At 38.9% G+C, this 230,686-nt stretch carries 206 protein-coding genes and 2 pseudogenes (1 of these 208 cut by a window edge); 106 read left to right on the top strand and 102 right to left on the bottom strand.

The genetic code is table 11. From position 1 onward, the window contains the following. Positions 1–195: 195 nt before the first annotated feature. Positions 196–423 carry a CDGSH iron-sulfur domain-containing protein gene (locus B9Y87_RS07095; RefSeq protein WP_217807503.1) on the bottom strand — a complete coding sequence of 76 codons (228 nt, stop codon included), beginning with the start codon at positions 421–423 and terminating at the stop codon, positions 196–198. Between the two features lie 61 nt (positions 424–484). Next, positions 485–1,684, bottom strand: coding sequence for a heparan-alpha-glucosaminide N-acetyltransferase domain-containing protein (locus tag B9Y87_RS07100; protein WP_085497606.1), 1,200 nt, complete (start codon positions 1,682–1,684; stop codon positions 485–487). Positions 1,685–1,818: 134 nt separating this feature from the next. Here B9Y87_RS07100 and B9Y87_RS07105 point away from each other — a divergent pair, with 134 nt between their 5' ends. From B9Y87_RS07105 to B9Y87_RS07150, 10 genes and pseudogenes are all read left to right on the top strand, one after another. Further along, positions 1,819–2,352, top strand: coding sequence for an NADPH-dependent FMN reductase (locus B9Y87_RS07105; RefSeq protein ID WP_085497607.1), 534 nt, complete (start codon positions 1,819–1,821; stop codon positions 2,350–2,352). A 6-nt stretch (positions 2,353–2,358) separates the two neighbouring features. Further along, positions 2,359–3,657, top strand: a complete 1,299-nt coding sequence (locus B9Y87_RS07110; protein ID WP_085497610.1) for an anthranilate synthase component I family protein — start codon at positions 2,359–2,361, stop codon at positions 3,655–3,657. Positions 3,658–3,742: 85 nt separating this feature from the next. After that, a complete protein-coding gene (locus B9Y87_RS07115; RefSeq protein WP_085497611.1) occupies positions 3,743–4,588 on the top strand; it encodes an alpha/beta hydrolase in 846 nt (281 codons plus the stop codon). A gap of 32 nt (positions 4,589–4,620) precedes the next feature. Beyond that, a complete protein-coding gene (tilS, locus tag B9Y87_RS07120) occupies positions 4,621–5,925 on the top strand; it encodes a tRNA lysidine(34) synthetase TilS (RefSeq protein ID WP_085497613.1) in 1,305 nt (434 codons plus the stop codon). Further along, entirely contained in the window at positions 5,925–7,907 is a 1,983-nt protein-coding gene (locus tag B9Y87_RS07125; protein ID WP_085497615.1) for a protein-disulfide reductase DsbD family protein, read from the top strand. The genes tilS and B9Y87_RS07125 overlap by 1 nt, the downstream gene beginning before the upstream one ends. A 113-nt stretch (positions 7,908–8,020) precedes the next feature. Beyond that, on the top strand, positions 8,021–9,901 hold the full coding sequence (locus B9Y87_RS07130; RefSeq protein ID WP_085497617.1) for a CocE/NonD family hydrolase: 1,881 nt from the start codon (positions 8,021–8,023) through the stop codon (positions 9,899–9,901). 91 nt (positions 9,902–9,992) lie between these two features. Then, on the top strand, positions 9,993–12,389 hold the full coding sequence (locus B9Y87_RS07135) for a penicillin acylase family protein (RefSeq protein ID WP_085497619.1): 2,397 nt from the start codon (positions 9,993–9,995) through the stop codon (positions 12,387–12,389). A gap of 176 nt (positions 12,390–12,565) precedes the next feature. Then, positions 12,566–13,990 (top strand): annotated as a pseudogene (locus B9Y87_RS07140) (YifB family Mg chelatase-like AAA ATPase); the annotation flags it as partial. A 174-nt stretch (positions 13,991–14,164) separates the two neighbouring features. Then, entirely contained in the window at positions 14,165–14,443 is a 279-nt protein-coding gene (locus B9Y87_RS07145) for a hypothetical protein (RefSeq protein ID WP_085497620.1), read from the top strand. Between the two features lie 160 nt (positions 14,444–14,603). Then, positions 14,604–15,245, top strand: coding sequence for a recombinase family protein (locus tag B9Y87_RS07150; RefSeq protein ID WP_085497622.1), 642 nt, complete (start codon positions 14,604–14,606; stop codon positions 15,243–15,245). Between the two features lie 6 nt (positions 15,246–15,251). Here B9Y87_RS07150 and B9Y87_RS07155 read toward each other — a convergent pair whose 3' ends face one another. The 5 genes from B9Y87_RS07155 to B9Y87_RS07175 form a co-directional block, all read right to left on the bottom strand. Beyond that, positions 15,252–16,856 (bottom strand): DUF2326 domain-containing protein, encoded by a 1,605-nt coding sequence (locus tag B9Y87_RS07155; protein ID WP_139827186.1) that lies wholly within the window; start codon positions 16,854–16,856, stop codon positions 15,252–15,254. 92 nt (positions 16,857–16,948) lie between these two features. Continuing rightward, entirely contained in the window at positions 16,949–17,179 is a 231-nt protein-coding gene (locus B9Y87_RS22415; RefSeq protein WP_085497625.1) for an ABC-three component system middle component 6, read from the bottom strand. Positions 17,180–17,181: 2 nt separating this feature from the next. Then, on the bottom strand, positions 17,182–17,730 hold the full coding sequence (locus B9Y87_RS07165; protein ID WP_085497626.1) for an ABC-three component system protein: 549 nt from the start codon (positions 17,728–17,730) through the stop codon (positions 17,182–17,184). Between the two features lie 5 nt (positions 17,731–17,735). Continuing rightward, a complete protein-coding gene (locus B9Y87_RS07170) occupies positions 17,736–17,930 on the bottom strand; it encodes a hypothetical protein (protein WP_085497628.1) in 195 nt (64 codons plus the stop codon). Between the two features lie 122 nt (positions 17,931–18,052). Continuing rightward, positions 18,053–18,652, bottom strand: coding sequence for a hypothetical protein (locus tag B9Y87_RS07175; protein WP_085497630.1), 600 nt, complete (start codon positions 18,650–18,652; stop codon positions 18,053–18,055). Positions 18,653–18,785: 133 nt separating this feature from the next. Here B9Y87_RS07175 and B9Y87_RS07180 point away from each other — a divergent pair, with 133 nt between their 5' ends. Further along, entirely contained in the window at positions 18,786–19,577 is a 792-nt protein-coding gene (locus B9Y87_RS07180; RefSeq protein ID WP_085497632.1) for a hypothetical protein, read from the top strand. Positions 19,578–19,685: 108 nt separating this feature from the next. Here B9Y87_RS07180 and B9Y87_RS07185 read toward each other — a convergent pair whose 3' ends face one another. From B9Y87_RS07185 to B9Y87_RS07225, 8 genes are all read right to left on the bottom strand, one after another. Next, entirely contained in the window at positions 19,686–20,255 is a 570-nt protein-coding gene (locus tag B9Y87_RS07185; protein WP_085497633.1) for a hypothetical protein, read from the bottom strand. Positions 20,256–20,269: 14 nt separating this feature from the next. Beyond that, on the bottom strand, positions 20,270–20,671 hold the full coding sequence (locus B9Y87_RS07190) for a hypothetical protein (protein ID WP_085497635.1): 402 nt from the start codon (positions 20,669–20,671) through the stop codon (positions 20,270–20,272). Positions 20,672–20,936: 265 nt separating this feature from the next. Beyond that, a complete protein-coding gene (locus B9Y87_RS07195; RefSeq protein ID WP_085497637.1) occupies positions 20,937–21,116 on the bottom strand; it encodes a hypothetical protein in 180 nt (59 codons plus the stop codon). Continuing rightward, complete coding sequence (locus B9Y87_RS07200) at positions 21,113–21,406, bottom strand: hypothetical protein (protein WP_085497639.1); 294 nt, start codon at positions 21,404–21,406, stop codon at positions 21,113–21,115. Before B9Y87_RS07200 ends, B9Y87_RS07195 begins: the two co-directional genes overlap by 4 nt. A 442-nt stretch (positions 21,407–21,848) precedes the next feature. Further along, positions 21,849–22,508, bottom strand: a complete 660-nt coding sequence (locus B9Y87_RS07205; RefSeq protein WP_139827187.1) for a hypothetical protein — start codon at positions 22,506–22,508, stop codon at positions 21,849–21,851. A 16-nt stretch (positions 22,509–22,524) separates the two neighbouring features. Beyond that, complete coding sequence (locus B9Y87_RS07210; protein WP_085497643.1) at positions 22,525–23,148, bottom strand: hypothetical protein; 624 nt, start codon at positions 23,146–23,148, stop codon at positions 22,525–22,527. A 458-nt stretch (positions 23,149–23,606) separates the two neighbouring features. Continuing rightward, entirely contained in the window at positions 23,607–23,846 is a 240-nt protein-coding gene (locus B9Y87_RS07220) for a hypothetical protein (protein ID WP_085497649.1), read from the bottom strand. Between the two features lie 906 nt (positions 23,847–24,752). After that, the gene (locus tag B9Y87_RS07225; protein WP_176225608.1) at positions 24,753–26,294 is read right to left on the bottom strand and encodes a recombinase family protein; all 1,542 of its coding nucleotides are present in this window, start codon (positions 26,292–26,294) and stop codon (positions 24,753–24,755) included. Between the two features lie 58 nt (positions 26,295–26,352). Here B9Y87_RS07225 and B9Y87_RS07230 point away from each other — a divergent pair. Then, a pseudogene (locus tag B9Y87_RS07230) lies at positions 26,353–26,469 on the top strand (magnesium chelatase subunit ChlI family protein); the annotation flags it as partial. A 964-nt stretch (positions 26,470–27,433) separates the two neighbouring features. Here the strand turns inward: B9Y87_RS07230 and B9Y87_RS07235 are convergent. Together B9Y87_RS07235 and B9Y87_RS07240 are read right to left on the bottom strand one after the other, a co-directional pair. Continuing rightward, on the bottom strand, positions 27,434–27,859 hold the full coding sequence (locus tag B9Y87_RS07235; RefSeq protein WP_085497654.1) for a hypothetical protein: 426 nt from the start codon (positions 27,857–27,859) through the stop codon (positions 27,434–27,436). A gap of 408 nt (positions 27,860–28,267) precedes the next feature. Next, the gene (locus B9Y87_RS07240; protein ID WP_085497656.1) at positions 28,268–29,578 is read right to left on the bottom strand and encodes a serine hydrolase domain-containing protein; all 1,311 of its coding nucleotides are present in this window, start codon (positions 29,576–29,578) and stop codon (positions 28,268–28,270) included. A 766-nt stretch (positions 29,579–30,344) separates the two neighbouring features. Here B9Y87_RS07240 and B9Y87_RS07250 point away from each other — a divergent pair. After that, a complete protein-coding gene (locus B9Y87_RS07250; RefSeq protein ID WP_217807504.1) occupies positions 30,345–31,172 on the top strand; it encodes a sialate O-acetylesterase in 828 nt (275 codons plus the stop codon). A 363-nt stretch (positions 31,173–31,535) separates the two neighbouring features. Here the strand turns inward: B9Y87_RS07250 and B9Y87_RS07255 are convergent, their stop codons facing one another. The 3 genes from B9Y87_RS07255 to B9Y87_RS07265 form a co-directional block, all read right to left on the bottom strand. After that, a complete protein-coding gene (locus tag B9Y87_RS07255; RefSeq protein ID WP_085498457.1) occupies positions 31,536–32,624 on the bottom strand; it encodes a Gfo/Idh/MocA family protein in 1,089 nt (362 codons plus the stop codon). Between the two features lie 208 nt (positions 32,625–32,832). Further along, a complete protein-coding gene (locus B9Y87_RS07260; RefSeq protein WP_085497660.1) occupies positions 32,833–33,372 on the bottom strand; it encodes a hypothetical protein in 540 nt (179 codons plus the stop codon). 97 nt (positions 33,373–33,469) lie between these two features. Next, positions 33,470–33,814 (bottom strand): hypothetical protein, encoded by a 345-nt coding sequence (locus B9Y87_RS07265; RefSeq protein ID WP_317045118.1) that lies wholly within the window; start codon positions 33,812–33,814, stop codon positions 33,470–33,472. Between the two features lie 331 nt (positions 33,815–34,145). Here B9Y87_RS07265 and B9Y87_RS07270 point away from each other — a divergent pair, with 331 nt between their 5' ends. The 12 genes from B9Y87_RS07270 to B9Y87_RS07325 all read left to right on the top strand — a co-directional run bounded on the left by B9Y87_RS07270 (position 34,146) and on the right by B9Y87_RS07325 (position 48,420). Beyond that, positions 34,146–35,246 (top strand): DUF2891 domain-containing protein, encoded by a 1,101-nt coding sequence (locus B9Y87_RS07270; protein ID WP_085497664.1) that lies wholly within the window; start codon positions 34,146–34,148, stop codon positions 35,244–35,246. A 1-nt stretch (position 35,247) separates the two neighbouring features. Continuing rightward, the gene (locus B9Y87_RS07275; RefSeq protein WP_085497666.1) at positions 35,248–36,441 is read left to right on the top strand and encodes an Nramp family divalent metal transporter; all 1,194 of its coding nucleotides are present in this window, start codon (positions 35,248–35,250) and stop codon (positions 36,439–36,441) included. A gap of 4 nt (positions 36,442–36,445) precedes the next feature. After that, on the top strand, positions 36,446–37,183 hold the full coding sequence (gene pxpA, locus B9Y87_RS07280; protein WP_085497668.1) for a 5-oxoprolinase subunit PxpA: 738 nt from the start codon (positions 36,446–36,448) through the stop codon (positions 37,181–37,183). Next, complete coding sequence (gene pxpB / locus B9Y87_RS07285; protein ID WP_085497670.1) at positions 37,180–37,917, top strand: 5-oxoprolinase subunit PxpB; 738 nt, start codon at positions 37,180–37,182, stop codon at positions 37,915–37,917. Before pxpA ends, pxpB begins: the two co-directional genes overlap by 4 nt. Then, the gene (locus tag B9Y87_RS07290) at positions 37,910–38,749 is read left to right on the top strand and encodes a 5-oxoprolinase subunit C family protein (RefSeq protein ID WP_085497671.1); all 840 of its coding nucleotides are present in this window, start codon (positions 37,910–37,912) and stop codon (positions 38,747–38,749) included. The genes pxpB and B9Y87_RS07290 overlap by 8 nt, the downstream gene beginning before the upstream one ends. A 427-nt stretch (positions 38,750–39,176) precedes the next feature. After that, complete coding sequence (gene ilvD, locus B9Y87_RS07295; RefSeq protein ID WP_085497673.1) at positions 39,177–40,853, top strand: dihydroxy-acid dehydratase; 1,677 nt, start codon at positions 39,177–39,179, stop codon at positions 40,851–40,853. Positions 40,854–40,899: 46 nt separating this feature from the next. Continuing rightward, complete coding sequence (gene ilvB / locus B9Y87_RS07300) at positions 40,900–42,633, top strand: biosynthetic-type acetolactate synthase large subunit (RefSeq protein WP_085497675.1); 1,734 nt, start codon at positions 40,900–40,902, stop codon at positions 42,631–42,633. 63 nt (positions 42,634–42,696) lie between these two features. Beyond that, positions 42,697–43,221, top strand: coding sequence for an acetolactate synthase small subunit (ilvN, locus tag B9Y87_RS07305; RefSeq protein WP_072861620.1), 525 nt, complete (start codon positions 42,697–42,699; stop codon positions 43,219–43,221). A 46-nt stretch (positions 43,222–43,267) separates the two neighbouring features. Next, positions 43,268–44,743, top strand: coding sequence for a ketol-acid reductoisomerase (gene ilvC, locus B9Y87_RS07310; protein WP_085497676.1), 1,476 nt, complete (start codon positions 43,268–43,270; stop codon positions 44,741–44,743). Positions 44,744–44,814: 71 nt separating this feature from the next. After that, positions 44,815–46,068: a threonine ammonia-lyase IlvA gene (gene ilvA / locus B9Y87_RS07315; RefSeq protein WP_085497678.1), complete on the top strand. Its 1,254-nt coding sequence runs from the start codon at positions 44,815–44,817 to the stop codon at positions 46,066–46,068. Positions 46,069–46,236: 168 nt separating this feature from the next. After that, the gene (locus B9Y87_RS07320) at positions 46,237–47,823 is read left to right on the top strand and encodes an NADP-dependent glyceraldehyde-3-phosphate dehydrogenase (protein WP_085497680.1); all 1,587 of its coding nucleotides are present in this window, start codon (positions 46,237–46,239) and stop codon (positions 47,821–47,823) included. A gap of 147 nt (positions 47,824–47,970) precedes the next feature. Next, positions 47,971–48,420: a KTSC domain-containing protein gene (locus tag B9Y87_RS07325; RefSeq protein WP_085497682.1), complete on the top strand. Its 450-nt coding sequence runs from the start codon at positions 47,971–47,973 to the stop codon at positions 48,418–48,420. Positions 48,421–48,657: 237 nt separating this feature from the next. On the opposite strand, the gene B9Y87_RS07330 is transcribed toward B9Y87_RS07325, so the two are convergent. Continuing rightward, positions 48,658–49,047: a DoxX family protein gene (locus tag B9Y87_RS07330; protein WP_085497684.1), complete on the bottom strand. Its 390-nt coding sequence runs from the start codon at positions 49,045–49,047 to the stop codon at positions 48,658–48,660. 94 nt (positions 49,048–49,141) lie between these two features. Here B9Y87_RS07330 and B9Y87_RS07335 point away from each other — a divergent pair, with 94 nt between their 5' ends. The 8 genes from B9Y87_RS07335 (at position 49,142) to B9Y87_RS07370 (ending at position 56,686) form a co-directional block, all read left to right on the top strand. Then, on the top strand, positions 49,142–49,834 hold the full coding sequence (locus B9Y87_RS07335; RefSeq protein WP_085497686.1) for a TetR/AcrR family transcriptional regulator: 693 nt from the start codon (positions 49,142–49,144) through the stop codon (positions 49,832–49,834). Positions 49,835–49,935: 101 nt separating this feature from the next. Beyond that, positions 49,936–51,036 (top strand): MBL fold metallo-hydrolase, encoded by a 1,101-nt coding sequence (locus tag B9Y87_RS07340; protein ID WP_085497688.1) that lies wholly within the window; start codon positions 49,936–49,938, stop codon positions 51,034–51,036. 199 nt (positions 51,037–51,235) lie between these two features. Beyond that, positions 51,236–52,117 carry a carbon-nitrogen hydrolase gene (locus B9Y87_RS07345; RefSeq protein WP_085497690.1) on the top strand — a complete coding sequence of 294 codons (882 nt, stop codon included), beginning with the start codon at positions 51,236–51,238 and terminating at the stop codon, positions 52,115–52,117. Then, positions 52,118–53,146, top strand: coding sequence for an agmatine deiminase family protein (locus tag B9Y87_RS07350; protein ID WP_085497692.1), 1,029 nt, complete (start codon positions 52,118–52,120; stop codon positions 53,144–53,146). It begins immediately after the preceding gene. A 270-nt stretch (positions 53,147–53,416) separates the two neighbouring features. Then, positions 53,417–54,277 carry a helix-turn-helix domain-containing protein gene (locus tag B9Y87_RS07355; protein ID WP_085497693.1) on the top strand — a complete coding sequence of 287 codons (861 nt, stop codon included), beginning with the start codon at positions 53,417–53,419 and terminating at the stop codon, positions 54,275–54,277. Between the two features lie 68 nt (positions 54,278–54,345). Then, the gene (locus B9Y87_RS07360) at positions 54,346–54,894 is read left to right on the top strand and encodes a carboxymuconolactone decarboxylase family protein (RefSeq protein ID WP_085497695.1); all 549 of its coding nucleotides are present in this window, start codon (positions 54,346–54,348) and stop codon (positions 54,892–54,894) included. A gap of 68 nt (positions 54,895–54,962) precedes the next feature. Further along, positions 54,963–55,385 (top strand): OsmC family protein, encoded by a 423-nt coding sequence (locus tag B9Y87_RS07365; RefSeq protein WP_085497697.1) that lies wholly within the window; start codon positions 54,963–54,965, stop codon positions 55,383–55,385. A 197-nt stretch (positions 55,386–55,582) separates the two neighbouring features. Then, entirely contained in the window at positions 55,583–56,686 is a 1,104-nt protein-coding gene (locus B9Y87_RS07370; RefSeq protein ID WP_085497698.1) for an acyltransferase family protein, read from the top strand. A gap of 97 nt (positions 56,687–56,783) precedes the next feature. Here B9Y87_RS07370 and B9Y87_RS07375 read toward each other — a convergent pair whose 3' ends face one another. Continuing rightward, positions 56,784–57,149 (bottom strand): arsenate reductase family protein, encoded by a 366-nt coding sequence (locus tag B9Y87_RS07375; protein WP_085497700.1) that lies wholly within the window; start codon positions 57,147–57,149, stop codon positions 56,784–56,786. 20 nt (positions 57,150–57,169) lie between these two features. Further along, the gene (locus B9Y87_RS07380) at positions 57,170–57,385 is read right to left on the bottom strand and encodes a hypothetical protein (RefSeq protein ID WP_085497702.1); all 216 of its coding nucleotides are present in this window, start codon (positions 57,383–57,385) and stop codon (positions 57,170–57,172) included. Positions 57,386–57,781: 396 nt separating this feature from the next. On the opposite strand from B9Y87_RS07380, the gene B9Y87_RS07390 reads away from it, so the two are divergent. Both B9Y87_RS07390 and B9Y87_RS07395 read left to right on the top strand, forming a co-directional pair. Next, a complete protein-coding gene (locus tag B9Y87_RS07390; RefSeq protein WP_085497705.1) occupies positions 57,782–58,795 on the top strand; it encodes a zinc-binding alcohol dehydrogenase family protein in 1,014 nt (337 codons plus the stop codon). Between the two features lie 12 nt (positions 58,796–58,807). Continuing rightward, positions 58,808–59,278 carry a RidA family protein gene (locus B9Y87_RS07395; protein WP_085497707.1) on the top strand — a complete coding sequence of 157 codons (471 nt, stop codon included), beginning with the start codon at positions 58,808–58,810 and terminating at the stop codon, positions 59,276–59,278. A gap of 67 nt (positions 59,279–59,345) precedes the next feature. On the opposite strand, the gene B9Y87_RS07400 is transcribed toward B9Y87_RS07395, so the two are convergent. Beyond that, positions 59,346–60,452: a Gfo/Idh/MocA family protein gene (locus B9Y87_RS07400; protein WP_085497709.1), complete on the bottom strand. Its 1,107-nt coding sequence runs from the start codon at positions 60,450–60,452 to the stop codon at positions 59,346–59,348. A 188-nt stretch (positions 60,453–60,640) separates the two neighbouring features. On the opposite strand from B9Y87_RS07400, the gene B9Y87_RS07405 reads away from it, so the two are divergent. The 12 genes from B9Y87_RS07405 (at position 60,641) to B9Y87_RS07460 (ending at position 74,477) form a co-directional block, all read left to right on the top strand. Further along, entirely contained in the window at positions 60,641–61,942 is a 1,302-nt protein-coding gene (locus B9Y87_RS07405; protein WP_085497710.1) for an MFS transporter, read from the top strand. A 207-nt stretch (positions 61,943–62,149) separates the two neighbouring features. Continuing rightward, a complete protein-coding gene (locus tag B9Y87_RS07410; protein WP_085497715.1) occupies positions 62,150–63,814 on the top strand; it encodes a BACON domain-containing protein in 1,665 nt (554 codons plus the stop codon). A gap of 704 nt (positions 63,815–64,518) precedes the next feature. After that, positions 64,519–65,532, top strand: a complete 1,014-nt coding sequence (locus tag B9Y87_RS07415) for an LLM class oxidoreductase (protein ID WP_245808672.1) — start codon at positions 64,519–64,521, stop codon at positions 65,530–65,532. Between the two features lie 765 nt (positions 65,533–66,297). Then, positions 66,298–67,152 (top strand): helix-turn-helix transcriptional regulator, encoded by an 855-nt coding sequence (locus B9Y87_RS07420; protein ID WP_085497719.1) that lies wholly within the window; start codon positions 66,298–66,300, stop codon positions 67,150–67,152. A 92-nt stretch (positions 67,153–67,244) separates the two neighbouring features. Continuing rightward, a complete protein-coding gene (locus B9Y87_RS07425; RefSeq protein ID WP_085497721.1) occupies positions 67,245–67,646 on the top strand; it encodes a DUF5367 family protein in 402 nt (133 codons plus the stop codon). A 4-nt stretch (positions 67,647–67,650) separates the two neighbouring features. Further along, complete coding sequence (locus tag B9Y87_RS07430) at positions 67,651–68,160, top strand: anthrone oxygenase family protein (RefSeq protein WP_085497723.1); 510 nt, start codon at positions 67,651–67,653, stop codon at positions 68,158–68,160. Between the two features lie 41 nt (positions 68,161–68,201). After that, complete coding sequence (locus B9Y87_RS07435) at positions 68,202–69,041, top strand: NmrA family NAD(P)-binding protein (protein ID WP_085497724.1); 840 nt, start codon at positions 68,202–68,204, stop codon at positions 69,039–69,041. Positions 69,042–69,252: 211 nt separating this feature from the next. Then, the gene (locus B9Y87_RS07440) at positions 69,253–69,546 is read left to right on the top strand and encodes a hypothetical protein (RefSeq protein WP_085497726.1); all 294 of its coding nucleotides are present in this window, start codon (positions 69,253–69,255) and stop codon (positions 69,544–69,546) included. Between the two features lie 92 nt (positions 69,547–69,638). After that, positions 69,639–70,097, top strand: coding sequence for a GNAT family N-acetyltransferase (locus B9Y87_RS07445; RefSeq protein ID WP_085497727.1), 459 nt, complete (start codon positions 69,639–69,641; stop codon positions 70,095–70,097). A 429-nt stretch (positions 70,098–70,526) separates the two neighbouring features. Continuing rightward, entirely contained in the window at positions 70,527–71,123 is a 597-nt protein-coding gene (locus tag B9Y87_RS07450) for a DUF6515 family protein (protein ID WP_085497729.1), read from the top strand. A 142-nt stretch (positions 71,124–71,265) separates the two neighbouring features. Further along, positions 71,266–73,293 carry a M13 family metallopeptidase gene (locus B9Y87_RS07455; RefSeq protein ID WP_085497731.1) on the top strand — a complete coding sequence of 676 codons (2,028 nt, stop codon included), beginning with the start codon at positions 71,266–71,268 and terminating at the stop codon, positions 73,291–73,293. A 128-nt stretch (positions 73,294–73,421) separates the two neighbouring features. After that, a complete protein-coding gene (locus B9Y87_RS07460) occupies positions 73,422–74,477 on the top strand; it encodes an NAD(P)-dependent alcohol dehydrogenase (RefSeq protein ID WP_085497733.1) in 1,056 nt (351 codons plus the stop codon). An 876-nt stretch (positions 74,478–75,353) separates the two neighbouring features. On the opposite strand, the gene B9Y87_RS07465 is transcribed toward B9Y87_RS07460, so the two are convergent. Further along, positions 75,354–77,381 carry an NADPH-dependent 2,4-dienoyl-CoA reductase gene (locus B9Y87_RS07465; RefSeq protein ID WP_085497734.1) on the bottom strand — a complete coding sequence of 676 codons (2,028 nt, stop codon included), beginning with the start codon at positions 77,379–77,381 and terminating at the stop codon, positions 75,354–75,356. Positions 77,382–77,616: 235 nt separating this feature from the next. On the opposite strand from B9Y87_RS07465, the gene B9Y87_RS07470 reads away from it, so the two are divergent. Then, positions 77,617–78,204, top strand: coding sequence for a DUF6515 family protein (locus tag B9Y87_RS07470; protein WP_085497736.1), 588 nt, complete (start codon positions 77,617–77,619; stop codon positions 78,202–78,204). A gap of 429 nt (positions 78,205–78,633) precedes the next feature. Beyond that, a complete protein-coding gene (locus B9Y87_RS07475) occupies positions 78,634–80,838 on the top strand; it encodes a hypothetical protein (protein WP_085497738.1) in 2,205 nt (734 codons plus the stop codon). Between the two features lie 358 nt (positions 80,839–81,196). Here the strand turns inward: B9Y87_RS07475 and B9Y87_RS07480 are convergent, their stop codons facing one another. Continuing rightward, positions 81,197–81,895, bottom strand: coding sequence for a LytR/AlgR family response regulator transcription factor (locus B9Y87_RS07480; RefSeq protein ID WP_085497739.1), 699 nt, complete (start codon positions 81,893–81,895; stop codon positions 81,197–81,199). Then, the gene (locus B9Y87_RS07485) at positions 81,888–82,946 is read right to left on the bottom strand and encodes a sensor histidine kinase (RefSeq protein WP_245808673.1); all 1,059 of its coding nucleotides are present in this window, start codon (positions 82,944–82,946) and stop codon (positions 81,888–81,890) included. Before B9Y87_RS07485 ends, B9Y87_RS07480 begins: the two co-directional genes overlap by 8 nt. 300 nt (positions 82,947–83,246) lie before the next feature. Between B9Y87_RS07485 and B9Y87_RS07490 the strand changes: the two genes are divergently transcribed. From B9Y87_RS07490 to B9Y87_RS07500, 3 genes are all read left to right on the top strand, one after another. Beyond that, positions 83,247–84,134 (top strand): ABC transporter ATP-binding protein, encoded by an 888-nt coding sequence (locus tag B9Y87_RS07490; protein ID WP_085497743.1) that lies wholly within the window; start codon positions 83,247–83,249, stop codon positions 84,132–84,134. Between the two features lie 3 nt (positions 84,135–84,137). After that, positions 84,138–87,695 (top strand): ABC transporter permease/M1 family aminopeptidase, encoded by a 3,558-nt coding sequence (locus tag B9Y87_RS07495; RefSeq protein ID WP_085497745.1) that lies wholly within the window; start codon positions 84,138–84,140, stop codon positions 87,693–87,695. A gap of 306 nt (positions 87,696–88,001) precedes the next feature. Further along, positions 88,002–88,562, top strand: coding sequence for a DUF6642 family protein (locus B9Y87_RS07500; RefSeq protein WP_176225617.1), 561 nt, complete (start codon positions 88,002–88,004; stop codon positions 88,560–88,562). 604 nt (positions 88,563–89,166) lie between these two features. Here B9Y87_RS07500 and B9Y87_RS07505 read toward each other — a convergent pair. Together B9Y87_RS07505 and B9Y87_RS07510 are read right to left on the bottom strand one after the other, a co-directional pair. Next, entirely contained in the window at positions 89,167–89,874 is a 708-nt protein-coding gene (locus tag B9Y87_RS07505) for a fibronectin type III domain-containing protein (protein WP_085497749.1), read from the bottom strand. Then, entirely contained in the window at positions 89,871–92,477 is a 2,607-nt protein-coding gene (locus tag B9Y87_RS07510) for a YCF48-related protein (RefSeq protein WP_085497751.1), read from the bottom strand. Before B9Y87_RS07510 ends, B9Y87_RS07505 begins: the two co-directional genes overlap by 4 nt. A gap of 1,355 nt (positions 92,478–93,832) precedes the next feature. Between B9Y87_RS07510 and B9Y87_RS07515 the strand changes: the two genes are divergently transcribed. Then, positions 93,833–94,567 (top strand): hypothetical protein, encoded by a 735-nt coding sequence (locus B9Y87_RS07515; RefSeq protein ID WP_085497753.1) that lies wholly within the window; start codon positions 93,833–93,835, stop codon positions 94,565–94,567. Between the two features lie 327 nt (positions 94,568–94,894). Here the strand turns inward: B9Y87_RS07515 and B9Y87_RS07520 are convergent, their stop codons facing one another. From B9Y87_RS07520 to B9Y87_RS07545, 6 genes are all read right to left on the bottom strand, one after another. Beyond that, positions 94,895–95,425 carry a hypothetical protein gene (locus tag B9Y87_RS07520; protein WP_085497754.1) on the bottom strand — a complete coding sequence of 177 codons (531 nt, stop codon included), beginning with the start codon at positions 95,423–95,425 and terminating at the stop codon, positions 94,895–94,897. Between the two features lie 24 nt (positions 95,426–95,449). After that, entirely contained in the window at positions 95,450–97,819 is a 2,370-nt protein-coding gene (locus B9Y87_RS07525; RefSeq protein ID WP_085497756.1) for a S8 family peptidase, read from the bottom strand. Next, positions 97,816–98,931 (bottom strand): AAA family ATPase, encoded by a 1,116-nt coding sequence (locus tag B9Y87_RS07530; RefSeq protein ID WP_176225610.1) that lies wholly within the window; start codon positions 98,929–98,931, stop codon positions 97,816–97,818. The genes B9Y87_RS07525 and B9Y87_RS07530 overlap by 4 nt, the downstream gene beginning before the upstream one ends. A 1,260-nt stretch (positions 98,932–100,191) precedes the next feature. Next, positions 100,192–100,530, bottom strand: a complete 339-nt coding sequence (locus tag B9Y87_RS07535) for a hypothetical protein (RefSeq protein WP_085497760.1) — start codon at positions 100,528–100,530, stop codon at positions 100,192–100,194. A 707-nt stretch (positions 100,531–101,237) separates the two neighbouring features. Beyond that, positions 101,238–102,020 carry a hypothetical protein gene (locus tag B9Y87_RS07540; RefSeq protein ID WP_139827188.1) on the bottom strand — a complete coding sequence of 261 codons (783 nt, stop codon included), beginning with the start codon at positions 102,018–102,020 and terminating at the stop codon, positions 101,238–101,240. A 202-nt stretch (positions 102,021–102,222) separates the two neighbouring features. Beyond that, positions 102,223–103,302, bottom strand: a complete 1,080-nt coding sequence (locus B9Y87_RS07545) for a metallophosphoesterase (RefSeq protein ID WP_085497764.1) — start codon at positions 103,300–103,302, stop codon at positions 102,223–102,225. 213 nt (positions 103,303–103,515) lie between these two features. On the opposite strand from B9Y87_RS07545, the gene recQ reads away from it, so the two are divergent. Beyond that, positions 103,516–105,642 (top strand): DNA helicase RecQ, encoded by a 2,127-nt coding sequence (recQ, locus tag B9Y87_RS07550; RefSeq protein ID WP_085497766.1) that lies wholly within the window; start codon positions 103,516–103,518, stop codon positions 105,640–105,642. Between the two features lie 548 nt (positions 105,643–106,190). Here the strand turns inward: recQ and B9Y87_RS07555 are convergent. Continuing rightward, positions 106,191–108,422, bottom strand: a complete 2,232-nt coding sequence (locus B9Y87_RS07555; RefSeq protein ID WP_085498459.1) for a TonB-dependent receptor — start codon at positions 108,420–108,422, stop codon at positions 106,191–106,193. A 211-nt stretch (positions 108,423–108,633) separates the two neighbouring features. Continuing rightward, complete coding sequence (locus B9Y87_RS07560; protein ID WP_139827189.1) at positions 108,634–109,179, bottom strand: hypothetical protein; 546 nt, start codon at positions 109,177–109,179, stop codon at positions 108,634–108,636. Positions 109,180–109,924: 745 nt separating this feature from the next. Between B9Y87_RS07560 and B9Y87_RS21910 the strand changes: the two genes are divergently transcribed. Next, positions 109,925–110,065, top strand: coding sequence for a hypothetical protein (locus tag B9Y87_RS21910; protein WP_176225611.1), 141 nt, complete (start codon positions 109,925–109,927; stop codon positions 110,063–110,065). A gap of 19 nt (positions 110,066–110,084) precedes the next feature. Here B9Y87_RS21910 and B9Y87_RS07570 read toward each other — a convergent pair whose 3' ends face one another. The 12 genes from B9Y87_RS07570 to B9Y87_RS07625 form a co-directional block, all read right to left on the bottom strand. Continuing rightward, positions 110,085–111,179 (bottom strand): amidohydrolase family protein, encoded by a 1,095-nt coding sequence (locus B9Y87_RS07570; RefSeq protein WP_085497771.1) that lies wholly within the window; start codon positions 111,177–111,179, stop codon positions 110,085–110,087. Between the two features lie 189 nt (positions 111,180–111,368). Then, the gene (locus B9Y87_RS07575) at positions 111,369–111,974 is read right to left on the bottom strand and encodes a nucleotidyltransferase family protein (RefSeq protein WP_085497773.1); all 606 of its coding nucleotides are present in this window, start codon (positions 111,972–111,974) and stop codon (positions 111,369–111,371) included. Further along, complete coding sequence (locus B9Y87_RS07580) at positions 111,974–112,984, bottom strand: XdhC family protein (RefSeq protein ID WP_085497775.1); 1,011 nt, start codon at positions 112,982–112,984, stop codon at positions 111,974–111,976. The genes B9Y87_RS07575 and B9Y87_RS07580 overlap by 1 nt, the downstream gene beginning before the upstream one ends. A 2-nt stretch (positions 112,985–112,986) precedes the next feature. Further along, positions 112,987–114,186 carry a molybdopterin molybdotransferase MoeA gene (locus B9Y87_RS07585; protein WP_085497777.1) on the bottom strand — a complete coding sequence of 400 codons (1,200 nt, stop codon included), beginning with the start codon at positions 114,184–114,186 and terminating at the stop codon, positions 112,987–112,989. A gap of 31 nt (positions 114,187–114,217) precedes the next feature. Beyond that, on the bottom strand, positions 114,218–115,084 hold the full coding sequence (locus B9Y87_RS07590) for a polysaccharide deacetylase family protein (RefSeq protein WP_085497779.1): 867 nt from the start codon (positions 115,082–115,084) through the stop codon (positions 114,218–114,220). 42 nt (positions 115,085–115,126) lie between these two features. Further along, positions 115,127–116,203, bottom strand: coding sequence for a HesA/MoeB/ThiF family protein (locus B9Y87_RS07595; RefSeq protein ID WP_085497781.1), 1,077 nt, complete (start codon positions 116,201–116,203; stop codon positions 115,127–115,129). Positions 116,204–116,247: 44 nt separating this feature from the next. After that, a complete protein-coding gene (locus B9Y87_RS07600) occupies positions 116,248–116,847 on the bottom strand; it encodes an NTP transferase domain-containing protein (RefSeq protein ID WP_085497783.1) in 600 nt (199 codons plus the stop codon). A gap of 66 nt (positions 116,848–116,913) precedes the next feature. Then, positions 116,914–117,897: a GTP 3',8-cyclase MoaA gene (moaA, locus tag B9Y87_RS07605; protein ID WP_085497785.1), complete on the bottom strand. Its 984-nt coding sequence runs from the start codon at positions 117,895–117,897 to the stop codon at positions 116,914–116,916. Positions 117,898–117,983: 86 nt separating this feature from the next. Further along, positions 117,984–118,238, bottom strand: a complete 255-nt coding sequence (locus tag B9Y87_RS07610) for a MoaD/ThiS family protein (protein ID WP_072861390.1) — start codon at positions 118,236–118,238, stop codon at positions 117,984–117,986. 2 nt (positions 118,239–118,240) lie between these two features. Continuing rightward, positions 118,241–120,469, bottom strand: coding sequence for a xanthine dehydrogenase family protein molybdopterin-binding subunit (locus B9Y87_RS07615; RefSeq protein WP_085497786.1), 2,229 nt, complete (start codon positions 120,467–120,469; stop codon positions 118,241–118,243). Positions 120,470–120,558: 89 nt separating this feature from the next. Then, positions 120,559–121,020 (bottom strand): (2Fe-2S)-binding protein, encoded by a 462-nt coding sequence (locus B9Y87_RS07620; RefSeq protein WP_085497788.1) that lies wholly within the window; start codon positions 121,018–121,020, stop codon positions 120,559–120,561. A 174-nt stretch (positions 121,021–121,194) separates the two neighbouring features. Then, on the bottom strand, positions 121,195–121,905 hold the full coding sequence (locus tag B9Y87_RS07625; RefSeq protein WP_176225612.1) for a 6-phosphogluconolactonase: 711 nt from the start codon (positions 121,903–121,905) through the stop codon (positions 121,195–121,197). Positions 121,906–122,245: 340 nt separating this feature from the next. On the opposite strand from B9Y87_RS07625, the gene B9Y87_RS07630 reads away from it, so the two are divergent. Then, positions 122,246–123,337: a vWA domain-containing protein gene (locus B9Y87_RS07630; protein ID WP_085498462.1), complete on the top strand. Its 1,092-nt coding sequence runs from the start codon at positions 122,246–122,248 to the stop codon at positions 123,335–123,337. A gap of 156 nt (positions 123,338–123,493) precedes the next feature. Continuing rightward, a complete protein-coding gene (locus B9Y87_RS07635; protein ID WP_085497792.1) occupies positions 123,494–124,321 on the top strand; it encodes an OmpA/MotB family protein in 828 nt (275 codons plus the stop codon). Positions 124,322–124,421: 100 nt separating this feature from the next. Here the strand turns inward: B9Y87_RS07635 and B9Y87_RS07640 are convergent, their stop codons facing one another. Next, positions 124,422–126,236, bottom strand: coding sequence for an alkaline phosphatase (locus B9Y87_RS07640; RefSeq protein ID WP_245808674.1), 1,815 nt, complete (start codon positions 126,234–126,236; stop codon positions 124,422–124,424). A 347-nt stretch (positions 126,237–126,583) separates the two neighbouring features. Between B9Y87_RS07640 and B9Y87_RS21915 the strand changes: the two genes are divergently transcribed. Beyond that, a complete protein-coding gene (locus B9Y87_RS21915) occupies positions 126,584–126,751 on the top strand; it encodes a hypothetical protein (RefSeq protein WP_176225613.1) in 168 nt (55 codons plus the stop codon). A gap of 2 nt (positions 126,752–126,753) precedes the next feature. On the opposite strand, the gene B9Y87_RS07645 is transcribed toward B9Y87_RS21915, so the two are convergent. The 9 genes from B9Y87_RS07645 to B9Y87_RS07685 all read right to left on the bottom strand — a co-directional run bounded on the left by B9Y87_RS07645 (position 126,754) and on the right by B9Y87_RS07685 (position 136,159). Then, complete coding sequence (locus tag B9Y87_RS07645; RefSeq protein WP_085497793.1) at positions 126,754–128,223, bottom strand: M14 family metallopeptidase; 1,470 nt, start codon at positions 128,221–128,223, stop codon at positions 126,754–126,756. A 4-nt stretch (positions 128,224–128,227) separates the two neighbouring features. Then, on the bottom strand, positions 128,228–128,887 hold the full coding sequence (locus B9Y87_RS07650; protein WP_085497795.1) for a peptidoglycan recognition protein family protein: 660 nt from the start codon (positions 128,885–128,887) through the stop codon (positions 128,228–128,230). A 40-nt stretch (positions 128,888–128,927) separates the two neighbouring features. Beyond that, positions 128,928–129,389 (bottom strand): 3D domain-containing protein, encoded by a 462-nt coding sequence (locus tag B9Y87_RS07655; protein WP_245808675.1) that lies wholly within the window; start codon positions 129,387–129,389, stop codon positions 128,928–128,930. A 65-nt stretch (positions 129,390–129,454) separates the two neighbouring features. Then, the gene (locus B9Y87_RS07660; RefSeq protein ID WP_085497799.1) at positions 129,455–130,267 is read right to left on the bottom strand and encodes an FRG domain-containing protein; all 813 of its coding nucleotides are present in this window, start codon (positions 130,265–130,267) and stop codon (positions 129,455–129,457) included. A 636-nt stretch (positions 130,268–130,903) separates the two neighbouring features. After that, positions 130,904–131,521, bottom strand: coding sequence for a DEAD/DEAH box helicase (locus B9Y87_RS07665; protein ID WP_085497801.1), 618 nt, complete (start codon positions 131,519–131,521; stop codon positions 130,904–130,906). Between the two features lie 244 nt (positions 131,522–131,765). Then, positions 131,766–132,611, bottom strand: coding sequence for a 1,4-dihydroxy-2-naphthoyl-CoA synthase (locus tag B9Y87_RS07670; protein ID WP_245808676.1), 846 nt, complete (start codon positions 132,609–132,611; stop codon positions 131,766–131,768). Positions 132,612–132,685: 74 nt separating this feature from the next. Next, entirely contained in the window at positions 132,686–133,927 is a 1,242-nt protein-coding gene (locus B9Y87_RS07675; RefSeq protein ID WP_085498468.1) for a glycosyltransferase, read from the bottom strand. A 17-nt stretch (positions 133,928–133,944) separates the two neighbouring features. Then, entirely contained in the window at positions 133,945–135,456 is a 1,512-nt protein-coding gene (locus B9Y87_RS07680) for a DEAD/DEAH box helicase (protein ID WP_085497803.1), read from the bottom strand. Between the two features lie 193 nt (positions 135,457–135,649). Beyond that, the gene (locus B9Y87_RS07685) at positions 135,650–136,159 is read right to left on the bottom strand and encodes a DUF6155 family protein (protein WP_085497805.1); all 510 of its coding nucleotides are present in this window, start codon (positions 136,157–136,159) and stop codon (positions 135,650–135,652) included. 219 nt (positions 136,160–136,378) lie between these two features. On the opposite strand from B9Y87_RS07685, the gene B9Y87_RS07690 reads away from it, so the two are divergent. Next, entirely contained in the window at positions 136,379–137,242 is an 864-nt protein-coding gene (locus B9Y87_RS07690; protein ID WP_072861377.1) for a sigma-70 family RNA polymerase sigma factor, read from the top strand. 516 nt (positions 137,243–137,758) lie between these two features. On the opposite strand, the gene B9Y87_RS07695 is transcribed toward B9Y87_RS07690, so the two are convergent. Together B9Y87_RS07695 and B9Y87_RS07700 are read right to left on the bottom strand one after the other, a co-directional pair. After that, entirely contained in the window at positions 137,759–139,369 is a 1,611-nt protein-coding gene (locus tag B9Y87_RS07695) for a hypothetical protein (RefSeq protein WP_139827190.1), read from the bottom strand. Between the two features lie 230 nt (positions 139,370–139,599). Continuing rightward, positions 139,600–140,982 (bottom strand): histidine kinase dimerization/phospho-acceptor domain-containing protein, encoded by a 1,383-nt coding sequence (locus B9Y87_RS07700; protein WP_085497808.1) that lies wholly within the window; start codon positions 140,980–140,982, stop codon positions 139,600–139,602. A gap of 127 nt (positions 140,983–141,109) precedes the next feature. Here B9Y87_RS07700 and B9Y87_RS07705 point away from each other — a divergent pair, with 127 nt between their 5' ends. After that, positions 141,110–142,399, top strand: a complete 1,290-nt coding sequence (locus B9Y87_RS07705; protein ID WP_085497810.1) for a dipeptidase — start codon at positions 141,110–141,112, stop codon at positions 142,397–142,399. On the opposite strand, the gene B9Y87_RS07710 is transcribed toward B9Y87_RS07705, so the two are convergent. After that, positions 142,396–142,791, bottom strand: a complete 396-nt coding sequence (locus tag B9Y87_RS07710; RefSeq protein ID WP_085497812.1) for an acyl-CoA thioesterase — start codon at positions 142,789–142,791, stop codon at positions 142,396–142,398. The two genes, B9Y87_RS07705 and B9Y87_RS07710, sit on opposite strands and share 4 nt — an antisense overlap. A 361-nt stretch (positions 142,792–143,152) precedes the next feature. Between B9Y87_RS07710 and B9Y87_RS07715 the strand changes: the two genes are divergently transcribed. Continuing rightward, the gene (locus B9Y87_RS07715) at positions 143,153–143,566 is read left to right on the top strand and encodes a glyoxalase (protein ID WP_085497813.1); all 414 of its coding nucleotides are present in this window, start codon (positions 143,153–143,155) and stop codon (positions 143,564–143,566) included. Between the two features lie 5 nt (positions 143,567–143,571). On the opposite strand, the gene B9Y87_RS07720 is transcribed toward B9Y87_RS07715, so the two are convergent. Next, positions 143,572–144,261 (bottom strand): DUF2461 domain-containing protein, encoded by a 690-nt coding sequence (locus tag B9Y87_RS07720; protein ID WP_085497815.1) that lies wholly within the window; start codon positions 144,259–144,261, stop codon positions 143,572–143,574. A 90-nt stretch (positions 144,262–144,351) separates the two neighbouring features. On the opposite strand from B9Y87_RS07720, the gene epsC reads away from it, so the two are divergent. Both epsC and cysM read left to right on the top strand, forming a co-directional pair. Then, the gene (gene epsC, locus B9Y87_RS07725) at positions 144,352–145,146 is read left to right on the top strand and encodes a serine O-acetyltransferase EpsC (RefSeq protein WP_085497817.1); all 795 of its coding nucleotides are present in this window, start codon (positions 144,352–144,354) and stop codon (positions 145,144–145,146) included. Beyond that, positions 145,136–146,020 carry a cysteine synthase CysM gene (cysM, locus tag B9Y87_RS07730; protein WP_085497819.1) on the top strand — a complete coding sequence of 295 codons (885 nt, stop codon included), beginning with the start codon at positions 145,136–145,138 and terminating at the stop codon, positions 146,018–146,020. The genes epsC and cysM overlap by 11 nt, the downstream gene beginning before the upstream one ends. 22 nt (positions 146,021–146,042) lie before the next feature. Here the strand turns inward: cysM and corA are convergent, their stop codons facing one another. Together corA and truA are read right to left on the bottom strand one after the other, a co-directional pair. Next, a complete protein-coding gene (gene corA, locus B9Y87_RS07735; RefSeq protein WP_085497820.1) occupies positions 146,043–147,137 on the bottom strand; it encodes a magnesium/cobalt transporter CorA in 1,095 nt (364 codons plus the stop codon). Positions 147,138–147,274: 137 nt separating this feature from the next. Further along, a complete protein-coding gene (gene truA / locus B9Y87_RS07740; RefSeq protein ID WP_317045119.1) occupies positions 147,275–148,078 on the bottom strand; it encodes a tRNA pseudouridine(38-40) synthase TruA in 804 nt (267 codons plus the stop codon). A gap of 234 nt (positions 148,079–148,312) precedes the next feature. Between truA and B9Y87_RS07745 the strand changes: the two genes are divergently transcribed. Next, positions 148,313–148,795 carry a hypothetical protein gene (locus B9Y87_RS07745; protein ID WP_085497824.1) on the top strand — a complete coding sequence of 161 codons (483 nt, stop codon included), beginning with the start codon at positions 148,313–148,315 and terminating at the stop codon, positions 148,793–148,795. Positions 148,796–148,806: 11 nt separating this feature from the next. Here B9Y87_RS07745 and B9Y87_RS07750 read toward each other — a convergent pair whose 3' ends face one another. Continuing rightward, a complete protein-coding gene (locus B9Y87_RS07750) occupies positions 148,807–150,276 on the bottom strand; it encodes a magnesium chelatase (protein WP_085497825.1) in 1,470 nt (489 codons plus the stop codon). Between the two features lie 88 nt (positions 150,277–150,364). Then, positions 150,365–151,507: a vWA domain-containing protein gene (locus tag B9Y87_RS07755; protein ID WP_085497827.1), complete on the bottom strand. Its 1,143-nt coding sequence runs from the start codon at positions 151,505–151,507 to the stop codon at positions 150,365–150,367. Positions 151,508–151,584: 77 nt separating this feature from the next. On the opposite strand from B9Y87_RS07755, the gene B9Y87_RS07760 reads away from it, so the two are divergent. Next, positions 151,585–152,400, top strand: coding sequence for a DUF1853 family protein (locus B9Y87_RS07760; RefSeq protein ID WP_085497829.1), 816 nt, complete (start codon positions 151,585–151,587; stop codon positions 152,398–152,400). A gap of 127 nt (positions 152,401–152,527) precedes the next feature. Beyond that, positions 152,528–152,917, top strand: a complete 390-nt coding sequence (locus B9Y87_RS07765) for a hypothetical protein (RefSeq protein ID WP_085497830.1) — start codon at positions 152,528–152,530, stop codon at positions 152,915–152,917. A gap of 116 nt (positions 152,918–153,033) precedes the next feature. Here the strand turns inward: B9Y87_RS07765 and B9Y87_RS07770 are convergent, their stop codons facing one another. The 20 genes from B9Y87_RS07770 to B9Y87_RS07865 form a co-directional block, all read right to left on the bottom strand. Beyond that, positions 153,034–154,446 (bottom strand): Gfo/Idh/MocA family protein, encoded by a 1,413-nt coding sequence (locus B9Y87_RS07770; protein ID WP_085497832.1) that lies wholly within the window; start codon positions 154,444–154,446, stop codon positions 153,034–153,036. Between the two features lie 127 nt (positions 154,447–154,573). Next, positions 154,574–155,209 (bottom strand): bifunctional phosphoribosyl-AMP cyclohydrolase/phosphoribosyl-ATP diphosphatase HisIE, encoded by a 636-nt coding sequence (gene hisIE / locus B9Y87_RS07775; protein ID WP_262483175.1) that lies wholly within the window; start codon positions 155,207–155,209, stop codon positions 154,574–154,576. A gap of 7 nt (positions 155,210–155,216) precedes the next feature. After that, positions 155,217–155,972, bottom strand: coding sequence for an imidazole glycerol phosphate synthase subunit HisF (hisF, locus tag B9Y87_RS07780; RefSeq protein WP_085497833.1), 756 nt, complete (start codon positions 155,970–155,972; stop codon positions 155,217–155,219). A gap of 95 nt (positions 155,973–156,067) precedes the next feature. Further along, positions 156,068–156,796 carry a 1-(5-phosphoribosyl)-5-[(5-phosphoribosylamino)methylideneamino]imidazole-4-carboxamide isomerase gene (gene hisA, locus B9Y87_RS07785; RefSeq protein ID WP_085497835.1) on the bottom strand — a complete coding sequence of 243 codons (729 nt, stop codon included), beginning with the start codon at positions 156,794–156,796 and terminating at the stop codon, positions 156,068–156,070. Between the two features lie 46 nt (positions 156,797–156,842). Next, positions 156,843–157,427 (bottom strand): imidazole glycerol phosphate synthase subunit HisH, encoded by a 585-nt coding sequence (gene hisH, locus B9Y87_RS07790; RefSeq protein WP_085497836.1) that lies wholly within the window; start codon positions 157,425–157,427, stop codon positions 156,843–156,845. 171 nt (positions 157,428–157,598) lie between these two features. Next, positions 157,599–158,777, bottom strand: a complete 1,179-nt coding sequence (gene hisB, locus B9Y87_RS07795; protein ID WP_085497838.1) for a bifunctional histidinol-phosphatase/imidazoleglycerol-phosphate dehydratase HisB — start codon at positions 158,775–158,777, stop codon at positions 157,599–157,601. A 4-nt stretch (positions 158,778–158,781) separates the two neighbouring features. After that, on the bottom strand, positions 158,782–159,840 hold the full coding sequence (gene hisC, locus B9Y87_RS07800) for a histidinol-phosphate transaminase (protein ID WP_085497839.1): 1,059 nt from the start codon (positions 159,838–159,840) through the stop codon (positions 158,782–158,784). A 68-nt stretch (positions 159,841–159,908) separates the two neighbouring features. Next, a complete protein-coding gene (gene hisD / locus B9Y87_RS07805; protein ID WP_085497841.1) occupies positions 159,909–161,192 on the bottom strand; it encodes a histidinol dehydrogenase in 1,284 nt (427 codons plus the stop codon). 2 nt (positions 161,193–161,194) lie between these two features. Then, positions 161,195–161,626, bottom strand: coding sequence for a GNAT family N-acetyltransferase (locus B9Y87_RS07810; protein ID WP_085497843.1), 432 nt, complete (start codon positions 161,624–161,626; stop codon positions 161,195–161,197). 7 nt (positions 161,627–161,633) lie between these two features. Continuing rightward, positions 161,634–162,491: an ATP phosphoribosyltransferase gene (gene hisG / locus B9Y87_RS07815; RefSeq protein ID WP_072861352.1), complete on the bottom strand. Its 858-nt coding sequence runs from the start codon at positions 162,489–162,491 to the stop codon at positions 161,634–161,636. A 241-nt stretch (positions 162,492–162,732) separates the two neighbouring features. Beyond that, entirely contained in the window at positions 162,733–163,548 is an 816-nt protein-coding gene (locus tag B9Y87_RS07820) for a prohibitin family protein (RefSeq protein ID WP_085497844.1), read from the bottom strand. 19 nt (positions 163,549–163,567) lie between these two features. Continuing rightward, positions 163,568–165,604, bottom strand: coding sequence for a VWA domain-containing protein (locus B9Y87_RS07825; protein WP_245808677.1), 2,037 nt, complete (start codon positions 165,602–165,604; stop codon positions 163,568–163,570). A 144-nt stretch (positions 165,605–165,748) separates the two neighbouring features. Then, positions 165,749–166,498 carry a 3-oxoacyl-[acyl-carrier-protein] reductase gene (gene fabG, locus B9Y87_RS07830; protein ID WP_085497846.1) on the bottom strand — a complete coding sequence of 250 codons (750 nt, stop codon included), beginning with the start codon at positions 166,496–166,498 and terminating at the stop codon, positions 165,749–165,751. Between the two features lie 187 nt (positions 166,499–166,685). Beyond that, entirely contained in the window at positions 166,686–167,558 is an 873-nt protein-coding gene (gene sucD / locus B9Y87_RS07835; protein WP_085497847.1) for a succinate--CoA ligase subunit alpha, read from the bottom strand. 73 nt (positions 167,559–167,631) lie between these two features. Beyond that, the gene (locus B9Y87_RS07840; protein ID WP_085497849.1) at positions 167,632–168,564 is read right to left on the bottom strand and encodes a UDP-3-O-(3-hydroxymyristoyl)glucosamine N-acyltransferase; all 933 of its coding nucleotides are present in this window, start codon (positions 168,562–168,564) and stop codon (positions 167,632–167,634) included. 48 nt (positions 168,565–168,612) lie between these two features. Beyond that, positions 168,613–169,179, bottom strand: a complete 567-nt coding sequence (efp, locus tag B9Y87_RS07845; RefSeq protein WP_085497851.1) for an elongation factor P — start codon at positions 169,177–169,179, stop codon at positions 168,613–168,615. Between the two features lie 6 nt (positions 169,180–169,185). Next, a complete protein-coding gene (lpxA, locus tag B9Y87_RS07850) occupies positions 169,186–169,971 on the bottom strand; it encodes an acyl-ACP--UDP-N-acetylglucosamine O-acyltransferase (RefSeq protein WP_072861346.1) in 786 nt (261 codons plus the stop codon). Between the two features lie 5 nt (positions 169,972–169,976). Beyond that, a complete protein-coding gene (locus B9Y87_RS07855) occupies positions 169,977–171,377 on the bottom strand; it encodes a bifunctional UDP-3-O-[3-hydroxymyristoyl] N-acetylglucosamine deacetylase/3-hydroxyacyl-ACP dehydratase (RefSeq protein ID WP_085497853.1) in 1,401 nt (466 codons plus the stop codon). A 2-nt stretch (positions 171,378–171,379) separates the two neighbouring features. Beyond that, a complete protein-coding gene (gene lpxD / locus B9Y87_RS07860) occupies positions 171,380–172,396 on the bottom strand; it encodes a UDP-3-O-(3-hydroxymyristoyl)glucosamine N-acyltransferase (protein ID WP_085497855.1) in 1,017 nt (338 codons plus the stop codon). 23 nt (positions 172,397–172,419) lie between these two features. Beyond that, the gene (locus B9Y87_RS07865; RefSeq protein WP_085497856.1) at positions 172,420–173,649 is read right to left on the bottom strand and encodes an HD domain-containing protein; all 1,230 of its coding nucleotides are present in this window, start codon (positions 173,647–173,649) and stop codon (positions 172,420–172,422) included. 37 nt (positions 173,650–173,686) lie between these two features. Here B9Y87_RS07865 and porX point away from each other — a divergent pair, with 37 nt between their 5' ends. The 6 genes from porX to B9Y87_RS07895 all read left to right on the top strand — a co-directional run bounded on the left by porX (position 173,687) and on the right by B9Y87_RS07895 (position 178,415). Then, complete coding sequence (gene porX, locus B9Y87_RS07870) at positions 173,687–175,231, top strand: T9SS response regulator signal transducer PorX (RefSeq protein WP_085497858.1); 1,545 nt, start codon at positions 173,687–173,689, stop codon at positions 175,229–175,231. A gap of 84 nt (positions 175,232–175,315) precedes the next feature. Beyond that, positions 175,316–175,726: a tRNA (adenosine(37)-N6)-threonylcarbamoyltransferase complex ATPase subunit type 1 TsaE gene (gene tsaE, locus B9Y87_RS07875; RefSeq protein ID WP_085497859.1), complete on the top strand. Its 411-nt coding sequence runs from the start codon at positions 175,316–175,318 to the stop codon at positions 175,724–175,726. 209 nt (positions 175,727–175,935) lie between these two features. Then, positions 175,936–176,124: a hypothetical protein gene (locus B9Y87_RS07880; RefSeq protein ID WP_085497861.1), complete on the top strand. Its 189-nt coding sequence runs from the start codon at positions 175,936–175,938 to the stop codon at positions 176,122–176,124. A 92-nt stretch (positions 176,125–176,216) separates the two neighbouring features. Next, positions 176,217–176,774 carry a hypothetical protein gene (locus B9Y87_RS07885; RefSeq protein ID WP_085497862.1) on the top strand — a complete coding sequence of 186 codons (558 nt, stop codon included), beginning with the start codon at positions 176,217–176,219 and terminating at the stop codon, positions 176,772–176,774. Positions 176,775–176,831: 57 nt separating this feature from the next. Then, positions 176,832–178,031: an alanine dehydrogenase gene (locus B9Y87_RS07890; protein WP_085497864.1), complete on the top strand. Its 1,200-nt coding sequence runs from the start codon at positions 176,832–176,834 to the stop codon at positions 178,029–178,031. 3 nt (positions 178,032–178,034) lie between these two features. Continuing rightward, the gene (locus tag B9Y87_RS07895) at positions 178,035–178,415 is read left to right on the top strand and encodes a hypothetical protein (protein ID WP_085497866.1); all 381 of its coding nucleotides are present in this window, start codon (positions 178,035–178,037) and stop codon (positions 178,413–178,415) included. On the opposite strand, the gene B9Y87_RS07900 is transcribed toward B9Y87_RS07895, so the two are convergent. Then, positions 178,412–179,578, bottom strand: coding sequence for a proline dehydrogenase family protein (locus tag B9Y87_RS07900; RefSeq protein ID WP_085497868.1), 1,167 nt, complete (start codon positions 179,576–179,578; stop codon positions 178,412–178,414). The two genes, B9Y87_RS07895 and B9Y87_RS07900, sit on opposite strands and share 4 nt — an antisense overlap. Positions 179,579–179,671: 93 nt before the next feature. Here B9Y87_RS07900 and aroB point away from each other — a divergent pair, with 93 nt between their 5' ends. Together aroB and B9Y87_RS07910 are read left to right on the top strand one after the other, a co-directional pair. Then, positions 179,672–180,733: a 3-dehydroquinate synthase gene (gene aroB / locus B9Y87_RS07905; protein ID WP_085497869.1), complete on the top strand. Its 1,062-nt coding sequence runs from the start codon at positions 179,672–179,674 to the stop codon at positions 180,731–180,733. A gap of 117 nt (positions 180,734–180,850) precedes the next feature. Next, the gene (locus tag B9Y87_RS07910; RefSeq protein WP_085497871.1) at positions 180,851–181,177 is read left to right on the top strand and encodes a hypothetical protein; all 327 of its coding nucleotides are present in this window, start codon (positions 180,851–180,853) and stop codon (positions 181,175–181,177) included. On the opposite strand, the gene B9Y87_RS07915 is transcribed toward B9Y87_RS07910, so the two are convergent. The 3 genes from B9Y87_RS07915 to B9Y87_RS07925 all read right to left on the bottom strand — a co-directional run bounded on the left by B9Y87_RS07915 (position 181,174) and on the right by B9Y87_RS07925 (position 183,512). Continuing rightward, positions 181,174–181,695, bottom strand: coding sequence for a DinB family protein (locus B9Y87_RS07915; RefSeq protein ID WP_085497872.1), 522 nt, complete (start codon positions 181,693–181,695; stop codon positions 181,174–181,176). The genes B9Y87_RS07910 and B9Y87_RS07915 overlap by 4 nt on opposite strands. A gap of 124 nt (positions 181,696–181,819) precedes the next feature. After that, a complete protein-coding gene (locus B9Y87_RS07920) occupies positions 181,820–182,299 on the bottom strand; it encodes an Lrp/AsnC family transcriptional regulator (RefSeq protein WP_031444145.1) in 480 nt (159 codons plus the stop codon). Between the two features lie 85 nt (positions 182,300–182,384). Next, the gene (locus B9Y87_RS07925; protein WP_085497874.1) at positions 182,385–183,512 is read right to left on the bottom strand and encodes a M14 family metallopeptidase; all 1,128 of its coding nucleotides are present in this window, start codon (positions 183,510–183,512) and stop codon (positions 182,385–182,387) included. A gap of 299 nt (positions 183,513–183,811) precedes the next feature. Between B9Y87_RS07925 and B9Y87_RS07930 the strand changes: the two genes are divergently transcribed. The 3 genes from B9Y87_RS07930 to B9Y87_RS07940 are packed head-to-tail and all read left to right on the top strand — an operon-like array spanning position 183,812 to position 185,435. Further along, a complete protein-coding gene (locus tag B9Y87_RS07930) occupies positions 183,812–184,192 on the top strand; it encodes a helix-turn-helix transcriptional regulator (RefSeq protein WP_085497877.1) in 381 nt (126 codons plus the stop codon). Between the two features lie 50 nt (positions 184,193–184,242). Next, positions 184,243–184,623 (top strand): DNA topoisomerase IV, encoded by a 381-nt coding sequence (locus tag B9Y87_RS07935; protein ID WP_245808678.1) that lies wholly within the window; start codon positions 184,243–184,245, stop codon positions 184,621–184,623. Between the two features lie 2 nt (positions 184,624–184,625). After that, positions 184,626–185,435, top strand: a complete 810-nt coding sequence (locus B9Y87_RS07940; RefSeq protein WP_085497882.1) for a TerC family protein — start codon at positions 184,626–184,628, stop codon at positions 185,433–185,435. A 339-nt stretch (positions 185,436–185,774) separates the two neighbouring features. Here B9Y87_RS07940 and B9Y87_RS07945 read toward each other — a convergent pair whose 3' ends face one another. The 4 genes from B9Y87_RS07945 to ychF form a co-directional block, all read right to left on the bottom strand. Further along, the gene (locus B9Y87_RS07945; RefSeq protein ID WP_085497884.1) at positions 185,775–186,731 is read right to left on the bottom strand and encodes a sterol desaturase family protein; all 957 of its coding nucleotides are present in this window, start codon (positions 186,729–186,731) and stop codon (positions 185,775–185,777) included. Positions 186,732–186,866: 135 nt separating this feature from the next. Continuing rightward, positions 186,867–189,542 (bottom strand): DNA gyrase/topoisomerase IV subunit A, encoded by a 2,676-nt coding sequence (locus B9Y87_RS07950; RefSeq protein ID WP_085497886.1) that lies wholly within the window; start codon positions 189,540–189,542, stop codon positions 186,867–186,869. Positions 189,543–189,587: 45 nt separating this feature from the next. Beyond that, on the bottom strand, positions 189,588–191,450 hold the full coding sequence (locus tag B9Y87_RS07955) for a DNA topoisomerase IV subunit B (RefSeq protein ID WP_085497888.1): 1,863 nt from the start codon (positions 191,448–191,450) through the stop codon (positions 189,588–189,590). A 319-nt stretch (positions 191,451–191,769) separates the two neighbouring features. Further along, the gene (gene ychF / locus B9Y87_RS07960) at positions 191,770–192,864 is read right to left on the bottom strand and encodes a redox-regulated ATPase YchF (RefSeq protein ID WP_085497890.1); all 1,095 of its coding nucleotides are present in this window, start codon (positions 192,862–192,864) and stop codon (positions 191,770–191,772) included. A 170-nt stretch (positions 192,865–193,034) separates the two neighbouring features. Between ychF and B9Y87_RS07965 the strand changes: the two genes are divergently transcribed. Continuing rightward, entirely contained in the window at positions 193,035–195,710 is a 2,676-nt protein-coding gene (locus B9Y87_RS07965; protein ID WP_085497891.1) for a TonB-dependent receptor, read from the top strand. Positions 195,711–195,878: 168 nt separating this feature from the next. Here the strand turns inward: B9Y87_RS07965 and B9Y87_RS07970 are convergent, their stop codons facing one another. Then, on the bottom strand, positions 195,879–196,229 hold the full coding sequence (locus B9Y87_RS07970; RefSeq protein ID WP_072861327.1) for a 4Fe-4S dicluster domain-containing protein: 351 nt from the start codon (positions 196,227–196,229) through the stop codon (positions 195,879–195,881). 86 nt (positions 196,230–196,315) lie between these two features. Here B9Y87_RS07970 and B9Y87_RS07975 point away from each other — a divergent pair, with 86 nt between their 5' ends. The 8 genes from B9Y87_RS07975 to B9Y87_RS08010 all read left to right on the top strand — a co-directional run bounded on the left by B9Y87_RS07975 (position 196,316) and on the right by B9Y87_RS08010 (position 204,487). Next, positions 196,316–197,377, top strand: coding sequence for an acyl-CoA reductase (locus B9Y87_RS07975; protein WP_085497893.1), 1,062 nt, complete (start codon positions 196,316–196,318; stop codon positions 197,375–197,377). 215 nt (positions 197,378–197,592) lie between these two features. Beyond that, complete coding sequence (serC, locus tag B9Y87_RS07980; RefSeq protein ID WP_085497895.1) at positions 197,593–198,657, top strand: 3-phosphoserine/phosphohydroxythreonine transaminase; 1,065 nt, start codon at positions 197,593–197,595, stop codon at positions 198,655–198,657. A 159-nt stretch (positions 198,658–198,816) separates the two neighbouring features. Then, positions 198,817–199,767, top strand: a complete 951-nt coding sequence (locus B9Y87_RS07985) for a D-2-hydroxyacid dehydrogenase (protein WP_085497896.1) — start codon at positions 198,817–198,819, stop codon at positions 199,765–199,767. Between the two features lie 85 nt (positions 199,768–199,852). After that, a complete protein-coding gene (locus tag B9Y87_RS07990; protein ID WP_085497898.1) occupies positions 199,853–200,485 on the top strand; it encodes a DUF937 domain-containing protein in 633 nt (210 codons plus the stop codon). A 165-nt stretch (positions 200,486–200,650) separates the two neighbouring features. Next, a complete protein-coding gene (locus B9Y87_RS07995) occupies positions 200,651–201,106 on the top strand; it encodes a DUF6146 family protein (protein WP_085497900.1) in 456 nt (151 codons plus the stop codon). A 30-nt stretch (positions 201,107–201,136) separates the two neighbouring features. Further along, positions 201,137–201,457 carry a DUF6787 family protein gene (locus B9Y87_RS22165; protein ID WP_085497902.1) on the top strand — a complete coding sequence of 107 codons (321 nt, stop codon included), beginning with the start codon at positions 201,137–201,139 and terminating at the stop codon, positions 201,455–201,457. Between the two features lie 194 nt (positions 201,458–201,651). Further along, a complete protein-coding gene (locus B9Y87_RS08005; RefSeq protein ID WP_085497904.1) occupies positions 201,652–201,984 on the top strand; it encodes a hypothetical protein in 333 nt (110 codons plus the stop codon). A gap of 217 nt (positions 201,985–202,201) precedes the next feature. Beyond that, positions 202,202–204,487, top strand: coding sequence for a TonB-dependent receptor (locus tag B9Y87_RS08010; RefSeq protein WP_085497906.1), 2,286 nt, complete (start codon positions 202,202–202,204; stop codon positions 204,485–204,487). Between the two features lie 67 nt (positions 204,488–204,554). Here B9Y87_RS08010 and B9Y87_RS08015 read toward each other — a convergent pair whose 3' ends face one another. From B9Y87_RS08015 to folE, 5 genes are all read right to left on the bottom strand, one after another. After that, on the bottom strand, positions 204,555–205,430 hold the full coding sequence (locus B9Y87_RS08015) for a sterol desaturase family protein (RefSeq protein ID WP_085497908.1): 876 nt from the start codon (positions 205,428–205,430) through the stop codon (positions 204,555–204,557). A 34-nt stretch (positions 205,431–205,464) separates the two neighbouring features. Next, positions 205,465–205,944, bottom strand: a complete 480-nt coding sequence (locus B9Y87_RS08020; RefSeq protein ID WP_085497910.1) for a monoheme cytochrome C — start codon at positions 205,942–205,944, stop codon at positions 205,465–205,467. Then, a complete protein-coding gene (locus B9Y87_RS08025) occupies positions 205,945–207,165 on the bottom strand; it encodes a sulfite oxidase (RefSeq protein WP_085497912.1) in 1,221 nt (406 codons plus the stop codon). It abuts the gene before it with no gap. Between the two features lie 117 nt (positions 207,166–207,282). Next, on the bottom strand, positions 207,283–207,585 hold the full coding sequence (locus B9Y87_RS08030; RefSeq protein ID WP_085497913.1) for a hypothetical protein: 303 nt from the start codon (positions 207,583–207,585) through the stop codon (positions 207,283–207,285). 69 nt (positions 207,586–207,654) lie between these two features. Next, positions 207,655–208,254 (bottom strand): GTP cyclohydrolase I FolE, encoded by a 600-nt coding sequence (folE, locus tag B9Y87_RS08035; RefSeq protein ID WP_085497915.1) that lies wholly within the window; start codon positions 208,252–208,254, stop codon positions 207,655–207,657. Between the two features lie 208 nt (positions 208,255–208,462). On the opposite strand from folE, the gene B9Y87_RS08040 reads away from it, so the two are divergent. The 3 genes from B9Y87_RS08040 to B9Y87_RS08050 are packed head-to-tail and all read left to right on the top strand — an operon-like array spanning position 208,463 to position 210,446. Continuing rightward, entirely contained in the window at positions 208,463–209,125 is a 663-nt protein-coding gene (locus B9Y87_RS08040) for an ABC transporter ATP-binding protein (RefSeq protein WP_085497917.1), read from the top strand. Continuing rightward, positions 209,122–209,685 (top strand): CPBP family intramembrane glutamic endopeptidase, encoded by a 564-nt coding sequence (locus tag B9Y87_RS08045; protein ID WP_085497918.1) that lies wholly within the window; start codon positions 209,122–209,124, stop codon positions 209,683–209,685. The genes B9Y87_RS08040 and B9Y87_RS08045 overlap by 4 nt, the downstream gene beginning before the upstream one ends. After that, on the top strand, positions 209,682–210,446 hold the full coding sequence (locus B9Y87_RS08050; protein WP_085497920.1) for a TIGR02757 family protein: 765 nt from the start codon (positions 209,682–209,684) through the stop codon (positions 210,444–210,446). Before B9Y87_RS08045 ends, B9Y87_RS08050 begins: the two co-directional genes overlap by 4 nt. A gap of 226 nt (positions 210,447–210,672) precedes the next feature. On the opposite strand, the gene B9Y87_RS08055 is transcribed toward B9Y87_RS08050, so the two are convergent. Next, positions 210,673–212,484 (bottom strand): glycoside hydrolase family 15 protein, encoded by a 1,812-nt coding sequence (locus B9Y87_RS08055; RefSeq protein WP_085497921.1) that lies wholly within the window; start codon positions 212,482–212,484, stop codon positions 210,673–210,675. A gap of 103 nt (positions 212,485–212,587) precedes the next feature. On the opposite strand from B9Y87_RS08055, the gene B9Y87_RS08060 reads away from it, so the two are divergent. From B9Y87_RS08060 to B9Y87_RS08140, 17 genes are all read left to right on the top strand, one after another. Next, on the top strand, positions 212,588–214,795 hold the full coding sequence (locus B9Y87_RS08060; RefSeq protein WP_085497923.1) for a bifunctional alpha,alpha-trehalose-phosphate synthase (UDP-forming)/trehalose-phosphatase: 2,208 nt from the start codon (positions 212,588–212,590) through the stop codon (positions 214,793–214,795). A gap of 67 nt (positions 214,796–214,862) precedes the next feature. After that, entirely contained in the window at positions 214,863–216,059 is a 1,197-nt protein-coding gene (locus B9Y87_RS08065) for an MFS transporter (RefSeq protein ID WP_085497924.1), read from the top strand. A gap of 55 nt (positions 216,060–216,114) precedes the next feature. Beyond that, positions 216,115–217,446: a M28 family peptidase gene (locus B9Y87_RS08070; protein WP_085497926.1), complete on the top strand. Its 1,332-nt coding sequence runs from the start codon at positions 216,115–216,117 to the stop codon at positions 217,444–217,446. A 26-nt stretch (positions 217,447–217,472) separates the two neighbouring features. After that, positions 217,473–218,261: a dienelactone hydrolase family protein gene (locus tag B9Y87_RS08075; protein ID WP_245808679.1), complete on the top strand. Its 789-nt coding sequence runs from the start codon at positions 217,473–217,475 to the stop codon at positions 218,259–218,261. Continuing rightward, entirely contained in the window at positions 218,258–219,880 is a 1,623-nt protein-coding gene (locus B9Y87_RS08080) for a M1 family metallopeptidase (RefSeq protein ID WP_085497928.1), read from the top strand. The genes B9Y87_RS08075 and B9Y87_RS08080 overlap by 4 nt, the downstream gene beginning before the upstream one ends. A 3-nt stretch (positions 219,881–219,883) precedes the next feature. Further along, positions 219,884–220,456 carry a YdeI/OmpD-associated family protein gene (locus B9Y87_RS08085; RefSeq protein WP_085497929.1) on the top strand — a complete coding sequence of 191 codons (573 nt, stop codon included), beginning with the start codon at positions 219,884–219,886 and terminating at the stop codon, positions 220,454–220,456. A 42-nt stretch (positions 220,457–220,498) separates the two neighbouring features. Beyond that, complete coding sequence (locus B9Y87_RS08090) at positions 220,499–221,233, top strand: NYN domain-containing protein (RefSeq protein WP_072861304.1); 735 nt, start codon at positions 220,499–220,501, stop codon at positions 221,231–221,233. A gap of 118 nt (positions 221,234–221,351) precedes the next feature. Then, positions 221,352–222,728, top strand: coding sequence for an amidohydrolase family protein (locus B9Y87_RS08095; protein WP_085497931.1), 1,377 nt, complete (start codon positions 221,352–221,354; stop codon positions 222,726–222,728). Between the two features lie 232 nt (positions 222,729–222,960). Continuing rightward, on the top strand, positions 222,961–223,644 hold the full coding sequence (locus B9Y87_RS08100) for a DUF2490 domain-containing protein (protein ID WP_085497933.1): 684 nt from the start codon (positions 222,961–222,963) through the stop codon (positions 223,642–223,644). A gap of 4 nt (positions 223,645–223,648) precedes the next feature. Continuing rightward, positions 223,649–224,866, top strand: a complete 1,218-nt coding sequence (locus B9Y87_RS08105; protein WP_085497935.1) for a bifunctional alpha/beta hydrolase/OsmC family protein — start codon at positions 223,649–223,651, stop codon at positions 224,864–224,866. Between the two features lie 123 nt (positions 224,867–224,989). Next, entirely contained in the window at positions 224,990–225,631 is a 642-nt protein-coding gene (locus tag B9Y87_RS08110; protein WP_085497937.1) for a hypothetical protein, read from the top strand. A gap of 315 nt (positions 225,632–225,946) precedes the next feature. After that, a complete protein-coding gene (locus B9Y87_RS08115) occupies positions 225,947–226,534 on the top strand; it encodes a superoxide dismutase family protein (protein WP_085497939.1) in 588 nt (195 codons plus the stop codon). Positions 226,535–226,603: 69 nt separating this feature from the next. Continuing rightward, on the top strand, positions 226,604–227,137 hold the full coding sequence (locus B9Y87_RS08120; protein ID WP_085497941.1) for an RNA polymerase sigma factor: 534 nt from the start codon (positions 226,604–226,606) through the stop codon (positions 227,135–227,137). 1 nt (position 227,138) lies between these two features. Next, positions 227,139–227,927 (top strand): anti-sigma factor, encoded by a 789-nt coding sequence (locus B9Y87_RS08125; RefSeq protein WP_085497943.1) that lies wholly within the window; start codon positions 227,139–227,141, stop codon positions 227,925–227,927. 234 nt (positions 227,928–228,161) lie between these two features. Then, positions 228,162–228,536, top strand: coding sequence for a group I truncated hemoglobin (locus tag B9Y87_RS08130; protein ID WP_085497945.1), 375 nt, complete (start codon positions 228,162–228,164; stop codon positions 228,534–228,536). 253 nt (positions 228,537–228,789) lie between these two features. Continuing rightward, entirely contained in the window at positions 228,790–230,070 is a 1,281-nt protein-coding gene (locus tag B9Y87_RS08135; RefSeq protein ID WP_085497946.1) for a TolB family protein, read from the top strand. A 251-nt stretch (positions 230,071–230,321) separates the two neighbouring features. Then, positions 230,322–230,686: the beginning of a PorP/SprF family type IX secretion system membrane protein gene (locus B9Y87_RS08140; RefSeq protein WP_085497949.1), read on the top strand. Its footprint extends 1,603 nt past the window's final position; 365 of the gene's 1,968 nt are visible here — the first part of the coding sequence; its start codon is at positions 230,322–230,324; the stop codon falls past the right edge of the window.

Here is a 230,686-nt window from a genome sequence, read left to right on the forward strand (position 1 = left end):
GTTTTTTGGGCGATGCAAAAAATGAACAGAACACTAACTTGAGCTGGTCAGGCATATCTTTTTGTAATTCACACACAACTTTTGGGATTGATCCAACTATAGCAAGTGATAAAACAAGAGCCCCGTTAGTTTATATCTAACGGGGCTCTTGTTTTTATTGACTCCATAAATATGGTCCAGAGAAATAAATTGTATTTACAACTTATGGGTACCGTCGCAGTAAGGCGGGTTTTTGGTAAGTTTACAGGTGCACAAATGGGCCCTTTTATCCTCTTCGACTTCAAAAATTAACGGGGGTGTGGCATTTTCGGCCTTGTGGGAACCATCGCAAAAAGGTTGAACGCTACTATGGCTACAAGTACACCACTTATATTTTTTATCCTTCTCCAATTCCACCGCGATTGGTGCAAATTTATTGTTCATCTCGTTCATCTATTTTTTTTACGAAAATAAGCGAAACTCGACTATAAAAAAGATAGAACAGTTAATTTTTTACCATTCTAAATAAGCGTACCAAAGTTAACTTGGATTTTAGCAAGAATGCCTTTAACAAGGGCTGACCCTCCTCGTTCAGCCAAACCTCTCCCTTTTCCTGTACCAACTTAACAGCTGTAGACAATTGCAGTTTTATGTAAACCTTATTCCTTTCATATTGTAACGCCAAAATCGTAGTGGTCAGCATAAAGGCCAGAGCTCCAGGGATTACGATGGTAGGGGACAAACTGTGGTTCAAGAAATAATATAGTCCCAAACCTGTGAAACTTCCGTACAAAATAATATAATGGATCACATAGATAGATAAGGTACTTTGCCCTATCTTAAGTATGCTACTATTGCTCATGAATTTTCTAAACAATATAAACACGGCAAATACCAAAGAGACATCCCCCAAACGTATAAACAGATAATTATTAAAATAAACTTTGGAAAATACCAGCATTCCCGTCCAGTTATACAGCTTTAAAAAGAAGCCGGAGGAATAAAAGATAAGACCAAAGCCCACAATGGTAAAACTAGCAATGGCAGCAGGGTACAAATATTTAAAATTCTTAAACCTATTGAACAGCACGGACATAAAAGCGCCAATAGAGGCATAGCCGAACCAGGGTATTATGGTGAAAACGGATCCATTGGCCTTGGTAAGATAATTGGCTATCATCTCTGGCAAATAGTGGTGGGCGTATTGTTTATAATTGGGTTCCAGCACAAATAAAACTAGGGTAGTGGCCAATAAAACTCCTGGAAACAAATATTTATGCCTGGAAGTGGTAAGAAGATATATACCAATAATCCCCAAAATAGAAAGACCAATACAGTGCAGAACATCTACCAAATAAAAAGAACCATATATCTGGCCCTTTAACAATCCAAAAAAGTTCAATCTAAGCAAATAGCCTATCGCCAATAACTGCAACCCCCTTTTAATTCCTTTTTTCACCCTTGGGTTATTAAACCCAATCCCATTACCTTTTATTAGCAAATAAGTAAAAATAAACCCGGAAACCGTAAAAAAGACCGGGGCCGTAACTCCCCTAAAATATTTCCAAACAGAATAAACCGTGTTGGAATTATCCCTAAATGCATTGTCCAGCAATCCATCCACGAAATGTCCCTGTAACATCATAAGGATGGCCCATGCCCTCATAGCATCAATAAAATACAATCTCAGGTTGTTATTCCCCATATTAACTTTTATGTACATCCTATATACTTGTAAAACAGTGTCTTTGGATGTTTTCGCGTGCAAAATTATGCAATTTCCTCGCAATTCAATCTATTTTACGGTATTTTCGTTGTACAAACATTTAAATAATCAAGATGTCCCGTATACTGGCCTTTGCCGGAAGTAATTCCAGCACCTCCATCAATTATAAATTAGTACAATTTACTACCTCCCTTATTAAGGATCATGAGGTTGACCTTATAAATATGGTCGATTATAATTTTCCTGTCTTTAGCGAGGACTTGGAAAGGGAAAAGGGTTATTCCGATTTATTGAAAGGACTAAAAGATAAGATAGTCCAGGCCAATGCCCTAATTATTTCCGTAAATGAACACAATAGCAATCCTTCCGCTTATTTCAAGAACGTGTTGGATTGGTTGTCCCGAGTGGACAGGAATTTCTTGGCGGACACAAAGATTTTGTTAATGTCCTGTTCGGGAGGCAGAAGGGGAGGCATAGGATCCTTAGAGGTAGTCAAGGGAATATTACCTCGCTTTGGCGGGGAAATTATAGCTACCTTTTCTTTACCATCCTTTAATCATACCTTTGACAAGGCGAAGGGCATAACTGACCCTGAGCTTGCCGAAGCCCATAAAAAAGCTTTGGAAATATTTTTATCACAAATTTAAAAGTCTTTGCGAAAAAAGGTTTCATTTACAGTTCCGGACATTGTTGGTTTTAAGCAATCCCTGTTACATTGGTCCCAACAATATTATGAGGTTGTTTGGATGGACAGCAACGGGCACAAGAGCAAGTATAGCTCCTTTGACGGTATGTTGGCAGTGGATGCACTTACCTCTGTGGTAACGGATAGCATAAATGCATTTGAGGATCTCCATAACTACCAAAAAAACACCAAGGATTGGATTTTTGGATACCTTTCCTATGACCTAAAAAATGACACGGAACTACTTTCCTCTTCCAATGCCGATAGTTTAAACTTTCCTGAACTGTTTTTCTTTCAGCCCAAAAAATTAATAGAAATAAAAGAAACAACCGTTTCCTTCCATTACCTTACTATGGTGGCTGATGAAATTGAAGAAGATTTCAAAAATATCCTTGAGGCTACTGGGAGTTTTGCTCCAGGACTGGAAAATCAATCGGATATCCGGATTAAACTTAGAATATTCAAGGATGAATATTTTAGTCGTGTAAGTAAAATGCTGAACCATATCCATAGAGGGGATATCTATGAAGCCAACTTCTGTCAGGAATTTTATGCCGAGAACACTGAAATAGATGCTTTAAAGACCTATATAAAATTAAATTCCATCACCAGGGCGCCTTTTTCGGCCTTTTTAAAAATAAACGATAAATACCTTTTGTCTTCTTCCCCGGAGCGGTACATTAAAAAACTGGGGAACAAAGTCGTATCCCAGCCTATTAAGGGTACTGCTAAACGATCTTTGGATAGTATAGAGGACCAGTTATTGGTAACGACCCTGGAAAAAGACGAAAAGGAAAGGGCAGAAAATATTATGATTGTAGATTTGGTAAGAAACGATCTATCCAAAAGTGCCCTAAAGGGTTCCGTAAAAGTTGAAGAACTGTGTAAGGTATATTCCTTTGATCAGGTTCACCAGATGATCTCCACTATATCAGCGGAAGTTTCAAGCAACAAAAATCCAGTGGATATCATCAAGGAAACGTTTCCCATGGGAAGTATGACCGGAGCGCCAAAAGTGTCTGCCATGCGGATAATAGAGGAGTTGGAAGCTTCAAAAAGAGGACTCTATTCCGGGACAGTGGGTTACTTCACCCCTGAAAACGACTTCGATTTTAACGTGGTCATCCGAAGTATTCTATATAACAAAACGGCCCAATATGTCTCTTTTTCCGTGGGGAGTGCCATTACGGCCAAGGCAATTCCAGAGAAGGAATATGAGGAATGCCTTCTTAAGGCCAAGGCCATGAGACAGGTACTTGAAAATTAATAGGTCATTTGGTTATCATCAATTTTCAATCTACCTTAAGCGTTTATAAATTTTAGGTATACCCAATACTCTATATGTAAACACTATGGATGTAAGAACGCTTGATCTTCAATATAGGAACATCCCCATTAATGCATGGTATGCCAGACCCCAGATTGTTAGAGGGGCCATTGTTCTTGTCCACGGATTTGGGGAACATTCCGGCCGCTACTTGGACGTGGTGACCCCAAGACTTTTGGAAGAAAATTTGGCCGTCTTTTCCTATGATAATATTGGCCATGGTAAATCTGGTGGTAAACGTGGACATTGCCCAAGTTATTCCGCCTTATTGGAATTATTGGACAACATTATTGCAAAGGCAAAATTGCTAAACCCCAACAAGCCCATATTTCTATACGGACATAGTATGGGGGGAAATTTGGTATTGAACTACAACCTTAGGATAAAATCGGATTTGGCAGGAATCATTGCCACAAGTCCATATCTGAAATTAGCGTTCCAACCTCCTAAGTGGAAAATGATCGTGGGCAAATTAATGCTGAAAATATTCCCTTCCATTACAATGACTTCTGGCCTTAATCCACAACATATTTCCAGAATAGACCAAGAGGTAGAAAAATACATTGCAGATCCATTGGTTCATGATAGGGTTAGCCCCATTTATTCCTTTCCCATAATGGAAGCAGGGGAGTGGGCAATACAAAACGCCAACAAACTAAATACCAAAACCCTATTGTTGCACGGCACTGGAGATAAAATTATAGATTACAGGGCAACCGAAAAATTACATAAAAACTCCAAGGTTACCGATCTACAATTAATTGAAGGCGGCTATCACGAATTGCACAAGGATGTAGGAAGTAAAAACACTTTGGATATAATCGGTATTTGGTTAAGGAACAGCTTGGATCTCTTCTATAGCCAAAAGTAGTTGCTATCATTTTTCTTATGTAAATTAGCCGTGTGTTAGAAAATTTCAGGAATCATATAGACCTATACTTTCCCCATCTAAAAGAAGGTACATTTCTATTGGCCTGCAGTGGTGGTTTGGACAGTGTTGTTCTGGCACATTTGTGCGCTTCCTATAATTTGGATTTCTCTTTGGCACATTGCAACTTTAAATTGCGGGGCGAGGAAAGTGATAAGGATGAAGATCTTGTTAGAAAATTGGGCGAGCAATTGGGCAAGGAGATTTTTGTGACCAGTTTTGACACCCATGGTTACATGGCCCAACACAGAACCAATTTGCAAATTGCCGCACGCGAACTCCGGTATAATTGGTTTTCTCAAATAATGGAAAACCATCATATTAAAACCCTGGTTACGGCACATCATGCAGATGACAGTTTAGAAACCTTCATTATCAACTTATCCAGGGGAACAGGAATAGAAGGGCTCAGCGGAATACCCTCGCTCACCAATACCATCTCCAGGCCCTTGTTGCAATTTTCCAGAACCGAAATCAAAAAATATGCAGAAGCCAATGCCCTCCACTGGAGGGAGGATGCCAGTAATGAAAACACCAAATATTTAAGAAACAACATAAGGCACAATATTATTCCCAAACTAAAGGAGCTCAACCCCCATTTTTTGGAGAACTTTTTAAAGACCCAAGAGCATCTTGGACAGACCCAGGAAATATTACATCGACATATAACCCAGTTAAAAAAGCAACTTTTTTCAAAAGAGAAAATGGTAGAAAAGGTAAAAGTAGCCTCCCTGTTGGCACTTAGGCCTACCAAAACATATCTTTTCCATTTCTTTCGGGAGTACGGGTTTACGCAATGGGATGACATTTACGGACTACTGAGTGCCAATAGTGGCAAAGAGGTGCATTCCAACACCCATAGATTACTAAAGGATAGGGATTTTTTGTTATTAAAACCCATAGTCCAAAAGAATACCAAGGATTTTTATATTGAAGGGGACCAAGAGTCCGTATCAGAACCTATATACTTAAAATTGAGTCATGTTAAAGCCATTGGGGAGACCAGTCCGAATATAATTTATGTAGATAAAGAAACGTTAAAGTATCCACTAATAGTCCGTAAATGCCAAAAAGGGGATTATTTTTACCCGCTTGGCATGTCGGGCAAGAAAAAAATATCCAAATTTTTCAAGGACGCGAAGATGGATGTTTTTGCCAAAGAAAACCAATGGTTGTTATGTTCTGGCGATAATATTGTCTGGATAATTGGAAAACGGGCAGACGAGCGTTTTAAAATAACGGATAAGACTAAAGAAATTTTAAAGATCATTTTAGAATAATGAAGCAAATATTGGGATTGTTTTTAATGGTGTTCTGTGTTTCCCTGGGGTTTTCCCAGTCGGATAACAGCCCTGCCCTATGGACCTATGAGGCAGAAAAAATATCGGATACCGAGTACAATCTGATCTTTAGGGCCGATATACATGAGGGCTGGCATATATATTCACAATTTACGGATGAAAATGGCTCCCTGCCCAGTGAATTTACATTTCAAAAGGCTGGCGAGGACTATGAATTGGTAGGAACCACAACAGAAAGCGAAACCCTTACGGAATACTCGGATATTTTTGAGGTAGATGAAACTTTCTTCAAGGAAAAGGCTGTCTTTACCCAAAAAATTAAATTATTAAATGCGGAGGTTAACCAAATTACGGTTGAATTGTTCTATCAAATATGTAAGGAAGTATGCATCCCAAAGGATGAAATATTCCATATTTCCTTGACCGGGGAGGAACTGGTTATTGCGGAACAGACTGTGGACCAGCGTAGTCTGGATATGAGCGCTGCGTTACTATTGGACCTAAAGAACAAGGAACTGTTGGTTAACGGGGATAAAAATGCCGTGAACGAAAAATCGGGGCTGTGGACCATTTTTGTTTTAGGCTTTTTGGGCGGCTTAATTGCGCTTCTAACTCCCTGCGTTTTTCCAATGATTCCATTAACCGTGTCCTTTTTTACCAAACAAGGAGCCAATAGATCCAAAGGCATCGCAAATGCCCTACTTTATGGTTTCTTTATAGTATTGATTTATTTTCTTTTGAGTTTGCCCTTTCATTTATTCGATTCCGTGGATTCTCAGATATTGAATACCATTGCCACCAATGTTTGGTTAAACCTGTTTTTCTTTCTCATTTTTATATTTTTTGCCTTCTCCTTTTTCGGATATTATGAATTGACGCTGCCTAGCTCCTGGGCCAATAAAATGGACTCGGCCTCTTCCAAGGTGGGAGGCGCTTTTGGAATCTTTTTTATGGCCGTGACCTTGGCCATAGTATCCTTTTCCTGTACAGGTCCTATTTTAGGAGGATTGTTGGGCAGTACTGCTTTGGCCGAAGGGGATGTTGCTACCAACCTGTCCATGGGGATGACCGGTTTTGGAGTGGCCCTGGCCTTGCCTTTTGGTCTTTTCGCCCTGTTCCCCGCCTGGCTTAATTCCCTACCCAAATCAGGGGGGTGGATGACCACGGTGAAAGTGACCCTCGGGTTCTTGGAATTGGTATTGGCTTTTAAATTTCTTTCCAATGCAGATTTAGTAGGGAATTGGGGAATCTTTAAAAGGGAAATTTTCTTGGGGATATGGATATTTCTGTTTGTCTTGCTTTCCCTTTACTTGTTTGGGATATTTAGATTTCCGCACGACGGACCAAAACAACGATTGTCCGTCGGAAGGAAGATTACCGCTGTCCTAAGCACTGCATTTGCCATATACCTTGTACTGGGACTGACAAAAACAACGAATTTAAAGTTATTGAGCGGTTTTCCGCCACCCCATTTTTATAGCATTTTTGAAACAGAAAGTGATTGTCCTCTGGGGATAGAATGTTTCAAGGATTTTGACAAAGGCATTGCCCATGCCAAAGAGGTAAACAAACCTGTATTGTTGGATTTTACAGGCTGGGCCTGTGTAAATTGCAGAAAAATGGAGGAAACGGTCTGGAGCGAGCCGGATATTTATCCTATCCTCAAGGAAAAATACGTTTTGATATCGCTGTACATAGATGACCGAAAGGAACTACCTGCCGAAGAACAGTTCGATTTTAAATACGAATCCGGACGCGTAAAAAAAATCAATACCGTGGGTGAAAAATGGGGTACTTTCCAGACGTTGAACTTTAATGCCGCCTCGCAACCATACTATGTAATAATGTCCCCTGATCTGGAAATTTTGAATACTGCCGTCCAATATACAGATCGGGACACCTATAAGGAATGGTTAAAAAAAGGGGTGAGTAATTTTAAGGAATTGGGCCAGTTAAAATAGGCCAAAATATGACGTCTTTGAGATGTGTTCTTCTAAGACATATTTCAATGGAAAACATTTCTAGTAACTAGGTTTAATATTCTACATATACAGTTAAAGCAAATTCTAGCGCTATGAACAAAATTTTAATCCTCTTATCGGCCATCGTATTGGTATCCTGTGGAAGAACGGGCATTCAGACCACCACCAACAAAACCAATACCGGAGTAGTCGACACCTACAACCCCCGGGATTTCTACAACAAGAAGGAGGTCGTTATTCCTATGCGCGATGGGATAAGACTACATACCACCATCTATTCGCCCAAGGATACTTCCAAAAAATATCCCATTCTAATGTCAAGAACACCATATAGTTCCAGACCTTATGGGGCCAACGAATACAAAGCCTTGATTTCTCCCAATAGAAAAATGATGAAGGAGGGAAATATCGTAGTATACCAAGATGTTAGGGGCAGGTGGAACAGCGAAGGTGTCTATGACAATATGAGGGCTTATATTCCCAATAAAAAGGATGGGGAAGTAGATGAGGCCTCGGACACTTATGATACTATAGAATGGCTTATAAACAATGTTGAAAACCACAATGGCAATGTTGGGGTCTGGGGAATTTCCTATCCAGGATTTTATGCTACCTATTCCTTATTGGATGCCCACCCAGCGCTCAAGGCCGTTTCTCCACAAGCCCCGATAGGGGATTTCTTTTTTGACGATTTTCATCATAATGGCGCCTATTTATTGAGTTATTGGAGAGCTACTGCCGTATTTGGTTATATGAAAGACCAACCTACCACCGAAGAGTGGTATTCTTTTCCCGAACTGGGTACTGAAGACCAATACCAGTTTTTTTTGGATGCCGGTCCATTATCCAACTTGGACAAATATTACAAAGAGGACAATATATTCTGGCAGCAATTAAAGGAACACCCCAATTATGATGAATTTTGGCAGCAACGCGGCATAATCCAACATTTGGAAAATATTAAACCGGCAGTGATGACCGTAGGAGGTTGGTTTGATGCCGAAGACCTTTATGGTCCGCTCAACACCTATGGACATATAGAAAGGAACAGCTCCAACTATAATACTCTTGTAATGGGGCCTTGGAGCCACGGCGATTGGTCCAAGGAAACAAAACGTCAAGCCATTGGCAATGTCTATTTTGGGGATGATATCTCAAAATTCTATCAAGAAAACATTGAAACACGATTTTTCAATCACTTTTTAAAAGGAGAGCGAGAGACCCCCAATTTACCCGAGGCCTATGTTTTTGATACAGGTACCAAGGAGTGGAAGACTTATGATACCTGGCCTCCCCATAACACCGCCAAGGAAACCTACTCCTTACAGCGCAATGAACGTTTGGGACAGATTGCAACCCGGGAATACTCCTTTCAAGAATTTATAAGCGACCCCAAAAAACCTGTCCCTTATTCCGAAGATATAAAAATGGTGTTTACCCCACGTAAATTCATGACCGATGATCAGCGTTTTGCAGCCCGTAGACCCGATGTTTTAATTTTTGAAACCGAACCTCTGGAAGCGCCTCTTACACTTGCCGGTGATATTATGGCAAAACTCAACGTTTCCACTACTGGTACGGACGCGGATTGGATTGTTAAGGTCATAGACGTATACCCCCCGGACCACAAGGATTACGAGGAGACCCAGGCCTATTTAAAAATGGGCAACTATCATCAAATGGTTCGTAGCGAGGTAATGCGAGGCCGATTTAGAAATGATTTTTCAAATCCCGAGCCTTTTGTTCCAGAAGAAGTAACTCAGGTAAACATACAGCTTCAGGACGTTTTCCATACGTTTAAGAAAGGCCATAAAATTCAGGTACAGGTACAAAGCACAATGTTTCCCTATATAGATATTAATCCCCAAACCTATGTAGAAAATATTTTTCAAGCCAAACCACAGGACTTTCAAAAACAAACACATCGTGTATACAACACTTCTTTAATAGAATTTACCGTCCTAAAACCTTGACATTATTATCACTTTAAAGAAATAAAAGTACTCTTAGGAGTACTTTTTTTATATCCTGAATTGCCCTACCTTTAATCTAAAATGCATAAGTGTGAAAGTATTTAAGAAGCTGAGCTGGATAGTTTTGGGTATTGTCGCAATAATGGCTCTGAGTAGTGCCATTTATGTGTACACCCATACCCCGGAATATGTCGGCAACATTGAAACGGATAAATTGAGTAAGAAGGTAGAAGTTTACTTTGACACCTATGGTATACCCCATATCTATGCAGAAAAAGAAGAAGATGCCCTAAGATCACTGGGTTATGTCCATGCCCAGGACAGATTATGGCAAATGGAATTGCTTAGAAGGATTTCAATAGGTGGACTTTCCGAGGTTTTTGGGGAGGACATGATTAAGACGGATAAATTCTTTCTGTCCTTGGGAATCGATGATGCCTCGCAAAAAACGGTGGAAAATGTTTCCAAAGATAACCCTATGGTAGTGCTTAGCCAGGCATATTTGGATGGAATCAATCAATTCATTGCAGAAGGGCCAACACCCATAGAATTTCATCTTACTGGTTTGGAAAAAACTCCTTTTACTCTTAAGGACATCTATAATACCGTGGGATATATGGCCTTTAGTTTTGCCATGGCCCATAAAACCGACCCTTTACTAACGAACATTAAGAACCAATTGGGGCCAGCCTATCTAGCGGATTTGGAAATAGGTGTTAATCCTAAAAGTACTTTGATCAAAAACTATAAACCCAGCATTCGCGATTCCATCAAAAATGATATTGCCGGCTTGGTTTCAGAGGTATTGAAAGATTTTCCTGTTCCTCAGTTCGAAGGAAGCAATAGTTGGGTAATAGCACCGAATAAAACCAAAAACGGCAAGGTTATTTTGGCCAATGACCCCCATATTGGTTTTGCACAACCCTCAGTATGGTATGAAGCCCATGTAAATGCCCCCAACTATGAAAAATACGGCTATCATCTTGCTGGGGTACCTTTTCCTTTATTGGGACATGATCGAAAATTGGCCTACGGACTTACCATGTTCGAAAACGATGATATAGATTTTTACTATGAAGAAGAGAAACCAAATGACAGCAGCTTTTACAAAACCAGTGCGGGGTGGAAAAAATATGAGCTGGTCACCAAAACCATAAAGGTAAAAGGGGAGGACGACCTTAGTTTTACCTTCAAGAAAACCCATCATGGTCCCATTCTCAATGGAATAGCCGATCAGGTAATGGATCAGCGTCCTATAGCCATGTCTTGGATCTACACCAAATTGGAAAACAAGGTAATGGATGCCCTTTATGGCATGTCTCATGCCCAAAATTTATCAGAATTCAAAGAAGCCCTGCCGGATATTCATGCCCCGGGATTAAATATTATCTACGGCGATGCCGTGGGCAATGTGGGGTGGTTTGCAACAGCTAAACTGTACCAATTGCCGGACAGTACCGATACTAAATTTATTCTGGAAGGAAGTACGGGAATGGATGAACCCATTCGATATTTGGACTTTTCCGAAAACCCCATGGCCATCAATCCCTCATGGAACTTTGTTTACTCTGCCAATAATCCGCCCGATTCCATCAACGGAAAATTTTACCCTGGATATTACTTGCCAGAGAATAGGGCCAAAAGGATAGTAGCCTTGTTGGAACCTAAAAATGACTGGGATAGGGAAGCTGTTCAGCAAATGTTATTGGATGCCACCTCTGGTGTAAATGCCAAAGTGGTCACCAATTTGGCTAAAAGTATGGAAGTAAAGGAAATGACGGAGGCACAGATCAGCGTTTTGGACAAAATGAATGTTTGGGACGGGAACAATCAACTACATCAAATAGAACCTACCGTATATCACCGCTGGATCTATTTCTTGCTAAAAAACACCTTCGAGGACGAATTGGGCCCCCAGATGTTCCAGCAAATGTTGGATACCCATTTCCACAAACGACTTATAGCTCCCATGGCCGCAAAAGATGATTCGGTTTGGTGGGATGATGTAAACACCCCGGATAGTGTTGAAACAAAAAATGTAGTGGTTAACCTCTCTTTCAGACAAGCATTTCAGTCGTTGGAGGAAGATCTTGGCGGAGAACCCAACAAATGGACTTGGAATAAGGTACATACATTGGAACATGGGCATCCTATAGGACAGATCAAGGCACTAAGATCATTTTTTAATGTTGGACCTTTCCCTATTTCAGGGACAAGGGAGGTAATCAACAATATGTATTTCAAATATGACGACACCGGTTTATACCCGGCAACCTCAGGTCCCTCTACAAGGCGGGTTATAGATTTCTCCGATATCGAAAATAGCACTAGTATACTACCAACTGGTCAGTCCGGGAATCCTTTCAGTGAGCATTATGAAGATCAGGCAGAAATGTACAATCAGGGCAAATTTCGAAAAATGATGATGAACAAGGAAGAGATTATCAAAACGCAGAAATCGATGTTGGTATTTGAACCTAAAAAATAAGCTGTCAACGACAGTGGCCAAATTACTGTAGAATATTAAGCATTAATATCAATCTGGCCATGGAGTATTGATTCCAACCTTATTTTTAAAAAAGCTGCCAATACCCTATAAATTAGCCTATTATCAACACCCAAAAATTTATTTTATTTGTTTACATTTAGACAAATAACAAGTAAATGCTTACAAAAGTTTATGGCAGTGCGGTTTTTGGGGTAGAGGCTACTACCATCACGGTTGAAGTAAATATCGACAAAGGCATTGGATACCATTTAGTGGGTCTGCCCGATAATGCCATAAAGGAGAGCAATTACCGTATAGCGGCTGCATTACAGAACAATGGCTACAAAATACCCGGAAAAAAAATAACCATCAATATGGCACCCGCCGATCTTCGCAAAGAAGGTTCTGCCTATGACCTTACCCTGGCCCTGGGTATCCTGGCCGCCTCCAATCAGATTAAATCGGAATCCATAGAAAAGTACATCATTATGGGCGAGCTTTCACTGGACGGGAGTTTGCAACCCATAAAGGGAGCATTGCCCATAGCCATTAAAGCCAAGGAAGAGGGATTCCAAGGGTTTATTTTACCCAGTGAAAATGCAAGGGAAGCCGCTATAGTAGACGATCTGGAAGTGTACGGGATAGACAATATTAAAGAGGTGATGGACTTCTTTGATAAGGGTACCCCCTTGGAACAGACGATAATAGACACTAAAGAAGAATTTTATAAAAACCTGGATTTCCCTGAATTCGATTTTTCCGACGTAAAGGGGCAGGAGAGCATAAAACGCTGTATGGAAATAGCCGCTGCGGGCGGACATAACATTATCCTTATAGGTCCACCAGGGGCAGGGAAGACCATGTTGGCCAAACGCCTACCTTCCATTTTGCCCCCCATGACCTTGCACGAAGCCTTGGAGACTACCAAAATTCACTCCGTGGTAGGGAAGATCAAGAATATGGGCCTTATGAACCAAAGACCCTTTCGTAGCCCACATCACACTATTTCGGATGTCGCCCTTGTCGGTGGCGGAGCCTATCCCCAACCCGGGGAAATATCATTGAGCCATAACGGAGTTTTATTTTTGGATGAATTACCAGAATTTAAAAGAGGTGTCCTTGAGGTTATGAGACAACCCTTGGAAGACCGGGAAGTAACTATTTCCAGGGCACGGTTTACCGTAACCTATCCCAGCAGTTTTATGTTGGTAGCCAGTATGAATCCAAGTCCAGGGGGATATTTTAACGATCCGAATGCCCCGGTAACCTCTTCCCCAGCTGAGATGCAACGTTATTTGAGTAAGATTTCCGGTCCTCTGTTAGATCGAATCGACATACACATAGAAGTAACACCGGTGCCGTTTGAAAAGTTGTCAGAGGAGCGTAAAGGGGAGGGTAGTGTTGAAATACGGAAGCGGGTTACGGCCGCCAGGGAAATTCAGACCCAACGATTTTCTGACTTGGAGAACGTACATTACAATGCCCAGATGAACACCAAACAAATCCGGAAATATTGTATCATGGACGACGCCTCCAAGGAATTGCTAAAAAATGCCATGGAGCGCTTAAACCTATCGGCCAGGGCCTATGACCGCATTTTGAATAACACTCTACTTCACATATAGTCCATTGAAACCCCTGTAAACATTGAGATTTTTAAGGATTTGTAATTGTCATAATCATAAACAACCTTTTTGATGAAATAATTGTATTCCTTATTAGTTATCTACAATACAAAAACGACTTAATACTTTTTAATAAAAATTTTAATATTTATGAGCGACAAAAACAAATTATCATTGGATGAATTAAAACTAAAATCAATTGAACAAATTGATTTTAAAAGGCTGTTGGATGATATTCTAGAAGGATTCGATGAAGAGAAAACTGACCAAATGTTAAAAGATGAAAAAGAAGCAATATTATCCGTTAAAGATACTGAATGTCCTAATTGTCAAGCCAAAATCATTAGTGTTTTTGTTGGTTCAAAATGTAATAGCGCACTACCTTATACAAAGGAATTATGGGATGCCCTCAATAAATTCACTCATTAAATTATAATGATTTAATCGATAAAGAAAACAAAGGTAAATACAGTTTAAACCTCATTATTAATTTAATGAGGTTTTTTTGTTTAATACACTCTAAATCAGTAGTTTAAACGATATCTCCTATGTATATTTAAGGTCTAATATAAATCTAAACCTTAATAGCATGAAAAAAGCAATATCCAAAATCGAAGCTCTAATCACAGTTAAAAAAGCAAAATACATAAGAGTATCATCCATAGAGCAAAACATTGATAGACAGCGTGAAACTGCGCCAGACGTTAGACTATATGAAGATAGGATTTCGGGATTGATTCCATTTAACGAAAGACCATCAGGAAGACGTCTAATCAAAGACATTGAAGAGGGTAAAATCAATTACGTAATCATCCATTCCATAGATAGGCTAGGGCGAAACGTTGTTGATATGCAGAAGCAGTTAAATTGGTTTATTGAAAATGGGGTGCAAATATTTGCCGAGAATATTAGAATGGAGTTGTTAAATGAGGATGGTACAATGAACAGTATCGCCAAAATGATTATTGACCTACTTGGTTCGGTTGCAGGTTTGGAAATTGAAGCTATCAAGGAGAGACAAAATCAGGGAATTAAAATCGCTAAAATCAAAGGCGTATATAAGGGCAGAAAGGTTGGTGCCATTATGAATGATGAAGATTATCTAACTCGTCATAAAGACGTTGTAGAGCTTCTCAAAGATGGTTTATCCATGAATAAAATATCCAAGTATACCAAGAAGGCTTTTGTTACTGTTAAGGCTGTAAAATTGAGAATGGCAGAGGTGGCTTAGTAGGGTTTAAAATCTGAATAGTTTATCATCCTGAGATAATTCAATAATTTTATTATCCTCAATAATGTTTATCTGTTCAATATCACCAGAAAATTTATCTCTCAAAACTGCAACAATATATTGTCCATCAATTTCATTCGCCAATTCATTGATAATCATGAGTTGATTAATTGAGACATCTTCAGTACTATCATGAAGCACAAATTTCGGTGCAACTATGTGATTTTCATCACAAAATTTAATATAAGCTAAGTCGAATGCTGCAATTTGTCCTTTCTTTTTGCCACCACCTACATTCGCATCAATATTATTTATACTGAATTTATAATTGCCATTTATCTTATCATAGCTTGCGTAGAATTCTTCATCATACAATGCTTTTGAAAAACTTTTGAAGATTAAATTGAAGGATTGTAAATTTTCTTCAAGACTGGGTTCCAATTCTTCTAATTTAGCATTAATATCTTTCAGCCTTTCTGATTTTTCTTCTATTGATTTATTAAGCTCAATAACTTGACTATGTCGTTCTTCTTTACTTCCTTTTAATTCGTACTTTTTATTCAGTTCCATAATTAACTCATCATAATCTGAAATCTTAAAAATTTTGTTTAACACCAGACTTAATTCCTTCTCACGCGTCATTTTAGTCCTCAATTTCCTCCTATTGATCACAATACTTTCAGTAACTACCGGAATATCTTTAGAAAGAAATTGGATTTTACTATCTATCATAGAGTTATGAAAGACCAAAACGTCTTCAAATCGTTTCTGAAGTTCTGGAATATACAATTTTGCTTCATCATATATATCTCTTATAGCATTAACATCATAAGAATTTTTACTATTCTTTAATTCCTCTAAATTTTCATTAATAAGTTTTAATTTAGTTTCGTGATATCCCAAATTTGCGGACAATTTTGCGATATCATATCTTAACTCATTCAGTTCAGTAATATCTTTCTCTTGGCTTTGACTAATATTAAAATCTTCTTTTTCTTTAGTTAATCTTTTAATATCATTTCTGATTATACTTAAAGCCTGTTTAAGAGAACTTTCTGAATTACCGTCTTCGGTTATCCTTTTAAATACATCTTTTTCAGAGTTTAATTTAGATTCTAACCATGATTTTTCTGTAATTAATTCAGGGGATAAGGAGATGCCAAACAAAAATAAATGAACTGATTCGTAAGTGGCATCTGTTGTTGAAGTATGGAGATATCTAAGGGTATTAGACATCTTGTGTGGGGTATTTCTAATAAATTTGGAAATCAAATATCTGAATGATGGCTTATTGTTCTTGTTATCAAACAAAATATGATTTAGTTTTTCTAAAAAATCTGACTTGATTAAAATCTTATCATTTATAGAATATAATTTCCTCCTTCTTGAAAGAAAATTCCGTTTAAGGATATATTCATTATTTCCACTTGAATCTATTATGGATAATTCAATAATAAAGTTGTTTACTTCCAAATAGGATTTTAATTCTGTATTACGGTTTCCTCTGAATTCAGTATCTGAATATATGTCTGTACCTTCGGAACCCAAGCAGTAATCTATTAATCTTAAAATAGTTGTTTTGCCTACATTATTACCAGATTCAGTACCCATGGTAAAAGGTGTAATGTCAACTATAAAATTAGCTCCCTTTTTGAAGACAATATTTCTAATTTGTTCAGAGCCTTTGAATATTTTTAAGTAATTTATATACACCTTATTATAGTTCCCTTTTTATCATTTTCTATTAAACCCGAAAGATATAACCAATCTAATGAATAAGTGTACAGTACAAAAGTTACTTTAACATATTCATTTAATTTATCGAACAACAAAATTAAATCCAACCTATTTTCAAATCTGTGAAGGATTTTTAAAATTTCACTTCCTAGGTAATATAAGTTCTTATCAGGTGCTATATTATTACTAACTATCAAATTTAAAATTTAGGGTTTTCAAGAATTTTACAATTGAAAAAAGCATCTCCAATAATTATTTCAAGTGCCATTTCCATATCTTCTATAGAAATCTCATTATCAAAATTGATTGATTCATATAATTGGTCGATTAAAATAGTAAGTACTTTTTCGATAACATAATCGCCTTTTTTTGAAATAGCACCTAATATGCTATCGTGCGAATTCTCTAATATTAATTGGCCTGTTATATCGAGATATTTGCGATGGACCAGTTTCATTATTCTATCTCTAATATTTGGATTTGTCTCACTAATAATTTCATATGTATCGTGGATTAAAGAAGAATAAAAAGCATAATCAGTTATAATTCTTTTATATATTATTACATTATTGTGTTCAATCTTTTCTTCAATCTCAAAGGGCAAAATACGTCCTGTATCTGAAGTATCTTCCAAAGGTATTTTAGCCACTTCATTAACAACGGTAGCCAAATAACTTGGATTCTTTGCCATTCTATAAAAATAGTTTATTCCTCCATGATTGGTTCCAACTGTTATTCTTCTTGCCATTATTACTATTTACCTACATTAATACCACCTGAATTGTTTCCAACAGTAACTCCGCCATCACCTGAAGTCAAAGTTGTTGAAGTATTATTTATAGTATTAATCTGCTTTTTTAGTTTTTCCTTGCCTAAATATTGAAAAACTGCAATTATAACGGAAACTAAGCCAAAGAACCAACCTGACCATAATATAAAATCTTCCATAAGGTATAATTTTATCAAAAATAGGTTATATTATTGATTTTCAAATTTCAATATAGCAAAAATTTCCTTGTTTCTGAGTATTGTCGTAGGTACATGTATATAGAATTAGAAACTTCTACTTTTTAAAGTTGTTTGTTTGTTTCCTCCAATACCTTTACCATCATTTCAGCCTTAAATAGCTCCTCCTTTAATTGATTATTCTCCTTTTGTAATTCATCCGTTCTCGTTTTATCCTCAATTATATTTACATCATATGGGAGATTGGGACTAGATATTACCGAATAGGCACTAATACCAATTGCAAAGAGTGCTACAATAATTGAAATAATAGCCCAATTGCGTGCAGAATTAGCAGATTTAACGGATTGCTGTAGTTCCTGAAAATCTAAGTATTGTTTTGAAGCTTCACCGTTAAGGAACCATTTTTGATTTAAGTGGCCATATAAATGTGGGTCAACATTTTTTTTATGATAGGTGGAACCTTTGGAATTACCCCTCAAAAACTCTCGAAAAAAATAGGATATATTTTGGCTAGCACCTCTTGAATATAACATATTCATAGCGCTAAAGTTCTTAAGGAACCAAATAAAAAATGTTTGTTCGGCTTCCATTGCAAAGACTTTATCAGGAGTTCCGTGTAGTTGATAAACCAAATCAAAATAGGTAATACCATTCTCCTCATTTGCTAGACCAATTTCCATTGCCTTTATATATCTATTCATTGTGATTGAATTTGGTGTTAACCAAAAATAGAAAATATTGTTTTACCCCTTATTACCTTCAGAATTTCCTATTCAATAAATATTTATATTAGAAGATTAAAATGAGAGCTGTTCAGGACCGAAAATTAACTTAATGAAAAGAGCAATGTTAATATTAATAATTTTAGCCAGTTTAATTCCTGGTGCATTAGCTGTAGTACAATATATTGAAAATGAGAAAAAGGAAAAGGTAAATAAGGACAATGAGCAGGCATTAAATGTGAAAATTGATAATTTACAAATTGATAATTCTGAATTGAAAGAGAATTTAAGGCTATTGTCAAGTCAAAATACCGATTTAAAAAAAGATTTAAAGTTGCTATCAGCCGATAACGCAAAACTTTCTCATCAATTAACAAATACAACACTGAAATTGAATGAAAGTGTTATTGGCAGTGGTGATTTAGAAGTTCACCTTACCACGAATGACAATAACGAATTTAAATTTAAATTCGTTAATAATAGTGACCTCCCCGTCTTTAATACTATCATTACAATTCAGAATTATAATGAAATAATTAAATGTGAGGTTCTTAATGAAACACCAAATCATATACACATTAAAAAAAGTTGCTATGATGGGAACTTTAATACGTGGAATGGAATTGCTTTTAACCCGAAAAGTTCCTTCGTCGACGATGTGAACCTACATCCAATTACAAATGACTATATGAATTATAGTATTATAATTCAGTCTAGAAAGAAGTATATTGTCCATAATGTCGTCATTAAAAAAATTAAAGGACAAATTAGAATGTCCAACAGGATTTATGACTTAGTAAACGATACAGAAATGGTACTCATATCCGAAAATGACGACCTAGGTCTTAGTCCAAATTTCTGGAAGGAAAATTTCCATGAAAAATCGCTGTTCACTGTTGATTGATACATTCCATCAAGTTGGAAATTTTTTACTAACGTTTTCTACAATATAATTCAGAACTCAAACGAAAAAAAAGCACAGAAGATTTTCTTCTGTGCTTCAATCTTATTTTTATACTGCCGTGTTGATGGCAACGGCTAACTCTCCTAGAGAGGATTCCCGAACTACTGCAATATCAGGGGTTGCTATCGCAACTGAATAGAAATTAGAATTTTGAGTACCAACATAGGCACGTTCCAATCCTGATAATTTCAATCCATGGTCAATACCAAAAATTTCATATAGTCCTGTGGACCTATCAACTGTGATTGCAACAACCCTTGATTCTCCCAAATCTTCTAAGGTCTTCCTGTCTTTAGCCTTTTTGCTATACACCATGAATGCCAGGGAGTGGATATACCATGCGTCTCCGTTCTCCTTAACCTCTGTTGTAACATTGGGAACAACTGAATAGTCAGTACCCTCGAAGATGTGCTGTATTGCACCTTCCTTAAGCTCTATGGTTGAGAGACCTCCAATGTTGCCATTGGTGTCGTCCAACTCTCTTGTGGCTAATGTAGCCGTCCTATCAAAGTCATTATAGTTTACAAGGATCAAGTCCTTATCTGCTCCTACTGCTGCATTGATGGTGGTGCAATCCTTATCGATTCCCCCTGTAATAATTCCTGTACAATTTGACATACTAATTCTAAATATTAATTAACTAACGTTTCTTTTACTTTTATGGCTCTAAATCCTCGTGCCGGAAAATTGATATCCACAGCAAAATGGGATTTAGGTTTTAATTGACCTGTTGAAACATCTTTGAGAACTTGTCTGTCACTATATGGGTTGACGAAGTTTGGGTCTGCTTGAATTTTTTCTTTCAATTGTTTTATTTCCTCTTTGGTCATGTCCTTGCTAACTCTCTCAATAAATTCCTCCTCATGAGGAGTTAGGTTATAATGTATTTCTGCCTCTTTATCTGGCTCATTGTTCCTCCATTTATCTCTACTAGGCCTTTCCATTAACTTCATGCTTGCACTTAGGTTAAGAATCTTGGTAATCTTTTCAGCTATCTCGGTTCCGTTGATACCTCTATCATTGAATATGCTCATTGCTTATCTTTTTTGATTGTAATTAATGGCTCTAACAATGATTTGGATTTAAATGGATATATAATATCATTTGAATCCTAATTCATCATAGAGCTTCTTATATAAAAATGACCTCAACCAGTTTTGCCAAGACCGATTGAAGTCATTATATTCTATTAACCTTTAGGGTATATAAACCTTTAGAACGTTTCAGTGGCTTAATGAAGTTATCATACCTAATAATGCACTTAACCTTAAACGTGTACCTTAAAGGTTAATAGGAATCCTATTTTTTTCCGAACCTTACGACCACAAGTTTATGCTCGTCCACAATGGATTTCTTTACCTCTGTGCCACCATGGGCATTAGTAAAATATTTACCATCACGTTTGAATACAAAGGGCTTTATGTTATTTGTCTTTAATTCTGATGATTCAATCTTCTCTCTTAACCGTTTTATGCTCATACTATTTCTTCTTTAATGCGTTGGACTAAGGCATCCGTTTCCTTATCATCAAGACCATTTAGGAGTGCTCTAATAGATTCTCTTTTGGTTAATATGTAAGGCAATAGATTAAGATGCAATTGCATTCTTTTCTCCCCTGATTTTCCCAAGGCCATATCTTCCTGATACATATCGGAGGTAAAATATTTCTCCAATGCGATACCAATTGATTTTCGAATTAGAACGTCTGCGGGTTTCTTAAGGTTTTTTCTCGGTCTTCCGACCTTTCGTTTCTCTGTGTTATCTTCCATGATTTCTGAAGTATTTTATTATACTACTTTATGCGAATGATTTTATCAATGCTAGTAGGGTAGGGGCATAAGAAAATAATATCGTATATAGTTGTTTATCAGGACTCTAGTTAGACCCAATTAAACTATATGTATAAATATTTATTATACTGATTTGGTTACGTATTGGAAAAACTTATGGTAGAAAAGTTTCTGGGACAAAAAAAAAGAGAAAGCTCACTCTTTTTAATATTTACCTTCTCCAATATATTTTTATTACTCCGTGGTACTCAACAACCTAAAGTCTAAAAACGTTTTCCAAACCCTAAATTTTAAAATTGGTTTGACAGCCAAATCTTGGAAATTAATTAGATTTAATTCCCCTATGGGATTAATATGATAACCAACCCCCCGCTGCTGTCGGTGTAGGTCGTTTAAGGGGGTAGTTACCATTGTATGTTATCTATTGTAATCCTGCAATTCTGTAGTAGTTTATATCTCCTGTATTGATGTCTATGAAGTTTTCAGGATTGACACCTAATCTTGAATTGGATATAAGACCTATTTTCATTGCGTGCTTTATGATTTCACTTATCTTTTCTGTGAACTCCTTTATTTCCTTCTGCTTATTATTTTTGCAATAGGTGGTATATAGTTCTTTCAATCGGGTATCCAATTTGCTGTTATAAATGAATTCATCATTTAGAACGAAATGTTCTAGGTCGATTTCAGCATTTAATTTCTCTACTCCTATATTGATGGATACAGCATAGTGGATTACCTCCTTGGTTTTGTCTCTGTCTGTTTGGGTACAGAACATTTCCAGAGCCTTTAATTTTATAATACTTGGATGGTCTGATGTTAATTTGGATACTTCTTTTCCGAACTTTATGAAAAGTAATTCATTTTGGAGTTCTACGTTTTCAATATCCTCTTGTTTGGAATATTTTCTAATGAATCCCATTGCGTTGTCGGGGTTGGATAAGTCAATACCTAGGTTATCCTTAGATAAGCTCTGTATTATGCTAATTTTTTCCAATATAACCTTGGTTGATTTTTCCAACTCATTTCTTAATGGTTCATTGACCATCAAGGGTATTCTCTTTTTTAATGTTGATTCCATTTTTTTCTTTTTAATATTATTTGATTTTTCCTTTATAGATATATTCTTGCTCTCGAGGGGCATCCCTTTTGGCAATGTTTTCTTGTGATTTAATAAGTCTTTTTATTGTTTTACCATCATTCCGTAATAAGATAGGACTTCCCCATCTGTTCTCTTCCTTGTCTAAATGAAATTGGTTAACCTGATAATAGGTATCATCTTGGAGTAAATCCCTATTTTTCATCGTGAGCAATTCACCTTCTTTGGGAGTAGGTTCTTGCTTATTAACCTTTTTCGCAAATTTTGGTGAGAATTCCGATGGTTCTATTTTATTGGACTTAATGAATTCAAGTTTTAACAGTTTCGTCCAATTGAATCTGTATTGCAGAACAAATGACTTTCCAGTTCTGACCTTGTTAAGAGTAAAATATTTTTCCTGCTCCAATATTTTTCGATTCTTGAGCATTGTACTCTCAGATTGTCGAGCAACTGTAATTAAATCAGAATTTAGCATATTATTATATTCCAATTTGCAATTGTCTTGATGAAACTCAAGAGTGCTCATTAGAATATTTTGTTGCCCTTCATTTAAGTTGCTTCTGCGAATGGCTCGATAGTTTATGTCAAAATCTTGTTTAGGTCGTCTTTTGTGCTTTATCATTTCTTTGTGAATTGTTAGTACCTGAGGAGGTATCTAGGTTAATTAATTTTTTTTCGACTATCCCAAGTCTTAACATATGCTTGAATGCTTTTGATGGCACTCCATTCCCTATTGATTCCCTACAATCTTGCATATTTTCATATTGCTTTCCATTGTAGAGATAATAATGTCTCTGTGTAATATTCATAGATGAATTGTTTTATGCCCTTCTGGGCGATTAGTAAATTATTTGTTCTTCCCAATGGTGTATTCATTAAGTGATAGTGCTAAGTAGGGTTTAAAAAGAAGCGTTCTACGGCATTCGTTTTAAAACAATGGTAAATAACATTGCTTGCCAGATTAGATTATAAAACTGCCTCCCGAAAAAGGAATGTCAAACCAAAAGGAGGCAGTTAATAAATAATCAAATAAGAAATTTAAAGATGGAAGCACATTACAACCCGAAGGTTATGATATCTTTAATCTAGTATTACGGCCATTTTTGTTTTCTTGACCTTGATAAAATTGTCGTACACAGTTTTTAGAACAATTGTAGTCTGCTTTACAGCAGTTTGATTTGCTCTACTAGGATCAACAATTTTAAAGTAGTCATTGACGAAAACATTAAATGTTGGTACAACTTTTCTGTTTTTTATGTAGACATCCATTAAGGCATTACCTCGTTGAAAAGTTCTATTTCTATTTATCAATTCTGTCATAGCAATATTTTTTAAAAATTAGTTAAAAGGCGTAGTTTCCTCTAATACATTGAGTTACGGTTTAAAAAATGCAAATTTCAATGTTTAATAGGGGTAGGCTTCTTTAGAAAATAATTGGAAATATTTTGAGTTTTAAAATATCCTAAGTTTAATGGGTTATACATTTTAGAATAATCAAGGTTATTTGGAAGGGCTTTTGAGGAGGATATTCCTAGAGAAATTCAATTTTACAAAACGGATATAACCCTAAGTATCATTGGGTATCACAATGAGCACACCCAAAGATTCAAGGGTGTGAAATAATTATAATAGGTATATTCATCCCTCGTATTCATTGGGGTCGATCGATTTCACACCCAAATTTTTATTGTATATTATATATACTATATAAATAATAATTATAAATAGTGATAGGTATAAATAGAGATATAAAAACAAAATTTAATAACAATAATTAAAAAGAGAATTACATTCAAAATGTCAAAAACATTTTAAAAAACCATCTTAAATCTATCCCTTCATAAAGTCCATTTAAAATTCATACTTATTTCATATCATTTTAAAAACAGTTCTACATTCATAAAGTCAAATACATTTCTAAAACCTATCTAACATTCATAAAGTCAAAAACAATAAAAAAAATACAAACGAATCGTTCCAAGACGCTCGATTTTAATTACTGTATGTTTTGTTATGTTTTTGGAAAGAGTTTGTGAGAGCGTCTAATTTGATGCTCTATGGATTTAATACGATGGTAATGAAGATGTATTTGGGAAGTCAATTTTTTAAAACCCAATTTTTAAAACCATTTAATTCTCATGAAGACAAAATGAGCCTCTCCAAGAGGCACATAATGATTTGTATGTAAGTGGATATGTTTTTGAAAAGAATGAATGAGAGCTTCTCTCAATTATCTAATTCATTCATATAGTCATCTAATTTATCATCATAATTTTCATCCCCATAGGTATCTGCCATTATTTCGATAACCTCATCTTCAATGGGGTGTCTTAATGGAAGTTTTTCATTTAAATATCTTTCGCTTTCAGGTTTTCTAGCTTCCCATCCAAGTTTTACGCTATTGGGTTTAAAAAGGTCATATCCCCATCTTCCAAAGACATTGATTATAACACTGTCTTTATCGATCTCTACGTACTTAACAATGTCTTTAATTTCATTTTTGAACAATTCTAAGTCGTCACTAAAATGTTTTATTTCGGAGTTCAAATCATTGCCTAACAAATTTATATCCTCATTAAGTTGAATATTATCCACATTTATTTTTAATAGGTTTTGCTTGATGACTTGCAATTGGTATTTATAATCGTCATCTGATAAATCTCCATCACCCCAAGCATCTTGAAATTTCCATTTCCTTGCATTTAGTTTTTCTTCCTCACGGTTGTTTAAATTAATTTGGGCTTGATGGGATGACATTTTAAGTCCTATGTCCTTTCTATACTTTGCATCCCTACTTTTTTTAGCGTGCCTTTCGACAACTTTCTTAACCATTCTAAATAACCACGGTCTATTAACTGAATTTTTACAACTTAGGTCTTTGCAAACAAAAGAATCCATCCTTCCAGAAGGCACTACTTTTTGATACATTGGTTCTCCGCAATGACATTTTATCCTACCCTCTACAATATTGGTATTGACCTTGGTTCTACTTCCAAATTTATTTCTACTATCCATTGAATCGTTGGCTTTTTGCCATATTTCCATTGATACAATTGGTTCAACGGGTAGGATTAAATCATTATATTTTCTCTCCCCTTTATGAAAAGTATTCCTTATAATTCCTCCCAATGTACTCATGTGCATCCTCCTATTAAATTCTGATTCAATTATAGCAGAAATACCCCTCATTCCTAATCCATCAGCAGAGAGTTCAAAAATTCTTCTAATAATCGGTGCTTCATCTTCATCTATCATAGGTGTTCCATCATCAGCCTTTTTATAACCAATTATTTTAGAACCAAATGCTTGATTTTTTCTTGCCCTAGACATTTTTCCGGACTTGACTCTTGCTGACAGTAGGCGAGATTCACCTGCAGCCATTGCGCCCATTACAGAAATCATTATATCAGAAGTGGCTGAACGTTTACCATCTTTGTCAAGAGTGGAAATACTTAAATCGTCAAAATGGATGCAGATACCTTTTTCATTATATCTTTCGACTATATTTTGGATATCATTGTTTTTTCTACCAAGTCTGGAAATTTCCAATACAAGGATATGCTTTATGTCTTCATTAAGTTCAAGGTATCTCTCTAATTTTGAAAATCCCTCTCGGTCATCTGCGTTAGTTTTCGAACCACTTACTTTGTCCTCAAAAATCTTAACAAGTTGTAAATTCTTTCTAGTAGCAAATTTTTCTATATCTTCATATTGCCTTTCCAATGATTGGTCTTCTGTACTTACTCGTAGGTATGCTACTGTTTTCATATATCGGTTTTGTTGAGGTAAATATAGAACCTTATATATGAACCATATGTGAAATAGTATAACAAAAGTAGCAAGAACCATCGCCGATCTGGAAAACGCCGCTGACGTCAACGGAAATCACATTGGAGAAGCCATCCAGTACAGATCATTGGATCGTGAAGGATGGTTGGGGTAACAAATTGTAAACAAGACTAATGCAAATTGTCTAATAAGTATTTGGATTATCAGAGTCAAATTCCGACTACCTTATAATCCCCCTCCTTGGGAGGGGTTAGGGGAGGTCGAATCACATTGGAGAAGCCATCCAGTACAGATCATTGGACCGTGAAGGATGGTTGGGGTAACAAACTGCAAAAAATACCAAATTAAATTATCTAATCAATTCTTCAATTATCATAGTCAAATTCCGACTACCTTTTAATCCCCCTCCTTGGGAGGGGTTAGGGGAGGTCGAATCACATTGGAGAAGCCATCCAGTACAGATCATTGGACCGTGAAGGATGGTTGGGGTAATACAGTATGGAAAACACAATGGCAAATCCTCGCTGAATAATTATAACCAACCTACTTGGCAATAATTGTAATTGGGTACGAGCCTGCCTGACGCGAGGTAGGCGTGACGCACCAGCTAGCTAGGGTAATAGGTATAATTTTTCTCATCAGATTACCCACCCCTCAATCCCCTCCAAGGAGGGGAGGATTCATGAATAGTGTTTGGCTTTTGCTTATTTGAAATCAAGGCTATAAACAAAATAAGGCTTATTTCACCTAGGACGTCTTCCATAAATGCCACAACCCAATTAATAATTAAGTTTTACGGATCCAAGTAATTTCTTTAACAGAACGCAAAAGCGATGCTTGCACCAAAAGGGGTAGAATTACCAAGAATTGTATTCGGACACTAGCTTAAAAACCAACTGAAGCACGCCTGACTAACGGCGAGGTGGGCTCGTGCCCACAATTTTAAGCTTAAAGGGTATAGACTTCCTATTAAAACAAGTAATGAATAGACTTATAGGTGCTTCCCGGTTCGTAGGATATTTAATTCAGAAGAAACCGATTAAAAATATATTAGTACGAGCGTGACGCTCGCACTAGCGGGGGGACTACACGATGATTTAGTTATGGTAATGCGTTTTTTAAGTTTTGAAAATATCCAATCCTTCTATCCAAAAGATTTTACTTTCAAAAAACTTTAATCTCGTTCTTACTACCCTGTCCGTTTTGTCCCGTAAAGGTTTTGTGACAAATCTTGCTTTCGATCCACTAAAGTCCAAAGTATATTTTTCGTTCAAGTCCTTTTCCTTGTTCGTTAGAAATGAAACCACTTTATCATCTAATATCCAAGTCCCTTTTCCGTATTTATGCACTATTGGTGGAATTCCATTTTGATTATTGATATAAGAATGAAATTCAAATGTGCCATCTGCTTTAAGATTTAATCTGTACTCAATTTGATGCTTTTCGTTTCCTAATTTAAGAAAGTATTGCCCGATAATTATTTCCGACTGAGAAAATGATGTCAAGCTGCTAACTAAAAGTAAGGCTGTGAGTATTTTTTTCATATTCAAAGTATAAAATGCATTATAACACAGGAATATAGTTGTTAATAATACCCCTCTCATAAAACTAAGGTAATATATTATGGTTATTCACAAGGATAATTTGTATCAACTTGATAAATAAATGAATATACAATAAACATGTGACCTTAGCAGACCGGATAGAAATAACCTCAGGAATAAACGTTATAAGTACTATTTATTTAATGGCCCGCTGTCCGAGCGCCATGTTTTCCCTACAGGGCTATGTTATGAATAATTAAATGGGACCAGAGCCAGCCTCACCGTAAAACAAGTGGTACGCAAGCTCTACTGGACTATGTTATGGACAATTGGATAGGGACAGGCAGGTAAATAGAAATCAGCAACCATCAACAAACCTTGAACATTCAACTTTCAACTTACAAATGTCTATTCAAAATGCAGCTGTACCAGATCATTACCGCTGTTCTGATGATGGTAAGGGTTGGTTATTCCAAAAATATCCTTTACCAAAGCATACAGATCAGGAATCACGGTTTTGGCAATTCTACTGTTGTTGCTCAATAGGACGCAGATACCCAAATCGGCTTCTGGATAAATGGCAATTTCGTTTCTGTAGTTATTGACACTTCCTCCATGATGCCAAATCGTTTTTTCTTGATCTGAATCCTTCTCAATAAATTTATGAATTCTCCATCCATAGCCATAGTAAGAGGTTTTATGTCCTGGCCAATGTTGGTAATACTTGCTTTCCCCTTTAATTTCTATAAATGGGGAAAAAGTCTCTGCAAGAGCAGATTTGCTCATCAATTCAGGGTTATTCCCCAATAAAAACCGCATCCATTTGGCCATATCATTGGAACTGGCACTTATGCCCCCCGCTGCAATAGCATTGTAATAATTGTTTGAAAGTGGCAATGTTCTCCAGCCGTTTCTTCTTTTGGAGTGTGGCATGGCCACATTTTCCATATGCGCCAAAGTTTCGTAATCCATAGTGGTAGAACACATACCCAACGGATTAAAAAAAGTATTGGTCAACACCTCACTGATATCTTGTCCGGTTGCTTTTTGTATCATTTCACCACAAAGCGCAAACATGGCATTCTGATAACTGTACATGGATCCCGGTTCACTGATAGGGGTTATTTCTTTAAAGCGTTCGGCGATAGTTTGCAACGGCAGTCCGGCCTCCACAAGATTTGTATAACTATGATAAGGAGTACCAGCAGTGTGAGATAAAATATTGGCCAAAGTTATTTTGTTGGTATTGTCCAAATCTCCTAATTTAAATTCCGGTATAAAGTCATGTACCTTATCCTCCCAATGCAACTTGCCTTCCTCCTTTAGTTCGGCAGCCAATACCCCAGCAAAACCTTTGGAAAGGGACCCCAATCTAAAAATAGTACCACCATCCACACGCTCGTCCCGATTAATGTTTCTTTTACCGAATCCATCCGAAATTACAATAGAATCACCCATTACTATACTCACTCCCGCGCCTACAATATCCCCAGCCGAGATAGCTTTATCAAAATAGCCGTTGATGGCTACTTTCAATTCTTCCCGGTTTCTTTTATAAAGCCATTCTTCCTTGGCAGACAATACATCATTTAAATGATCGGTACTGGTAAAGGCTACTTCGGACACGGTATCTGGGGCCGACGTAAAGGCGTTTAAAACAAGGGCTATTAACGTTAGGACAAAAAGCGAAATTCCGATCCAGATTTTGCTTCTCTTCATTGGGGTGTATTTTAAATTATTATAAGACAGCTTAAATATAGGATGATATACTCAAATAACGGACGAAATGCATAAATTCTTATAAATATTCTTTTTTTTAACACTAATTTCAGGCTTAGTAAGACACCATAGTCGGAGGTAAGTTATTGCCTACAAAAGTCTTGGCACATTTCCAATAACAATTAACCATAAACAACTAGCTAAATAATTCTATATAATGTAAGGGCCCATATTGTTGCAAAACATTTTCAATAAGAAAAACCACTTAAACCATAGCACAGTACAATGGACAGAAAAAGATGGAAAAGGTACTTTAGATGCCAAACCCTAGAATAACAACCATGAAATCTACTATCCAACAAAATAATGTAGCAATGGGATCGTCGGATGTCGTTTTTTAGCGGGGGCGATAAAAGGCAAAATCCAGAAAATTTACTGGATTCCTCCATCTACGCAAGTCATATGCCTTGGTATCTTCATTTGTGAACAATAAACAAAAAAGTGGATACGGAATATACCAATAAGGTTGTTCTACTAATGGGGAAACATCCAATAACAATGGAAGATTAAAGGAAGTGACACTTAACCCTAATATCATAATAACAGTTGCCCGTTTGGTTCTGAGGGCTATTCAAATGCATTCGGAAGCCCATAACATGTGCTTTATAACCACTGCTGCAATTTCAAAATCAATCATAAATCCACAATTACCGTAGAATAATAATTTCGACCTATATTTGGGAGACCATGTAAAGACAATTTCCATATGATCTATAAAATATTTCATCTTACCATAGTTTTGTTTTCCATGCTATCCATAGGCTATGGGCAGCACACAAATGAAAGGACCCAATTTTTTCCAAAAGTCGAATTAACTGTAGACAATATTCCCGTAAAAGATAATTTATGGGTTTTTATCCTTGCCGGGCAATCCAATATGGCTGGCAGAGGGTTGGTAGAGCCTCAAGACACCGTTCCCAACAATAGAGTATATACCTTGAACGAGCGTGGGAATATCATCGTTGCCAAAGAACCCTTACATTTTTATGAACCAACAATGGCCGGATTGGATAGTGGTCTTTCTTTTGGTAAGACCCTTATAAAACATATCCCTGACAGTATATCGGTATTAATGGTGCCCACTGCGGTGGGGGGAAGCTCAATTTCACAGTGGTTGAACGATTCCATCCATAGGGAGGTTAAACTTTTTTCCAATTTCAAAAGAATGGCAGAATTGGGTATGCAATACGGCACCGTAAAAGGCATTCTATGGCATCAGGGCGAAAGTGATGCCAAAACCAAGGACGCGCCATTGTACCAAAGTAAATTATCGGAATTGTTCTATCAATTCAGAAAGGTAGTTGGCAACCAGGAGACAACCATAGTAGTAGGGCAACTAGGCAGTTATTCCACCAATCCCTTATGGTCTAAGATCAATGACCACATTAAATACTATGTATCCACCGATCCAAATGCGGGGACCATCAATACCCAAGACCTAAATGAAAAAGGGGATAAGGTCCACTTCGATTCCCAAGCGCAGCGAATCCTGGGTGTAAGGTATGCCAATGAATTTCTTAAATTACAGCATTAACCAAAATTTGGCGTATACCAACCTTTTTACGATGGTTTGCCAAAAATACGGTTTCCCACTTTGGCAACCTAAGTTAGGAGGTTAATACATAAATGGCCCAAGCGACACAAAAAACACAAAAGAGATAAAATAAAAATTCGTTTAATGTAGTATTTTCCTTCATAAGATTGGGTTTATATATATAAAACCCCAAATTGAAGGGAAAAGGATTTTACTTCCCATGTATGGAACATAATTTCGACGACCTGACCCCAATTCGGATGAAGGGTCAAAATCATCTACGAAAGTAAAATCCTACAAAACCTTAAAACCAACAAAAACAGCGGTTTACCGATGATTTTCTGATCATAAACCCTATAAAAACTACAATTTTACCACACAGTTCTGTGCGGCCGATTTGTAAATGGCCTCAACCACACGAATATCGCGCAGTCCTTCCTCACCTGGAACAATTAAGTCGGTTTTCTCCATAATGGCCAATGCATCTTCATCCATTTGTTTTGCCTGCTGATTGGGGATGGAAAATTTAATGATCGTTCCGTCGGACATACTTCCGTTGTTGCCATTGTATGAACTGTGAGGTTCCATTTTGAGCCAGCCTTTTTCGTAGTTCACCTGAAGATGGTTCATATTTATACCAAAACTGGTCTGACAGGATGCCCTGGCACCACTGGGAAATTCCAATTGAAACATCATGGTCTCCTCAACCTCGTGATATATTTCAGGTCTGGTCGTAGAGGCCTGCGCCATTACTGAAATAGGTTCTTCCCCTGTGGCCAAACGGGCTCCTTGTAGTGCGTACACGCCCATATCGCCCATTACTCCACCTCCTAATTTTTTATTTTGTTTCCAATGGTTGGTCCTGCCATCAAAATATCCAGCAGCCGAAGTCACCATCCGTACTTTACCAAAAGGCCTTTCCTTACCTACTTTCATATAGGCCTGAATATTGGGGTCGTGCTGACAACGGTACCCGATAGCCAGTTTCACTTTATTATCCTTACAGGCCTTGATCATCGCTTCACAATCGGCTACCGTAGGGGCCATTGGTTTTTCGCACCAAACATGCTTACCAGCCTTGGCTGCCCTTATGGTATATTCGGCATGCATGGACGGTGGTAAGACCACGTATACCACATCAATATCCGGATTATTGGCAATGGTATCAAAATTTTTGTAATTGTATACATTCTTATCCGCAATACCATATTTTTCCTTCCAAACCGGAATTTTTTCAGGACTGCCTGTAACTATACCCCTTAATTCACAATTGTTCGTCAATTGTAGGGCAGGGGCAAGGAGATCGGTACTGTAATAACCCAATCCAACAAGGGCAACCCCTAATTTTTTCTTTTGTGACCTGTTCGTGGATAGTAATATTTGAGGTGTAAATGCACTTGCCGCAGCAATCAAGCCTGCCTTCTGAATAAATATTCGCCTTTGTTTTTCCATAGTTTCAAATTGAAGGCAAAAAATACTACAAAAATTTGATAATTCCATAAAAATTTGGCAAACCATTTGCATAGAATGTACAGATAGTATTACCTGGCGCAGAATTTAATTTTGAGGCAGTTCAATTCTTTGGCAGTTAGGCTTTAATGTAACATCCCACAACATTGAAAATAACTACGATGTTGATAAATAAGAGATAACTATATCGTTATTCCTTTTTCTGCAGGTTTTGGACCAACAGGTCCTTTAAAATGTAAGCGGCAACAAGTATAAATCCGGTAATCAGGGTTGGGGTAGCATATTCCCATTCCAATATTTTGGTAAGGCTACCTATAATTATGGCCAGTATGCCAATAATCATCATGGTATTCCACATAAAATAAGCAATATCGCTTCTATCATCTCCCTTGTCATCAATGAGATATGTTGTGCCTTCCATAATAATCCAAATAATGAAGGCAAATCCGCCAACGACTTGAAAAAATTCATTGTGGGATATATCCAGAATCTTGAAAATTCCATTTAAAGACCACGAGGTTACCAGAACTAATTTGTTGTATTGGAGAAATCCCTTTTGTGCTTTATTCCAAAATCGCAATGCGTACAATAGCCCAATGGCAACGAGTGAAATCAATATAATAGGATTTGCAATGCTCTTAAAGTGCAAAATCTTACATAAAAATCCAACAACAAGTAGGGAAATGGCAATTCTTAAAGGTATTCTCAAAATCTTCTTTTCTGTTTCCATAAAATTGTTTTTAAGATTCACTGCATTTCAGTTTGGCATACCTGAATTGCCCTTTGCCCTTGTTAAAAGACATTTCCCCATGGCACCACTATCCCTGCTACAGGACCTTGATATTGGCTTTTAGCCCTTCCATTATGCCTAATATATTATCTACTGTCTCCTTTAAATAATACTTAATCAGTACGTGGGGGATACGAATGGTGGTAAATCCATTTCTAAAAGAGTGCATGGCTTCTTCCAAATCGTTTATAGCCTGTTCATGGGTAAGGGAATGGTATTCTGTATCTATTTCTATATTGAGCTTAACTCTGGATATAGCAATATCCACTGATTTTTTTCCATCCCACCATTCGAGCATTGGATTTACGCCTGCATCTTTTAATCCATAATATAATTGTATGGCTTCCTTGGGGGTTCTTTTAAGTTTGATAAGCTTTTCCATGCGGCCTCTATGCTTCGCACAAAGCTCAATGCCTAATAGATCCATCGCACTTTTGTGGTCAAGATAATCAAGCTCTTTGTTACAATCTAAACATGTCATTCAAGTAGGTTAAAAATTTAATTTGGGACTATTATAACCATAATATTTTTGGATTATTATGTGGGGGTTCTCCAAAAAGGCCATCTTTTAGACGAACTGCAACTTTTTAGATGAACGACCTACTTTTTAAACCACATGGCCTTTAAAAAACAAATATTCTTCGGCATTTTGGAATATCCCTATATATTTACATATTCGCTATTTTAAACCATAAACAACAAACTTTAGAATAATGTTCAAAACAATAATGTTCTCCTTTATATGTATTGTAATGCTATTGGGCTGTAGGGACCAGCAAAATACAGAGCCTAAAGATGCTCCATCCCATGCACTGCCTGAACTTACTTTTAATGAGGCCAACCGATTGGTTCGCCTGCCTTTGGAGTGCCTTCAAACCGAATATCCCAACAAACTGAACCAGTCACTTCAGGATTCTACCCATTTGGGAAGTCCTAAACAATTGCACCCGGCGTTTTATGGTTGCTATGACTGGCATTCCTCTGTTCATGGTCACTGGTCCTTGGTTTCCTTACTAAAGCAATTTCCTAGTTTAAATCAAGCTTCTACAATTCGCCATAAATTGGTAGAAAACATTTCTAAAGAAAATATATTGGCCGAAGTAGCCTATTTTAATATGATAGGAAATAATTCATTTGAACGTACTTATGGATGGGCATGGATCTTGAAATTAGCCGAAGAGCTCCATACCTGGAAGGATCCTTTGGCACGTGATCTAGAGGTTAATTTACAGCCGTTGACAAATTTTATTGTGGCCTCCTACTTGGAATTTTTACCCAAATTAAAATATCCCATCAGAGTGGGAGAACACACCAACACCGCATTTGGACTTTCCATGGCTTGGGATTATGCGGTTGTTCTCGAGGACGAAGCCTTAAAGAACGCCATTACTTCAAGTGTTGCCCGTTTTTATGAAAACGATGCAGATTGTCCTATGATTTGGGAACCTAGCGGATTCGATTTCTTATCGCCCTGCCTGGAAGAGGCCAATCTGGTCAGAAAAATCTACAGTCCAGAAAAGTTTAAAATATGGTTGGATAAATTTTTGCCCCAAGTGGCTGACCCCCAATTTCAGTTAGAACCAGGAATAGTTTCGGACAGAACCGATGGAAAATTGGTGCATTTGGATGGCCTCAATTTTAGCAGGGCCTGGTGTTTTTACGGTATTGCGGAGACACTTCCCCAATACGCACATTTAAAACAAATTGCCGCCGCGCATATTAATTATTCCCTTCCCGGTATTGTTGATGATAATTACAGTGGCACCCATTGGTTGGGAAGTTTTGCATTATACGCCTTAAATACAGTTCAATAAGATGAAATTGAAAATGGGGCCAGGGGTTTTGGTTGCGGCAGCCTTTATTGGTCCTGGCACCGTTACCGTTTGCTCCATGGCCGGGGTACAATATGGATATTTACTTCTATGGGCACTATTGTTATCCGTAGTGGCCACCGTGGTATTACAGGAAATGGCTGCGAGATTGGGAATTATAACCCAAAAAGGGTTGGCCAACGCCATAAAGGAAGAGATCGGTGTGCGTTGGATAAAAATGTTGGTATTGGGTTTGATCCTATCGGCAATAGTTATAGGCAATGCCGCTTATGAAGGCGGTAATATAGGTGGTGCTTCCTTAGGCCTGGAGGCCATATTTGGGCCAGAATATCAAAGTTTTTATCCTTGGATTGTAGGGATTTTTGCATTTCTACTCTTGCTTCTTGGTAATTATCGGGTTTTGGAAAAGGTACTGGTTTCCTTAGTAGTAATCATGAGCATCTCCTTTCTCTTGACGGCCATCATTACAGGACCGGATATTTCAGCTATAATACAAGGTCTTTTTATTCCCAAAACGCCGGATGGAAGTATTTTGAATATCATTGCCCTGGTAGGCACCACGGTAGTACCTTATAATCTATTCCTACATACCTCCTTGGTAAGTGAAAAATGGAAATCCCAAGAGAATTTAAAGGAAGCGCGTAGGGATACCGTCATTTCCATTGCCCTTGGCGGCATGGTATCCATGTCAATAGTGGTTGCCGCAGCTGCTATTCCTTCCAGCCAAATAACCAATGTTATGGATATGACCAAAGGTTTGGAACCACTTTATGGGGAAAGTGCCAAATATTTTATGGGGATCGGACTTTTTGCGGCCGGGGTAACCTCTGCCATTACCGCACCTTTGGCGGCAGCCTATGTGGCCAATAGTTGTTTTGGATGGAATACGACCATGGACAATATAAGGTTTAAATTAGTTTGGATGACCATTTTATTGGTAGGCGTACTTTTTATGTCCGTAGGCATAAAACCTTTGGAGATCATCAAATTTGCCCAAGTAACCAACGGGATGCTATTGCCGATTATATCTATTTTTCTACTGTGGATCGTTAACCGAAAAACAGTAATGCAGGAGTATCAAAATACCCAATTTCAAAATGTAATGGGGATTAACATCATAATATTATCGGCAATCCTGGGGGCAAAAAGTATATTAACAGTATTTGGGCTATTTTAAGGACATGATAAGTATCGATATAAATTGTGATATAGGGGAGGGGGTAGGCAACGAAGCACAACTGTTGCCCTTAATTACTTCTTGTAATATTGCCTGCGGTGGCCATGCCGGGGACACCAATAGCATGTGGCAAATTGCCTTAATGGCCAAAAAACAAAAAGTACTGATAGGGGCACACCCCTCATATCCGGATAGGGAGAATTTTGGAAGAAACAGCTTCAACATATCAAAGGTTGAGTTGAAAAAAAGTATCCTTTCACAAATTGAGGATTTAAATACAGTCCTCAAATCTTTGGGCACTCCGTTAAACCACATAAAGCCCCATGGCGCCCTTTATAATGATGTGGCACGTAGCAAGGAATTGGCATTGGTGTTTTTGGACAGTATTGAAAAATATAGGAATAATGTTTTTTTGTATGTTCCCTATAATTCAAAAATAGAGGAGGAAGCCTTGCGCTTGGGATTTCGAATTAAGTACGAGGCGTTTGCCGATCGCAATTATAATGATGATTTATCCCTAGTATCCCGCAAAGACCCTAGGGCATTGCTACAGGATCCCAATGCAGTTTTGGGACATTTGCTACAAATGGTTAAAAAAGGAGAAGTTTTGACCCTTTCCGGAAAGGCCTTAAAAATCAAGGCGGACACCTACTGTATTCACGGGGATTCTCCTTCAACATTACAAATATTAACGTATCTTTCCAAACATTTACCAAAGAACCAAATCTCAATAAATAAGTGACTACTTTCAACATATCTGTAAGGCAATTTGGTGTCCATGCCATATTGATAGAGTGGCCCAATAGGGTAGAAGAATCCATTTTGGACGAGATTCTTCAGTTTATTCAGTTCTTAAAAAAAAATCATCTGGATGACAAGGAATGGGAGTTTGTACCCGCTTATAATTCCCTTACTTTGATCTGCAAGGACACTGTCCTCGATTTTGATTATTTAAAACCCAAAATAAAGGATTGGTACGCAAAAAAAGGAAAGATAGATCCTGCTACCAGATACCTTTGGCGATTACCGGTATGTTATGATTTAAAATTTGGGTTGGATCTTGAGGAAATTTCCGAAAAATTAAGCATGTCCGTAGAAAAGATAACGGAATTGCATTCCCTAAATATCTATACGGTCTACGGAATAGGTTTTTTACCTGGTTTTATGTATTTGGGAGGTGTACCGGAGGCTTTGGAAGTTCCACGCAAAGCTACTCCCAGACCCAGAGTACTTATGGGGTCGGTTGGTCTAGCAGGAAAACAGACAGGTATTTACCCACAGGATTCACCTGGAGGTTGGAACATAATCGGGAAATGTCCTGTTCCTATGTTCGACGTAAAAAAGGAAAACCCTTGTTTTGTTAAAGTTGGGGATAAAATACAGTTTTACCCCATTTCCATGGCGGAATACCAGTTGCACAAAATTGAAAGTGAGGTAGGAATTTATAACATTGAAAAAATAGTGCTGGATGCTTAACATCATAAAATCGGGCTTTTTCACTACCGTACAAGATTACGGTAGATTTGGATACAGGGATAAAGGCGTTCCCGTTGCCGGGGCAATGGATTCGTTCACTGTCTCCAAACTAAACACTTTATTGGAAAACGATGAAAATAGTGCGGTACTGGAGATAACCATGACTGGACCCACATTGGAATTTGAGCAGGATACCTATATTGTGCTGGGTGGTGCGGAAATGTCGGTTACCCTTAATGAGAAACCCATTAACAACTACAAAGTCTATAAAGTAAAGAGCGGGGATGTCCTAACCTATGGAAAGTTGCTAAAGGGATTTAGGGGGTATTTGGGAATTAAGGACGGATTCAATACAGCAGTGGTATTGGGAAGTAGGTCTTTCTTTAGACCAATTACCGAACAGGATTCCATTAAGAAACTATCCAGTCTGCCCTATACAAAATGTAAACTTTTCAATCCTAAAATTTCAGAACTTAAAGTAGCCTCCGTATTGGACAAATCCCAATTGGAAGTCTATAAAGGTCCAGAATATGAACTGTTGACAGACAAACAACTGTCCCAAATATTTTACAAGGAATTTTCGGTGGCCAACGAGAACAACCGAATGGCATATCAACTCAAAGAGGCCATTGAAGGCAATGCAATATCCATGTTGACCTCTGCCACTTTACCTGGTACAATACAACTTACCCCAGCTGGAAAGTTGATCATACTAATGAAGGATGGTCAGACCACAGGAGGTTATCCACGAATATTGCAGTTATCAGATATGGCCATGTCTATTTTAGCGCAAAAAAGATCTGGAGACCTTGTTAGTTTTAAATTAAAATAGGAGGAAGGATTTTTATTCCTTTGTCAATTAAATTTTAATGCCTAATTTTAGCCCTATGAAAATAAATAGAACCGTAATCAAATTGGTCATTGTCGTCCCATAACAGGGATGATACGGATTTCTATATATTTAAAAAGCCTGTATCATACATAATGTGATACAGGCTTTTTTTAGGTTTTACCCAATTATAATTTTGGTTTATGTTCTTTTTTAAAGCGATAACAAAAGGTTTATCACAGAATAAAACCCTACTGAATATGATATGGTTTATGTATTTAAATACCTGATTATCAGTTTTTTAAAATTAAATCATTATAATTGAATTTAAATCAATTTTTTATGTTAAAAATCCAAGGGTTTTTAAACTTTTATCTTTGGTAGTTGTAGTTTATATAGAATAGTATTAAAATACAAAGAATACAAATTAATGGAATTAAATAAATTTAGCAAAAACGTTACCCAAGACCCTACACAACCTGCCGCACAGGCTATGTTATACGCCATAGGATTGGAAGAAGAGGATTTAAAAAAACCTTTAATCGGTATTGGTAGTACAGGTTATGAGGGCAATCCCTGTAATATGCACTTAAATGATCTGGCCCAAGAAGTAAAACTTGGAACCGAAAAAGGGGGCTTGGTGGGTCTTGTGTTCAATACTATAGGAGTAAGTGATGGTATTTCGATGGGTACCTACGGAATGAGATATTCATTGCCTTCTAGGGATATCATTGCAGATTCTATGGAGACTGTTGTACAAGCTATGAACTACGACGGACTTGTAACTGTTGTAGGTTGCGACAAAAATATGCCAGGTGCCCTTATGGCCATGATCAGATTGAACAGACCATCTGTTTTGGTTTATGGCGGTACTATTGCCTCCGGCTGTTTTAAGGACAAGAAATTGGATATTGTCTCTGCATTTGAAGCATGGGGCGAAAAGGTAGCCGGAACCATGAACGAGGAGGATTACAAAGGAGTAATTCAAAATGCATGTCCGGGAGCAGGTGCCTGTGGTGGTATGTATACGGCCAATACCATGGCTTCCGCTATAGAGGCCTTGGGCATGGCCCTGCCTTATAATTCCTCCAACCCAGCCATTGGCAAGGAAAAGAAACAAGATGCCATTAGCGCTGGTTTTGCCTTAAGACATCTATTGGAAAACGATATTAAGCCCAGCGACATCATTACAAAAAAGTCTTTTGAAAATGCGGTACGCTTACTTACCCTCCTAGGAGGATCTACCAACGCTGTCTTACACTTTTTAGCCATAGCAAAGGCAGCAGATGTTGATTTTACCTTGGACGACTTTCAAAAAATTAGTGACAGTACTCCATTCTTGGCAGATTTGAAACCAAGTGGCAAATACCTAATGGAAGATCTGCATCGTGCAGGAGGTATTCCGGCGGTAATGAAGTTTATGTTGGAGAACGGTATGTTGCACGGGGATTGTTTAACAGTAACCGGAAAAACGGTGGCCGAAAACCTTGCAGAACTTCCAAGTTTAAAAGAAGGGCAGCAAATTATTAAACCTCTGAACGCTCCGATCAAAGAAACGGGACACTTAAGAATATTGTACGGAAATCTTGCAGAAGATGGTGCCGTAGCCAAAATTACAGGAAAGGAAGGATTACACTTTACCGGCCCTGCTAAAGTTTTTGATGATGAATTTTTGGCAAATGCCGGTATAGGCAAAGGATTGGTAAAAAAAGGAGATGTTGTGGTTATAAGGTACGAAGGCCCTAAAGGTGGTCCAGGGATGCCGGAGATGTTGAAGCCCACAGCAGCCATTATGGGTGCCGGACTAGGGAAAGATGTTGCCTTAATTACGGATGGTCGCTTTTCTGGTGGTACACACGGTTTTGTTGTTGGTCATGTATGCCCGGAAGCTCAGGATGGTGGAACTATAGGCCTTTTGAAGGATGGGGATATAATTACCATTGACGCGGAAAAAAATAGTATTTCCGTGGCGTTATCGGAGGAAGAGATCCAAAAGCGAAGGGAAAATTGGGTGCAACCACCACTTAAAGTTAAAAAAGGAAGTCTTTACAAATATGCAAGAACGGTATCCTCGGCCTCACAAGGTTGTGTAACCGACGAAATATAATAAATGGGTTTTATACCCAGTATGTTAACCGATTAGGTCTACAATTATGGAAACATTAAAAAAGGAAAAAACAGCATCAACTAAGCAGGTTACGAAGAAAATTAGTGGTGCGGAGGCTATAATCCATTGTCTATTGGCTGAGGGTGTAGACTTGATTTATGGATATCCTGGAGGGGCAATTATGCCGCTGTATGATGAACTTTACAAATTTCAGGACAAGCTAACCCATATTTTAACAAGACATGAGCAGGGAGCTACCCATGCGGCACAGGGCTATGCCAGGGTAACAGGAAAAGTAGGTGTGGCAGTGGCCACCTCCGGTCCAGGAGCTACCAATTTGATTACCGGTATTGCCGATGCCCAAATAGACTCAACACCCATGGTCTGCATCACGGGTCAGGTAGCCAGACATTTGCTGGGATCCGACGCTTTTCAGGAAACAGATATTATCGGAATTTCCACACCTGTAACCAAATGGAACTGTCAAGTTACCAAAGCTTCTGAAATCCCAGAGGTCTTGGCCAAGGCATTCTATATTGCCAGATCAGGTAGGCCAGGTCCCGTATTGGTAGATATTACCAAAAATGCACAAATTGATGAGTTCGACTTTTCTTACGAGCATTGCACCGGGGTTCGCAGTTACAAACCTTACCCCAAACCAAATATCAAGGCCATAGAGGAAGCTGCCAATTTGATCAATGCTGCCAAGAAACCATTTATCGTTTTTGGACAGGGAGTAATTTTAGGGCAAGCTGAGGAACAACTAAAAGCCTTGGTAGAAAAGGCAGGTATTCCTGCAGCTTGGACCATACTTGGACTATCCGCTATGGATACGGAACATCCCTTAAATGTTGGAATGGTAGGTATGCACGGGAATTACGGGCCCAATCTGTTGACAAACGAATGCGATGTACTCATTGCCATTGGGATGAGGTTTGACGACAGGGTAACCGGAAATCTGGATACCTACGCCAAACAGGCAAAAATTATCCATTTCGATATAGATCCTGCTGAAATAAACAAAAATGTTAAAGCAGATGTAGCGGTATTGGGAGATTCCAAAGTTACCTTGGACCTGTTGCTACCCATGATCAAAAACAATACTCATGAGTCCTGGCACAATGAATTTAAGAAAAAACATGTAATAGAGTTTGAGCAGATCATCAAAAATGATGTTTACCCTACCAAGGACAAACTTACCATGGCCGAAGTTATTGAGGAGATCAATATAGCCAGTGGCCATAAGGCCATTATAGTTTCAGACGTTGGGCAACATCAAATGATTGCCTGCAGATATGCCAAATTTAAACAGACCAAAAGCAACGTAACTTCCGGTGGATTGGGAACCATGGGCTTCGCTTTACCAGCTGCCATAGGAGCCAAAATGGGAGCCATGGATAGGGAAGTAGTTGCCATTATAGGTGATGGTGGATATCAAATGACCATTCAGGAATTGGGGACTATCTTCCAGAACAAGACCCCTGTTAAAATCGTGGTACTAAACAATGATCATTTGGGAATGGTGCGTCAATGGCAAGAACTTTTCTTTGAAAGTAGATATGCCTCTACTGTAATGGTAAACCCCGACTTTGTAAAAATTGCAGAAGGCTACCACATCGAATCCAAACGCATTAGTGAAAGAAAGGATTTAAAGGCTACCATAAAAGAAATGTTGGCCTCCAAGGATGCGTACTTTTTGGAAGTTAAAGTAGAAAAAGAGGACAATGTTTTCCCTATGATTCCTTCGGGTGCATCAGTATCGGATATACGTTTGAAATAAAATAATTATTAATTAAAATTACCCATAACTTCATATTTTTGATGGGGGGATTGGGATAAGGAGATGGAAAAAAAATGGTTTACAATTTCAGTATACTCCGAGAACAGCGTTGGACTACTGAACAGAATATCAGGGATATTTTTAAAACGTCATATAAACATTGAAAGTTTAAATGTTTCAAAATCGGAAATAGACCACGTGTCAAAATTCACCATTGTAGTGTACACTACAGAAGATTGGGTACGTAATATTGTAGGACAGGTAGAAAAGCAGATCGAGGTCATCAAGGCCTTCTATCACACCGATGAAGAAACCATCTATCAGGAATCGGCATTATTTAAAGTGGCTTCTACCTTATTGTTCGATGAGCGAAATATTCAAAACATCATTAAGGATAGTAATTCCCAAATTGTTACGGTATCCAGGGAATTCTTTGTACTGGCAAAGACCGGAAGAAGAAATGAAATTGACGAAATGTACCAACAATTGAAACCTTATGGCATCATGCAATTTGTGCGTTCCGGAAGAATTGCGGTTACAAAATCCGAAATGAAAATTTCATCATTATTAAAAGAGTTTAATCAATAAATAATCAAGCCCGAGCCTAATCGGGAAATAAAATCGAGTTAAAAAAATGGCAAATTACTTTAATACACTATCATTAAGGGAACAACTTACTCAATTGGGGAAATGCAGGTTCATGGAATCTACAGAATTTTCTGATGGTGTATCCGCTTTAAAAGGGAAAAAAATTGTAATCGTTGGATGTGGTGCTCAAGGACTTAACCAAGGTCTTAATATGCGCGATTCCGGATTGGACATATCCTACGCTCTAAGAGGTGCAGCTATAAAAGAAAAAAGACAGTCTTTTTTAAACGCAAGTGAAAACGGATTTAATGTTGGTACCTACGAAGAGCTAATTCCAACGGCCGATGTAGTTATTAACCTAACTCCGGACAAACAACATACCAGTGTAGTTTCTGCTGTTATGCCCCTAATGAAAAAGGGTGCCACCTTATCTTACTCCCACGGTTTTAATATTGTGGAGGAAGGTATGCAGATCCGTGAGGATCTAACCGTTATTATGGTAGCTCCAAAGTGTCCGGGATCTGAAGTACGTGAGGAATATAAAAGAGGTTTTGGTGTCCCAACCCTAATTGCGGTACATCCGGACAATGACCCTCAGGATAAAGGATTGGCCCAGGCAAAAGCCTATGCTGTTGCCACTGGTGGACATAAGGCAGGTGTTTTGGAATCTTCCTTTGTTGCCGAAGTAAAATCAGATTTAATGGGGGAGCAGACCATACTTTGTGGTTTGTTGCAAACTGGTTCCATTCTTTGTTTTGATAAAATGATCGAAAAAGGAATTGACGCGGGATATGCTTCCAAGTTAATTCAGTACGGATGGGAAACCATTACAGAAGGGCTTAAATACGGAGGTATTACCCATATGATGGATCGTTTGTCCAATCCTGCGAAGATAAAGGCTTTTGAACTATCGGAAGAATTAAAGGATATAATGCGTCCACTTTTCCATAAGCATATGGACGATATTATGAGCGGCCATTTCTCAAAAACCATGATGGAAGACTGGGCCAATGATGATAAAAACCTATTGACCTGGAGAGCTGCTACCGGAGAAACCGCTTTTGAAAAGACTCCTGCCGGATCTGTTAAAATTGTTGAACAGGAATTTTATGACCACGGTGTACTAATGGTGGCTATGGTAAGGGCAGGTGTGGAGTTGGCTTTTGAGTCCATGACCGAATCTGGAATTATTGCTGAATCTGCTTATTATGAGTCCCTACATGAAACTCCATTGATCGCCAACACCATTGCTAGAAAGAAATTGTTCGAAATGAACAGGGTTATATCCGATACGGCAGAATACGGATGTTATTTGTTTGATCATGCCTGTAAGCCACTTTTGGCCGATTTCATGAAAACCATCGATACCGATGTTATTGGCAAGCATTTTGCTGACGAAAAACATCTAAGTGTGGACAACGCAAAATTAATTGCAGTAAACAAAGCTTTACGCGAGCATCCTGTAGAGATTGTTGGAGCAAGGTTGCGTGCATCCATGACAGCAATGAAACCTATAGTATAATTATAATTGACTAATTATAAGGCCTGCCAAGTTTCATTTAACTTGGCAGGCCTTTGTTTATATACCTATTCATGGAAGCATATTTCCCAAAAATAGAAGACATCCGAAAGGCTGCCGAAACCATTAGAAAAGTAGCGGATATTACTCCATTGATGCGAAGCATCAGATATTCCAAGGCCTTTGATGCCAATATTCTTTTAAAAAGGGAAGATTTACACAGGGTAAGAAGTTATAAGATAAGGGGTGCCTTCAACAAAATAAGTTCCCTTAGCAAAAAAGAAACAATAAACGGTGTGGTATGTGCCAGCGCCGGAAACCATGCCCAAGGTGTTGCTTTTGCCTGTAATCACTTAGGCATTAAAGGCACTATTTACATGCCTTCGGTAACCCCAAAACAAAAGGTGGAACAAACAAAATTATTTGGAGGGGATTGGGTAACAGTTGTACTTGAGGGAGACACCTTCGATGATTCCTCGGATGCGGCCAAAAAATTCTGTGCCGCTAAAAAAAAGACTTATATCCATCCTTTTGATGACCCTAAAATAATTGAAGGTCAGGCCACGGTTGGTTTGGAAATTCTGGAACAGACCAAAAAACCAATAGACTATGTGTTCGTAGCTGTTGGAGGTGGGGGATTGGCCTCAGGTCTCTGTGCCGTATTTAAGTCTTTATCGCCGCACACAAAAATTATTGGTGTGGAACCTGAAGGAGCCCCATCCATGAAAACCTCCATTGAAAAGGGAGTTAACACGGAATTGGAACAAATAGACAAATTTATTGATGGTGCTGCCGTAAAGCGAGTGGGAAACCTTACGTTCAATATTTGCAAGGAATACCTATATGATATGGTAACTGTTCCAGAAGGCAAGGTTTGCCAGACCATTTTAGATCTTTACAATAGGGACGCCATAGTTGTGGAACCGGCCGGAGCACTCACCATTACGGTGTTGGACGATTATAAGGAAGAAATAAAAGGTAAAACCGTAGTCTGCATTGTGAGTGGCAGCAACAATGATATTACGCGAACGGCCGAGATAAAGGAACGCGCCTTGCTTTACGGCAAACTAAAACACTATTTTATAATTCGCTTTCCTCAGAGACCAGGAGCGTTGAAGGAATTTGTTGTTGATATTCTAGGTCCAACCGATGATATTACCCATTTTGAATATTCAAAAAAATCGAGTCGGGAAAATGCTCCGGCCGTGGTGGGAATAGAATTAAAACACCCGGAAGATTTGGCTCCCCTTGTAAAACGGATGAAGGAGAACAAATTTTTTGGCGACTATATTAACGATAAGCCCGATTTGTTTCAGTATTTAATTTAATAACAATTGGGACAATTTTTATGATATTGCAAAATGCGAAATCCTTTTCGTGACTTTACCTCAAATATTCTATCAAATTTATAGGGAATTAAAATTATCGTTTTATTAATTTAGTGGTCTAATAGATAAATTTCAATAGTTTCATTTTTACAAAAAAAAGAATTACTTATGGGCAAATCCGGCATACCTGCAGAATACACGATAAACGAGGTTAATCATCAAAGAACTTATCTCATCAATGGCGAATTAAGGGCTTGGAACGGGAAAACCTCTGAGGTATACTCCACCATATCCAGTACAGAAAAATACGTGCCAACCTTATTGGGAAGTATTCCGGACATGGAGGAGAAGGAAGCTTTGGAAGCTCTGGATGCCGCTCTTGCAGCATATAACAAAGGTAAAGGAATCTGGCCTACCATGCGGGTAAAGGAACGCATAGACTGCATGGAGATTTTTGTAAAGAAAATGCAGACCAAGAGGGATGAAATTGTAAAACTGCTTATGTGGGAAATTGGAAAATCGCTTCCTGATTCCCAGAAGGAATTCGATAGAACGGTGGAGTATATTTTGGATACCATTGAGGATTACAAGCAACTGGATCGCGATAATGCCAAATTTGAAAAAAACGATGGTGTTTATGCCCACATTAGAAGGGGACCACTTGGAGTGGTATTATGTTTAGGCCCTTACAACTATCCATTAAACGAAACTTTTGCATTGCTTATTCCTGCCATAATCATGGGGAATACAACCATTTTTAAGCCTGCAAAACATGGTGTTTTATTGATTACACCATTGTTGGAAGCCTTTCAATCCAGTTTCCCGAAAGGGGTAGTCAATATTGTTTTTGGAAGGGGTAGGGCGGTAGCCGCCCCAATAATGAAGACAGGAAAAGTGGATGTTTTGGCTTTGATTGGCAATAGCAAATCTGCAAATGCACTCCAAAACCAACATCCAAAAAGCAATAGACTGCGTTTGGTACTCGGTCTGGAAGCTAAGAATCCAGCCATTATACTACCCGACGCGGATTTGGATTTAACCGTAGACGAGTGTATTGCCGGTACCTTGTCCTTTAACGGACAACGTTGTACCGCCTTAAAAATAATCTATGTCCATGAGGACATTGTCGCTGAATTTAATAAACGATTTTCCGAGAGGGTCGATGCCCTAAAATTTGGAAACCCTTGGGAAGAAGGCGTTAAGTTAACCCCGCTACCCGAACCAGATAAGCCAGCCTATATACAGGAGTTAATAGATGACGCCAGGGAAAAAGGTGCCAAGATTTTGAACAAAAAAGGTGGTACGCATTCCGACAATTATATTTGGCCGGCTATTTTGTATCCAGTTAATAAAGAAATGCGGGTGTATCAGGAAGAACAATTTGGTCCGGTAATCCCCATCGTAACCTTTAAGGATATTGAAGAACCTTTGGACGATATGGCCGAATCCAATTATGGACAACAGGTAAGTTTGTTCGGCAAAGATGTATACGCCATAGCTCCCTTAATAGACACCTTGGTAAACTTGGTATGCAGGGTAAACCTGAACAGTTCTTGCCAACGTGGCCCAGACGTTTATCCTTTTACAGGTCGAAAGGATTCTGCCCAAGCTACACTAAGTGTCTATGATGCCCTACGTTCCTTCTCCATTAGAACCTTTGTTGCTTTTAAGGACAACGAACTCAATAATGAAACCGTAGAGCAGTTGTTGGAGTCCAAATTGTCCAACTTTATCAGTACCGACTATATTTTATAACCGATATATGATACAGGGTTTCTGAATCTATAGCGCTTTAAAATTTCAAGCCCACTTGGATATCTATCTCTTGGGCTTTTTTTATTTTATAAATATATCGGGATATGGGAAATTAGACGTAGTTTCGCGCCCAGTAAAAATAGTATTATGAAGCGCATTAACGAATACAGGAAATTATTTGGAATAGAAAAAGAGATCGATCTTAAGGTACTTAAGAAAAGTTATCGCGACTTGGTAAAGGAATGGCATCCAGATAAATTTCAAGAAGGGGATAGTAAGCGTGAAGAGGCAGAGATAAACAGTAGAAAGATAATTGATGGCTATCATTTTTTGGTGAGCATTGCTCCTGAAACCAAGGCAGCCAACTTGGAAGCCTATACCGAAACTATTAACAATTCGGGTATAGCGGACTATCATCACAAAGGTCTACTATTGGAAATAACCTTTATGGACGGATCTACTTATGAGTACTTTGGTGTAACCAAGCAGGTTTATATAAAGATGGTCAATTCCAATACGGTCAATCGTTTTGCGAAGCGCATGATCTATCCGAAGTACAACTATAGACAATCCAAAAAGCAGCTGCAAGAAGCATAAAAGCAATAAGCTTTTAGAAAATCGCTTGGCCGCTCCTGCCTTTTTTATAGGTTATCTATATGATGTAATAGTAAAGGCCCAATAGGCTTTTTCTTTTTTAGGGGGATATTGGATAATTGATTTGCCATAGCCTTCGCAATAGCCAATACGAACCTAGTTTAAATATACAATTTCAAAAGGATCATCCTAACTTTAAAATTGTAAGTTGTATTATAGAAAGTAAAGAGATTTCTATAATTAAATGCCATCCAAGATTACTTCGGCGACAACAATTCCAATCGATAATAGAAATAAGATCAAGGCCGGAAAAGACTTGATATTGGGATCGTCTGCCTTAAAATGCATAGCTATGGCTCCCAACATAAATATTCCCATGGCTCCAGCGGCCGGAGTACTTAAGTCGTTTATCCAAAGGGAAATTATCAATAGTACAGCAAGACCCACCTTCATGGTTCCAACAATATACATAATGATCTGTGATAGACCATAGGTTTCAAATTCCTCTTTCATGGATTTGGAGTTGCCGCCACGCCAAGGAGTGGGTTTATTGAAACGTATAAACCAAACATTTATAATACTTATAAAAATGATGATTTTCGCGGCTACTATAAAGTAGTAAATAGGCATAGATTTTCAGTAAAATTAAAATCGGTATTGGTTATCAATTCCTAAGATAAGGATTATCTCTTTGCACTTCACTCCAGGAAATAAAATATTTGGGATGGAACCATGGTATGTCTTGAGGCTTACATTGGCTCCACCAATTTTTAATCCAATAAATGGAACTGACAAAAATCACATAAACGAATATTTATTCGATTTTAAATTATATCTTTGTCCCGTGAGGGTAAAAGATGAAACAAAACAATTGGCGATTGTAGAAAACACTTTGGATGTTGTTTTCGAAAGGGGATTTGCCGGAATTAAGATGGCAGATCTAGCCAACCGTGTTGGTCTTTCGGTGTCTACTCTCTATGTATATTATAGGAACAAAGAAGATTTAATCGTATCTATTGCCACAGAACTTATAGAAAGGGAAACCACGAGAAGTGAACAGGAAATAACGGAGGATTTGCCCTATAAGTTAAAACTAAAAATGCTTTGGTTGTTTTGGATCAATTTCAGTATTAACCATAAAAGGGAAATGAGTTTTTTGGAGCAGTTGAAAAAATCGCCTTATTACGAAAAAGTACCTTTATCCGTAAAGGAGACCAAAAGTAAAATGGCAATGAACCTAATTGAACTGGGGAAACTGGAAGGCTTGCTCAAAAATGTAGACAATAATATTATCATGGGTATAATTGCTGCCCTTATGGGGGAAACCGTAAAATTAATTATGGATGGCAAAATGGAGTTGAACCAGAAAAATATCGATTTAATGTTCTCTATGGTTTGGGATGCCATTAAAAGTTAGTTTTTTTTGAATCAAAACAGAATAAATATTCGATAATAAATGTATTAAATGCGCCATGCGCGGTTAAAAGTAATTATCCATTGAAAAAAATAATAAAGAAAATGAGTATAGTAATTGGAAGCGGACTTCTATTGGTGATTGTGATAGGGGTGCTATTTTTGTATTTAAGCCCCGAATTTGGAGGTTCGCCAAGCATAGAGCAGAAGAGTGTCTTTGAAAAATCCCCGAATTATGTTAATGGGAAATTCATCAATAAAGGCAATGTTAAACTGGATATGAGTATGCGCGATATGGGGAAGAGTTTGGCAGGTTTCTTTGGACCTACACCACTTACCAAGCCAAGTAGGGATATTCCTGTGAGGAAATTAGATTCACTGGATCTTGTTAAATTTCAGGACAGCACAAGGTTAATCTGGTTTGGTCATTCCGCTTTTCTATTGCAAATCAGCAACAAAATAATCGTGATTGACCCCATGTTCGGGAAGGTCCCTGCACCACATCCCATGCTCGGCACCAATCGTTTTAGTAAAGAACTGCCCATCGATGTCGAAAAACTTCCTAAAATAGATATCGTTTTAATTTCCCATGACCATTATGATCATTTGGATTATGGCACTATTCAGAAATTAAGGCACAAGGTGAATATGTTTTATACTCCATTAGGGGTAGGGGCACACTTGCAAAAATGGGGTGTGGAAAAAGAGCGTATTATGGAGTTGGATTGGTGGCAGGAAGTAGCCCATGAAGGATTGGTTTTTGGATGTACCCCCGCTCAACATTTTTCCGGAAGGGGATTTTCGGACAGGGCCAGCACCTTATGGAGTTCATGGGTGATTCGGTCCGAAAGGGATAATATTTTTTTTAGCGGAGATAGTGGTTATGGCCCTCATTTTAAGGAAATAGGGGATAAATACGGTCCTTTCGATTTTGCCATGTTAGAATGTGGACAATACAATGAGATGTGGCCGGATATCCATATGTTCCCGGAGCAAACTGCTCAGGCCGGATTGGATTTAGGGGCAAAACGGATAATGCCTATTCACTGGGGTGCTTTTAAGTTGGCCATGCACCCTTGGACAGAACCTGTAGAACGGGTTACCAACAAAGCGAAAGAATTAAACTTGGACGTACTAACTCCAAGAATTGGCGCACCTATCTACCTTAATGGATGGGAAGAAACAACCTCCCCATGGTGGAAATAATCCTATCATAAATATTGAGTTAAAGTTGTGGAAATTTTACATGGTTTCTGGATGTAATTCTAAATTTCAGTGATCATGGCAGCAAAGTACTATTATAGGTCCATGTTTTATTGTTGAGAAGTTCTTTTTGTGACTAGCTTAAACAAATCGATTATTCTATAATAAATATTACTTTTGCAACATCTTTTATTATACTAAAATGAAGAAATATAAGATTGCAGTAGTACAGTTAAACCTCAACGATGTTGCTGAAAACAACTTAAAAAAGTGCATCGAATGGGTTGGAAAAGCAGCAGAGCAGGGGGCAGAGGTTATATGTCTCCCTGAACTATATAGTAGCCACTACTTTTGTCAAAGTGAGGATACGGACAATTTTGCCTTGGCAGAGCCGTTGTACGGAACCTCCTTTAAAGCCTTTAGTGCTTTGGCCAAAGAATTGGGGGTAGTAATTATTGTACCCTTCTTTGAAAAGCGGATGGCTGGGATTTATCACAACAGTGCCTATATTATTGATACGGATGGTAGCGAAGCAGGATTATACCGAAAAATGCACATTCCGGACGATCCGCACTTTTATGAAAAATTCTATTTCACACCAGGAGACCTTGGTTTTAAGAACAATCCTACCAAAAAAGGCAATATAGGGACCCTAATATGCTGGGACCAATGGTATCCTGAAGCGGCCAGACTTACTGCACTTAAAGGAGCCGAAGTCTTATTTTACCCAACGGCCATTGGTTGGCATCCTCAAGAAAAGGAGGAATATGGAGAAAAGCAATACAATGCTTGGATGAATGTAATGAAAGGGCATGCTGTGGCCAACGGAGTATTTGTTGCTGCGGCCAATAGAATTGGCTTGGAGCAATATGTACCCAATACAGCTGGGATTGAGTTCTGGGGGAAGTCTTTTATCGCGGGTCCTCAAGGTGAAATTTTGGCAGAGGCTTCCCATGATAAGGAAGAAATCCTTATCGCGGAAGTGGATCTGGACTTACAGGAAAACGTACGTCAGAATTGGCCATTTTTTAGGGATCGCCGTATAGATGCCTTTTCAGACATCACCAAAAGAGCTTTGGGCTAAATGAGAAGATTTCCAGCAGAATGGGAAAAACAGCAGGGCATTCTGCTCTGTTTTCCCCATAACGGTAAAGATTGGCCAGGTAAGTATGGGGCCATACAATGGGCCTTTGTAGAATTTATCAAGAAGGTAACATCCCATGAACTGGTTTTTTTGGTTGTGGACAGTGCACAACATCTGGAAAAGGTTAAGGAAATGCTGGAAATGGCGACCATAAACCTTAAAAAAGTTACTTTTATAATACAGAAAACCAACCGTAGTTGGATGCGCGATTCGGGACCCATTATTGTTAAAAATGGTAAGAACCGCGAAGCCTTAAACTTTAACTTTAATGGTTGGGCCAAATATTCCAATTACAAACTGGACAGAAAGGTGCCCAAGGCCATTTCGGAAATCTTGGAAGTGCCTTTGACACAGGTATTGTACAATGGAAAACCAGTGGTTTTGGAAGGTGGGGCATTGGAAGTTAACGGTAAGGGAACCCTTATCACTTCGGAGGAGTGTCTTTTGCACCCGAAGGTACAGGTAAGAAATGCCAACTTTACCAAAACGGATTATGAAGCTATCTTTAAGGAGTACCTGGGCGTAACCAATACCATTTGGGTAGGGGATGGTATTTTAGGTGATGACACCCATGGACATATAGACGATTTGTGTAGGTTTGTGGATGCTGAAACCATAGTAACCGTAGTGGAGTCCAACCCAAAGCACAAAAATTATAAGGCCCTTCAAGATAATTTGAAACGGCTTCAAAAAGCTACCTTGGAAAACGGGAAGGCTCCAAGAATAATTACCCTTCCAATGCCCAAGGATATTGTTTTCGAGGGTTTGGTATTGCCCGCCAGTTATGCCAATTTTTTAATTCTTAACAACTGCGTTTTAGTGCCCACCTTTAATGATCCAGCCGATAGGATAGCCCTAAATACTTTGGCTAGCTGTTTTCCGGATAGGGAGGTTATAGGTATTGGCGCCATTGATCTTATTTGGGGATTTGGAACATTGCATTGTTTGAGTCAACAAATCCCGGCCTAGTATCTAAACCCCTTAAAAAGTAAAGACTTTATTTGTAGTACACTTTATGGCTTACTACGAATATAATGTAAACCTGCCCGTCTGTTGATAAGTAGGTTATACCCCTTTCCATAATTTTAGAGTAATGGTATTAACGTATGATTGTCTTGTTTCTGATATGAAAGCAATTGTAAGTTCCAGCGACCAATAGAAAATAGAAAATGCCAATTATTGGCATCATGAAGCAATTGTATAGCGTGTAATAAGTATCAGAAAAATAAAGATCAGTTTATGAAATTTATAGGGCATACCCAGGAATATCTTTTTTTGGAAACGATTGATGGCCATAGTTGTGATATTTTAAAGGAACAAGTTGAAAGTAGTCTCTCCATTTTATGGTTTCAATCGGATACAAATATTCTCATTATAGATGGAAAGGAAGAAGTGTTTTACAAGAACCAAATCATTTTTTTAACGGAATTCCATCAAATTGTTCCTAAGAAAATAGGGAAAATTAGGTTTTTAAGGTTCAATAGGCCTTTTTACTGTATTCTGGACCACGATAGTGAAATAGGATGTAAAGGGATCCTATTTTTTGGTGCCTCCCAGCTCCCGGTGATTTCCCTGGACCAGCTAGATCTAGAAAAATTTGACACACTGTGGAAAATGTTCACTATAGAAATGAAGTCCAATGATAATTTGCAAATAGATATGCTGCAAATGATGTTGAAAAGATATCTTATACTATGCGCCAGACGTTATAAGAGTCAAGAAAACTATCCCCAAGAGCGCAATGAAACCGATCTTGTAAGGGAATTTAATTTTCTGGTAGAACAGCATTTTAGGAACAAACACAGTGTTGCAGATTATGCCGAATTATTGCATAAATCCCCAAAAACAATATCCAATATATTCTCAAAAATGGATTCGAAATCCCCCTTAAAATATATACACGAAAGAATATCCCTAGAAGCCAGACGGCTACTATACTATACAGATCACCCCATAAAGGAAATAGCATATCAACTTGGATTTGAGGACATCCAGGCTTTTAGTCGGTTTTTTAAGAAACAAGAGGGTATTTCCCCTTCTGAATTTAAGGAAAAAAGGGAATTGGGAACAATTGCCAATTCTTCGGGAATTACTACCTAACAATGCCCCACTTCCAGATCGCATCTTTGCATTGTTAAAATTATGTATAACCATAAAAATATAAAACAATGGAAAGATTTCAAGTACCCAGTAAAGATGAAGTAACTACAAACAATCAGGCAATTTTCGACAATTTGGAAAAGGCCGTAGGCTTTGTACCTAATTTGTATGCCTATTACGCAAAAAACGACACTGCCCTAGGTGATTACCTTACATTACAGAATAGGAAATCAAGCCTAAAAACAAAGGAGAAGGAAGTTATAAACTTAGTGGTGAGCCAATATAATGGATGTAACTATTGTTTAGCCGCCCATACACAAATTGGTAAAATGAACGGTTTTACCGACGATCAAATATTGGAAATACGGACTGGTGCCGCCAGTTTTGATGCGAAACTGGATGCTTTGGCAAAGTTTGTACGGTCAACGGTTGAAAATAAAGGAAGGGCCACGGAAATAGCTAAAGAGAAATTCTTTGACGCTGGATATACAGAAGCCAATTTGATAGATGTGGTTATTGTCATTGGAGATAAGACCATTAGTAACTTGATTCACAATTTGGCCGATTTTGAAATAGATTTTCCTTTAGCGGAAGAATTACGTACAGCAGCCATATAAATCAGGTACTGATTAATAAACACCCCTATTTACGGTAGTAAACCCGATGGGAAAAAAAAGAAACAAAAATGAGTACAATAATAAACATTAAAAATTTGCCGGTGGGCTATCAGTCCGTGATAAGCAACGGAAGGCACGCCATAATCGGGGATGAACCCATCCCCGCCAAAGGTACCGATTTAGGGTTCTCCCCAGTGGAATTGGTTTTGGCAGGAATCTCCATGTGCAAAGTGGCCACCATTAGAAATGTAGCCAGAAGAAAAGGCTGGGAAATTGGAGAGGTGGATGCCCAATTGGAGCAAACGGCAATACGCCAGCCCAATGGCGGGTTCAAAACCACCGTAGAATCCAACATCCAAATTCAGGGAAACCTCACCGAAGAGCAAAGGGAGTTATTGATACACGAGGCGGACAACTGTTATGTAACCCGGCTGGTCAGGGGAGAATGGGATTTTCTGGAATCAGCTCAACTGGAATCTGTGGAGGAATAGATTCATTTTTCAATATATACTCGTTCAAAGTGGCCCTGATTCATAAATCGGGGTCACTTTTTTTGTTTTCTCTTCAATACATTGAAACGTTAACGGTCACATATCAAGGATTTAGCAAAATTCGATGAAAGGCATCAATTAATTTGGTAGAACAATTGTACTGATTAACTTAGGGGATAAATAATATGTAATTCCTTATGAAAAGATTTAAGGCACTCGACGTCTTCCGCGGATTGACTATTTGCTTAATGATAATCGTGAATACACCAGGAGATTGGAACTTTACCTTTGGTCCATTGCTGCATGCCAATTGGCACGGTTTTACTCCGACCGACTTGGTTTTTCCTTCCTTTCTTTTTGCGGTAGGAAATGCTTTTGCATTCGTTAAGGCCAGATGGGCCGATAAACCCCTTTCGGAAGTTTTTCGGAAGATTATAAAAAGGACCTTAATTATCTTTTTATTGGGATACATGATGTATTGGTTTCCCTTTGTAACATGGACAGATTCGGGGGACCTGGCATGGGTTCCTTTTAGTGAAACTCGGATATTGGGTGTCCTACAGCGAATAGCTATTTGCTATTTTATTGGAGCAACCATGATTTATTTTCTTACCAACCGCCAGCTCATCGTAACATCAATAATTATCCTCCTAGGCTATTGGGGGTTGCTCAGTGCTTTTGGCGACTATACCTTGGAAGGCAACCTGGTAAGAACCCTAGATAGATTGATTCTTGGTGATAGTCACCTTTATGGCGGTGATGGAATTCCTTTCGATCCCGAGGGGCTGTTAAGTACCTTGCCGGCCATCTGTAATGTGATAGCAGGGTATCTCGTAGGAAAGTTTGTTATTCAAGGGGGTATTAGCTATGAAAAATTGGCCAAAATGTTAATGATAGCTTCGGGATTATTGGCTGTTGCCTATTTTTGGGATTTAAGCTTCCCGTTTAATAAGAAGTTATGGACCAGTTCGTTTGTAATTCTTACCATTGGCCTCGATATCATGGCACTTTCCATTCTTATTTATGCTATCGAATTTCTTAAAAAGCCAATAAACTTTAATTTCTTCGAAGTCTTTGGGAAGAACTCCCTCTTCATTTACCTGCTGTCTGAATATTTGGCCATTACCTTACTTTTTGTCCGTGTAGATGAAAATCAAAGTTTGTACAATTATATCTACCAAAAGGGCTTCAGCTGGTTCGGACCTTATTATGGGTCTTTCGTTTTTGCCTTGGCATTTATGATGTTTTGTTGGTTGATAGGACTTTGGCTGGACAAAAAGAAGATTTACATTAAGGTCTAATCCCAACCCTTTATTTGAACATGGGAACATTTAAGGCAACATGCCAAATCAACCTTGTCAAAGAAGTTAACTAGGTAGTAAGGATACATGAGGAATATTAAATTTTAACAATATCCGTAGGAGTTTCCACTAATATGGTCCTTTTGCCTCGGATGGCAATGGGTTGCTTCATAATTTCAGGATTGTGCCTAATCATTTTGATCCAATCGTCTGTTGAAAATTCGTGGGGATCAAAATGGGCCTTATAGGATGGATGTTCCTGATTCACCAAATCTTTTACCTCCATCCCTAATCTGTCCGCCAATTCCGCAATTTGGGTCCCTGTTAAAGGAACATTAAGGATATCAATTTCAAATATCGGCAATCCTTCAGCCTTGGCATAGGCCAAGGTTTGCTTGGCTCTTGTGGATTTGGAACTGTAATATAGTGTTATCTGTCTTTCCGATGTAGCTATTTCTCCCATAGGTTTATTTTAAAATTGTCTTACCCATTTTTTGTATGGGTCTCTAAATGATGTTTTATCAATTGTTTTAAACTCTCCAAATATTCCTTTAAATCCTCCTTGTTTACATGGGGATGACTTTTTGCAGGAATGGTCAAAGGATTTTCGTCCAAGGAACGATATAGCTCAGGATAATTAGTTTCAATATCCGCAGTGAGCTGTGAAATCTCGCCTAATACTTTTCTTAATTCATTCATGGTGAAAAATGTATTGATAGATACTATAAATATAAAGAAGATTTTAGTTTTAATTCCTGATGACGGTCATGTTAATCGTGTGCCTTCCCAGGAAAATTTCATAAAACAATTAGCAGGCCTTATCATAAAACTTATTTGCAATACCAACTATATGCCTTACTTAGCTAATCAAGGTCCTTATAATTTTATTTTATAACTACATTAAGACTTGTTTACCCTCCAGATCAGGCCAAATTTTTGTAAGCCCTTTTATTTGGAACAATTCAATTATATTTATGAATCAAGAAGCTTTGGTTGTACAAAAGCACTGGTAAAGGTTTTTTAGTATAAGACCGTTGTGCGCAGTTGGCAGGGTACTACTAAACATTGATACCAATAAAAAGAAAATTAATAACAATGAAAGCAATAGGATTTAAACAATCATTACCCATTACGGAAGAAAATAGTTTTATAGCCTTTGAAACCGAGAAACCAACCCCATCAGGATATGATTTGTTGGTCAAAATATGGGCTATATCCGTCAACCCGGTCGACTATAAAATTAGACAAAATGCCTCAAAGGATAAAGTGTTGGATACCCCAAAAATTATTGGATGGGATGCGGTAGGAATCGTAGAGGCCATAGGCGATAAAGCTACAAAGTTTAAGGTGGGAGACCAGGTGTATTATGCTGGTGATATTACCAGAAGTGGGAGCAATGCTGAATATCAGCTTATAGATGAACGAATTGTAGGTCAAAAACCTGCAAACTTGAGTGTTCCCGAAGCCGCGGCAATGCCATTGACAAGCTTAACGGCTTATGAAGCCTTGTTCGACCGTATCAGGATTGACCCTGAAAAGGACAAAGGAAAATCGGTTTTGATTATTGCAGGTGCCGGTGGGGTTGGTTCCATAGCCATTCAATTGGCCAAGAAATTGTGCAACCTCACGGTTATCGCCACGGCTTCCAGGGAGGATTCCATAACCTGGTGCAAGGATTTGGGAGCGGATCATGTAGTGAATCACTACCATTTAAAAGAGGAATTGGAGAAAATTGGCTATAGTCAGGTCAATTATATATTGGATTTCGTGGATCTGGAAGGGTATTGGGAATTGGTAGCGGACATTATTAAGCCACAAGGGCACATTGTTTCAATTACTGGAAGCAGTACTCCCTTAAACATCAATTTATTAAAAAATAAAAGTGTTACCTTTTCATGGGAGTTTATGTACACCCGTTCCATGTTCTGTACGGAGGACATAGAGCGACAGTACGAAATTTTAAACCATATGGCACATTTGTTGGATGATGGTACTCTAAAAACTACGTTGACTACTACGCTTTACGGATTTACTGTTGAAAATTTAAAGGTAGCACATGAAATGCAAGAGTCCGGGAAAACCATTGGAAAAACCGTTATTTTATTTTAAAGGGCTTGACTTATGACCATTAAGGAAAAATTACAAAGTTTAGGGATTGTAGTTCCCAAAATGGCACCTAAAGGGGTGGGGAATTATGTTTCTTGGACAATTTCAAATAATATTCTTTATACTTCCGGTCAGTTGCCCTGGAAAAATGGGGAATTTGGCGATTTGGCGTATACCGGAAGGGTAGGGAGCGATCTAAATGTAAAGGAGGGCTATGAATGCGCTCGTATTTGCGCCATTAATGCCATTGCCCAATTAATGGATGCCGTTGGGGATCTGGAAAGGGTAAAGAAAATTATACGTTTGGATTGCCATATACAGGCCGCCGAGGGATTCAAGGACCACTCGGATGTTTTGGATGGCGCTTCAGATGTAATGAATCAGGTGTTTGGGGAAAGGGGAATCCACACCCGGTCAGCAATCGGCATGTATCAATCACCACTGGATGTTCCCGTTATCGTCTATTTAATTGCCGAAATAGATTAATTATAGTTATGGAATAATGTGTACCTATTATTTTAAACTATTGGTTGTAATACAATGAGCTACAACATTATAAATCCACCTTTTTACCTGTTTTTACTGCCTTGTAAATAGCATCTATAATCTTTAAATCTTTAAGCCCTTCTTCCCCGTCTACCGGAACGATAGGTTGTATCCCTTCAAAAATAAGCTGCGCCATACCGTCCATTTGCAAGGTTTGGTGGGTTATATGTGGTTGAGTCAATTCGCCTTTATGCGTTCTGCCTTCTATGGGGCCATATCCTGTTGATGGCTTCATTTCTACAAAACCTTTATCTCCGCTTAGGAAAAATCGGTCCAAATGTCGCATGGCATAGGTAGATAGGCATGAAGCTACCGCACCACTTGGAAATCCCATTTGAAATTGTATGGTTTCATCTACCCCTTCCTTAAATTTAATGGGATCGGTCTTGGTTTCTTGGGCTGTTACCCAAATAGGTTCCTCCCCGAGCATATAGCGGGCACCGTTAATGGAATAAATACCAATATCCATCATGGCCCCTCCACCTGCCAGTTGTTTGTTCAATCGCCATTGGGTAGGATCGCCTATGACAAATCCGGATAATCCCTGAAAGAACTTAAGTTCCCCGAAATCCCCATTCTTGCGCATCTTTATTACTTCCACTGTTTTTGGTTCAAAATGCATGCGGTACCCTACCAATAATTTTACATTTGCCGCTTTACAGGTATCTACCATTTCCTGACCTTCCTTGGCATTGATGCCCATAGGTTTCTCACAGATGACGTGCTTGCCTGCCTTGGCAACCCTTATGACTTGGTCTTTGTGCAAGCCGTTTGGGGTTATGACATACACGGCATCTATGTCCGGATTATTTTTGATCGCATCAAAATTGGAGTAGTTGTAACAATTTTTTTCGGGAATGTCATACTTTGCTCGCCAATCTACCACTTTGGAAGGGGTTCCACTAATGAGTCCAACTAATTTTGCCCTCTTACAGGATTCCATGGCTTTGGCAACTCTTGTGCCATAGCTTCCCAACCCCATAATGGCAACCCTTAAAACTGGTCCTTCGTAAGGCTCACTGGAAGCAGCGAAAAGTTTTGCAGGACTGTATAGAATTGGTAAACCTATTGCTGAAATGCTCAATTTTTCCAAAAAATCTCTTCTTGAACCCATAGTAGTCATATTTGTTTGTTCTAAAAATAGTAAAAACGAACTTACCTAGCCAACAGTTGGTTATATGTTTTAATATATAAAATGGGCTAGCTGAAGATTACATCAATAATAATAGGTATTGGCATATGGAATGGCCCAGAAAGTATATCCTATAAAAACCCTTATCTTTGGCGGCTTTATAATAAGGCATGTCAAACCCAATTAAATTATCCCTAGTAAATCCCCAAAGGTTTCCTTTTTTCTATGGTTATGTAGTACTTATTATTGGGAGTATTGGCATCTTGGCAAGTATTCCTGGCCAAACTATTGGTGTATCGGTTTTTACAGACCCGGTCAAGGATGCCCTAGGGTTAACAAGAAATCAGTTTAGTAATGCCTATATGATAGGTACCTTGTTAAGTTCTGCCTTGGTGGCAAGGGCGGGCGTTTGGTTCGACGCTTATGGTGCCCGATATGTGGCATTCTTTGCTACCCTTCTTTTGGGGGCGTCCTTGTTGGTGTTTTCTGTGTCGGTTGAAATTAGCGAAACCATCAAAAGGGCTTTAAATATACAGTCCTGGTCGGTTCCATTTCTTTTAATTACCCTGTTGTTTTTTTTGATAAGGTTCAGTGGTCAGGGGGTGTTGACCATGGCTTCCAGGAATATGATTATGATGTGGTTTAAGAAAAACAGGGGCAAAATCAATTCCATAAGCAGTATAACGGTCTCTCTGGGCTTTTCAAGTGCCCCTATATTGTTGAATTGGCTTATAGACGACCATGGATGGGCAATGAGTTGGCAGATCATGGCCCTGAGTCTTTTTATTTTTTGCATTTGTATTCTGCAATTATACAGAAATAGGCCGGAGGATTTTGATTTGCTGCCGGATGGAGCCGAAAAGAAGGAATTGGACCAGGAAGCTGAGGAAATTGAGACCCACTTTACTCTAAAAGAAGCTAAAAAAACCCGGGCCTTTTGGATGTTTGGATTGGTTCTGGCCTTCAACAGTTTTTATGTTACAGGATTTACATTTCATATTGTATCCATTTTTGGCAGTCAGGACTACACGAAGTCCGAAGCCATTGCTGTTTTTTTACCAATGTCCGTAATAGCGATTTTCGTTTCTACCTTGTGCAACATTTTAAGCGATTATATCAACCATAAAATCTATTTGTTTATTATGCTGCTGGCCGGGGTCTTGGCTTCATTGGGATTATTAATACTATCCCAGCCAATTGGGGTTTATTTTTTGGTAGGCGGCCTGGGTACTATGGGAGGTTTATTCGCGGTCATTAACGCAGTAACCTGGCCAAGTTTCTTTGGAAGAAAACACTTGGGTTACATCAGTGGAAAGGTGATGAGCTTTTTGGTCATAGGCAGTGCTGTTGCACCCAGTCTATTTAGTTATTGCTATACCTCCTTGGGATCCTATAAATATATAAGTTACATTACCCTAACTTTTTTATTGTTTTTGATCGTTGGGTCTATTGGAGTTAAAAAACCGCAATAGCAAGTCAAAAAAAATATAGACCTCTAAAGTATAGCTTTAAGCCAAGAATTGAAGACATGGGTCGGTATGTTTGTAGAGGTCAATTGGCTGAACAAATAGATAGTAGGATAATATTTTCATCAGTTTGTAAAATGTGACAGGGAATAATTTAATTTTAATAATGATGAGGCAAAATACTCACAACCAATTTAAACTTTAGATCTAAGTATGAATCTTATAAAACAAAGTATTGGCGCTTTAATACCCTTATTCTTGACTATGGTGGTTATTTCTGGATGTAGCACGGATGATACTGGGAGCGTTGATGTTGAACCAGCTATTGTACTCTCCACGAAATCCCTGACCCTATCAGAAAACGGTAGTGGTACTTTAACGTTATCCATTGTCCCATCTAAGGAAACTGCATGGGAAATTGCCTCCAAACCGGATTGGGTTTCTATTAATCTGCTTTCTGGTACTTTTACGGCAGAAGCTATAGTGTTGAATATATACCCTATCACTGAAGGGTTAAATTCTGGTGATTATGACGGGCTTATTAAAATAACGTCCAATGGCCTTGAAGCCGAAGTAAATGTGACTTTGAACATTGGGGAAAAGGCCTCCATGAGTTCGTCCGAAAGTAGCCTCATTTTTGGCTACTTCGAAGACAATAAAAGCTTTTATATAAAAAATGAAGGGAATGTCGCTATGGATTGGAGCGCCTCCATAGCAGAATCCTATATTACTTTAATTCCACAAACTTCCAATTTATCCCCAGGAGATTCCATTAAGGTCAATGCCGAGCTGAACAGAAGTTCATTACCGACCACTGTCCAAGATTTGGAATTATCTATTACTAGCAATAAGGGTCAAACGATTAAAATACCGCTTACTTATAAAAATTATAAGGAAGAAAAATGGTTGATAGATGGAGAAATAGTGGATGCGGAATTTAATAGAATACATGATGAATTGATAGTAGTGTCAACAGGACCCAATGAGATTCGCAAGTTCGACCCCGCGACCAAGAGTATGGAAACACTACAATTGAATATGACCCCTACTTGCCTTTCAGTAAGCATGGATGGAAATTTTGCTGTAGTGGGGCACGATGCCCGAATGTCCTATATTGATTTAAATACGATGCAATTACTTAATATTTTTGATGTAGCCACCGATGTTTTCGACATTGTCCTGGCACCCAACAACTGGGCTTATGCATTTCCTAGGTCCGGACAGTGGGAAAGGATACACTGTGTGGATTTGACCACTGGGGTAGAAACTATCTCCACAGGCAATCAGATACGAGAAGGGACCAAGGCCAAGTTACACCCTTCTGGCAATTTCATTTATGGATCGGATAACGGTGTTTCCCCCTCCGATGTAGAGAAATATGACATTACTGCTGGAACGGCCCAATATCTATATGATTCACCCTATCATGGGGATTATTCCTTTGATGGCAATATTTGGATATCCGACTCCGGTGATAAATTGGTTTCGAGAAGTAGAAATATATTTAAATTAACAGAAGACCAAGCTACCGATATTCGTTATTATGGACAATTATTGGGAAATCAGAGAATAGCCACCTTGGATATCCATACAATGGCCAATAAAATTTATGCTGTAATGGAAACGGGTACTATTTATCAGGAAGTACCCTCCAATACCATCCAAATATTTGATGCAGAATACCATGAAATGACTGGGACCGTTTCTTTGCCGGGATATTTGGTGCCGGATGGCAATGGAGATGGCACAATGTACGATTCCCAGGCACATTTTGGCTTTTTTAATAATGCGGGTTCTGCTTTTTATTCGCTGTTAAAAGCTCCCGAAGAGGCTGGTTTGGTGAGTGAATGGAGTTTGGCCACGGTCCTATTGGATTAAAATGGACGATACCTAAATTCACAGCCATGCCATTTTAGTGGGGCCAAGTTGCTTGGTTTGGAGAAGGTCTAATAATGAATAATGGGAGTTATGCAGTACAAACATGCCCAAATTCCCCGTACTTCTTCAACTTGCGTATGGCGGTGCCTACATGCTTTTAAAAGATTTTGTCAGGTGGCTTACGTCCGAATAGCCCAATTTCCTGACAATTTCAGTGAGTATAAAATTGGAATTCAATTAACGAATTTCAATAAACAAATTTCCACTAATTTCAACCTTGCCTTAACAATCTATACCTAATAATATACTATAAAATTGGTTTTTCTTATCTTTATAAAAAGTAAGGCAAGATTATTTTTTTATACGCTGTGATTTCCTATTTATTTTGGGATATTTTAATGTTTTGTATCCTGAAAAAGGCGAAAGCTTTAAAGTCATTTTCGATTCAACCATATTACCATTGAAGAAATTAAATTGAGCTCCGTTTAATTCTTTTGGTATAAAGGATATCCGTAATAGAAAAACTATCAATATCCAGAAAAGATAAATTTTCAGAGCCACTGTATAAGACCATAGCTCGGTAATAGATTACTATCTTTTTTTTGAAAAGAGCCATTATGTATAATTTCCACGTATATTGAATTATAACGATACTATCTAAAAGTAAGGTGTCCGATGCCGGTAACGCAATGAATCTGTAGGGCATGTTCATAGAATTAAATAAAAAACCCCACGGAAAGAGTATGAAGGATTTTGAGCCCATTAACAGAGCCTACAACAGTGTATTTCGACCCGATGAACTGAGCATTGGAATATCAATGCCTATAGAGTATTATGATCAGGGATTAATGCCCACCATGGAGCATCATTTGGAACGCGTGGAATTAATGGAAGAATTGGGCTTCAAGGCACTATGGATTCGCGATGTACCCTTTAATGTACCCTCTTTTGGCGATTCGGGCCAAATGTACGATCCCTTTACTTACTTGGGATTTTTGGCAGCCAAAACCACAAAAATAGCATTGGGTGTTTCCAGTATCGCTTTGCCATTACACCATCCGGCACATGTAGCAAAATCCGCTGCCACCATAGATCAATTATCAGGTGGAAGGTTGCTTTTAGGTGTGGCTTCCGGCGATCGATTTGATGAATATCCGGCCATGGGCATAGAATATGAAAACCGTGGGGAATTGTTTCGGGAAGCCTTTCAATACGTTCGAAAGGCACAACAGAGCTACCCTAAATTGGTAACCAAAAATTTTGGCGTTTTAAAAGGGGATATAGATATACTACCAAAAGCTAAAAGCCATAAAATCCCCTTATTGATGACCGGCTTTAGTCAGCAGTCCTTGGAGTGGAATGCCAAAAACGCAAATGGGTGGATGTACTACCCCAGGGATCCCGTGCAACAGAAATATAGAATTGAGGAATGGCGGGCATTGGTTGCTGAAACATGTATATTTGACAAGCCTTTTATGCAACCTTTATATGTGGATCTTCAGGAAGACGATAATTTTATGCCACAACCTATTCATTTGGGCTTTAGGACGGGAGCCAATTATTTGAATACCTATTTGCACCATTTACAATCTATTGGGGTAAACCATGTAAGTTTAAATCTAAGGTTCAATTCCAATGGTATGGAACGCACCTTGGAGCGCCTGGCAGAAAAAGTATTGCCAGAATTTCAGAAGAATATGAAGTCGGCAAAAATATAATGGGCAAAGCCATAGTTGGAAGTGGATAGTCCATATATAAATGTAACCTCCGTTTTGGCTAGCGCTTTTGATTAAGGAATCCAGGAAGATGGAAGAATCCGTACTAAATTAATTTCCGGATATAGGAAAATCACCCTTGAACTCATTTACAAATAGTTCCAAACTGTATCACTTTTCCGGAGATCCAAAAATGTACTCATCAAATATTAAGGTATTAAACCTCAAGACAAGCCCTGAACCCTACAATAGGAATCGACCCAAGGGGGGAGGTATTATTTTAGATCCCACCGAAAAAGGCGGGATTAGTTCAACTTGCAATTTTCAATGCGTCTTACCGACATTTCAAAATTGAGTTACGATAATAATTATTCTTATTCACTTAAAAGAATAAGGTATTCCCTGATTTTATAAAATTCATTTACTTCCTATCAACATCGTTGTAACTTTAACGTGAGTTCTATGCATTCCAAATATGCAACTTAATCGGCATTGATTGAACCTTATGCCAACTTTGAGGTTGCTGGGTATTCATTTTTAAGTTCCAGTGCTGATTTTCAGGTGGCCATTGGTCAATGAAATAGTCACGTTAGCGCCCGTGCTACGGCAGTAAATAATAATTTGAACGATGAGTTTTCACTAATTTCCGTTTTACCTCGGATAAAGACTCGGCTTCGTGCACCGGCGGCCGATCTTTTTAGATAATTTGGACATATATTGCTAGTCGTATATGCAAACCCAAAATTTTGTAAATTCGTTCTAAGCTATATGACAAGGGATATTATAGATATAAACGACTTTATTATTTTGGTAGAAGAAGCCAAAGTAAGTGAAGCTACCATAGATTCATGTTTCTTTGAAGAGCCTTTAATCGCAGTTGCTTTTTATGGTTCAGGCAATGTTGATTTAAAAGTAAAATATGGTGAAAAACAAAAAGAATTCAATTACACCAAGGGATTGGCACTTTCTTTTTACGCCGATGATAAGGTAGAATTTATACATACGGTTTCCTCCTCCAAGCCCTTGGAATGCTTGGTTATTGCCACTTCCATAAAAGCATTGGATAAACTCCCCAATCAAGAAGGCGAAATATTTGGGGAAATGTTGGCACAGTTGGTGAACCCTTCGGATCACTATGTTGAGGGACCACATTTTATTATGACTCCGGAAATGCAAGCCATTGTTGATGGTTTGTTTCATATTCAATACGAAGGAAAAACCAAAATGATGTTTTTCCGAAGTCAGATAACAACTTTGCTGTCCCATTTTTTTGGTCAATTGGCCAGCTTGAAAACGGAAAAAATAAGCGTTGAGGAACGAGGCCAGCTTAATCAGGCCAAAGATATTCTATTGAAGAATATTGATAACCCGCCTTCCTTAAACGAACTTTCCAAACAAATTGGGTTAAATACCTTTAAACTAAAAAAAGACTTTAAGGCATATTTTGGCGTTCCCGTATTCAAATATCTTCAAAACGAACGATTGACCTTGGCCCATAAATTGATCAGAAATCAGGATGCTACGGTACAGGAAGCTGCCTGGCATGTAGGCTATGATAGTCTAAGTTCATTTTCCAACGCTTTTGAGAAAAAATTCGGCTATAGACCTAGTCAGATCAAGTAAATTCCTTTTCGAACAAATCTTACTCCATTTGGGACAACCCGTCCTGAGCGCACTCCAATAATTTTGGCATGTAACTTTAAAAAATAAAAGTCATGAAAATGAAACGCGCACTGCTTATCGGAATAATCATTTGGATTATTGCCATCCTTTTTTATTCAGTTTCTTATAGTATACCCATCATGGAAAATATGGAGACTCAGGCAAATCTTGTATTGTTTGTTGTGGTGATACCTTTGGTCTGGTTTGGAAGCTCTTTCTACTACAAAAAGGACCTCCAAACCCATGGATATCTGGTGGGACAAACCATGTTATTGACTGCTGTTATATTGGACGCTTTAATCACGGTCCCCTTCTTTGTAATCCCAAAAGGAGGTAGTCATTTTAGCTTTTTTACCTCCTTGGGATTCTGGATCATAGCAGCCGAGTTTTTATTGGTATCCGTATTGTACTGGTATACCCGTGTATACCCAAAAACTAAACTTCTAAAGAATTAAGGCCATGGATATAACACTTGAAACTATTTTAATCAGTGTATTGATACTATTGACCGGTCTATCGGCGGGACTGTGCTTTACCTGGACCAATGCCATTACCCCTGGAATTGGAAGGTTGGATGACCAGGTCTATTTATTGTCCTTTCAACAAATGAACAGAACTATAATAAATCCCCTGTTCTTTGTGGTGTTCTTTGGTCCTTCCATACTCGGGTTTATCTGTTTGTATTGGTTCAAAGGAAGTCCGGCAACACTTGTGTGGCTATTGGCTTCGGCCACAGCAACCTACTTCTTTGGAGTGGTGCTGGTCACCATTTTCGGGAATGTCCCTTTAAATGAGATGCTGGATAAAATAGACTTAAATACGGCAAGTAAAAATGAATTGGGACAATTGAGGGAGAACTTTGAACTAAAATGGAATCGTTTGCACCTTATTAGGACCATCACCTCGGTTATTTCCTTTCTCCTTCTCCTATTGGCATTAATACAGACTACTAAGAACAGTATTCAATAGATATCCACAAATTCTAAACAATAATTTTAAAACAAATAAAAATGAAAAACATGAGTAACATTTTAGTCATCGGCGGTACCGGAAAAACGGGCCGCAAAGTAGTAAATAGATTAATTAAGGCAGGCCATAAGGTTAGGATAGGTTCTAGATCGGCTTCCCCGGCCTTTGATTGGGAACAACCAGAAACATGGTCGGAGAGCCTACTTGGAATGGATATAGTTTATATCACCTTTCAACCAGACCTAGCGGTTCCAGGAGCTTTGGAGGCAATAGAGGAACTGATCAGAAAAGCCAAACAATCGAGCGTAAGAAAGGTAGTGCTTTTATCCGGAAAAGGGGAGCGCGAAGCTGAACTCTGTGAACAAGTGGTGATCCACTCGGGCTTGGATTATACTATTGTTAGGGCCAGTTGGTTTAATCAAAATTTTAGTGAAAGTTTTTTCCTAGAGCCAATTTTGGAAGGCTCTGTGGCCTTGCCACAGGCAGATGTTAAAGTTCCCTACGTGGATACCGATGACATTGCCGATGTGGCTGTAGCTGCCTTGTTGAACGAAAAGCACAATGGACAGATTTACCAACTTACGGGTCCAAGACAACTTACCTTTAAAGAAGTAATTCAGGAAATTTCGGAAGCCACTGGAAGGGACATTGCATTTACGCCAATAGCCCTGTCGGCCTATACCCAGGTAATGAAGCAACAGGGAGTTCCTTCCGATTTCATTTGGCTGATAGAGTATCTGTTTACCGAGGTGTTGGGTAATCCGGACAATGCGGAAATTACCCATGATATCGAGAAGGTATTGGGAAGAAAGCCAAAGGATTTCTCGGAATATGTAAAGGAAACTGTGGCTAAAGGAGTTTGGCATCCCCAGTTTGTTTAAATTTTACAATAAAGGGAACATTAACTATGATTTAGTGCACATTTTTGCCCATATTATGGTTGGGGGAACCATAGTCCAAAAGGCTATGTTCTTCCAATCAATGGTGCATAAATTATAACATTTATTTATTTATAGATGTTTTAATTTTAAGCCTGAACATTCGAGATTTTGAAAAAGCAATCCAATGTAATAAATCTGAAATTTAAGAAAGATGAACAAAGAGGAAAAATTAAAAATATTGCAGGCTAGTTGGGAGTTGCACAGTCAGGTTGAAACGAGTTATTTGAATAATCCCGCGAATAAAGGTGATTCGGAGTGGTTGGAAAAACAACGGCTGCTTCTCGCGGACATGGCATTACATTTATTGCAGACATCCATCAAACCAGGTGAAATTAAATTGGATAGAATGCGCGATAATTTACATGCCATATTAACTATAGCCGATCAGTTTTTACCTAAGGCCGATCTCAAAAAGGCAACCGAAAAATTGTACGAAAACATATAAGGGAATTAATATTGGTGTTTTAGGATTTGGGATGGCCTTTATATTGGTTTTGTTCATTTTATTGGTTAAAAAGAGTAGTTATAAATCTAGAGATGAAAATTAGAAAAGCAACAAAAGATGATGTTTTGGCAATTGTAGAAATGATTGCCGATGATGAATTGGGAAAAACTAGGGAAGATTTCAAAATACCCCTACCAGAGGAGTATTATAAGGCTTTTGAGAATATAACCAACGATAAGAACCAGGAACTCATGGTTGTTGAAAAAGAAGTGGGCGGAGTGGTAGGCACCTTACAATTATCCTTTATCCAATACCTCACCTATCGTGGCGGTGTAAGAGCCCAGATTGAAGCGGTAAGAATTAGGAAGGATCACAGGGGAACGGGTATGGGAACCAAAATGTTTGAATGGGCCATAAGTAGGGCAAAAGAAAGAAAGGCCCATGTGTTGCAGTTGACCACGGACAAGAAAAGGCCCAAGGCAATAGCCTTTTATACAAAACTTGGGTTTAAGGACAGCCATGAGGGAATGAAGATGCATCTCCTTTATTAGAGCATAACAAAAACTGTCGATGCGTAATAATCAGAGTATATTTTTACCTGTACTACAAGGTATTATATACCTTGAAATTAATGAACCTTTCAAGATCAAAATCTCTTTACAGACATGCAACACCATGGCTTCAGTAGCTATTTCAGTAGGCAAGGGGGTGTCTAAATCTTTATAACCATTAATCTTTGGTTCACTAACCGGCAGCGGTCAGTGAACACTACAAAACACCCACGGCTTTACAGCCGGCAATACCCGACATTTACTAGTAGTCCTTTTATTTTAATCTGTTAAATTGTAATATTCATAGATAGAATTCCAGTCATTGTCTATTTGCTTTCATAGTTCTATTATGTACCTATACCTTTGGCTTATGAATACGTTTCAACGTTTTCGTATTAAGAACGATTGGAACCTAAAATCATAGAGATTATGAAAGCATTTATCAGAATATCCAGTTTATCAGTTATACTTGCCATTGCCTTTGTAACAGAAGCTTCCGGGCAATCCGTTGGCAACTCAAATTCCAAATCCAATAGGGATACCAAGACAAGCACGGTAAAGAAAACCGTCTACAATAGGGTACCAAGCACAAAGGTTACCTATAAAACTCCAGTACGAAAAGTAGTCTCAGTGCGTTCAGTACCCGATAGAAAAGTCATTAAGTACAAGGGGCAGGATTATTATTATGCCAACAACAACTATTATACACAATCCAGGGGGAGGTATATCGTAATTGCCCCTAAAATAGGATTCAGATTAAGTGGCTTGCCCTCAGATTATAAGCGGGTCACTTATAACAATTACAACTATTATAATGCCCAAGGGGCATTTTATGTTCAAATAAATAATGAATATGAAGTGGTAGAGCCCGAAATTGGCACTATAGTGTACAAGCTTCCGGACGATTATGAAAAAGTGGCTATAGATGGAATGGAATATTACGAATATGCCAGCATCCTTTATGAGAAAGTACAGATAAACGGCACTAGGGCATACGAAGTAGTAGGCTTTATAGAAATGGAATAAAGAAGGTTAGATTGGTTGATTAGTGGGAAGGAGGGTAATTATGTATTGAATTATCCTCCTTTTTATTGCGTAGTATAGGGTAGTCTATGTGTAGTTAAATAGTAAGAAAAACATATCTTAGAGGGAATAAAATAAATCCGCTATGAAATTCCTATGTTATTTCTCTTTGATTTTTTGGTTATGTCTTTCCTGTAAAAATGAGTCTTCCAATAAGAATAATGTTGAAACCGATAATAAGACGGTTGTCTTTGACGGAATTACAGATTCCATTAGGCCCGGGGATGATTTCTTTAATCATGTTAATAAAAAATGGTTCGATAACGCTGTAATTGCAGAGGACCAGGTAGGTGTGGGGTCCTATCGATTTTTGAATATTCCTCAGCAGGAATTGCTAAAAAATATAATACAGGAAGTTTCCCAGCAAGAACATCCCAAAGGGAGTATTGAACAAAAGGTAGGCGATTTTTATGCTTCTGGCATGGATACCCTTAATATTGACGAAAGAGGAATTACACCCATACAGCCTATCTTGGATGAAATTGAGGCGATTAGGGATATTTCCGGTATAATGGATTTTGTGGCCACCCAGATCAAGAATGGGGATTATTCCATGGTTGCTCCCTATATTTACCCAGATCAGGAAAATAGCTCCCTTAATATTTTGCATGTTGCCCAGACAGGATTGGGTATGCCCGATCGCGATTATTATTTTCAAGAGGATGCTTCTGTGAAAGAGGTTCAGGAGGCTTACAAAACCTATCTCACCTCGCTGTTCGAGTTGGTAGGGGATAAGGATGCCAAAGCTCAGGCCGCTATAGTTTACGATATTGAAAAACAATTGGCGCAAGTCCATAAAACGCGTATTGAACAAAGGGTCATAAAAGAAAACTATCACAAAATGGCCGTTTCCGAACTGCAGAAAAAACATCCTAACTTGGGATGGTCGTCACTTTTAAAAAATCTGGGAGCGGAGGTCGATTCTTTGGAAGTTTCACAACCCAATTATTATGACACTTTAAACAAGTTGCTGACCAAGGTGCCTTTGGCCCATTGGAAATTATACCTGAAAGCACACACCATGGATTCTTATGCCAATATTTTAAACAAACCCTTTAGGGATGTTGCTTTTGAATACAGCAAAGTTTTAAGCGGGCAGGCGCAACAACAATCAAGGGCCAAGCAAATGGTTCGTCGTGTGGATGAACAAATAGGATTTGCCTTGGGACAATTATATGTGAAGCGCTATTTTAAGGAAGATGCCAAAAAGAGGGCACTGGATCTTGTTAGTAATTTTCAGAAAGTATTGGAGAAACGTATCGACGACCTGGATTGGATGGGCGACAGCACCAAGTTGAAGGCCAAGGAAAAACTATATGCCATTAACAAAAAAATAGGCTATCCAGACGTATGGAGAACTTATGATGTAGATATAGATCGGAACAAATTTTTTGAAAACGTGGTGGCCCTGCAAAAAGAGGAATACCTGTACGAACTTAAGCAACTAAATAAGGCACCCAATAGGGACGAGTGGCACACTACCCCCTCTACCGTAACGGCCTATTACAATCCTGCCTTGAACGAAATTGTATTTCCAGCAGGGATATTACAAGCTCCATATTTTGATCTATATGCGGATGATGCCGTAAATTACGGTGGAATTGGAATGGTGATAGGCCATGAGTTTACACATGCCTTTGATGACCAAGGGGCACAATATGACAAAAACGGAAACGTTGCCAATTGGTGGACAGAGGACGATTATACCCAGTTCAAGGCAAAAACGCAAAAAATTATAGACCAATATTCCGCCTTTACGGTTTTGGATACTATCCATTTAAAGGGTGCCTTGACGGTTGGGGAAAACACGGCCGACAATGCTGGGATTGCCATTGCCTATGATGCGTTTAAATTAACCGAACAGGGGCAGGATTCTATAAAAATAGGAGGCTATACCCCAGACCAGCGGTTTTTTCTCTCCGTAGCCAATATTTGGCGTGTAAAAATGCGGGAGGAATTCCTGCGCAACTATGTAATGACCGATCCGCATTCGCCCCCTAATTGGCGGGTAAATGGTCCCTTAATGAACTTTACTCCATTTTATAACGCTTTTGATGTTGAGCCTGGGGATCGAAATTTCAAACCAGAGGAGGAAAGAATTAAGATATGGTAAGTATTTGACATTGTAGTTGATACAATCGCGGTCCGGAATACGGATATACCAATAGTTTTCAAGTAAGTTGATGTAAGTTTTTTGTATATTTAATACTCAACTATTTATCCTTCTAAATCCAAAACATCATGAGCACGAAAACTATCAAGGCTTACGGAACAAAGTCTGCCGAATCCGATTTGGAACAATTAAATATCAATAGACGATCGGTTACTGCAAAAGATGTAGAGATCGATATTCTTTTTTGTGGTGTTTGTCATTCCGATTTGCATTTTGCCCGTAATGACTGGGGCATGACGCAATACCCTGTGGTTCCTGGCCATGAAATTGTGGGAAAAGTAACCCAAGTTGGGACCGGTGTCTCCAAATATAAAGTGGGCGATCTGGTGGCAGTGGGATGTTTGGTAGATTCCTGTAGAAGTTGTAACAATTGTAAGGATGATTTAGAACAATACTGTCCCCAATGGGTAGGTACATATGGGGGTTATGATAAACATTTGAATTCGCCTACCCATGGTGGTTATTCCGAAGCTATTGTTGTAGATGAAGACTTTGTACTGAGGGTACCCGAAAATTTGGATCAGGCGGGTATAGCACCGGTATTGTGTGCGGGAATCACGACTTGGTCGCCCTTAAGACAATGGAAGGTTGGTAAGGGGAGCAAAGTAGCAGTGGTAGGTCTTGGTGGATTGGGGCATATGGCCCTTAAACTTGCCAACGCCCTAGGAGCAGATGTTACCTTGTTTTCAAGAAGTCCAAATAAGGTTCAGGATGGTCTGGATTTGGGGGCGCACCAGGTAATTATATCCACAGACGAAGCACAGATGGAGGGGGTTATGAACCATTTTGATCTCATAATCGATACGGTTCCCTACGCACATGATTTGAATCCCTACATTGGCACCTTAGCAACCAATGGCACCTTGGTTGTTGTTGGTTATTTAGGGCCGCTGGATCCCATGTTGGTAACCGTGCCTATGATTATGGGACGTAGATCAGTGGCAGGATCTTTAATTGGGGGGATTGCAGAAACACAGGAATTGTTGGACTTCTGTGGAAAACATAATATTACTTCGGACATTGAGATCATTAAAATGCAAGATATCAATCTGGCCTATGAGCGTATGCTGAAGAGCGATGTACATTATCGATTTGTCATAGATATGAAATCGCTTAAGAAATAATTGCCTAGAGGAAATAATAAAAGGGATCAAGAACAATTGTTGTGTTTATGTAAAAATTAGGATTAATTTGATCACTCATGTTTTTTGAACAATAGTTTTAATTAATAGGAGCAATCTAGAAAAACCAACCATTAAATAATTCTTTCATTTTACTCAATTGGTTGTTATTGTTTTTTATCGGATTTCGTGAATCTTCGATTTCTTTGCTTTCCAATGAAACCGACGCAGGAGGTTCATGAATACCTTATTATAAAATAGAAAGGCCATGAATAAAACGAAACAAACCCGCCTTGCCGTCGGGCAGGAGAAAAGACCCTTCTTCACTAGATGGCCCCTAAAATCTTAGGATTTTAAGGATCGATGCCATGGCCTAAATTATTTCCAGGGCTTCAATAATTCTTAACGGCCATGTCATCTCCACCACGGAAGAAGAACGACCGAACCATAGACCTTGAGAACAATGCCCAAAGGTTTTTAATAACGGAAAATGACTTTTCCCCACATGAAGGTCGACGGAACGAAAGGACCGGCCTATTTTCAATTTCGTCTTAAATCGAGTGGTTTTCACACTGGTCGTGGGAAGCCGTCCATAGAGCATTTCACCTTAGTGAAAGCGGCCTGGGCGGCGCGGCTGTGGAAATTGCGTAGATTTAAAGAAATTTAAAATCAGCCTAGCGTTTTTTGGTTCGTTTTTTGGGCGATGCAAAAAATGAACAGAACACTAACTTGAGATACTAAAGCATAACTTTTTGTAATTCACACACAACTTTTGGGATTGATCTAATAAGAGAAGGCCGACTTTATGGAGTAGGCCAAAAGTTATGGGAAGCGATGTTTTTTTAGTTTGGAAACTACTACTTGTTTATATAAACTTACTTAAATCTTAGCCGCCAGCCTACTGGCCTGATCTATGGCGCGTTTGGCGTCCAATTCGGCAGCCACATCTGCCCCTCCAACCACATGCACTTTTATTCCTTGTGCCTCCAAAGGTTTCAATAATTCCTTGAACGGTAATTGGCCTGCACATATGATAACGTTGTCTACTGTCAATACTTTTTGGGCTCCGTTTTGAATATAATGCAAGCCTTCATCATCAATTTTGCTGTATTGCACCTGGTTGATAAACTGTACTTTTTTATTTTTTAAGCTCGTTCTATGTATCCAACCGGTGGTTTTTCCCAGGCCACCACCAAATTTTCCCTTGCTCCGCTTCAACATAAAAATTTCCCTGGGTGAGGGGTGCACTTTGGCTTGCACTCCTTCAATTCCACTACGGGCATTCATGGTCTTGTCAATGCCCCATTCCTTTAACCAAGCGTCAATATTTAAAGCGGTGCTTTCACCCTCATGAGCCAAATATTCGGATACATCAAAACCAATTCCTCCTGCACCAATAACTGCGACCCGTTTGCCAACAGGCTTTTTTAATTTCAATACCTCTATATAGCTCAGCACTTTGGGGTGATCAATCCCTTCAATTTTTGGAGTTCTTGGTACAATTCCGGTGGCTAAAATAACTTCATCAAAATGCCCATTTATTAAATATTCGGCGTTTACACGTGTATTTAATTGCACGGTTACCTTATGTAATTCCAATTGGGTATTAAAATACCGAATGGTTTCGTAGAATTCTTCCTTTCCCGGAATTTGTTTGGCCATATTGAATTGCCCACCAATTTCTTTGTCGGCATCAAAAAGGGTCACCTCATGTCCACGTTGTGCTGCAATGGTTGCTGAAGCCAACCCGGCAGGACCGGCACCTACCACAGCTATTTTTTTCTTTTCTTCTGTAGGAAGATAATTAAGTTCGGTTTCATGGCATGCTCTCGGATTTACCAAACAACTGGCTACTTTTTGGGCAAAAACGTGGTCTAAACAAGCCTGATTACAACCAATACAGGTGTTTATTTCATCGGCCCTATCGTTTTGAGCCTTATTGACCCATTCAGGATCCGCTAAAAATGGCCTAGCCATCGAAATCATATCCGCATGACCTTCTGCCAGCACTTTTTCCGCGGTTTCCGGCATATTTATCCTATTGGAAGTAATCAAGGGAATAGAAAGTTCTTCTTTCATTTTTTTGGTCACCCAAGAAAAGGCAGCGCGCGGTACCGATGTGGCTATGGTGGGAATTCGCGCTTCGTGCCAACCAATTCCTGTATTGATAATCGTAGCACCGGCCTTTTCAATTTCCTTGCCCAAGGTTACTACTTCCTGCCAACTGCTTCCTTTTTCCACCAGATCCAACATGGATAAACGATAGATGATAATAAACTCCTTTCCTACCGCTTCACGCGTTTGTTTTACTATCTCTATGGGCAAACGCATTCTATTTTTGTAGTCACCGCCATAATCGTCTGTACGCCGGTTTGTTTTTTCTACAATAAATTGGTTGATTAAATAGCCTTCAGATCCCATGATTTCCACACCATCATAGCCTGCCTTTTTTGCTAGTTTGGCCGAATTCACAAAATCGCGAATGGTACGTTTAATACCAGACGGTTTTAGTTCAAAGGGTTTAAAGGGAGTAATGGGCGACTTTATAGCCGACGGGGCCACCGCAAAAGGATGATATCCGTAGCGCCCGGAGTGCAAAATTTGCATACATATTTTACCACCTTCCCTATGTACAGCCTCTGTAATTACCTTATGGTGCCTGGCGTGTTTTTTGCTGCTCATACGAGCTGAAAATGGGGCCGTCCAACCTTGTATGTTCGGGGCAATTCCACCAGAAACAATTAGTCCAACACCACCTTTTGCCCGCTCGGCATAATAGGCTGCTATTTTTTCCAGGCCATTTTTTTGCTCTTCCAAGCCTGTATGCATGGAACCCATTAGAATACGATTTTTAAGGGTTGTAAATCCTAAATCCAGGGGTTCGAAAATATGTTTATACTTGGTCATTTTCTTATGATTTTTACTATGCATGCATAACAATTGACAAGGTAAGAATTTTTTGTGTTGAACTCAAATAAAACGGTAGGGTAGAGGTCCGCGGGACATTTTACCCTTATCGATAGAAATCAATATTTTGTCCAATATCCCCCAAAAATGTTTTTATGCGATTAAACCTATTTTGAAAATTTAGGTCAAAGTAGTGAAAGTATACTTTAAAGTTTAACCTTTTAAATTTTTAACTATGAAAACAAATAGCAAAATATATTTCGTCCTGTCCTTTTTACTTATAGGTGGTATATATGTAGGTACGGCCCAAACCCGGACACGTACTACTACGACAACCAAAACTACCAGAACGGTAACGAAAAAAACACCCCATAGGGTGTCCAGTAAAAGAGTGGTTTACAGAACCCCGACCAGGAAGGTTGTTTCTGTAAGAACAGTACCCAATAGAAAAGTGGTGAAGTACCAAGGACAAAATTACTACTATTCCAACAATAGGTTTTACACCTATTCTAGAGGCCGTTATATTGTAATTGCTCCCAAAATTGGATTTAGAATAAGTACCTTGCCTGCCAACTATCGCAGAATTCATTTTAATAACCATATCTACTTTACGGTAGGCGGCACTTTTTATACCCAAATAGGGAACGAATATGAAGTGGTTGAACCAGAAATAGGGACTATAGTCTATGAACTTCCGCAAGATTATGAAAAAGTGACCATTGACGGACAGAACTATTACGAGTACGGCAATATTCTGTATGAAAAAGTACAGGTAAATGGCACTAGGGCCTATGAAGTTGTAGGTATTATAGATCTCGAATAGTTATCAGAAATAGCGGTCTTTTAAAAAAGCGTTTATCCATCCCAGGGTAAACGCTTTTTTTGGTTTGGTTTGGGCGGGGGATTATAAAAAAGCGGTACACTAGTCCAATCTATTAAATGCATAGAATTTTAGCCCGCAGATCTTCAAGCCTTTAATCCCAATTTCAAATTTATAAGTCTTAAAAAGCATAGTTTCTGGAAGTGAATTGACCGCATAAACCTTTGCAATTAGCGGTATGCCCATATATGATATAGGAGTTGCCTTGCCGATCAATTTAATACCCTACAGACATCACCATAAAATTTTGTATGATCGTTTATATGTGTTAAAATCACCCTAGGTTAAAATACTATAGGTATTCATCAAGAATAGTGATACTACTTAGTAGGCATACAACTATTTTTATCGATTCTACAACTAATATAAATTATGAAAAAATTATTCTTAAGTTTTTGTTTAATAATGGGGTTGGCTACCAAAGCGCAAACGTATGCAGATCAGCCGTTTCTCCAAGACAGTGCCGAAAAGTTTTCTTTGGAAGAAGGGCAGGGGAATTTGGCTTTGCATCAAATTGCCAGTGATCGGAATAAAGCCATTAAATTGCTTAGCAGCCAGGGCCTGATGCTCCCATATGAAAAAACCATCCGTCAAGATGTTCAATATCGACCTTTGATCGATATGAACATTGTTGCCATGACCCAGTATCAAGGTCAGTTTGTTTATTTAACGGACAAGGCAGTTTTAAGCAACGCTTGGGCCGGTAAGGTGTACATTAAGCATAACCTAAAGGCTCCCAAAGCCATGGGCATAGGTCCCGATCTATTGACTTTGATAGCAGGAGAAGGCGATTTTGTTGTTTTTAAGAACGATCAGGAAATTTGGAGGTCTTCTATAGACAACCCCAAGCCTATATCCGTTCAATATGACCCTAATTCCGGTCAGTTTTTACTATTAACCGCAGATGGTCTCTACCAAATAGATGGTAGTTCAAAATTGGCCAGAAAGGTGTTTAGCGGCACTAATTTAACAGCCTTGACCCTGCATGATGGCAGCATTGTTTTGGGAACTACCAATGGCGTACAGGTTTTGGACCGCAAAACATTTGTCCCAATTAAACTGGACCAAAAACTGCCTTGGACAGAAATTACAATGGTTAAAAATATTCGAGGTAGTCTATGGCTCGGATCGACCAAAGGGGCTTTTAAACTACGTGAAGATGGCAAATATGATTATTACGCTTCCAAGCGATGGTTGGTGGACGATCAGGTGGTGGACTTGGCTGAAGGACCTGACGGAAGTGTGCTGGTCCTTACACAAAAAGGGATGAGCAAAATTAACTTCGCACCCATGACACTGGCACAAAAAGCGGAGTATTTTCAAGAAATTCAGCGTTTACGCCATATTCGTTACGGTTTTACCTCCGATCTGTCTATGAGAACACCCGGTGACCTTTCTACGGGTTACTTTCACGATACGGATAATGACGGCCTATGGACTTCCATGTACTTGGCAGGGGAGTTGTTTAGGTACGCGGTAACCAAGTCTGAGGATGCCAAGCAAAATGCTTACGAAGCCTTTGAAGCCATGGAAAGATTGACGGCACTTCCTAATTTAAAAGGGTTCCCTGCAAGGTCTTTTGAGAGGGATGGTTATGAAGTTGGACTTCACGCCAATGGATTTTCCGAGGAGTGGAGAAAGCAATGGGAAAAAGAAAATGGAAGGATATGGCAGTTATCCGATGATGAGCTTTGGAGATGGAAATCCACGACCAGTAGCGATGAATCTTGTGGACATTTTTTCGTCTACGCACTTTTTGCTGAGCTCGCTCCGGATAAGGAATGGCGGGATAGGGCCATACATCAAATAAAAATTGAGATGGACCATATTATGGATAACGATTGGTACCTCATGGATTGGAATGGAAAGCCGACCGCTTGGGGCAAATGGAATCCGGATTATGTAAATAGCTTCCCCATCAATGTTGGGGATCGCAGATTGAATTCCACCCTTATTCTGTCTTTCCTACAAACGGCCTATCATTTTACACAGGATAAAAAATATAAGAAAGGGGCCGAAAAGTTGATAAAAAAATATGGCTACGATGAGAATGCCAACAGACCGGCCACAGTGATCGGTTTTGTAGAAGGGGAGGATTTAAGCAATAAATGGAACCATTCCGATGATGAAATGTATTTCTTGACCATTCCCGGATTTGTTAATTATTCCTTTTCCGAAGAACAGAAAGAAGCACATTTTAATGCAGCAAAAAGCCATTGGGAAGTGGAACGCTCTGAAAAAAATCCACTATGGAATTATCTCTTTGCGCTTACCGGAGGAAAAAATATAGATAGTGAGGAATCTGCTTGGTGGCTGCGCGAGTTTCCAATGGACCTCATCGATTGGAAAATTGATAATGACCATAGAAAGGACTTGACAAAAATAGCACCCAATTTTAGAAGTCAGACCTATACCGAGGTGTTGCCGGGAGACGAGCGCACATTACATTTGCACAATGGCGCGTATAGGAACAATGGTGGAAGCGATGGCAAACGGGAATATGCCCCCTATATCTATTTGTTGCCCTATTGGGCAGGTAGGTATGTGGATGCCATTGGTGCACCACAGGTAGAATAATAAATGGATCAACACTTTATAAAAAAGGGAAGTCCAATGGACTTCCCTTTTTTTTGCACCACATTTTTAATATCCTTTAAAATGTAAATCCTATTTTGGCGTAATAATAGGCTCCGCCATTACCCATCAGTACATAGGTCACTTCTTAAAAATCCACCTGGCAGGTATCCGTTTCGGTAAGGGCGGGCGGGCTTATTATACGACCCGATGACAGGGGAGTAGCAACACTGAACTTTTTCATGAGGAGCTTGAATTCTTTGTATAAAAATAATAAGCTCTGAATAAATCCTATTGGAGATTCACAACTACCAAAATAAAACTATAGGCCAGCAATTTGTACATGGGGGTGGAATGGCAATTAAATGTTATATAGCTTATTTACATTGCTTTTGTATGTTTGTCCAATAGGAATTCTATACTCGTTTATCAAAATGCTATTACCTTCTATAAATTTAATTTTATCAATCGCAACAATAAACGATTTGTGAACTCTCAAAAAATTATCTTCCCTTAAAATAGATTGATAATGGGATATTTTTTCATGGCTTACAATCATTTCACCCTTTAAGAACAATTTGGTATAGTTTCCGTAGGCCTCAATAAAGAGTAGGTCCTTCAAATCTATTTGATGATACTTTTTATCCCCTTTTATAAAGAATCGCGTGGAAGTTTCAGAAGTAATTTCTTTTGAAACTGTTTTAGACAATTGTATTTCGGAAACTTTGTTTACGGCTTTTACTAATCGGTCAAAACTAAAAGGTTTTAAAATATAATCTACCACATTCAACTCAAACCCTTCTAAAGCATGTTGCTTATAGGCAGTTGTAATTATGGTTGCTGGCGGATTTGATAATGTTCTTAATAAATCCAAACCTTTTAATTTAGGCATGTTGATATCCAAAAAAATAAAATCGACAGTACTTTTATTTAGATATTGAATGGCTTCCATTGCGCTGTAACAATTTTTTTCCAATTGTAAATGTGGTAACATGCTACAATACTCTTCAATAATTTCATGAGCCAACGGTTCATCATCAATAATTATGTATTTAAGCATGTTTAGCAATCTTTAAGGTGGTTATATATAGGTTATTGGACACATCAACTTTTAACTCGTGTTTGTTTTTATATAATAAAGATAGTCTACTTCTTAAATTTTGTAACCCTATCCCGTTTGTTGGACTTATTTCATTAGGATCAAAATTATTTTCAATTGAAAAAATAATAAAATCCGTTTCTTCCTTTAAGGTAATATGAATAAAGGCATTTTCTGCTAAAGTTTCAATGCCGTGTTTGAAGGCATTTTCCAATAGAATAATGAACAACAAAGGGGCAACCGTTAAACTGGTATCCACCTCATGATTAAAGGCAATCTCAACAGACTTTTTATAGCGTATTTTATGTAATTCAATATAGTTATTTAAGTATTCTATTTCATCTTCAAGGGTCACCATTTCCTTATCTCCTTCGTAAATGGTATATCGCATCATATCCGATAATTTTAGAATTACCTCCGGAGCTTTTTCGGAATGTTTTACGGTCAATGCATACAGGTTATTTAAGGTGTTAAAGAAAAAATGTGGGTTTATTTGCGTTCTTAACAATGCCAATTCTGCCTTTGCTTTATCCGCTTTAAGGTTTTGAACCCATTTCCATTGCTCAAAAAGCCAAATAAGAAATAAAACAGGAATTGGTAAAAAAAATAAATAGAAAGGAAAGTCTTCTTTTATTTTTAGGTATGTCTCCAAATTCCCGGTAAACAATCTTAAGTACAGAAAATATAAAAATAAAGGACCATATATAAATGCAATTAACTTCCAATATTTTTTTATAAAAGCAGGAATTAAAAGATAGGCAAAGCCAAACCAAAACGCCATTAGAAGCACAAAAGTGACTGGATTATCGGGCATCTGCATATAAGAGTCTATAAACAAGGCAACAAAAAAGAGCACCATTAAGCCCAATACATTTAAAACCGTTCTCTGTTTAGTTTTTAAATAGTGGTAATGATAAAATGGCAATGCCGTTAAAATCCCCCAAAAAACGGCGTAAATAACTATTTCCAACGGATTGTTTTTTGGAAGGTGAATAAATTCAAAATAATTCATCACATAGAATATTGGAAACATCAGTAGAACCCCAATAAAAAATGCTTTGTATTTATTAAAAAACTGTACCATAGAACAAAAATAAGTACGTAATACTGCAATAACAAGAAAGTTGATAGACACTACTAAAATCAACACGAACGCCATTGTTATCTACATGAACATAATTGATACGGTTTTTCATTACATAGGGCTTTATAAGGAGGTTGTACATCATATAAATTATAAGGGACTCTTTCTTCAATTTATGTTTGTCCCTAATAAAAACCAAAACAGCACATTTATTAAAAATCAACAGTTATGAATACACTACGGATCCATAATTTAAGCAAGACCTATCCTAATGGTGTTAGGGCATTAAACGACATTAATTTAGAAATCACCAATGGAATGTTCGGTTTGTTGGGAGCTAATGGAGCTGGCAAGTCGTCCTTGATGAGAACTATTGCATCATTACAAGAACCTACTTCTGGAAGTATTTCCTTTAATGGTTCCGATATCATTAAAAAGCCAGAAGATATGAGGAAATATTTAGGCTATTTACCACAGGAGTTTGGTGTATACCCAAAAATTTCGGCCGAAAAATTATTAAATCATTTGGCAGTTTTAAAAGGAATATTAGATGCAAAGCAACGTAAAGAGCATGTTACGGCATTGTTGCAACAGGTTAATTTGTATCAACACAGAAAAAAATCAGTGTATACATTTTCCGGTGGTATGCGGCAACGTTTTGGGATAGCACAAGCCTTATTGGGAAATCCGAAGTTAATTATTGTAGATGAGCCAACTGCAGGTTTGGATCCAGAGGAAAGCAATCGCTTTTTAAACTTATTGAGCGAAATAGGAGAGAACGTTATTGTCATTTTATCCACACACATTGTTGAAGATGTAAGAAACCTATGTCCCAAAATGGCCATATTATCTAATGGTGAAATTATTTCTGAAGGAAATCCGAAGGATTTGGTTGCGAGTATTGAAGGCAAAATATGGACAAAGACGGTACCCAAAAAAGACATTGAAGGGTATAGAAAAACCTTTGATGTTATCTCAACAAAATTAGTTGCAGGTGAAACACAACTCAGCGTATTATCAGATCATAAACCTGAAGATGGTTTTGAAGCTATTACACCCAATTTGGAAGATTTTTATTTCGCCATACTCTTTAAAAATTCAACAAAAAAGCAATAGGTCATGTTTACTAGATTATTAAAATTTGAAGTTTTTTATCAATTAAAACAACGTGCATTTCCAATATTCACGGTCCTATTTTTGTTCTTGGGGTTTTTTGTGGGTAGACAAGGATTTGCACCAACAGGTGTTAATTATAATTCCGTATATCAAGTGTATTTCCACACAAGTCTGTTTACGCTAGGAAGTGTTTTTATCATCATGTTCTTTGCCATTAGTGCCATGCTTAGAGACAAGCAATGCCTTATGGAACAGTTAATATTCAGCTCATCCATACAAAAGGCCAATTACTACTGGAGCAGGTTTATAGGCACGTTTGTATTTAGCGTCCTGGCATTTACACCATTTATATTAGGCTATATTTTCGGGAATTATTTTTCTGATCTGGATGCAGAACGTTTAGGCGATTTTCAATTGCTAACGTATGTTCAACCATGGTTATATATAGTTGTGCCAAATATATTTGTCTGTTCGGCCGTCGTATTTTCTGTATGTACCCTAACAAAAAACAGCACAGCAACGTATGTAAGTGCCGTCTTTGTTTACATGCTGTATTTTGTTAGCTCCCTCTTTTTAAATTCGCCTTTATTGGCACAAGCCGTTCCAGCATCACCGGAAAGTATGGCCATTGCTGCAATTGCGGATCCCTTTGGTATTGCTGCTTTTTTTGAGCAAACACAATATTGGACACCTTTTCAAAAAAACTCACAATTACTATCTTTTTCCGGATTGTTTTTATGGAATAGACTGGTTTGGATAGCAGTAGGTTTGGGTATTTTATGTGGTACCTACCGCTTGTTCTCTTTTAGAAAAATCGCTAAAAAAGTAAAAAAAGCCAAAAAAATAACGAGCCAAAATACCCCATTGGTAGCTTATAAACCTTTACAGACATTACATAATGCCAAAGCACAGTATTTCGCATTTTTCTCTTTGCTAAAGATGGAATTGAAAAGTGTGTTTAAGGGTTTGCCATTTATTGCGGTATTGATTATGTGGTTGGTTATTGTGTTTTCAGAATTATATAGCACAGTTATTAGTGGTGGGGAATATGGCGTTAGTCAATATCCATTTACAAATCAACTCATAAGTTTAATAGTAAACCCTTTAACGCTCTTTAGTCTTATTTTAATTATTTTTTATTGTGCCGAAATTGTTTGGAAAGAGCGAAGCATACACTTCAACTTAATTATTGATGCCTTACCAACAAAGAACAGCGTGTTCTTTCTCTCAAAATTTTTTGCCATCCTACTATTACCGGTCATCCTAATTACAACCGGAATTATAATGTGCATCCTGTTTCAGATAAGTTTAAACTATACAAATTTTGAGTTGGGCCTATATGCCTCTTTATATTATCACTACGGATTACAGCTTGCTATATTCAGTATGATTGGGTTGTTTATTGGCAGTTTGGCAAAAACCAAATATTTAGGAATGGGTGTTTTTGGTTTTTTTGTGCTCTTATGCCTAAAATCTGATACCATTGGTCTGGAACACCCATTAACAAGTCTTGGGTTTATGCCAAGAATGTCTTACTCAAATATGAATGGTTTTTATGGCGGATTAAAACTATATCGCCATTTGTCCATCTATTGGTTGGCTTTTGGTTTGTTAATAATGTTGGTCACTTTTAAAATTTGGAATAGAGGCGTAGTGGCCAACTTTTCAACCAAATTAAAACTACTAAAAAGGGATTTTACAAACGTTCAAAAAGTATCATTTTCATTCCTATTCGTAGTAGGTATAAGCTTCGGCGGTTTGGTTTTTTATAATGTGAACTTTGTTTCAGATTATGAAACAGCAGACGACAGTTTGGAATTTAGAGAACAGTACGAAAAAAAATACAAACAGTACGAAGACTTGGTACGACCATATTCCATATCTAGAAAAACAGAAGTTGCTATTTTTCCTGAAGAACAACGTTATACCATAAAGGCAGATTATGTCTTGAAAAACGGAGGGGAACAACCTATATCCAAAGTTTTTGTTACACAACGTCTTCCGTTGGAAACCATCGCTATTGAAAATGCAAATTTAGTTACCCATGACAGTTTGTTCGGTATTTATATATTTCAGTTTGAAAAGCCGTTACAGCCCAACCATACGGTAGGCTATAATTTTAAATTAAAACACCATCGTAAAGGTTATGAAGAGGACAAAACCATTGTAAATAATGGTACCTATATTACACACACAAATTTTGAACCTATATTGGGGTATAGCTCCGGATTGGAAATTACAGACAAAGTTGAACGGGAAAAGAGAAATTTACCAAAGCGTGAAGTAGAAATTATCTCTGATGCACATATTGCTCTTGAAGATTTTAACAATGAAAAAACAGATTTCGAAACCATTGTATCTACCAGTAGCAAGCAAACGGCATTGAGTTCGGGTAACTTGGTAAAAAAATGGGCAGAAAATAATAGAAACCACTATCACTATAAAACCAAGAATAAAGTCGTTCCAATGATTGCCTATTTTTCAGCCGACTACAAAACCAAAAAAGTGGATTACCAAGGAATTTCCATTGAGCAGTATTTCGATGAAGCGCATTCATTTAACATTGAAGACATTGAAAACAGCGCCAAACAAACCATAGATTATTGCGAGGAAAACTTTGGGGACTATGCTTTTGACCATATTAGAATAGCAGAAGTGCCATCGCATTGGTCTTTTGGTGGCTTTGCGCATCCAGGAATGGTAAGTATGGTTGAAGACCGTTTGTATTTAATGGATGTTAGTCAGGAAGAAACATTTAATTTGGTTGCTAAAAGGGTCATTCATGAAGTTGCACATCAATATTGGGGACATACGCTGTCTGCCAAACCAGTTGCAGGCGGGGCTGTCCTTATAGAAGGTTTTGCAAAATATACCGAAGCCGTTGTTATGGAAAAAATGTACGGCAAACGTGCTGTATACGCCTTGAGTGAAAATGCCAGGAGGCGTTATTTTTCAGGAAGATCATTTGCAACCTATCTAGAACCACCGGTTTACAAAGTACATGGTCAAGGTTACATTTCCTATGGAAAAGCATTGAATGTGATGCTGGCATTACGGGACCTTATTGGCGAAGAGCAAGTAAATCGTGTGTTAAAAAAAATAACCGATATCTATCGCAACAGTGCCACCTTGGAAGCCAATACCATTGAATTTTTGGATTTGGTATATAAGGCTACGCCAAAGGAGCACCATCACTTAATAGACGATTGGTTTAAAAAAATAATAACCTACAACTTAAGCATAGAGGACAGTTCGTATAGGGAATTGGAAAATGGTACTTATGAGATTACTACCACCGTAAAATCCAAGCGATTTGAAACGATAGGTAATGGGGAAATAATCCAAAGAGGAATAAACGAACCTATTAAAATTGGAGCTTTTACCACGCATCCATCCATGGTAAAAGAGGACAGCTCTATATTGTATTATGAGTCCAATCAAATCAATAAGGAAATTACCGAAATTAAGTTTATAGTAAGCGAAATTCCCAATTACATTGCTATTGATCCTTATGGAACGCGTTCTGATGAGAATTTAGTGGATAATGTATTTAGATTTTAAGATGAATTCTAAAAAAAGTTAGCTATTAAACGACACCCACCCTTACGCCCGCCATGCCTTTTGGGCAGGTGCCTCTATTCGGGTACGGACGGACCTAATAACTGACCGACCGGAATTCCGGAGTATGTGGAAGGGCAGGAGGGGAGGGCAAGGTTTGACTGCCGCCCTTTAAGCCGATGCGTGTAATGGGATTTTATCTGAAAACGCTGAAAAATAAGAAGTGTTGCAGTAATTTTGTATGGAAGAACTTTATATAATTTCAAAAACTTGCTGGAGAAAAGACCACCATTGCCCCAGGAACAATTTATGGATGCCGATTATTTCACTTATTGTTTGGAAGGGGTTCCAGACATAGAAACGGACAAGATTACCGAAGCACAGGAAAATCTGGAACAATTGGCCATGCAGTACGGGGTAGCCAGCATATATAAAACATGCGACACCATTGAAGGATTGGAAGATAGTCTAAATGCATTGGTTCTGGACGACCATCATTTTAAGGATTATGAAATCATCTATTTGGTCATGTCCGGTGAGGCCAATAGTATTTGCCTAAATGGCTATTACTATAGTTTACAGGAAATTGCAGAACTATTGGAAGGAAGGTTAAAAGGAAAGATTTTACATTTTTCAAATGCAAAAGTGCTGGATTTGGACGAAGAGGAAGCACAATATTTTTTGGATATCACCGGAGCAAAGGGTGTTTCTGGCTACGGTAAGGAATTTAATGGAATAAGCAGCGTAAATCTTGATAAGGCATTCTTCAGCTTATTTCAAGAAGATGCCCATATGCTGGATGTGGTAGAAGAGTTGCACCAAAGACATTACCATGTCTGCAAATTGCTCGATTTTAGATTGTATTATTAGTGAAACTCAATTTTGGGAAGTCAGTAAGACGCGCTGAATATTGAAAGTTGAACCAATCCCGCTTTTTTTTTCGGCGGGATCTAGGTTCAATACCTCGACCCTTAGGTTCGTGCCCTCAGCAGTATGCATCACAGAGCAGCTTTGAGTAAAAGTTGTCAATAACAATTGACTATATTCACAACAACTGCGTAGAACAAGGATTAGTTAAGGACCAGTGGCTTGGAAATATAACAGCGCAAGGCACTATGAGAAGGATGATTCGGTTTTAAAATAGATAATGACGGCATTCATTTAGGTATACTGGAATTATGGGGAATAGTAGAAAAGATTAAGATGGAGGGTATGGGCACGAGCGTGAGGCTCGCGCCAGCGTGGGGGGTACGGGCGGGCTTGGCCAACTTTGTCGTTCATGCGGGCCTATTATGCGAGCCGATGGTAGGAGGGGAGTTACACCGAACTTGTCGTGAGGTGCATGAATTTCTTTTAACCAAAAACTAGTTATGAATAAATGTGTTTGGAATGCCATCTTGATTCATCGGCTCCTACATACCTAAAATCATTATTTCCAAAGGCTATACGATGAAACCCATTTTGAGTAACACTTTTAATCATTTATTTCCTTGGTAATTGTAGAAATCGAATAATTACCATGCGTATCTCTGCTTATTACCCGAATTGTATATGTTTCACCATAATCAACATAAACAGTAACCGGTCCGGCAAATAAATTTGAAATATTAACAATTTCAATTTCTTCACTATTAATTACCCTGATATCGTAAGATAAGCTGTCATTATCTTTATCACTACCGGTCCAAGAAACGCTAAGAGTTGAATTTGTATTATAATAAACGGCAGTTATCTCGGCAGCATAGGGAACGAAATTACCAAAAGGCACTCCTGGTGTTGTAAATGAAAAGGTGTCACTTAGGGTTTCACCATCTAAATTTTTAGATGTAATTGTCCATGCGTATGATTTTCCTTTATCTAATAGCACCTCTGCCTCATTAGCTGAATAGGTTTCTGACAGCACCTCAGTTTCTGATTCAACTATTTTTATAATATAGCTCGTAGCCTTTTCGGCACTTGTCCAGCTTAGCGCTATAATAGCCTTGTCTGGTTCTCCAAACGCTTCTGTAAAGTCGGAACAAGATTCTCCGTTAGCAGGTAGTATCGCTGTAGATTTACTCGGTAAGTTCAACATGGGTTCTGGCATTTTCTGTATTTCATTAGATTCTTTTTTTGAACAAGAGAATATCAGTAAAAAACAAAGTATTACCATAAGGGAGTGTATCCAATGTCGTGTTTTCATTTTTTTATGACTTTAAATATTTTAGTCTTTTCATTTGTTTTAGCATGCACAATATACATTCCAGATGGGTAACCATCTAAATGCAAAGATGCCAATGGCGCTAACATTTCTTCATAGAGCAATTGTCCTGATGAATTAAATATTTTGACATCACATGCCTCTAAATTCCCAGAAAGTGATAGTAAACCTGAAGTTACTGTTGGGTACATAATGATTTCTTCATCAAAAGAAAAACTATCCACGAATATACCTTGACATTCATTTTTCCCGGTAATTGTAATCGTATTTGAACTTGTTAGATTAGTAAGGATAATCTCGTTATCCTTATCAGTATCAAAAGTGAATATTTCTTGTGTACCGTTTATATTTACGGTATACTGCTTACTTCCGGAAAGAACATAGCTAGCAGTTTTGTTTTTGAAGTCTATTCCTAATGATTTGCCAGATATTTCATTTATTTCATGAATAGTAATTCCGAATATTCGTTGGTACTGTATTGCTGAAATGCTAACAGTAATTTCATATGAACCTGACCTCAAATCATTAATTTTAAAATTTTGATCTAGACTAACAAGGTCGAAACCTTCATCTCTTCCTTCTCCAGTAATATTAATCTCAAAGTCATAACCTTCCAATGTGCTTGCAATCTCTATGCTTCCATTTGCAGCATTGCGACAAGTTGGTGTTAAAGTGTAAATGCTGATTGCATTCCCATCAATCAAAGGACAGCCTTGATTATTTACTATAATACCTTTTGGAGTGTTCTCACAAAAATCATCCTCGTTTGAAACACCATCATTGTCATCATCAGGTGGAATTATTAGTTCCGTTAAAGACCTTTTAAAAACACCTTTGGAATCAGTTCCGGCGTATAGCTGATCATCAGTAACTAATAGTTTCCTGATTTTTACTTTAAGTCCTTCATTTGCCGAATACCAACGATTTCTTCCCAGTTGACTTACTTGAAGGCCATTATCTGAAGCGGCATAAATTATATTGTTTTGGATAGTAATATCGTTAATTGGACTATGATCAGATGGAGTGAATTGTTCCCAATTTTGCCTAAAACCATAATTTAAAAATAGGCCTTTGTTTGTGGAAACATAGAGTATATCATTTTCCATTTCAATCTCCTTAATATAATAATCCGAGGCAGGAATAGTAATATCGCTCCAACTTTGACCTAAATCATTTGAATAATAAATGTTGCCAGTTGTATTACCGATAACCATATGGGTATCTTTTATGAATACCTGAATAAAATATGATGTTGGTAATAAACCTTCCTTCGATGTCGTATTCCAACTTGTTCCATCATCAGTTGATATATATATAAAATCGTTGGTTCCTACAACAAAAATACCGTTGTCATAGTCCATATCAATAACTTGATCATTTGGGTTTGGAGTGAACTTATTTGCCCAGTTATCTCCATTATCATCAGAAACAAACATTCCTCCTGTATTTAAAGCGTACAACTTATTGTTATAAAATTCTATTTGAGACATAGATTTATGGCTTTCCGAATTAAAGAGGCCATTATTTATGGTGGTCCACGTTTGTCCATTATCAATAGACCTGGAAATACCTAGAGCAAAATTTGTACTGAATATATAGTTTTCATTTGTTGCAAGGTCGGTAATAGTACTTGCAATAAACCCGGTGTTATTTTCAACCCAAGAAATACCATCATTTTCAGATTGATATATACCCTCATCCGTTACCATTATTATTTTGCTTTCAATGAAGAGCAGACTTTGAACCATAGTTCTGGCTTCTTGATTTTTCGTTAATATCCAGTTGTCTCCATTATCACTAGAGGTATAGTATCTTCCACCCCAAGTGGTCGCATACATTGAGCCTTCATGGGCTAAAAGACTAGGAATACTGGCTAAATTTTCTAGGCTATTTTGGTTCCAGGAAATAAGATTATCCGTTGACGTATGAACATTAGTGCCAAGTGCTAAATAAAAAACTCCGTTTAATTTACCTAAAGCAGATATAGTTTTAGTATCAGAGACTGGAATACTTATTTCTGTCCAACTTTCACCTTGATCATCTGATTCATATAATACTTGACTGCCCCCAACATATATTTTATTATTGAAGCGAATGATATGTGGCCAAAGCAATGCTGTAATCCCTTCGCTTTTATTCAACCAATTTAGTCCACCATCGCTTGTATATAGTACTTCTCCATTAGTGGTAACAGCAAATATTTGAGATCCCTCAACCAAAAGATTATTAACATGTGTAGACGATAAGTTTCCTGTAATGTTAGACCAATTAATGCCCTCGTCTATAGATTTGAATACACCATGTCCTCTAACACTAGTATAAACAACTCCATTGTCTTCATAAATAGTATAAATATGAGGATAATTCGGCAAGCCTGTATTACTAAGGGCCCAAGATGCACCATTATTGTTTGATGTGTATATTCCACCTTGGCCAGCATTCAAGATCATGGTAGTTCCGACCTTCAGTACTTGATGAGCTGTACCGCCTAAAGGACCTCCGGTTTTAATCCATTGTGATGTCATACTATTTAAGAACATTATGTTTAGAATAAACAGTATTGCCAATGTCTTAATGTTTTTCATTTTAAAATTTGATTATTTAATTTTGAAAATAAATATAAATTAATCCTATTAAGATAACGCAATAAAAAAGAATTAGGTATTTCCAGTTGAGGGCTTCCCAGTTTTTGAAGCCCATATGATCTACGATCAAGCAGAAACTCAAAAAAAGTTTCTTTGGAACATGTTTGTTCGCAAGGGCTAAAAAATTATCTCGCTTTGCCAACGCACATCTCGCTCATATTTTAAAAGGTCTACTAGACCTTCCAAAATACTGCCGTTAGGTGTTGCGGCAAATTAACGATAATGTCTTAGAAAAAAATCTTGCACACATTTCCTCGAATAATCGAATTCTAAATGAATCTAAAGGGCTAGCTTTTAAATGGCGCCCGCCCGAACGAATTCATTCGGGCAGGTTTGGCAGCGGCTATTTAGATAGCCCTTGGACGGAGAATTTCGTGTTACAAAATTCCTTGGCTTAAAAGGAATATGGAAATTATAGGCCTAGTCAATTATAAATATCCTGTGGAGAATTACAATTACTGGCGGGATGGTGCGGTAGCATTGATTTCATACTAGCCGCAAATTAGCTTTTACATACGCGATAAAAAGTAATTACTCTGTGGGTGATTATTTTTATCGGCGGGTAATGCCACTTGCTGGCGCGAGCGTCACGCTCGTGCCCTCAGCAGTATGCATCACAGAGCAGCTTTGAGTAAAAGTTGTCAATAACAATTGACTATATCCACAACAACTGAGTAGAACAAGGATTAGTTAAGGACCAGTGGCTTGGAAATATAACAGCGCAAGGCACTATGAGAAGGATGATTCGGTTTTAAAGTAGATAATGAAGGTATTCATTTAGGTATACTGGAATTATGAGGAATAGTAGAAAAGATTAAGAGGCATGTTATGGGCACGAGCGTGACACTCACGCCAGCGTGGGGAACCAATCCCGCTTTTTCGGCGGGATCTAGGTTCAATACCTGGATACATAGGTCGATTCCAATATTGGGTTCAGGGCTTGCCCTGAGGATCAATACCTTTTATTAAACCCATATTGCCACCGGAAAACCAATAAGACGGCATAAAAATAGAAGATCTTATAGATCTTTTATTTTTTGAGCGTCCTGATAACTACCTTACATATTGTTTGTAAATAAAATGAAAACCTTTGAAAGTCTATGGTTTTTCTGTAGTTGCTCTACAAATATTATTCATAACTTTTTGGTCTCCAAATAATTAGCACTTACAATTTTCTTCCCCCACTTTTTTATGTACAAAATGCCAGATATGAGAGTGGCAAAATCAGTTAGATAAATTGTATTTACCAAGAAAGGTAGATATAAAATTCATATAAACAATCAAAGCCTTTAATTATGAAAAATACATTAACATACCTTTGCTTATTTCTCCTTGTATATAATTCTTTTGGTCAACCAAAAAAGACTCTTAATACAAAATATGATGTCGACGTAAATTTGGAGGATAAAAATCAAAAAATATCCTTTATTGTTGGCATTGGAGGAAGTTATATTGGCAACAATCTTTATCAGAACCCTGTTGTGAACGTTGTTAATAAATATGTAATTTTAGAGGAGGCTCAAAATTATAAAACGAATATTAGTTTAGGAATTGCATATACAGGTAGTTCATTAAGATTACGTAACGGAATAAAAGTACCCTACGGATTAACATTTGCCACATTTATAAATCCAATCGCTTTAAATCAAGTTTCCGATAGTGAGCAAGGTTTTTTTAACATGGTTGATTTTGGCGTTGGATTAGGTTGGAAATTTTCTGGTAGTATGATGATAATGGGTACGGTCGAATTTTTTAATGTAAGGCAGCCTAAGGAATGGTTTATAGAAGAATACGGTAAAAACAACAAGCAATTTCTTGTAGAAAATGCACCTCAAATATCGTTTGATTCTAGTGATGATAATATTTTCAAAAACCAAATGGCAACTACAATTGGGTTCAAAATCTGCTATACTTTTGATATAATCAAAAGTTACATAGGTCAAAATGGCAATTCAACCGATAAAACTTCCACCCCAGCAATCGAAACCCCAGAAGGTGATACATCTACTACAACTACAACCAATCTGTAACTGACTGAACCTATATGAACTCAAAAATGTTAATTATGGCTTACTAGTGAGGAACAATTATTTAAGTATAGCGTGTTGGATTCCTTTGACATAATATCTGCCGATATCTACTATTATATCAAATAGCAAAGCTATACGCAGTTTTACTAAATTGACATAATTTTTAGGATAATGTACCGTGTTAAATAATTTGAGCTTTGTTTGAAAGCGAATGTTGATACTTCAGTTTCTTGAAAAAATTTATTCTCAAAAGTTTCTTCTACAATGTTAATGGAACACTTTTTATGCGACGACGTAGGAGGGAAGCGTAATGTGTGTGGAATGGCTTTAAACTATATCTTCAATAATTAACTCTTTGTTTTTAAAAAACGCATGCATAATTTTTATTGTATCCTCATCTTTTACAATTGAAAATTCGTGAATTCTATCTTTGTAATTACCTTCATAATTATTTAAGAATATTTCTGGATATTTTCCAATATTTATAAATATTCCCATTTCATAATTTAAAAAGTAAAACATTTGTTCTAATTTCTCATAATCTTCTACTGATGCTCTTTCATTTCCATTTAACTTAAAAGCAAAATTTACAAAATTATTTTCATTTGCATTTTCTGTTATACCAGCTTCAATAGGAATATGAATAAGCAAATCAGGTCGTTGTGTAACTCCATAATGTTCTAAATTCCGTTTTTGAACTTCCGCTTCTAATATTGTATACTCTGGGAAAATTTTCTTTCCCTCTAACTGATTCGATAGAATTCGATAGAATTCAGTTTGAAAACCTCTTTCGGATCTATAATATCGTGGTATTATTATATTTTTTAAAGTATTTATAACCTCGTTTAGTATTGCCATTTTTCTACTATAAATGATATTAAATTAATCATCAGAATCTGTTTTTACTACAACTTCTGATCGAGCTTCTATATCTATTTGTAAAGGAATTAATGCACTATATTTATTAAGAATGTTCGCATATAAATCCACTTCTGCTTTTGGTGTAGTAACAGTCAAAATAAGTGCAAACTTAACTTTTTTAACACCATTTCTGTTTCCTCTTCCTAAGGCATGAATATGAAAAACGGGTTCATCAATACTTTTTGAAAATTTAGTTACCTCACGCGCATCTAAACTATCCCACTTCAAATCTTCTTTTAACTCTAATTCTGTTCTAAATTGAGGTTTGGCTGAATCTGTTTGAGGAAAATTACTTTGTTCCCAACCATTCAAGAGAAGATATTCCATTCTCTCAGGGTTTTTAGATATGTCAACAATTTCAGATTTTTTAGCATCGCCATCTAAATCAATTCCTGTATTATTTTTGAATACATATTTATTGCGATTTGGATAAAATGCAACTTCAACAGAAGAGGTTGTGTAATCATCAGAGCTTAGCTGATCTATATCAGTTAATAATGCAACAGTCCACTTAAAATTAGCTTTCCCTTTTGTTATATTCTCATCCCATGGAATTAAAAATTCTGCATATTTAGCAGGATCTAATTCACCTCTATAAATTAAGGTATATGATTTATCGTTACATGAAATAATATTTTCCATTTCATCAGGTATAATACCATGACCCATTTCCAAGCAATGACTACCATTAAGGTTATTATCACGAGCTGAATGTATCATTAATGCTTTAGCAGTTAAAGTATCAACCGTGTTATTTGATTCACCAACTAAACGACCTGCCAATGAAGCTGCAATAGGACTTGCAAAACTTGTACCTTGACTCCATACTTTGCTTCCAAGGTTTTGAGACACCAAATGAATTGGATGTTGGTCGCAACCTCCGAAAGCCATTATATCTGGTTTCATTTTACTGCCTTCCCGACCTGGTCCAATGCTACTATATGGTGCTCTTATCGAAACACCTTTTCTATTTGTAAAAGCTCCTACCGCTAAACAATTGACAGCATCAGAAGGAGATTGTATTCTTTCATAACCTTTAATATGCCCATCATTTCCTACTGCTACACAAAAAAGAACTTCATGATCGATACTTAATAAATCACAAGAGTAAGTAAAACGACTTATACTGTCATCCAAAATTGGTCCACTTGGACCTAAACTTAAATTATATACTTTAATACCTTTATTATTAGGTATGATTTTTTCAATCGCATCTATTGCGTCATATAATTCTGGATCATTTGTATTAGAAGAAAGAACTCCAAATGTTTTCACTGAAACAAGTGGTTCAGGCAGTGTGTCACCAGTAGAATAATTATTTAAAGGACCAAACAATACAGCTCCTGTAACTTGAGTTCCATGTTCAACATACCCAGGAATAGGGCTTCCAGTAACTGAAAATTCTGACTCGCTGTAGTTTTTGGTATAAGGATTACTATCATCTAAACCACCATCAATCACTCCTACAACTGTTTTAGACTTTTTAGTAAATTTTGGAATATTTGGACCTCCAGTTAAACTCGTGCCACGTGCGATAGAAGGTAAATCTCTCATCTTTAGAGGATGTATAGTTCTTAAAGGATTATAACCTGATAAAGAATCTAAAATATGTTTATTACCATTGAAGCTAATAAATGAAACACCACTTCTATATTGCTTAAATTTCACATCATTAGTATTTACGCCAGCTTTTGATAAATGATTGATAAAATGATCTAAAGTTTTATCCTTATCTATGCCAAAAGGATGAAGAACAGCTTCAAGTCTTCCTTGTTTCCAATCATCTGGCAAGCCCAAAATTTGTTCATTGGTTGGTAATATTCCTAAAGTTGAAATTTTTCTTATATCTGTTTGAAAGCTTTTAGTTAAAGTTGAAGAGCTTTTCTTTAACTGATTTTCAAATTTTGTTAAACTTTCTTCTGTAGCCCTTACAAAGAACATTTTGGAAAAAATGGGAGCAACATATTCTTCAGATTGAACATCTGTAATTTCATTGGAATCATAATCTTTATTTCTCCAAACTCGTGATCCAATTTCAGTAAGCCCAAATTTTTCATAACCCAAATCAAAAAGAGTTTCTGGGTAATATGATTTCGCTGAAAATTCAGGTTGTAGTGTTAAACTTAAAATAATTTCATTAGGCAATCTTGCCGAATCAGGCATTTTTCTAAGTACTTCTCTGGTTTCATGGATATCATTCAGTACAAACTCTTTTGCTTGTTCATAAGTATAAGGCATTGCTTTTGGGCCACCACCACCTCCTTTAGACACTGGTTCTCCATAAACTTGTCCATTATATAGAATCGGTCTTCTTTTTTTATTTTCACTCATGATTTATTCTTTTTTAAGTGATGTTGGACTCCTGCAGGACTTAGTCCTGATATTTCAGCTAACTCTCTTACAGTTATGGAGTCTCCCAATAATTCTTTAGCTATAACACAAAATCGAGCACGAATTTTTTTATCATCTTTAAACCCATCTAGTTCCTCAAAAAGAGCAACTAATGGTTTTTGATTTCTTAAAACACTTCTTCTTTTTACATTATTAGCATATTTACATATATCAGCTGGACTACTTTCAATAAAGAATTCTGAAATTGGTTCTAATATTGAGGTAGAAGTGTTTGATAATTCTAAAAATTCAGCTAGTTCCTTATTTAAAATGGACAAGCGCTCACTTTTCTTTGGTAACGGTAAAGTTATTATATGATCAAATCTTCTCCAGATTGCTTTATCTAATAATTCAGGATGATTACTTGTTGCAATAAAGACAGAAGAAACTGGCCAATCTTCAAGTTCCATCAATAATATATTAACAACCCTTTTTATTTCTCCTAAATCTGTATTATCATCTCTCTTCTTTGCAATAGCATCAAATTCATCAAACAATAGAACTGAAGGATTTTGTTTAGCATATTGTAAAACTTTCTTAAGATTAGCTCCTGTTTTACCCATTAAACTAGACATACTAGAAGAAAGATCAAGTGTTAAAAGGTTTTTATTAAGTACAGAAGCAATATGCTTAGCTAGCATAGTCTTTCCGGTTCCTGGTTGACCAATCAAAAGAATACTTGTAGAAGGCTTTATGTTTTTTTCAAGTAAAAGATTTATTTTATTTCTTTCATCCAAAAAACCATTAATCTTATCTTTCAAATCATCTGGCAAAATAGGGGAGACATTCGAATCGATATTTGGAGTGCTCAATGTTGCCATTTCTAATTGAGAATCATAATCAATTGGCAATGGTCTACCAACGCTCCTAATTGCAGCACCTCCATTAATTGAAAAGGAGCTAATAGCTTGATTAATACTTGTGGAAACTTCAGGTGCATCTTTTTTTATACTTCTTGCTAAACTTAGTGCAGCTAGTTCAACAAGTTTTGATTCACCTATTAAACCTGCGTTTACCAAATCAACAATAAATTTCTTTGTCGATGGCTTCAATATATTTGTTTTTAGAGTCATATTTATATTTACTGTACAGCAAAAATATACATTATTATTGAACTCACAAACATTTTGTTTAGTTTTTATAATATAAATACAAAAACCGTACAAACATTAAGTTTGTAGCACTTAAGGTTTTTGGCCTCATAAAATTTTGGCAAAACAATAGGAGAAATGAGCGTCCATATTTTAGGGGTTTAGCAATAAGGTTTATTAAGAGTTCATATTATTCAAGCGATTTCAAATCAATGTTAAGTAGTTCCAATGTTTCCTAAAATATAGCGAATGAACCGTAAACCCGCCCGTACCGAAAAGGGTACGTTCGGGCGGGTTGTTTCCAAAATTATATGCGGCCTTGAATTTTTGTTTCTTTTGTTTCAAGACAAAAGATAATGAAACATTAAAAAAAGGATTAATTAAAGTTCTAAATATAACAAGTGCATAGAATTTTATTTTTACTCAATTATTTAATTATTTGCAAAAACTTTAAAGGAGTTCGTGAATCTCGTAAAAACTCGATTTCATAAAATTTATGCTCTTGTGGCAAGCTGACTAGAATGATGTGAAAAATTTACAGAAACTTTCTGGATTATATGCCAGCAGCTTTAACTCGCTCAAAATTATAAAGGTTCTCAACCTTTAGAATTTATGCCGTGGCGCTGGCCAAGCGTTGGCAAATTGTGTTTTAAAATGAAAGCCATTTAGCGTTTATTTTAAAAAAGCAATCGAGCGTTTGGCTGTGCGGCAATTTCACATAACCCGTGGCAAAAGAAATTAGCCAGTGGCTGATTGTTTTTGGCGGCGAGATGATGCGGTTGCCACAGTAGCTAAGAATACCATTCAAACCAAATACCTATAGTTTGTTTTTACATATTTCGTAATTCCCTTGAACATAATTCAAGACGTTATAATACAGCTGTGCCGTAGTTATAACTGAATTATGTCAAATAGCGCCAAAATACGCTATTACAGGAATTACTATAATTGAACCATAATTTACATTATGTAAAATAGAATTTTCAGGGTGACCTTCCTTAAGTTTTATTCTGTGGTTCAATTTGCTGTAGTAGAGTCTGACGATAACACCCCTTCCTTTGCTTTAAAGTTATATTCCAAAAATCTCTAGGAACATTTTAAATCCAAAAAAAAGCTCCGGATATAAATGTCCGGAGCTTTTCTTCCTAATGTTCCCACGCTACTGTCGTTTTTAGGTGAATGCAGTTGTTTAAACTGTCACAGGAAAATTAAAGGAATCTTTTAATACCTCAACATGTTGCTGTATTCTTCAACTGATTTTTGTATTTCTAGATAGGAACGAATTTGGGCCATTGTTTTTTCAAAGAGTTCAATCCTTAAATCCTTTTCCCTCTTTAAAGCTTTGATCAATTCTGCATTCGTATTTTTCAAGCTCCTTAGAGATTGTCGGAGGGTTTCAGATTTAATAAACAAGGAGTATGTGTTAGGTTCACATACATAAGAGGTCAATTTTTTTTCCAATTGGCACAAATCATTATTGGTACGCTCCAATTTTAGAATACATCCACTGTTGGAAGGCCTGCTAATTAAATTTCTACTAATTTTTGGGGTTGTTTCCATAGTGTAAGCTTTGTTTTAGGGTTAACAGTTTTTTCTTTGGTACACTCTTATATAATTTGATTTTATTGATTTGAAACTAAAAGATACGACAAAATTCCCATTTTTCTCCAAGTAAAACCCTCATTAACATTAGTTTAAAGCAATATTAACACCTACCTTGCATCGACGTATGGCCTTTTTTCTTCGACAAACGGTTGGTTTGTTCTGCAATCCTTGCCTTTTACAGGGCTTCTACTCCAAAGCAATAGTGTTTTCTCCACTTCCACTCCCCTCCTTCCCCAAACCATTAATTTAACATTGCCCCAATCACCTCTTAAGCTCTCATGGACTTTTTCCTAAAAGATTTTATCTAGACTGCGTCAAATTGTACTTGCTAGTTCCTTGTGGGGTTCAAATTTAGATGCACTGGCCGTACCCTGAGTGGAACCCAAGGGTTGGACAGGCAATGAAATCGAAGTTTCACGAAAACCTATCAAAACAATAAGAACCACAAAAGTAAATTGAAAATAGTCCGTTCCTTTGTGCAGTCCACACGAATAAAGTTTCGATAAATTATTACCACTTTTCGAATGCCGTTGTATTTTCTCCATGGAGTCCGTTGCCGGGTCTATCTTTAACTATAACCAACTGTGAAAAATGAATGATCAAAAAGAAACCCCGATGCATTGCATCGGGGTTTCAAAATATGGTTATCAAGATTAGGGCAATTACCAGCTAATCTCTTCAGATTCTCCATTAGGATAGGTAACGGTTCCCGTTTGGTCACAACTACCGGTTCCAAAGTCCAAGGAAGCGGTCATTCCGTTCACTTCCAACTGCATAACTCCAGAAGTAATGAAGGCACACCCCAAGTTTGCGGACAAAGGTTCGGTCACTGTAAATTCATAAGTAATACCATCTACGGTGATGTCCCAATCTCCCGTACAGCTAACATCCGCTCCTTCGGCATTGATCTGATCAAAATGCCAGCTAAGTACTTTATCCCCTTTCCAAATTATCTTATTTCCATTGTCATCCTCAAAAGTGGCATCGGTAACTACAGTAAAAGTCGGACCGTTGGAATCGGAAAAATCAAAAGCAAAGCTCTTGGTACCGTTCAGTAGATAGTCGTTATAGGTAAAATCGGTAAACGTTACTTCAAAACTACCTATGCTCCCGTCCGTACTACCATTGTTTCCGGTTAAAACGATGGTTCCACTTACCGTTTTACCTTTAATGATACATTGATTGTAAGTTACCGTAATACTTTCTTCGGTAAATGCAAGTGTTGCACATTCAGTGTTGGTCTTGTTTGTTTTTCCTTCCTTGTCGTTGATCAGTAATTCTGAAACCAACTCGTCCAGTCCGTCCGAAACGGAATTGACCTGCATTTGGGCCTTCACTTGTTCGGGCGTGAGGCTTTCATCATTTAAGTTATTCATAGCGTCATTGCTACAAGCAGCGACCAACATTAATCCAAAGCTTAGAACTAAATAATTAAATGTTTTCATTGTTTATGGGGTTTAAAACATATTTAACTCGGCTAAAATAAGCGCTATTATACTATTATGTTAAGAAAAACGTAATTTTTCGACTTACAGTATGCTTTATTAAGAAATATCTTATATATAAATTGATTTTTAGGTGCAATTACCCTTGAATTTGAGCGACTTTGACCTAAAAACACCTTAATTACTCCCTCCAAAAATAATATTAATCCAATTGAAAGCTAAAATTGTTGTAATCGTCCCGTTGATAGGCCATTTTTTGTGTAGCTGGCGAGATGGCGAAATGTGGTGAAAATGTAGTGCTAATCACGGTCTTTCCATCCGGCAGGAATTCCATAAGCCGAAGCCAACCATCTCCCCCATTACCGTGCCAACCACCGCCCATGGCCTGGGCATTAAACGTTATCTGGTTCACCTTTTTTCCAGCAGCGTTCTTATCCACTTTAAATGCCGTATGCCCCTTAAAATTATCAGGGGATCCAATATGGCCTGAAAAGACCAGTTGCACATTTTTGGAGGGAGCCACTAGCTTTTCCCAAATGGCCTTACCATAGTTGGCATCTTCTATAGGGTAGTTTTCTTTTTCCATATGCTTGTTTTGGGCATTTAGATAGGAATGGGTAAGCATTACCACCGTATGATCTTTATAAATTTCTTTGGAAATCTCGCTGTTAGCCCATTGTAAAATGGTATCCCGTGGGGCGAATTCCAGGTTTAGGAATAAAAACTTTCTTTGATGGGGAGATATAAATTCATAAGTGGCATTTTCCACAGAGGGCAGGCCGTCTATATTCTTTCCGGCGGCCCGTAAGGCCTTTGCATTCAACAAGTTTCTATGTACCGGGAAATACTGATTGTAATTGGATTTTCGGTTTTCAACACTTTTATAACCAAAGTCGTGGTTACCGGCGGCCAAAATATAAGGGACCTTCCCATCCAAGCGTTCAAAGGCGTGCGATACTGCCCTCCATTGATCCCTACTGGGCATGTTTCCGTTTATCTTATCCGAAACCAAAAGTTCGTTCTGCTCTACCAAATCTCCTGTACACAACACCATTTTTATGTTCAGGGCATCTATATTTTCACTGATCCAAGCCGTCATGGTTTCCAAGATGCCCTGGTTTCTTTCGAACTTCACGTAGGTCTGGGTATCCGGGACCAAAATAATGGACCAGGAATCCGGATTGGACAATTTGGGTGCGGTGTAGGCCTCTTGTGCCCTAAGGCTAGTTGTAAGTATGAAAATCGGGACAAGAAAAATGCAAAAACGGTATTTACGGTTCATTTTGGATGAATATAGGTTGCAATGGATAAATTTAACCTTTTTAGACGAAGACAAAAAAGCCAAAAGCCAAAAGCCAAAAGCCATTAGCCAAGAGCCACTGCTTTCTTGTCTTCTAGGCCTTGGTTTGGTTTTTGGGATTTTAAGACCGTGAAAGTTGTTGTAGGACTTCAAATATGATTATTTTCGTTCCTTAGCAAAATTTTACCGATACCCATGCCCGATTTCCATAACGAATTAATTCCCTATTTAAAAAAATACTTTGGTTTTGACCGCTTTAGACAACAACAAGAGGCCATAATCACAGCGGTTTTAAATAAGGACGATTGTTTGGTGATCATGCCCACCGGGGGTGGAAAATCCATTTGTTTCCAATTACCGGCCCTTTTGTTCAAGGGCACTACCCTCGTAATTTCCCCATTAATTGCTTTGATGAAAGATCAGGTAGACGGACTAAACGCCAACGGTATCCCAGCGGCTTTTTTTAATAGTAGTCAGTCTGCCCAGGAACAACAGGCCATATTGGATAGCACCCATAAAGGGGAATTAAAACTGCTTTATGTGGCACCGGAAAGCTTGCAGGGCCTATCCCCTATTCTATATGAGGAGTATGTTAGCTGTGTGGCCGTGGATGAGGCCCATTGTATCTCGTCCTGGGGGCACGATTTTAGGCCGTCTTATCAACAATTGGGTTTTTTAAAGGCTTCGCTGCCACAGACACCCATTATTGCCTTAACGGCTACCGCGGACAAAGCTACCCGACAGGATATTTTGGCGCAATTGCAGATTCCCGAGGCCAAACAATTTTTGGCTTCTTTTGATAGAAAGAATATTTCCTTGGAAGTGCGGGCAGCCCATGACCGGGTGACCCAAATTCTTCAATTTATAGAACAGAGACCCAATGAATCGGGTATTATTTATTGTCTAAGTCGAAAATCGACCGAAACCTTGGTCGAAAAGATCCGCAATAGCGGTTTCAAGGTAGCCGCCTACCATGCGGGTTTGGATTTTGATAGCCGCAACAAGGTGCAGGAGGATTTCATTTTTGACAAGACCCAAATTGTATGTGCCACCATAGCCTTTGGGATAGGAATAGACAAATCCAACGTGAGATGGGTGATTCACTATAACATGCCCAAAAATATCGAAGGCTATTATCAGGAAATTGGTAGGTCCGGAAGGGACGGACTAGCCGCACATGCCCTTTTGTTCCATAGTTATGCCGATGTAATCCAATTACAACGATTTGCTTCTGGTGCTACCAACGAGGAAGTACAGCTGGCCAAATTGGAGCGTATGAAGCAGTTTTCGGAAGCCTCCAGCTGTAGACGAAAGATTTTATTGAGTTATTTTGGGGAGTACCTTCAGGCCGACTGTGGCAATTGCGACGTTTGTAAAAATCCGCCACAGTTTTTTGATGGTACGGTAATCGCACAAAAGATATTATCTACCATAGCCAGATTGAAGGAGTCCGAGGCTACGGGAACCGTTATAGACGTATTGCGCGGTGCCCAAAATACCAACATTTTGGATAAAAATTATCAGCAAATAAAGACCTACGGCATTGGCAAGGATATTTCATGGAACCATTGGCAGCATTATGCCATACAGCTTATAAACCAGGGGCTCTGTGAGATAGCCTTTCATAAGAACAACGTGCTTCGTTTGACCGATTTGGCCAAGGCCGTATTGTTCAACAACACCAAAGTACAACTGAGTCAGCCCTTGTCCAAGGAAGAGCAAATGGCGGTCCGTAAGGAAAGTAAGTCCAAGCCTATTAACGAAAATTCCCTGTTTGAAAAACTACGGCAATTACGGTTTCAAATTTCCTTGGAGGAGAATATTCCAGCATACCTTGTTTTTAATGATGCTACCCTTAAGGAAATGGAGTCCAAAAAGCCGGTGAGCAGTGAAGCGTTCAAAGAGATCAACGGAGTTGGCCAACGGAAATTGGAGGTCTACGGGGAAATGTTCATCAATGAAATAAAGGCCTTTGTTGAAACCGTCCCCCAAAAAAAGAAGAAGAAAAAAAGGAAATCGGACACGGCATTGGAAAGTTATGAGCTGTTTAAGGTAGGGAAAACCGTTGAGGAAATTGCGGAGATCAGGGGCCTAAAACCCAACACCATTTTGGCCCATTTGGAAAAATTGTACCATGAGGGGAAGGATATGGACATCTATCAATTAATATCGAAAGAGGATGTAGCCAAAGTTGCCGAGGCCAAGAAAGAACTCCAAGACCCGGAAGGGCTAAAGCCATATTTTGAGTATTTTAAGGAGGAAGTGGAATACAGCACTATCCGATTGGCACTCAGTGTTATTGAAAGGGAGAAGATTTTATAAGTAGTTATAAAGTTGAAGGTTGGAAAGTTGGAAAGTTGAATGTTAGAAGTTTCAGGTTTCAAAGTTTCAGGTTTCAAAGTTTCAGGTTTAAAGCTAATAGTCGTTTCGAACGAGCAGAAGCGAGGAGAAACCACAGGTTCACGAATACCCTTCAAATAGAAATGATATGAGCTTAATCTCAAAGGCAACGCTTCTATGTAGTTATAAAGTTGAATGTTGGAAAGTTGAAGGTTAAAAGTTTCAGGTTTCAAAGTTTCAGGTTTAAAGCTAATAGTCGTTTCGAACGAGCAGAGCGAGGAGAAACCACAGGTTCACGAATACCCTTCAAATAGAAATGATATGAGCTAAATCTCAAAGGCAACGCTTCTATGTAGTTATAAAGTTGAAGGTTGAAAGTCGACCGTACTATCGTAAGTTAGAGTAACGTGTTGTTTGGCATTGTGTCGAGAACTCTTGTTGAATTGCAAGGCCCTTATCATATCAAACAAAAAAACTCCTTCCCCTCAAAAGTCTTTAGGGAAGGAGCAACCATTGGGTTATTATCTCCATTAAAAACTAACGGATACCTTGCCTCTGGCAAAAAACGGTGTACCCGGAGTAAAATGGATTTCTTCTACCGCCTCCGCTTCGTTGAACAATCGACTGGTAGTAGCAAATTGGGTCTCGTTCCAGTCGGTATCAAACAGATTATCCACGATGAGTCCAAAACTCCAATTTTTCCAAGAATAATTCAGATTCAAATCGGTTACAAAATACCCCTCGGCAATAATGGAATTGTCCTCATTGGCAGGCCTATCCTTAATAAAGCGATAGTTCACTCCCCCAGAGAAGTTATGAAGTCCCTTAAAGGTGAGTCCACCCGAAGAGGTCAGGTCCGGCGCCAAGGGAATATAATCTTCCCCACTAGGGTCTTCCGCGCTTCTGGCATAGGTGTAATTAACATCACCATAGGCGTACAACCAGTCCGTTAGCTGGTATCTGGCACCAAGGTCCACCCCATAGCGTTTGGTTTTGCCACTGGGTTCCACAATGCCCGCATCGCCCACATATACAAACTCCTGCTCCAAAAAGAGATGCCATAGGGCCATATTTAATACCAATCGGTTTTTTGGTTTGTAAATGGTGCCTATATCGGCCCCGAAGGCCAAGGGCAAAATTCTTTCCCCATTATTGGCGGTGACCACCCTGGTGTCATTGGAATGAAACCCAATTCCGGTTTTGGCATACAACTGTACGTCCTGGGACGCTTGGTAAATAGCATTTAGCTTGGGACTGACCACCAATTTGTTTTCACTCTTTTGATCATAGGCCGTCGTCAATAGATTTTCATAATCAAATTTTAAATAATCCAGTCGAACACCAGGATTAAAATTCCACTTTTTCAGTTTGTAATTAATATTGAAGAACCCATAGGCGTTCAATTCATCAATATTGCCCAACGCCAATTGCTCCAAAGTGGTCTTTCTGTTGATGGTATGGGAAAGTTCTACATCGTTTACGTCATCATATCTAAACCCTATTCCCGTATTGAACCTAAATTGTGCATTATTTTGGTCCAGGTGTATGGTTCTATCATAACTGGTCTCCCCCCCAATCAGGGTTCTATTTTCTTTTTGCTTTATTTGATCTCCATTAATGGGGTCCTCTAGGAAAAATGTAAAATTGGAATACAGTTCAAAATCATATTTGGACATAAATAACTTGGATTTAAGTCGACTATGTTGATCCAATTGTTTGTCATGGTTCACCAATAGGTTGGTACGGCTGGTATTGCCACCCTCTGTATCATCAATGGCGCCAAACCTGCCAATGCTTCCATTGTCCACGGCCCGTTGGGGAATTTGTCCAGAAGCGTCCCACTTGCTCTGAAAGTGGGAGGCCGTCAAATTCACTTCATTGCCGGCATCGTCCTTATGATGGTAACGTCCCATTATGTTTATCCTATTAAAATTCTGGGGAGATTCAAAAACTCCGTCGGAAATCAAATATTCTGAGGCTAAATAGGCATTGTCATCATCGCTTTCCAATAGTTTTAGCATCCCCAGACCCCTTAGGGTATTGTATTTTCCTACCTCCATGCTAACCACATTTTTATCCAATGTCTTTTTGGTGGTGAGGTCCACATAGCCAGCGGTATTAAAATTACCTTTATCGGCATAGTAAGGACCCTTTCCAAAATCGATATTGTCTATGGTTTCCGGAATTATAAAATGCATATCGGCATAACCTTGGCCGTGGGCATGGGACACCATGTTTACGGGTAAGCCATCCACATTTATAGCTATATCCGTTCCATGATCTATATCAAATCCCCTTAGGAAAATTTGTTCGGCCTTACCGCCGCCAGCATGCTGCCCTATAATGAGACCAGGTACTTTTCTCAGGATTTCCTGGGAAGATTTAACGGGATCGGCTTTCACGTCCACATTTACAAAACTGCTCATGGCGTTTATATTGGATACCAGCACCACCTGATCCAAGGATACCGCAGCCTCCTCCAGAACAATATTTAGGGGGTTGTCCAACTGACTTTCGGTTATAAGCAGTTCTTTGTTCTTGAATCCTAGACTGTAGAAATAGATATGGTCATTAATGCTAACGTTTGTCAAACTAAATGCTCCCGCATTATTGCTGTAAGTATAGTTACCGGTATTTCTATTGTACACCCCTACTCCATTTAGGGGGGTGTTTTCCTGATTGGTTATTGTTCCGCTTATGGTATGGGCGTGTAAGGCTCCGGAAAGTAATAGAATCAATAAGCCAAGTGTATTTTTGATCATAGTTTTATTTTTTATTCCGAATAGCGGCCTGCTATTCTTGACATATAATTTGGACATAACTCTCCCTATAAAACCAACGGCCATACAAGGGATTGGGTTGAATGCCTTTTCTATAAAGTGTTTCAGTATTGGATAATAACAATGTAGAAGCGAACCAATATATCCCGTATTGGATGTTGGATGCCTTTTAGAAATTATTACGTTCCAAAAATTAACAATCGGGCTTTGGAGGAGGTACTATGGGATAATGAATTCCTTTGGAGGTGTTTTCCTGTATTTTGGAAAAACAAGATTTTGTAAATGTTGCAATAGCAGGTAAAGTCTTATAGTGGCCTACCACTATATGCTTGTCCAATTCCAAGGGCACCTTCATATTATCATTGTCATGATGGGTCGGGGTTGAAGCACTGAGTACCATGCTCATAAAATCTATTATCTCATGAGTATGAGGCTCTTTATCATGTGAATGGATATGGCCATGGAGGGCCAATTCGTTAGGTCCTGTATGGTTATGGGACTTTGTTGAATGGGACAATGCCCTGGTATGGGGCTTATCCGCCTGGGCTTCTTGGTTTATATTTTGGGTATGGGAGGTAATGGGGTGATGCGCTGTTCCTGAATCAATTGCATGGGAAATGAAATGCAGTATTTCAGTGGACTCCTGCCGCAAAGGGGCCATTAGATAACAGATGCCCATTAGGACAGCTACACTTCTAAAAAACCACGGCTTCAAGCCTTTTTCATTTTTTTGTATCACGGATACCTTGTTATACGCTACTTACGGAAAAATTATGCTGTGGGTTTGATTTTTTTGGAAAAATATAAAATAGCCGCCTTATAACAGTTAAAATATCGTGAAACATTCTTTTGATTCTTTATATGAAGGGTTGGTATGGAGTATAGACTATGGAGAAGTGGGAATAAAAATGATCATGATCCTAGCTGATAGAAATTTAAAAGTGTATAAAGTACTAATGAAGTTTTAATAGTTGGATTTACTTAATATGTGCGACTTCTCAATCGCCTGAAAAAGGGCTCATTTGGAAGTGACTGCGATGGTATGATCTTTAGCATTTCCTAACCCTCCTTCTTTGGCCATAGTGAGGCCATCTTAATTCTTTACAAGGAAGGAAATTTAAATTTTTTTCCCATTCGGAAAAAGATGGGCCCAAATGCCTGGAGTATTGAAAAGTAGTAATAAAAAGGACCACAGGCCTAGGTGATAGACATTTATACGTGTAGAAAGCTCTAACAAAAAAGGAATATTTGGCATTGGCTACAATGTTCGATAATCAATTTATCAAATAGTAGCTAATTTACTTATTTACAGATTTTTATAATTAAAAATACTACTCATAAATTGTTTGGATATTCATTTTGGTATTGTCAGGGAACGTATTATGACTGTAGCTATCGAACAAAAAATTTAACAATAAAACAACAATTTAATTCCAATGGCGTTCTTAAAAAAAAGTAATTTTATATCACAAAAAAAGTTAGATATGTCATTTTTATCACCACAGATTGAAGCTTTGGCCAAAAGAAAAAAAGAACAGTCCCTTGTTAAAAAACCGGATTCATGCGGTATTTTTCAGGAATATGGGAAACTGGAAAAGATTCAAAAACCACAGGAAAGTAAATAACCTACTTTTCTTGGCATTGCTAATCTTTTGGAAATAAGCTCCTGTCCAATCCAGGTATAAGTTTTAGCGCATTCTTGTAGTATAACTTTTTTAGCACTTCATCCGGCAAGTCCATGCCGTACATGGCCCAAAAGGCGTGGTATTTCTTGTGGTATGGAAAATATTCATCATCGGATTCCAGCACTCTAAAATAGGTTGGGAATTCTTCCGGTTTCCAACTATCCTTTCCAAACAGGACGCGATCCTGATATTTCACAAAAAATTTATGGGCATTTTTCGGTTGTCGGCCCAATTCCGCAATAATAGCTCCAATACCAACATACATATTGGGCATTTCGTCCATTAAACGGGCCAAGGTACCCAAATCATTGGCGTACCATCCCATATGGGCATTTATAAATTTGGTGTTTGGGTGCTTTTTGAACATTCTGTGCTGCTCCCCAATAATCTGTTCCCATGAAGCCGGGTCTGTTGCCGAGCGCTTTCTCCTAGGGTGTGTCTTTAATTCCAGCCATCTTTCGTTATCGGAGTTTACCTCATCCCAGAAAGGTTTGGGATCTGCTGAGTGGATTAGGACCGGTACGCCCAATTCCCCACATTTTTCCCAAATGGCACTTAAACGGTCGTCATCTACGGCCAAGCGTTTTCCAGAGACATCTTTATCCCGCAGCCCTAGACTTTTATACACCTTAAGCCCCTTGGCACCGTTCTTTATATCGGCTTCCAACTGTGCCACGGCCTTCTCGGACCATCCCGGTTTGCCAACCCCGTCAAAATCTACATTGGCAAAGACCGCAAATCTGTTGGGGTAGTGATCCTTTATGTTCTCTAGGGATTGTTTTATTCTTTCCCCAGATCCACCACTAAGGTTTACCATGATGGCCAAGTTTAGCTTATCCATATCGGCAATTAGCAAGGAGAGGTCCTGTGTCGGCATCTGGTACTGATGACCATGAACATCTATAAACGGGAATTTGGCCCTATGTATTTCCTTTCCAGGTACTTTCAGGGTTGAAACGGGATTGTATTCCTCGAAGCTCATGTTTTGGGACATCGCTTCATTGGAAAAGGCTAAAAACAAAATACAAAGTGGGACTAAATTCTTTAAAATCATTATATCATTAAATTAGATTCTAAATTTATGTTATAAAGTGGACAACCTAAAGTTTGAAACTAAAAAAATATACAGAACATGAATTCTATGGCAGTGGTGTAACAATTGTTGTTGTGTGGACCTCTTATCTTTGTTCCTATTCTTACCCACCTTGAACCTGAAACTAGAAACCTTGAAACAGCCAGCGGTTCACAGTAAGCTCTTTTTCACCCGTTCATATTCTTCCAAGGTGTCAATGTCCAGCTCTTTTCCGTCCGCAGATATTCCCATAACATCATTCTGCTGGGTTTTGATAATTTCCCTAGCCCCGTAATCCGAATTCAATTCCAGCAGGGCTTTAAAATGGACTTTTCCAAAAATAGCGGGCACTCCTACCCTATAGTCATATTTGGTAGCCACAATGCTGTGTTTGGAATTGGAAAAATTATCTATCAGCCTATTTAAGTATTGCATATCCAACAATGGTTGGTCGGCCAACATCACTAAAATTCCATCATAGTCTGCGTCCTGTTCCAAAAGATGCTTCGTGCCATAGGCAATGGAATTTCCCAGACCCAACTCCCAGTTGGGATTAAGGATCGATTCCGTACCTAAAAAATCGGTTACTTTCTTAATCTCTTGATCATAGGCCCCTAATACCGTCAATATCTTGGTAGCCTTGGAGTTTTTTGCATTTTTAATGGCATTGCCTATAAAGGTACTGTCTCCCCACGGCAACAATTGTTTTATGGCCTTCATGCGGGAGGAAGTACCCGCCGCCATGATCAAAAGAGCTATATTTAATTTTTTGGGCATTAATCGTGAATCCCGGTTTCTTTATTCTTGAGGAGCATAGGTTCCTTTTTTCTAACAACCGCTAAAATTTCGGCTACAATGGAAATGGCAATCTCCTGCGGGGTCTCGGCACCAATATTGAGTCCGGCCGGTCCGTGGATTCCATCAAGGAAGTCGTACGAGATCTCCGGGCTTAATTCCATGAGTTCCCCAAATAGTTTTTCCCTTCTCCTATAAGGACCTAAAAGTCCTAAGTATATAGGTTTTGAATCCTTTAAGGTCAACAAATACTTTAAGTCTTTGGAATAGCTGTGGTTCATTAGAATAATGGCGGTATGCTGATCTACTTCGCCCAACGGAAAGTGCTCCGGTAAGATGCCCAAAAAGTCATGGGCACCTTCAAAATCCAAAATATTTTTTTCCTCGGATGGGTCGGCTACAACGGTTACCTCCCAACCGGCCATAGCGGCAAAGCTACATAACTGTACTGTATCATGCTCGGCTCCGATAATGAATAGTTTAAAACAGGGTTTCATGTTTTGCTCAAAGGCCTCGAGCTCTTCATGCGGATGGAATCCGGGCAGGATGGGTAATTCTTCTGGGCCAAATACAACCGTTGAGCCATAATCGGCATTGGGGCCCTCTTTTTTTTCAAAAAATGACCGAATTTTAAAATGCTTTCTTGTTGCTAAGGTTTTTTCAAAGGTTTCCAAGAATTGCTTGTCCGGTCTAAAGGCTTCCAGTAAAATATACAGAACACCCTCGCATCCAAGTCGATATCGACCGTCATAGGTCATTATTTTCGATATTTCATCGGCAAAAACGGACTGTGCCTGCCTTACTACCTCCTTTTCAACACATCCGCCACTTACGGCACCTATCATGTGTCCGTCTTCCAATATCAACATGCTTACCCCTGGTCTTCTGTATGAGGATCCATCCAATGCCACCACAGTAGCTAGAACACATTTTAAGCCCTTAGAAGTGGCCGCCTGATATTCCCGTATAATTTTTTTGAATTCGTGTGTCATAATTATAGTAAATCTCTGGTAGGGACAAAAGGGACCAACTCCCCTACTTCATACACATCCATTTTGGGTTCGAGGATTATGAATCCATCCGTATGCACTAAACTGCACAGGTCGCCAGATCCATTCTCCTTTACAAGGGAAGCTGACAAATGCCCCTGGTTAAATCTTATTTTTACCCTTAACAACATTGTCAGATCCCCCTTTACGGCGACTGCTTCTTCTAAAATTACATCAATTTTAGGTATTTGAATGCCTAAGGAACGTCTCAGCCAATCCTTAAAATAAACATTATAATTTGCGAAGGTGGATACCGGATTACCGGGAAACGAAAAAACCACGGTGTTGGTTTCTCGTTGGATTCCGAACCAAAATGGTTTCCCTGGCCTTTGGAATACCCCATGAAAAATCTTTTCCACTCCCAATTCTTCCAAAACCTGTGGAAGAAAATCGAACTTGCCTTTGGATACCCCACCACTTAAAAGGACCGCATTATGCTTCTGTAATGTATTGTCAAGGGCCTTTTTCATACTGGATTTCTCATCTGGCAGATGGAGCTTGGTCGGTACTATACCTACTTTGAACAATGCTGAATAAAGGGTATGTATATTTGATTTTCGTATTTGGTGGGGCAAGGGAATCTCCTCTACCTCTACCAGTTCGTTGCCGGTGGACACAATGGCCACCTTGGGAAGTGCGCGCACCTTGACCGAAGCCATGCCCACAGCCGCCAAAACACCTATTTCCGAAGCTGTTATTGTGCTGTATTTTTTTAAAACCAGATCCCCTTTTTGCTGATCACTTCCGCAAACATGAATATCCTGCCCCCTTTTAGGGCTTTTGGTAAGGGTAGCCGATCCGTTTTCAATAACCAGATGTTCGTACATCACCACAGTATCCGCATTGTCGGGAACTACTGCCCCTGTCATTATTTCCACACAATTGGAAGTATCCATCAATGGTTGGGGAGGCATGCCGGCAGCCAACACTCCTTCTATTTTAAAAGTAGTCAGGCCTTTTTCAATGGCGTCATAATTTATGGCAATGCCGTCCTTGGTGGCCCTATTAAAAGGAGGGAAATTTCTATCGGCTACAATATCTTCGGCAAGGATTCTATCCATAGCCGATTCCAGCAAAACCTGTTCATGGCCAAAGTCCTGATAAAGGTCCAATACTTTTTTATAAGCGTCTTTAAAGGAAATCATGGAACACAAGTTACAATTAAAAGGAGATTTGTTAAAGGGTTATCTTTTGTATTTCTCTCCAAGTTATGGGTTTAATGTTCCTTTCCTTAAGTAATTTGGCCGTATTGGGGTCGGTGAAGAAATCAAAATCCATTTGCCGCCATTGGGAACCAAAATTGGGATGGTCCACACAGACTTGTTTCATTTCCATATTATCAAAGGCAGTGTGAATCAAAATAACATTGAATCCGGCTTTTAGGTTGTTAATTTGTTGGGTATACCACTCATCCAATCCTATACTTTCCATCGCTTTTAAATTGCCTATATGTACTGCATTTACTATGTTGTCCCCTTCCTGTAGCGAGAGGGGATTGCCCACCTCACTTAACAGCTGATCGCTTAAAAAAATAGGTAATTGGTATTCATGGCCCAATTCCCTGTAAACGGATAGAAGTTCCTTGGTGAGGCCCAAGGTGTACATATGGGAGTCCAGGTGGGTGGGATTTATTCCATTTGCCAATGCCCTATCAATTTGGGCCTTCAGCTCCTTTTTAACCTCTTGGGGTTTGGCGAATTTCTTTACCAACTCCCTTTTGGCGTGGAAAAAACCCTGCTTATCCACCAAGCTCGGTACCTCGGAATAGGGCAGTACCGGACCAAATTTATACTGTTTCCATTCAGAAGTCAGCGTTAAATGTATTCCACAGTCGTACTGCGGGTGGTGTTTGGCGAAATTTGCCATATCCAAAAACCAAGGACAGGGGACCATTATGCTAAAGGAATTTACAATACCTGTTTCCAGGGCTTCTATGGTAGCGGCATTTTCTGAACATGATAGTCCAGCATCATCGGCATGTACCATTAAAAGAACATCGTTCTTGCCGTACCCCAATCGCTCTAGGTCGTAATACTTGGCCATATCGTTATTTGTTGTAGGTATTCCTAATAGAAAAAAATTGGTTTAATTGTGAAAGGCATGGAATCCATCCACTCCCCCAACTATATTATAAAGTTCCAGCTCAGGGTTTAATTCCTGCAACATTCTTACGGCCATATCACTTCTTTTTCCTGATTGGCAGAGAAGATAAATGGGTCTTTGGGAGTCCAGTTCATCTATACGCCCCTTTAATTCGTTCAAGGGAATATTGAGGCCTTTCACTTGGGGCAAAGAAAAATTTTCAAATTCCTCTGTCGTCCTAACATCGATTATTTGAATATGCTCTTGACCCTTCAATTTTTTTTCAAATTCCTCTATACTTATGTTGTGGTGGATTTCGCAAACCTCTGCCCCATAGGACCTTAGTAGCTTTTTTATGGCTGCATTTTTCGGTTGTAGACTGAAATTAATAGTTTGATAATATTGGTGTAACCCATTGAACAACAATAGTTTGCCGCTCAACACTTCCCCTATTCCTGTAATTGCTTTTACGGCTTCCAATGCCTGAAGATTGCCTATGATACCTGGAATTATACCCAATACCCCATTGTCGTTGCAATTCGGAATTTCTTCCTGCTTGGGCATGTTGGGAAATAAACATCTGTAGGTAGGACCACCTTGATAATTAAACACACTTAGTTGGCCTTCAAAGCCTTGTATGGCACCCGAAACAAATGGTTTTTTTAGGATTAAACAGGCATCGTTGATCAAATATCGGGTTGGGAAATTATCCGATCCATCTATCACTACATCAAACTCAGAAATGATTTCCAAGGCGTTGTGCTGGGCAATAAAGGTATCAAACCTCTTAAAGTTCGTACTCGAATTTTGTAGTTTTAATCGTTCCAGTACTACCTCAATTTTTGGTCTTCCAAGATCTTCTTCCGTATACAATACCTGACGTTGAAGGTTGGTAATTTCAATAATATCCTGCTCAACTATACCAATCGTTCCAACTCCCATCGCATTCAGATACAAAAGTGCGGGAATTCCCAATCCCCCTGCACCAACCACTAAAATACTGGCGTCTTTTAGTTTTTGTTGGGCTTTTGGTCCAAAATCCCTTAAAACGGTCTGTCTTTGATATCTATTGAAGTCCATCTGCAAATAACAATTCTATTTTTATGCCGCCATTAACCGTTCAATTATTTTTCATTGGGGGTTAACTTTAGCAATACCTTTTCATAATCTTCCTTAAAGTTGGCGTTCCACAATACTTCTTCGTTCTCGGGAAACACCAATTTAATATCCTCATTGATCAAGAATTTCCGTGGACAAGTACCGGGCCCGTTTTCCAGATAATCCAATGATTTTTTTAATCCTGCGGGTTCCCAAATAGCACAAAGGGGCTCTGGCAATCCACTTTTCCTAGTGGCAAAGGCAGTGGCCATTTTGTTCGGATTCCGTAGATTGATCAATTGTTCAAGTGCATCCTCATCCATTAAAGGCAGATCACAGGCCAAAACCAACCAAGCCACGTTTGGATTAAAATTGTGGGCACTTAATAGTCCGTTATAGGGGCCTTTAAATTTGTTTTGATCCACTATAAGGTTGTGATTTACAGAGAATTCCGAGGCCTGTTCTTCCCGGATGCTCATATAAGTATTGCCGCAAACCTTCTGCAGGAGTTGATATAAATATTCGCGTTGTGCAATGCCGTGGTATTCAATCAATCCCTTATCGGTTCCCATTCTGGTACTTTTTCCACCGGAAAGTACTAGACCATATATTTTTGTGGAGCTCATTATTTGTAGATATTATTTATTTTCCACACCAAGAACACGTTTGTTCCTAGTAGTGTATATGGGGAATTATCCTCCTATGGAGGTCATTGAATTTTCAAAAATTCCATCATATTTTTCCTGTTCCTCAAAACCAGTTTTGGATCGGCTGCCAATAGACTTAAGGATATGCCCTTTAATTTCGGATTCCACATTGTCCCCTCTCATCACTTCCCTTAGATTCATTCTAGGTTTACCGTAGAGGCAGGTGATTACATCGCCCGTGGCCGATATTCTTAGTCGATTACAACTCCCACAGAATGTTCTGGTAAAGGAGGGTATAATTCCAAAAGTGCCCTTGTGTCCTTTAATCTTGTAATTAATGGAGGTCGAGGTTTTGGGCGATTCCAGCTTTGTAATTTCTGGATATTCCGATTGAATATGGTCCAGTATTTTTTTATAGTCCCAAGTAATGCTGTTAAAGGACTTGGAACCACCATTGAATGGCATTTCTTCCAAAAACCGCACCGAAACCGGGTAATGTTTCATGACTTCGAGAATAGGAATTATATCCTGGGTATTCTGATTTTCGAGAGCTATAAAATTGATACGGACATTGAATCCTTCCGCTATCAATCGGATTAGATTGTTATATACGGTATCATATTGATTGCGTCTCGTTATCCGTTCAAAGGTATTCTTGTCAATGGCATCCAAACTAACATTGATGTTTTTGATGCCCAAGGTTTTTAATTCGGGAATATAGGGCCCTATCAAAGTGGCATTGGTGGTAATGGAAATATCGTTCAAACCTTCTAAAGTCGACAGTTTGCGCAATAATACCATTAGATCTTTCCTAACAAATGGTTCCCCACCTGTTATCCTTATTTTGTCTACGCCCTGCCCCACCATGATTTCACTTAGTTTACATAGTTCCTCTATGGTAAAAAGGGAGTCTTTTTCTGCAAAATTTATCCCTTCCGAAGGCATACAATAGTTGCACCGCAGATTACAACGATCGGTGACCGCCAGGCGCAGATAATTAATTTTCCTATTGTGATTGTCTATCAGCATTTTTCCTCTTTTTTTTCTCACTATGTAAGCTTTGAATGCTCCTACGTTTGCCAGTTCCTTTTAGGCAAGCCCTTGAGGTAATTGATTTATCCCCCGCTTACTGGTGGAATTAGTGCAATTTCATCAAAATTATCGATTATGGTATCATCATTTGCATAAGAATTATTCACAGCCACAGCCAAAGAAGATAATTTTTTCAATTCAGGGTACATTTTGCCCAAGTATTCCTTAAGCTCCTTAACAGTCTTGGATCTTTTCGATCCAAATTCGCTGGAGCTGGGCATGGACAAGGTTGAGCTTCCTATAATGTCTTTTGTAACACCAAAAAGTAATATTGTCATAATTATCCAATTAAAGGTTTAGTAGGGACCTTCATCAATTCTGGGAATTTTGAAAAGGGCTGTTGGGTAAATCTATTTCCCGTAGCCGCTTTTAAGGCATTGGCCACTGCTGCGCCTGCCGGAGGCAGTGTTGGCTCTCCCAATCCAGTTGGTGCCAGGTCGTTTTGTATAAGATGGGATTCCACCACTGGAATTTCTCCCATCCTGATCAATCTGTATTTGTCGTAATTCTGCGATTGAGGTTTTCCGTCCATAAAGCTCAGATCTCCGTACATGGCATGGCCTACCCCATCTATAACACCTCCTTCTATTTGATTTATGGCACCTAAAGGGTTTACTACAATTCCGCAATCTACCACACAGGTAATTTTTTTTACAACAGGCAGTCCGTGTTCAACCTCAACATCGGCCACTTCCGCTACATGGGAATTATGGCAATAATAGGCGGCAAAGCCTTGGAATACCCCCTCCGGTTTTTTGCCCCATCCGGATTTGTCCACGGCAACTTTAATGACATTTTGCATACGTTCCGGGGAATATTCAATTCGCTCGTCCACCGTGCCTTTAACCTTGTCCAATAAATCCAAACGTAACTTAATTCGGTCTACTTCCATAGTCTCGGCCAGTTCATCAAAAAAACTTTGTTCGGCAAAAGCCAAGAAATTGGTGTAGGGAGCTCTCCAGGCCCCAGTAGTAATATTGCTTTTGTAATTGGCTACATCCACTTGGTAATTCTCAATAGCACCGGCCGGAAAGAAATTAGGTATTAATCCGTACATGTTTTCATCAATGGCCGCCTCCTTTAAATGGTACGCAGTTACTTGACCGTCCTTTATGGCCGCTTTAATTCTGTATTTTATAGCTGGGCGATAGGTCCCCGCAGTCATGTCATCCTCACGGGAAAATACCAATTTTACCGGTTTTTTAATGGCATTGGCAATTTCCGCAACTTCATATACAAAATCAGCGTATAAGCGTCTTCCGAAACCTCCACCCATGCGTGTCATTTCCAAATGAACATCCTTTACATCCCTACCTAACATACCAGCTACCGCAGTGGCAGCGTATTCGGGTGTCTGCACAGGTCCAACCAAATGTATCTTTTCATCGGTAATGTTGGCGAAAAAATTCATAGGTTCCATGCAGTTGTGTGGTAGAAAGGGAGATTCGTAGGTACGCTCCAGTATTTTATCGGCCTGGGAAAATGCTTTATCAATATCCCCATCCTTTCTAAGGGTCTTGAACTCCTTGCCGTCCAACAGACCCAATAATTGATTATCCTGAAATTCCGTACTTTCCATAGCGCTGTCATCAACCCAAGTTGCGGATATGGCCTCTTTTGCTTTCATGGCTTCCCAAGTGGTTTTGGCTATGACTACCACTTTATCGCTTTTTCCCATAACCACGGTCCAGTTGCCCACGCCTTCCTTTGCAAGTTCCTTGGCCTTCTCCCCTATTCTAATGATATCCAAAACCCCGGGCATGGCCTTGGCTTTGGCATCATCATAGGAATTCAATATTTTTCCAAAAGCGGGAGGACGTAAAACACAGGCGTAAACCATGCCTTCAACCTTATAATCCAGGCCAAAAAGAGGCTTTCCCGTAATTATTTTATCAATATCCACATTAGGGGCATCCGTCCCTATAATTTTAAAATGCTTCGGATCTTTAAGTGTTACATTTTCCGGAACTTTCAATACGGCTGCTTCCCGGACTACTTCACCATAGCCTAAAGTCTCCCCTTTTGAATTGGTGATTACCCCTTCGGAGGTAGTGCATTCCGATGGATCCACACCCCATTTGGCAGCAGCAGCATTGACCAACATTTGACGGGCCGTAGCCCCCGTCTGCCGCAAGGGCTCCCATCCTAGTCGGATGGACTGACTCCCTCCGGCAAGCTGTCTGGAATAATTCTCGGTATCCAAAATTCCCTGCTGCACATAAACGTTCTTCCATGCTACGTCCAATTCTTCCGCAATCAACATGGGCATAGCTGTTTTAACACCCTGCCCTATTTCTGGATTGGGTGAGAAAATGGTTACCGCGCCATTATCGGCAATTTTTATAAACGCATTGAAATCATTAAAATTTAACTGGGAAATATCTACAGGGGGTTGCGCTTTCGGTTTACAGGCCGTAAATAGATTAAAGCCAATAAGAAGTCCACCACTGGCTAATGATGATGTCCTAATAAATGCCCGTCTGTTGAATGTTATTGATGATGTCGACATAATTTTTTTAGTTTTTTGTCCTCAATAGTCCGAGGATTTCATTTTTTGAGGTAAGCTTATAAGTAACCTATATTCCCGAAAGGAATAGCCTAACCTATTTTGGTAGCGGCAATTTCTACCGCCCTATGAATTCTGGTGTAGGCAGCACATCTGCAAATGTTGCCATGCATGGCCGTTTTAATTTCGTCCGAGGTCGGATTGGGATTATGGTCCAAGAAGGCAGAGGCTGTCATGATTTGACCAGCCTGACAATAACCGCATTGGGGAACATCTACCTCTTTCCAGGCCAACTGAACGGGGTGGTCTCCCTTTTCAGAAAGTCCTTCAATTGTGGTGATTTTCTGTTCCGCTATGGAAGCAATGGGCAAAGAACAACTTCTTACCGCTTTGCCATCCAAATGAACAGTGCAGGCCCCACATTGGGCAATCCCACAGCCATACTTTGTCCCTGCCAAATCCAAATGATCTCGAAGTACCCATAATAACGGGGTATCTTCGGCAACATCTACATTTTTGGAAACTCCGTTTACATTGATTTCGAATTTTGGCATGGTCGCTGTTTTATAGGTTGTTAAAATAAATACTCTACAAGTTACCAAAATTACGGCAAGCCTATGTCATTTTAACAGTTTGTTAAGGGGTGCCTTCCGTTAATTGATAACATTTGTTTTGTAGTACAACAAATATGTTTTAATAAAGATTGGGATAAGTGGAATCCTCCAAATCTAAAGCGAACTTTTATCCAAAAAACATTCTACATTGGGATGCAACCATAAAAAGGAAGCAGGTAGGTAGGTGGTTATTTCCCTGTTCAATAATTTTTTTATGGCTTTTTTCTTGCTAGGACCGGTTACCAGCAGAATAATTTTTTTAGATTTTAGAATGTTGGCCATGCCCAAGGTTAAGCCATATGAAGGCCTGGTCTGCATTTTATTGGCCATGGGATGTTTTAAGGAAGACTCGCTTAAGTTGGCAATATGACAATCGGGAATCAGGTTTTTTGATGGTTCGTTAAATCCTAAATGTCCATTTTTTCCTAGACCTAGGATGCAAATATCTATTGGACCATGTTCCTGGATTTCGTTTTCCATCCGGTAGCATTCCTTTTTTGCGTCCGTTGGGCTACTATCAAAAGCCAAATAATTTCTTTTTGGAATTTGCAAAGGTTCCAAAAGTTTTTCTTCAAGATAATAATCATTGGTACTGTTATAATGTCCATTGGTCCCACCCCATTCATCCAGTTTTATAATTTTTATTTCCTTAAAAATCTTGGGATCATTTTTATGGGACGCCACTACTTTTTCATAAAGCCTGTTGGGCGAATAGCCCGTAGCGGTACAGATCAATTGCTGTGGTTTTGCTTTTAAATTGGCCAAAAGGGAATCAAAAGCCATTTGGCTCATACCCTCATAATCGTCGCAGTAGTATATATTCATAACAAACCCGGGCATTAACCTCCGCAGGGATATGTAAAATACAAAAATTTGGCATTGCAAGGGCATGTAAGCCAAGTTTTCATTTCTACCTTTTACATATTAAAGCACATTATTTTGGTTGGCAAGATAGGCTTCAGATTTTCCAATAAGCAGGATTATGCGCTATTTTCTGGGATGGCCCTATAAAAAATTATCTCATCTATGTTTCGGGACACCTTTTAAATGGGACACTTTAGAATGTGAATAAAGTCTTTAACAAATATTAACACCTAATTTTAAAAGAAGTATAATTTTAAATAGTTTTGAACGTTCTGCTAGGTGAACGTTAAAAATTATGAAAATGAAATTATATATTAAGTTAGCGGCTATCTGTTTCAGTTTAGCCTTATTTGTATCTTGTGGAAATGCGGATGACGATGTGGAATTCGGCGTAAATGGAGGCGGCGATCTGGGTCTTGGCAAACCTGTGGACGATTGTCTAAATTTAGGCGATGGCGAATTGGTATTGTCCATACAAGATCAATATACCACTCTGCCGGGTAAAGTATCCATCTTTTTTAAGGTGTCCGATACAGACGGAGATCCGGTCCCTGGATTGACGGCAAACCAGTTTACCATTTATGAGCAGGGTAGGAATGATGAATGTTTCAGCACCATTTCTACAACGGAATCCTTTGCCAGGATTTCCCCCAATTCACAAATTTTTAATAACAATACTATTTTGGTGCTGGATTTGAGTAACAGTGTTTTGAGTAGTAGTATGGAAGAATTAAAAACGGCTTCCGCAAGTTTCGTAAACAATGTTATGCCTGTATCCGATACGGAATCCTTTAAAATGGCCATTTATTGGTTTGATGGGGAGGATAAATTGCATGTGCTCAACGAATTGACCCATGTTAAACAGGACCTTTTAAATTCTATTGATGGGATTAACGCCAATATTAGCAATGATCCTTCCACCGATCTATACGGTGCCGTGATCAAAGCTACGGACAAGGCGGAAAAGTTATTGGCGGCAAGTACTACCAATGACCGAATCGGCGCTGCCTCGGTGGTTATTTTTACCGATGGTACCGATCAGGCTTCCCGTTATACCCAATCTGCAGCTTTGAAAAAGGTGGATAATGCCAACAAGAACATTGCTTTCTTCAGTATAGGTTTGGGAGCCGAAATTGATACCGATGTTTTGGGAAAAATAGGAAAGACATTTAGTGTATTTGCCGGGAATAAGGAGCAGTTGGAAACAACATTTAACGATATTTCCTTCAGGGTTTCGGAACAGGCCAATAGTTTTTACCTTTTTGAATACTGTAGTCCAAAACGTGATGGAAGCGGTGAAAACAATCTTGCCATTCAAGTAAAGGAAGGGAATAGACAGGGAGCGGTACAAACAAAATTTAACGCAAAAGGATTTACGGGAGGTTGTGAATAACTAGCCTTAAGTTTCTTTATATCAAAAAGTTAGAGCATCAAATTAATTTGATGCTCTTTTTTTTTGTTAAAATATATTCAGCGCGAAACGTCTTTTTTTGCTAAATGACCGTATAACCTTACAGAAAACTATTTGTAAATTTTTAACAATTAAGAAATGAAAAAAGTAACGTTAGTTGGTTTAATGGGTATGGCAGTATTAGCCTCCTGTGTATCTAAGAAAAAATATGTAGCCTTGGAAGGGGATTTGTCCAATACCAAAAGTATGTTGACTAAAACCCAAGTGGAGAAAGAGGAATTGGAATCCAAAGTCTCTAAAATTGAGGCAAGAGTTGCGGAATACAATGAAAAAATAAATTCTCTACAGGAAATTAATGATTCCCAATATTCCTCTATTGATGATGTTGCCGTAATGAGCAACAACACCAAGAAAAAAATGAGGGCTACTTTGGCCAAAATAGATCCCAGTGAATTGGCAAAGGCCCAAACCTTGGAAGATTCCATGAACCTAGCTATTTCCTATAATTTGAAGAAATCCATTTCCGATGAGGAAGATGATGTTATTGTAGATATCAACAAAACTGTTGTGATGATCAATATTTCGGATAAATTATTGTTCAATTCCGGGAGTTATAGGGTAAGCAATAAAGCCAACACCATATTGGCAAAATTGGCCGAAGTTATCAATTCCGAGCCTAGTATGGAAGTTATGGTGGAAGGGCATACGGATTCCAGAACCATTAATACCGAAATGTTCCAGGATAACTGGGATCTTAGTGTGAAAAGAGCCACGTCTATTGTTCGACTTTTGCAGAACAAATACAATGTTGATCCTGCTAATTTAATCGCTGCAGGCAGAAGCAGCTATATGCCTTTGGTAGAAAACAATAGCAAGGAGAATATGGCCATTAACAGACGTACTAGAATTGTAATTATTCCAAATTTGGATAAGTTTTTCGCACTTTTGGATGCTGAATCATTATAGAACACTACCATTAACTATAATTATTGTTTAGCTAAAAAACCCGATGCATGGCATCGGGTTTTTTGTTCCGTAAATTTTGGGAACTTGAGATGGGTTTATTCTATTTCTGGGATTCCTTTATATTGAGCACCTTTAATATTTTGTGAAAAACTTCATTGTTTTCATAAACACCTTGAAACTCCTGTGAATGGGGTCCGTAAGCAAAAATAGGAACCATGGTGGCCGTATGGTCATCGGTAGTGAAGTCGCCCTCCACCATACTCATTTCCATATTTCCCTGAGGCATGGTAAACCCGGATGTTTCATGATCTGCAGTTATGACCACTAATGTGTTACCAGTTTTATCCGCGAATTTTATGGCCTCGGCTATAGCCACGTCAAAATCTATCCCCTCTGTAACAATGCCCGCTACTTCGTTCTTATGTCCATAGGAGTCTATTTGTGCAGCTTCCACCATTAAAAAAAATGGTTTTTTCTTGCCATTTAAGAATTCAAGCCCATTTCTAGTGGCTTCCGCCAGTATATTCCCCCTGCCTTCCAAAAAGCTTGGAACATCATTTTGGGCAATGAACAATCCTATTTTATCCTTCTTGCTTGTTCCAAGTTCATGAACGTCCTTCAAAATTGAAAAACCGTTCCCCTCAAGATTCGCATGGCTAAAACTGGATTCCCCTCCCCCAACAAAAAGGGAGAGCCTGCTATTCAATAAATCTTTGGCAATACCCTCGGTATCGTCCCTGTCCTTTTGATGGGCATAGAATGAACTTGGGGTGGCTCCCACAATTTTATCCGTAGTGATACATCCGGTTACAAATTGATGTTGATCCAATAATTCGGTAATATTTCTTAGGGGTCGGCCGTTAGGAGCCATACCAATGGACCTATTATAGGTTTTGGTCCCCGTGGCCAAGGCGGTACCTGCAGCAGCGGAGTCTGTGGTGAAATCGTCCGAGGATTGCGTTTTAATAAACCCTATGCTTTTCAACTGCGTCAGGGTAAGGCTACCGCCATTGGCCAATACCGATGAAGAAATTTGCGTAAGCCCATTGCCATCACCGATGAGCAATATTACATTTTTTACAGACTTTTCAGTTTGGTCGGACTTGTAAGTAGGTTTGTAAACATTGGATTTGGCCTTGTTGTAAAAAACCCTGTTTTCCAATGTTTCCAAATATACCGATGCCTTGTCCGGCATGTCCGTATTAATATAGTCCACACCTAAATCATGCAAGGCCTTCCAAGCGGTCTTGGAATCTGGAGTAGCCCAAAAACGGAAGGGCTTGTTGTAGGAGTGCGCCTTGTCTATGGTAGACTTTACCTTGTGCAAATCCCCTTCAGTTAGTCTTCCTTTTCCGTTCCATCCGGAAAACTTATAAAATGGCAAGCTAATTAAGGCTACCTTGTCCCAGGCCTCCTTGTTGGGAATATGCTCCAAGGTCTGATAATCGAATTTAATGAAAGACGGATAATTCCCGTATTCTTCCGGTTGTGGCCTGTTTCCCGATATGACCATGCTAATATTGGGATTATTGATAATGTTGGGATACTTTTCCAATACATCCACTATTTTTTTCAGGGTCGAGTAGGTTTCCGATTTTATATCTATCAATAGCTGCAACTCCTGGTGTTCGCCAAGCTGTAGTTCCATAACATTGTTCATTGGGCCCAAATACAAGCTTTCCATGGTGTGGCTTGGAATAATATCTTTCTCGTCATGGGTAGCATATAAAGTGTCATTTTTAAGAAATACATCTACCTCAATAGAGTTGGCACCATGTGCATACGCATCCCAGAAGGGTGCCGTTTGCAAATAATCATTATGGGAATGTATTTTAAATGAATTTGTTTTCTGACCCAATACGATTTGAAGGGACAGTAAAAACATAAATAAAAAAAAGCGATTGGTAGTAAGCATTGAAATTGATTTTTAGGTCTATCGATGTTAAAATTTATGGTGCAAAAAACTTTCTTGACCGTTAAATTGCCAGTGAAATAAAATGGACTTGACCAATTTAAACAAAACAAAATAATTAATCTGTAGAAATTGTAAGATAAGGTTAAGTTAACCAAGAAATAATCCGTCCCTAATATTGCCCATTACAAATGATATCAGGAAAGACCTCCAAAGAAGTTAAATCATATAAACATACTTGATGGTAGGGTTTTTGGCGAGATAATTGTTTTAATAATAACAACCCTTATCAACCTATGTTCGTAACGAATGCTAAAGACTAAAATTTGTAACACTTAAAAAAGAATATCATGGTTGTAATCAACGACATCTTTAAGTATAGTGCCATCAGTGAACTATCCCATGGGTTTAAGGGCCTGGCCATAACTATTTTCGCCTGTATTGTATGCATCCTATTTACAATGCTTTACTGGATACTTGCCTATGGGGATAGTGTGCGGATTTCTTTTGGATATTAGTACTAACGTAATATTAGTGCATTCCTAAAATTCCCTTCCCCAGATTTTAGGTCGATCAGAAATCCATTGATAACGGCATACCGAGGTTTGCCCTGTTGTTCCAGTATAAAATTCGGAATAACGCCTACCCTCATTTTAAATTCCGGAACTTTATAATCCTTTCCTATTACATTTAAGGGAAAGGATACATAATTTTCACCTTTGGGAATGTTCTCTACCCTCACGTAGGTGAAGCCCGATCGTAGTAAATCCAAAGCTTTTAATTGGGACACCTCTTTTATAGAGGCTAGGATTTTTGGATATACCTTTCCTCCTACCATAGTGTATCCCTTTCCTTCCAAGGTTTCATATCCATAATAGGTAGATAGATCGCCTTGGTCCACTACCCTGCTACTGTTATAATAGGTTTTGTGCGATGCGTCATCAACCTCCAATTGGTGTATCCCCACATCCAAAGTATAATTTTTCCCCAACAAGTTGTATGTAAGGTTATTGAGTTTTAGATCGAACAGTTTTCGGTCATTTTCGGGGATTTTGTCGTATTCCGAAATGGGAATGTTTTTATAATTGCCATTGGCGATACTATAGATGGCGGATAGAATTGAAACATAGTTCAATTTTCTAATTTCCTGTTTTTCCGGATCACTTTTATAACCTCCAGATTCTATTAAAATGGCACTTGTGCCCCATTTTTGAATGTTGTCCCCAAAGGCCCTAGGCTCAAAATCGTCATTATAGCGCCCTACCTGTCCCGGGGCATATTTTTGAATAATTTGATTCATATAGACGATAACCTTCATGGCATTGGCCCGTACCTCATTGATATCCTTTTCATAATTAAAAGCAGGCGCCAAATAGGAAATGGTAGCGGGCTTATCTGTCCTTTCCGCGTTGTAATAAGTGATCTGGTCATGAAGATTAAAACCGAAATCCGCATCCAAACTGTCCCTTACCCTTTTTAAGGTCCTTCCCTCGGGCGACTGTAAGGAAAGTGCATCCCTATTGATATCTATTCCCAAGGTATTTCTCCTTTGATAAACTTCTGCCCCATCCGGATTGAGCATAGGCAAGAAGTGCAACTTTAAATTCTTTAAAATGTTTTCCTTTTCACTTTTAAAATCGCTACTGGTCAAAAAATTGAAAATATCAAATATAGCTTGGGTGGCCGTGGGCTCGTCCCCGTGCATTTGTGACCATAGAAAAACATCTGTAGTTCCCGTACCAATACTTATTAGGGAAAGACTGCGCCCTTCTATGGATTTTCCAACAACCTTTACCTTAAATTTTGGGTTGACGGATAATTTGGTGATAAGTGGCTGAATATTATTGTGTTTTATCCTTCTTTTATCCAAAGAAGGTTCCTTGTATTTTTCATAAGTCGTATACAAGTTGGAAGTAAAATCCTTTTCCTGCCCAAAGCTTGAAAATACAATTAGTAAACAAATGATAAGGGCGAATTTATATGATGTCATATGATTATTTTGCAATTGGTGTAGGTTTAAAATTAAGTTTTTTGGTAGCTCTTTTTACTCTTCTTAAAAATTTTTCTCCAGGATCGGTTTTTACGGTCCTGTACCCTTCATCCTTCTCCAACCACAATTCATGATCTTCAAATAGGGTATATTCATAGTGACCTATCACATAATCTATATCATATTTGGATTTCAAATATTTCACCAGCCATTTGTTGGATCTTAATTGTGCCCTGGTGAGTTTGGCATCCCCGGTTCCCCCAACATTTTCAATACCAATGGCGCAATGGTTTAGACCAATCACATGTCTGGCCATAGTGGTTTCCGGCATAAGCCTGTAAATTGTACCGTCTTGATCTACAAGGAATTGGGAAGATACATTTAAACCACTGGCGGAGCTTATCTCTGGCCTCCAATCCGGTAAGGTAGGCAGCTCAAAGGCCTGGTACGATTTTTCCAGAGTGGGGATTACGGTCCAGTGCAGTACTACCATCTTGGGCGTTATAAGCGGTTCTTCTTGGACAAGACCATAATGATCCGACATATATTCCAAAGTGAGATCTTTTCGCTCTTCGTTAAAAATAATGGGTTTGTCTATTATTTCATGATGTACGGAACATGAAATGGACATAAAAAGGGAATACAAGAGAACTATTTTCTTCATTATTGGTAGGCATATAAACTTAGGGAATAAAGATACAATATCATTTCATTTCCGTGGAATCCCTTTTTACCCTGTATTGGATGGTAATTTTTTTTCGCCCCCATTGCAAGGCTTTTTCCTTGTCCTCCCCCATATAGATGTCGATCCTATTTTTCCATTTGGAATGCATTTTATCCTTCACCAGATAAATACTGCTATCCCCTTTTATTTTTACTTGGGTATTGTAATCCAAACCCAAGGGAATCAAGTCTTTGGAAACGGCAATTATTTTCATTCCCGGTTTTATGGAATCGCCCCAGGCGGTAATTCCTGGATGGATCTTAGAGGTTTGTGAAGGAAAGGAATTATATGCCGTGGCAGTTACCCTAAGTTTTTTCCAGATATAACCATCATCCACAATTTTTTCCTTGCAGGAAGCCATGGTAAAAAGCACGGCTGTCCACACCAACCATATTGTTCGTCTCCGACCCTTAAAACACAATGTACCCACACTATTATTCACACCGATTTTTTTGGATTAATACCCCCTTTACATAGAGGTATTGGTAATAAGTAAATTACTAATTACTAGATTTTGTTTTTATCGCTATACCATCTTTTCAACCATTTGGAAATTCCCTCCAAGCCGGGATAAATGATTCTTTCGGTAATGTTTGCCTGATCCAACTTATCCCTTATTTCCCACTTTAAACCTGATGGAATAATTACTTTTTTTAAATATTTGGGATGGTTTTTAAGCCATTCCAACGGACTGGAATCCGGATCTAGCATAAATGAAAAAAGGGCAAATTGGTTTATGATACGGTCATCAAGGGATGGTGGCTCAAAAAATATCATGGTATTGGTGTTCCTACTTGAAAAATCATATAGTTCCTCTATAGAATTACCTATCGTCTGTTTTAGTTCCATAGAGCTAAAATAGAAAATATCCTTGCTTAAAATGGGCGTTTTGAGTTCCTCCGGCAGGTGTTCCCTTAGGGCTACATAGTTTACCATCCAGATAGCTCCATCCATATTATAGGTGCCCATATCCTCTGTTAAAAAATGTAGTGCAACATTTGGGGAGTGGGTCCAATCAATTAGTCTTGTAGGAAGTCCGTGGTGCTGTCCCAAGGAGATCCAGTTCCAAAGGTTGTTATAATCATCGATCAAGGTGTTAATGGGCGAGTATTTCCTGAAGTTTCTGATCATGGTGGCTTCTACCTTAGACGGAATTCTCCCCAATCTTTGAAGGCTTGTCTCTAATCCAAATTGGGCATTATAGACCCCCCTATACGCATATGGAGATCGAAATCTATCGATCTTATTGTCCTTTTCATTGAACAAATATGCTTGTAGTTCCAGCCAACTTTTAGGTTCAAATAATTCGAAATCTGCCATTTATCTGAATAATTTAAGTATGGACCCAACTTGGATCCCCATTATACTACATAATCTATAGCCACTATAAGTGATGAGGCCTGGACTTGTTTGGGGCGATGCACTTCTATTCCGATATAAACAAAAACGACGACCATTTTTTCATACGCCAGGATAACTCAGTCTATTGGATAGATAGCAAGTATTAAAGATAATAAAAAGTGTTCGCTTGTAATTGCAAAAGCTTGGTTATGTAAAATTCTTAGGCGGCTCTTCAGTTCGGCATTTTTTGCAAAAAGTATATGGAACGGAGGCCGATCCTTGTATTCTGAAAAGTTTTTTGTACAATTATTAAATCCACCTACATCCTTTTAAAACGACTAGTCCCCTATTTTTGATGTCGGTAAATTTTGAAAATATCATATAATGTCCCTTTCACCACATAAATGACCTATTTCCCAACATTAATTTCATAACAGCGCACAAGCATCCTACTTTAGCAGTGTAATAAAAAAGAAATAATAATTTTTTCATTTTCATATAGTGTTCTCGTAAAAGAGCTTTGTCCCAAAGGATAAGGCTCTTTTTAGTTTTAGGCCTTTAGGGATTGCCATTAAATATGAAACAATTGTTTTATTAATATATTGGTACCTTGGATCACTCCCCTACTTCAACTATCTGTGCATTGGCCATAAACAATTCCTGCATCCGCTCCATACGGTGATCGAACTTGGTGGAAAAAATAGCATACTGACACCTGTCCAAGCTTTCAGGGATCCGGATAACATCGGAAAAAGGGCTGGGCTTGGACAAGAACTCCGAGTCATCTACAATAAATAACTTTAGTTTCCCTAGATTAATACCGTTGAGGTAAAAGATTTTGCTCAATCTTTTTGGGGTGGCAATAACAATATCCACTCCCTCAAAAATTTCATTTCTCTGCGCTTCAATATTGTGCTCCTCGTATACTGGGTATATGCGCAGATCCATTCTTCTTGTAAAGCGTTCAAATTCACTTTGCAGGGCCAATACGGCATCTTTGTCCTTAACAAAGATCAAAGCTCTTGGAGCCTCTTCAAAAGCAGCACAGTTTAATTTTTGAAGCGTACTAATTATGATGGAGGTAGTTTTACCGGCACCGTCGGGGGCTATTCCAAAAACATTGCCCCCTCCTTTAATCTTTGAGAGGATTGCTTTTTGAAATGGAAGAGGTTCTTTAATTCCCTGTTGCTCCAACGCCACTTTTAACTGTTCCTGTATTTTTTTGAATGCCATATATTGATATTAACTACTTCAATTTTTTAATCCTTTATTTTGGCAGATAACAAGTTTCCCTTGCCAAACCACAACTTTTGACCACTTCACAACAATAGTTTCCATATCAAGGTTATCTATACTACTTTGGCTATGTAATAAAGAAATAAAAGATTTTTCATTTTCATATAGTGTTCTCGTAAAAGAGCTTTGTCCTAAAAGACAAGGCTCTTTTTAGTTTCTAAGGTTTTGTAAAATTAAAGGGTTAAGGGATCCAGTTGTTCTTACCAAAATTTGGTTTTCGTTTTTCCAAAAAGGCATTCCTTCCCTCTTTTGCTTCCTCCGTCATATAGGCCAATCTTGTTGCTTCCCCTGCAAATACCTGCTGCCCTACCATTCCGTCGTCGGTAAGGTTCATGGCAAATTTTAGCATCTTAATGGAGGTTGGCGATTTTTCAAGTATTTCCTGGGCCCAATCGTAAGCCGTATCTTCCAATTCCTCATGGGGGATAACCGCATTTACCATGCCCATTTCCAAAGCATCCTGGGCCGAATAATTTCTACCTAGGAAAAATATTTCCCTGGCCTTTTTTTGTCCCACCATCTTGGCCAGGTAGGCCGATCCGTACCCACCGTCAAAACTGGTTACGTCCGCATCCGTTTGTTTAAAGATGGCGTGCTCCTTACTTGCTAAAGTAAGATCGCAGACCACATGCAAACTATGGCCTCCCCCAACGGCCCAACCCGGTACCACGGCAATGACCACTTTGGGCATAAACCTTATTAATCGCTGTACTTCCAAAATATTTAAGCGGTGCATGCCGTCTTCCCCAACATAACCCTTATGTCCCCTAGCTTTTTGGTCCCCTCCACTGCAAAAGGAATATACCCCATCCTTGGTAGACGGACCTTCGGCAGAAAGTAACACAACCCCAATACTGGTATCTTCCTGGGCATCATAGAATGCCTGGTATAATTCGCTTGTAGTTTTTGGCCTAAAAGCATTCCTAACATTTGGTCTATTAAAGGCTATTCGGGCAACGCCATCACATTTTTTATAAGTGATATCCTCAAATTCCTTAACTACTTTCCAATCAATTTTTTTCTGCATTTCAAAAATGGTTTAACAGTTATCAAAGATAATACTCTTTATTTTGGTAAAATTCCACCAAGGTTTTTTCCCAATTATGGATGGTTATTTTTTTCCTCGATCCATTTGGACATAAATTTGGTACTGGCCATGGTATGGTGCAACAGCATATTGCCAATAAAGTTGCCAGCTCTGTGCAATTCTATATTCTTGGCAAGCAACTCTATTGTATCCTTTAATCTCTGTTGTAACAAAGTTTTGTTGTAAACGCCATTAATAATGGCAATTCCATTCTCCCTGGCACTGTACCACTCCGCTTCATTCTGGTACAGTAAAACGGCAGCCTTCGCAAAAGTCTTCGCATTATCGGCTATAATTCCATTCCACGGCATGTTTTCGCAGATGCCTTCGGCGCCAATTTTCGTCGTAATACTGGGAGTACCGTTTAACATGCCACTTAGTAGTTTGCCTTTAATTCCCGCTCCAAAGTTTAGGGGCGCCAGATTAAGTCTGGCTGTGGATATAACCTCATCCGCATCATGGGCATGTCCCATAATGTAAAACCCTTGTTTTGGGCTGTTCAATTGTTTAATGCTTTCGGGCATATAAGCTCCATGTACAAATAAATTGGCAAGGGGCAATTCCTTGCGGATAAGGGGCCAAATGTCTTTTTTAAGGGTCTGTACTGCGTCTATATTAGGAGCATGTTTCCCATTGCCGATACAGACAAAATCCTTTTTTTGTTCAAATGGGAGCCAATTGTTCTGTTGTTTCCCATCAATTGCATCATACATCATAGGTAAGTGCAATAGTAAGCTTTTGTCTATTTTAACGGTCATGGTCAGAAGCTCCATTTCATGTAAGGAAATGATCAAACTGAGATCACATCTGTAAATACTGGCCACTTCCCTTTTTGTCTGGTCTTGGTCCAACCAAAATTGCTCGGTAAAGGGAATGGATTTTTTATAGGCAAGATGTCTACTGTTCCTAAGGGAGTGTAAATCTTCGGTATCCAAAATCCGTAGGGCATTTGGTACATTTTTGGCTACACGCCATCGAAATTGTTCTTCTATCATAAAACGGTCAAAAAGAACGATATCCGGATTTATATCCTTTAAAAAATTATCAAAACTGGAATGATTGAGTAAAATTGATTGTTTACTTACTCCAATGCTCGATAAATCATAGGAATATTCACTTTCTGCCGCAGTGCTCGCAAAGGTTACCTGGTAACCCTGACCTAAAAAGAAGTGGATCAATTGCAGCATTCTTCCCCCAGCAGCCGTTGTATTGGGCTCTGGCCATACATAGCCAATGATCAACATTTTTTTGTCCATTTGCGGGAACATTTGTTCTATAAGCGCTTGGCGAATTTCTGGGAAATTTTGGAACGTAGTTTACGTTCATAATCCTCCTCCAACCATTCCTTGTAGTTTTTGGTATTGTTCATAATGCAATAGGAATATTGGCGCACCCTATAGGCGATCTCTTCCTTTAATTTCTTGGCCAGAATACGGGCATCAAATACATCCTCACTATTTTCTACGCATATGGTGGCGTGCTGTTCAATACTGTTCTCCAGTACGGTTTTGGATTTAAGCCCCTTGGCAAATACTTTCTTGTATTCCGCTTTTATGTCAAATTCGATATTTTTGGACTTACTGAATAGCGCTTTAAGGTCATCTGGCATCTCGTACACAAAGTCGCGCTCTATTTCTTCATCATTTTTTATACTTTCCAGAAAGAAATCCGGGAAATGGAATATTTCCTGCCAATCTATGGGAGCGTTCCAAAGACCGAAGCGGGCCACATTGTTCCCAAGGTCCACCACGGTAAACTCATTTTTATTTGGCAATATCCTGGAGCCCCTACCAATCATTTGAAAATAAAGGGTCAAGGATTTGGTGGCCCTATTCAAAATAATGGTCTCTACAGTGGGTTCATCAAATCCTGTGGTCAATATGCTGACCGAGGTGAGTATGGCATCAGGGGTTTTTGAAAACCATTTTAAAATTTCCTTACGCTCGGAAGCACTATTCTTATTGTCTAAATGCCGAATGTTGTACCCTGCCTTTTTAAAGGTGTCCAAAACATACAAGGAAGTATTGATCCCGTTGTTGAAAATAAGGGTTTTGGTTCCTTTGGCTATCTCTTCATAGGCATTTACCAATTTGGTAAGCATGTTCTGGTTGCCATAAAGTTCGTCCGATGATTTTACCGTATAGTCGCCACTAATGCCCAGCTTTAAACTTTTAAGGCTTACGTCGTAATTGTACATATTGGCCTTGGCCAAAAATTTCTTTTCTATTAGCGATGATATGGATTCTCCCACGATCAATTTTTGATAGTGGTCCTTCATGGGAAGTTTTATGTTGGAGCTTAAAGGCGTTGCGGTAACCCCAAGGATGATGGACTTTTTAAAATATTTGAATAATTTTCTAAAGGAATTGTAATGTGCTTCATCAATAATGACCAGTCCTATATCATTGATCTTCACCTTGTCATCCTGAAGTCTATTGTTAAGGGTTTCCACCATGGCCACGAAGCACATGTATTGGTCTTGGTCCTGTAGCTCCTTTACCTCGCTGTTGATAATTTTATTTTTAACCCCAAATCCCTTTAACATTTTGGAGGTTTGGCTGCTCAATTCAATTCTATGGGTAAGAACTACTACCTTTTTATTGGTTTTATGAATATATCTTTTCGCAATTTCCGAGAAAACAACCGTTTTACCTCCGCCCGTGGGCAATTGGTATAAAAGGTTCATATCGTCCGGGGATTCCTCCAAACACTTAAAAATGTTGTTCAGGTCTTCCTCTTGATAATCATAAAGGGTTTTTTCTGTACTTTCTTTAGGTAGCTCCAAACGGGAAATGAAATTTTTTAAAATTAAGAAAAATCAAACCTTACAAAATTAAGAGTTTTTTGGGCCGGTTTCAAATTAATGAGGCAAAAACATGAAATTGGAATTATCCTTTTGGTACATATAAATTAGCGAACCCCTTGGACGGTCGATCTAAAAACTGCTCTAAACAGTTGAAAAAACTGCTAATCTGTGATTAGTCTATGATGTCCAAGGACTTTGAGAATCCCTCCCTGTTGGGCCAATGATGATCCTGGGCAAAAATATAACAGGCAATAATTCTATCCTTAAAATCGCTTAATAGGGCATTTAAGGAAACATATTGGACCAAGTCATTAAATGAGTTGCCCATACTTTTATAAAAAGCCTCCGGGACATTTTTCTCTAGGGAAAAAGATTGTGCCACTTCTAGGTTGTACAACATTAGATCTGCCGTTAAGTGGGGGTCTACTCCCAATTTAACAAAGTGCTTTATATATTTTTGGGCAACGGACCTTCTGGCTTTGGCCCTTTTTCTTTTTAAGGGAAAGTATTCATTGGATATCTTTATTTTTGCCTCCTGCAACAGCTTATCTTCCTTTGGGTTGAAAACAAAATCGTAATATTCCTTCACTACCGGAAATCTGTGATATAGATCAATCAATTGCTCTTCCAGTTCCGTTTTTTTTAATTCCGACAAATATTTTACCAATGCCCTTTTACTCATTCTTCCTATTAATTCAATTTGAACTTAAAAACTGCAATTTGATATATAAAAATCTAAAAATAGCACAAGAAGGTAAATTAGCATTTTAATAATTGGATTGGACAAGGAATATCATAAACTTCTCATAAATTATGTATAAGTAATGCCGCTTCCCTTGGAAAAGACATAAAAAAAAGGTATAATGAGAGATTAACACTTCAAAATCCAAATAAAAAATATATGAGGCAACTAAAGATTATCAAGCAGGTTACGAATAGGGAATCAAAATCACTAGACAAATATCTGCAAGATATCAGTAAAATAGAGTTGATCACCGCTAATGAAGAGGTTGAATTGGCTCAAAAAATTAGGGACGGAGATCAAATTGCCTTGGAAAAACTTACGACTGCCAATTTAAGATTTGTGGTTTCTGTTGCCAAACAATATCAAAATCAAGGCTTAAAGCTGCCTGATTTAATCAATGAAGGAAACGTAGGTTTGGTTAAAGCGGCCAAACGTTTTGATGAAACAAGAGGTTTTAAATTTATATCGTACGCAGTTTGGTGGATACGCCAAGCTATTCTTCAGGCGTTGGCCGAACAATCCAGGGTTGTGCGATTACCGCTGAACAAGATTGGGTCCATAAATAAAATTAAAAAAACATTTTCCTATTTGGAGCAGGCCCATCAAAGGCCACCATCACCAGAGGAAATAGCCAAAGAATTGGAAATGTCCGTTAGTGAAGTAAAGCAATCCTTGAAAAATTCAGGAAGACACGTTTCTATGGATGCCCCTTTGAAGGAAGGGGAAAACTCCAATCTTTACGATGTACTTCGCTCAGGGGAATCCCCAAGACCGGACAGGGTGCTTTTACAGCAGTCCTTAAATACGGAGATCAATAGAGCCCTGGACACGCTTTCCCAAAGGGAGGCAGATGTTGTTAAATTGTATTATGGTATTGGAGACCAGCAATCCATGACCTTGGCGGAGATAGGACTTACATTTGATCTTACCAGGGAACGTGTGAGACAGATAAGGGAAAAAGCCATTAGAAAGCTCCGTCACAATTCCAGAAGTAAATTGCTCAAAACCTATTTGGGATAAATTACCCAAAACAAAGAGGCCGAATAAAATAGCATTTATTCGGCCTCTTTGTTTCTAAGGTTATAGGTTTAAGAATAACTTAATTTACTAATATTGAAATCGATTAGGATTTCATTTAAATCTTCAATGAAGTTTAAATAAGCCGCGTTGTCTGGATTTTGTTTTGCCATTTTAAATAGGGGTTTTTTAGATTCTGAATTCTGGGCCGAACTACATATAGTCCAACTCAGCCAATTCGTTTAAACTCAAAATTTCATTTAAATCTTGTAGGAATGCTAGGTATTCCTCTCCGTAGGTGTCATATAACATAGTAAGACTTGATTTAGGTTATTATTGTTTGGGTCAATAATTATATGGTAAACATATTTATTATCTCATTTGTCACCAATTAAATGTTGTGTATAAGTGGTTTTTAGTTGTAAAATGTACAGTTCATTAAGTTTTATTCTTTTCTATACTAATTATCCGATTACTGCTACTGAGGGTACCAGGGCTATTCCTATAGTATAAAACCTTTTATTTCTTAAAAATTTTATTGGTCAAGTCTTTTAACTGGTCTAGGAATCTTAGCTCTTCCAATTCCTCCAAATTATCATCCCCATTATGGCAACTACTTTTGTAGAACGTAATATTTTCTGAGGTGGTAATATCAAAATCGATGTTGAACAAGTCGTTGCATCCTAAGGTGTCCTCCCCGTCATCTATTGATGTAGCAGAGGAATCCAATGATGATGCATTATTGTTTTTCTGGATCTCATAATTGGATAAAGTTGTGGAAACAAAGCCGGATTTTGCAGTTTCAAAAGTAAATAGAGGGTCTAAATGCAATTTTGAGGGTCCTTTATCCTTTTTTTGATTTTGCCCTTGGGTGGTAGGGTTTTCCATATTGCTTGAAGGGTTGTTCTGCCTTTTGGATTCGAGATGTAAAGAGACCGATTTTGCCTTTTCCCTTATGGCTTTGTCCGAATGGCTGTGTAGGGTTTCCAAAAAATATAGATCACTTAAATCCCCTATTTGCTGCATCTCCTGTAACAATAACAGTTGAGATTCCCTATCCAATGAGTTCATTAAATGGTTAAACACATAATGTTCCCCAAAATCCACAAGGTTGTTGTTATCCTCCTCCTCATCAATATCCATGGGGTACTCCGAGAGGAACCTGAAAATTATTTCCTTAATGAGATTGGCTATGGAGTCGTTTTCTTCCTCATCCAACATTTCATTTAATAGGGGCACCTCCCGTATGTCTCCCATCTCTGCTATGGAATGTAGTAACTTCACCTTTTTAAATTCCCAATCTGTGTAGAATTTTGCCGCAGGAAGGTGCATTTCTCCCAGATCCAACATATTGTCTTCCCCGTCTTTGGCAAGTATTGTGTTTTGTTCCTCTACATGCGACTTTAATATATCACTGATCTGTTTTTTTAAGTGTGGGTCCAAAACCACCTCATATTCCACTTCTAGGTCATTAATGTTAGTGATAGGTTCCTCTTTTTCTTCTTCGATTTCCCTTATCCAAGGCAAGAAATCTATATTTAAAAATGAAGTATCCTCTCTATATGATTTGCCAGTGGGGTGAATTAAATTCTCTCCATAAATTTCCCCATATATGGCCTCATAAGGGTTTCTTTCAAAACTTTCCTTACCGAGGCATTCCGTTAAGAATTCCAAATCGTTGTTAATCATTACAGCTTCCTGTACTTCCGTACTACCTTCGTCTTTCAAATCCTCATAATTTATTACCAAAGGAACGAAGCTAATATCTAGCTCTTCCCCTTTGGGCAAATCGGTATTGGCATTCAGATTATTGGTATTGCTATTCAATGGTTGATTCATTTTAGGCGCTTCAATTATTGATTCTTTATCTGGAAAATTGGCAACATTACCAATTGTATCAATGTGTTCTGTATTATTTCCGTCAGTACCAATATCCCAATTTTCAAGGTTTTCGAAAGCAGCTATCCGCAGGCCGAATTCTTCGGAAAGTCTTTGGATTATATGCTTTGCCCCTTCATCCAGATCGTGGTTCATCTCAATTAAAATTTTGGATATGATGCGTTTATTTCCAGAGTGTCTTAGAAACTTCCATAATTCCACTTTAAGCTCTATGAGTTCTCTCTCTGCCATTTTTAGCCTTCCTTGCTCGTATAGTAAAAGCTCACAGATAATTCCCCTTAGATGTTTCCTTTTTTCTTCCCTATGGTTCCTCCACCTTAGCAATGTGTTGTTTTTTAAAAGGAATAGGATGGTCAAATATCCAATGGATAAAAGCAAGAACAAGGCTGTTAAATCCCATAACAAGTTGGTATGTATTTGAGGAATATTCACTAATTCTTACTTTATGTTTAATTGGATATTTATTTTGCTTTTCCTTTAAGGAACATCAGTTCCCTATCAATGGCATTTTCTACCATGGGGTATGCCAATAGTAATTGATCATATAACCGTCCTATTTCCGGTAGGTTCCTATGGGTTTTACAGCCTATCGTAATTTGATCTACAAGAGAATAAAGATGATTGGCCCTCATCATGGAAAGTCCCGATTTAACCTTGTGGGCAGCAAACCCCAAGCGGTTAAAGTTGCCTTCGGGGATATAGACATTGGCCCTACCGATAAAATCCAGCATATTTTGCTTAAATAAGCCGATCAGCTCTTCCAATAGGTCTATTTCACCCATGCACTCTTCCAGTAAATAGGTTAAATTTACCTCCCATGATTCCTTATTTTCTGAAATTGGGGAAAGATCTTCTCTATATGCAACAAGAGGTTTGGAGCCTATACCTTTTTTGTAATGATACATTTTGTTCTGTTTGCCCTTTTTATAGGGGATAGTGAACTTATAAGTACAACCATCATCCAAGGTGGCCATGGTTGCTATGGATCCCTTTAAAATCTCCAATATTCGCCTTACCACAGCATAGCCAATTCCTAAACCATTCAATTTGGAATCCGCAATTTTATTTGATTCATGGTGCTTTAGGTCTTGTTTTAATGTTTCGGTACGGACATCCCTAATTTCAAAATCCAGTACTGAGCAATTTCCGTGTTGCTTTCGCAATTTAATTTTCAGAAGGACACTTCCTTCATCAATAAGTTTTATGGAATTGCCCAAGAGGGTTAGCAGAATTTGGGACAACTTGGATGGATCTCCCAAAAGTATTTCGGGTATTTCCGTATCCAAATCTACCTCCAAGGTGACGTTTTTCTTGGTTATTAGGGTATTGCAGAGATACGTGGTATCCCTAATAATACTGTGAAAGTTAAATTCGATATTTTCAAACTTTTCCTTTCCCGAAGTAAGCTTGGTATAATCCAATAGCTCATTAACAATATCTACCAGGTGTTTGGAAGCGGTGGTTATCGAATTAAGTTGCACTAATTGTTCTTCGGTTATGTTGCCTTCTTTTAATAGATCTACAGAAGCTATAATTCCGTTAATAGGGGTCCTAATTTCATCCCCTACTTTTTCGATTAACCTGTCATCTTCCCTGTTTGGCCTATTCCTTGTTGAATTTGCCACTTCTTTATACCCCATGGCCGATTCAAAATTCTTGTTGATTGCCTCAGTACCGGAAATTTTGGGTTTTGGACCCAACACTTTTTCCTCCAGCCGATATTTAAAGGTCATAAAGGATTTTTTTAATAGGGATGCTTCCTCGGAGGTTAATTCCTCAAATGAGAAATGATTCAATTGACCTTCAAGATTTGTCAGATGGGATAGTAGGTTGTCGGATTTCAATTTGTAATAGTTTGGGTTCTGAAAGTCTAAAACTCACCTTTTAAAGTACGGTTTACAATTAAATGTTATCTAAGCTTCATTTTATGTTGTCAAATGCCGTTATTTGTATGTATCAAACCCTATAAGTATGAAGCATTTTATCGGATTTATATGTCTTTTGTCGATTATGGCCTGTAAGGAAAAACAAGAAAAATTGGCGGAGTCGGTCGAAGAAAAAGCGGCACGAATTCACAAGGAGGTGATCACTATAGATACCCATATAGATATTAATGTGGCCAATTTTACCGATACTCTAAATTATACCCAGAAATTGGACAATCAGGTTAATCTCCCAAAACTTAAAAGTGGAGGTTTGGATGTTCCTTGGCTAATAGTCTATACCGGTCAGGGCGACTTAACCGAAGAAGGGTATGCGAAAGCCAAGGACAATGCCATGGCAAAGTTTAATGCCATTCACAGATTGTGCGAGGAAATAGCCCCGGAAGAGATAGCTCTGGCCTATACCTCCAAGGATGTCCACCGTATTGCAGGTTCTGGTAAAAAAGTGGCCATGATAGGGGTTGAAAATGCCTATCCAATAGGAGAAGACATTTCGGAATTTGAAAATTATTACAATTTAGGGGCTAGGTATATTTCCCTCTCGCACAACGGGCATAGTCAGTTTTGCGACTCCAATACAGGTGAGGCCGATGGCGTATGGTTGCACAACGGACTCAGCGAGCTCGGTAAAATGGCCGTAATGGAAATGAATAGGTTGGGGATAATGATAGATGTATCCCATGTTTCCAAAGAATCCATGAAGCAGATGATAGCCTTATCAAAAGCTCCAATTATTGCTTCCCATTCCTCGGCAAGGGCGTTGTGCGACCATAGTCGAAATTTGGATGACGAACAACTGTTGCTTATGAAGGAAAATGGTGGCGTAGTCCAAACCGTAGCCTTTAGCTCTTATCTGAATACCAAAAAACATGAGGCCCATGCAGCCTTCTTGAAAGGCTTCTATGAAGAGGTTGCCGATTCCTTAGGGATAGATTGGTATTCCTTTGACGAGCTTGCCGATCTTTCAGAAGCAAAGAAAAATACCTTCATAGGGAATTATTCCAAAGTAGTGGCCATGGCAAAGGCCAAGGTTGCCAAACGTACAGATCTGCCACAGGGCGTGGGTGTGTCCGATTTTGTTGATCACATAGATTATATGGTAGATTTAATTGGCATAGATCACGTGGGTATCAGTTCCGACTTTGATGGCGGAGGAGGCATTGAAGGATGGACAGATGCATCCGAAACTCCTAACGTTACCTTGGAGCTAGTTAAAAGAGGTTATTCCGAAGAAGAAATTGCCCAACTTTGGGGAGGCAATTTACTACGGGTATTGGATAAGGTTCAGGAAGTGGCGAAAACGTATACCAAAAATTAAGCTTCCGAAGCCAAACGGTCCCTTACAAATTCAATTTTGGTTTTTCCATGTGGTTTGGGTTTACCGTCCGCACCTAGATTTACCATGATAATATTGTCCACGGTAACAATAGTTTCCCTGGTCATTTTGTTCCGAACCTCACAGTTAAGGGTCAAGGAGGTCTTTCCAAATTTTACCACATCTATACCTATTTCAACAATGTCACCTTTTAATGCTGTGCTCATGAAATTTATTTCGGACATATATTTGGTAACTACCCTTTTGTTTTCCAATTGTATAATACTATATAGTGCGGCTTCCTCATCTATCCAGGCAAGTAACTTACCTCCAAATAGGGTACCATTGGCATTTAAATCTTCTGGTTTCACCCATTTTCTTGTATGAAATCTCATAGTATCTAAAATTTTACTGCAAAATTAGCAAAGAAATTTGCCCTATAACACACTTCGGGGAGAAATGTAGACCGATTTGGATAAATCTAAATTGCACCTTACTTTTTTGTACAATTTGGGAATTAATGGGGGCAATAATCATTAGATTCCTATAATTAATGCGTATAAAATATGTAAGATTATTCCTATAATACTACGGAGTCCATTTTATAGGATTTTACTGTAAACGTTTTGCTGCCCTAACAATAATAGGCATTGTTCCTAAATAAAAGAAACAATGTTCATAACCTAGTTAAAAACTAAATGGAATTGCCAAAATACGATAAACCCTAATTCCTACCTTTATAAAAACACCAATGATATGAGCGATAGGTCCCATAGTCTTTTGGAAATTCGTCCTATAATCCCTTCAGCCAAAGTAACGGAAATTATGAGCAGTGATGAGAGGTTTCAAAACCAAACCTTGCGTCCTGTAATTAAAATGCAAAACTCCTTGTTACTTTTAGTCTTCCAGAATTACATCACTAAACATAAAAATAGTTTTTATGAACTTGGGGTGAACAAACGTCTGATGTTTATAGAAAATGCGATCCAGAAGGATATTAAGTTTAGAAATTCCCTTAAAGGCATCATTATAGGTCAATTTACTACAGAGGAGTATGGGTTATATATACTTAATTCATCCTCTTTAAATAAACGCATGATGCAAATGGTCATTGAACGCCTTAAAGATCAGGTACAATTTTTTGAGAAAGCTTCGCTTCAGGCGGTATAGCACTCTTAATCCAAAAGCGATTCCCCATTAAGATTGGTGGTAAGTATGTCGCTCATAAGATCAAAATAAGGGCGTATTTCTTGAAAAGCAAGGTCCACATTCGTTAGGAAATTTGGGGACATTACTTCCTTGTCGGAAAAATTCTTGACAAAAATGAATTGTTTTCTTTTGATCAAATCAATATTGGGGTGATCCTTATCAAATCCTGAGGGAGCCGTTTTTAATTCGTCGCCCTGCATTTCTCCCCATATCTCCTTGAAACTTTTCTTATCCATGATGGCACGTATTTCAGAGGCATCGGTTTCAAATTCCTTCCTAATTCTGAAGAGGTCCTCTTTGTTGGGTTCCCAAAACCCAGTGGCAATAAAGGTTTCATTAGGTTTCAACCGTAAATAGTAGCCTCCACGTAATCGTTGTCCAGCTCTGGAAAAAGACCCCGCAAAATGGGTTTTATAAGGGGTTTTATCTTTAGAGAATCGAATGTCCCTGTAGATTCTAAACATTTTTAATTTTTCAATATCATCATGTGCTTTCAATTTATTCATCAAGGCGGTATAAAAACCCTTTACCCCTGCTTCCAGCTCCTTGAATTCAGTTTTGTGCTCAGCGAACCATTCCCTAGAGTTATTTTTTTTTAGGTTTTCCAAAAATTGAAATACATCTTTCGTAATTAGCGGCTGTTGTATACGACTCATAACACATTATCTTTGTGCTAAAGTTAACTAATTTAGCATAAGCTGATTTTGAAATAATGGTTAATTTTGAATGTATAATCAAAAGTGCAAATGGATAAGGCATCTATAATAAAGAATATTAAGGAACACAAAAATCAGCCTAACCTGAGGTTCGAACTCAAGGAAAGGACTGAATCGTTTACCAATCGTTTGTTTTATACCCTGTTTGATATAGATACTCCGGTTGATGAAAACTTGGATCTATTGGAAAAGGAATTTGATGCCTTGGTTAATTTGGCCTGTTGGCAGGTAGACAAACCCTGCCAAAGGGTGTGGGCAAATTTTGTGGTGCGCCTTCCGCAAATTCTCGAAAAATTAAATTTGGATGCCGAGGCCATTGTAAATTGCGATCCTGCCTCCTTATCTATTGAAGAGGTGTATATGGCCTATCCCGGTTTTTATGCCATCGCTATTTACAGGCTTGCCCATGAACTTTATATAGATGGTTTCCCCCTAGTTCCAAGATTGATGACGGAATATGCGCATAGACAGACGGGGGTGGACATTAATCCGGGCGCTCGGATAGGAAATTCCTTTTTTATAGATCATGCCACCGGTGTGGTTATTGGTGAAACAGCGATAATTAAGAATAATGTAAAAATCTATCAAGGGGTAACTTTGGGAGCTTTGTATGTTGCCAAAAAACTGCAAAAAACAAAGCGTCACCCTACCATTGAAAACAATGTTACCATATACGCCAATGCCACTATCCTAGGAGGGGATACGGTAATTGGGGAAAATTCCATAATTGGTGGGAATGCCTGGATAACAGAGTCTGTGCCCGCCAATTCCACCGTTTATCATTCTCCAATTATTAAAATAAAAACCTTACCGCATGTCTCATAGTATTTTGGATATTATAGGGAACACTCCCTTGGTAATATCAAAAGCAATCAATACCAATCCCAAGGTTAAACTTTTTTTTAAGTTGGAGGGAAATAATCCCGGAGGAAGCGTAAAGGATCGAGCCGCCCTTAATATGATAAAAGGCGGTTTGGAAAGGGGCGATTTTGATGTAAACTCCAAATTGATAGAGGCTACCAGTGGAAATACCGGTATAGCCCTGGCCATGATAGCCGGAATTTATGGATTGGATATAGAATTGGTTATGCCCGAAAATTCCACCAAGGAAAGAGTGCAGACCATGAGGGCCTATGGCGCCAAGGTAACCCTTACCCCTGCTGATGTGGGAATTGAAGGCGCAAGAGACTATGCAGAACTAAAAGTGAAAGAGGAAGGTTATATCATGATCAACCAGTTTTCCAATGATGATAACTGGAAGGCACATTACAAAAGTACCGGTCCGGAAATATGGAGGGATACCCAAGGGAAAATTACCCATTTTGTGTCGTCTATGGGAACCACAGGAACTATCATGGGGACATCCACCTTTTTGAAGGAAAAAAATTCCAGGGTTCAAATTGTTGGGGTGCAACCCGCCGATGAGGCTAAAATTCCCGGTATTCGCAAATGGCCCATAGAATATCTCCCAAAAATTTTTAATCCCAAGAAAGTGGACTCCGTTATGGAGGTTACCGAGCAGGAAGCTAGGGATATGGCCAAGCGATTGGCAAAGGAGGAAGGTATTTTTGCTGGAATGAGTAGTGGTGGCGCTGCCGCTGCCGCTATGAAATTGGCCCAAAGTTTGGACGAGGGCATCATCGTTTCCATTGTATGCGACCGTGGCGACCGCTATCTTTCCTCGGATCTGTTCGATTAATGATGAACCGTATGGCACAGAATTATAGCCACCCCTTCTTTTTGAAATAAAATAGGAGGCCTATAAAAATGGCTATCATGAGCCCCCAAACATAGAAGTATCCATTTTGATAATGCAGTTCCGGGATATAGTCGAAATTCATACCATATACCCCAACAATAAAGGTAAGGGGGATGAAAATAGTGGCCATAATGGTCAGTACCTTCATTACCTCGTTCATTTTATTACTTATGTTGCTCATATACATTTCCATGAGGCTCATGGACATTTCCCTTAATATGTTAAGGCTATCATTAATTTCCGTGCAATGATCCATGGTGTCTCTGAGAAAAATCTTGGTGTCATCGCTAATTAGGACATGTTCTGAATCTATAAGTTTACTTATCAACTCCTTTACCGGATAAATAAACCTTCTAATTTTGAGAATTTCCTTTTTTAATTCTTGAATAGCATGGGCCGTATTGGGCCTTGGGTTATCGTATACTTCTTCTTCCAAAAGGTCTATTTTTTGGTTGACGTTCTCCAAAACCACAAAATAATTATCAATAATGGCGTCCAACAAGGCAAAAAACAAATAATCGGCCTTTTTGGTTCTTATTCTTCCAGTTTTTGTCCTGGCCCTTTCCCTAACGCTCTTAAAAACATCATCCGGCATTTCCTGTAAAACTAGTACCATATTTTCCATTAATACAATGGCTACATGTTCTGCCACCAAGGCATTGTTCCCATCCAAATAGAGCATTTTGAAGGTTCCAAAAATATAGTTGTCGTATTCGTCTATTTTTGGGCGTTGATGTGTATTTACGGCATCTTCTGTGGATAATGGGTTAAGAGAGAAGCCGTTTCCCAAATTTTCAATAAACTTCTCATCGCTTATACCGATAATATTTATCCATGAGATGGATGGAGATTTTATGTGGTCGATAATTTTATTGAAATTGGACGGTGCATAGACATCAATTGTAGATTCGTTAATGTCCTGCTCATTGTATTCCATGATGTTAACAACGCTCTTGGCCCCTTCCCTACTTCCCAAATAGGTAACTGTACCTGGAGACTTACCGGTCTTAATGTGTCTTGTGGAAGCTTTTTTGTGGGTAGGTTTTTTTTTGGACATAGGTTGCAATCTTATTTTAAGATACTGTTTGCTATTTGTTCTAGCTACTAATTTATGAAATCCAGTCTTCGAAATACCGCCTTGTGATGATTTTAAAAAATAATTGGACAATTATGCCATAGTTTTTTTTGAAGCAGCTATGTAAACTTTAGCTTGTTAAGCAATAAACCTGAACCTGGGGCAACATATGTCAATACGGTATTGTTTTCCTTTTTCAAGGATTCCTTTATGTCCGTTGCCGTAAGTTCGCCCTTCCCTAGTTGAATCAAGGCCCCCATGATCATCCTGATCTGATATCTCATAAATCCTTTCCCGGTAATATGAAGGGCATAACTCACTTCCGGAAAAAAATTGGCCGTTAGTATTTCGTTTCTTTTTATTTCACATGATTCTATAGTCCGAAGTACTTGGGTATTAGGCTGAAGTCGGGCCGTATAGGAGGAAAAATCATGGGTGCCAATAAATAACTGGGCACAATCGGTCATAAGATCCACGTTGAGTTGCTCTATGATATTTGCCAAAAAAGGTGCGCAAAAGGGGTGGTTTTTTTGTCCAAAGGAGAAAAGATATACATATTCCTTTAACTTGCTTTCTTGGATGATATTGAAGTTTTCATTGACCTGCTCTATACTGATAATTCGAATATCGGGCGGCAGGTTTACATTAAAGTCATGCATAAAGACCTTGAGGTCTTCTAGAGGTTCCTTATCCAAAAATAATTCGAAGGCCGTATTCAGAGCAGATACTTTGGCATCTGTGCGTCCGGCTCCCAAGATCTTGAATTTGGAATTGGGCAAAACAAATTTTAAGGTCTTTGTTAGCATTCCTTCCACCGTTTTTTGATTAGGTTGTTTTTGCCAGCCACTATAGCGAAAGCCCAAAAACTGTACATGGATTAAATAGTAAAAACGGGGTATTTGCATCTGGCTAATGTATTGCATGATTCTATCCCAACACCACCCTGTCACAACAAGTACGGAGATGGTAAGATTAATCTTTGTTCCTAGTTCAAATTTAACAACGTAAAGTCATAAATTCATCGTGCTTTTTTGTACTTCGTCCGACTCCCCTTTTTTCCGTCTTAAATTTCTATATATTCAACGAAATTTTGCAAAGGCGATCAGAATTATATTGTAATTATGCCAAAAATTGTCCTTTAATCTTAACCCATAATTATGGAAAATTCCGTTAAACGAACCGCCCCGCTAATTAACCTTGGCCTAACTATTGTTTCACTGCTGTCCTTGATCATACTTGGTTTTTACAGCATGTATGGAAATACCTTTGTTTTTAATAAACTGGGGAGCTATATTTTTCCTTTGTTGACATTGGTCCATTTTGTTTATTTATATGTACTATGGTTTAAAATTACGGAAAGGGAATACCCTGATATGATCATGAAAAATATTGAGTACATCATGTACGGTATCTTATTGGCCTATGGTTATGATATTTACGAAACTTTTTTGATACTTGGTTCCCAAAGTGATTTTCAGGACCATGTTATTCCCAGTTCCTTTATTCCTATGGGCATCTTGATTATTTCATTACAAACGCTGTTGGTACTACTTACCGTTTGGTCGTTTGTAATGAGAAAACGGATGGTGGGCAAATATGATTTTGATTACCTGAATAATCACATTGATGCCTGGGAATAAAATTTCATATTTTACAAGCCTCTTATAAAACTACCGTATACATCTTTTATTTGGTAGCCTACGGTATACCGTTGTTTACTTAATTTTTTATGGGCAACAAGCCCCCATAATAGTAATTCTTTTAGAAAGTAGGTGTCTTCCTTGTTAATGTTGGGCTGGTATTTTGTAACCAATTGTTGAAGCGGAATAATGCTATCCAGCTTTTCCTTGTATTCCTCATCGGTGGCGTCATCCAACAAATCAAAGCCTTCCCCATCAAAAAACCAACTTATCAGTTCGTCATAAGGACCTTCGGCATCCTTGCGTTCCAATTTATCTATCTTCGGAAAATAAGTTAGGAATAGCGATTTTACGGCATCTTCGATCAATATTTCCGCAACACTACCAGAACCTTCCTGTTCCCCTTCATATACCAATTCAATCTTACCGATAATGGACGGAATCACCCCCATAAAATCGCTCAGTCTTATCATGGTAGTTTCTTGGCCATTCTTAAGTAGTCTTCGTTCGGCAGTACTCATTAAATTTTCGAAGGAAGTTATACTCATCCTAGCACTAATACCACTTTTGGCATCTACATATTCACTTTCCCTGGCTTCCCTGCTTATCTGTTCCAAAAGATCCCTGGCCAAATCCGGGACATAAACAAGGTCGGTTTGGCGTTTATCCAATTTGGATTCCTGTTCCGTAATTTTACGCGCGGTTTCAATGTCGTCTGGATAGTGTGTTAAAATCTGCGACCCTATCCTATCTTTTAACGGGGTTACTATACTACCCCTGTTGGTGTAATCTTCCGGATTTGCGGTAAATACAAACTGTAGGTCCAAAGGCAAGCGAAGCTTAAACCCCCTTATCTGAATGTCGCCCTCTTGTAGGATGTTAAAAAGGGAAACCTGTATTCTTGCCTGAAGATCCGGCAATTCATTGATAACAAAAATACAACGGTTGGCACGCGGGATCATTCCAAAATGTATAACCCTGTCATCGGCATAGGACAACTTTAGGTTGGCCGCTTTTATCGGGTCCACATCTCCAATTAAATCGGCCACGGTCACATCTGGTGTAGCCAATTTTTCATAAAATCGTTCACTTCTGTGCAGCCAGGAAATTGGTGTTAGGTCCCCGTGTTCCTTAATGGTCTCTATGGCAAAACGTGAGATTGGACTTAAAGGGTCGTCATTTATCTCCGAACCGGCGACTATGGGAATATACTCGTCCAATAAATTAACCATTAACCTGGCCAAACGAGTTTTAGCTTGCCCCCTAAGTCCCAATAGATTAATATTGTGCCTGGACAATATAGCTCTTTCCAGTTCTGGCACTACGGAATTTTCATAGCCCCAAACCCCTGGAAATGTAATTTCGTCCGATTTTATTTTGTCTATAAGATTTGCCCTTAACTCATCCTTTATTTTTTTTGTTTTATATCCAGCCTTTTTAAGTTCTCCCAGATTGGTAATTTCCTTATGATTCAATTTCATCTGTAAATATTTATATTTTGGTCTCTGTCTTTAGCAGTCATTAAGGTTCGTTGCTTAATAGCTTTTTCTAATTTTTGTTTTTCTTCAATTATCCCTTTAATCTTTTTCTCCTATTTTGTTCGTAGTCCTCAAAAATCATTTCACCAAGTCCTTTTAAACCGGTAAAGAAGGCTTTTCCCTTATTGGCTTCCGTAAAATGTCGTACAAACTGTGTTAAATAAGGATCCTTGGCAATCATAAAGGTGGTTATGGGAATATGGAGCTTTCTCGCCTGTCTGGCCATGTTGTAACATTTCTCAACGATATAATCATCCAATCCCACGCTATTTTTATAATAGGTGCCATCAGCCAATCGAATACAGCTGGGTTTGCCATCGGTTATCATAAAAATCTGTTTGTTCGTATTTCGTTTTCTACGGAGCATGTCCATTGCCAATTGCAATCCGGCAACGGTATTGGTATGATAGGGCCCTACTTTTAGATAAGGTAGATCCTTTATTGGAATGGGCCAAGCATCGTTGCCAAAAACCAAAATCTCCAAAGTGTCCTTCGGATAACGGGTGGTAATTAGTTCTGCCAAGGCCATAGCTACCTTTTTGGCCGGAGTTATGCGGTCCTCGCCATACAGTATCATACTATGGCTAATGTCGATCATCAGTACGGTACTCATTTGCGCTTTGAATTGGGTGTCCTCTACCACTAAATCTTCTTCACTTAAATGAAAATTACCGATACCATGGTTTATCTGGGCATTTTTTAAACTCTCCGTCATGGAAATTCGCTCTAAACTGTCTCCAAATCTATATTCCCTGAATTCACCCATATGTTCGTCCCCTCTACCTGATAGGCCGGTTTTATGATTGCCCGAACCACTGCGCTTGATCTTACCAAAAATTTGATTCAAGGCCGCTTGCCTAATGATCCGTTCCATTTTGGCCGTAATGGACAAATCTGCCTTTTGCCCTCCGGTACCATCGCCATCACCTTCTTTGGGTTCCTCCCTCAGAAATCCTTTGGCTTTAAGATCTTCTATAAAATCATCAATGGTGTAATTCTCATCGGTAAGTTCATATTCCTTATCCAACTCCCTTAACCAATCCAACGCCTCATCCACATCTCCCGAAGTATGTGTAATCAGTTCCTTGAAAATATCAAACAGCTTTTCGAAAGGAGTTTGTTCGGGGGCTTCATAGTTTGAAAATCGAAACCCTTTTCTTTTATTAATAGCCATACTATAAAATTACTTAATTTGGCCTAGACCATTTCCTTTTTTAAGAAAACTTAACGGTTTACCCATAATAGCACCGCTTGGATCTTATTAATATTTCATATTACAAGGCATTCTTTAACACTCCTTCCCTTTGGACAGGAGAATTGGACGGTTTGAAGCAATTTGACTTTCCAGAAATATATTTTGAAAATTTGGCTATGGGGTCAATACCCTCCAATGTACGGCTGGGGCATAAAATAGAACACATTTTTTTAAAGCTGATCCAGCACTCAAGGCAATATAAGGTTATAGGGCATAACATTCCCATAAGGAAGGAAAAAGTAAGTTTAGGGGAAATAGATTTTTTGTTACAAGATATTGATAGTAAGCAATTTATACATATTGAATTAACGTATAAGTTTTATGTAGTTCCTGAAGTGGGCACAAATATGCCACTCCATTTAATTGGGCCAAACCAACGCGATTCCTTTAAAGCCAAGAAAGAAAGGATTATTAACCATCAGATTCCACTTTTGAAGACATCGGAAGCCACATCAGTGTTGCATAGACTACATATAAACCCTGAAGAATTAGTGCATAGGGTATGTTTTAAATCCCAATTATTTATCCCCTTCTTGGTAAATAATTGGGATGTGGCCCCCTTTAACCCCAGTTGTATTAGTGGCAGGTGGGTTCCTTTCCACAAATTTAATTCCCTTGAGTTTTTTGAACACCGGTATTATTTACCAACCAAGCCAGAATGGCTTCTAAACCCTCATAATGAAGTTAATTGGCTGAGGCATAGTGACATATTGGATGTGGTTACAATACAATTGAAAAAGAGGAATTCTCCGTTAATATGGATGAAATCATCTGATTTTAATATGGTAAAACTTTTCGTTCTATGGTGGTAAATCCATTTAAACTTTGGTAATTACGAGGTAGGCCGTTACCTATGTAAAAATAATAGAAATAAGATGGTCCGGCAATATCGGGTTTAAAGTATCGTTTTCTTTATTCAGATCTTAAAACCCCGGACCTATGAAAAAAGTTTGCTTGTTGTTCTTTTCTTTGTTTATTTTTTCCGTTGCCCAGGCTAAGGATGATTGTGAATTAATTTATTCTACCGCTTCCTATGCCCTTAACCATGCCAAAAGCGCATTGAAGGCGAACAACTTTGATCATCAGAAATACTATTCAGAAAAGGCCTTGGAGTCTTACGAAAAGCTATTTAAATTACTGGAAGGGAGTCAGTGTGAAGGCCTGTCCGAGAAAGTTCAGGATATTATAGCGGATGCCTTAAAAGCTGCGGACCCTGCGGATTGGGATAGAGGACGTTATTACAGCAAAAAAGTATTCACAAGTACCCAAGATCTTATAAGCCTTATGGATAGTAGGACGGAAGTTGCTGGAGTTGACAGTACCGACTAGCTCTTTGGGTATACTACCCCTCCCCTTATAAAGTAAAAGTCATTGCTTACTTGGACAACAAAACACTAAGTTGAACCGGTAAACAATGACTTTCTATTTTTTATTCCGTAAGGCCTTTAAGCAACTATATCCAAAGGTGCAGTGGTTTTCCAATTGCCCCTAGTGAAATCAGGAAACTCTTGAGGCGCACCATTTTGGGCCACGGATGCTTCACTCAAAGTACCTACAGCACTCCAATAACACCCTTCATAAACGTTCTGATCCAGTGGTAGTCCATTGCGTAGACACTCGATGATTCTATACCTCATTATAAAATCCATTCCACCATGTCCGCCCATTTTGGTAGCCAATTCTCCCAAACGCACATATAATGGATGTTCGTATTTTTCAAAAATTCTTTGCAATTGCTCGCCTTCTGCCCATTCGTGGTGGCTATCCGGTCCACCTTCCACTCCACCTTCCAAAGCAATTCTGGTCGGGAAACCCGTCAAGGTACCTTTCGTTCCTTGAATAAGATTGTGCCTGCTATAAGGTCTGGGGCTCGTTTCATCCCACTGTACCATGATAGTTCTACCCAAGTTGGTTTTAACGATGGATGTATTTATATCCCCTCCTTTGAAGTCCAACTTATTCCATTTGTGATCTGCCGGAAAATTCTTGGCAGCGTAGAGATTTCTACCTTTACCTGGTGAAGAGTAGGAGTTTAAGAATTTAAAATTATCTTCTCCCCTTGCTAAATTCATATATTGGGCAACGGGTCCCAATCCGTGCGTGGGGTAGAGATTTCCATCGCGATTTGCATAATGATAGGTTCGCCAGGATCCGGTACCGCGTTCCACCTCATTCATTTGCGACCTTAGTTCGTGGATATAGGACGCTTCTCCGTGCAGCAACTCTCCTATAACACCTTTACGGCACATATTTAAATAGAGTAGTTCTTCCCTTCCGTAGTTAACGTTTTCCATCATCATACAGTGCTTTTGGGTTTTTTCCGAGGTATCCACTATATCCCACATCTCTTGAATGGTAAGGGCAAGCGGAACTTCCACAAAAACATGGGCCCCACTTTTCATAGCTTCAATGGCCATTGGCGCATGTAATTTCCATGGAGTACAAACAAAAACGGCATCTGGTTTCTCCTTTTTCAGCATCTTTTTCCAGTCGTTCTCCCCATCCGTGTACAATTTTATCTTCTTGTGCCTCGTGCCACCGCCGTTCTCCCGGCATACCTTTTCCGATTTTTCGGCAAGATCCTGGTACAAATCACTGATAGCCACAACCTCTGTGCCTTCAATAGCTGCAATCTGATGTGCATGGCCAGACCCACGGGCACCAACGCCTATAAAAGCGCATTTTACGGTTTCCAATTTAGGAGCGGAAAATCCACCCATATACTTGGCACCGGCCAAAGGTGCACCAAAATTATACGGGTTGTTGCCAGTGATTGGGTTGGACCACGCCGGGGTCATTGCCAACCCCATACCAGCAATTGATGTTTTTCTCAGAAAATCTCTCCTATTTGATTTCATAGACTACGCTCTTGTTAATGTTATTTATTAAATGGTTGAAATTTTGAAGATAAGTTAATTTGTTTAACCAAAAAAAACCAATTTGAAAATTACACAAATTTCAAGTCTTATGAAATATATCCACAAATCAATGCCTAGACTGCAAAACATTAACGATGTCCTGTAGCTTGAAGCCTTTTGCCTGCAGCAATATCAAGTAATGGAACAAGAGATCGGCGCTTTCATCCTTAAACAACTGGTCGTTATCGTCTTTGGCCTCGATCACGACTTCAACGGCCTCTTCACCAACCTTCTGGGCAACTTTATTGATACCGCTCTTAAAAAGGGAGGAAACATAGCTTGGCTTTACACCTTCAGGAATCGCTACCTTGCCCTCGGCTTGTTCTTTTCTGTTTTGAATAATATTTTCCAGTTCTGAAATAAATCCGAATGACGTATTGTTTTCTTCGCCCCAGCAGGTACCGGTACCTTTGTGGCAAGTTGGCCCAACTGGATTTACCATGACAAGAAGGGTGTCATTATCACAATCCAGTTTAATATCCCTCAGGTTCAAAAAATTTCCGCTTTCTTCGCCTTTGGTCCAAAGTCTTTTTTTAGTGCGACTATAAAAGGTTACTTTACGGCTATCCACAGTTTTATTGTAGGCCTCTTGGTTCATATATCCGAGCATAAGTACATTTTTGGTAATTGCATCCTGTACTATGGCCGGTACCAGTCCATCGTTATTTTTGTTGAAGTCTATATTCATGATTTTGGATTCCATATTTTTTTTATAATCTTACCGGTATATGATTTCTTTTTAACTCTTCCTTTAAGTCCTTTATTTCGATTTCCTTAAAGTGAAAAACGCTCGCTGCCAAAGCTGCGTCGGCTTTTCCTTCAATAAAGGTATCCGTGAAATGTTGCATATTTCCTGCGCCGCCCGATGCGATTATGGGTATATTCAATTCGGTGGATAATTTTGCCAGAGCTTCATTGGCAAATCCGTCCTTAGTACCATCGTGGTTCATGGAGGTAAACAGGATTTCTCCGGCCCCTCGTTCTTCCACTTCCTTTGCCCAGGTAAAGAGGTTTAAGGCTGTAGGCACCTTTCCTCCTACCAAGTGAACAATCCATTCCCCTTCTATTTGTTTGGCATCTATGGCTACAACAATACATTGAGAGCCAAATTTGGCAACCAGATCGTTGATCAATTGTGGATTTTTTACAGCAGATGAATTTATGGATACCTTATCAGCTCCGTTATGCAATAATATATCCACATCTTCCACGGAAGAAATACCACCTCCTACGGTAAACGGAATATTGACTTTTTCGGCAACACGTAGGACTAAATCTGCCAATGTTCTCCTTCTTTCCTCTGTAGCGGAAATATCTAAAAAAACAAGCTCGTCCGCTCCGGTTTTGGCATATATTTCGGCTAGTTCCACAGGGTCACCAGCATCTCGCAGATCTACAAAATTTATCCCCTTTACCGTTCTACCGTTTTTAATATCCAAACAAGGGATTATTCTCTTTGTTAACATTAGGTACTTTTGTTTATTCTTTGGAGATGAATCCAGTTTATATTCTTTTCCTCAATCACTGGCCTGTCGGCAGTAGTCTACAAAAACTTTATTGGTTAAATGTCAAGAATAAATTTTTCCAATTGTTTAAGACTAATTCTATTTTCATAAATGGCCTTTCCTATTATGGTTCCTTCACAGCCCAACTCGGCCAATTTTGGGAGTTCATCAAAAGTTGAAATACCTCCACTGGCTATAAGCAATAGTTGAGGTCCACATTCCTCCAAAATCTTGCGGTACAAATCAAAAGAAGGACCTTCCAACATTCCATCTTTACTAATATCGGTACAGATAACCCCCCTAATTCCCACTTCTTGATACCCCTGAATAAAGGGCACCAACTCTTCCTGGGATTCTTCCATCCACCCCGAAACGGCAACCATTTCATCCTTGGCATCCGCCCCTAGGATAATCTTCTCAGGACCGTATTTGTTGATCCAGGAGATAAAGGTTTCCCTGTCTTTTACGGCAATACTTCCCCCTGTAATTTGATTGGCTCCACTTTCAAACGCTATCCTTAAATCTTCATCGGTCTTTAGTCCGCCCCCGAAATCTATCTTTAAGTTGGTATTGGAGGCTATTTTTTCCAGCACTTTATGATTAACGATGTGTTTGGATTTGGCGCCGTCAAGATCTACCAAATGTAGGTATTCTATACCGTGGGCTTCAAACTCTTTTGCCACCTCCAAGGGACTCTCGTTATATATTTTCTTGGTATCATAGTCGCCCTTGGATAGTCTAACACATTTTCCTTCAATGATATCTATTGCCGGTATTATTCTCATTATTGTTTTTAATTAAATCCCGATTGGTATTTATTTATACGGGGGTCTATATAATTTCGATAAAATTTCTAAGAATCTGCTCCCCTACCTCACTGCTTTTTTCCGGGTGAAATTGGGTGCCATAGAAATTGTTCTTTTTTAAAGCGGCACTATATTCCAAACCATATTCCGCTTCGGCTATGGTTTCCTCACATAAGGGGGCATAAAAACTGTGAACCAGATAAATATGCTCTTTTTCTTTGACGTTCTTGAATAAATCGGACTTTAAATTGGTAATTTGATTCCATCCAATTTGTGGAACTTTTACATCTTTGGAAAATTTGACCACATCCACATCAAAAATTCCAAGGCCCTGTGTATTTCCTTCTTCGGAGGAATGACACATTAATTGCATTCCCAGGCATATTCCCAATACGGGCTGTTTTAATGTGGGTATTATTTTATCCAATTTACTTTCGCGTAATTTTTTCATGGCACTGCTGGCTTCCCCCACACCCGGAAAAATAACTTTATCCGCTGCCATGATCTCTTCGGCATCCTTGCTCAATACAGCTTCATAGCCCAAGCGCTGAAATGCAAATTTAATACTCTGTATATTTCCCGCTCCGTAATCTATAATTACTATTTTCATCTTCTTTATCCTTCGGACATTTATTTAACCCACTAAATGGGATTTGAATCCTTCTATGCTTACTTGCCCGTTCCGTTGAGGCGGGCGCTGAAATATTTACATTTCTTTCCTTACAATACCCCATGGGCCTGCCTTTGTCGACAATTAGGCTTGACCTGAGGCAATCCACTATTACAATACCCCTTTGGTACTTGGTAGTACCATTTTTTCTACATCGCGTTTCACAGCCATCTTAATGGCCTTGGCAAACGCCTTAAATATGGCCTCTATCTTATGGTGCTCGTTCGTACCTTCTGCCTTGATATTTAGGTTGGCCTTTGCCCCATCGGTAAACGATTTGAAGAAATGATAAAACATTTCGGTAGGCATTTTACCGATCATTTCCCTTTTAAATTCTGTTTCCCATACCAACCAGTTTCGTCCACCGAAATCTATGGCGGCCTGTGCCAAACAGTCGTCCATAGGCAAACAGAAACCATATCGTTCTATACCCAATTTATTGCCCAAGGCTTTGTGGAATACCTCTCCCAGCGCAATGGCAGTATCTTCAATGGTATGGTGCTCATCTACCTCTAAATCCCCCTTAACCTTTATTTCCAGATCCATTTGTCCATGACGCGCCAATTGGTCCAGCATATGATCAAAAAAGTCTAATCCCGTGCTGATATCACTTTTGCCCGTACCGTCTAGGTTAAGTCTTATAAAAATATCGGTTTCATTGGTTTTGCGAGTTATTTCAGATACCCGGTCTTTCAGCTTTAAAAATTCGTAAATTTTCTCCCAGTCATTGCTTTCCAGAGCTATGTAAATATCCAATTCCTCCCTCTTAACAGATATTTCCCCAGTGCCCAAATTGGTATTGTCATTTATAAAAATGCCTTTGGCCCCTAAATTCTTGGCAAGCTCCACATCGGTCAGGCGATCCCCTATTACAAAGGAATTGGCCAGATCGTATTCTTCTGAAAAATACTCCGTAAGCAATCCTGTTCCCGGTTTTCTGGTATTGGCATTTTCGTGGGGGAATGTCCTGTCCAGAAATACCTTGTCAAAAACTACCCCCTCATTTTCGAAGGATTTCAATATAAAATTATGTACGGGCCAAAAAGTGTCCTCTGGAAAAATATCGGTCCCCAATCCATCTTGATTGGTAATCATCACCAATTCAAAATCCAGTTCCTTGGCTATTTTACCCAAAAAGGTAAAAGCCTTGGGATAGAACACCATTTTTTCAAAAGAATCTATTTGTTCATCCACGGTTTCCTTGATAATGGTGCCGTCCCTATCTATAAAGAGCACTTTTTTCGCCTTTTGCTTCCCTTGTAAAGAATTTGTATTTGTATCCGGACTCATAGTATTAAATGGTTGTTATATTCTGCAATGCACTTATTAATATCTTGTTTTCCTCCTTGGTCCCAACCGTAAATCTCAAGGTGTTTTCACAAAGGGGCTGGGTGGTCCTGTTACGGACAACAATACCTTTTTTTAGAAGTTGATTATATCTTTTGGAAGCATCATCTACTTTGGCCAATATAAAATTGGCGTCGGAAGGATATATTTTTTCCACGAAATCAATGTTACGCAATACAGCAATAAGCGCCTCACGTTCCTTTAAAATATCCGACACCTCCACATTAACCGCATTTACATCCAAAACCCTTTTCAAAGCTCTTTGTTGGGTTAATTCATTGACATTGTACGGGGGTTTGATCTTGTTCAATACCGAGATTATTTCTTCTGAAGCGTAACAAATCCCCAATCTTATCCCGGCCATTCCATAGGCTTTGGACAAGGTTTGGGTCACCACCAGATTGGGATAGTTGGGTAATTCGGAAATCCAACTCTTCTCACTTGAAAAGTCAATATAAGCCTCATCTATGACCACCAATCCATTAAAATTGTCCAATAACTCCCTTATACTGGCATTTGAAAAACTATTGCCCGTGGGGTTGTTCGGGGAACACAGAAACAGCAACTTGCTATTGTCGTCGGCTATACCAAGTATTTTGGACACATTGGGCTCGAAATCCTTGGTCAAAAGAACCTCCCTATTCTCTATGTTGTTAATACCGGCAAGTACCTTGTACATACCATAGGTTGGCGGTAAGCTAATAATGTTATCCTCTTTAGGTTCACAAAAAGCCCTAAAAATTAAATCCAGTACTTCGTCACTACCATTGCCTAATAGAAGTTGCTGGGAAGAAACTCCTTTTCTTTCCGCCAAAACCTCTTTTAAACGTCTTTGATGCGGATCGGGATATCTATTTACCCCAGTTTCAAAAGGATTTTCATTGGCATCCAAAAATACCATTTTGGATCCGTCCGAAACATATTCGTCCCTTGCAGAAGAATAGGGGCTCAATCCCTTTACGTTTTCCCGTACTATATTGTTGATATTGAATATTTTCGTTTTCATTTTTTTATGCTTTTCGCCATTTGGCACCACTTGCAAAAAAGGTGATATACCTCATTACATGGGTCCCCTTATTTTAAACTGTCCAATCTCAGGGTTACTGCATTTTTATGCGCCTGTAGCCCCTCGGCTTCGGCCATAAGCTCTATGGTCCTACCAATTTCCCGGATTCCTTTTTTGGATATTTTTTGAAAGGTCATGCTCTTCATAAAACTATCCAAATTTACACCACTGTACTGCTTGGCGAATCCATTGGTGGGCAAGGTATGATTGGTTCCCGATGCATAATCCCCGGCACTTTCAGGGGTATAATTCCCAATAAAAACAGATCCTGCATTGTAGGTTTGTTCTAAAAAAAACTCTTCATCTTGAACACATAAAATGTAATGTTCCGGACCGTATTCATTTATTATATCTACGGCCGTCTGTTGGTCTTTCACAAAGATCAGCTTACTATTGGCAATGGCCTTAAATGCTATTTCCTTTCTAGGCAGGTCCTGAATCTGCTTGGCAACCTCCACTTCCACCGCATCTATTAGGGTTTTTGAAGTGGATACCAAAATGACCTGACTATCCACTCCGTGTTCGGCCTGACTCAATAGATCTGAAGCTACAAATGCAGCATTGGCGGTATCATCTGCCATAACCAAGAGCTCACTTGGACCGGCAGGCATATCTATGGATATTCCGTATTTAGTGGCAATCTGTTTGGCAACGGTTACAAATTGGTTTCCCGGGCCAAATATTTTATACACAGGAGGAATGGTTTCCGTTCCAAATGTCATACTGGCAATAGCTTGGATACCTCCCACCTTGAATATTTTGGTAACCCCGCATAGGTTGGCAGCATATAAAATGGCCGGGTGTACTTTCCCTTCCTTGTTGGGAGGGGTACATAGAACTATTTCTTTGCATCCGGCAATATTGGCAGGAATGGCCAACATTAAAATGGTCGAAAACAAAGGGGCGGTACCCCCTGGAATATATAAACCTACTTTCTGTATAGGCCTTTTTTCTTGCCAGCAAAGTACGCCATCTGCAGTCTCTACCGTAATTTTTTCAGTTTTTTGGGCCTTGTGAAATTTTTCAATATTGTTTTTAGCCTGCTGAATAGCTAATTTTAAATCATTGGAAATCAATTTAATGGAATCTTCTATCTCTTTGGATGATACCAAAGCATCCTGCAAGTCCACACCATCAAATTTTTTGGTGTAATTGCTCACCACAGTGTCCCCACCGGCCTTAATTTCACTAAAAACGGCGCTGACAATATCTTCGACCTCGGAGACAGATTGTGTTGGCCGTTTTAAAACAGTTTTCCATTGTGATCTTTCCGGATTGTATATCTTGTTCATTACTATAATACTTTTTGCATGTGGTAACCTATGGTCTTGTATCCTTGGTTGTTCCAAAACTGAATTCCTTTCGTATTATTTATATAGCAGTTGATCTCTGTGGTATTGCATCCAATTTCCACCGCATAGTCCAAAACATGATCCAACATTAATTTCCCAACCCCAGCACTTCTATATTCCGGCAATACGAATACATTGTCCGGTTCCAGATGTTTACCTACATATAATTTATTTAAAACCCAAATACCACAAATACCGATTAACTCTTCTTTATTATAAGCGCCCAAACATTGATATCCGTCCAATAGCATATCCTGCAATCGTTTTTCAAGGGTTTCGACAGGAATTTTATAGCTGTTGAGCATATGTACCAAAGGCAAAATATCGTTCATGTTCTCCTTTGGAATAAACCCTATTTGAAATTCATTGGCCATAGCACTATTACAATACCATTTTTTCTATAGGGCAAACCAGTATTCCCTCTGCTCCTGCCTTTTTGAGCTCCTGGATCACTTCCCAAAACTTGTCCTTATTAATTACCGTGTGTACGGAGCTCCAGCCTTCTTCGGCCAAAGGAAGTACGGTTGGACTCCTCATACCCGGCAATAGTCCAATAATCTCGTTTAACTTTTCGTTTGGTGCATTTAAAAGCACATATTTGGACTGCCTGGCACGTAATACGGACTGGATCCTAAATCTTAAGTCTTCCAATAAGACCGTTCTTTCTTGGGAAATTTGTGGAGAAACTGCCAGTACTGCTTCACTCGTCAGCATTACCTCAACTTCCTTTAAATTATTTTTGAACAGCGTACTTCCGCTGGAAACAATGTCGCATATAGCATCTGCCAATCCAATATTTGGGGCAATTTCCACAGAACCATTTATAATGTGAAGATCTGCTTTTACGCCCTTGCTATCCAAATAATTCTTTACGGTATTGGGATAGGAAGTAGCAATCCTTTTGCCCTCAAAATCTGTCACCGATTTGTACTTGACCGATTTAGGGACCGCTAGGGAAACCTTGCATTTGGAAAAGCCCAATTTCTCGGCTATGGAGATATCCTCACCCTTTTCAATAAGGACATTTTCACCAATTATGGCAATATCTACGACCCCATCCCTAAGATATTGGGGAATATCCCCATTTCTAAGGTAAAAAACCTCTAAAGGAAAATTTCTGGAAGAAGCCTTAAGTTGGTCTTTTCCATTGTCTATGGAAATACCACAGTCCTTTAGTATTTGAAGTGAGTCTTCATTTAATCGGCCGCTTTTTTGAATCGCGATTCTAATTTTTTTCATTTTTGGTATTTTGTTTTTGGCCTGAACAAATCTAACAGGTTGTTAAATACAAAACCCGTTTGATTGCTCAAACGGGTTAGAATATAGTTTAGATACAACAATACATTCCTAGCTCGCTTGATTGCAAGTGAAGAAATGATGATGATGTGTCCTGTTATTTTTCATGATAAGGCAAAATTAAAACTATTTTTCAACCTTGGAAAATTTATACGGAACAATTTATTTTAAAATTGTTAAATTATTATTGATTCCCTAGTATAATTGGCATTCCTGATTCCCCACTTCCAATAACGATTACTTTGGCATTGGGGGATTCCGATAATTTGATAGTAGCATCAATACCCTTGTCCTGCAATATTTTGTCGGTCAGGGAAGCACTTAAAATACTATTGGCATCAGCTTTACCCTGTGCTTCAATACGTACTTTTTCAGCTTCTTTTTGCGCGGTAACCAACCTAAATTCATACTCAAGGGATTCTTGTTCCTGTTTAAGTTTACGTTCAATGGCTTCCTTAATAGTTGGAGGCAAGGTTACGTCCCTAACCAAAATTTCATTGAGCTGAATGTATTGTCCGTCAACAATTTTCTGGGTTTCTTCATATATCTCCTGTTGAATGGCATCCCTTTTACTGGAATAAAGCTGTTCCGGGGTGTATCTTCCAACAACACTTCTTGCCGCCGATCTGATAGTTGGCAATAATACACGTTGTATATAGTCCATACCTTTTTCCTGATGTAATTTTCCTAAAAATTCTCTTTTTGGCTCAAACCAGGCCGAAGCTTCCAACTTTATCTCAAGACCGTTTGAAGATAATACCTGCATTTTTTCCAAAACTTCCTGTTGACGTACTTCGTAGATAAAAACCTTGTTCCAAGGTGCCACTAGATGAAAGCCTTCACCTAATGGGGCCTCATCGGTCACCACCCCACCAGAAAAAGTTTTGTAAAGCACTCCCGCTTCACCTGAGCCAATGGTAACGGCCGATTTCGAAATTAATATAACAAGTACTATTAGGGCGAATATGGCCGGTAATGCAATTTTTGGTAATTTGTCCATTTAATATATTTATTATTTATTAAGTTAATCCATTATATTTTCTGATAAACCACTCCAACGATAGTGCTGCAATGATAATACCTAGAAGAAATTTAAAATCGATTAAAGGTACGACAATTTGTTTGCTTTTTTGAACTGGGACAAACTTAGGATCGTTTTCCAGAGCCATCACCAAGGAATCCATTTGATCGGGAAAGTAAAGTTTTCCTGCCGTATTATTGGCAAGACGATTCAGTTTATCGTAATTGCTGGAGGTAAATTGTTTTTCGGCATCAAAATCCAAAATGGAAAAACTACCTGACCTGTTAAAATTCTCTTTGCTTACGGTAGCAATAAAATCATATTTGCCCGGGGGTAAATTGCTTAGGTCCGCCTCATAGTATCGGTCTTTTAACAACATTGGGACTTCCAAGGAAGTATTGGTGGATTTATTCACCACTTTTAAGTTGATGGACGCATTGGAGTCAAAGGCAAAGGCCTCATCAAAATAAGTGGCTTTAATTTTTGTTTCGCTACTATTGTTGTAAATGGGGCTATAATCCAGTACAAATCTATTTTTGCCTTTGGTAGTCGATAGATAAAGGATCAGTTTTCCGAGAAAAGCATCAAAATTATTAAAAGTTTGATCGTTCCGGTAATTTTGAACCCTCCATTTCCATATATTTTCCCCGACCAATATGGCATGTTTTGCGCTCTCTTCCTCTACGGTGGTCATTAAGGGTTGGTCCATGTCCACCCCTCGTATACGCATTTTTAACAAGGGTTCGCCCCTGCCCAAAATATTCACCGGACCAGCATCCGATAGCAGGGGCGGAAAACCTTCCAAGGAGAATTCCGAAATATCGAACTTTGAAAATGCGGCATTCTGGATTGCAAATAATTCCTGCACAGGATAGCCTGTTTCTATTAGGAAGTTATTTTGAATTTTGTTCAAAAAATTCAAATCGGTATCAGTTCCCAATATGGTAAAGGTATTGGAATTTCGCAATTGAATTTGTTTGTATACCTTATCAAAAGAGGCATCGGGCTGATAAAGTATGTACATGTCCACCTCCTGTAATTTACTTAAATCGGTATCGGGCCTATAAATGGACACCAGTCTCTGTTCGTTACTCTCAATGGATTTCTTAAGAGCTCCAATGTCCGGGTGTTGGACAGCAGAGATAATGGCCACATTTGTTTTTTCGTCCAATATTTCCAGTGCCATTGATTTTTCATTGTTTGCCGTATTTTTTTCGTTGGACAATGGGGATATAGCCACCTTAATATCTTTCACACCCACCGTACTGGCCTCTATCTGGGTATTGACAATCTTGGTGTTGGAAACATTGGACAGCGATATTTGTTCCTTATATACCAAATTGTCGTCCATAAAAATCTTTAATTCCGTGGAAATTTCTTCCTTACCGTCATAAGAAATAAAAACTTCCAAAGGGAATTTGTTCTTTAGAAAGGTGTATCTGTTGGCATTTATTTGGTTTATTGCCAAATCATCGTATTTGGTGGTGTCGCCTAGAACCACGGGGTAAATAGCAAATTTTTGTCGCTTTCCGTAAAATTCATAGTCTTCCCCTATGGTCTGATTGCCATCTGTAAGCAATACGACTGCGGTATTTGTACCTGTAAATATTTCGTTTAAACCTGCCAAGGCCTTAGAAATATTGGTACTTTTCTCTACAAGGCCAAGACTGTCGGAATTGGATAAATCCGATCCAAATCTGTAATTGAGTATATTGAATTTTTCCGATAATGCTACGGCTTTTTTTCTTAACGAGTAAAGGTCGGAGATTACTTGGGCTTTATCCTTGGAAATCATTGAAGTTGAATTGTCCGCAAGTAGTACCAAATTGGTCTTTTCCAGGGTATATTCGTTCTTCTTAAATTTTGGATTGATAATGAGTAATAAGGTTCCGAATATGGCCAAAAAACGCAAAAAGGAAAGGATTACCTGAAGTTTTCCCCTCCTTTTGCTTTTATAATAATATTGAAACAGTACGAGTGCCAGTGCCACAATGGCCGCGAGCAATAAAAAAAGTACTGTCTGTATTTGCATCATAAATGGTTGTTGGAATTAATGCCCTTTAGTAGCTACTTTATGTACTTGGTATGCAATGTATAGCCGGGTCGGCACGCGGCCAAGTTGCACCTAAAATAAGTATTTCTATAGCTAATTCAAGGCCTATCTAGCTCAAAATAAAACCTAGGTGAGCATCCCTCCATCCACATTTAGAACTTGTCCTGTGATATAGGCCGAAAGATCCGAAGCTAAAAACAGACAGGCATTGGCTACATCTTCGGGCTGACCTCCTCTTTTTAATGGAATTCCATCCCTCCATCCCTGTACTACCTTTGCATCCAACTTATCTGTCATTTCCGTTTCAATAAAGCCGGGTGCAATGGCATTACATCTTATATTTCTAGAACCAAGTTCCAAGGCTATGGATTTGGTAAACCCGATCATTCCGGCCTTGGAAGCGGCATAATTTGCCTGTCCCGCGTTACCTTTCACCCCTACTACACTACTCATGTTTATTATGGAGCCACTTCTTTGTTTAAGCATGGTCCGCTGTACGGCCTTTGTCATGTTAAAAACCGATTTTAAATTTATTTCAATTACAGAATCAAAATCATCTTCGCCCATTCTCATTAAAAGATTGTCTTTGGTGATACCGGCATTATTGATGAGAATATCGATTACACCCCCAAAATCTTCCAATACTTGGGCTACCAATTTTTCCGAATCCTCAAAACTGCCAGCATTGCTCTTATATGCCTTAGCTTTTACGCCATAGGCACTTAGCTCTTTTTCCAAGGCCAAAGCCGGGGCTTCACTGGAACTATATGTAAAGGCAACATTGGCACCGTGCTTGGCGAAGACTTGTGCTATTCCAGTTCCGATTCCCCTACTTGCTCCGGTGATTATTGCATTTTTTCCTTCTAGTAACTTCATCTGTCTTTAGTTTCTTAGTTGATAATCAAATATAAGTTATGTTTTAGCTGTTTTAAAATTTTTACCTTAAATGCTGGTATAAAATTTTAAGGTCCCGGTATTTCCAGGCAAAAAAAATCCCGCTTATCCTGAAGAATTCCGAAATAATCGGTACAGTATAAACGGAATAAAATTTATTGAACGGGGGTTATCCCAAAACTTGCTTAACTTTTAAACCAATTTCGGCAGGTGAATCCACAACGTGGATTCCACATTCCCTCATGATTCTTTTTTTGGCTTGGGCCGTATCATCACTACCGCCAACTATGGCACCTGCATGCCCCATAGTTCTACCTGCTGGAGCTGTTTCACCGGCAATAAATCCAACGATTGGTTTCTTGCTGCCACTTGCCTTATACCATTGTGCGGCATCCGCTTCCAATTGTCCACCTATTTCACCGATCATAACCAAACAAGTGGTTTCTGGATCATTGATCAACAATTCCACTGCTTCTTTTGTAGTGGTACCAATTATTGGATCCCCTCCTATTCCAATGGCAGTGGTAATCCCAAGACCCTGGCGCACTACTTGATCGGCAGCTTCATAGGTTAAAGTTCCGGACTTGGAAACAATGCCTACATTACCCTTTTTAAAGACGAAGCCAGGCATAATACCTACTTTGGCTTCCCCTGGGGTAATTACTCCAGGACAGTTTGGACCTACCAATCGGCAGTCCATATGTTTAATATAGTCATATACCTTCACCATATCGGCTACGGGAATACCTTCTGTAATCGTAATGATCACTTTAATTCCAGCGCTAGCAGCTTCCATAATTGCATCTGCAGCAAAAGCCGGCGGAACAAAAATGATGGTGGTATCGGCCCCAACTTTTTGAACGGCTTCTTCAACTGTATTGAACACAGGTTTTCCCAAATGCTCTTGTCCACCTTTTCCCGGTGTTACCCCACCAACCACATTGGTGCCGTATTCGATCATTTGTTCAGCATGAAAAGTACCTTCGCTACCTGTAAAACCTTGAACAATAATTTTGGAATCTTTATTTACTAAAACGCTCATTATATATTTGGTTTAATTGATTCTTGCAAAAATAAAGTTTTGAAAAGGAATTCTAAACTATTCTCCTGCATATTTATTTTTCTAATTTTTTTAATATAAAAGGGATTTGCTTAACATAGGCCAGCTGTTTTAATTTTTCCCTTGATTCCTCTGCCGGACTCCCAAAATAGTACGCTCCGCCTTCCAAGGATTTGGAAACCCCTGTTTGAGCCAGAACAACAGCTCTTTTTCCGATGGTGACGGCACTTGTTATTCCCACCTGTCCCCATAAGGTAACCTCATCTTCTATGATGACACAACCTGCAATGCCGGTTTGGGAAGCAATTAGGCATTTCTCACCAATTACGGTATCATGGCCTATCTGGACTTGGTTGTCCAACTTTGTTCCTTTTTTAATGGTCGTATCTCCAGTAACCCCTTTATCTATAGTGCAAAGCGCACCAATATCAACGTTATCCCCAATGACTACCCTTCCTCCCGAGATTAGTTTATCATATCCTTCCGGCCTTTTTTTGTAATAAAAGGCGTCCGAACCCAATACCGACCCCGAATGAATGGTAACATTGTTTCCTATTACGCAATTATCGTATATGGATACATTGGAATGAATTAGGCAGTTATCGCCAATTACTACATTGTTTCCAATAAAGCAATTGGGTTGTACCACAGTTTCCTTACCAATTTTGGCAGAGCTGGCGATATTGGTTTGGGCCTGAACAAAAGGCTTAAAAAAAAGAGTTAGGATGTTGAAATCCCTAAAAGGATCATCTGAGATCAATAATGCCTTCCCTTCCGGGCAATCCACTTTTTTGTTGATCAAGACAATGGAGGCGGCACAGTTTAGGGCCTTGTCATAATATTTGGGATGATCCACAAATACGATATCACCTTTCTCCACAACATGGATTTCGTTCATGCCCAACACAGGAAAATCATCATGACCCACATATTCGGCATTGATGATGGTCGCAATCTGGTTAAGCGTATAAGGGGATGGAAATTTCATAGTTAGGTCTTATGCCATTATGCAGCAAAAAGCGTTGTGAAAACTGTTTTATTCCTTAACACGCTCCATATAAGCGCCTTTTTCCGTGTCAATTTTTATTTTATCGCCTTCATTGATAAACAAGGGAACATTTACGGTAGCCCCTGTTTCAACTTTGGCCGGTTTGGTTGCATTGGTCGCCGTATTGCCCTTAACCCCTGGTTCAGCGTAGGTAACTTCTAAAATAACACTTGCCGGCATATCTACAGAAAGTGGCATACTGTCCTCTGTATTGAAAAGTATGGTTACCACTTCGCCTTCCTTCAATAAATCGGGAGCATCCAAAGAACTCTCCTGTAGGGTAATCTGGTTGTAATCGTCCGTGTTCATAAAATGGTAGTTCTCTCCCTCAGCGTATAAAAACTGGTAAGAGCGGGTTTCTACACGCACATCCTCGATTTTTGAACCTCCGGAAAATGTATTGTCCAATACTTTGCCCGTACTTATACTTTTAAGTTTAGTTCTTACGAAAGCCGGACCCTTACCCGGTTTTACATGAAGAAATTCAATTATTTTGTAAATGTCGTTGTTGTACCTAATGCACAATCCTTTTCTAATATCTGATGTTGATGCCATAAAATTCTAATTAGTACTGAAATAACCTTTCATGATTCCTCTTTGGGAATCCCTTATAAATTGTAAAATTTCATCCCTTTCCGGAGTAGCCTCCATTTCTGCCTCTATTATTTGAACAGCTTGGGTATTGTTATAATTCTTTTGATATAGTATTCGGTATATGTTCTGTATCTCCCGAATTTTATCGGACTCAAAGTTTCTCCTTCTTAGTCCCACGGAATTGATACCTACGTAAGATAAGGGTTCCCTTGCCGCTTTTACAAAAGGAGGCACATCCTTTCTTACCAAGGAACCGCCCGTTACAAAAGCGTGGCGACCAATGGAAACAAATTGATGTACGGCCACCAGGCCGGCCAATATTACATTATCCCCAATGGTTACGTGTCCGGCCAAGGTGGAATTGTTGGAAAAAATACAATTGTTGCCCACCAAACAATCATGCGCAACATGGCAATAGGCCATAATTAGACAATTATCGCCAATAACCGTTTTCATCCTATCTGATGTGCCCTTGTGTATGGTGGCACATTCCCTTATGGTAGTGTTGTTGCCGATTATGACCGTGGTATCTTCGCCTTCGTACTTTAGGTCCTGTGGTGGTGCGGATATGACGGCACCAGGAAAAATATTGCAGTTTTTTCCAATTCTTGCCCCTTCCATTATGGTAACATTGGAACCAATCCATGTACCATCCCCAATAACTACGTTATTGTGAATGGTTGTAAATGGTTCTACTACAACATTTTTGGAAATTTTAGCTCCAGGGTGAATGTAAGCCAGTGGTTGATTCATCCTTCTTATTTCTTTTTAACAATTTGAGCCATCATTTCAGCTTCGCATACCAATTTTCCATTGGCATAGGCATAGGCCTGCATGTGACATATACCTCGTCTAATGGGTGTAATTAAACTACAGTGGAAAATTAAGGTGTCGCCGGGGAGAACTTTTTGCTTGAACTTCACATTGTCGATCTTCATGAAAAGTGTAAGGTAATTTTCGGGGTCTGGAACAGTACTCAGAACCAAAATACCTCCAGTTTGCGCCATTGCTTCAACTTGAAGTACTCCGGGCATTACCGGGGCACCTGGGAAGTGGCCTACAAAAAAAGGTTCGTTCATGGTCACATTCTTCATTCCTACCACATGTTCATCGGATAGTTCCAGGATTCTGTCTATGAGCAGAAAAGGAGGTCTGTGTGGCAACATGTCCATAATCTGATGGATATCCATCAAAGGCGGTTTGTTTAAATCATATTGTGGTACATGGTTCCTCTTTTCCATTTTAATGATTTTGGACAATTTTTTAGCGAACTGTGTATTCACAAAATGTCCTGGCTTATTGGCAATAACCTTCCCTCGAATCCTTGTTCCTGTCAAGGCAAGATCACCAATAACATCCAATAACTTATGCCTGGCAGCTTCATTGGGTTGGTGCAGTGTTAGGTTGTCCAAAATACCGTTGGGCTTTACCGATAATTTCTTTTTATTAAAAGCCTTTTCCAGCTTTTTCATGGTTGAATCGGAAATCTCCTTGTCTACATAAACAATGGCATTATTTAAATCACCACCCTTTATCAAGCCGTTTTCCAACAACATTTCAAGTTCGTGCAAGAAACTAAATGTTCTTGCATCCGCTATTTCAGATTTAAACTCGCTCAAACTCTCTAAGGTGGCATTTTGGGTGCCAAGCACCTTGGTACCAAAATCTACCATAGTAGTTACCTGGTAGGTTTCCGATGGGATAATCGTTATTTCACTACCTGTTTCTTCATCTTTGTACGAAATAACATCCTTTACGATAAACTCATCCCGCAAGGCATTCTGCTCAACGATTCCCGCTTCTTCCAGCGCTTCTACAAAAAATTTGGAAGAACCGTCCATTATTGGAGGTTCCGGGGCATTCAACTCTATTAGGACATTGTCTATTTCCAAACCTACCAAGGCGGCCAAAACATGTTCCGAGGTCTGGATCTTTACCCCGCGTTTCTCCAAATTGGTGCCCCTTTGGGTATTTACTACATAGTTGGCATCAGCTTCAATGATGGGCTCACCTTCTAGATCCACACGTTTAAAAGCATAACCAAAATTTTCAGGGGCAGGAACAAACCTTAATGTCACATTTTCCCCTGTGTGCAATCCTACACCCTTAAGCGTAATTTCCTTTGCAATTGTCCGTTGTTTTGTAGTTGTGTTACTCACCGTCAATCCTTTTTTTCAATGTGTTCTAATCTATTTATTATTTTGGGCAGATTTTTAAAATGTACATAGGATTTATTGTAATCTCCATAGTTTAATGCCGGGGAGCCCTGTAATATTTCATCGTCCTTTACATTTCTTCCAATGCCGGACTGAGCCTGAATTTTTACCCTATCCCCTATTATAATATGACCAACAATACCTACCTGTCCCCCTATCTTGCAATACTTTCCAATTTTAGTAGATCCGGCTATTCCCGTCTGCGCAGCAATTACGGTATGTTCCCCAATTTCAACATTGTGGGCTATCTGAATTTGATTATCCAATTTTACGCCTTTCCTAAGGATAGTAGAGCCCAAGGTGGCGCGATCAATCGTAGTACCCGCCCCTATATCCACATTGTCCTCAAGAATAACGTTTCCTGTTTGCGGTACGGCTATATATTCTCCATTTTCACTTGGAGCAAAACCAAAACCATCGGCTCCCAGAACTACCCCACTATGCACCACACAATTATTACCTATAAGTGTTTCCGAATAGATTTTGGCGCCTGCAAAGATGACCACATTGTTACCGATGGAAACGTTGTCTCCTATATAGACATTGGGATATATTTTTACATTGTCCCCTATCTTAACGTTATTGCCCAAATAGGAAAAAGCCCCTAAATAAAAATCCTTCCCGTGGGTAGCCGTATCCGCTCTAAACACAGGTTCCTCAATGCCAATTTTGTTATTTTTTACCTGATTGTAATATTCCAAAAGTTTGGAAAAGGATTTATAGGCATCATCCACTTTTATCAAGGTGGTCTCTAATTGGTGGTCCGGAACAAAGTCCCTGTTTACAATGGTTACAGATGCTTTTGTAGTATAAATGTAGGAAGTGTATTTTGGGTTCGCCAGAAACGTTAGTGCTCCTTTTTCACCTTCTTCTATCTTCGCCAATTTATGTACAGCTATCTCTGGATTACCCTCCACATCCCCTTCCAATATACCCGCGATTTGGCTTGCTGTAAATATCATGGACACAAAAGTAAGAAAAATAGTTAAACGGAAACTTTAGGATAGCACATATAATATTTGGTTACGGTTTTGGAAAGCGTTTTCAAATATTGTTGGTCTGAGGCCTTGGCTACATCCGTGCTGCTACCATTACTTCGCAGAATGTTAATATTCTGACTTTTGGCGTTGTACGCCTGGTTTTCAATTTTCCCCGAAAACACGAAATAAGACGTTTCTTCATCCGTTAACCCATGTTCGTTTTTGAAACTTAAAAAGTGTTTGTTCAGTTTGGCTTCATTAATAGGTTTATTCTTCAGTTTTACATGTAACAAACTGCGGTTAATGATCATCTTACATAGTTTTGATAATACAAAATCCTCATGATCCTGCCAGCTTTTAATGGCCCACAAAATATCTACATCATCCAATTGGGCGAACAAATCCAATTTATCCCGTGAAAATTCTTCCTTTGGGATTTTATTTTCCATAAAGAATTTAAGGGCACCGTTGAACGGAACATTGTCACCCTTGCCCAACAAATCCTTCGCCCTTTGTAATATTTTTATCAAAAGCTGCTCGGCTACCAATCCGGTTTTATGTAAATAAACCTGCCAATACATGAAGCGCCTGGCCATTAGAAATTTTTCAACCGAATAAATTCCCTTTTCCTCTATCACCAATTCTCCATTAAGAACATTCAACATGGTAAGGAGCCTTTCGGAATTTATATTTCCTTCCGCCACCCCAGTATAGAAACTATCCCTCTTTAAATAATCCATCCTGTCCATATCCAGTTGACTGGAGACCAATTGATTTAAAAACTTCTTGGGATATTGCCCTTTAAAAATGGCAATGGCCGTGCTTAGTTTTCCTTTGTATTTCTCATTTAGGGCCTCCATGAACAATAGGGATATATGTTCATGATTCACTCCCTCCACAATACTGTGCTCCATGGCGTGGGAAAAAGGGCCGTGCCCAATATCATGCAATAATATGGCGCACAGGAGTCCGTCTTCCTCTTCCTTTGTAACTTCAACGGACTTGAACCTTAGGACCTGAATGGCCTGCTGCATTAAGTGCATACTTCCCAGAGCATGATGGAAACGGGTATGATGCGCCCCTGGATAAACCAGATAGGACAGCCCCATTTGGGAGATTCTCCTTAACCTCTGAAAATAGGGTTCAGCAATTAGATTAAAGATTAGTGCATTGGGTATTCCGATAAATCCGTAAATTGGATCATTGAAAATTTTGAGCTTATTTGATTTTATCAAAACCAGGATTCTTTACATAGGCAAATATAAGGACTAAATGAACAAGATTACAATACTTTGGGTAGATGATGAAATAGATTTATTAAAACCCCATATCTTATTTTTAGAAGGCAAGAATTATAAAGTTATAACTTGTCTAAGTGGTCGGGAGGCTTTGGATGAATTAAAGGAAACACATGTCGATATTGTTTTTTTGGATGAAAATATGCCCGGTATTTCGGGCTTGGAAACATTGAACGAAATAAAGGTGATCAATAATTCCCTTCCCGTGGTTATGATTACCAAAAGTGAAGAGGAATTGATTATGGAGGAGGCCATTGGTTCTAAAATAGCGGATTATTTAATAAAACCGGTAAACCCCAATCAAATTTTGCTGTCCCTTAAAAAGAATCTGGACCATTCTCGCCTAGTATCAGAAAAGACGACCGCCAACTATCAACAGGAATTCCGGAAAATTGCAATGGAATTGGCTGTGGTGAATAGCTATGAGGAATGGGCGGAGCTTTATAAAAAACTTATATCCTGGGAATTGCGGTTGGAGGAAATAGAAGATTCCGGAATGTTCGAAATACTGGAGTCCCAAAAAACGGAGGCGAACCAACAATTTGGGAAATTTGTGGAAAAAAATTATCCAGGTTGGTTTACCGATAAGGACGGCCCCGTTATGTCGCATACCCTCTTTGGTCAATTGGTTAAACCAGAATTGAAGGATAACAAAACGTTATTGGTGGTCATAGACAATTTAAGATATGATCAATGGTTGGCTTTTGAAGACACCATTAACTCGTTCTACAGGAAACGTAAGGAAGTGCCGTATTTCAGTATTTTGCCTACGGCCACCCAATACGCAAGGAATGCCATATTCTCTGGGCTTACACCATTGGATATGGAAAAAAAATACCCACAATGGTGGAGAAATGATACAGAGGAAGGAGGTAAGAATCTATTCGAAGCGGAGTTTCTTGAAGCACAAATAAAGCGTTTGGGACTGGAATTGAAGTGGGAATACCATAAAATAAGCAGTTTGAAACAAGGGAAACACCTTTCCCAAAATTTTAGGTCCCAGAAGGAAAACGACCTAACGGTAATAGTCTACAATTTTGTGGATATGCTTTCCCATTCCAAAACGGAAATGGATGTGGTTAAGGAATTGGCCGCAAATGATAAGGCGTACCGTTCCCTAACGCAGAGTTGGTTTAAAAACTCCCCCTTACTGGAAATCATACAACAAGCACAGGGTCTGGGTTTAAAATTAATCCTTACTACAGATCATGGCACCATTAACGTAAAACAACCTTCCAAGGTAATTGGCGATAAGGAAACAAGTCTAAACCTTCGTTATAAAACGGGACGTAGCCTAACCTACGAAGAAAAGGATGTATTGGAGGCAAAAGACCCTAAGAAAATATTTTTGCCCAACATTAATGTAAGCAGCTCTTACATATTTGCCAAAAATGATCTGTTCTTTGCTTATCCCAATAATTACAATCACTATGTTAGTTACTATAGGAATACCTATCAGCATGGAGGGGTTTCCATGGAGGAAATGATAATACCGTTTGTAGTAATGGAACCAAGGTGATCATAGTTTCAATGACCTTAATGAAATTTGTATTTTATTATTTAAGGAATAGGATTTAACTTGCGCAAATTTTAATGGTTTAAAATGACTATTTCCTATAATATTTCCCAATTATCCACTGTTGCCCAACAGTTGATTGCCAATGTACCCTCAAAAACACTATGCTTTTATGGCGAGATGGGGGCCGGAAAGACCACCCTTATCAAGGCCTTGGTAAAGGAGTTGGAAGGTAGCGGCTCTACAAGTAGTCCAACTTTTGGAATTGTAAACGAATACCATAGGGAGAACGGGGAGTTACTAGGGTATCATTTTGATTTTTACCGTTTAAATAGCGAATCAGAAGCCTGGGATCTTGGCTTGGAAGAATACTTAAGTAGCGATACGTGGACCTTTATGGAATGGCCAGAAAAAATAGAAGGATTACTTCCGCCAGATAGAACCGAAATTAGAATTAAAATTTTGGATGAAAAAACCCGGCAACTTTCAATGATGTAGTTGTTATATGGTATAATTTGTACAATCTAGGCATTGGACCAGTGCAATTTTCAGAAATTATATTGGTCCACTTGAAGCCAGGACCAAGTGATGAGTTATATTTTTCCGATGAAATGTATAATTTTATCGGTGTAATACACGTTATGTGGTTTTTTTTAATATTTTTGTTTCATACATAAACCCTTTATCGAACTTAAATTTTAAAGACCATGAACATTAAAAAAGTTACCCTAGGCTTTGCTCTTGCGGCTTGTATTTCATTAATGAGTTTCTCCTGTACCCCAAGCAGCACTGCTGAAGACGATTCATTGTATGAACAAAATATTGATATATTAAAAATTAAGGTACCCGCCAACGGTATCGACATTTTAAAGGTAAAAGTGCCTAAGAACGGTTAAGGCATATTCTTTATATTTAGGTGGGCTTCTATATACTAGAAGCCCATTTTTTTTGTTATAATAGAAGTAAAACAATTACCCACTTGACCAATATGCTCAAACCGTTCCGCAAACTCGACCAAAGCAACAAAACAAAGAAGTCGAGAAGTCTTCTCATTGGAAGTATCGTAGCGGTCATTATTGCCTTGACGCCCTTAATATTTTATTCTTACAAGTTCTTCCCATCCGGAAGTACCTTGGATCTTTATTTTTATACATATGAAAGTAAATACCAGTTAAGCATAATTACCGTCATGTGGCTGTTTATGGCCAAATTTGTACCCTTGGTGCTCTTGGCATTATGGTTCTTTACATGCAAGCACTGGTGGTATCACGTGTTGTTAATTCCAATAGCCATGTACGTCTTCCAAGTGGTATCCTTAATTTACGAAGATAGGTTTATAGATGAGGTCGAAATACTTTGGTTGCTGCCTATAATGATAGTAATAATACCCTTTGTTTACTTTATTCGCTTAAAGTTGTTCGACAAACATGTTCTTGGCATTGATTTGGAGGCAATGGACCGGGAGTTAAAGGCGTACAAGGAAAAAGAACTTAAGGAAAAGGATCGACTTCAAAAAGACGAAATGGCAAAAGAAAAATTATCGTAATTTTGATTTCGGATAGAATCGATACATATCGATATATATCTGACAGATTTACAACATATGAGCCAACATTCCTCACCGTTTAGCAAGCAGCAATTACTGCCCCAAGAAGAAACTTTGGAAATCCTGAGACAAAAAGGGGAGCTTTTTATTGGGATTCCAAAAGAAAACCAATATCAAGAAAAGAGAATTTGTCTTACCCCAGATGCCGTAAATGCCATTACAGCCAATGGACACAGAATTCTAATTGAATCCGGAGCTGGAGATGGTGCCAATTATTCCGATGTGGATTACATCAATGCCGGGGGCGAAATAACAAGGGATACCAAGAAAGTTTTTGCCTGTCCTATAATTTTAAAGGTGGAGCCTGCTACCTTACAGGAAATCCAGTTGATCAATCCACAATCCACCATCATTTCTGCCCTGCAGATCAAGACCCAAAGCAAGAAGTATTTTGAGGAACTGGCCAAAAAGAGGATTACCGCTATTGCCTTCGAATATATAAGGGATGACGACGGCAAATATCCGGCAGTGCGCTCGTTGAGTGAAATAGCCGGTATATCTTCGGTATTGATCGCCTCTGAAATTATGGCCGCTACAAACAAAGGTAATGGCCTTATGTTTGGAAATATTAGTGGTGTTCCTCCTGTGGAGGTCGTGATTATTGGAGCTGGCACCGTGGGCGAATTTGCGGCCAGATCGGCTATTGGACTAGGGGCCAATGTAAAGGTCTTTGATAATTCCATTACCAAATTACGGAGTATCCAAACCAATTTAAGACAGACCGTTTACACTTCCACCATACAGCCCAAAAACTTATTGAAGGCATTAAAGCGTTGCGATGTGGCCATTGGCGCTACCCGTGGCAAGGATAGGTCACCTGTTGTGGTAACTACCACCATGATGGAGCAAATGAAGAAAGGGGCAGTAATTATCGATGTGAGTATCGATATGGGTGGCTGTTTCGAATCTAGTGAGGTTACTACCCACGACAAACCTATAAAGGTCAAAAATGGAGTATTACATTATGGAGTTCCCAATATTCCTTCGAGATATCCCAAAACAGCTTCTATTTCCATTAGTAATATTTTTACCCCCTATTTATTGAAGATTGGGGAAGATGGTGGTTTTGAGAATGCCTTGCGATTTGATAAGGGCCTGCGCAACGGGCTATATCTATATCACGGCATCCTAACCAATAAATCCGTTGGAGAGTGGTTCGACCTCTCTTATAGCGATATTAATTTTCTTATTTTTTAATTTATGGCATTTTTAAAGCGCTTGGGCTTCTTTCTTTTTGGATTATCTATTGGCTTGGTTTTTTTGACGATTTTCCTAAAGAAAAAATCACAGGAAACCGGTACCGAATTCTGCTACTTTCCAAATTGTAGGACCCTAAAGGATATTAGGACCAAGCAAATTTCCTATTCGGACGCCATTGTTCAATTAATCCAACAAAAGGATTTGGACAGTACCGATATAAATGGTTTCTTATATAATGGCGATGTGGATTTTGGCAAAAGTGAGACCAAGACCAAACCTTGCAAAACTTATTTTATTGAGGGTATGGTAAAAGATAAAGCGGCGATCTTGAAAGTGAAAAATTGTTCCCAAAAGGCCATTATAGAAAGTGTCGCATTTTAGATTTTTCTTCGCTTACGCTCTTTTTTCAATAAGGTGAGTTCCCGGCTGGTTTGGCCTGCTACGGAGGTATTTTCCTCCGCCCGTCTAATTAGATAGGGCATTACGTCCTTGACTGGTCCAAAAGGCAAATATTTGGCTACATTATATCCTTCTTTAGCCAAATTGAAGGAAATATGGTCACTCATACCATAAAGTTGCCCAAACCAAATTCTAGGGTCGTTGTGTTCAATATTACCGGCCTCCATTAATTCCATCAACCGGTAGCTGCTTATCTCATTATGTGTTCCTGCGAAAAGGGACATAGTGTCCAAATTTTCCACCATGTAGGCCACTACATTATCAAAATTTTCGTCTGTGGCTTTTTTGGATTCACAGATCGGGGATGGATACCCTTTTTCCCCGGCCCTGTCATTTTCTTTTTCCATATAGGCTCCGCGGACCACTTTCATCCCTATAAAATAATTGTTTTCCAAGGCATCCTTATGAAGTCTTTTTAAATAATCAAGACGGTCCCATCTATAAGTTTGCAGGGTATTGAAAACTATAGCCTTCTTTTTGTTGTATTTCCGCATCATCGCTTCCGCCAGTTCATCTGCTGCCCCTTGCATCCAGCTTTCCTCCCCATCTATCAAAATAGAAACTTCCAGATCATGGGCTTTTTTACAGACCTTGTCATATCTATTTACAACGCGTTGCCATTCTTCTTGTTCATCTTTGTTAAGGCTGTGGCCTTCCGTAATCTTTTGATAAAGTTTAAAACGTCCAAAACCGGTTGGCTTGAAGACTATGAAAGGTATGGCCGCATATTCTTTAACAAAATCCAGGGTTTTTAAGGCTTTTTCATAGCAGGAATCCAGCTGATTTTCCACTTCTTGCCCTTCTACGGAATAATCCAAAATGGTGCTTACTCCCTTTTCGAACATTTTATCGGCTACCACCAAACACTCTTCCTCGTTCACTCCTCCACAGAAATGATCAAAAACACTGGCCCTGATAAGCTTTTCAACTGGTAAGTGTGCCTTTATGGCAAAGTTGGTTACGGCAGTGCCTATTTTAACCAAAGGTTCGTTGGCAATGAGTTTGAATAAAAAATATGCCCTTTCTAATTCTGAGTCGGTTTTAAGTGCAAATGCAGTTGCCGTGTCCTCAAAAATTTCCTTCATTCCTGTGAATTTATTAAGGATTCAAATATAAGTACAGATTTTATATTCTTATCATTTAAAATAATGTTTATTTTGCCGTAAATAAATCAATTAATGAATTCTATTACAACACCCTCCTACTCTGTACATTTTAATGAAACGGCCTATGTGGCCCTTAATAGTCATTTGGCAAAATCCAATTATTCCAAAATATTTATTCTGGTAGATGAAAACACCCATAATTGCTGTCTGCCTATTTTTATGTCGAAAATTGAAGGCGAATACGATTTTGAGATTATTGAAATAGAAGAAGGGGAAATCAATAAAAACATAGCTACCTGTACACAAGTCTGGGAAGTTTTGTCCGAATTGGATGCGGATCGAAAAAGTGCCATGATAAACCTTGGCGGCGGCGTAGTTACGGATCTTGGAGGCTTTGTTGCTTCCTGTTTTAAACGGGGTATAGAATTTATAAATGTACCCACTACCCTCTTGTCTATGGTAGATGCCTCCGTTGGGGGAAAAACCGGTGTAGATCTTGGTCCCCTAAAAAATCAGGTAGGGATTATTAATCAGCCCCAAATAGTGTTGGTGGATACCGACTTTCTAAATACGTTGGACCAAAGACAGTTGAATAGTGGTTTTGCCGAAATGCTCAAACATGGTCTTATAAGCGATGCTGCCTATTGGGAAACCTTAAAAGGCCTTTCGGATTTTGATAATTTGGATGATTATATCCTAAGGTCGGTGGCCATAAAAAATGAAGTGGTACAACAGGACCCCACGGAACAGCATCTTAGAAAAATCCTAAATTACGGACATACCTTGGGACATGCCGTAGAATCCTATTTCCTGGAAAGCCAAGATCACGAGCTACTATTGCATGGCGAAGCCATTGCGGTTGGAATGATACTGGAAGGTTATCTATCACATAAACTAACAGGCCTAGGCAAGAATGCTTTGGAGGATATTAAGGCCACCTTTCTCGAAAGATATAAAAAGGTAGAATTTGAAAAAAAGGATATCGACACCATTCTTACCTTGTTGAAATTTGATAAGAAAAATTCCCATGGTAACATCAATTTTGTTTTGTTGAAAAAAATAGGTGAACCCGCGATCGATATAAAAGTTACCCCGGATTTACTGGAAGAAGCTTTTGCTTACTACGCGGAATAGAGGATACGTATACTATAATTGACGCTTTTACAACTCTTTATGAGGTTGATTGATAAAATTATATAGTTTAGGTTGTGTTAATAACCGCCCTTGTTTTTTGGGATTAAACCACCTGTTATGTTACGTAAACTTGTAGATTACAAAAAACTGAGTCATGAGGTAGCTGCACGCCTAATTGAAATGTATCCTTACGGCTACGGAGACGAAGATATCATTATGTTCAAAAATGTCCATGGGGAAATTATTGAAGCCGTGGAAGTAAAGACAGATGATACCATTTATCTTGTAAAGATCAGTAAAAGCCTGGCCAGTTTTATTTCAAATTTTGAGGATAATATGGAAAGGGAATTGGAAGACCAGTCAGAATCCGAAACATTCGAATCTCCTTCAGATGAATTGGAGCCGGAATTAAACAATGATGAAGAGGAATCCAAATGGGATTAGGCTTGTAGGTATTTGTAGGTAATAATCTGTTGATGGTGTCTTAAATGACCACATATAACAAATCCTAATGCCCCTACGGTCCATTCTATATTACTGGCTATCCCGGTACGGGAAAGTTCTTCATTCTCCAAATTATTGAATAGGGTTATGGATGCCTCCCTAACAGCTTTAAATTCGGCTATAAGGCTATCCTTGCCTCTCTTGTTGGCATTTGATTGTTTAACAAACAAATCCTGATCAAAACCAGGCAAAGGTGTCTGGTCATTCCGCAGGAAACGCAGGGCTCTATACTGAAAAACTCGTTCGGCATCAATTATATGCAAAATTACTTCCGCTATGGTCCATTTACCCATTGCATAGGAACTGTGCAATTTATTGTCCGGAATATTTTCAATAAACTGGGCAAACTCGGTTTTTCCATTGGCCAATAAGACGTTTAATTCGCTTTCATCCAATACGGATAAATAAGTTCCGTAAAACTGATCGTATGCCTCCTTGGGTAAATCGGATTTTATCATTTTGTAAATATTAAAAGATTGCTTTGGGCAAAATATGCCTTATTTATTCCAACCTACTTCAAAACAAAAAATCCCAAACAAAAACTGCCTGGGACCTTTTACATTTTTTGTCTTTAAAAATCAATTACATTTCGTTGAAGATCGTGTGCATTAGACGTTTTTTGTCGTTGATGCTTTCTTCCAATGAAATCATTGTCTCGGTTCTATCGATACCATCAATATCATCTATTTTAAAAATAATATTTTTGGCATGATTCGTATCCTTGGCTCGTATTTTACAGAAGATATTGAATTTCCCTGTAGTAATATGGGCTACAGTAACATTTGGGATTTGATTCAATCGCTCCAATACAAACTTCGTTTGATGCGTTTTTTCCAAAAATATACCCACATAGGCAATAAAGGCATATCCAAGTTTAACATAATCCAATGTCAGGGATGATCCTTTGATGATGCCTGCTTCCTCCATTTTCTTCACACGAACATGAACCGTTCCTGCGGAAATCAGAAGCTTTTTTGCTATATCGGTAAATGGTGTTCTGGTATTGTCAATTAACATATCCAGAATTTGGTGGTCTATTTCGTCTAATTTTACTTTACCCATTAGTATTTAATTTAAATGCAAAAATAATAAAATATAGAATTAAATGTAATGAATACATCATTTTTTTATGAAAACCGTAACTTTTTTACATTTTTTGAAAAAATATTCCATTGATACCGAGTAAGTCCATAAGCTCTGGGTTGTTTTTGAGCGTTTTTAAGTCCTTAGAAAATAGACAATTATATGTTTTGTGGCCAAATTTACCTTGTAAATCCCCTATTTCTTCCAATTTCCCTTTAAATTCAATCTTACCGTCAACCAAGGTTTCCACAAATTGGATGGCGGCACTGTTGCCTAATTCATACTTGGGCTCCAGAATGTGGATATTCTTCATCATTACATCATAAAATAATTTGTTGTTGTCCGGAATATTGAAATAGGAATCCATTTTGTATTGATTAATGGTCCCCTTTGAGATTACCTCTAGAGCCTTTACCAGGGCCGTAAAAATATATTTCCTAGTCTCTTCCCTCTCATAATCTCCAGGAAAATGACCAGACTCAAATAATATGGTAGGTATATGCAACATTTGGAATGTATCACCAACACAATTGCTGTTAAACCCATCATCGTATCTTCCCACTTGACCAGGGATAAACTTTTGCAGTTCTTGATTCATGGCCACAATCAATTGCATGCTAATCCCCCTGGTTTTGGAAATACTGCGTTCTGGGTCATGTGCAGGTGCCAAAAAGGAAACCGTTGCGGGTTTTGGAGTATTTCCTACATTAAAAATAGTGCGTTGGTCGTGAAGGTTAAAACAATAATTGGGTTTAAAATCCTCGTATATTTTTCTTAAAACGATACTTTCAGGTTGGGTCCTTTCCTGGGCATCCCGGTTTAAATCCACTCCGTTGGCATTGACCCTAGTGTAGGCCATGGCTCCATCCGGATTTAATATGGGAACAATTTTAAGGGTACAGTTTTTTAAAATGCTACTGGCCAGATCTGAACCCGACTTTAAAAAATTTATTAAATCCAAAACAGCTTTTGTTGTGGTGGACTCGTTTCCATGCATTTGGGACCACATCAAAATTTTTAATTTTCCCTTTCCAAGCACTATACTTTTTATAGCCCGTTCTTCCACAGATAATCCCTCGATTTGGACAATAAAATCTTTGGCGACAGTATGTAGAAATGGGTCAATGTCCTTATCCGTAACGTATCTGCCTTTTATCGTTTCTTCCCTTATAGCATTATAATTTAACGGCATGCGCAAGACTCTGGTTTTAATTGTACCGTGCAAAGGTAGTATCAAAATATTTTACATTTGTAAATTACATTTATTACAAATGTAAACTAGTCAAACATGCCAAAACTGAAGCTGTTGGATCCAGTTTTTGCTATTGGCCAAAAAATTTGCTTTATCTATAGTATAAATACATATTATTATTAGTCAATTTAATTGGCATTGTTATCTAAAGTATTAGATTAATATTTATTCCCTTTAAACAGGGTACTCCCCATGAGAATTAGACTAATTTATATTACTTTTGTAAATATATATTTACAATTGTGAATACTACTGAATTTATTAATAGAATAGATCAAATTTTGAAGTTCCATGATCTGTCGGCTTCCGTGTTTGCCGACACTATAGGTGTTCAGAGATCTAGTATCTCCCATCTTTTGGCGGGCAGAAATAAACCCAGTCTGGAATTTGTTCTTAAGGTCGTTACTTCTTTTCCGGATGTTGATCTGTATTGGCTGTTGTTCGGTAAGGGCTCTTTTCCCAAGAAGGCCAAAGCTGCCCCCAACGAGGAACCCGAGTCGAAAGTGGATGTAAAGAATGTGGAGTCCCATGCTGACTTGCCACGTTCCGAGGCTATAGATAAAATAGTTATTTTTTATTCCGACGGTAGTTTTAAATCCTATTCGGATAAAGGAAGTTGAATTATTCGTTTTTCGACTGTTTTCAGCATCAAATTTCTTTATTTTGTGTCATGACTAAAAACATGACTTTTGGGGTGCTGCTACTCATGCTTGTGGTATGCTCTTGTTATCAGCCTGAACGCAATTGCGCCGACTTTAAAAATGGAAAATTTTCCTTTACCGCAGAGATCAACGGGGAAAAGCTAACTACCACATTTGTCCGAAAAGACAGTATTGAATTGGATTTTTTTCAGGGGAAAGTGGATACCTCTTCCATTAGATGGATAAATGATTGTGAGTATATCGTAAAAAAACTTCATCCAAAGAGTATGGCCGAAGAGAAATCAATTCATATGAAGATATTGTCCACAAGCGATAATTCGTATACATTTGAATATAACGTTGTGGGTAGCACCAAAAAATCCAAGGGAACCGCAATTAAAATACAATAACTATGTTTGAAATCTTATCTTCTCCCGATGCATGGGTGGCTTTGGTTACCCTTACCTTTTTGGAGATCGTCCTAGGAATAGACAATATTATCTTCATCTCCATAATCGCTAACAAACTTCCGAGAAAACTACAGGCCAAAGCAACGAATCTAGGGCTGCTTTTGGCTATGGTGCAAAGGATTATATTGTTGTTTGCCGTTTCCTTCTTAATTGGGCTTAAAAATCCATTTTTCTATATAGAAAGCTCGTGGGTTTATATGGGAATAAGCGGTCAGGCCTTGATCTTGTTTTTTGGGGGGCTGTTCCTGTTGTATAAAAGTACCTCCGAAATTCATGAAAAAATAGAAATGCCCGAGCACGATGAGAACCAAGTTAGTGCCAAGGGTATTACCAGCTTATCCAGTGCCATTGTTCAAATTGTTCTAATCGACTTTATTTTTTCCATAGATTCCATCCTTACTGCTGTTGGTATGACCAATGGTATAGGCAACAAGCCCGGTGATGCATTATTGCTCATGATCATTGCCGTGGTTATTTCCATCATTATCATGATGGTCTTTGCCAATCCAATAAGACAATTTATAAGCGCCCATCCTTCCATGCAGATTCTGGCTCTATCTTTTTTAATACTTATCGGATTTATGTTGATCATGGAGGCGGCACATCTAAGTCACGCCAAATTCTTCGGCAATGAAGTGGGGGCAATTCCCAAAGGCTACCTTTACTTTGCCATTGCCTTCTCCTTATTTGTGGAATTTCTCAATATACGCATGCAAAGGAACAAGGAAAAGCCGTCGGAAGTCAAGGAGTAACGGCTTGTTTTAGGTGGGTTCTTTTTAATTGCGCCTGTTTTCGTTGCAACTGAAATTAAAAAGAATTAAAGATCCGGCTTTGACCGAATAAAATGAATTATTGTTGACAAAGGGCTTATTGTTGTGGCAGACGTATGTATTGGCTTGTGGTAATTCTATAGGCATTGCAAGAAGGCTATAATGTAGCCCAAGAATTATTGTTCCTATGCAAGGTATCGCACCCAATGGTTCTTTAACTCGGGTTTTTTAGACCACGGGCTTTAAGGTTTGTTCCTTAAACGTATTGTAAAATCATAGATCTAAAGGACGAACGAAGTTTGTTTGAAATGACGGAATGTGCTAATTGGGCCGACTAAAGGCTACCTCTGGATTCGAGCTCTTTTGTTTCTTAAATAATCGCTGTTGTTGTTTTACGGTAAGCGTACTCCCGTCCGGACTCCATCCTGGGGGACCAAAAATATACATCAGGGCATGCGATAATTTTTTCGATTTCTTAACATCATTGTAAATATCCTTAAACTCGTGTGTTAGGATAACTACGGGATTGTGGGAGTTGGGTGCGTGAATAACCCCATACTTGACATCAATATCGTCATCAAGCTCCTTCCAAGTTCCAAACATTTTATCAAATATATTTAAGAAACCCCCGTGATTTTTATCCAAATATTCCACATTTTGGGCGTGGTGCACTTGGTGCATGGTGTGGGTGTTGAATATTTTTTCAATGAATCCCATCTTTGGGATGTAAACCGAATGTAACTGAAATTGCCATAAAGCTTCGATTCCTAGGCACACAACGACCATTTCTGGTGGAAAGCCTATGGCGGGGAGCCACATATAAAAGAGGGGCTTGTACAATATAGTGAACCACCCGTTGCGAACGGCTGTACCTAGATTAAAGTTATCCGAGGAATGGTGCACTATATGTGCGGCCCATAAAATGCGTACCTCGTGGTTGGCCCTATGGAACCAATAATACGTAAAATCGTCCGCTAGCTGACAAAGAAGCCATACATACCAAGCATATCCGAAAGATTCATATCCAAGAATATTGGTCCTGACCCCATCGGTAATAGGGTTGAATAAGTCATAGGTATATTCAAATATTACAATAGCCGATATCACCTTGATCAAAGGCGCAATTATAGCCGATCCAACACCCATAAATCCGCTTGCGGCCAAATCTTTCCAATCATATAAATGATCGTCGCCATGTGTCTTGCTATAAGTAAGTTCCAATAAAATGAAAGCTATAAAACAAGGAACTCCGTATACCAGAGGGTTGGTGAAATCCATAAAAAAAATCAATTTGTGCAAATATAGGTTATTCTTAGGGTATTTCCTTTAGGAAATATCCCAAATAACCATTAATTAATATTATAAAAAAAGGTGTCAGCGAAATTTTCATAATGCCGATTCCTATGTAAAGTACTAAAAAAGAGCGGTTTGTCCGTCATCATCATCTTTACTCGGTTTTTTTTCTTTCTTGGATCCCCCTGTACTTATACCGTTGTTTGAGGAATCCATTTTTTGATCGGCCACAATACTTTCTTCGTCCACAACCTCTATCTCACTGGTTTCGTTTTCTTTGGGTTCTTCAAAGGGAAGTGGATCCAAAGCATTTATATTTTTTACCTTATCTGAAGTCAATTGATTACCTAAAGCTTTTATTCCCTTAACAGATATAAAATCTTCTAAATCAATAATTTGATTGGGCTTTGCATCCTTACCTCTTGGTTTTGAAAATTCAATTTCCACTACTGGCCGCCAATCCGTAGAAACGAGTTCCAGAAACGATTTTGGGTGTTCTGAAATAAACAATTCCTCCTTGTTTTCGTTTTCTATCATAAAGCGTTTTACGTAATAGCGGTCTTTTTCACCTTCAAAATATATAGCGCACAATGGTTTGTTGGGATTCCATTTTTCCAAAACCACCATATCTTCATCGAAATGGGTGGACAGATTGGGGATAAAGGTTTTTGCCACCCCTTTTTGGGTGACGACCAGCAACATATCATCCCCCTTGAACTCCCCAAGTAGTTCTCCGCGGCCATCCACATTGAGTCTCCGGACTATTTCGTCGAACCATATTTTTCTCGGTTTTAGCGTGGAAACCCCTTTTTCTTTTAGCTCTATGCGTTTAATGGAATATTTTGTGACGATATTTCCTTTGGAGGCTCTTCCTTTTATCAGCACATCGGCGAAATCTATATCCCACTTCAGTTTCTTTATACTGCCCACTTGCCTCAAATGGACGGTGATTACTTCAGCTTCCCCATTGGGGTTGGCGGAAAAATAAAGAACTTCGGATTGCGGTTTACCGTTGGTTAGGTCGTACGGCTTGTCCCTGGTAATTCCCGTAACGTTAAATCTTTTTATGTAACTGGCTCCGCCTTTTCCATCCTTATAGATCATGTTGTAGATGGTCCGTTTGTCTTTTTTCTTGAATACGGCCACGTGAATAATGTTCTTGCCTATAAAGATTTTGGAATCCACCTTGGCAATCATCATTTTTCCTTCTTTGGTAAAAACAATAATATCATCAATATCACTACAATCGGTTACGTATTCATCGCGTTTTAAGGATGTTCCAACAAAGCCTTCTTCTCGGTTTACGTATAATTTTGTATTCCTTATAACTACTTTGGTAGCCTCAATATCATCAAAAATTCGGATCTCGGATTTTCGTTCCCGGCCCTTTCCATATTTTTCCTTTAGGGATTTGAAATAGCTGATGGCAAAGTCGATCAGGTTTGCCAAATGATGTTTTACCTCGGCAATCTTTTCTTCAAGACTATCTAGATATTGTTGGGCCTTGTCCAAATCGAACTTGGAGATCCTTTTGATCCTAATTTCGGTCAAACGAACAATATCATCTTCGGTAACCTTTCTTTTTAAGTGGGTTGTATGTGGGGCAAGGCCTTTATCTATAGCCGCTATAACACCTTCCCAGGTCTCTTCTTCTTCAATGTCCCGATAAATCCTATTTTCAATGAAAATACGCTCAAGGGAGGTAAAATGCCATTGTTCTTCCAGTTCTCCCAACTGTATTTCCAATTCGGCCTTTAATAGTTCCACGGTGTAATCCGTAGAGCGCTGCAACATCTCGGTTACTCCAATAAAGAGCGGTTTGTTGTCTTCAATGATACAACCCAACGGTGATATGGAAGATTCGCAAGAGGTAAATGCGTAAAGGGCGTCTATGGTTTTGTCTGGTGACAATCCTGATGGTAGGTGTACCAAAATTTCTACTTCTGCCGCGGTATTGTCCTCAATTTTTTTGATTTTTATCTTCCCTTTTTCGTTGGCTTTAAGGATGGAATCTATTAAAGAAGAGGTATTGGTGCCATATGGTATTTCCTTGATAACCAATGTATTCTTGTCTAACTGATGTATCTTAGCCCTAACCCTGATCTTACCTCCTCTTAATCCGTCATTGTAGTTGCTGACGTCTATGATTCCAGAGGTAGGGAAATCTGGGTAAAGGGTAAATTTTTGTCCTTTAAGATGTTTTATGGATGCATCAATTAGCTCATTAAAATTATGCGGAAGCACCTTTGTGGAGAGTCCCACTGCGATGCCCTCTGCGCCCTGTGCCAGTAAAAGTGGAAACTTAACAGGGAGATTTACAGGTTCTTTTTTTCTTCCGTCGTAAGAGAGCTGCCACTCTGTAATTTTTGGGCTAAATACGACTTCAAGGGCAAATTTGGTCAAACGGGCCTCGATATAACGGGATGCGGCTGCACTATCTCCGGTCAATATATTTCCCCAGTTACCTTGGGTGTCTATCAAAAGGTCTTTTTGGCCAATTTGCACCATGGCATCCGCAATACTGGCATCACCGTGAGGGTGGTACTGCATGGTGTGCCCCACAACATTGGCTACTTTGTTGTATCGGCCGTCATCCAACTCCTTTAAGGCGTGCATTATCCTCCGCTGAACAGGTTTGAATCCGTCTTCTATAGCAGGTACTGCACGCTCCAAAATAACATAGGAAGCGTAATCTAAAAACCAGTCTTTGTACATCCCCGTAACCTTGGTGAGGGTATCCTGGGCATCTTCTTGATTTTCTTTAGGTACTTCGTTCAGTTCTTCATTCTCTTCCATAAAGAAAGATTCGTATTAGTTTGGCCTGCTTATCGGCAGGCAGGTTTATAATTGGTTTTCCTCTACTAGGTCTACCTCTACTTTAAGGTTGTTGATTATAAATTCCTGACGGTCAGGGGTGTTTTTGCCCATATAAAACTCCAAAAGGTTTTCTATGGACATTGCTTTGTCCAGCATTACCGGTTCCAATCTAATGTCTTCGCCAATAAAATGTTGAAACTCATCCGGTGAGATTTCGCCCAACCCCTTAAATCGGGTTATTTCAGGTTTCCCCGTTAACTTTTCAATGGCCTGTAATTTCTCCTCATGGCTGTAACAGTAATAGGTGTCCTTTTTGTTACGAACCCTGAACAACGGTGTCTGAAGTATATATAGGTGATTTTCCTTTATGAGTTCCGGGAAAAATTGTAGAAAGAAAGTTATCAACAAAAGTCGAATGTGCATACCATCCACATCGGCATCCGTAGCAATAACTATTTTATTGTACCTTAAATCCTCCATGGATTCCTCTATGTTCAATGCAGCCTGTAAAAGGTTGAACTCCTCGTTCTCATACACAATTTTTTTGGACATGCCATAGGAGTTTAAAGGTTTACCCCTTAAGCTGAATACGGCCTGTGTATTTACGTCCCTTGATTTTGTTATGGAACCCGAAGCTGAATCCCCCTCTGTAATAAACAAGGTGCTTTCCAGGCAACGATCGTTTTTGGAATCGGCCAAGTGTACCCTGCAATCCCTTAATTTTTTGTTGTGCAGGCTAGCTTTCTTGGCCCTGTCCTTGGCCAATTTTCTAATCCCGGAGAGTTCCTTTCGCTCCCGCTCTGCCTGCATAATTTTACGTTGGAGCTTTTCCGCGGTATCCGGGTTCTTATGCAAATAATTGTTGAGTTGGGTCCCAACAAAATCGTTGATATAGGTACGCACCGTGGGTAGGTCGCCCCCCATATCCGTAGACCCCAATTTGGTCTTGGTCTGACTCTCAAAAACCGGTTCCATTACCTTAATGGCGATAGCGGAAATAATTGATTTTCTCACATCGGACGGATCGTAATTTTTGCCGTAGAAATCCCTTACCGTTTTTACTATGGCTTCCCTGAATGCTGTCTGATGCGTTCCGCCCTGGGTGGTATTTTGTCCATTGACAAATGAATGGTATTCTTCGCTATACTGCGTTTTACTGTGCGTTAGGGCAATTTCGATATCGTTACCCTTTAGGTGAATAATGGGGTAAGTCATGTCCTCAATATTGTTATTATCCTCCAAAAGGTCCTTTAGTCCGTTTTCGGAATGGAATTTCTCCCCATTGTATATTATGGTGAGACCGGGATTGAGGTATACATAATTTTTGAGCATGCGTTCTACATACTCGTTCCTGTACTTGTATTTTTTGAAGATAATTTCGTCAGGGGTAAAGGATACCTTGGTTCCTTTTCGCTTTGAGGTGTCTTCCGGGCCTACTTCCGCAACAAGGTTTCCTTGCTGGAATTCTGCGGTTTTCAGCATATTATCCCTGGAGGACTCCACTTTGAAAAAGCTCGATAGAGCGTTTACCGCCTTGGTACCAACCCCGTTAAGACCAACAGATTTCTTAAAGGCCCTTGAGTCGTACTTACCACCGGTGTTCATTTTGGAAACTACGTCCACCACCTTTCCCAAAGGTATACCCCGGCCAAAATCCCGCACATTGACCATATTGTCCTTTATGGAAATTTCTATGGTCTTACCCGCGCCCATAACAAACTCATCTATACAGTTGTCTATAACCTCCTTTAGAAGGATGTAAATACCGTCGTCCGCAGAAGATCCATCGCCCAATTTACCAATGTACATTCCTGGACGCATCCGGATATGTTCCTTCCAATCTAATGAGCGAATATTATCTTCTGTGTATTGGGCGTTATCTGACATGGTCTAGGGCTTTATCCAAAGTGTTGCTAATATAGCAAGTGTTATAAAAAGATGAAACCCCTAAGCGTTAAAGTAATTAACAAAGGAAACCAACGATTTGTTGATAGTAAGGGGTCGTTTGCATCCTAAATTCCTAACTGGAAGAAGAATAGCAATGGCAAAAGTATAAAAAATTATCGATTCCTTGGAGCCACACCAAACCATGTCCATAATTGCCCTGCTTAAGGGAAAATAATGGAATTGGGAATATTAAAACCTTGTTACCTTTAAGAGGGCTTTGGAGGGTTCCGTAAATTTTGGTTTACCGCTGTATTGTTCCTTAAACGTTAAACCTAAAATGCATTACATCGCCATCCTTAACAATGTATTCCTTTCCTTCTACCCGCATTTTTCCGGCTTCCTTAACCTTGGCTTCACTACCATAGGAAACAAAATCGTTGTAAGCAATAACTTCTGCCCGAATAAACCCCTTTTCAAAATCGGTATGTATTACCCCAGCAGCTTGTGGTGCCGTAGCGCCCACAGGAATGGTCCAAGCCCTAACTTCCTTCACCCCAGCGGTAAAATAGGTCTCCAGGTCCAATAGTTTGTAAGCCCCTCTTATCAATTTGGCAGAACCTGGTTCGGTCAGTCCCAAATCTTCCAAGAACATTTGTCGTTCCTCATAACTCTCCAATTCCGTAATATCGGCTTCGGTCCCTACGGCCAAAAAGATTACCTCAGCATTTTCATTGGCAACAGCAGCCTTAACTTGCTCCACATAGGCATTGCCAGTAGTGGCTGCATCCTCATCCACATTGCATACATACATTACCGGCTTATCCGTAATGAACTGTAGAGGCTTCACAAATTCAGCACGATCTTCCTTGCTGATATCCAAGGCACGTACAGAGGTACCTGTTTCAAGGCCTTGTTTTATCTTTAATAAAACCGCCTCCTCCTTTTGGGCTTCCTTGTTTCCAGTCTTGGCCGCACGCTTTACTTTTTCAAGTTTTTTATCTACGGTCTCCAGATCCTTTAACTGAAGCTCTATATCGATGGTCTCTTTATCCCTGACCGGGTTTACGGAACCATCTACGTGCACAATGTTCTCGTTATCAAAACAGCGCAGTACATGCAAAATAGCATCTGTTTCGCGAATATTGCCCAAGAATTGGTTACCAAGTCCTTCACCCTTACTGGCCCCCTTTACCAGACCCGCGATATCTACGATCTCCACAGTGGCAGGCAAAACTCTTTCAGGTTTTACCAGTTCCTCCAATTTTTGTAATCGTGTATCCGGTACATTTACCACTCCAATATTGGGTTCAATGGTACAAAAAGGAAAATTGGCACTTTGGGCCTTTGCGTTGGACAAACAATTAAAAAGTGTGGACTTTCCTACATTTGGCAATCCTACAATACCTGCTTTCATGGTCGAGATCTATATTAAACGGGAAACATGGTTCTAATTCTATTTCCCAGCTTTTTTTTAAAACAGCTGCAAAGATACTATTTATGTGCATTAAAGAACATACAATGACAATCATAATTACATAAAATAAAATACCTAACTTAGAAGTTGAAACACTTAAAACCATTAATATGAAAAAAGTCTTCTTTTTTACGGCATTTGTGCTGGGCAATTTTATCTTGACATTTGCACAAAATTCGGTATCCGGTAGTATTACGGATGAAAGTGGCGAACCCTTGGTGGGGGTTAACATTGTGGAAAAAGGTACTACCAACGGCACAACCACCGATTTTGATGGAAAGTATCAAATTTCGGTCATGGATAATGCTACCCTAGTCTTTAGTTATATTGGATATGATACCCAAGAGGAGATGGTCTCCGGAAAATCGGTTGTCAATGTTACCTTGTCCGGTGGAATGATGCTTGATGAGGTGCAGTTAGTGGGTTCCAGAAGCCCTAAACGTACATCCACCGATACTGCGGTACCGGTAGATGTTATTGATATTGCGGAAGTTTCTACCCAAACTGGCCGGGTGGAGGTAAACGAGTTATTGCAATATGCTGCCCCTTCGTTCAACGCTAATAAACAATCGGGCTCAGATGGTGCCGACCATATAGATCCAGCAACCCTTAGAGGGCTGGGACCAGATCAGACCTTGGTGCTTATCAATGGCAAAAGAAGGCATCAATCCTCCTTGATCAATATCTTCGGAACTAGGGGTCGCGGCAATACAGGTACCGATTTAAACGCTATTCCATCATCGGCCATTAAGCGTATAGAAATATTGCGCGATGGCGCCGCTGCCCAATACGGTTCGGATGCCATTGCCGGGGTCATCAATATTGTTTTAAAAGATCAGACCAATAAGGTTTCAGGCTTTGTGAATTATGGTGCATACAGCACCAATGCGAAAGGCGATTTTCCTGCGGGCACACCCAATACCGATGGTAACCGCTTGGATACGGAAAAGGATGGAAATGCAATTGGAAGTGACCAGCGTTTTGATGGGGGTTCCCTAAAGGCAGGCGTAAATTTTGGTGCCGCTATAGGCAATGATGGTGGTTTTGTAAATGTTACAACCGAATATATCAGCAAGAACAAGACCTTAAGACCTGGATTCGATTTTAGAAGAGGTTTCGGGGAGGCGGCCATTGACGGATTTAATATTATGTTGAATGCCTCGGTTCCCTTATCCGATAATTCGGAATTATATGCGTTTGGCGGTAGGAACTATAGGGATACCGATGCCTATGCCTTTACAAGAAATGGAGGAAATAGGGTAATCCCGTCCATCTATCCCAATGGGTTTACCCCTAGGATTACGTCCAATATCATAGACAATTCCTTCTCGGCCGGTTTTAGGACGGAATTGGATAATGGCTGGAAAATGGATATCAGCAATACCTATGGCAAGAATAATTTTCATTATTATATAAAAGGAACCCTTAACGCTTCTTTGGAAGAGGTATCCCCTACCGATTTTGATGCGGGAGGACATAGTCTTTTACAAAACACTGTAAATTTGGATTTTTCCAAGTATTATGAAGATGTTCTGGAAGGTATGAACTTGGCTTTTGGTGCCGAATATAGAACGGAAAATTTTGTGATTTTCGCTGGTGAGGAGGGATCCTGGGGCACTTATGACGTTAACGGCCTTTTAATTACGGATCCAGCCAACCAAACCCAGCCCATCGATCCGGATTCGGGCGATCCCCGTCCGGGAGGCTCCCAAGGTTTTCCAGGATACAGTCCCAAGAACGAAGTGGATAGAAGTAGAAGCAACTTTTCCCTATATGCCGATGGGGAGTTTGACCTCTCTGAGACCTTTCTCTTGAGTGCCGCAGCGCGATTCGAAAATTTCAGTGATTTTGGAAGTACCCTAAACGGAAAATTGGCGGCAAGGTTAAAGGCATCGGACAATGTTAACATAAGAGGTTCCGTAAGTACGGGCTTTAGAGCCCCTTCCTTGGCCCAAAAATATTATAATCTACAGTTTACCAATTTTGTTGGTGGGGCAGCCTTGGAATCCTTGTTGTCTCCCAATAACAGTCCCGTAACGGCTTCCTTTGGAATAGATCAGTTAACGGAGGAAAAAGCCCTTAACGCGGGCCTAGGTTTTACGGCGACTTTTGGCGATTTTACAGCAACTGTGGACGGGTACTATATTAAGGTGGACGATCGTATAGTGCTCACTGGGAATTTTGATGCACCCCAAATTCCCAATGTAGAGGCGGCACAATTTTTTGTAAATGGCGTGGATACCAAGACTACAGGTTTGGATATAGTTCTGGCTTGGAAGAAGAGTTTTGACGACAATAGGTTATCTGCCACTTTTACGGGCAATATTAATGATATGAAAATAGATAAGGTTAATAATGGCAGCCTGGATGCGGAAACCTTTTTTGGGGAAAGGGATAAGGGGTTCCTTTTAGCCTCGGCCCCAAAAAGCAAATTCACCCTGAATATGAATTACAATAGGGACAAATTTGATGCAGGCCTGGCCTTTACCCATTTCAGCAAGGTGGAGCTGTTGGATTACCAAATGTATGAGCCTACCTCCGATTATGACAGTTTTGAGGACCAGATCAATCAGGCAACGGATACCTACGGTGCCCGGTTGGTAACAGATCTGGTCTTTGGATATCAATTGTGTGAAGGCCTTAAATTAAATGTAGGCGCCAATAACCTATTTAATGTTTACCCAGACCAACAGGACGACTGGGTTGAAGGAGGAGGTTATTGGGACTCTGTACAAATGGGCTTTGGTGGAGCCTATTATTACGCCAAAATAGGATTTACATTTTAAAGGATATCAAATCCAAATAGAAAAGGCTGCTATTAAGCAGCCTTTTTTATATTTAAACATGGACAAGTACCCTTGTCTTTACTCCGGAAGCCATAAAATAGTTGAAAAAACTAAAGCACCTCCCATGCAACTACAATTAATTTATGCTCATAGGACCTAAAATAGGATCTATTCAGGATGCATAAAACGTTGTTTGCCCAATAGCTCTTCTTCAGTCTCAACGTGGCTATCATCAGGCACACAGCAATCTACCGGACACACGGCGGCACATTGGGGTTCATCATGGAATCCTTTACATTCCGTACACTTATCTGGGACAATAAAATATATCTCGTCGCTTACCGGCTCCTGTGATTCGTCCGCATTAACGGCCTTCCCATTGGGTAGCACAACATCACCTTTTAAAAGGGTTCCGTCGCTATAGCGCCAATCATCCGCACCTTCATAAATTGCAGTATTTGGGCATTCAGGTTCGCAAGCTCCACAATTTATGCACTCATCTGTTATTATAATTGCCATAATTTATATTTCTTTTATGCTGATTTAATTTCAGTATCAATACTTTTGTACAAAGGTAAAGCCTAATAAAATCTTTTACAAATATAATGACTGACCTTAGACATAGACTTAATGCTTTTGTTAAACTTGGTAGTTTTTTTAAAGAATACTGCAAATATGCTAAAAACAAAACTCAAATAGATGATAATCAGTATACATGGTTTGTAAAATTCGATGAAATACTTATTCTGGCCGGACATAGAAATGGCTGGTTTACTCCAGATAATATTTTATTTAGTTTGGAAAATTGGGCAGATTTACTGGCCCTTTCACAACTTGAAAGTTGGTTATCCTCCTATGATTTGAATAAAAACAAGCCTAAGACGGTTGCCTTGATCATGGCGGGAAATATTCCATTGGTGGGTTTCCATGACTTCCTAAGTGCTCTGATAACAGGAAACAAAGTCATAGTGAAATTATCCTCCAACGATAAAATTTTATTGCCTTTTATTGCTCAATATTTAATTGAAGTGGAGCCTTCCTTAAAAGATCAAATTTCTTTTTCAGAAGGTAAACTGGAAGATTTTGATGCGGTTATTGCGACGGGAAGCGACAATACGTCCCGATATTTTGAACACTATTTCGGAAAAAAACCTAATATCATTAGGAGAAATAGAAATTCGGTGGCCATCCTTAGCGGGAATGAAACCAATGATGAGTTGGCCGCCTTGGGCGAGGACATTTTTAGGTATTACGGATTGGGCTGTAGAAGTGTTTCCAAATTATTTGTTCCGGTAAATTATAATTTTGATGCCCTTTTTAAAGCCCTTTACCCTTTTAACACCATTATTGAACAACATAAGTACGCCAACAACTATGATTATAACAAGGCCGTGTACCTAATGAGTTTATATAAAATTTTGGAAAATGGTTTCCTAATGTTGAAGGAGGATAAAAATTATGCTTCGCCCATTGCGACCGTTTTTTACGAATTTTATGAATCCCCGGAGGAATTAAAAATTAGGCTGGCCCATGAAAAGGATAGGATTCAATGCTTGGTGGCCAATGGATTTATTGAAAATGAGGTGACTTTTGGACAAACCCAAAAACCATCTTTAACGGATTATGCGGATAATATTGATACTGTTGATTTTTTGTTGAAAACATAATACAATAATTTGGCAGGGCACTACCCTACTTCCTAAAATATTTATGACCTTTATCCTTTGAAAAATTTGAAATTGAATTTAAAAATAACCCAATAAATAGCATAGTACGGACTAATGGAAAAATATTTAAGTTCCTGGCCACTCGAAAATTGCAATATTTTTTTTAAACACTCTCAGATGCTATGCAATATTTATTTAACCCTAATTAGTGATAAATGAAGAAACATAATTTTAGTGCCGGACCTTGTATTCTGCCACAGGAAGTAATCATAAAAGCTTCTGAGGCCGTGATGGATTTTAATGGATTGGGACTCTCCCTAATCGAAATTTCACATAGAAGCAAGGATTTTGTCGCTGTAATGGATAAAGCCAGATCCTTGGCCTTGGAGCTATTGGATTTGGAAGGCAAGGGCTATCAGGCTTTGTTCCTACAAGGCGGTGCTAGCATGGAGTTTTTAATGGTAGCCTACAATTTATTGGAAAAGAAGGCCGGATATCTTAATACAGGTACCTGGGCTGATAAAGCGCTAAAAGAAGCTAAGATTTTTGGAGAGGTCATTGAAGTAGGTTCATCCAAAGATGAGAATTTTAGCTATATTCCCAAGGGGTATTCCATTCCTAACGATTTGGACTACCTGCACCTTACCTCCAACAATACCATTTTTGGAACACAGATAAAGAAATTTCCAAAAACGGAAGCCACTTTGGTTTGTGATATGAGTTCCGATATATTTTCCAGACAACTGGATTTTTCACAATTCGACCTAATATATGCCGGTGCACAGAAAAATATGGGTCCTGCCGGGACCACTTTAGTCGTGGTAAAAGAGGAAATCCTGGGAAGGGTAAGTCGAAAAATTCCGTCTATGCTGGATTATAAGGTACATATAGAGAAGGAAAGCATGTTCAATACCCCTGCTGTATTTCCAGTATATGTTTCCATGCTTACGTTGGAGTGGCTTCAAAAGTTGGGAGGAATTGCGGCTATTGAAGAGATAAATGAAAAGAAAGCCCAGCTATTGTATTCTGAGATAGATTTGAATCCGTTGTTCAAGGGCTACGCCCATAAGGAAGATCGTTCCAATATGAACGCAACCTTTACCTTGGCAGAGGAAAAACTGAAGGATATATTTGAAGGAATGTGCAAGGAAGCTGGAATTAGTGGGATCAACGGTCACCGTTCCGTTGGAGGTTACAGAGCTTCTATGTACAATGCCCTTCCCTTGGAGAGCGTGGGAACCTTGGTAGATGTTATGAGCGAATTGGAGCGAAAAGCATAATAGTTCAATTGTGGGTCTTGGGCCTTTTACTGTAGAACACTATTTTACCAATGCCAGTAACAATGCAATACAACAAAATATGCCTTAAATGACCTGGATGGATCAGTATTGTTCCAACATTAAATCTTAAAGTATAATTATTAACACTTAACATTTAGCATGAAAATTTTAGCAAACGACGGAATATCAAAAAGTGGCAAACAGACCTTGGAGAATGCCGGTTTTGAGGTTTTGGCGGTGAATGTGGCACAAGAGCAGCTTATATCCTACATAAATCAAAATAAGGTTTCAGTACTGCTGGTCAGAAGCTCCACTAAAGTTTTTAAGGATGTTATAGATGGTTGCCCTGCCTTGAAAATCATAGGCCGCGGTGGTGTGGGAATGGATAATATAGATGTGGAATATGCCAAATCCAAGGGCATACATGTCATCAATACTCCGGAAGCCTCATCTTCCTCTGTGGCCGAACTGGTTTTTGCCCATTTGTTCAGCGGTGTAAGGTTCTTGCACGACGCCAACAGAAATATGCCATTGGAAGGCGATAGTAATTTTAAGAAACTTAAAAATGCCTATGCCAAAGGTATAGAATTACGAGGTAAGACTTTGGGTATTATTGGGTTTGGAAGAATTGGAGTGGCAACTGCCAGAATAGCTTTGGGGATTGGTATGAAAGTTATTTTTACCGACCCTTTTTTGGATGAGGCCACTGTGACCGTTCCTTTTTTTGATAACCGATCAATTTCTTTTGACCTAAGTAGCACGCCCTTGGAAAATTTGTTGAAAACGGCCGATTTCATAAGTCTTCACGTTCCTGCCCAAAAATCCTATATTATTGGTAAAAAAGAGTTTGAATTAATGAAAGACGGTGTTGGCATTGTAAACGCTGCGCGTGGGGGTATCCTGGATGAGGTGGCCCTTGTTGATGCTCTGGAAAAAGGTAAAGTGGCCTTTGCAGGTTTGGATGTCTATGAATCCGAGCCTATACCGGAACTACGGATATTAATGCATCCTGATATTTCCCTTAGTCCTCACATCGGGGCGGCAACGGAAGAAGCCCAGGATAGGATAGGAATGGAACTGGCCACCCAGATTATCGATCTTTATAAATAACATGATGGCAAAAAAAAAATCGGCTTAATTAAACTCTTTTTTGTATATTAAGACATATTAAATACTAATTATAACACTACTATAAATGTCGGGATTATTGGATCTTTTAAGCAGCCCAATGGGCAAACAATTAATTAGCGGAGTTGCAAATCAAACTGGACAACCGGAAAACAAAACAGCAGACGTTCTAAGTATGGCCATGCCACTTTTATTGGGTGCCATGAAGAAGAACGTTTCTTCCCCAAAAGGGGCCGAAGGTCTAATGAACGCCCTTTCTTCCAAACATGATGGCGGGTTGTTGGATAATCTTGGAGGTTTGTTTGGTGGCGGTGTTGATCCCTCTGTTATTAATGATGGTGCTGGTATTTTAGGTCATGTTTTTGGAGGAAAACAAGCCAATGTTGAAAATGCCTTAAGCCAGAAATCTGGCTTGGATGCCGGGACAGTTGCCCAAATTCTAAAAATTGCCGCGCCTTTGGTAATGGCCTACTTGGGCAAGGAAAAGGCACAGAGCAATGTAAATGATGCCAATGGTCTTAGTAGCCTATTGGGAAGTATGCTTGGTGGGCAACCAGAACAGAACCAGAATTTAATTACAACTTTGTTGGATGCGGATGGTGACGGCAGTGTACTGGACGATGTTGCCGGTATGGTCATGGGAACTAGCAAAAAGAAAAGTGGATTGGGAGGTTTGCTTGGCGGACTTTTTGGAAAGTAACAGTTTTAACATAATATAAGGAAAGCCATTTGTAACATAAATGGCTTTTTTTGTATCTTATAGGAAGTAATTGGGGTGATGTTGTATCCAGTTGATCCATGGAAATGGACTTAAAAAACTACATAATCATACATCATACCCATGATCTTTTAAAACTTATATGCGATGAAAAAGATTTTTTTAAACTTTGGGGTGATAACCCTGTTTGTTTTATCAATGGCCAATTGTACCAGTAGCAAGCAGGCTATTGCGGTTACTGACGAAGAGAAGGCTGCTTTTTCCCAAACAGAGGGAGATACCATAACCATTAGGGATGATAAAACCGAATATGAAATTATTATAATAGAGCCGGGCTTCGATTTTTGGCTTCAGAGTATTGCTAGACCAGAAGGCTATTATTCCCAATCCTTCCTGGAAAACAGGAATAGAATTATGGTTATAGAATGGAACCAGAGGGTAATGCAACCCTTTAGATATAATTCCAATCTTTATGAGCTTCGTATCGATTATGATCCTAATATAGATTACGGGTATGAGGTAAATTATAAATTGTACAATTACTTTATTTATTTTCAGCGTAAATACAATCAAAGATTGGGACCATTTGTTCCGCGAGTATAAAAAGTTATCTTTGTAACGATTTTTTAAGGCATGAAGAAATTAAAACAACGTTGGGGAGTTAGCTCCAATTTGCAGCTCGCGATAATTTTTATAGTATTCTCCATTACTGGTTCATCTGCGGTTTACGCCGCAAAACCCTTTCTAAATTGGATTGGACTAAATAGGGAAAATTTTTCCCCAGATTTTTTGTGGGGAGGGCTTATTTATTTAGTCTTTAGAATTTTATTAATTTTTCCCATTTATCAATTCCTCTTAGTGATATATGGTTGGTTGTTCGGTCAGTTCAAATTCTTTTGGGAATTCGAAAAAAAGATGTTGAGCCGTATGGGATTAGGATTCATTCTTAAGTGAACGAAGAAATACTTTAGAACAAGCCATTCATTTTACGGAAATACAGATCCAATAGTTCTGGGTAATTATGGAATGTCCAAGTTGGGTTCAGGATATTGACTGCATTGGATATTTACCCTAATATATTGGTAGCAAATACATAAATTATATTTTTCTTAACAATCATTTTGTTGGGATACCACTAGCTTTGAGGGGTGAAGATATATTTCAGAAATATAACCTTTTCGTTTATTGCCGTCCTCTTGGTCGGTTTAATAGCCCTACCTTCCGTTTTAAAACTTAAACATGCCGTCTTTGAGCACCATACCTTTGTTTGTAAAGAAAAAGGTAAGTTGCATATACATGAAGTAGAATTGGATTGTGATTACCATAAATTCAACCTTACCCATTATTACACGCATTCTCAACAGGAATTTACCACATTTACGGTCAAAGCAAAATCAGAGAAAATTACAGACCATTATATTTTTTTAAGTAAATATCAGCAACTTCATTTCTCCAGAAGGGGACCTCCTCTCTCCATTTAAAATTTTTCACGGGGCTTATACAACCTGGAACATGCATGCTGTGTTTCCATAAAAGACCGATAGATTTATTTTATTGTTCCCAAGCCAAATTGCGGCCTTGTGCCAGAGCATCTTGGAAGATATAAGACCTTACATTAAAAGTACAAGCAATATCAATTATAACATTGGAAGTGCATTGCCACCAGGCAGTGGGCGCCCTTACCTATAAAAAAATTAAATGAAAAAAGTAATACTGTCAATACTCTGCATTTTGACATTTATATCAGCGAATTCGCAAAATACCTTATCCGGGAAAATTAGCAATAAGGAGAACCAGGAAGGTCTGGAACAGGTCTCCCTCTACTTTCCTCAAATGGAAAAAGGTGGTGTTACCAACGATGTTGGGGAATACAAAATTGAAGGTCTACCTACGGGGACCTATAAAATAGTAGCATCCTATATCGGTTTCCAAACATTTTCAGCAAATATTACTATAGAAAAAGGCAATAATTCCTTGGATATTTCTTTGCTTCCGAGTGCTATTGAAATGGAAGAAGTTATTGTATCTACCCCGTTCCATAAGTTACAACGTGAAAACGTTATGAAGGTAGAGTTTGCTAAGCTTTCATCACTTAAAACCCAAGGGGCCCCTACTCTTGTGGAAGGTTTAGGCGCCATTCCCGGCGTAGATGTAGTTTCTACCGGTGTAGGTATAGGAAAACCGGTAATCAGGGGGCTTACTTCGAACCGTGTTTTGGTGTATACACAAGGTATTCGCCTAGAAAACCAGCAGTTTGGAGCGGAACATGGTTTAGGGGTAAACGAGGCAGGAATAGAAAGTGTTGAGATCATAAAGGGTCCAGCATCCCTTTTATATGGATCCGACGCTATGGGTGGAGTACTTTATTTAAACCCTGAAAAATTTGCATCCCCAAACAGCACGGAGGGCGATGTAAATTTCAACTACAATAGCAATACCCTGGGTATAAGCAGTGGTGCTGGAATAAGAACCTCGGGCGAAAAATTTAAATATCTTTTGCGATTGGCAACTAATAACCATGTTGATTATTTAGGTGGGGATGGCAATAGGGTTACCAACTCCCGATTCAATGAGAAAGATTTAAAGGCGGGATTTGGCTATCAGGCAACCTCGTTTAAAAGTGATATAAGATACAATTACAACCAATCCAATTTGGGGATTCCGGAAGAGGTGGGCTTGCAAACCACCTCCAGATCACCCGATCTGCCTTATCAAAAATTGGACAACCACATTTTGAGCTCCAACTCCAAAATATTTTTCAACAACTCCAATTTGGACATCACTCTAGGTTATATTGGAAATAACCGGAAGGAGTTTGAAGACCACGATCACCATGAGGAAGAGGAAGAGGGCCACGAGGAAGAGGAAGAAGACCATGCGGAAGAAGAAGGTCATGAAGAAGCTGCCTTGGACATGAAGCTTAACACCTTTAATTATAACCTGCAGTACCATCTCCCTAAATCGGGCAAGTTTGAAACTGTTGTTGGCGTGCAAGGAATTTATCAAACCAATAAAAATTATGGGGAAGAGATTTTAATTCCGGATGCCACTACCCAAGATATAGGCTTTTTGGGGACTACCCATTTTCACCTTGATCAAAACAACGATTTTCAAGTGGGATTGCGCTATGATCATAGGCAAATAGATGCCAAGGCCTATGGGAGTAGCGGGGAAGAAGGATATATTGCCCCCTTAAAACGTAACTTTAATAGCTTTAATGGCGCCTTGGGATACAAGAACAATATTTCCGAGCAATTTACTGGTAGGATCAATGTGGCTACTGGGTTTAGGGCTCCCAATTTGGCTGAGCTTACTTCTTATGGTACCCATGAGGGCACCAATAGGTTTGAAATTGGAAATAGGGACCTAAAGAACGAGCAAAACCTACAAATTGATCTGGCATTGGAATTTCAAAATGAACATTATGAATTTTTTCTAAATGGTTTCCACAACAGTATAAGGGATTATATCTACATTGCACCAAGTGGAACCCTTATGGATGAAACCCCTGTTTACAACTATCTACAACAAGATGCCATCTTATACGGAGGGGAAATTGGATTTCATTTGCATCCCCATCCTTACGATTGGTTGCATATTGAGAGTAGTTATCAAACGGTGTTCGGTGAATTGAAGAGCGGTGAAGCCTTACCGTTGATACCGGCCAATAGATTAACCAATACGTTCAGGGTAGAGTTCCATAATGCCTCGGGATGGTGGCTTAGGTCCAATGCGTTCATTACTTTGAATACCACCTTTAAGCAGGGGAAAGTGAGTGCCTTTGAAACAGTTACCCCTGGGTACTCCCTTTTAAATGCCGGTTTAGGAGGGGAAATTCAATTTTTGAAAAAATCCATGAATATCAATATTAGCGCTAACAACCTATTGGATAAAAAATACATTGCCCATCTATCCCGTCTAAAAAGTGATGGTATTTTAAATATGGGAAGATCGGTTGTTGTTGGTCTAAATATTCTACTGTAGCAGAAGTTCGCAAAGTGGGGTCTTTATTTTAAATTGGATCCAACAATTATTCCAACACAAGAAACACCTACGGCTTCGATTTTTTTAGGCCGTAGGTTATTTGTTTCCAAAAAGTATTTGGAATTTCCCCATCCCCTCTAAAGCCCAGTTCAATGGTGCCACTATCTTCAGGGATATAATTGGTCCTAAAAATATAATCCCAGAGACTGAGGCTAATTCCAAAATTTACGCCATATTTTCCATCGGGTAAATCATGGGCATGATGATATAAATGCATTACAGGATTATTTAGAATGTATTTTAAAGGGCCCCAGGTTATTTTGATATTGGCATGGTTGAAATGCCCAATGGCTATGGCAAAGAAATGGACAATATAGGCTTGTTCGGGTTCAAAACCTCCCAAGATCAGTACACCGAAAGTCTTTAAGGGTTTATAGAATATATTTTCCATCCAATGATAACGCAAGTGGGCTGCAAAACCCATTTCTTTTACACTGTGGTGTATTTGATGGAATTTCCATAGAAATGGGTATTTGTGGAGCAAAATATGGGTAAACCACTGTACAAAGTCCAAAATAAGGAAAAAGATCAATAATTGAAGCCAATTGGGAAATTGGGACGTATCCATAACGGCAAGACTACCTTGCCTTATCCCCAAATCGCTGAAAAGAAGGCCCAATAACTTGTAAAACCCACTTATGGCAATGGCGAAAAGGAAAAAATTGAAGAACATATAAAAGCCATCCAACCAAAAATCCCTTCTAAAAATAGATTGTTCCTTACGCCATGGAAACAAAATTTCCAGCATCCATACCACAAGCGAAATAATTATTAGTCCCCAAAAATAATTGGTATACCAGGGCACCTCGAATATTATGGATTTCCATGTCCAGTTCGCAGTTCCTACAATCGCATTGATGAAACCTTCAAAATATTTTTCCACGATTTTTTTCCTTTACCTCATTGTCCAATATCCATCACTGCTCCAATGGGTACCATTCTATATTGGTCAGCGCCTCCCTTCTTCCCTTACTTTTGGGTGGATAATTGGTGACCAAATAATTCACAATAACCTTTTCGTTATCTCCTAGATCCCATAAGTTCTGTGTTTTTTGCATCCAGCGAATGGTCTCTATCCATCGCTCCTCGTTCATTCTATTCTGTATGACCAATTGCGCGGAATGACAATTGGTACAGTTGTTGACCACGGTCATTAAACCCTCCCCATCCTTAAATCCCGTTCTTAGGTGGATACCGTTCTCTATTTTATCCCAATCTTCATCAGGGTCAACATCAACAACTTCTGAATTTGGGGTATCTTTTTTGGACGAAAATACGGACGGATCCATCATATAAATAACGCCCAAAACACCAATAAGTAGTACCATAGCAAAGGAAATCACCAAAATGCCATAGAAAGACTTTACCTGTTTTCTAAAATTATCCTGTTTGCTCATTTAACTTATTTTTACGGCAATCCTATGGCATGCATTGTTCAAGTATCCTTTAGGGTTCCATCCCGGCAAGAGCATGGGCTGACTTACGCCATTGGAATCTGTAGCCCGTGCCCATACTTCGTAATATCCAGATTTTGGAAAACTGATACTCGCCTTAAAATGCTGCCAAGCCAATCGGTTTACAGGTTTTTCCAACGAGCATTCGGACCATGTAGCTCCAAAGTCGATGGAATAGGATACCCTGGAAATTTCCAATTCCCCGGCCCAGGCGTGCCCCCTAATATTCAATTTTTTTCCCTTAGGAATCATGGCTCCGGATTTAGGGTATGTAATCAAGGATTTCACGGGCATGGATTCTATAATACACATGTCCTCATTTTTTACCTCTTCACCCGGTGCAACGGGGTTACAAGGTACCTTATAGGAGGATCCTGTCATTTTTTCCCCATCATGGACTATATTTCTCACGCTAATCCTATTTACCCATTTTCCTGAAGTAGAGGCCGGCCATCCCCCACAAACCAGTCGCAAGGGATACCCGTGGACCAAAGGAATATCCTCACCGTTCATTTTAAAGGCCAACAAGGTTTCATCCATCATGGCTTTGGAAATAGGAACCCCCCTTGATATGGGTTCTTTGTTGGGATCTCTACTTAGATGTTGGTCTGCGGCATGATAGCCTATATAAACGGCATCGTCCTTAATACCAACCTCATTAAGTACATCCTTTAAACTAACCCCTGTCCAAGAGGCACAGCCTACGGCCCCTATGGTCCATTGGTTTCCCTTTGCGGGCGGATCAAATTCGCTTCTTCCATTGCCCCCGCATTCTAATGTTAGTTGGTAGGTGTGATGGGCGAATTTGGATTTTAATTCTTCCAAAGTGAAGGTTTTCTTTTCTTTTACGGATTCACCATCAAAAGTTATGGACCATTTCTTGACATCGATATTTTCCGGAACCAGGCCATTGTTTCGGATAAACATATATTTATTCGGGGTAATCCTATCGTCCAACAAATGGGCCACCGCCTCCATATTCCACGGTTTGCTGTTTAGGACTACCATTTCCTTATCCTTATCGAACATTTGAAATGGGTCTGGATCCTGAAGCCCCAAAAGGGTGTAGTTTTCCGGAATTTTAGCGCCATATACGATATCCAAACCCAGTATTCCTACCAAAGAACCCAAGCCGGTTTTTTTGACAAAATTTCTTCTTTTCATTTATCTAATATTATAATACTAGATAAATCTAAGAAAGATATCGGAAAACTTGAGTAACATAGGTCACTTAATAAGTTTAAAGCTGTTAATAGGGGGTATTCAAACTTGATAATCAAATTACTTGGCCGATATGATTTTTTCGTTTTTAGCGGACTTCAAAACATAGGTATAAAGCCACATGATCGTAAAGGTTGGAACAACATCCAAACCAGGCAACATTTCTTCAACAAAGGTTATCACCCCTGCGGCACGTCCTATCTTTCCCTTGTACAATCTGGTCATTAGCCAACCCGCCACGGGAGCCCAGATGACGTCCGAAAACTCTCCAATCCCAGGAACAACAAAAGAGAGCATTCCTATCCCGTCAAAAAGTAACCCCAAAAATAGGTTTCTTAATTTATGATCTTTCAATGTAGATATATTTATGAATTACAGTAGCTACAAATCAAATAAGATGCCAAAATTCTACACCTTTCCTGGTACAAGGTACTATGATAAATTTGAGCTTATCAATTTTAAAAATTCGTTACGAGTTTCTATTTTTTCAAACTGGCCTCTAAAGCCAGAAGTTGTCGTTACGGAATTTTGCTTTTGCACCCCCCTCATCATCATACACATATGCGAGGCCTCTATGACCACTGCCACACCCTGAGGCTTTAAGGTGTTGTTTAGACACTCTAGTATATCATTGGTGAGTCGCTCCTGTACCTGTAATCGTCTTGCAAAAACATCCACCACCCTAGGTATTTTACTTAGGCCAACGATGTGGCCGTTGGGGATATAGGCTATGTGGGCCTTCCCAAAAAAAGGCAGCATATGGTGCTCGCACAAAGAATAGACCTCAATATCCTTAATGATCACCATTTCGTCATAAGACTCCTTAAACATGGCTCCTTTTAGAATTTCCACCGCATCCTGTTTATAACCTTGGGTTAAAAAAAGCATTGCCTTCGCAGCTCTTTCAGGAGTTTTTATGAGTCCGTCCCTGTTGAGGTCCTCTCCTATTTCATTGATAATAGAGGAGTATCTGGCCTTGACCTCATCGGTGATTTCCAGATTGTATTCTTCCAAATTTCTATATTGTGTCATAAAAGCCTTGTCCTATAATTTAAGCAATTGTCGCCTTCACAATATAATCATTACCGTATTATTAAAAAAGGAATATCCTATAGGAATTTGTTCTTACTGGTTGTAGTTCGATTACTCGGTATAAAATTGAACAAGAAAAAGACTTGTAGCCAATAACTATTTTGTATTCTTCTTGGTAATGTTTACTTTCAACCCATAATTTGTAATAATGATCAAGGCTACAAACATCAATAAGTTTTACGGCAATCTCCAAGTACTCAAAGGAGTGGATTTGCACATTAAAAAAGGAGAAGTGGTATCAATTGTAGGCCCTTCTGGAGCCGGCAAAACTACTCTCTTGCAAATACTGGGCACTTTGGATACCCTAAGCAATAAGAATGACAGTAGTCTGTTGATTAATGATGAGGACGTAACTAAAATGTCGGATAAGGCCATGGCCAAATTTCGAAATAGCCATATTGGTTTTATTTTTCAATTCCATCAGTTGTTGCCAGAGTTTACGGCCTTGGAAAATGTCTGTATCCCGGCATTTATAAAGGGTACAAAAAAGGAAAAGGCAGAATTACGTGCTGCAGAACTTCTGGAATTCCTAGGGCTTTCCCATAGATTACAGCACAAGCCCAATGAACTTTCCGGCGGAGAGCAACAGCGGGTAGCTGTAGCTAGGGCTTTGGTGAACAGCCCTTCTGTTATTTTTGCGGACGAACCCAGTGGTAATTTGGATTCTGAGAGTGCCGATAATCTTCATAAATTGTTTTTTGATCTTCGTGATGCCTTTGGACAAACTTTTGTCATTGTAACCCATAATGAGGAACTTGCCAATATGGCCGATAGAAAGCTGATTATGGTGGACGGCTCCATTACCCGATGAAAATACTTGCCAAGGTCTGGAAATTTACAAAAGCCCCTGCTTATAAGCGCTTGGACCATGTTCCAAACCCTTTAAAATTGAGGATTGTTGCAGCACTTCTGCAATGGGGTATTGTTATAGGTGTCACTATAGGAATAATTAACCAATGGTTGATAGGTCTTTTGAAAATGGATCTAGGCGAACACGCCATTGAAAAATTTTTAGAGAACTATTCCATGGTTACTCTTTTTCTTATGGCGGTAGTCATTGCTCCAGCCATAGAGGAGATTTTGTTTCGGGGCCCATTGATCTGGTTCAAGAACAAGACCTTTTTCAAATATATTTTTTATGCCTCTGTTTTATTATTTGCAGCCGTTCATTTGACCAATTTCGAATTGTCCGAGCAAGTATTTAATATAGCTCCGCTATTGGTGGCGCCACAATTGATCTTAGGGGTATTTTTGGGGTATGTGCGCGTTAAGTTAGGATTATTGTGGTCTATATGCTTGCACTCTTTGTATAATGGTATACTAATTACTCCCATACTTCTTTTTAAGTATTTAAATTTCCCATTGGCATGACACAGGAAGAATTGAAAGAATTTTTGGATGCGAAGGTAGAACAATACAATCGTCCGGATTTTTTATCCACAGATCCTCTCCGGATACCTCATGGATTTACGAAAAAGGAAGATATTGAGATCAGTGGATTCTTAACCTCCACTATTGCTTGGGGCAATAGAAAAAGTATTATAAACAATTCGGAAAAAATGATGGAATTGTTGGAAAACTCCCCTTTCGACTTTGTAATGAACCACCAAGCAAAAGATCTGGAAAAACTTCAAGGGTTTGTTCATAGAACTTTTAACGGGGCGGATCTAATGTATTTTATACGGAGTTTAAAAAACATCTACCGCCAATATGGGGGATTGGAGAACACCTTCGCCTTGAAAGGAGATGTAACATCCCTACAAATGTCCATTTCCCAATTCAAGACCGTTTTTTTTGAGCTGGACCATCTTACAAGAACCACAAAACATGTTTCCGACCCTCAAAAAGGCTCCGCAGCCAAAAGGATCAACATGTTCTTAAGGTGGATGGTAAGAGACAATAACAGCGGAGTGGATTTTGGAATCTGGGATAAAATTTCACCTTCGCAATTGTCATGCCCCTTAGATGTTCATACGGGCAATGTGGCCCGAAAATTGGGGCTGATCCAACGCAAACAGAACGACGGCAAGGCCTTGGCGGAATTGGACGCCAATCTTAGACGATTGGATCCCCACGATCCGGTAAAATATGATTTTGCCTTATTTGGCCTGGGTGTATTTGAGAAATTTTAGTTCCAATCAAAAATTATTAGTGAAACTCAATTTTGAGAAGTCCGTAAGACGCACTCAAAATTGCAAGTTGAACTAATCTCGCCTTTTTCGGCGGAATCTATATGCAATACCCCGACCCTTGGATCGATTCCTATTATTGGATGAAGGGCTTGCCCTGAAGCTAAATACCTTTTACTATCCCCTTAACCGTAAAGGATTGCCTTTAAAATTTATTTGGCCAACTACATCATTTATCATGGTCCTTAAGGGATTCCAAAATTTCCATTTCACTGTGTTTTTTGGAAAAGTTCATAGCACATTCTATTAGCGCCAAGTGCGAATAGGCTTGCGGGAAGTTCCCTAGTAACCTTTTGGTCTTAAAATCTATATCCTCACTGAACAGGCCCAAATGATTGCTGTAACTTAATAATTGATCAAAATGTTTCATGGCCTTTTTTTCATGACCTATCTTAAAGAGACTGTTTATAAACCAAAAGGTACAAATGGTAAAAGATGAAGAGGGTAGTCCAAAATCATCTTCGTTTTTATACCTGTAGAGTAATCCATCATTGCACAGCTCTTTTTCAATGGCCAGTACCGTGCTGACATATTTTGGGTCTTTGGGATCGATAAATCCGTAGGATTCCATCAATAATACCGAGGCGTCCAAATGCGGTGAACCGTAGGATTGTGTAAATGCCTGTTTCTCTTCATTCCATGCGTGTTGATGGATATCTTCCCTAATCTGTTGTTCCAGAGTACGCCATTTATCCACTTTTCTCTGCTTTCCAAAAAGTTCGGCCACTTTAATGGCCCTGTCGATAGCCGTCCAACACAAAATTTTGGAAAATGTAAAATGCCTATCTTCCGTACGAAATTCCCAAATTCCCTTATCGGCTTCTTGCCAATGTTTATTTACTATCCAAACGATTCCCTTGGTTATTCCCCAAAGCTCTTCCCCATTTTCTATTTCCGTGTCGAACTTTTCCAATTGGGTATATATGACGTCCATTAGGATCCCATAAATATCATTTTGTCGCTGCTTGTAAGCCGCATTTCCTATTCTTACAGGTTTGGAACCCTTGTACCCTTGCAAATGGTCCAACGTTTCTTCGGTCAACTTTTTTTCTTTGTTGATGCCGTACATGATCTGCAATTTCTCATCCTTATCAGGAATAAGATCTATTATAAATTGTAAATAACGTTTGGCTATATTTTTATGCCCTAATTGTCCAACCACCTTGATAACCATGGAAGCATCCCTGATCCAACAAAAGCGATAGTCCCAGTTTCTAACCTCGCCAATGGTTTCCGGAAGAGAGGTAGTGGCGGCAGCGAGAACCGCCCCGGACTTGTCGTAACTCAACATTTTTAGGGTTAGGGCACTTCTTTTTATCTCGGCATCATATTTCTTATAAGTAGGTGTCTTGCTAGACCAATTTAACCAATAGACTTTGGTGCGCTCCAGTTCCAAATACACCCTTTCCAGGGTTGGTTCCAATATCTTTTCATTGTAACCCAGAAGAAAATAGGCATCACTTTCCAGAACTATTTCACTTTTGGACATGATATCCTCTTTGTCCAATGAAGTGTAGAGAAAAAAGGTGTCGAACTTTACCTCATGGGTTAAACTGGCAACAAAATTTTCCTTGACATAGGTATTTGTTTTCCCCATGGCATACTCCAATTTAGGGTCGTACAAAACCTTGAAAACGGGTTTGCCCGAAAGGTGTTTTACATACCTTATAATTTCAGGTGGTGCATTGTAGCCTCCGCTCTGTTTGTAATAACGGGGCATAAAATCCTGTATCTCAAAACTATTTTCACCGTCGGAAAATGTAGTGACTAAGATTGCGGTAAGGGGAATATATTTTTGTTCTATAGTATAAGTATCATCTACCAGGATTTCAAAGCTGCCTCCTATTTTATCATCAAGAATTTTTGCAAAAATAGAGGAGGAATCAAATTCGGGTAAACAGCACCAGTCCAATGAGCCCTTCTTGGAAATCAACGCCGCACTTCTACAATTTCCTATTATACCGTAGTCTAAATTATCCATATATCATTTTATTCTTTAAATAAACCTAATTAGTAGGTTTTACACATCATTTTACCGAAATTTAAGGAAATTTAATGCGAATAACCCTTAAAAAAAGCAAATTATGGACAAAACTATCATAATCTCAAATAGACTACCCGTACAATTACAAATTGACAATGGAAGTATTACTGCAATACCAAGTGTAGGCGGTTTGGCTACGGGCATGAAATCCGTTCACTCGGGAGGTGATAGTTTATGGATCGGCTGGAGTGGATTAACCGATGAAGAGATTCCGGACGGACTTGCACCTGAAATTGATAAGGCATTGGCAAAACACGGTTCGTCCAAAGTAAATCTAACTTCTGAGGAAGTGGATGGTTTTTATTATGGATTTAGTAACCGTACCATATGGCCTCTTTTTCATTATTTTTTGGAATATTCAGAGTTTGAGCTGCAAAGTTGGGAAACCTATAAGGCCGTTAATCAAAAATTTGCAGATGCCATTCTCAAGGTAGCTGGGCAAAACGATACTATATGGGTACATGACTATCAATTAATGTTGGTGCCACAAATGGTAAGGGAAAAGCGCCCCAATATTTCCATTGGGTTCTTTTTACATATTCCCTTTCCATCCTACGAGATTTTTAGGACCATGCCTTGGCGTAAGGAAGTTCTTATGGGATTGTTGGGATCGGATTTAATAGGTTTCCACACCTATGATTACGAAAGGCATTTTCTAAGTTCTGTACGCAGATTATTGGGGCTTGAGGTAAGTTTTAACGATATCTATTTGGAGGACAGGGTCATTAAAGTGGATTCCTTTCCCATGGGTATCGATTACAAAAAGTTTAGCGAAGCGGCAAAAAAGCATGATGAAAACAAAACCGGTGAGCGTTCCGAATTACAGCGTAGACTAGACATGCACAAGGAATCGGACCCGGAAGCCAAATTCTTTTTATCAATAGACCGATTGGATTATTCCAAGGGGATTGCTAAAAGGCTTAATGCCTTTGAATACTTTTTAACCAAATATCCACAGTACAAGGAAAAGGTTAGGCTAATTGTACTGGCGGTGCCCTCAAGATCCAATGTTCCACAGTATCAATTGTTGAAAAAGGAAATAGACGAATTGGTGGGGAGGATCAATGGGGAATTCTCTACAGTGAGCTGGACACCTATATGGTATTTCTACCGCTCCATGCCTTTCGAGAATCTAATAGATCTTTATACCTCCAGCGATATAGCCTGGCTAACCCCTATACGGGACGGAATGAACCTGGTAGCCAAAGAATATATTGCAACCAGAACCGATAAGACCGGTGTCCTTATCTTGAGTGAAATGGCCGGTTCCGCCAATGAAATGAATGAGGCCCTGCTTATTAATCCCAATAATTTTGAAGAAATTGCGGATACCCTTTATGAGGCCATCAATATGCCGGTGGAAGAACAGAAGGCAAGAAATGCCATTTTGCAAAAAAGATTGGAAAGGTATAACGTTGAAAAATGGGCCAATGATTTTATGACCTCCTTGAAAAATCAAAAACTAATAGACCATTCCTATAAGTCGCGCAAGTTGTCCAATGACATTTTGGGCGATATTAAAAAGGAATATAAGAAAGCAAAAAAAAGATTAATGTTCCTGGACTATGACGGCACCTTGGCAGGTTTTCACGGAGATCCACAAAAGGCAAATCCGGATGAGGCATTGTATGGATTATTAGACCGGATGTCGGCATTGGAAAACACCGATGTCTATTTAATTAGTGGTCGCGATAAGGATACCTTTACCAAATGGTTTTTGCCAAAGAAGTACAATATGATAGTTGAACATGGCGTGTGGATTTCCGAAAATGGGGAAGATTTCAGAATGTTGGAGAATGTGAAAAAGGATTGGATGGAAAAAATTCACCCGGTACTGGAATCCTTTGTGGATAGGACCCCTGGCAGTTTTATTGAAGAAAAAAACTATTCCTTGGCATGGCATTACCGTAAGACCGATCCAGATTTTGGGCAAAAGCGGGCCACCGAACTCAATACGGTACTTACAAGTCTTATCGCCAACGACGATCTGAGTATACTTAATGGAAATAAGGTTATAGAAATTAAGAGCAGTAATGTAAATAAAGGTCGGGCTGCAATGCGGGTATTTTCGCAACAGGAATATGATTTTGTATTTGCCATAGGGGATGACTGGACCGATGAATTTATGTTTCAAGAATTGCCGGAAAGCGCAATTACCGTAAAAGTAGGTCGACAAAAAACCCAGGCCAGCTATTATATAGATAGCATTAAAAATGTACGTGGTTTATTGGAACATTTTATAGAATAGGTAACAGAAAATCTTTCATTAAAAATGATGGGTTATTTCAGTCATTTTCAATCATATTTGTTCTTGCATGTCCAATGTAAAACACAGTGCTAAATTGAAGTTAGGGGCATATATATTGCCTATTATAATTATTTCGCAGTTTGCGTGCACCTCCTTGTGGTTTGCTGGCAACGCCGTTTTGGATGATCTAGTCCTAAAAACAGGATTGGGAACCGAAATTATTGGTTATGTATTGTCTTCAGTCCAAATAGGTTTTATTGTGGGTACCTTGGTGTTCGCCATTTTAATGATTGCGGATCGCTATTCTCCTTCCAAGGTCTTTATGATCAGCGCCTTTTTGGCCGCTTTGTGCAATATGGTGCTTCTGTTTCAGGATATCTCCAATACAACATTGTTTATGGCCAGATTGGGCACCGGTTTTTTTCTTGCGGGCATTTACCCTGTAGGGATGAAGATTGCGGCCGATTATTATGAAAAGGGTTTGGGCAAGGCACTCGGTTATTTGGTCGGGGCCTTGGTGTTGGGTACGGCATTTCCGCATTTATTACAAGGTTTAAAACTGGGGGAAGATTATACCATGGTAATAAAAATAACCTCTTTGCTGACTATTCTGGGTGGGGCGTCCATCTATTTTATGGTACCCAATGGTCCATATAGAAAATCAAGCAAGGTGTTGCAACTAAGAGCGGGGATGACCCTTTTTCGGATTCCAGCCTTTAAGAAAGCGGCTATAGGCTATTTTGGACATATGTGGGAATTATATGCCTTCTGGGCCTTTATTCCCTTTGCTATAAAAACCTATAATTCCATTCATAATATTAACCTTCCATATTCCTTGTGGACTTTTTCTATAATTGGTCTGGGCGCTATTTCATGTGCCATTGGCGGAAATTTTGCTCTTAAATGGGGTAGTGGAAAAGTGGCCATGTTCTCATTGCTGTTATCCGGGTTGCTTTGTATGGCCTCCCCATTATTTTTTCTTATGCCCACTTACCTATTCCTATTGGCCTTTTGCCTTTGGGGGATGTTCGTGGTTTCTGATTCTCCACAATTCTCTACCCTGGTTGCCTCTGCAGTACCTATAGAGTTAAAGGGTACGGCGCTTACCCTTGTAAACAGCATTGGTTTCACCATCAGTATAATCAGCATACAATTGCTAACTTTTTGGTTGGAAGTTGTAGCTTCCAGCTATATTTTTACAGTTCTTACCATTGGTCCAATCCTAGGGATATGGGCAATGGGAAAAGGAGGGCTTAACAAATAATTAAGAAGCTAATTTTACGGATAGACGTAACTTACCAAGTTAAAAATCAAGACCAATGCACAAATTTGCTTTTGCCTGTATATTTCTATTTTCCTTTGGCCTAATGGGACAGACAGACCAGCGTATTTATGATATTATAAATGAGGTTTCGGCCGAAAGAATCAAAAAAGATGTCACCACTTTGGTAAACTTTGGTACACGTCATACCTTGAGTGATACTATTTCCAATACAAGGGGTATAGGGGCAGCAAGACGATGGATTAAAAGTGAATTCGATAGAATCTCCAATGACTGTAACAATTGCCTTGAGGTTAGTTATCAAAGGGATCTGGTTAAAAAGGAAGAAAGCCATCGGATACCCAAGGATGTCTATGTAGTTAATGTATTGGCAATTCAAAGGGGTACCAAATATCCTGATCGCTATATCATTATGAGCGGGGATATTGATTCACGTGTCAGCGATGCCAATAATTACACCTCAGATTCTCCCGGTGCCAATGATAATGCCAGTGGTATGGCAGGAACCATAGAGGCTGCAAGGGTGCTGTCCAAATATAAATTTGAGAACAGTATCATATACCTTGGGCTTTCGGGAGAGGAACAGGGTCTTTTTGGGGGGCAGGGTCTGGCAAAATACGCCAAGGAAAACCGATGGGACATTATTGGAATATTCAATAATGATATGATAGGTAATATAAAGGGGGGTGACGGAATTATTAGCAACATCGATTTTAGGATTTTTTCTGAACCTGTGCCACCGACCGAGACCGAAAGGGAAAGAAATATGCGAAGATTTTATGGAGGGGAAGTGGATGGCATTTCCAGACAATTGGCTAGATACGTTTATAAAAACGTGAAAACCTATATGCCGGAAATGAACCCTATGATGATCTATAGATTGGATAGGTTTGGACGTGGTGGCCACCACCGTCCTTTTAATGATGCGGGTTATGCAGGAATTAGAATAATGGAGGCACATGAAAATTACACCCAACAGCATCAGGATATTCGTGTAGAAGATGGAATTGCCTATGGGGATGTTTTGGAACATGTAAATTTTGACTATGCCAAAAAACTAACTTCGGTGAACGCTATTAATCTCGCTTCGTTGGCTTGGGCTCCACCTGCTCCCAAAGAGGTAAGTATTGGAGGTATTGTAGAACCCTCGGCAAAACTTCAATGGAGCAAGGTTCCCGGTGCTATGGGATATAAGATCTATTGGAGGGATACCACCTCCCCTACTTGGGACCATAGTAGGTATGTTGGTGATGTTTCGGAATTTACCTTGGAAGGCGTGATATTGGACAATTTTTTCTTCGGGGTGTCTGCTGTGGGAAAGGACGGTTTTGAAAGTGTGGTGGTGTTCCCCAATGCCATTTTAAGGTAATATTAGGACGGTTAGAACTAAATTTTATGAAATTAAATTTGCAATTATTTGTCCTGGTGTTGGGCTTTAGCGGGATTATGCAGGCCCAGGGGCCACAACAACTTGCCGAAACTCCCAAACATGGGGAATGGGTAGATTTCAAAAGGGATAACGGAAGCGTACTAAAGGCTTTGGTGGTACATCCTGAAAGTGGAGAACCGAGTAAGGCGGTGATAATAGTTCACGAAAATTTGGGGTTAAACCAATGGATAAAGGACTTTTCGGAGATGGTGGCTAATCAGGGTTTTGTAGTAATAGCCCCGGATCTGATATCCAATAGTGTTGAGGGACTTGAAAGAACCACCGATTTTGAAAATGGCGATAAAGTTAGGGAAGCTATATACGCCTTGGACCAGGAGCAAGTTACCAAAGATTTGGATTTGGTCTTTCAATATATAATGAACGACCCAACCACCAATGGTAAAATTTCCGTGGTGGGATTTGGTTGGGGAGGAACACAAAGTTTCAATTATGCGGCTCAAAACCCAAATCTGGAAAGTGTAATGGTGTACTACGGTACCGCTCCAAAAGATGTAACCTCATTAAGAAATATTAAATCCCCGATATATGGTTTTTACGGTGCAGCCGACGATAGGGTAAATGGAACGATACCCGACACTGAAAAGGCAATGAAAGAGTATGGTAATCATTATTCGTTTGATATTTATGAAGGTGCAGGACATGCATTTATGAGCAGAGGTGCCGAAGAAGCTTATGGCCCCAATACAATGGCTTGCGAGAAGTCATGGAAAAAATTAATAACTCTTTTGAAATGAAAAAAATTACATCTACATTTTTGTTGTCCATTGGACTTTTGTCCTTTGCGCAACAACAAAATTACACGGAACAGGATTCCCTTAGAGGCAGTATTACTCCTGAGCGTTCTTGGTGGGACCTTAATTTCTATAATTTAAGTGTTGAAGTGAAACCAGATGAAAAATATATTTCGGGTAGTAATATAATTCGTTATACGGTATTGGAGGAACAACAGCGGCTGCAAGTAGACCTTCAACCTCCCTTAATTATTGAAAAGATCACCCAGGAAGGAAAAGAATTAAAATGGGATTCAAATGGGAATGCCCATTTTGTTACCCTTAACAAGCCTCAACGTAAAGGGGACGTAAATGAAATAAAAGTGTATTACTCCGGCCATCCAAAAGAAGCCGTCAGGGCCCCATGGGATGGAGGTTTCTCATGGAAAAGGGATGACAAGGGAAAACATTTTGTAGCTACTTCCTGTCAAGGTTTGGGCGCCAGCGTATGGTGGCCAAATAAGGACCATATGTACGACGAGGTAGATAGCATGGCCATAAACATTACAACCCCAAAAGATTTGATGGATGTTTCCAATGGTAGGCTTCTAAAAGTAGTGGAAAATAAGGATAGTAACACCTATCATTGGTATGTGTCCAATCCTATCAACAATTATGGAGTTAATATAAATATTGGCGATTATGTGCATTTTGGTGAAACCTATAAAGGGGAAAAGGGAAAACTGACGATGGACTATTATGTATTACGGGGTAACGAGGAAAAGGCCAGGGAACAGTTTAAGCAGGCTCCGATGATGATGGAAGCCCTGGAACATTGGTTTGGTCCCTACCCATTTTACGAAGACGGTTATAAACTGGTAGAAGTGCCATATCTCGGGATGGAGCATCAAAGTTCTGTCACCTACGGAAATCAGTTCAAGAATGGTTATTTGGGCAGGGACCTTTCAAAAACAGGATGGGGATTAAAATTCGATTTTATCCTTATCCACGAATCGGGTCATGAATGGTTTGCCAACAATATAACTTATAAGGATATGGCCGACATGTGGGTACATGAAGGGTTTACCGCTTATTCGGAAAATTTATACTTGGATTACCACTTTGGCAAGCAAGCTGCTTCGGATTATGTTATTGGTACCAGGGGCAATATTCAAAACGACAAACCTATCATAGGAACCTATAACGTTAATCAAAGTGGTTCTGGGGACATGTATTACAAGGGTGCCAATATGCTGCATACCATAAGGCAATTGGTGAATGATGATGAAAAATGGCGGACTATTTTAAGGGGTCTCAATAGGGAGTTTTACCATCAGACCGTAACTACTAAACAGATAGAAGAATATATTGGCAACACTTCTGGTATAGACCTTTCTCAATTTTTTGACCAATATTTGCGTACCTCTAAAATACCTATGCTGGAATATCAGGTGAACGGCAATCAAATACGATTTAGATATACCAATATTGTCGATGGTTTTGATATGCCTTTAAAACTAAGTATAAATGGTACTGTAGAATGGGTGTATCCTACCTCTGATTGGAAATCTAAATCATTTGAAAAGGATATAAAATCGGTTAATGTGGATAAAAACTTTTATGTGGAGTATAAAACAATTTAATTCTTGAAAGCAAAAGAACAGTTTTATTTTAAATCGGTTGTCGAATGGCGCGCTTGGTTAGAGGCCAATCACGCCCAAAGTACTGGGGTACATCTTATTTTTTATAAAGTGGCCCACGAAAATGATAGTATGCGTTGGGAAGAAGCTGTAAAGGTGGCCCTGTGCTTTGGATGGATAGACAGTACGGTTAAAAGTCTTGGGGAGGGGAAAAGACGACAATATTTTTGCCCCAGAAAACCAAAAAGTGTTTGGAGTAAATTAAACAAAGCCTATATAAGAGAACTCAAAGCTAAAGGGGAAATGCATCCAAGCGGACTGGCTAAAATTAAGGAGGCAAAAATAAATGGTTCCTGGAATGCCATGGACGATGTTGAAAAGGGTGTTATCCCTGAGGATTTGCAAATTGCATTCGATGCGGAGCCATTAGCCTATATTAACTTTCAGGGTATTGCAGCCAGTTACAGAAAAAGCTATCTTTATTGGCTTTACCAAGCCAAACGGGAAGAAACGAGGCAGAGGCGAATTGGAGAAATTATATCGCTTTGCAAAGAAAATAAAAAGAGCCGCGATCAATAAATGGTTAGCTTCGTAAAATTCTAAATCCAATAATTATTTAAAATGGACATAAATCTAGCAGTACTAATAGACGGTGACAATATTCCCTCGGCATATGTAAAGGAGATGATGGAGGAAATTGCCAAATACGGCAACCCTACCATAAAAAGGATATATGGGGACTGGACCAATCCCAAACTATCCAAATGGAAGAATTTGTTATTGGAAAACGCCATAACCCCAATACAACAATACGCTTATACCACCGGTAAAAATGCAACCGACTCTGCGATGATAATAGATGCCATGGATATCCTGTATTCCAATAAGGTTAGTGGTTTTTGTATAGTTTCCAGTGATAGCGATTTCACCCGTTTGGCTACAAGGTTAAGGGAGGCCGGTATGAATGTGATTGGCATTGGGGAAAAGAAAACCCCCAACCCGTTTATTGTAGCTTGTGATAAATTTATTTACATTGAAATTCTGAAAAACCAATCAGAGGAAAGTTCTTCGGAAACTGCAGATAGCAAGCGGGACAAGAAGGACAATGTGGACAAGATTACCCAAAAGGAAATTAAACTAATAGCCTCTACTATTTCAGACCTTGCCGATGAGGATGGATGGGCCTTCTTGGGAGATGTGGGTAGCCTACTGCAGAAGAAGCAGCCCAATTTTGATTCACGTAACTATGGTTTTCAGAAATTAACGCCATTGATTAAGTCCATTAAAAACTTTGAAATAGACCAACGCGAAAATGTGAAGGGACGGTTTAAATTAATTTACGTTCGAAACAGGTAGATCCATTTTTTTCAAGTTAGTTGAATAAATAGTTCAGGACAATTCAGATTGTCCATATTGGTTAATCCCCCCTGTCACCAATACAGGCATAGTGTATTAACTTAAAACCTATATCAACATGAAAAAAATTAGTTTACTCATTTGTATTGTAACTTTTCTTTCCTGTTCGCCAAAAAAGAAAAGCATTAGTCCCACAGCCATATTGATAACAGATGTCAATATTGTTGATGTTAGTAATGGTAATATCCTAAAAAATAGACAGGTAGTAATCGACTCTGGGAAAATTAAAAAAATAGTCGAGTCGGTCGAAAACGCTGAGGAATACCCAAATAAAATTGAAGCTAAGGATAAATATATTATTCCAGGACTGGCAGAAATGCATGCGCACATCCCCCAGCCCCCCACCAGCGACACCCGCATTGAGGAAACTTTGTACCTATACCTTTCCAATGGGATTACCACTATTAGGGGAATGTTGGGTCATCCAACCCATCTGGTTTTAAGGGAAAAAGCTTTAAAGGGCGAGATTTTAAGCCCTCGTATTTTTACTTCCAGTCCTTCATTTAATGGCAATTCCGTAACCACCAAGGAAGAAGCTGTGCAGAAAGTTACCGCTTATAAGAATGAAGGATACGACTTTCTTAAAATACACCCAGGGATGCAGTTGGAAGTTTTTGATCAAATGGTGGAAACCGCCAATAAGCTTAACATTCCCTTTTCCGGCCATGTACCGGTAATGGTAGGTATTCGTCACGCCTTGGAAAGTAAATATGCTTCCATAGACCATGTAGATGGCTATTTGGAAGGACTTGTACCGGAATCTGAAGGTGTTGATCCTACTGCCAATGGTTTTTTTGGATACTCTTTTACCCCACTGGCCGATACTACCAAAATTGATGAATTGGTGGCGCTGACCAAAAAGAACCAGGTATGGATTGTACCCACTCAAAGTTTATTTGAGAGGTGGTTTGCCCCGGTAAGTTCCGACGAATTGTTGAAGCAACCGGAAATGAAATATATGCCCGTTTCCACCTTGAAGGATTGGAAGAGAAGAAAGGATGAATCCACAAAACCTGAAAACGGTTTTAACGAAGAGCAATGGAATAAGTTTACAGCCATAAGAAGACATTTGATCCGAAAATTACAGGAGAATGGTCACGGGATGTTATTGGGATCGGATGCTCCACAATTGTTCAACGTGCCTGGCTTTTCCATTCATCATGAGGTTGCCGGGATGTTGGAGGCCGGACTCACTCCTTTGGAGATTTTGCAATCGGGTACCATTAACCCGGCCATTTTCTTTGGCATGGAGGATACCTTTGGAAGCATAAAGGAAGGTCTGGATGCAGATATGGTACTCTTAAATGCTAATCCCTTATTGGATATTTCGGCCTTGAAAGATATTTCTGGTGTCATGGTGCGCGGAAAATGGTTGTCCCAGGAATCTATAGCGGAGAAGTTGGAGCAAATAGCCACTAATGCCAAGAACAATTAATTTCCACTAATTCCATAAATATCACTATTTGGATTTTGAAAATGTATTCATGATTTTGGATGTTTGCTTCAAGTCTTGAATCATGACGAAATAGAAAGCTTTTGATTGGATATCCCCCAAAAAAAAGGTCATTTCTGTAGAAACTGTATTTTTGGGACTTGGGCGGTATAAAATCGCTTAAAACGAAACTTAAATAATAGATATAAACACAAAAAAGAAACGCGTTAACATTATGAAGAAAATTTTAGGCTTACTTATCCTTATTTCAACCTTTACAATGAAAGCACAGGAAAATGGCGAAAACAAATTGGGATCTTGGCATATGTATTTCGGTACCAATAAGATTAGCAACAAACTAAGTATCCACACAGAAGCCCAGCTTCGCTATTATGAACAGGCCAAAAATTTCAACCAATTGCTTTTGAGAACCGGGTTAAACTATCATATTGATGCCAATGCATGGACCACATTTGGATATGGATATATTGTTACGGACGGTAGTTTCGAGGAATTCCCGGATGAAACGAACTCTATAGAGCATCGTATTTTTGAGCGATTTTTTCTTAAAAATAAGGTGTGGGAATTTAACTTTGAACACAGATATACCTTGGAACAACGTTTTTTGGACTTTGGGGATCGTAACGATGTACAACATAGGATGCGGTATCGTTTGCAGATGACCCTTCCCTTGACCAATACATTTTTCCTTAATTTCTATGACGAAATCTTTATAAATCTTCAAGATGATGCCTTTGGTCAAAACCGCCTTTACGCTGCCCTCGGAATTAATGTGACCAATAATTTGAGTGTACAGGCGGGCTATTTAAAAAATCATTTTTCAGAGGCACATTATGACCGACTTCAGATAGGTGTTACCTATAATCCCGACTTAAGGGGTGTATTGAAGAAAAAATAGTAGTATGAACCATCAAAAAGTAAGTTTTAAAAATGTGGACGGAGAAACTTTGGTAGGGCGTTTGTCCCTTCCGGCCAACCAACATCCACATAATTTTGTACTATTTGCCCATTGTTTTACCTGTAATAAAAACTTTACCGCCATTAGGAATATTAGTAGGGCCCTAACTGCTGAAGGCTTTGGGGTTTTACGATTCGATTTCACGGGTCTTGGAGAAAGTGAGGGTGAATTCTCAGATTCCAATTTTTCTGGAAATGTGGAGGATTTATTGGAAGCTGCCAAATATTTGGAAGCACATTATTCGTCACCAACATTGATTATAGGCCATTCCTTAGGTGGGGCCGCGGCCATTTTTGCCGCGCAAAAAATATCCTCTATAAGGGCCATTGCAACCATAGGTGCACCATCGAATCCTTTACATGTAGAACATATTTTTAAAAATGATATCGAAACCATTAAGGATCAAGGAAATGCGGAAGTAAATATTGGAGGAAGAAACTTTACCATAAAGAAACAGTTTTTGGAGGATTTAAAATCACAATCCTACCCGGAAACTCTAAAGAATAATAGAAAGTCTATTTTGATCCTTCACTCTCCCCAGGACAAAGTAGTTGAAATAAAAAATGCAGAGGACATTTATATTGCCGTTCACCATCCAAAAAGTTTTGTTTCCTTGGACGGGGCCGATCATTTGCTTGGGAATCCGAAAGACGCCACCTATACCGGGGAAATTATTGCAAAATGGTCTCAAAGGTACTTGGAGATGCCCAGTGCCATAGCGTTGGAAACTGAAAAAGAAGTGGTGGCCAGTTTGGATAGTGCCGATGGATTTACCACTCAAATGAAGGTCGGGAGCCATTATATAACGGCTGATGAGCCTGTTTCATATGGAGGCAATAATTTTGGACCTTCCCCTTATGAATTGGTATCCGCCGGCCTGTCTGCCTGCACTGTTATGACCGTTCAGATGTATGTCAAAAGAAAGAAATGGCCTTTGGAAAATGTGGAAGTGCATACCTCCTATCAAAAATTACATGCGGACGATTGTCAGAATTGTGATTCGAGCGAGTCAAAAATAGATACATTTCAGAGAGCCATAAAACTTACTGGTGACCTTGACGATAAACAAATTGCCAGAATAATGGAGATTGCGGATAAATGCCCGGTTCACAGGACCTTAAAAAGTGAAATAAATATAGTGACTACCCTATTGCGCAATTAATATTACCAATAAGGGTCATTATGATGACCTGGTCTTATTAAAATATGATTAATTCAATTTAAAGAATGGTTCGACAACATTTTTTATGCTTAACTTTATGCCTATAATTTCAAATAAAACAACATGAAAAAAATCGCTTTTGCATGCTTAAGTTTACTCTTGATTACAGGGATAAGCTGTAAGGATGCCAAAAAAGAACAAGATGGTGCGGCCGTTGAACTGGAGGCCGCCTCTACTGAAAAATTTAGTCTGGTAAAAGATTCAACCAAAGTAAGTTTTACGGCTTATAAGACTACCGAAAAATTACCGGTTGGCGGTAAGTTTACCAAAATTAATATTACAAATACCACGGAAGGCAGTACCGCTATGGAAGCCCTAAATGGTACCACTTTTAGTATTCCCGTAAGCAGCCTGTTTACAAATGATGCTACAGGTACCAGGGATCCCAAGATTTTGGAATTCTTTTTTGGTGTTATGGATAATACAGAACTTATTTCAGGAGTATTTAAAGTTGCTGGCGATGATAAATGTAGCATAGATGTTACCCTTAACGGAAAAACTGCCAATATTCCCCTAGAACATGAAATGTCCGGAGATGAAGGCCATTCCTTTAGCGGTGTAATGAATTTGGAGAATTGGGACGCCTTAAATGCGGTGGCATCCATAAATAAAGCCTGTGAAGCATTGCATACTGGTAAGGACGGTGTAAGTAAGACGTGGAGCGAGGTTGCCGTTCATGCCGATGTTTTGTTGCAAAAAAAATAAACCTTAAATTTTAAGGAGGGTGCATTTTCCCAAATCCCTTTCCTTGGAATAAAAAGGCTTAATAAACTCCCCGTATTTATTTAGTTCAAATATGGGGAGTTTTTATTTATTGGCACCGCCAAAGGGTATAATACCCCGAGGCTTGTCTCGAATTTTAAAGTTCGTTTCCTGCGAATGCCTCGAGGGCTTGCCCCGAGGTAGCTTACTTAGACCAATTTTTAACTCAATTCAGTTATAAAATAACGCGTTTCCCTTCTAGGCTTGACATCCTTTTACAAAAGTGGTAATTTTATGGGAACCTAAAAAAAATGAAAGATGAGAAATATTCAAATATTGTCAATGGTATTACTATTCCTCGGCACCTATAGTTGCAAGGAAGCAAAAAAGGAAACCAAGGATACTATGGAAAATGTAGAGGCAATGGCCGAAGAAGTAATGGAGGAAGTGGAGGTGAAAACCCTTAAGTTTTCACTGGAACCCAAAAGTGACAGTAATGTTAAAGGAGAGGTAAGCTTTACTGAGGAAAATGGAACCGTAAGTATGAATGTTGGCTTGTCCGGACTAACACCAGGAGAGCACGCAATTCATATTCATGAAAAAGCGGACTGTTCTTCGGCCGATGGGAAATCTACCGGAGGACATTGGAATCCAACCTTTGCCCCCCATGGTAAATGGGGTTCCCAAGAAGGTTATCACAGGGGAGATATTGGAAATTTTACAGCAGACGAGCAGGGTAACGCAACTGTTGCTTTTTCTACGGACGAATGGTGTTTGGGATGTGGGGACGAGACCAAAAACTTAATAGGAAAAGCCGTGATAGTACATCAAGGTAAAGATGATTTTGTAACCCAACCCACGGGTGATGCAGGGGGAAGGATAAGTTGCGCCGGAATTATTGAATAAAAATTAATTTGGAAAATCATTAAGCTGCCTTTTTGGGCAGCTTTTTTTTATCTTTAAAAAAATTCTTGAATGGAATTAGAAATAATTGTAGCACAATTTCAAAAAAAGGATGCTGATGCTTTTCAAAAGCTGTACAATATGTATTCCGAAAATATTTGTGGGGTAATCAATACCATTGTTAAGGATACCAATGTTTCCGAAGAGATATGTCAAGACGTTTTTATGAAAGCTTGGAACAATGCTGAGAGCTATAATGCCTCTAAGGGGCGTTTCTTTACTTGGATACTAAATATTGCTAGGAATGCAGCCATTGATGAAATACGCAGCAAGTCTTATAAAAACAGTAAAAAGAACCTTTCCGCTGATTACTTCGTAGGTATTTTGGAAAGTATGACCGATAGTGAAGAAGGTAAGGAAGATGTTGTTGGCTTAAAAAAACTATTGGTAAATTTAAAGGACAAATGTATCGAGATTATAGAGTTGCTTTATTTTAAAGGACTAACACAGAAAGAAGTATCGAAAGAATTGGACATTCCATTGGGAACAGTGAAAACAAGAAATAGAAGCTGTATTACCCAAATAAGGACCAACATGGCATTGTAATATGGATACAAAGGAATACATAGCATCAGGTATATTGGAACTTTATGTTGCCGGTACCCTATCCGAACTGGAAAATTTGGAAGTGTATCTCAATGCGGAAAAGTATCCTGAGATAAAGAAGGAAATAGAGGAAATTGAAGCATCCATTCTGTCGTTGTCAAAATCCGTTTCCCCTGGGACAAAAGGATTTGGTGATATGCAGAACAGAATGGCCAAGATAGGTACCGCCAAAACCGAACCAATTAGTAACAAGGTAAGTTGGACCGCTTATTTAGGCTGGGCCGCATCCTTGTTGTTTATGGGAGGTTTAATCTGGCTTTATCAACAAAACGATCAATTGAAATTGGATCTTGAAGTGGTATCTAGGGAAAATAATACCATGGAACAACAGATAGCCGATTCCCAAAATTCTTTGAAAAAAACCGAGGAATTATTGAATACCATTCGTGATAAGAATGTTACGGTAGTGGCACTTGGTGGACAGACCGTCTCCCCTACCTCCTACGCAAAGGCTTATTGGAACAAGGAAGAAAAGAAGGTGTTTATTGATGCTCAAGGCCTGCCCGACCCTCCTGATGGATTCGTTTACCAAGTGTGGTCCCTAAAATTAAATCCGTTGACGCCAACCAGTATGGGGCTTTTGGAGGACTTTGTCAATGATGAAAATAAGGTGTTTGCTTTAACCAATCCCAACGAGTCTGAGGCCTTCGGAATTACATTGGAACCAGCAGGCGGTAGTGAATCTCCCACTTTGGAACAGCTTTATACTTTAGGCGTGGCCACATCTTAATATTTGGAAATTACTTGTAGGAAGAAGAATTTGTATGAAAGGTTCTAGTGGAGTTACCCTTATGGACCTATTTCATTACCTACCATATGCCTTTTTCTACATGACCATAGTAAAATAAGTCCCTTTAGTAAAAAATGCACTAAAAATCTACTTTTTTGAATGAATTGACCCATTGCCTTTTCTGAAAAGAGCCTAAACTTGAGGATAATACTTAAAACATTAAAAATTAACATTATGGCAAGGACACTTTATAACAGATTAGGCGAAATAAAAGGGATTACAAAGTTAGTGGACGACGTGGTGGATCTGCACATGGGCAATCCAACCATTAGTCCGCGGTTTGTACCTTATAGGGATCAACCGGACCAATTAAGGCTTATAAAGCAACATACAATCCACTTTTTTTGCGCCGGTGCAGGTGGGCCGCAGGAATATAAAGGAAGGGATATGGTTACGACCCATAAGGGAATGAATATTTCAGAACAAGAGTTTATGGCAGTTGTAGATGATATTTTGGAAGCGATGGATGTTAATAATTATGGGGATAAAGAAAAAAAAGATGTTTTGGCAATTCTCTATTCCCTAAAGGAAGGGGTAATTCGGTTATAGTTGATAAAATTGTAAAGGTTTGTGGTAGATAGATGCACAAGCAATTGGCACATAATTTTTATGGATGGCCCCGATTAAATGGGGCCAATTTTGTTTTATATCCTTAAGAGGATTTTACCTCCCACCTACTCCCCCAAATCAAATTGAGTTTAGAAAGATTTCAGAAAAAACAAAAACCTATGAAATTTTGCTAATAATTATTCCTACAAAATAATAGACCTTTGCCTAGTTTAACACCCCAATATCTAATAATATGAACCTACCCAATAGCACTAAAGGGATACTTGGCTGCATTATTACGTTATTCTTCTGTTCTTTGTCCGCCCAGGAATCCAAGTTTTCCGACAATAGTAAGTCCGATGCTCACGTAAACAATAAAAGAGCCGAAAAGTATCAGCAACTTCTTACACTAGGTTATAGTGAAAATGAAATATTCGAGGATCTTGGCAATGCCAACTTTTTGGTCGAAAATTACGAGGAGGCCATATTTTGGTACAATAAATTAATTGACGTAAAAGCCAGTTCTTCAACAAAGGCAAGTTATTATGAACGCTATCTTTTCGCTCTAAAAAAAATTAGATCTACAGGAGCAGAAAGTACTCCAGGTAATAAGGATTGGCTAGCACAAATTAAAGGGGACTATCAAATCAATAAAACCCCCGTTGAAAATAAGACTCACCCGGCTAAAGCAAGTAAATACAGGGATTTCAACTTTCAACAGCCCAATGAACCTGTGGTATCCAAGGAAATGACATTGGAAGATCTAGGCCTGGAAAATGAGGTGGCTTCGGATATTGAGGATAAGGAAAAATATAAATTTGCCTATAACGCACCAATTGCGATTACCGCAGATGGCCGTACTGCTTATTTTAGCAAGGCCGTATATACAAAACCATTATATGGCGTCTTTTCAAAAAAGGTATTGGTACACAGAATATTCAAGGCCAATAGAATAAAGGGGAAATGGCAGAACATAGAAGAAGTTGCCTTGGCACCAAAGCATTATTCGGCTATCCACCCTACCATTTCACCTGATGGAAGTAGATTGTTCTTTGCCTCCAATATGCCAGGTACTTTTGGAAAATATGATATCTACGTAGCAGACCTTCAAAACGACGGTTCTTTTAGTACAGCCAAAAATTTAGGTCAAAAAGTGAACACGGACGACAATGATCTTTATCCTAAAATAATAGGAGGCTCTTCCTTGGTCTTTGCTTCGGAAGGTAGAAAGGGATTCGGTGGACTGGACGTCTACATGGTTCAGGTTGATCAAAGGAAAGTGGGGACTTCCGTTAACCTTGGAACCGACATCAATAGTGTAGAAGATGACTTTTCAATTTTACTGACCGGTAGTAACGGAATGGGGTACGTAATGTCTAACAGAGGTGAAAGAAAAAGTAATCCGCAAAAGGTGGCATTTACCTATTCCAAGGAAAAAAGGGACAGATTATTGGAGAAAAGGCAGTTCAATATTTTGGAAAGTATTGAAGACAAGGCACAAATTCATTATTCAAATACTGTTTTTGAGGAGTAAGGGCTTCCAATAATAATTAAATAAGCAAGAAATGGTTCACGATAATACTGTGATAAATTCACAGTAAGAATTTACTTACATAATTGTAATTTGGTCCCCAATATTTTTTGGACCATTTCAAATGAATTTTTCTAAAGCCCCGACCAGGTATAAGGTCAACTTAAGATAAATGATCCAAGTTAAGCGAGAGACACGCACTATATGATTATAAGTAACAATTTATAATCGGATTAACATAATTTTCCCCTTGGATGAACTGCAGAGGTGCCATTTTTAAGAAGGTATTACTCCTAATATTGTTTTGCATTGTACTCTGCAATGATGCCGTGCTTTGTCAAGAAGCCAATTCCGATTTTGATTCCTCTACCTCCTATCACAACCAATTGTTCTACAATAGGTTTTTAATTAATCCTGCCTTTTCATTGGTGAGGGAAAACAAATCGTATGTAAATATTCTACATCAAAATCAATATGCCACCTTTAACGACAATAATCAAAATTATTTTCTGGGATTTGGCAACAAATTGAATGAGCATACCGCATTGGGCTTAGGTATTTATGCCAATCGGGCCGGTGTTATGCAGGAATTTGGAATAAACGCCAATTATGCCTCCTC

Source organism: Arenibacter troitsensis (assembly GCF_900177645.1).
Classification (GTDB): domain Bacteria; phylum Bacteroidota; class Bacteroidia; order Flavobacteriales; family Flavobacteriaceae; genus Arenibacter; species Arenibacter troitsensis.

What these genes read in the sequence shown, in the direction of transcription:
- B9Y87_RS07095 (WP_217807503.1), bottom strand. Translation starts at nt 423, where the DNA reads ATGAACAATAAATTTGCACCAATCGCGGTGGAATTGGAGAAGGATAAA.
- B9Y87_RS07100 (WP_085497606.1), bottom strand. Translation starts at nt 1,684, where the DNA reads ATGGGGAATAACAACCTGAGATTGTATTTTATTGATGCTATGAGGGCA.
- B9Y87_RS07105 (WP_085497607.1), top strand. Translation starts at nt 1,819, where the DNA reads ATGTCCCGTATACTGGCCTTTGCCGGAAGTAATTCCAGCACCTCCATC.
- B9Y87_RS07115 (WP_085497611.1), top strand. Translation starts at nt 3,743, where the DNA reads ATGGATGTAAGAACGCTTGATCTTCAATATAGGAACATCCCCATTAAT.
- B9Y87_RS07125 (WP_085497615.1), top strand. Translation starts at nt 5,925, where the DNA reads ATGAAGCAAATATTGGGATTGTTTTTAATGGTGTTCTGTGTTTCCCTG.
- B9Y87_RS07130 (WP_085497617.1), top strand. Translation starts at nt 8,021, where the DNA reads ATGAACAAAATTTTAATCCTCTTATCGGCCATCGTATTGGTATCCTGT.
- B9Y87_RS07145 (WP_085497620.1), top strand. Translation starts at nt 14,165, where the DNA reads ATGAGCGACAAAAACAAATTATCATTGGATGAATTAAAACTAAAATCA.
- B9Y87_RS07150 (WP_085497622.1), top strand. Translation starts at nt 14,604, where the DNA reads ATGAAAAAAGCAATATCCAAAATCGAAGCTCTAATCACAGTTAAAAAA.
- B9Y87_RS07155 (WP_139827186.1), bottom strand. Translation starts at nt 16,856, where the DNA reads ATGGGTACTGAATCTGGTAATAATGTAGGCAAAACAACTATTTTAAGA.
- B9Y87_RS07165 (WP_085497626.1), bottom strand. Translation starts at nt 17,730, where the DNA reads ATGGCAAGAAGAATAACAGTTGGAACCAATCATGGAGGAATAAACTAT.
- B9Y87_RS07170 (WP_085497628.1), bottom strand. Translation starts at nt 17,930, where the DNA reads ATGGAAGATTTTATATTATGGTCAGGTTGGTTCTTTGGCTTAGTTTCC.
- B9Y87_RS07175 (WP_085497630.1), bottom strand. Translation starts at nt 18,652, where the DNA reads ATGAATAGATATATAAAGGCAATGGAAATTGGTCTAGCAAATGAGGAG.
- B9Y87_RS07180 (WP_085497632.1), top strand. Translation starts at nt 18,786, where the DNA reads ATGAAAAGAGCAATGTTAATATTAATAATTTTAGCCAGTTTAATTCCT.
- B9Y87_RS07185 (WP_085497633.1), bottom strand. Translation starts at nt 20,255, where the DNA reads ATGTCAAATTGTACAGGAATTATTACAGGGGGAATCGATAAGGATTGC.
- B9Y87_RS07190 (WP_085497635.1), bottom strand. Translation starts at nt 20,671, where the DNA reads ATGAGCATATTCAATGATAGAGGTATCAACGGAACCGAGATAGCTGAA.
- B9Y87_RS07195 (WP_085497637.1), bottom strand. Translation starts at nt 21,116, where the DNA reads ATGAGCATAAAACGGTTAAGAGAGAAGATTGAATCATCAGAATTAAAG.
- B9Y87_RS07200 (WP_085497639.1), bottom strand. Translation starts at nt 21,406, where the DNA reads ATGGAAGATAACACAGAGAAACGAAAGGTCGGAAGACCGAGAAAAAAC.
- B9Y87_RS07205 (WP_139827187.1), bottom strand. Translation starts at nt 22,508, where the DNA reads ATGGAATCAACATTAAAAAAGAGAATACCCTTGATGGTCAATGAACCA.
- B9Y87_RS07210 (WP_085497643.1), bottom strand. Translation starts at nt 23,148, where the DNA reads ATGATAAAGCACAAAAGACGACCTAAACAAGATTTTGACATAAACTAT.
- B9Y87_RS07220 (WP_085497649.1), bottom strand. Translation starts at nt 23,846, where the DNA reads ATGACAGAATTGATAAATAGAAATAGAACTTTTCAACGAGGTAATGCC.
- B9Y87_RS07225 (WP_176225608.1), bottom strand. Translation starts at nt 26,294, where the DNA reads ATGAAAACAGTAGCATACCTACGAGTAAGTACAGAAGACCAATCATTG.
- B9Y87_RS07235 (WP_085497654.1), bottom strand. Translation starts at nt 27,859, where the DNA reads ATGAAAAAAATACTCACAGCCTTACTTTTAGTTAGCAGCTTGACATCA.
- B9Y87_RS07240 (WP_085497656.1), bottom strand. Translation starts at nt 29,578, where the DNA reads ATGAAGAGAAGCAAAATCTGGATCGGAATTTCGCTTTTTGTCCTAACG.
- B9Y87_RS07250 (WP_217807504.1), top strand. Translation starts at nt 30,345, where the DNA reads ATGATCTATAAAATATTTCATCTTACCATAGTTTTGTTTTCCATGCTA.
- B9Y87_RS07255 (WP_085498457.1), bottom strand. Translation starts at nt 32,624, where the DNA reads ATGGAAAAACAAAGGCGAATATTTATTCAGAAGGCAGGCTTGATTGCT.
- B9Y87_RS07260 (WP_085497660.1), bottom strand. Translation starts at nt 33,372, where the DNA reads ATGGAAACAGAAAAGAAGATTTTGAGAATACCTTTAAGAATTGCCATT.
- B9Y87_RS07265 (WP_317045118.1), bottom strand. Translation starts at nt 33,814, where the DNA reads ATGGAAAAGCTTATCAAACTTAAAAGAACCCCCAAGGAAGCCATACAA.
- B9Y87_RS07270 (WP_085497664.1), top strand. Translation starts at nt 34,146, where the DNA reads ATGTTCAAAACAATAATGTTCTCCTTTATATGTATTGTAATGCTATTG.
- B9Y87_RS07275 (WP_085497666.1), top strand. Translation starts at nt 35,248, where the DNA reads ATGAAATTGAAAATGGGGCCAGGGGTTTTGGTTGCGGCAGCCTTTATT.
- pxpA (WP_085497668.1), top strand. Translation starts at nt 36,446, where the DNA reads ATGATAAGTATCGATATAAATTGTGATATAGGGGAGGGGGTAGGCAAC.
- B9Y87_RS07290 (WP_085497671.1), top strand. Translation starts at nt 37,910, where the DNA reads ATGCTTAACATCATAAAATCGGGCTTTTTCACTACCGTACAAGATTAC.
- ilvD (WP_085497673.1), top strand. Translation starts at nt 39,177, where the DNA reads ATGGAATTAAATAAATTTAGCAAAAACGTTACCCAAGACCCTACACAA.
- ilvB (WP_085497675.1), top strand. Translation starts at nt 40,900, where the DNA reads ATGGAAACATTAAAAAAGGAAAAAACAGCATCAACTAAGCAGGTTACG.
- ilvN (WP_072861620.1), top strand. Translation starts at nt 42,697, where the DNA reads ATGGAAAAAAAATGGTTTACAATTTCAGTATACTCCGAGAACAGCGTT.
- ilvC (WP_085497676.1), top strand. Translation starts at nt 43,268, where the DNA reads ATGGCAAATTACTTTAATACACTATCATTAAGGGAACAACTTACTCAA.
- ilvA (WP_085497678.1), top strand. Translation starts at nt 44,815, where the DNA reads ATGGAAGCATATTTCCCAAAAATAGAAGACATCCGAAAGGCTGCCGAA.
- B9Y87_RS07320 (WP_085497680.1), top strand. Translation starts at nt 46,237, where the DNA reads ATGGGCAAATCCGGCATACCTGCAGAATACACGATAAACGAGGTTAAT.
- B9Y87_RS07325 (WP_085497682.1), top strand. Translation starts at nt 47,971, where the DNA reads ATGAAGCGCATTAACGAATACAGGAAATTATTTGGAATAGAAAAAGAG.
- B9Y87_RS07330 (WP_085497684.1), bottom strand. Translation starts at nt 49,047, where the DNA reads ATGCCTATTTACTACTTTATAGTAGCCGCGAAAATCATCATTTTTATA.
- B9Y87_RS07335 (WP_085497686.1), top strand. Translation starts at nt 49,142, where the DNA reads ATGGAACCATGGTATGTCTTGAGGCTTACATTGGCTCCACCAATTTTT.
- B9Y87_RS07340 (WP_085497688.1), top strand. Translation starts at nt 49,936, where the DNA reads ATGAGTATAGTAATTGGAAGCGGACTTCTATTGGTGATTGTGATAGGG.
- B9Y87_RS07345 (WP_085497690.1), top strand. Translation starts at nt 51,236, where the DNA reads ATGAAGAAATATAAGATTGCAGTAGTACAGTTAAACCTCAACGATGTT.
- B9Y87_RS07350 (WP_085497692.1), top strand. Translation starts at nt 52,118, where the DNA reads ATGAGAAGATTTCCAGCAGAATGGGAAAAACAGCAGGGCATTCTGCTC.
- B9Y87_RS07355 (WP_085497693.1), top strand. Translation starts at nt 53,417, where the DNA reads ATGAAATTTATAGGGCATACCCAGGAATATCTTTTTTTGGAAACGATT.
- B9Y87_RS07360 (WP_085497695.1), top strand. Translation starts at nt 54,346, where the DNA reads ATGGAAAGATTTCAAGTACCCAGTAAAGATGAAGTAACTACAAACAAT.
- B9Y87_RS07365 (WP_085497697.1), top strand. Translation starts at nt 54,963, where the DNA reads ATGAGTACAATAATAAACATTAAAAATTTGCCGGTGGGCTATCAGTCC.
- B9Y87_RS07370 (WP_085497698.1), top strand. Translation starts at nt 55,583, where the DNA reads ATGAAAAGATTTAAGGCACTCGACGTCTTCCGCGGATTGACTATTTGC.
- B9Y87_RS07375 (WP_085497700.1), bottom strand. Translation starts at nt 57,149, where the DNA reads ATGGGAGAAATAGCTACATCGGAAAGACAGATAACACTATATTACAGT.
- B9Y87_RS07380 (WP_085497702.1), bottom strand. Translation starts at nt 57,385, where the DNA reads ATGAATGAATTAAGAAAAGTATTAGGCGAGATTTCACAGCTCACTGCG.
- B9Y87_RS07390 (WP_085497705.1), top strand. Translation starts at nt 57,782, where the DNA reads ATGAAAGCAATAGGATTTAAACAATCATTACCCATTACGGAAGAAAAT.
- B9Y87_RS07395 (WP_085497707.1), top strand. Translation starts at nt 58,808, where the DNA reads ATGACCATTAAGGAAAAATTACAAAGTTTAGGGATTGTAGTTCCCAAA.
- B9Y87_RS07400 (WP_085497709.1), bottom strand. Translation starts at nt 60,452, where the DNA reads ATGGGTTCAAGAAGAGATTTTTTGGAAAAATTGAGCATTTCAGCAATA.
- B9Y87_RS07405 (WP_085497710.1), top strand. Translation starts at nt 60,641, where the DNA reads ATGTCAAACCCAATTAAATTATCCCTAGTAAATCCCCAAAGGTTTCCT.
- B9Y87_RS07410 (WP_085497715.1), top strand. Translation starts at nt 62,150, where the DNA reads ATGAATCTTATAAAACAAAGTATTGGCGCTTTAATACCCTTATTCTTG.
- B9Y87_RS07415 (WP_245808672.1), top strand. Translation starts at nt 64,519, where the DNA reads ATGTTCATAGAATTAAATAAAAAACCCCACGGAAAGAGTATGAAGGAT.
- B9Y87_RS07420 (WP_085497719.1), top strand. Translation starts at nt 66,298, where the DNA reads ATGACAAGGGATATTATAGATATAAACGACTTTATTATTTTGGTAGAA.
- B9Y87_RS07425 (WP_085497721.1), top strand. Translation starts at nt 67,245, where the DNA reads ATGAAAATGAAACGCGCACTGCTTATCGGAATAATCATTTGGATTATT.
- B9Y87_RS07430 (WP_085497723.1), top strand. Translation starts at nt 67,651, where the DNA reads ATGGATATAACACTTGAAACTATTTTAATCAGTGTATTGATACTATTG.
- B9Y87_RS07435 (WP_085497724.1), top strand. Translation starts at nt 68,202, where the DNA reads ATGAAAAACATGAGTAACATTTTAGTCATCGGCGGTACCGGAAAAACG.
- B9Y87_RS07440 (WP_085497726.1), top strand. Translation starts at nt 69,253, where the DNA reads ATGAACAAAGAGGAAAAATTAAAAATATTGCAGGCTAGTTGGGAGTTG.
- B9Y87_RS07445 (WP_085497727.1), top strand. Translation starts at nt 69,639, where the DNA reads ATGAAAATTAGAAAAGCAACAAAAGATGATGTTTTGGCAATTGTAGAA.
- B9Y87_RS07450 (WP_085497729.1), top strand. Translation starts at nt 70,527, where the DNA reads ATGAAAGCATTTATCAGAATATCCAGTTTATCAGTTATACTTGCCATT.
- B9Y87_RS07455 (WP_085497731.1), top strand. Translation starts at nt 71,266, where the DNA reads ATGAAATTCCTATGTTATTTCTCTTTGATTTTTTGGTTATGTCTTTCC.
- B9Y87_RS07460 (WP_085497733.1), top strand. Translation starts at nt 73,422, where the DNA reads ATGAGCACGAAAACTATCAAGGCTTACGGAACAAAGTCTGCCGAATCC.
- B9Y87_RS07465 (WP_085497734.1), bottom strand. Translation starts at nt 77,381, where the DNA reads ATGACCAAGTATAAACATATTTTCGAACCCCTGGATTTAGGATTTACA.
- B9Y87_RS07470 (WP_085497736.1), top strand. Translation starts at nt 77,617, where the DNA reads ATGAAAACAAATAGCAAAATATATTTCGTCCTGTCCTTTTTACTTATA.
- B9Y87_RS07475 (WP_085497738.1), top strand. Translation starts at nt 78,634, where the DNA reads ATGAAAAAATTATTCTTAAGTTTTTGTTTAATAATGGGGTTGGCTACC.
- B9Y87_RS07480 (WP_085497739.1), bottom strand. Translation starts at nt 81,895, where the DNA reads ATGCTTAAATACATAATTATTGATGATGAACCGTTGGCTCATGAAATT.
- B9Y87_RS07485 (WP_245808673.1), bottom strand. Translation starts at nt 82,946, where the DNA reads ATGAATTATTTTGAATTTATTCACCTTCCAAAAAACAATCCGTTGGAA.
- B9Y87_RS07490 (WP_085497743.1), top strand. Translation starts at nt 83,247, where the DNA reads ATGAATACACTACGGATCCATAATTTAAGCAAGACCTATCCTAATGGT.
- B9Y87_RS07495 (WP_085497745.1), top strand. Translation starts at nt 84,138, where the DNA reads ATGTTTACTAGATTATTAAAATTTGAAGTTTTTTATCAATTAAAACAA.
- B9Y87_RS07500 (WP_176225617.1), top strand. Translation starts at nt 88,002, where the DNA reads ATGGATGCCGATTATTTCACTTATTGTTTGGAAGGGGTTCCAGACATA.
- B9Y87_RS07505 (WP_085497749.1), bottom strand. Translation starts at nt 89,874, where the DNA reads ATGAAAACACGACATTGGATACACTCCCTTATGGTAATACTTTGTTTT.
- B9Y87_RS07510 (WP_085497751.1), bottom strand. Translation starts at nt 92,477, where the DNA reads ATGAAAAACATTAAGACATTGGCAATACTGTTTATTCTAAACATAATG.
- B9Y87_RS07515 (WP_085497753.1), top strand. Translation starts at nt 93,833, where the DNA reads ATGAAAAATACATTAACATACCTTTGCTTATTTCTCCTTGTATATAAT.
- B9Y87_RS07520 (WP_085497754.1), bottom strand. Translation starts at nt 95,425, where the DNA reads ATGGCAATACTAAACGAGGTTATAAATACTTTAAAAAATATAATAATA.
- B9Y87_RS07525 (WP_085497756.1), bottom strand. Translation starts at nt 97,819, where the DNA reads ATGAGTGAAAATAAAAAAAGAAGACCGATTCTATATAATGGACAAGTT.
- B9Y87_RS07535 (WP_085497760.1), bottom strand. Translation starts at nt 100,530, where the DNA reads ATGGAAACAACCCCAAAAATTAGTAGAAATTTAATTAGCAGGCCTTCC.
- B9Y87_RS07540 (WP_139827188.1), bottom strand. Translation starts at nt 102,020, where the DNA reads ATGAAAACATTTAATTATTTAGTTCTAAGCTTTGGATTAATGTTGGTC.
- B9Y87_RS07545 (WP_085497764.1), bottom strand. Translation starts at nt 103,302, where the DNA reads ATGAACCGTAAATACCGTTTTTGCATTTTTCTTGTCCCGATTTTCATA.
- recQ (WP_085497766.1), top strand. Translation starts at nt 103,516, where the DNA reads ATGCCCGATTTCCATAACGAATTAATTCCCTATTTAAAAAAATACTTT.
- B9Y87_RS07555 (WP_085498459.1), bottom strand. Translation starts at nt 108,422, where the DNA reads ATGATCAAAAATACACTTGGCTTATTGATTCTATTACTTTCCGGAGCC.
- B9Y87_RS21910 (WP_176225611.1), top strand. Translation starts at nt 109,925, where the DNA reads ATGTCATTTTTATCACCACAGATTGAAGCTTTGGCCAAAAGAAAAAAA.
- B9Y87_RS07570 (WP_085497771.1), bottom strand. Translation starts at nt 111,179, where the DNA reads ATGATTTTAAAGAATTTAGTCCCACTTTGTATTTTGTTTTTAGCCTTT.
- B9Y87_RS07575 (WP_085497773.1), bottom strand. Translation starts at nt 111,974, where the DNA reads ATGCCCAAAAAATTAAATATAGCTCTTTTGATCATGGCGGCGGGTACT.
- B9Y87_RS07580 (WP_085497775.1), bottom strand. Translation starts at nt 112,984, where the DNA reads ATGACACACGAATTCAAAAAAATTATACGGGAATATCAGGCGGCCACT.
- B9Y87_RS07585 (WP_085497777.1), bottom strand. Translation starts at nt 114,186, where the DNA reads ATGATTTCCTTTAAAGACGCTTATAAAAAAGTATTGGACCTTTATCAG.
- B9Y87_RS07590 (WP_085497779.1), bottom strand. Translation starts at nt 115,084, where the DNA reads ATGGCCAAGTATTACGACCTAGAGCGATTGGGGTACGGCAAGAACGAT.
- B9Y87_RS07595 (WP_085497781.1), bottom strand. Translation starts at nt 116,203, where the DNA reads ATGGACTTCAATAGATATCAAAGACAGACCGTTTTAAGGGATTTTGGA.
- B9Y87_RS07600 (WP_085497783.1), bottom strand. Translation starts at nt 116,847, where the DNA reads ATGAGCTCCACAAAAATATATGGTCTAGTACTTTCCGGTGGAAAAAGT.
- moaA (WP_085497785.1), bottom strand. Translation starts at nt 117,897, where the DNA reads ATGCTGATAGACAATCACAATAGGAAAATTAATTATCTGCGCCTGGCG.
- B9Y87_RS07610 (WP_072861390.1), bottom strand. Translation starts at nt 118,238, where the DNA reads ATGACAATATTACTTTTTGGTGTTACAAAAGACATTATAGGAAGCTCA.
- B9Y87_RS07615 (WP_085497786.1), bottom strand. Translation starts at nt 120,469, where the DNA reads ATGTCGACATCATCAATAACATTCAACAGACGGGCATTTATTAGGACA.
- B9Y87_RS07620 (WP_085497788.1), bottom strand. Translation starts at nt 121,020, where the DNA reads ATGCCAAAATTCGAAATCAATGTAAACGGAGTTTCCAAAAATGTAGAT.
- B9Y87_RS07625 (WP_176225612.1), bottom strand. Translation starts at nt 121,905, where the DNA reads ATGAATATATACTACTGCGACGATTATGAGGGTATGAGCCAAATGGCT.
- B9Y87_RS07630 (WP_085498462.1), top strand. Translation starts at nt 122,246, where the DNA reads ATGAAATTATATATTAAGTTAGCGGCTATCTGTTTCAGTTTAGCCTTA.
- B9Y87_RS07635 (WP_085497792.1), top strand. Translation starts at nt 123,494, where the DNA reads ATGAAAAAAGTAACGTTAGTTGGTTTAATGGGTATGGCAGTATTAGCC.
- B9Y87_RS07640 (WP_245808674.1), bottom strand. Translation starts at nt 126,236, where the DNA reads ATGCTTACTACCAATCGCTTTTTTTTATTTATGTTTTTACTGTCCCTT.
- B9Y87_RS21915 (WP_176225613.1), top strand. Translation starts at nt 126,584, where the DNA reads ATGGTTGTAATCAACGACATCTTTAAGTATAGTGCCATCAGTGAACTA.
- B9Y87_RS07645 (WP_085497793.1), bottom strand. Translation starts at nt 128,223, where the DNA reads ATGACATCATATAAATTCGCCCTTATCATTTGTTTACTAATTGTATTT.
- B9Y87_RS07650 (WP_085497795.1), bottom strand. Translation starts at nt 128,887, where the DNA reads ATGAAGAAAATAGTTCTCTTGTATTCCCTTTTTATGTCCATTTCATGT.
- B9Y87_RS07660 (WP_085497799.1), bottom strand. Translation starts at nt 130,267, where the DNA reads ATGGCAGATTTCGAATTATTTGAACCTAAAAGTTGGCTGGAACTACAA.
- B9Y87_RS07665 (WP_085497801.1), bottom strand. Translation starts at nt 131,521, where the DNA reads ATGGCATTCAAAAAAATACAGGAACAGTTAAAAGTGGCGTTGGAGCAA.
- B9Y87_RS07670 (WP_245808676.1), bottom strand. Translation starts at nt 132,611, where the DNA reads ATGCAGAAAAAAATTGATTGGAAAGTAGTTAAGGAATTTGAGGATATC.
- B9Y87_RS07675 (WP_085498468.1), bottom strand. Translation starts at nt 133,927, where the DNA reads ATGGACAAAAAAATGTTGATCATTGGCTATGTATGGCCAGAGCCCAAT.
- B9Y87_RS07685 (WP_085497805.1), bottom strand. Translation starts at nt 136,159, where the DNA reads ATGAGTAAAAGGGCATTGGTAAAATATTTGTCGGAATTAAAAAAAACG.
- B9Y87_RS07690 (WP_072861377.1), top strand. Translation starts at nt 136,379, where the DNA reads ATGAGGCAACTAAAGATTATCAAGCAGGTTACGAATAGGGAATCAAAA.
- B9Y87_RS07695 (WP_139827190.1), bottom strand. Translation starts at nt 139,369, where the DNA reads ATGGCAGAGAGAGAACTCATAGAGCTTAAAGTGGAATTATGGAAGTTT.
- B9Y87_RS07705 (WP_085497810.1), top strand. Translation starts at nt 141,110, where the DNA reads ATGAAGCATTTTATCGGATTTATATGTCTTTTGTCGATTATGGCCTGT.
- B9Y87_RS07710 (WP_085497812.1), bottom strand. Translation starts at nt 142,791, where the DNA reads ATGAGATTTCATACAAGAAAATGGGTGAAACCAGAAGATTTAAATGCC.
- B9Y87_RS07715 (WP_085497813.1), top strand. Translation starts at nt 143,153, where the DNA reads ATGAGCGATAGGTCCCATAGTCTTTTGGAAATTCGTCCTATAATCCCT.
- B9Y87_RS07720 (WP_085497815.1), bottom strand. Translation starts at nt 144,261, where the DNA reads ATGAGTCGTATACAACAGCCGCTAATTACGAAAGATGTATTTCAATTT.
- epsC (WP_085497817.1), top strand. Translation starts at nt 144,352, where the DNA reads ATGGATAAGGCATCTATAATAAAGAATATTAAGGAACACAAAAATCAG.
- cysM (WP_085497819.1), top strand. Translation starts at nt 145,136, where the DNA reads ATGTCTCATAGTATTTTGGATATTATAGGGAACACTCCCTTGGTAATA.
- corA (WP_085497820.1), bottom strand. Translation starts at nt 147,137, where the DNA reads ATGTCCAAAAAAAAACCTACCCACAAAAAAGCTTCCACAAGACACATT.
- truA (WP_317045119.1), bottom strand. Translation starts at nt 148,078, where the DNA reads ATGCAATACATTAGCCAGATGCAAATACCCCGTTTTTACTATTTAATC.
- B9Y87_RS07745 (WP_085497824.1), top strand. Translation starts at nt 148,313, where the DNA reads ATGGAAAATTCCGTTAAACGAACCGCCCCGCTAATTAACCTTGGCCTA.
- B9Y87_RS07750 (WP_085497825.1), bottom strand. Translation starts at nt 150,276, where the DNA reads ATGAAATTGAATCATAAGGAAATTACCAATCTGGGAGAACTTAAAAAG.
- B9Y87_RS07755 (WP_085497827.1), bottom strand. Translation starts at nt 151,507, where the DNA reads ATGGCTATTAATAAAAGAAAAGGGTTTCGATTTTCAAACTATGAAGCC.
- B9Y87_RS07765 (WP_085497830.1), top strand. Translation starts at nt 152,528, where the DNA reads ATGAAAAAAGTTTGCTTGTTGTTCTTTTCTTTGTTTATTTTTTCCGTT.
- B9Y87_RS07770 (WP_085497832.1), bottom strand. Translation starts at nt 154,446, where the DNA reads ATGAAATCAAATAGGAGAGATTTTCTGAGAAAAACATCAATTGCTGGT.
- hisIE (WP_262483175.1), bottom strand. Translation starts at nt 155,209, where the DNA reads ATGGAATCCAAAATCATGAATATAGACTTCAACAAAAATAACGATGGA.
- hisF (WP_085497833.1), bottom strand. Translation starts at nt 155,972, where the DNA reads ATGTTAACAAAGAGAATAATCCCTTGTTTGGATATTAAAAACGGTAGA.
- hisA (WP_085497835.1), bottom strand. Translation starts at nt 156,796, where the DNA reads ATGAGAATAATACCGGCAATAGATATCATTGAAGGAAAATGTGTTAGA.
- hisH (WP_085497836.1), bottom strand. Translation starts at nt 157,427, where the DNA reads ATGAAAATAGTAATTATAGATTACGGAGCGGGAAATATACAGAGTATT.
- hisB (WP_085497838.1), bottom strand. Translation starts at nt 158,777, where the DNA reads ATGAGTCCGGATACAAATACAAATTCTTTACAAGGGAAGCAAAAGGCG.
- hisC (WP_085497839.1), bottom strand. Translation starts at nt 159,840, where the DNA reads ATGAAAACGAAAATATTCAATATCAACAATATAGTACGGGAAAACGTA.
- hisD (WP_085497841.1), bottom strand. Translation starts at nt 161,192, where the DNA reads ATGAACAAGATATACAATCCGGAAAGATCACAATGGAAAACTGTTTTA.
- B9Y87_RS07810 (WP_085497843.1), bottom strand. Translation starts at nt 161,626, where the DNA reads ATGGCCAATGAATTTCAAATAGGGTTTATTCCAAAGGAGAACATGAAC.
- hisG (WP_072861352.1), bottom strand. Translation starts at nt 162,491, where the DNA reads ATGAAAAAAATTAGAATCGCGATTCAAAAAAGCGGCCGATTAAATGAA.
- B9Y87_RS07820 (WP_085497844.1), bottom strand. Translation starts at nt 163,548, where the DNA reads ATGGACAAATTACCAAAAATTGCATTACCGGCCATATTCGCCCTAATA.
- B9Y87_RS07825 (WP_245808677.1), bottom strand. Translation starts at nt 165,604, where the DNA reads ATGATGCAAATACAGACAGTACTTTTTTTATTGCTCGCGGCCATTGTG.
- fabG (WP_085497846.1), bottom strand. Translation starts at nt 166,498, where the DNA reads ATGAAGTTACTAGAAGGAAAAAATGCAATAATCACCGGAGCAAGTAGG.
- sucD (WP_085497847.1), bottom strand. Translation starts at nt 167,558, where the DNA reads ATGAGCGTTTTAGTAAATAAAGATTCCAAAATTATTGTTCAAGGTTTT.
- B9Y87_RS07840 (WP_085497849.1), bottom strand. Translation starts at nt 168,564, where the DNA reads ATGAAATTTCCATCCCCTTATACGCTTAACCAGATTGCGACCATCATC.
- efp (WP_085497851.1), bottom strand. Translation starts at nt 169,179, where the DNA reads ATGGCATCAACATCAGATATTAGAAAAGGATTGTGCATTAGGTACAAC.
- lpxA (WP_072861346.1), bottom strand. Translation starts at nt 169,971, where the DNA reads ATGAATCAACCACTGGCTTACATTCACCCTGGAGCTAAAATTTCCAAA.
- lpxD (WP_085497855.1), bottom strand. Translation starts at nt 172,396, where the DNA reads ATGATATTTACAGCAAGCCAAATCGCGGGTATATTGGAAGGGGATGTG.
- porX (WP_085497858.1), top strand. Translation starts at nt 173,687, where the DNA reads ATGAACAAGATTACAATACTTTGGGTAGATGATGAAATAGATTTATTA.
- tsaE (WP_085497859.1), top strand. Translation starts at nt 175,316, where the DNA reads ATGACTATTTCCTATAATATTTCCCAATTATCCACTGTTGCCCAACAG.
- B9Y87_RS07880 (WP_085497861.1), top strand. Translation starts at nt 175,936, where the DNA reads ATGAACATTAAAAAAGTTACCCTAGGCTTTGCTCTTGCGGCTTGTATT.
- B9Y87_RS07885 (WP_085497862.1), top strand. Translation starts at nt 176,217, where the DNA reads ATGCTCAAACCGTTCCGCAAACTCGACCAAAGCAACAAAACAAAGAAG.
- B9Y87_RS07890 (WP_085497864.1), top strand. Translation starts at nt 176,832, where the DNA reads ATGAGCCAACATTCCTCACCGTTTAGCAAGCAGCAATTACTGCCCCAA.
- B9Y87_RS07895 (WP_085497866.1), top strand. Translation starts at nt 178,035, where the DNA reads ATGGCATTTTTAAAGCGCTTGGGCTTCTTTCTTTTTGGATTATCTATT.
- B9Y87_RS07900 (WP_085497868.1), bottom strand. Translation starts at nt 179,578, where the DNA reads ATGAAGGAAATTTTTGAGGACACGGCAACTGCATTTGCACTTAAAACC.
- aroB (WP_085497869.1), top strand. Translation starts at nt 179,672, where the DNA reads ATGAATTCTATTACAACACCCTCCTACTCTGTACATTTTAATGAAACG.
- B9Y87_RS07910 (WP_085497871.1), top strand. Translation starts at nt 180,851, where the DNA reads ATGTTACGTAAACTTGTAGATTACAAAAAACTGAGTCATGAGGTAGCT.
- B9Y87_RS07915 (WP_085497872.1), bottom strand. Translation starts at nt 181,695, where the DNA reads ATGATAAAATCCGATTTACCCAAGGAGGCATACGATCAGTTTTACGGA.
- B9Y87_RS07920 (WP_031444145.1), bottom strand. Translation starts at nt 182,299, where the DNA reads ATGGGTAAAGTAAAATTAGACGAAATAGACCACCAAATTCTGGATATG.
- B9Y87_RS07925 (WP_085497874.1), bottom strand. Translation starts at nt 183,512, where the DNA reads ATGCCGTTAAATTATAATGCTATAAGGGAAGAAACGATAAAAGGCAGA.
- B9Y87_RS07935 (WP_245808678.1), top strand. Translation starts at nt 184,243, where the DNA reads ATGACTAAAAACATGACTTTTGGGGTGCTGCTACTCATGCTTGTGGTA.
- B9Y87_RS07940 (WP_085497882.1), top strand. Translation starts at nt 184,626, where the DNA reads ATGTTTGAAATCTTATCTTCTCCCGATGCATGGGTGGCTTTGGTTACC.
- B9Y87_RS07945 (WP_085497884.1), bottom strand. Translation starts at nt 186,731, where the DNA reads ATGGATTTCACCAACCCTCTGGTATACGGAGTTCCTTGTTTTATAGCT.
- B9Y87_RS07950 (WP_085497886.1), bottom strand. Translation starts at nt 189,542, where the DNA reads ATGGAAGAGAATGAAGAACTGAACGAAGTACCTAAAGAAAATCAAGAA.
- B9Y87_RS07955 (WP_085497888.1), bottom strand. Translation starts at nt 191,450, where the DNA reads ATGTCAGATAACGCCCAATACACAGAAGATAATATTCGCTCATTAGAT.
- ychF (WP_085497890.1), bottom strand. Translation starts at nt 192,864, where the DNA reads ATGAAAGCAGGTATTGTAGGATTGCCAAATGTAGGAAAGTCCACACTT.
- B9Y87_RS07965 (WP_085497891.1), top strand. Translation starts at nt 193,035, where the DNA reads ATGAAAAAAGTCTTCTTTTTTACGGCATTTGTGCTGGGCAATTTTATC.
- B9Y87_RS07970 (WP_072861327.1), bottom strand. Translation starts at nt 196,229, where the DNA reads ATGGCAATTATAATAACAGATGAGTGCATAAATTGTGGAGCTTGCGAA.
- B9Y87_RS07975 (WP_085497893.1), top strand. Translation starts at nt 196,316, where the DNA reads ATGACTGACCTTAGACATAGACTTAATGCTTTTGTTAAACTTGGTAGT.
- serC (WP_085497895.1), top strand. Translation starts at nt 197,593, where the DNA reads ATGAAGAAACATAATTTTAGTGCCGGACCTTGTATTCTGCCACAGGAA.
- B9Y87_RS07985 (WP_085497896.1), top strand. Translation starts at nt 198,817, where the DNA reads ATGAAAATTTTAGCAAACGACGGAATATCAAAAAGTGGCAAACAGACC.
- B9Y87_RS07990 (WP_085497898.1), top strand. Translation starts at nt 199,853, where the DNA reads ATGTCGGGATTATTGGATCTTTTAAGCAGCCCAATGGGCAAACAATTA.
- B9Y87_RS07995 (WP_085497900.1), top strand. Translation starts at nt 200,651, where the DNA reads ATGAAAAAGATTTTTTTAAACTTTGGGGTGATAACCCTGTTTGTTTTA.
- B9Y87_RS22165 (WP_085497902.1), top strand. Translation starts at nt 201,137, where the DNA reads ATGAAGAAATTAAAACAACGTTGGGGAGTTAGCTCCAATTTGCAGCTC.
- B9Y87_RS08010 (WP_085497906.1), top strand. Translation starts at nt 202,202, where the DNA reads ATGAAAAAAGTAATACTGTCAATACTCTGCATTTTGACATTTATATCA.
- B9Y87_RS08020 (WP_085497910.1), bottom strand. Translation starts at nt 205,944, where the DNA reads ATGAGCAAACAGGATAATTTTAGAAAACAGGTAAAGTCTTTCTATGGC.
- B9Y87_RS08025 (WP_085497912.1), bottom strand. Translation starts at nt 207,165, where the DNA reads ATGAAAAGAAGAAATTTTGTCAAAAAAACCGGCTTGGGTTCTTTGGTA.
- folE (WP_085497915.1), bottom strand. Translation starts at nt 208,254, where the DNA reads ATGACACAATATAGAAATTTGGAAGAATACAATCTGGAAATCACCGAT.
- B9Y87_RS08040 (WP_085497917.1), top strand. Translation starts at nt 208,463, where the DNA reads ATGATCAAGGCTACAAACATCAATAAGTTTTACGGCAATCTCCAAGTA.
- B9Y87_RS08045 (WP_085497918.1), top strand. Translation starts at nt 209,122, where the DNA reads ATGAAAATACTTGCCAAGGTCTGGAAATTTACAAAAGCCCCTGCTTAT.
- B9Y87_RS08050 (WP_085497920.1), top strand. Translation starts at nt 209,682, where the DNA reads ATGACACAGGAAGAATTGAAAGAATTTTTGGATGCGAAGGTAGAACAA.
- B9Y87_RS08055 (WP_085497921.1), bottom strand. Translation starts at nt 212,484, where the DNA reads ATGGATAATTTAGACTACGGTATAATAGGAAATTGTAGAAGTGCGGCG.
- B9Y87_RS08060 (WP_085497923.1), top strand. Translation starts at nt 212,588, where the DNA reads ATGGACAAAACTATCATAATCTCAAATAGACTACCCGTACAATTACAA.
- B9Y87_RS08065 (WP_085497924.1), top strand. Translation starts at nt 214,863, where the DNA reads ATGTCCAATGTAAAACACAGTGCTAAATTGAAGTTAGGGGCATATATA.
- B9Y87_RS08070 (WP_085497926.1), top strand. Translation starts at nt 216,115, where the DNA reads ATGCACAAATTTGCTTTTGCCTGTATATTTCTATTTTCCTTTGGCCTA.
- B9Y87_RS08075 (WP_245808679.1), top strand. Translation starts at nt 217,473, where the DNA reads ATGAAATTAAATTTGCAATTATTTGTCCTGGTGTTGGGCTTTAGCGGG.
- B9Y87_RS08080 (WP_085497928.1), top strand. Translation starts at nt 218,258, where the DNA reads ATGAAAAAAATTACATCTACATTTTTGTTGTCCATTGGACTTTTGTCC.
- B9Y87_RS08090 (WP_072861304.1), top strand. Translation starts at nt 220,499, where the DNA reads ATGGACATAAATCTAGCAGTACTAATAGACGGTGACAATATTCCCTCG.
- B9Y87_RS08095 (WP_085497931.1), top strand. Translation starts at nt 221,352, where the DNA reads ATGAAAAAAATTAGTTTACTCATTTGTATTGTAACTTTTCTTTCCTGT.
- B9Y87_RS08100 (WP_085497933.1), top strand. Translation starts at nt 222,961, where the DNA reads ATGAAGAAAATTTTAGGCTTACTTATCCTTATTTCAACCTTTACAATG.
- B9Y87_RS08105 (WP_085497935.1), top strand. Translation starts at nt 223,649, where the DNA reads ATGAACCATCAAAAAGTAAGTTTTAAAAATGTGGACGGAGAAACTTTG.
- B9Y87_RS08110 (WP_085497937.1), top strand. Translation starts at nt 224,990, where the DNA reads ATGAAAAAAATCGCTTTTGCATGCTTAAGTTTACTCTTGATTACAGGG.
- B9Y87_RS08115 (WP_085497939.1), top strand. Translation starts at nt 225,947, where the DNA reads ATGAGAAATATTCAAATATTGTCAATGGTATTACTATTCCTCGGCACC.
- B9Y87_RS08120 (WP_085497941.1), top strand. Translation starts at nt 226,604, where the DNA reads ATGGAATTAGAAATAATTGTAGCACAATTTCAAAAAAAGGATGCTGAT.
- B9Y87_RS08125 (WP_085497943.1), top strand. Translation starts at nt 227,139, where the DNA reads ATGGATACAAAGGAATACATAGCATCAGGTATATTGGAACTTTATGTT.
- B9Y87_RS08130 (WP_085497945.1), top strand. Translation starts at nt 228,162, where the DNA reads ATGGCAAGGACACTTTATAACAGATTAGGCGAAATAAAAGGGATTACA.
- B9Y87_RS08135 (WP_085497946.1), top strand. Translation starts at nt 228,790, where the DNA reads ATGAACCTACCCAATAGCACTAAAGGGATACTTGGCTGCATTATTACG.